This window comes from Wolbachia endosymbiont (group B) of Eucosma cana, assembly GCF_947250645.1.
Taxonomy (GTDB): Bacteria; Pseudomonadota; Alphaproteobacteria; order Rickettsiales; family Anaplasmataceae; genus Wolbachia.
In genome coordinates this window covers 288356-519041 of sequence record NZ_OX366334.1, presented here as the reverse complement: position 1 = coordinate 519041, position 230686 = coordinate 288356, and the positions used below count along the sequence as shown (strand labels likewise).

Here is a 230686-nt window from a genome sequence, read left to right as displayed (position 1 = left end):
GATAAGTGTCAATTTCTCCATAACTTGAGCCAAATCCCTGCGATTTTACAACACCTTTGTTTGAAGAAAGGACTGGCCTCGAGACAACAGCTTCGCTGCACACTCTTCCCTTGCCTTGCAGTGGTTTCAGTATTGACGATCCTTGAACCTCATGGTCATATTGCACCACTATAAACTCTTTGCTGCGTATGTTTGGTCTGCTTAGCATTTCTTTTAGTTCAAAGGTGTCATGCAAGTAGCTGAGACTGGAATCCATTTCACGCTCAGCTCCACCATCGTATGGGTTTTGGCGTAAAATGTTTGCAGGCTTTACCTGCTGGATCCCAGTGTCAAGCACTGGGATGACAGGAAAGGATACAGCAGACTCCTTAGACCACGGTTTCGTCTGTAAATGCACTTTGGGATTACCGTCATGCAGAAATTCAGTTTCGATGTCCATTATTACTTCTCCTGGGGGACATTTAACAACGGCTTTGCCACTTTTGTTGAATTCTCCAATTACACAGACCTCCACATCATGTGTTTTCATGATTTGCTTAAACGCAGGAAGATTTTCTTCTGGCACTGCTAAGGTCATTCTCTCTTGTGATTCTGATATCCATATTTCCCACGGAGCCATACCATCGTTTTTAAGGAGAACCTTGCTCAAATCAACTTCAAATCCGTCTTTTCCCATTTCACCAATGGACGATGATAGACCTCCTGCTCCATTATCCGTTATTGCATTATAAAGACCAAGATCTCTTGCTTCTACGACGGCGTTGGATAATTTTTTTTGTGTTATAGGGTCACCAATTTGCACAATTGTTGAAGGACTGTTTCCCGACAATGCCTCTGAAGAAAAAGTTGCACCGTGAATTCCGTCCCTTCCAACTCTTCCACCAATAATTACGATTTTATCACCGTTTTTGGGTTCTTTTATGTGTGAAGGTGCATTATTTATATTCCGTGGAATAATTCCGATGCTTCCAACAAAAACTAATGGCTTTCCACAGAATCTATCGTCAAAGTATACTGATCCAAGTTGCGTTGGAATACCGGAGCAATTACCAGCAACATTAACACCGTGAATCACTTCTTTCATTATATATTTTGGTGGTAAGATTTTATCAGTACGCTCTTTATCTCTATAAAGTTTGCCTTTTGATTCTTTGGCAAAGCAAAAGTAATAAGTATTCATGATAGGTTCTGCACCTTTGCCAAAACCGACTATATCTCGGTTAACTCCAAGCACTCCAGTCATTGCTCCACCGAACGGATCGAGAGCTGAAGGACTATTGTGAGTTTCAACTTTATCTACAATCAAGTAATCGTCATCAAAAATTATTCCTCCTGCGTTGTCGGAGAAAACTGACACGCATATGTTAGAATTTATCTCACGCGTTGCACGCTTAATATAATGAGCATATAGACCGTCTTTTATTTCATCAATAGGGGAGCAAAAAATATTGTGTTTACAATGTTCAGACCAAGTCTGTGCCAGAGACTCAAGTTCAATATCATATGGATTTCTACCGAGTTTTTTAAAGTAATCCTTTATAGCTTTCATTGCTGCCAGCGAGAGCCCTAAAGTGCCATTACCATCGATTCCATCTCTGCTGATTTTTTCAAGCTCTTGGTCACTCACATTGAGTTTGACAGATTTTGCTCCATTATTACCTGGCGTCATCCCAGTGCTTGACACTGGGATCCATTCTTTTTTTTCCTGGTCATGCGATGTAATGACACCAGGTGTGATATTGGATTTACCATAATATTTCCAGCTATAGTTCTTACAGATAAGTGTGCAATATTCAGTGATAGGGTTGAATTCTTGTTTTATGTCATCTTCGGTTGAAAAACCTCCTTGACTTAGAAGTAATTTTGAACTTCTTGCCTTGATAGAAACACTTTCATCAATGTGGCCTTTACTCATTAGATATTCTCTAACAATCTGTTTTGCCGTATTGCCAACATTATCGGTCATGCCAGGTAGAAAGCTTATTTCCAAGCCCCACTTTGCTTGTGATTCTATGAAATCATATTGAACTTCTTCGAGATTTTTGTTGTAAGAATAATAACAACAATCTTGTATGACTTTATTATAAAATAATTCACAAATTTCTTCGTATAATTTTAATGGTAGTTCTTTGCTTATGTAAATCGAGTAAATGTTGACTAGCCACCTGTGGCTAACTTGCTTACATTTATTTAAAACTTCTATTCTGATGTTCGTCATGCAATATTATTAAAAAATTTGATATATAATAACATAAGAAAGTGAGAGCACATTTATATTTTGCTGTACAATAATGCATCATACTAATTGTTATTTTTCATGAGAAAAGTTTTTACCATTAACGTAGATGCATCCTTTTTCGATGTTCTAGTTCAGCATATATTTTCTGAATATGAAAGAAAAGAAATTCCTCAAATAAAGATCATACTTCCATGCAAGAGGGATGTGATAGCATTGCTGGGTGCATTCAAGAGTTGCAGCGCTATAATTTTGCCAGAGATAGTTTCACTAGAGAATATTGATGAAGAAGATTTAATATTAAATCTTGATAGAGTTAAAGTTATCAACCCAACAAAAAGAACACTGCTACTCATTCAATTTATATTGGAGTGGAATAAAAAAAACAATGATAATTTTCCAATCGATCTGGTTTACAGTTTGCCGTCATTGCTTCAATATACCCAAATAGAGGGTGATTATCAACTTGATGAGCACTCAAAAAAAGTAGGGAATTTCATAAATTTACTTATCAAAACTTGGAGTAAAACTTTAAAAGGTTTGGGAGTAATAGATATACTAAAGCATAAGAATGACTACATAAACAATATGATAAACTTCCTGCAGAAAGATCAGCATATGATCTTTATTGGAATTGGAAAGGGTGAAATCTACAAGTTATTGATTAAGGCTATATATGACCTGCCATTTGGAAAGATAATTCTACCTAACCTGAATTTGAAAATGAACGAAAAAGATTGGAAATCACTTGATAAAAAACACTATCAACATTGCCTGAAAGATTTACTCGATTATTTAAAAGTGGATAGAAGGGATGTTAGTTTTCTGTCAGAAGCGTGTTCTGGTGTCATCCCAGTGTCAAGCACTGGGATGACAGAAGAAAGGGCTGGGATAACAGGAAGTCCTGAGGAATATCTTGATTATATCTTCGATACAACTGCTGATCTAAGTGAAGTTGGTGGCGGATCAATTGAAAATATTGAAGTCATCACTTGTGATTCAAGGGAGGAAGAAGCACAAGTGACGTCACTAATTATAAAGAATGAAGGTTATGAAAACGTTTCTTTGTTTGTCTTTGATAAATTACTTGCAGATCGTATGGCGTGTACCATATCGGAAAACTATTCTTATATAACGCTCCTATTTTACAGCATTGAAGTTTTGACCTCAAATTGGAACAGTGTGGCACTGCTTTCGCTACTCAAACATAGTCTAGTGACTTTTGGTTACACTCAAGAAGAATACACTCGTATTTTATCTGAGTTTGAGATAGAAGTATTGCGTAGCTTTAATACAAATGGTCTTAAGGATATTATTAACGCTATTAATACTTGTAAAAAGCTAAGACATAAAGAAGATATATTAATTATTATCAGTAATTTAAAGATTATATTTAATCCTTTACTGTATCTTGTAAATTATCCCATTTTTGATGTGGCATCAGCTCATTTGCAGTGTGTTAATGTCCTTTCTAATATCAATTTTTTAGAGCTAAATGGTGAAATAGGTAATTTTACTCGTGATTTCTTAAATGCATGTGAAGATGTAGCAATAAAATGCTCCTTAGAGTTATATAGCCAAATCCTGATATTATTTTTAAAAAGAAAATTTTTTTCTCCAGAAAATAACTTAGATAAATTCAGCTTATATCACAATAAAGTTGTAGTACTTGCTGGATTTAATGATATACCAAATTTTCAGAATCCGTTTTTGAGTGCACTGAATAGAGAAAAATTTAACCTTCCTTCTGTGCAAGAAGAGCAAGGGTACTTTTTGTATACTTTGCGCAATTTATTTGGTGCCGGCAAGGTTTATATTACGAGGCTAATTAGTGATAGAAAATCAATTCTATTACACCGTTGGGATATTCTGTTGCAAAGAACAAAATATCCTTACCGCGATTGGCTAAGAATATTAAATACACCTGAGTGTATTGTTCCATGTACTCAGCCTATGCCAAAACCTCAAGCCAAAGTCAGAGAAGAAAAAATGCAAGTGATGTCTTGCAGTGCAATAGAAAAGCTAATTCGTAATCCTTATTCGTTTTACGTTGAATATATACTGGGCCTTAAGCAATTGAGAGACTTGAATTTTAAGCCATCGATATTGGAGTTTGGCACTATGGTACACAATATTCTTGCAAGATATTTACGCAACGAAAAGTCGCTGATGAGTGTTGTACGAGAAATATTCTCGTCTAATCGATTCCACTTTTCAAATATGTGGTGGGTAAGGTTGCAGAGGATAATTCAATCTTTTGTTGAGTTTGATAGGACTGGAAACAATCAAGTTGAGTTGGAGAAGAGCTTTTCCTATCCGATATTTCATATTCCAGCGCGTGACACACAACTGCACGGATGCTGTACAACTTCCACTAAGAAGAAGGGTGTCATTCCAGTGCTTGACTACTTGGATCCAGAAAATTTGATTGCAAATGAACACACCAGACAATTGTGTAATAATAGCTGGTCAGATACTCGAATGACAGAAGAAATTTTATTGACAGCAAGATGTGATAGAGTTGAGTATCTACCAGGTGGGCAAGTAGCAATTATAGACTATAAACTTGGTTCACCACCTTCCAATGAGGAAGTTATGTCAGGATTTTTCCCGCAATTAATTTTACAAGCTTTAGCAGTGGAATACACAACAAAAAAAGAAGTCTCGGAGCTTGCTTATTGGAAACTTGATTATGATAAAATAAAGGTTATTGCTTTGAAAGATTATAGACAAAAAATGCATGAATTTCAGAATATTCTACCAGATTTCTTATCTAATTATTTAAGAGATACTACTCCCTTTATTGCCTCTCCTTATTTTGATAAATTCCTGAGATTTAACAGCTACAAACAACTAGAAAGGATAGGGGAGTGGTTATAAATTATATCTCCTCTCATCCAGATCAAAATAGCTGGTTGTACAGCTGGTTTACTAAGTGCAGTAGGAGAATTACTAGATTGTGATATAGACTCATCTTTGCTAGACTCAAATAACCATAAAAAAACACTAAAAAGTGATTCAATCAATTTTAGCCATTAAAACTTGAATAGTGGCTAAAATAGCTTTAAATTGTATATTTTTTAGGAGGGGTATATGCCATCACAAAAACAGCTAAATGCGCAGCTAATTGATGCTGCTAAAGAAGGTGAGCTACGTTTTGTTCAGCAAGCCATACAGGGTGGAGCAATGATTAATACAATAGATGATGATTATGGGAGAACTGCTCTAATGTGGGCTTCCAGAAATGGTCAATTAGAGATAGTACAATACTTGATAGAAGAGGGAGCAAATGTTAATGCAGAATCTCCGGGAAACATAACTGCTCTAATTCATGCTGCTGCCCATGGTCATCTTGAGGTAGTACAACTTCTAATAGCAAATGGAGCTGATTTAAATGTGAAACGTGAAGGTCAATTCTCTGCCCTAACATATGCTATTGTAAATGGCAATACGGAGGTAGCAAAGCTTCTAACTAGATATCATTTAATAGCTAATCTTGATATGTCAATACCTCGCTTGCCTCTTCCTACTTGTATACCAGAGTTATCATCTTATTGGTATGACTGTAAGGATGAGCTCAATAAAATGAAGGAAGAAGATAGTGAATTATATAATTTTCTTGTAAGTAAGGGCATTGATGACCAGGTAAGAATTTGGACAGAGAGTGAGACAATACAAAATATTTCACAAGATAGATTAAATATAGAATACTTAATCTATGCTAAAGATTTAACAGGTAAAATAGAATCAGTGATATTTTTTCTTAACAACAGGGAAATAATCAATTCTTTATCGCGGTATTATGAGGTAGGAATTAAAACAATTGATCAGGTAAAAAGCTTACTTGATCGTTTCATAAGAGAGTATGTGGAACTTGAGGTAGAAATTGTTCCAGCACAATTAAACTTTAATACTCAAGAGTTACAACCCCCTACACTAAAAACATTATCATTTGTACAAATGATTAACAATCATGCAGGATTATTTTCAGCTGCTAAAAGTGGTCAATTAGAAACAGTAAGATACCTGATAGAAAAACAGAAAGAGGATATTAATGCAACAGATAACTATGGAAGAACTGCTCTAATGTGGGCTGCTGGAAGTGGCTATTTAGAGGTAGTAAAGTACCTGATAGAAACAGCAAAAGCAAATGTTAACGTGAAAGATAACTATGAGAACACTGCTCTGAATTATGCTACTAGAAACGGGCATTTAGATGTAAAAGAATATCTGAAAGGTTATATACAAAAAGAGCTACGGAAGAAATACGTCTGCATTGGCGTTAGTGGTACAATAGGTTATGTTGCAGGTATGACAATATCATGTTCTGCGGGAGCAGCGATTGCAGTTTGTGCAGCATCAGCTACCATTAGTTTAGCGTTAGGTGCAATTTTTGGTTATACAATTTTAGAAGTAAAAAAAGAGAAAGCAAACAAAGGTATAGCTTCTGCGCTTAAAGATGTTTTCACTATTCAAGCTCTAAGTAGAATAGCCTTGTAGAGAATGAAAGTAGGTTTATTACTTAAGGTTGAAGGGTTATCTTAATAACAATAAAAAAGTAATAGGAAGCAAAAGATATGGCTTGAAAATTTTCTACGGTCTGGACTAAAAATGTCTCAACTTGACACTGAAATACAATTTGATTTAATTAATTCATATATGTAGGTAACGTCAAGCACTAGAAGGAGGAAATATGGATAAAAAAATTAGGATAGAATCAGATAGCTTAGGAGAAGTAAAAGTACCAAGTGAACGTTACTGGGGAGCTCAGACTCAGCGTTCTTTGGAAAATTTCAAAATTGGTACAGAGAAAATGCCAGAGCCCCTGATTAAAGCGCTAGCAATAGTAAAACTTGCAGCAGCACGTGTTAACATGAAACAGGGTAGCATAGATAATAGAGTAGGGGATGCAATCTGCACAGCGGCACAGGAGGTAATAGACGGTAAATTTAATAATCAATTTCCGCTTGTTGTTTGGCAAACCGGGTCTGGAACGCAGACCAATATGAATGTGAATGAAGTGATCAGCAATCGTGCAATAGAAATTTTGGGCGGTGATTTAGGTAGTAAGTCTCCAGTGCATCCAAATGATCATGTAAACTGTGGTCAGTCATCAAATGACACTTTTCCAACAGCAATGCATATAGCAGTAGCAGAACAAATAGACCGCTTGCTTATTCCCAATCTTGAAGAATTATATAAAGCGCTAAATAATAAGGTTCATGAATTTAAAGATATAATAAAAGTAGGGCGTACTCATCTGCAAGATGCAACTCCTCTAACACTTGGGCAGGAATTTTCTGGCTATGCAGTTCAGATTAAAAAGGGAATAGAGAGAGTAAAGTCAACTCTAAGCAATGTATATGAACTTGCACAAGGTGGCACTGCAGTTGGCACGGGAATCAATACTAAAAAGGGTTTTGCTGAGGATTTTGCTAAAGAAGTGGCAAAAATCACTAATTTTCCATTTACTTCAGCAAAAAATAAGTTTGAAGCACTAGCAGCAAATGATGCTTTAGTTGAGCTCAGTGGAGCACTCAATACAGTAGCAGTAAGCTTGATGAAAATTGCAAATGATATAAGGCTACTTGGTTCTGGTCCAAGATGCGGAATTGGAGAAATAATGTTACCAGAAAATGAGCCTGGCTCTTCAATCATGCCAGGTAAGGTGAATCCAACTCAATGTGAAGCAGTGACTATGGTATGTGCTCAGGTTATGGGAAATCATGTTGCCGTGACAATTGGTGGCTCAAATGGTCACTTTGAATTGAACGTGTTTAAGCCGGTGATAATTTACAATGTTTTGCAGTCTATAAGACTTTTAGCTGATGCAAGTTTAAATTTTGCAGAGAAATGCGTAGTTGATATTAAAGCAAACGAAGAAAGAATAAAGGATTTACTAAATCAGTCGTTAATGCTAGTTACTATATTAAATACGCATATAGGATATGACAATGCAGCAAAAATAGCGAAGCTTGCTTATAAAGAAAATATCACTCTAAAAGAAGCAGCAGCAAAACTTCAACTGCTCACTGAGGAGGAGTTTGAAAGGATAGTGAAACCAGAGGAGATGGTAGGTTAAACTACCACCTTTTTTTGTCCCTAGTTAATTGTGGTAATATGTACGGAACTTTGCTGGTTGCTCTACATATACCTCTTCTAAATCACTTAGAGCGTGGTCATTGTGATTAAAGCCATATCTCTTAACCATCTCATCTAGCGTAACAGAGCTTAGAGAGAAACTGAACTCTGGCAATGGATTCACATTTGAGGATTGCAGACTAGTTAATGGCTCTCCGCCATTTATTTGAGAGTCTAGGAAAGTTAGCTCACCTTCCAGGCTAGTATGTTCTTCTGGCACTGAACTATCATTAACTGTTGAATCTTCCTTTACTATATTGCTGAATTGATTATGGAATTCAGTAAAACCAGGAAATGGAATTACTGATATGCACTGGCGCTTTGCTGGTGGCTCCACTGTAGATATTTTGTCTATTCCATTATCAAACTCACATTCAGCAACTATTTGTTCTAATGTAGCAAAACTTGGAAGAAAATTTTCTAAACTTAGCTCTGAAAATTCATTCAGATCATCTCTCTTTCTTTTGTGTACTAACGGTTCATTGGAGTTTTCAGTGCTTAAATTGTTTACACTCTCTTGATTATTTAAATAAAAATTCTTTAGGACAAGCTTAGCTTTGGCAGTTGATTTTGTCTTCAAATGTACTCTATACTCTTCTTTTTGCTGGGGATTCAGTTGATTAAATAAAGTTTTAAATAAAGTAGATGTGGGCGAAATACAATCGAGTGTATTGAAAGCAAACTCTTGAGGTAACTGATTAAAGATAGAAAGTGCTTCTTTCTCGTCTAGTGCATTTATAGTATTTCCTAAAGTAAATGATAAAGATATAATAAGGTATTTAAGTTATAATGGCATATAGTGTGGATTTAAGGGAAAAGGCAGTATTGATGATAGAAAAAGGGAAGACGAAGATTGAGGTAGCAGAGCTTATGGAGATAGGAATAGCAACTCTGTACCGCTGGTTAAAAAAGAAAGCTGCTGGTGAAAGCCTAAAGCCATCTAAAAACGGCAGCTTTATTCGAAAAATAGACCCAAAAATACTCAAAGAATATGTTACAAAGAATCCAGATCATACTCTGGCAGAGATGAAACGAAATCTTGGATTTGGAATACATTCAATTTGGTATAGACTAAAACAGCTAAGAATTACTTTAAAAAAAAGTCACACTATATCAAGAGCGCAATCAAGAAGATAGACAGCAATTTACCGATAAAATCTCAAAAATAGACCATTCTAGCACCTTATATATAGATGAAGCAGGAGTTGACAATAGATTATACCGAGAGTATGGGCGCGCTCCAAGAGGAAAGAAAATTTATGAAGATATTCCAGGAAGAAAACGAGAGAGAATCAGTATAGTAGCCGGGTGGATTGGAAAGAGATTTATTGCACCAATAACTTTTACTGGAGGGTGTAACAAAGAAGTATTTAATGCATGGTTAGAGCAGATATTACTTCCACAGTTACAACCTGGTACAACCATAGTTATGGATAATGCTACATTTCATAAGACTCCTACAACAAGGTCATTAATAGAATCTTTTGGCTGTCATTTGCTCTATCTTCCAACATATTCACCAGATTTGAATCCCATAGAACACTGTTGGCATAACATCAAAAGCCGTCTCAGACCTCTAATGTATAAATATACAGACTTACAACTTTTGGTTGGTAATGCCATAATGGAACTTTATCATCCATTTTAGAAAATACTATAGTTTGCCGGACATAGCTAAAGAGCCTTGAGGCTTTGCTTTAACATGCTCTATATATTGATTTTTATGGTTAGTGCTAAGGTTATTAAATGCTTTTCTAAATTTATTTTTTTGGTGAGAGTTAATTAACTTGTTTAAATTTTTCACCACTTCGTTGCTTATACTACCATGCATTTCTTTACCACCATCAAAGTTAATATATTAATATTATATGAAATTTAACGATAAAATCAATATAAAATATTTAAAAATTAATTTTTTTTATTATAAAAACAGGAATTCTATTAATTTTTTTTCCTGATTTGTGTCTGTTTTGCTTTCTATAGCTAACCCAAATTAGGTTTACCGGAACAAATTTTATAAATAATTTAAGTTAGCGCGTGAAGCTGGAATCCAGATTTTTAGCTATGGTCAAGCCATAGGATGACAAATTAGACCCCAGACTATGCAAGAAATCTAAGGCGAATTATCTTTCATGGTCTGTCTTTGTTTTTTCTACTTTCGTGACAGGAGTTACCAATGGATTATCAATTTGCTTTAAACCTTCACTTGCGCTTTGGTCTTGATTTGAAAGGAGCTTATTTTGTTGTTGCCCTTCATCATTTGAAGTGCTTTTTTGAGTAGTTCCTTTTATATCCTCTACACTCTTTTTATCTTCACCAAAAAGTTTTTTGAATATTTTCTTCAGAAAACGTACCAAAAAGCCTTCTTCTTTTTGATTTTCTTTCGGTTGAGCTATATTTTTCTTTTCACTCAACTGAGATTTTTTATTATTAGATTTTTTTTCTGTAGCATTCCTATCCACTGAGACTTGTTTTAACGAAATTTTAGGCTTTTTATCGCTCGGTTTATCTTTTATAGGATCTTTGCTTACTGAAGGTTGTAACTTAGTTACTGTATCTGTTTGAACAGAAATCTTTTCTTGTTGAAAGTTTCTATCTTCTGAAACAGATCTTCCAGAAGTATTTATTTCGCTAACTGAGTCACGAATTTTGTCTGTTTGAACAGAAATCTTTTCTTGTTTATTTTGATCAGAAATTTTGCCTTCTAATGTAGTTTGAGATTTTTTATTACTTTCAAACTCTGCAACTTTTTTACTTGTAAAAACGTCTTTTCCTTCGAATTTTTGTTTAAATCCAGCAATCTTTTTAAAATCTTCAGCTATTTTTTTGGCTGCACGATCCATTCGACCTTCAAGATTATGAATCAATTTTTTAATAATCTTCACTTCATCTTTACGCCCTTTTTGAGCTTTAAGCTCCCGGTGCAATTCAACAATAATTTTTACTTTATCTTCCAATGAAGAATTTTCTGGAAAAACATCTTTAAGTTCCCGATTCAATTCGACGATCTTTTCAAAATCTTTAGCTACTTTTTTAGCTGCACGGTTCATTCGATCTCTAAGACTACGATTTAATTTTGCAATAGTCTTGATTTTATCTCCCAGTGAAGAATTATCTGCTGCAGAAATATCTTTTAACCTTTTCTCGAGATTTTCTTTGGTTACTTGCCTTTTGTAAGCTTTAAGTTCCTGGCGGAAATCATTGATAATCTTCACTTTATCTTCCAGCGACGTACCTTCTGGAAAAGCACCAGCAAAGACATCCTTGAATTTCTTCTCAATATCTTGTGTATCTTTAAGCTGTGTCATACCCAACTAAATAAAAGCTTATACTAAAATCAGTATATTAGTTAATTATGTAAAAATGGTTAAGACACAAGGAGCACCTCATTTATGCTTTTTTCATCAAAATATCATTTACTTATTAACTTAAAATACGTCACAATATAAAAATGAAAAATAGCCCGTTAGCAGTAGTATTCGATTGGGATAATACCTTAGTTGACACTCAAGATAATATTTCTAATGCCATTCAGCATACCTTGAGTTCAATGGGGTGCAGCAACAAAGTTGCTGATAGAAATTCTCATGAATCAAGAAAGAGCTACATGGTCAATTTGTTTGGTGATCAGTGGAAAAAAGCGAATCAGATATATCAAAAATACCTAGATGATGCACTGTTACAAAATATTACTCTGAACGAAGGAGTAGAGAAAATGCTGCAGACACTCAAAAGCCACAATATTTACCTAGCAATAGTGAGCAATAAGAAAAATACTAATTTACGTCAAGAAGTTGCCTATTTTAAACTAGATTCTTACTTTGAAAGAATAGTTGGCTCATGTGATACTGCAGAAGATAAGCCATCTGCAACTCCACTGCTATTTGCACTGGAGGAGAGTACGTTACCTATAAATAGAGAAAATGTGTTTTTTGTTGGTGATAGCATCACAGACATTCTATGTGCACAAAATGCAAATTGCTTACCTATTGTATACGGACAATCAATAAGAGGTTATGAAGATTTGTTATATTTTCAACATTTTAATAAACTTACAGAATTCATAGTAAAGTATTTGAAAGATAGGTGGTAATGACAGAGATCGCTAGTGTACACAGGCGCTTTTGCGCATATTTAATAGATGTAGCAATTTTATTAATTCCAACCTTACTAATTGTGTTGTCATTAGGGGATTTTCCATTAATTTTACACCTGTCATACATGTGTATAAATTGTGGCTACTTTACATATTTTATATCTTCAACAGCTCAAGCAACTCCTGGTCAACAGTTAATGAATATATATACTATCACTTTAGATAGTTCTAAAATAGGTTTGAGCTTAGCATTTGATCGCACTATCTCTCAGTTTTTTCTTCCTATGCTAAATAATTCAATTATCACCTTTATCAAACTTTTTCAAACATCAGTAAATGCTTTAAGTACACTAGAAGTGATTATAGTGATGCTTACCTTCAGTTGGTATTTAGTTGCTTGCTTCTCTCAGAGGAAACAGGCATTTCATGATGTGCTATTTGATACGATTGTTGTGAGAAAAATGAATTGATGTTGCCTTGATTGTTATGTAGATTACATTGGTATATTAGCTAAAGAAAGGTTATGAATAAAGAAATAGTAGAACATTTAAATAAATTACTTACAAATGAGCTGACTTCTGTACGCCAGTATCTTTTGCATTCTGCGATTCTTAAAAATAGCGGAATCAATAAACTTGCAGAAAAGATGAGAAAGGAGCTTAATGAAGAACTTGAGCATGCAAATAGGCTGGCAGAAAGAATTTTACTGCTTAAGGGCATGCCAAATTTTCAAGATACAAATAAAATCTCAAAGTATGAAGGAAAGTTCACAAAAGATACAATGCAGAAAATCTTAGAAGATAATTCTAACTTAGAAGAAGAAGGTATCAAGGGCATCAAAGAGGCAATTTCCGTTGCTGAAAAAGAAAAGGATTTCGTGAGTGTAATGTTATTAGAAGGACTACTGAAAAATGAGGAAGAGCACTTACATTGGATCAAAGAACAGATTGACCTTATTGAGCTTATGGGTATTGAAAATTACTTGAGAACACAAATATAGAGTGTTAAGAAAAACAGTATTTATTTTCATTATACCTTTTTTACTTCTTTTTTCACTCGGGTTATGGCAGTTATTTAGATTGAGCTGGAAGAATAATATTATCAAAAATATGGATCTTCCAGTTATTCATCTACTGCCTAGTGATAATCTTTCAAAGTTTAACTACAGAAACGTTAAAATCGACGGAATTTTAAGTGATATAGAACTATATGTTTTCGCAGGTCAACGTGGCTATCATGTGCTGTCTCCTATGTTGCTTATCAATGGACATTACATGTTAATAAATAAAGGAATAGTCAGAGAAAAAAAAGAAGAAAAAGCAAAAATTGAAAAAGTAGCTGCTGATGGCGTTTTGTATTGTGATGGTAGCAAAAATTGGTTTATCAAAAATGATATTGCTTCAAATACGTGGTTTACCTTAAGTACAGAAGAAATCTCCAATGATCTAGGTATTAAGCTAGAGAAATGTATATTGTGGCAAGATAATTTTGGTGGCAAATTGACTATACAGCCAATAAAGCATCTTGAATACGCAATTACTTGGTTTGCACTTTCCTTGATTTGGCTCATTATGTGCGTATTTTACTATAGGCAAAATATATATAAGTCGTAGAGATACAGTGTGGAAAAAGAAAAGCTACAAATAGAAAAAATGCAACAAAGTGGAAGAAAATACTTATTACAAGGGTTAGTGATATGTCAGTGTTGCAAATCCGTTTATTATGGAATGAGTAATGCTAAGGGAGGAAGAAGTTACTATCGTTGTCCTGGAAAACGTTTTGGTGAATGTAACAGCAAATCAATACGCGCGGATATACTAGAAGAGGTAGTATGGGAAGAAGTTAAGATGGTAAGAGAGCACATAACGAAGGAAAAGTGTGATTTATCAGAGGCAGATTGGGAGACTAAACTTAATATAATTAGAAAATTAGTTCAACGCATTGAAATTGATGATGATAATGTACATATAGTGTTTCGATTAAAAGAACTCGCTCTCGAAAGACAAAAAGAAGATATTCAACCTTGTACCAGAATTATAAAGAATGTAGTGCTATCAAATGCAATAGGAATGCATAAAGTTAGCAATGCCCTGGCTGCAATATCAGTTGCAGTGAAACTTGGAATTAGTGATGAAGAGATTAAAAAAGGTCTTTTGGAATTTAAAGGAGTAGCAAGGAGATTTTCTTTAATTGCCGATATTAAAGGTGTTAAGTTAATTGAGGACTATGCTCATCATCCAAATGAAATACAAGCAACCCTGGCAGCAGCACGTTTGACCACTAAAGGAAAGGTAACAGGAATTATCGAGCCGCTTCGTTTTGCTCGTGTTCGTAATTTTTTTGATGAGTTCGTACGAATTTTCATGATGTTTGATTATGTAATTCTCACTCCTGTCCATCCTCCAGAAGATAAGCCTATTCCTGGCTGTGGAATTGATGATATACAAAAAGCCTTGATCAGTAATGGGTTTAATGATGTGAAGATTATGAATGATGCTTTACTCATTTCACATTTTATTAGTAATTCGACAAGTTCAGGAGATGTAGTATTATTTATTGGTGCTGGTAGTAATATAGCTAAACTAGCAAGAGAAGCTGCAAAGCTGCTGCTAGTAAAATAAACTTAAGCATTGGTGATTTATATGATAAAATTGTGTAGTAAAACTGGATCCCAGTGTCTAGGCAAACAACTGTACAGACATTGCGATATGGGGATAGCTTCCATTAAGAATGGTGTCATCCCAGTGCCCAGACGCTGGGATCCAGAAAACTTAACTTTAAATAAGTGGCTGTATAATAAAAACTGGATTCCAGTGTCAAGCACTGGAATGACAACATCTGCTACTCAAATTATCTGTTTATCTGTAGGTTGCAATGTTCGTACACTGGAATGTTACAGCGCTGGGGTGACATTTCCCGAACGTGCACACAATTGTGAATCTAGTAGAGGTTTAGTATGATGAAAAAGACAATTAGCAGTGTATTTGCAAGAGAAATTTTAGATAGCAGGGGTTACCCAACAATTGAGGTAGAAATAGAACTATGTGATGGAGCAACAGGTAGAGCCGCTGTCCCTTCTGGGGCTTCGACCGGTAAACTAGAAGCATTGGAGCTGAGAGATCAAGATGAAAAAAGGTATTGTGGTAAAGGAGTGCTGAAAGCTGTTCAATCTGTGAGTGAAGTGATAGCAAATAAAATCATTGGCATGGATGCAGCAAACCAGAGTGCAATTGATAAAGTTTTAATTGAACTAGATGGAACAAAAAATAAATCTAAACTTGGAGCAAATGCAACTTTGGGTGTGTCTCTTGCTGTTGCAAAAGCAGCAGCAAACAGTTTCAAAACACCGTTATATAAATATTTGGGCGTAGGGGAGAAGCAGATGCCAGTTCCGCTAATTAACGTCATTAATGGTGGAGTACATGCGGATAATAAACTCGATTTTCAAGAATTTATGATTCTTCCTGTTGGTGCTGAAACTTTCAGTGAAGCAATAAGAATATCTGCAGAGGTATTTCATAACTTGTGCAGCATTCTTAAGAAAAAAGGTTATAGTACAAACGTAGGAGATGAAGGTGGTTTTGCACCAAACATTGGAAGCACTGAAGAAGCTCTTAATTTGATAATTCAGGCTGTTGAATCTGCCGGTTATTCGATGAAAAATCACTTTGCACTGGGTCTTGATGTTGCTGCATCTACTTTTTATGAAGATGGAGTTTATAAATTTGAAAACAGAGAACTCACTTCAGAGGAATTGGTTCAGTATTATTTTGACCTTGTAGGCAAATATCCAATAATTTCTATAGAAGATGCAATGAATGAAGACGACTATGAAGGTTGGAAATTACTTACTGTAAAACTTGGGAATAAAGTTCAATTGGTTGGAGATGATTTATTTGTTACAAATTGTGAACTAATAAGTAAAGGAATAGAGGAGAAAATGGCAAATGCTGTACTAATCAAGCCAAACCAGATAGGAACACTTACGGAAACTTTTGCTGCTATTGAAATGGCAAAATCAAATGGCTATAGGGCTATTATTTCGCATCGCTCAGGTGAAACAGAAGACACAACGATATCCCACATATCAGTTGCGTCGAATTGTGGGCAAATAAAGACTGGCTCGCTGTCGCGTTCTGATAGGCTTGCAAAGTATAATGAATTAATGAGAATAGAAAGTTCATTAGGAGAAAACGCTAAATATTATCGTGGGTTAGCATGGACTTCATAGACGAAGTTAAATTATATTTAAAAGCAGGTGATGGTGGCGATGGCTGTGCTAGTTTTCGTCGAGAAAAATTCGTTGAATTTGGTGGCCCAAACGGTGGTAATGGGGGCAGGGGAGGAGACATAATTTTCATCAGTGATGCAAATCTCAACACTTTGCTTAATTTTCGTTGTCGAAGACATATTAAAGCGAGTAGTGGAAAAAGTGGTACGAGTAGAGATAAATCTGGCACAGCAGGAAAAGATATTATACTTAAAGTTCCAGTTGGTACACAAATAATCGATGAAGAAAGTGAGGAAGTGATAGTAGATCTTGATAAGCCTGACATGGAATTTCAAGTAGTGAAAGGTGGAAAAGGCGGGCTTGGGAATACCAATTTTAAATCTGCTACCAATAGGGCACCAAGACATTTTACCCATGGTCAGCCTGGCGAAGAAAGAAATATAATATTGAAGCTAAAAGTTTTATCTGATGTTGGCATTATTGGTATGCCAAATGCAGGTAAATCTAAATTTTTAACCCGCTGCTCAAATTCTGATACGAAAGTAGGTGATTATGCATTTACTACTATAAGGCCACATTTAGGTGTAGCAAAAGTGGATTATAGCGAAATTGTGATAGCAGATATTCCTGGAATAGTCGATGATGCTCATCTTGGAGTTGGGCTCGGACACAAATTTTTAAAGCACATAGAAAGGTGCAAAATTTTACTGCATTTAATTGATGTAACGCGCGATGACGTTATCTCAGCTTATAATTGTACACATAATGAACTGAAGCTTTACAATAGCGATCTTATCAAGAAGGAAGAAACTGTCGTGTTAAACAAATGCGACTTATTGGAGGAAGCAGAGATTCTTGAGAAGAAGAATCATTTAGCCAATTATCTTAATAGAGAAGTACTGTGTTTATCAATCGACGATGATTTACAGCCCATTCTGAGGTTATTGAGTGAGAAAATGAAAAAAAGCGACCCTAAAAAAATTGATGTGTATGATCCTTTTAAGACATAAATTTTTTATTTAACAGTTGGTCACTTAAGGTAAATCCGATTCTTTCAGTATATTAAACACTGCAATTGACCTTGATCCCATTTTTAGCTATATTCACATTTGTAGGTGTCAATTCTTGGCTTGGGTAGCTTTGAATTTTCTTTAAGAACTTCGTATTGTCAATAAAAGCAACATCATTATGAGACCACATTTTTTTATGATCGAACATTTTTTTATTTAGAACTGCTACTAATTCACTTAGTGTAAGGTTAAATCTAATACCATCATTAGGGTCAAAAAATGTAAAATCATTGTTTCCATTCTTTCTTATTAACATAGAATGACCGTGAAATTGAGTTGTTGTTCTTTTAAAAGTGCAGAACTTGATATAATTTCCGGAACCAATACTATTAATATCTTTTTCAAGTATTTCTTTTTTTATACAATAAGACCCACTACTACTATTATAATTGATTATTTTTAGTTGATTAGGATATGTTAATATATTATACCAATTCCCGTTACACGGGAAACAGATAGACAATAATGGAAGAAAAGCCATAATGAAATAAGTGAAATAGTTTAGGTATAAATGGCACTCAGATCAAAATTATTGGATGAAGAAGTAGTAAAATCAGCAAAAGAGATGCTGAAGAAAGTAAGGAATAATGCATATGTTTCAAAAAAACTAAACGCTGTAATTGCAGCAAAAAAGTACAGTATAACGTCTGTAGCAAAAATATATTGCATTTCAAGAAAGGCACTAACTTCGTGGATAAAACTCTTGAAATTTGGCAGAGAAGAAAAACTGTTTGCTCCTCGATCACGCCGAAGAAAAACTAAATTAAATCAGGCTCAACTACAGCAAATTGAAGCATGGATAGAAGAAAACCCTAATATTACCATTAAAGAAATGAGAATAAGAATACAGGAAAAGTTCGACTTAAATATTAGCAAATCTACAGTACACCGCCATATGCAAAAGATGAAATTTTCATATATTACACCAAGACCAGTACACAACGTACAAGATAAAAGTAAACAAGAGGAATTCAAAAAAAAATCTCAATGAAGTTATTGGAAAGTATCCTGAAAAAGAGCTATTTTTCTTTGATGAATCAAGGTTTGGCACACATTCGAAAGTTGGGCATGGATGGTTTAAAAAAGGTACTAGAACTCGGGTTAAAATAAAGTTAGGTAGGCATAATTTTTATCTCTACAGTGCAGTTAATCCTAAAAATGGAGAGAGTTTTAGCTTATTTGCACCAAATGTTAACACTGATTGCATGAATATATTTCTTGAGCAAATGTTGCAATATCTAGGGACAAGAGAAGCTGTTCTTGTTATGGACTGTGCTAGTTGGCATAAGTCAAAAAATTTAAAGGTACCTAAAAACATTGAGATTATATACCTACCTCCATATTCACCTGAACTTAATCCTGTTGAGAGGCTTTGGTTATATATAAAACAGAACATTTTGCGCAATAAAATATACAGTACTATTGCTTTGCTTGAGAGCACTTTATGCAAATTTCTTACCTCTCTTGCTACTTCTACAATTAAACAACTCTGCTCTGTTTCCTATTTGACTCCACAACAATGAGAATTGGTATAAGAACCAAAACGTTCGCTTCCGCCAAGATGAGTGTAATCAGCCTTATCATCAAACACATAAATTTTGAACGTTTGTTCTGAGCTACCAGGCTCCAACTTAAATGCATCTTTAAAATTAGTAGCTGTTTCTCTTATTTCACTTTCAATTTTAGCAACTTTACTTGCTCTTAAATCGTGAGAATAAACCTCTACTTTAATATTTAAATCTTTAACTTCTATAACATGCTTATCGTTAAAATATTCTTCTTTAGTTATATTTTTATTTACTTGTTGATTAATTGTCATAATTCTAATACCAATTCTCATTGTTGTGGAGTCAAATAGGAAACAGAGCAGAGTTGTTTAATTGTAGAAGTAGCAAGAGAGGTAAGAAATTTGCATAAAGTGCTCTCAAGCAAAGCAATAGTACTGTATATTTTATTGCGCAAAATGTTCTGTTTTATATATAACCAAAGCCTCTCAACAGGATTAAGTTCAGGTGAATATGGAGGTAGGTATATAATCTCAATGTTTTTAGGTACCTTTAAATTTTTTGACTTATGCCAACTAGCACAGTCCATAACAAGAACAGCTTCTCTTGTCCCTAGATATTGCAACATTTGCTCAAGAAATATATTCATGCAATCAGTGTTAACATTTGGTGCAAATAAGCTAAAACTCTCTCCATTTTTAGGATTAACTGCACTGTAGAGATAAAAATTATGCCTACCTAACTTTATTTTAACCCGAGTTCTAGTACCTTTTTTAAACCATCCATGCCCAACTTTCGAATGTGTGCCAAACCTTGATTCATCAAAGAAAAATAGCTCTTTTTCAGGATACTTTCCAATAACTTCATTGAGATTTTTTTTTGAATTCCTCTTGTTTACTTTTATCTTGTACGTTGTGTACTGGTCTTGGTGTAATATATGAAAATTTCATCTTTTGCATATGGCGGTGTACTGTAGATTTGCTAATATTTAAGTCGAACTTTTCCTGTATTCTTATTCTCATTTCTTTAATGGTAATATTAGGGTTTTCTTCTATCCATGCTTCAATTTGCTGTAGTTGAGCCTGATTTAATTTAGTTTTTCTTCGGCGTGATCGAGGAGCAAACAGTTTTTCTTCTCTGCCAAATTTCAAGAGTTTTATCCACGAAGTTAGTGCCTTTCTTGAAATGCAATATATTTTTGCTACAGACGTTATACTGTACTTTTTTGCTGCAATTACAGCGTTTAGTTTTTTTGAAACATATGCATTATTCCTTACTTTCTTCAGCATCTCTTTTGCTGATTTTACTACTTCTTCATCCAATAATTTTGATCTGAGTGCCATTTATACCTAAACTATTTCACTTATTTCATTATGGCTTTTCTTCCATTATTGTCTATCTGTTTCCCGTGTAACGGGAATTGGTATTACAAGGATAAATTCCAAATAAAAATGCCAATGTTTTTTCGATTAAAGATGAGGTTTTTAATATGTGTGAATGTACTGTGTGTGTTTCTAGCTCACTGAGAATGTTTTCATATCTACTTTTTTCTGTAAGTTCTTGTGATGAGCCTATATCAAGTAGTAAATCGTGTTCAGTAACATAATTGCAAAGTATATCACATAACCCATCGAACTCTTTTTGAATTTTTGCAGTTAGGGGATATTTATAGTTAGAGGTTACATTTATTATGTCACCTTGTGAGAATTTTATATCTACTTTCTTTGCATAGAGATTGTTTATATCAAACACATTTCCCAATCTGTTAATGTTGTTTCTAATAGCATAATACATTGAAAAAATACCAACCACAGCAGATAATAGAGCAACAACACATAGAATAATGATTGTAGGTAACGTTAAACTTAAGGCAATCATGGGCATTACTGATGCTATGAAAGCTACACCAGCTATTGTTGAAATAACCAGAAGATTAGTATTACTTTTGTTAAAGATCTCTCTACTTTTCTTCATAAGAAGAAGATTTTAATACTAAGAACTAATTTATTATACTATATGTAGTAGTAAATATCAATAGAAATATTATTAATAAATCAAATTCTTTTATATAAGAAATAGGACTAGACGCTTAAAAAGCTTTTATCAAAAGCATTTGTGCTATAGAAACCTTATGTCTATTTTATTGCTAATTAAAATATATACAGCTGCAAAAAGAGCCAAATTTACCCTCATCGTAGAAAAGATTCAGAAAAAATGTAACGCACATGCGACAGAGATTAAGCATATGTGTGCACCCATTTGCGCTGAAGAAGATACGCTACATTCTTTACTTAGTTTGATTATTTGATAGAAAAGTCTGCAGACGAAGATAGATTTTGAGCTCTAAAAATACCTCTACTTTGATTATACTAAGATTAGATAAATAGGCGAAGTAATTTTTATATTAGTTTTTTAGTTGCCAATCAATTTGGAGTTCAATAACTTGACATTTATTCAATACTACTGTATAATAAACATGTGTATTTTTTATACACTATGGCAATAAAATTACCTTGTAATAGGTGTATTGGACCCGAGGGCAGTACTCGGCGCCTCCACCATATTTTTGATACGGGGGCGAATAAGGATCGACATGCATAGTAAAGATGGTACCTTTGCTCGGTTAGATACCACCGCTAAGAGTTCATAATTTAGATGCAAACGATAACTTTGCTGCCGAAGACAATGTTGCATTAGCTGCTTAATTTAGGCACTATAACTTCATTGCTATAAGCACGGTTTAGGGAACGCCGGGTAACAGAAGTTCCCCCAAACATGTAAGGGTTATATGGATAAAACAGATTATCAGAAGTCGCTTAGTTATGCTAAATTTCAAGTTATCAAAAAGGCTTTGAATACTATATTAGATAATGTTTTTACTCCTCACTTAGAAATAGTATTTTTTACGCGCTTTAATGGTGTTGTCATACCAGACTACTTGAAAGAATCATACCCTACTCAAATGCTTATTATATTACAGCATCAATTTTTTGGTCTAAAAGTTCTTGAAGATAAGTTTAGCGTCAGTTTGAGCTTTCGTGGAAAACAAGAACAAGTCACTGTACCGTTTTTTGCTATTAGTGAGTTTCATGATAAAATTTCAGGAGATATTTTAGTATTTAGCGTTGATTCTGATAAAGAATACGAAAGTGAAAAATGTGCTGAAAAATCATCAAATGGTAGTATTATATCTATAGATCAACTTTACGATAAGTAGTTGCTTAATTTTATAAATAAAAAATATTGTATCTGTTCAGGATATCGACAAGACCATAGAGTAAAAGTGAGTTTATAACAAATGGTATCATTTGAGTAGCTGACATTAGCTTTCACATAAAAAACGTTATAAAGCGCTTTCATGTTTACCAACTTAGTGCCAATCTGGATCCCAGTGTCTGGGCACTGGGATGACAACAAAGGGGCTACTTGAACAGAGGCTATTTAGGTAACAAGAGGTGACAAGAAAAGAAGCGCTGGTTTCATACGTACCTGAACACTTATCCTGCATGTAATAAACATGATCAAAAAGCTATTCATACAGTACACATCTCTCCGTTAATTTATCAATAAGTTTTTTATCCACGTGGAATCAAAGGGTATAATATCTTATAGCTTATTGTTTACACCTATTTCAGCATAAAAATTATTGTGGGGCTTGATTTTATACATATCACTACACATAATAGGTTTTAGTGTAAATTAGTAATATGCATCCAATCATATACTTACTTAACCTGTTACTTGATCTTTACAGCTTCGTTCTAATATGCTCAATTGCTCTCGATTTGTTGATTAAATTGAATGTAGTTAACATGTATAATGAGATTGTAAGCAGCATAATGCAAACTTTAAACAGACTCACTTATCCTCCACTAAAGGTTATCAGAAGGTATATACAACCATTCAATGGATTAGATTTATCCGTGATGATATTGATAATAGCAATTCACTTTGTAAAATATACAATTACTTATTACTTTAAGTAGATGTTAAAAAAACAGCTAAAATCAGCGATATACTTGTCACTATTAATGTATATATATATATCGGTTTTTAGCTATAATTATAAAGATCCATCCTTAAATACAGCTACAAATCAGGAAGTAACAAATTTGGGCGGAGTAGTAGGTTCATATTTAGCTGATATATTGGTTCAATTTCTTGGACTCGCTAGTATTACAATAGCTACAACCATAGTTTACTTTTTAATTTTCAGAGCATCATTGCTGAAAATTATCTACCTAACGTTAATCAATGTAGCAATATATGCTATATTGTCGCAACTTTCGCTTGGCATTACTGCTAGATACATGCACGGTGGAATAGTCGGTAATGCTCTAATTGACCACTGCCCATTTTACATATTCACAGTAGTAGCATCAATAGGTGTTGTAGGGTTGGTTGGTTGGAAGAGAACAGTTTATTCTTTACTTTTCCTATGCAAAAAAATAGCTTCCTTTTTTGCAAAGTTTCTGTTTTTCAGGTTACGTAAAACTACTGATTATTCAATAGCACCATTAGTAATAGAGGGAAAATATAGAACCACTAGACAACAACCAAAAGAAAGACAGAAAAAAGCTACCGAAGAGATTTTTAAACCACCTTCTAGCGAGTTTGAGTTTCCAAGCATTCACTTACTTTCTAAAGTAGAAGAATCTATGCAGAGAAAACAGTTGAATGCATTAGAGAGCAATAAGAATTTATCTCTGCTCGAACAGGTGCTGAGTGATTTTGGCGTGCAAGGAAAAATTATAAGTGTATGTTATGGACCGGTTGTGACTTTATACAAACTTGAACCACAAGCAGGTACAAAATCTGCAAGAGTGATTGGTCTTGCAGATGATATTGCACGTTCAATGAGTGCACTTTCTGCACGTATTTCAATAATTCGTGGACAAAATGCCATGGGAATAGAATTGCCAAACAAGGAGCGAGAGATTGTAATGCTGCGTGATTTACTTGAATCGCCAGAATACCAAAATGCAAACTTAAATCTTCCAATTGCGCTTGGCAAGGAAATAAGCGGAAAACCAGTTATTGCAGATCTGACTAAAATGCCCCACTTGCTTGTTGCCGGAACTACAGGGTCAGGTAAGTCGGTTGCAATTAACACGATGATTCTGTCGCTTGTTTATCGACTAAGTCCTGATGAATGCAAGATGATAATGATCGATCCAAAAATGCTTGAGCTTTCAATATATGATGCAATACCGCATCTAATAACACCAGTGGTAACAGAGCCAAAAAAAGCTGTTATTGCTCTTAAGTGGATCGTGAAAGAGATGGAAAATCGCTATCGTATGATGTCATATTTAAATGTGCGGAATGTAATAAACTATAATCAAAAAATTACAGAAGCGATGAATAGCGGAATAGAATTGGAACGTGTTGTACAGATTGGCTTTAACTCAACAACTGGTAAACCTTTGTTTGAAAAAATACCGATTAAAATGGAGACATTTCCGTATATTGTGGTGATTGTAGATGAAATGGCAGATTTAATGCTTGTTGCTGGCAAAGATATAGAATGCTCTATTCAACGTTTAGCTCAGATGGCTCGTGCTGCAGGAATACACATCATAATGGCAACACAACGCCCATCTGTAGATGTGATAACAGGTGTGATAAAAGCAAACTTTCCAACGAGAATTAGTTTTGCTGTTACTTCTAAGATAGATAGCCGTACAATACTTGGTGAACAAGGGGCTGAACAATTGCTTGGTATGGGTGATATGCTTTATATGGCTTCTGGTGGCAAGATTATTCGAGTTCACGGTCCATTTGTAAGTGATGATGAGGTGCAAAATATAGTTGATCATCTAAAAACGCAAGGTGAGCCAAACTACATGGAGGAAATCACTCAAGAAGATGAAAATTCTTTCGCGGAATCAGAAGGTGAAACAGAAGATGAAGAGAACGATCTATACAAGCAAGCAGTGGCCATCATTCAGAGAGATCAAAAGGTTTCAACTAGTTACATTCAAAGGCAACTTAGAATAGGCTATAACAGAGCTGCAAATATTGTTGAAAGAATGGAGAAAGAAGGCATTGTCAGTGCTCCGAGTTACTCAGGAAAGAGAGAGATATTGGTAGAATAACCCTTAACTTAAACCAAAGAAAGTTATTTTAAGATCAATAGATTATAATGCACCCCATAAACTAGACCAAAAAAAAATGGTTGATCCGAGTAGGAAGGTAAAGGGGTAAAAGTATGGCAACAAAAAAATATGAACCAGAGTTAAAAGCAAAGATAGCTTTGGAAGCAATAAAAAATCAAAAAAGCACAGCTGAGATATGTAGTGAATATAAAATACCATCAACAAATCTATATGATTGGCGTGATAGAGTATTGGCAAGGTTAAAAGACCTATTTGTTGAAGAAAGTGAAAGTGCGAGAAAACAAAGAATCTTAGCGCAAGAAATAGAAAGTTTACATAAAGTAATAGGAGAATTGACAGTGGAAAATAGCTATTTGAAAAAAAAATTACTGAAATAAGCAAAAAAGATAGAGTAAGGTTTATAGAAAAAGATTCTGATCTGTCAATTAGGAAACAGGCTGATTTATTGGGGATTTGCAGATCTAGCCTATATTATAGGCCTATAATTAATAACGAAAGTGAAGTAGCAAATTTGATTCAAGAAGTATATTTGGCTTCTGATTGCCGTTATGGATATCGTAAAATTACTGCTGAAATCATAGCGAGTGGAGTAGTAGTCAATCACAAAAAAATCTTAAGAATTATGAAAAAAATGAAGATTAGTGGGCTGTATTGTAGAAAAAGATGTAATACAAGTATTAAAGAAAAAAAGCATAAAATATATCCTTATTTACTCAAAGATTTGATTATTTGTAGAGTTAATCAGGTATGGGCTACTGATATAACATATATTATGGTAGAAGGTAAGTTTATCTATTTTGTGGCAATAATGGACTTGTATAGTCGCTATATTATTGCTCATTCATTATCACCATATCTCGATGCTGGATTTTGCCTTTATACTCTCAAAGAAGCTCTAAAACAAGGTAAACCTGAGATTTTTAATAGTGATCAGGGGGTGCAGTTTACTAGCTACAACTTTATTATGGAATTAGAGCGTGCTAATATTAAAATCAGTATGGACCATAAAGGACGTTGCTTCGACAATATATTTGTTGAGCGCTTATGGAGAACTTTAAAGCAAGAAGCTATATATTATTATAGACCAAATAGTATCAGAGATTTAAATCTTATAATAAATGATTTTGTTGCTTGGTATAACTATAGAAGGCGACATCAGACTCTACATTATAAAGTTCCTGCTGATCTTTATTATCATAAACAGTAAATGAATATATTGATAAATACTTTAAATGTGTGTCGACGTATTTATCAACATATTCATTTTAAAAATCGGATCACTTTGAAAAAAATGGTCTAGACAAATGGGTGCATTATACACCCTTAACTAAGCAGATACAAGTAAATAACTAGTAAGTTTTTTCAATCCTGCTCCACAGCAAATTTTAATGCTATGTGAGTAGTTATAGTGCTGTTAACAATTAAAATGACAAAAATTAAGATGGTGATTAGTAGTGTATAAATATTCAAGGATAAATTTTCAAATTGAGTTAGCAATTTGAAATATACAAAAGTTGGCATTATCATTGGCAAAACAAGAATTTGCGACACTCCTGATGCTAAGTTATTTCGACCAATCATTAATGCATTTCCAGTAGCTGAAATATTAATGATTATCAGCGTATTAAATAATAAAGACACTCCAACTGCTATTGAATGTTCAATATTATTGCCTAGAATTGCAAAGCTGAACATGAAAGAAATCACTGAAATCGGTAACCCAAATAACAACCAGTGAGCGAAGATTTTATAAGCAACTATCAGCCTAGAAGAGAGTGGCTGTACAAAGATTTGCTCTAATATTCCATCATGATAATCAGATGTAAATAAATTATTTGTAGAGATCTGCAAAACAAATGTAGCACATATCCATATTAATGTTAATATGACTTCTTGTTTACTGTTGTTTTCAAGTGTATATGAAGATAAAATTAACATTATAATAAAAATACATACTATATAAGTAAGATTATTATTATTTATTACTAATTTTTTTACCGAACTAATCATACCAGGATTTTAAATGTTTATTATAAATTATAGTGTTTACTTTGAGGGTAGTATAATTTTTTGTGTTTACAAGTTATATAAGTTTTAATATATTTTATTGATAATGCTATGGAAAAATTAATAAAAATAAAGTTACCGGAAGATTACGTTCCTTCAGAAAATGAAGAATATATGAACGTAAAACAACTGGAATACTTTAGCTTAAAGTTACAATCAATACTCTCTGAACTGGAGAAACAAGATCTAGAAGATAGTAGTATTTATTCTGATAGAGATAGTGAAAATGGAGAATTAATTAAGCGCCGAAAAGATAGAAAAGAAAAAATTAAGGAGGCGTTGGAAAAAATAAAATTAGGCATTTATGGTTACTGCGATGGAACGGGAGAAGAAATAGGAGTCGAAAGACTTAAAGCTAATCCGCTTGCTATGTATTGTATTGAAGAACAAGAGAGAATAGAAAAAGAAAAGAACGTTTATAACATTAATGATTAGAACTTGTCCGGGAATTCAAGCATATTTCTCTCCTTAACATAACTCTACTCATAGCCAGATATATGAAATTTTCAGTGAGTAAATCTTATTCTTTCGATAGTCTTCTATTCCTAAAGCAAAAGTCCTTTCTACAACCCACCTTCTTGGCTGTACTTTAAACCCCTCATTGGTAGTAGCTAAGGCGGTGTGTCTTTGTTGACTTAGAACCTACATGAAGGCCTTTTGACAATCTCAATATCCATACCATATTCTTCCTTTATATGATTTTTTAAATTTTCTCCTTGGTATCCCATCACATTTTTTTAACTATAGTATATTTTTTTCTTACTTTCCTGTATGATACTCTGGAATAGCTTTCTATTCTTGTCCATTCCCTTTGACTTAGGTCTGCTGGGTGCTTTTTTCTCGTCTTTACCCAGTACTAAAACTTTAGATATTATAGCCTCTTTTACTAATCTCTGGACAAGCTCTAGCTTCGGTAAACTCAGTAGAAGGTTCTTTTGCAAAAAATGCAGCATGTACAGCATTTTTAATAAAAAAACATGCAGCAGGTGCAAATATTGCTGTCGGTACATAGCGCACAGGAGAAGCTATACTAAAAAAAGTAGCAGAAGCGACTATTAAGCAACAACAAGTCAGTATCGTTTGATCACGTAGATAACGTCTATCAACTCCACCGTACTCAGCCATCAACCTTTTAACTTTATCATTGTTACCGTATGGCAGAGTAAGCGTTTTAATCAAATTCATTACACCATTATTAGTGAAATATGGAGCACACTCTATAACTCTGGAGCCATTAACCTTCTGATTAGGATCTGCACCATACTTTAGAAGCAACTCTACATATTTTTCGCGTTTATCGTTGTCACAATTGATTGCTTGATATAATGGACCTCGACCATTTTCATCTAACATATTAGGATTAGCACCATATTTCAAAAGTATTTCCATAGTATGATCATCATCACACAAAAACGCTTCAAACAACGGATTTTTACCATTTTCATCTAACATATTAGGATTAGCACCACATTGTAACAATAACTCTACAATTATGCTGTCGTCGAGAACCATATAATAGTATAACGAAGCTTCATTATGTAATAGCTTTATATTAGGATCAGCACCATTTTCTAAAAGAAGTTTCAAAATACTATAATTTCTTGAATCTTTAGCTTGCATTAAAGCAATAGATAATGGAAAGTAAATATAAATAAGTTTTTCATTGATGTAATCACCAAATCTTCCATCTTTACTGCTTTTGAATTTGGAAAAAAGCTTTTCAAGAAACTTTATATCCTGATTATATAGAGCCCTACTTAAGTAAAACCTCAAATCTCCAGGCGAATTAATTTCATTTAAATTTTCGTCAGTTAGATTTGTAACCTCTTCTATGCTTTCCTTAGTAAGAAATTCATATGCAGAACCTAGCTGCTTAAATTTTTCTTCATTTTGTTTCTTCACAACCTCATTTTTACCTGAATGTTTATCAGGATGATATTTCAAGGCTAATTTTCTATACGCTGATTTAATTTCTTGTTCACTGGGCGCATCGCTTGATTCAAAACCTAATATTTTTAAAGCTTCCTTTCTACCTACAATAAATTCCCCACTGAAACATGTTAAATTAAACGTAACCCAAAATTTCAAAAAGTAAAGCTTTTTATGTCAAATTACGTCTATTTCATAACTGTACAAATATTGTAGATCAGGAAACTTCAGTCCTTGATACTGGAATAACATCTCTATACTACTTAGAGTCAATCTCAATATTAAAAAATTTCTCAAATAGAAAAAAGGCAAAAGGAACCCTGTCAGATACTATCTAGTTTTTAAATTGGCGTTCTTTATTGTCTAATTTGACATCCACTCAATAGATACCATTTTTGCATTTAATTTACAGAATGTAGTCTAAGTACAAACTTGTGAAAGGCTTATGTGTAATGCTTCTCCACATAATCACTAATAATTTCCTTAAATTCTTCAAAAATATTATCACCTTGTAAAGTTTTGAAATATTTGCCGTCTTTGTAGACTGCTGAAACAGGTTTTTCTCCGTATCCAGGCAGGCTGATCCCCAGATTTGCATGTTTGCTCTCTCCAGGACCATTTACTATGCATCCCATAACAGCAACGTTCATATACTCTACACCAGGATTCTTTTTCTTCCATACCGGCATATGAGTTTTTATGTAGCCATTTACTTCCTTAGTTAATATACGAAAACGATCGCTACTTGTGCGTCCACAACCAGGACATGAACTCACCTGAGGGTTAAAGTAGCGCAAACCTATAGACTGCAGTATTTCCTGACATACTACCACCTCATTAGTGCGTGATTCACCAGGGCGCTGAGTTAAAGAAGCCCGGATAGTGTCTCCAATACCATTTTGCAATAAATAAGTAAGCCCTGCTGTGGTATTTACTACGCCTTTGTTACCCATACCAGCTTCGGTTAAACCCAAATGCAGCGCATAATTGGAAGATTGTGCAAGTGCCGTATAAACTAAAATTAAATCTTGCACTCTACTGACTTTACATGAAATGATTATTTTCTCTGCATTAAGGCCAATCTTTTCAGCTTTTTTTGCACTACCAAGAGCAGACATTACAAGCGTCTTACGTAATATAACATCAGAAGTTTTTGGATTACTAGACAAGGAGTTTTCATCCATTAATTTTTGTGAAAGGTACTTATCAAGACTACCCCAATTTACTCCAATTCTGACAGGAAGATCATGCGTTATTGCATACTCTATAATTTTTTCAAATTTTTCATCACGTTTATCACCAAAGCCTATATTACCTGGATTTATCCTAATTTTACCCAGAATTTTAATGTTGTCTGGATAATCCTGAATCAGCCTGTAGAGCTCATATTGTCCACAGCCTACTAATATCTTACCATCAAAGCCTTCTTTATTTATTTCCTCTACTATATAAGGTATTGCTTTTGCTACTTCCTCTGAGTTCAAAGCAATTCGCACCAATTCTGAACCTGCATGCGCTAGTTCTATTACTTCTTTTGCATATTTCTGAGCACTGCTTTTTATGTTGTCAGAATCTATATGTGCACCAAGTGCCATGGATTGAACAACTATAGGATTATTTCCACCTATCTTCACTTGTCCAACTTTTACAGTATGAGTTTTATGCCTGGAAACCGGCGATGACTCATATGCATCATCACTCAATGTCAGGTCTCTATCTAGCATATTATTAATCGCGACACTATTTTACTGTGTCAACTACACTGCCAAATGAACTTGAACCATTTAAACTATTTTGTGGTGTTCTATTTAGATCAGTAATAGAATCATGAGAGCACGTTCTTCTTGATGGACTTTCTTTTATAGTAACATTTATAGGGGAAACTTTTTTTTCTCGTGTTGAAGTAACTTTTTTCCCTTTTTGTTGTTCACTTTTATGCTGCTTACTTTCATACTGAGAAACTGGCTCTTGATCTATAAATACAGCACCCTTTAAACGTGCAAGATTAATACCATGCTGATTGATCATAGCATCCTCCCCATCTTCAACTATGCAAGCTCCCACGTTGTTTGGCTCGTTATCAAGGCTAGCAATTTTTTTTTCTTTTAATTTTTTGATTAGATCTTCTTTATTTATAGCTAGATCTTGTAACTTTCTTTTCTTGAGAATCTCCCTACGCTTTTCATATAGTTTATATGAATCAGCAAATTCCTCATCTGCATGAAAATTTGTACCACCAGGATTACCAGGAGGTATGTACCTTTTACTAAGCTTCACTTTAGACTTAGCTTCAACATTATGTACAGTAAAGAAACTAGAAACCAAAAGTATTAATATAAATAAAACTTTAGAAAAGATCTTAAGCATACTATAGTGAATATTGTGCTTTAAAAGATACCAATTAATAAACTTCAAGTAAATCAGAATCTCTACTAACTTTATAATACAAACATCTTTCTAAAAAATTTACTACCAAAACCTGCAAAATCTAAAAGAAGTGGAAGGTGTTACAAATTTTGTAACACCTTTTCAAGAAGAGGTTAGCACTTTTCTAAGCTATTATTTAGTTTTTCAGCACTATCGACACTAAACTTCTCATTTGTTGGTGTATCTTTAGATGAGTCGTTTTTCTTTTCCCTATCAAGCTTAACTCCTTGATAAATACAGAATGCAACGAAACTAGTTACTGCTATTGCAGCAACAGCACTGACTATGGCACAAATTAGTAGTGTTTTTTCTTGATCTGCTACTGTTTCTGTCAAATCTGCAATTTGTCCCGTGTGATCAGATACTGTTTTAGATAGTCCTGGGTTTTCCTCGTCCCCTAGTACGATTTTTCGTACATCTTCAAACTGCTTAGTACCAACCTTGTCTTTTAATGCACTAAAAACTTTTCCAAACTGCTCAACATCTATCTTTTGAGCTTCTTGCCACTCTTTTAATGCACTAAATACCTCTTCAAACTGTTTAGCATCTATCTTTTGAGCTTCTTGCCATTCTTTTAATGCGCTAAATACTTCTTGAAACTTTTTAGCATCAATATTTTGACTTTCCTGCAATGCTGTTACATCCGATTTATCAAAACCGAATACAAATTTGGTTATACCCATTTTTAACCCCCTAGCTAATTAATATATTACTATTGTACGTTTTTAGTAGTTAATTTAGTATTAAACACTATACAACTGGGATCCAATAAGAAATATCTGGTCATGCGCTGGAACTTTTGAATTCCAGTTATGCAAGAGATCTATAATGCACCCATTTGTCTAGACCATTTTTTTCAAAGTGATCCGATTTTTAAAATGAATATGTTGATAAATACGTCGACACACATTTAAAGTATTTATCAATATATTCATTTACTGTTTATGATAATAAAGATCAGCAGGAACTTTATAATGTAGAGTCTGATGTCGCCTTCTATAGTTATACCAAGCAACAAAATCATTTATTATAAGATTTAAATCTCTGATACTATTTGGTCTATAATAATATATAGCTTCTTGCTTTAAAGTTCTCCATAAGCGCTCAACAAATATATTGTCGAAGCAACGTCCTTTATGGTCCATACTGATTTTAATATTAGCACGCTCTAATTCCATAATAAAGTTGTAGCTAGTAAACTGCACCCCCTGATCACTATTAAAAATCTCAGGTTTACCTTGTTTTAGAGCTTCTTTGAGAGTATAAAGGCAAAATCCAGCATCGAGATATGGTGATAATGAATGAGCAATAATATAGCGACTATACAAGTCCATTATTGCCACAAAATAGATAAACTTACCTTCTACCATAATATATGTTATATCAGTAGCCCATACCTGATTAACTCTACAAATAATCAAATCTTTGAGTAAATAAGGATATATTTTATGCTTTTTTTCTTTAATACTTGTATTACATCTTTTTCTACAATACAGCCCACTAATCTTCATTTTTTTCATAATTCTTAAGATTTTTTTGTGATTGACTACTACTCCACTCGCTATGATTTCAGCAGTAATTTTACGATATCCATAACGGCAATCAGAAGCCAAATATACTTCTTGAATCAAATTTGCTACTTCACTTTCGTTATTAATTATAGGCCTATAATATAGGCTAGATCTGCAAATCCCCAATAAATCAGCCTGTTTCCTAATTGACAGATCAGAATCTTTTTCTATAAACCTTACTCTATCTTTTTTGCTTATTTCAGTAATTTTTTTTTCAAATAGCTATTTTCCACTGTCAATTCTCCTATTACTTTATGTAAACTTTCTATTTCTTGCGCTAAGATTCTTTGTTTTCTCGCACTTTCACTTTCTTCAACAAATAGGTCTTTTAACCTTGCCAATACTCTATCACGCCAATCATATAGATTTGTTGATGGTATTTTATATTCACTACATATCTCAGCTGTGCTTTTTTGATTTTTTATTGCTTCCAAAGCTATCTTTGCTTTTAACTCTGGTTCATATTTTTTTGTTGCCATACTTTTACCCCTTTACCTTCCTACTCGGATCAACCATTTTTTTTTGGTCTAGTTTATGGGGTGCATTATAGTGTTAACTTAAGTAGAGATGGAGACATTAGACTTCTTACATGAATTACAGCGTATGAAACCATTATTGGATTTCAGACTGGCTGGTTATGCAAGAAATCTAATATCTATCGAAGAGTCAGAAACTTTTATAACTTACCTTTAATCAACCTAACCCATGCGTGCCAGTCTCTCTCACCAAGATTGCTTTCGAAAGACAGAAGATCCTTTACGGCTTTTGAGCAAATTTCTTCACTTGGAATTGACAACTCCCTATTCATTGCTAGCGTCAGGCATTGAGTTTTACAAGCTTGCTCTAAGTGATACGTATAAAACATTGCTTCTTGTATAGTCTGACCACATGTTATAGATCCATGATTGCGCATTAACATTACAAAATTTTCTTTCAAATCAGCTATTAATCTTTTTCCTTCTGTATCATCAAGTGCCAGGGAATTATAATCATGGTAAGATACCTTATTATAAAAGTGCAGCGCCCACTGACTTATTGGGAGTAATCCATCCTTGAGAGAAGAAACTGCTACAATAGAAGGTGTATGTAGATGAAAAATTGCTTGAATATCTTTCCTTGCTTGATAAATGAAGCCATGGATTACATAGCCAGTTTTATTATATTGATATTCTTTGCCTTCAATTATATTCCCATCAAACGATACTTTCATCAATGAACTTTCATCTACTTCATAAAAACGTATACCAAACGGATAAACATAAAATGACTTTTTATCTTCAGAACGTACAGAGAGATGAGTATACGTATGATCATCTAATTTAAGATAAGATAAAATTTGATAGGCGTTAACTAGGTCTCTTTTCAACTCACTATTTGTTAATAACATAGCTCTTGACTAAAATTTTCTAAAGATTTATACGTGAAAAAAAGTTTATTACAAACTAAAAGGTGAACCTACATTAAAATACTAAGCACTTTTATTTGCCTTAGGTGATTAGAGGTTACATTTCTAGATTAAATAGTATTTTAACTATAAAAACGACTTTTTATGTAATATTTCATATGTTTTAAAGCCTCGTTTTTATGTTATTATAAGTGTAGGTTTTAATATTAAAAATAATATGGTAAATATTGACATAAAAAAACAGCTAACAAAATTTTTCATATATATCACTGGTCTTCCAGGAAGTGGTAAACTTTCTACAGCAATAGTATTATCTAGTATGATAAATGCAGTAATTGTAAGTGGACTTGAATATAATCAAACTTCCAAAGAAGCTCGAGATAGAATATATAACACTACACATGTTATGTTTCAGGCAATAGAAGCCTATCCTATTGACTCAAAAAATTATATATTTGTTGATGAATTAATTAAAAATAATGATTACAACATAAGAATATATAACTCAGTAGTAGAACTTAGTAAAAAAATGAGCACAAACCTATAGTACTTAGGTGCAATCCATTGATATTACAAGAGCGTACTATATCAAAAAAGCAAAGAAAAAATAGGAAGGTTACTAATATAAATAGTATTAAATTTAGGGAGGAAGATTTATTTGTACCACAAAATGCTATAGAGGTAGAAAATTCAAATATGAGTATAAAAGAAGTAGCAGAAGAAATAGTAAGTCAGATGTACAAACTTGGCCGAATTAATAGTGTTTACGCAATAGGCAACGATTTCATATACTGAGGCTCATTTAAATATAGAGCCTCAACTCCATTTAATTTTTGTTTATTTTTTAGTCTATAACGGACTAATAGCCCTGCATGGCTAGCATCCAACTTTGGTAAACTGCAATCCATATATGTAATGCAGTGCGTTTCAGGCTGGAGTTCACTTACTACAGCAGGATTTGATAGCGGTAACAAATTGAAATCAAATAACTGCGTATAAAACTTTTGATCATCTTCGATTATAGCTTTAATATTTTTTTTGCTATTTGCACAAAGTAGCGATATTGCATATGCTTGAGCTTCCAGCGCACTAACCCCATATAACGGCTTATTTGTAGCAAGATTTATACCTTGTGCAGTTGATATACCAACTCTGATTCCAGTAAAACTTCCTGGTCCAACTATCACTGCTAAATGGTCTATTTTATCGTAGCTGTAATTATGCTTACCAAACAAAGTATTCAGTATTTGAAAAAATGATTCTGCATGACTATTGTTTGCAGAATTGCGTTCTACAAAACAATTACCATCGTAATCAATTACTGCTATTGAACTACCAGCACCTACAGTATTAATTGCTAGAATGGACATCACTTAAGCTTATCATAGAGCTTTGTAAACATCATAGTGAACGCACCGTTACCCATAACATTTGCTGAAGTTATTATTGGGTCAAACACTATATACAATGCTGTAATTAATGAAAGCATCTCTGGGGAGAATTTAAGATACTTCTCAAGAACGGGCAACATTACCATAATCCCTCCCGCTGGAACTGCAACAATAGCAAATTTAAATAACAGAAAGTAGAGAAGGAAAGTCACATAGTCTGTTGCAGACAATGCACCACCAAAAGTCATTATCATTGATAGTATTATAATAAAAAAGCAATCACCTACTAAATGAAAGCTAGCGGTTATTGGCACAACAGACGATGCTATATCATGCTGCTTTACATTTTTTTTGCTTCCTTCAAGAGTAAGCGGCATAGCTATATTACTAGACATTGTGCTCATTGCAGTAATAAATGCTGGTATCATATTACCTATACTAGCTATCCAGCTTGTGATCTTGAACGAATTTGCTGCTCCATATAAGAGAAAAACATAAAGGTAGGTTGCAGATGATATAATAATAAAAATTATTGAGTAATCCTTAAATATTATGGGTAAAACCTGATCATGTTCCATTTTTAAAGCAAGACCAAGTACAAACATTGGAATAATTGGCGTCAAAAATGTCTTCAAAATAAAGAGAGTTAAATCTAACATTTTGTTCGAGAGCTCTTTGCTTTTTTTTGGTAATATTGTGGACACTAATATGCTTAACACAAATCCACAAGCAAGGGCATAAAAATTAGAAAGCAATGCAGGTATCCTAAATGACCATAAAGGAACAATTGTTTCTTCATATGTTATATCTTGTATTGAATAAGTGTTTTGTGTGATGAAATGCCCAACAGAATAAGCTATTAAACTTGAAGCTAGATTCGACAAGAAAATCGTTATAATAAGTAACAATATAAACTTTATAGCCGACTGCTTAAGATTGTTAACACTACTAAAGATTAATGCAAAAACAATAAAAGGCATTATAAATAGTAAGATCTCTTTTATACTAAGGCTTATTGAATACAAGAAGGTTTTCACTTCCATTGGAACTAGATGACCAAAGAATACAACCGAAGTGATAACAGCAAGTAAGGTTAGTAATTGTAACATATTCTAATATAGCGATACCCTATGGAAATACATATGATAAATTAGCTGCTAAGTAAAGTAAAACTGCCTAGAATATTTGCATTACCTTCTAGTACTTGAATGAGATTTCAAATTACAACGTTTCCACAAAGTATATAATTAACATCCACACCTTTGGTCAAGTTCCATTCACGCTTTATTACATTATATTCCATACCAGTCATATCTTGTAGTGTTACATTGTTCTCTCTTAGATGATTTGCAATTTCTGATGGCTTGAGAAATTTATTCCAATTATGTGTGCCTTTTGGCAGCCAGTTTAATATGTACTCTGCGCCGACTATTGCAAGACAGAAGGATTTAATAGTTCTATTTATCGTCGATATAAAAATTAGCCCTTCTGGCTTCAACAGCTCTATTGCTTTTTTCATGAAAAACTCTAAATTATCGACATGTTCAACCACTTCCATCAACAAAACCACGTCATACTTCTTGTCATTGCTTAGCTCTTCAATGCTAGTGTGTGTGTATTCTATATTTAACCCTACTTTCTTCGCATGCGACTGTGCCACTTTTATGTTTTCCTCACATACATCTATTCCTGCAACGCTAATACCAATACGCGCCATTGACTCTGACAAAATGCCACCACCACAACCAACATCGAGCAATGATAGTTCTTTTAAATCGCATTTTTTTAATTCTTTTATTTTCTCAACGATGTATGATACTCTCACAGGATTCATCATGTGCAATGGCTTGAACTTGCCATTCTCATCCCACCATTCACCTGCTATTTTAGCGAATTTTGATATTTCATCTTCATTATAAGTTTTTGTGGTTTTTTTCTTGCTAATATTGCTAAGTTTATCAAGGCGTTCTTTATGTCTACTTTCTTTTGAAAATTCTGTTTCGAGGAATTGTTTGACTATGTCTTTTGCTAATCCACTCGCAGTAAACCCTGCACCAAGACAAAGTATATTCGCGTTGCCATGCTCGCGAGCTAATTTTGCGATCTCAACACTATTACATAAAGCAGCGTAGATTCCTTCAAAACGATTTGCCACAGTACTCATGCCCAAACCTGTACCGCAAATTAATATTCCATAATTTGCTTTTTTGTTTGTTATATCTTCTACAACTTCAGCAGCATAGTCAGGGTAGTCTACACTCTTTTGTTCAGCAGTGCAGCCACGGTCTATCACTGTATAATCTAAAGTTTCCAAGTAAGTCTTTATTTCTGATTTTAGTTCATAACCTGCGTGGTCTGAAGCAACTGATATCACATCTGACATATAAGAAATTGCAACTTAAGGGTATTTATATGGGTAATTTATTTTGAGCTTTTTGTCAAGCTCTCCTGATCTTTCTGAATAAATTTCGAGTCAGATATGCATAAATTCTATATAATTTTTATCCTACCACTACTCATTCGGTAAAATGGATCATATAGATATTATAAAGTCAAAATTATTGTTGTCCGACATAGTAGGAAAAAAAGTTAGGTTAATAAAAAGAGGAGATAGTTTTGTTGGACTCTGCCCATTTCATAACGAAAAAACTCCATCTTTTTCGGTCAGCAATGTTAAGGGCTTATATTACTGTTTCGGTTGCTCAGCTCATGGTGATGCGTTTGAATTTATTTCACAAACTGAGGGCTTAAGTTTTAAGGAAGCGTTGGAAAAATTGGCATCTGTTGCAGGTGTTGAGTTACCCAAAAACCTCAGCTTTGCTAAAGAAAATGACAAACTGTTTTCAGCACTGAATTTAGCTGCAAGTTGGTTCGCGCAGAAAAATCGAGGTGTTATGGCTTATTTAAGGCAGCGCAAGATCTCACTCAAAATCATAGATAAATTTAAGATAGGTTATGCACCAAGTTCTGGCTTGAAGGAATATTTGAACTCCTCTGGTATTAAAGACGAGATTTTGATCGATGTTGGGTTAATAAATAAGAATTTTCGTGATTATTTCTATGATCGGCTGATATTTCCTATACACAACATCACGGGCAAAGTTATTGGTTTTGGCGGACGTGCGCTGAACTCTGAGCAACAGCCGAAGTATCTAAACAGCCCAGAGAGTCAGCTCTTTAAGAAAAGAGAAAATTTATATGGATTAAACTTTGCTTTGAGTGAAATACGCAAAAAACAGCATCTATTTGTTGTTGAAGGATATATGGATGTAATAGCACTACATCAAGCGGGAATTAGCAATACAGTTGCTCCGCTTGGTACCGCAATTTCTGCAGAGCAGATAAAAAATCTTTGGAAACTTGCTAAAGAAATTTCTATCTGTATGGATGGCGATAGTCCTGGATGTCATGCTGCTATTCGAATTGCAGAACTTGTTCTGCCGATACTGGAGCCTGGATACACATTGAAGTTCGTGACTTTGCCAAGCAACAAGGACCCATACGATATATGCAATGAACTAGAATATAAGACGGAAGATGTACTATCCGCTTTTAACCGCTCAACAGAACTGCACTCTGAATATTTATGGCATCACATGATTGGTAGCAATTTGCAAAATTATGAAAAATTTGCTCCGGAAAAATATTCAATTCTTGAGCACAAGTTCATGAAATATGTCAATGCTATCGGTAACAGCAGTATTAGAAGGTATTATAGAGATTATTTTTACAATAAGGTCAGTGAATTAAGAAGAAACTTTAAAAAGCTGATTTTTAATAGCAAAGCAACAAAAGGTGAGTATCTTTACAATAAATCTCCAGAGCTAATTGAAGCAGAGCAAAATCAGGCCATAATTTTGCGTATAGCCGTAGAATTTCCTGAAATTTTGAACCGTCCTATATTTTTTGAGCAATTTTCTCATTTCGAATTTACTAATGAGATGAAAAAATTACAACAGTGCGTAATTAATATGGTAACTAGTGAGAGCAACTTTAATAAAGAAATTCTGCTACAGGAGTCTAGTGTTATAAAGTTTATATTTGAAAAAACTAGCGTACTAAATAGTCAATTAAGTGAGAAGAGATCGGCAGAAACTGTCTGGAATAACATAGTATTACGGAAAGAATTAAATATATTACAAGAAGAAAAAATTAAAGCAAGGCTGGGCGGTAATTTTGACTTAGAGGAAAGGCTAATAGAACAAATAAAGCAAATAGAGGATAGTATACAAGAAATGCAAATGGAATTTATTCAAAAGTAGATGGCTTAAGATGTTCAAAATTATTAGAAAAACACTGTATTAGTATTTGCTTAAAATAGCTTATTCTAGTATATTTCTGGTTTGTTCAACTACGATAAGTGTTTTCATTTCTTCCTCTTATTATCTTTCTAGCCTTATACCTTGGAAGTGGTATTTATTTTTCTTTTATCGGACTTGGTAATCCTCTTCATCAAATTTCACCGTTAGTTTGCTTATTACCAGCATTATTTTTTGCTATTCTATTCAATAAAAACAAAATTCAGCATAGCGTTGATACTCTTATAAAAGGTATGGGGAATAAAACTACTCTTACCGTGTGTTTGATTTTTCTCCTTGCTGGGGCATTTTCTACTGTTACTCAATCGCTTGGTAGTATAAATGTTATTGCTAGCTTAACTATTTGCTTTCTTCCAGCACAATTATTACTTCCTGGAATGTTTTTAATTTCTGCGTTTATTGCAAGTGCAATAGGCACATCAATCGGAGTTATTGCACTTATAACACCAATAGCTGTGAATCTAGCACAAAATGGAGCTTTTGATTGTGCGGTGGGCGTTGGAGCTGTGATAGGTGGGTCTATGTTTGGCAGCAACCTTTCAATGATATCTGACACTACTATTGCTGCTACTTCTTCACAAGGAGCTTCAGTAAAGGATAAAATAAAACTCACTTTCAAGACAGGATCTGTTACAGGTCTTATAATACTTATTTATCTAGTAATAATTTCAAATAGTACAGAAGTTGTTTCTATCTCAAGTCTGAATTATTTATCCATAGTCAAAATTATCCCTTATATATCTTTAATAATTATGGGTTTATTTGAAATAAACACACTGGTAACATTAGCTGTTAATATGGTTGTTGCTGGAATATTAGGAATAGCTTTTTTTGATTATTCTATTATTGATTATTCTCATGATATATGTAGGGGTTTTAATAAGATGAATGAGGTAATGATATTTATTCTTTTCAGTAGTGGATTAAGCCACTTAATGTACGAATATAGTCAGAAAAAGATAGATAAATTCACCGATGAGGTGAATCTCACAAGAAGTCAAGCTGAACTTATGATTGCAGGAATATCATCTATGTTTACTATTTTAGTTTCCAGCAATGTTGTTGCTATTTTATTAACTAGTAATATTGCGAAAAGACTTGCACAAAGATATAACATTGCACCACACCGTAGTGCGTACTTATTAGAGATATTTACTTCTATCACAAAAAGTATCTTACCTTATGGTTCTCACGTATTACTAGCAAGCAGCATTGCCTCTCTGTCACCTATCATCGTACTAACAAAAGTATATTATTGTTTTGTTTTTGCAGCAGTTGCAATAAGTGAAATAGTGATTAATGGCAGACGTCATGCGGTTGTAGCTCCTCAATTACCATAAACAACTCTTCTGTAGCTTTGTGGAAATTATGCTAACTGATTATGCTGTAAAGTTGAGCAATATTAATATATAAATTAATCTGTTGTTGGAATAATTCTAAACCTTCATTTTCACAACTCATTTTTCTACAAATTTTCACTCAATTTGTTAATAAATTGACAATTATTACAATATTTGCTAAAATGTTTATATGTCAGTACCGTGCTTTCATAAAGATGTGGTATTAGTGGTATAATCAAAAATGTATAAAAATAGTGGAGAAACAAGTGCCTGATTATTATGAAATATTAGGAGTAAAAAGAGATGCTACTCACGATGAGATAAAAAAAGCATATCACAAATTGGCACTTAAGCTTCATCCAGATAAATTATTGCATAAGGAAGCGCAAGAGTTAGATAGGTTAGAGAAAAAAAAGAAGGACGGAGAGCTACTATCACAGTCGGAAGAAGGTCAAATGGCTGAGCTTAAAGAGAAATTGGGAAAATTCAAGCAAATATCAGTAGCATACAACGTGTTATCTGATAAAGCAAGCAGAAACCAGTACGATATGGGAGAGGATTTTAGTCAACAAACTTATGAGAGGAAGTCTCCATGGGAAGAAGAATTTAGAGAGATTCTTAAAAAATTTTATGAGCTAGAAAAAAGGCAACTTGAACTTATTGCAAGAATCAAACAACATAACACTTTTTTAGAAATATTTAATGTATATAATCATAAATATATCAAGTTAGAGAAAGAGAGAAATGAGAAGGTTAAACAGCAAATAAATGGAATAAACAAAATTGAAGAAATTAATGAATTAGATATAAGATATTATTCCACTTGTGTAGATTTGTGCTACAAGATCCATTCAGGTGCATTTGAAGAGTGTTCTTCTATAGTAAGGGAAGTTACAATCGCTCCTGATGACATTATATCTTTAGTGCAAATTGCTATTGCATACGATCATGTGGAAATTTTTAAGCTCTTTGAAGAAAGGACAAAAATATCATCAAACGCCATCTTAAGATATGCTTCCGAATGCAAATCTGAAAAGTTTTTTGATTATTTTTTAAGTAGATACTTAGATAAACTAGATGTCAACTATAAAGATGAAGAAGAAAATACAGCTTTACATCATGCATTAGAATGGTTTGTTTGGGATGAATCGAAGAAATACCAAGGTTTTGTCGAGTCACTTCTTAGTAAAGGTGCAAAGCTTAATACTAAAAATCACGAAGATAAAACTCCATTTGATCTCTTGGTTAATTATGCTAAACAATTTTCTTCTAAGGAAGAAGCAATAGAAAGATTGAATAATGTTTTGGTGGTGCTCGGTTGTTGTAAAGCCGATGAACTGAAAAAACTAGAAGGTACTCCTGCGTTAAATAAACTGGTAGAACTTGCTGCCAAGTATCGTTTCGAAGGAATTTTCGACCTCTTGGCCAAAAATAACATACAGATTTCAAATTTAAGTGATGAAGACGGTAACACAGCTTTACATTATGCCTTAAAAGAGGTTAGTTATAACCATTATGAATATGAAAGTTTTGCTAGATTCCTTCTAAGTAAAGGTGCAAGGCTTGATGTTAAAAATAAAGAAGGTGAAACTCCATTTGATCTCTTGGTTGGCTATGTCAGAAAGTATTTTAGGGATTGGCTTTATAGTAAGAGGAATGATGATAATGGAATTTTTAATTCTCTCTTTGATTCTTTGTATAATCCACTGCAAAGGTTAGATTTAGTTGTGAGGTTACTTGGTAGAGATAAAGTTATACCGGAAGGTTTAAATGGTACTCCTGCGTTGAATAGATTAGTAGATACTATTGTTGAATGTAACCATAAAGAAGCCCTAGCTCTCCTAGTTGAAAATAACATAAAAATTTCAAGTATTACTTTAAAAAATATCGTGACAAGCGATTGCAATGAAGAGATTTTTGATTGCTTTTTACATAAAAATAAAATTGACTATCAAGATGAAAGTGGGGATACAGCTCTACATCATGCTTTAAGAAAGTTGCACTCCGATAAGTCAATGCTTTGCAAAGTTGAATCACTTGTGAGTGCAGGTGCGAGATTTTATGTTAAAAATGACCAAGGTGAAACTCCGTTTGATCTCTTGGTTGAATATGTTGAGAAGGGGTTTTATGGTCAAGCGTCAAGGTTAAGTTATGCTTGGAAGTTGCTTAACAAATGTGAAAATATAAGAGAGTTAAAATATAAAGATGGTACTCCTGCATTAGATAAACTAAATGAGCTTCGTATTAAGTGTAGTAATACTTCTATCATAGTTGCTTCTATGTTAGCAGTAGTAGGAGTTGCTTTAGGAGTAGCTATTGCAGTCTACTCAGGAATGTTAGCGGTAGGGATAGGAATTGGAGTTTGTTGTCTTGTTGTTGCTGCAATCACATATCATTATAGTAGTCCCGCAAATTTACTTAAAGATAGCAATGCTGAAGTTGCAATTAATCAAATGGCATTAGTAAAATTATAACTTAAGATCAGAAGAAATGGCAGATCAAGTTTAATAATGTTAATTCAGTAATATATTTAGTAAAATCTAAAACTAAGAAAATTCTATACTTGCAACTCTGTGAGATGCTGGTGGTATCTATCTTACTTTCTTGATAGGAATATAGATGACAAGAGATAGGCGATAGAATTGCAAAGAGTTTGCAAATATTAGTTATTATTTGTAGAATATAGAGAAATTAGTAGAGATTTTAATAGTATGCCATCCGTTACTTTTATTTTACCTGATGGAAGTAAGAAAAGTTATGAAGCTGCAGAGGGAGAAACTCTTCTTAATTTAGCCCATAGAAGTGATCCAGATCTGCTTGAAGGTGCATGTGAAGGTTCTCTTGCTTGTTCTACATGCCATGTGATTGTTGATCCAAAATTTTATGATGTTGTAGAAACACATAATCCTATATCTGATGAGGAAAATGACATGCTGGATCTAGCTTTCGGTTTAACAGAGACATCGAGGCTTGGATGCCAAATAAAAATCACAAAAGATATTGACGGTTTGTGCGTAACCGTGCCCAGAGGTACAAGAAATATATCATTAGATAAATAAGAGGATAATGCGTAAAATTTTTATCTATATTCTCATCTTCTTACCTTTGTTTATTCCTCTAGCGTATAGTGGTTTTTGGTATTTTTCTGCATTTAAGGTAAAAAGTCTTTTAACTGATTACATTAATGACGAAAAAGTTGATATTTCACATGATTTTAGCGGATTTCCTTTCAACCTAGTTTTTCGTGTAACGAATCCAAAATTTTCTAATGAGCAATTAACTGTTTCATCTGAAGCTTTAGTGATAAAAAACAGATTATTTGATAAGTCAGTATATATCTATATACCAAGCAATGAAGTCAACATTGCTGTCCGTAGTGATGAGAAAAAGAATATAAAGTGTCACACACACGTGAGTAGCCACTCTGTTGTTAAACTAAATGATTTACTATCTTCATTAAAATTCAACAGAAATAGCACTGTAATAGACTATATAGATACATTTCGTTACGAAGATTATGGATTAAAATGTGATATTTTAGAAAATCAGCAAAGTGTTATAACTGAAGTGAATGATAAAAGTAATTACATTCAATTTCACTTTGATAAAGAACTGAATGAAAATACTAAACTAGAATTTGATTTTTATACTTACCGTTATAAAAATACTGCAAGTCCTGAAAATTACCTTAGTGTCGACGCTAAATTAGATTATGAATTTGTAAACCATATTTCAGCTTCTAAGATTAATTTCAACATAGAAAAATTTTTGATTGAGAGTAATAACTTTTCTATTGCTGCGAATGGTGGAGTAAGTAATTACAATTTAGTTACATCTTCATTTGAAGATAAAATTAATGTAGCCATATCAAATTATAAAGAATTAATTTCGTTTGTGACTAATGATTCAAAGACTGCAGATAAATTGGAAAAATCAATATCTTCCTTATCAGAAAAAATCACTAATAACGACATTCAATTTTCAATAAAGTACGACAATAATGTAGGTTCAGGCTTTATTGGAAAATTATCCACTACTGATTTTATCACTCAATTCACCAAAAATGAGAATAGTAATTAGCTTACTTTTTACATTGATATTTCATTTAAGCATAAATGCTTTTACTTTGGATGATAAACTAAGAGATGAAAGCATGGAAGAGCGAGCAAGTAACTTATTTACAGTAATAAAGTGTCCTGTATGCTCTGGTGAATTATTATCCGAATCTGAGTCTCAAGTTGCATATGGTATGCGCAAGGAAATTCGCAAGAAGATCAGTGATGGATATACTAACGAGCAAATAATTTCAGAGTTAAAAAATTCTTATGGAGATTCAATTATCATTGTACCACCTGTAAAATCTAGTACCTACATTTTATGGTTTATTCCTCTTATAATTTTTCTTATTGGATGTTTTCTAATACGAAAATCAGTTCAGAAAATAGATAAGGTAGTAAAAAGATAACTATAGAGTAAAAGTGAGTTTATAACAAATGCAAGTAGCTACTATACGAACATTTGAGTTTAGATCAAAGATTGTAAGGTTAAATCTTCCATCCAAATAACCACGCACTCTACTTGCTTATCTGGGTAGACTTCTTGCACTAAGGTTTTATAGATCAACATTTGCTTTTTTATTTCATTTGATGAGGAAATAGAAACGTTATGGTGTGATTTATAGTCAATTATGATTGCTTTGTCTTCTGTTATGCACAGTCTGTCTAGCCGCACTAATACTGGTTTTCCGTCAATTGTTCCACTAAGTGGAATTTCTGATTTGCCCTCCAAGTCGAACAGGTAATCATATTTTTCATTAAAGGTTAATATTTTGCTGTAAATTTCATCCTTATCTTCACTAGTGTTTATGCTATCAAGATATTTCCTAACCCAATTTTTTCTCCTGTCTTTCTCTATTTTGGGCATATATTGCAATATACTGTGAATTATTAAGCCTCTTGCATAGCTGTCTGTTGTCCCAATGCTCCTTTTTGTCATTCTAGCACTCTCATCTGTCATTCCAGTACTTGACACTGGACTCCCGATACAATGTTGAACACTTTTTTTTTGCCTTTCGAGAGCGAGTTCTTTCAGCCGAAACACTACATGCACGTTATCATCATCAACTTCAATGCGTTGAACTAATTTTCTTATTATATCAAGTTTAGTTTCCCAATCCGCCTGATTAAGTTCCAACTCAACCTCAGAGGAAAAACTTTCTACACTACTTGTGATAAAATCTAATTCCCTCTGTAGCCTCTTTTCATCGACCATTTCTTCCCTTTGATCTCTAATTCCTTTTAACTCCTTTGCCATGCTCTCAACTTCTAAGTCATATTTTTCCTTCGTTATATGACCTCTTGCATATACATAAGCTAATCTTTCTATACCTTGTTCTATTTTATTTGCACGCTTTTCAAGTTCATCCTTTGCCTCTGTACTTTCATGTTTCACGAGTCTGAGCTGATATTCCTTAGTCATTGCTTCTGGTTCTTTGAGTACCATCTTTACTTCTTCCCATACTGCTTCTTCTAGTATATCAACTTGTATTGATTTGCTGTTACACACTCTATTCCCACCAAAACGATTTGCATCCGTTCCAGGGCATCGATAGTAACTTCTTCCTCCTTTAACATTACTCATTCCATAATAAATGTATTTACAACACTGACACACCATTAGCCCTTGTAATAGGTACCTTCTCCCACTTCGTTGCATTCTTGCTCTTTTTCTATTTTCAGATAGTTGCTCTTGTACTATATCAAATTTCAACTATATTTGGTATTTCTATATGAATCCAATTCTTTTTCTCAGTTTGATAAATGGAATAACTTTTTTTCCTCACTTTCCATATTGCTCTCACTTCTTTTTTTATTGATTCGTTTTACCAAATGCTGCTTGTCCTTTGTATGCTGGATTCCTCAACATTCTACACACTGTACCTGAATGCCAATTTCTTCTGCCCTTTGGAGCAGTAATATGCCTTCTTGTAGTTTCTTTTAAGCTCTGACCTATCCACTCAAACAGTTTACGCACTACTTTTGCTTCCTCTTCTTCAACTTCAAACTTTGCTTCTTCTCTGACTACATGCTTTATATAGCGGTATCCATAAGCCCATTACACTTATACACCCTTTCCTTGCTGCATGGAGTTTTCCCCTTCGACTTCTTTCCATTATCTTTGCACATTCGTATTCTGAGATTAATCCTTGTACTCCTAGCAATAATTTTGACTCTGGATTATTTTCAGTCTTATAATTTAGGAATATTACTTCTGCTCCTTCTTTCTCAAACTCTTCAAGTAATATCATCTGGTGCGAAGATTTTCTTGATAGGTGAATGAATGTAAATTTTATTAATTTCACCTTCTCCTACTTTATCTCGTAAACCTTCTCGTTTTAAATTCCACCCACTAAAGCCATTGTCCTTAAATTTATTCTCATTCAATAATTTATGTTCATCTGTAGCAATTCTACGCTCAAGCTCTACAACTTGACTCTCTATTGTATTGTTCTGTTCTTGTTTCCTCGATGAAACTCTTGCATATAAGGCCACTGTTGTCATTCTTTTCCACCTCTTTTTTATTTAAAAATTCCTTTTTCTTTCTTTCCATTAATCGTTTTAGTAGTACTCCGTAAGCATCTGATAAACACTTGTCTGATAACTTACTTGGTTCATAATGACGATGAATAGTAAACGTTCTTTCTCGCATATTTTTCTCCTGTAAATGCTTTAGTAGTGCAGGAAGCCTTGCCACTCCCTTTTTTTCCATCAATCCATTTACCTTTGCGAAAAAGACCAATTGTTAGCTTTCTACAGCCCTTCAAAATTGGTATTAAAGACTGTTTTATCTTCTTTTATAGCCACTTTTATCAACTCTTCCTTCGCTGCCTCCGCTTTTCAAATAACTCTTCAATTCTGTCTGTTTCTTTCTTCAATACTTCAGTTACTTCTTTACTATTTTTTGCATAATCCATTGCTGTCATTCCAAATTCATCCTCTTGCTCTATTTCTCCTCCAGCTTTTACTAGCTCCTCCACTATTTCTTTTTCACCTACCATACATGCAAGGTGCAGCAGTGTGCATTTACTGCCATACTCTTCAGCATTTACACTTGCTCCTGACTTTATCAATTCTCTAACTATAATGCACCCCATAAACTAGACCAAAAAAAAATGGTTGATCCGAGTAGGAAGGTAAAGGGGTAAAAGTATGGCAACAAAAAAATATGAACCAGAGTTAAAAGCAAAGATAGCTTTGGAAGCAATAAAAAATCAAAAAAGCACAGCTGAGATATGTAGTGAATATAAAATACCATCAACAAATCTATATGATTGGCGTGATAGAGTATTGGCAAGGTTAAAAGACCTATTTGTTGAAGAAAGTGAAAGTGCGAGAAAACAAAGAATCTTAGCGCAAGAAATAGAAAGTTTACATAAAGTAATAGGAGAATTGACAGTGGAAAATAGCTATTTGAAAAAAAAATTACTGAAATAAGCAAAAAAGATAGAGTAAGGTTTATAGAAAAAGATTCTGATCTGTCAATTAGGAAACAGGCTGATTTATTGGGGATTTGCAGATCTAGCCTATATTATAGGCCTATAATTAATAACGAAAGTGAAGTAGCAAATTTGATTCAAGAAGTATATTTGGCTTCTGATTGCCGTTATGGATATCGTAAAATTACTGCTGAAATCATAGCGAGTGGAGTAGTAGTCAATCACAAAAAAATCTTAAGAATTATGAAAAAAATGAAGATTAGTGGGCTGTATTGTAGAAAAAGATGTAATACAAGTATTAAAGAAAAAAAGCATAAAATATATCCTTATTTACTCAAAGATTTGATTATTTGTAGAGTTAATCAGGTATGGGCTACTGATATAACATATATTATGGTAGAAGGTAAGTTTATCTATTTTGTGGCAATAATGGACTTGTATAGTCGCTATATTATTGCTCATTCATTATCACCATATCTCGATGCTGGATTTTGCCTTTATACTCTCAAAGAAGCTCTAAAACAAGGTAAACCTGAGATTTTTAATAGTGATCAGGGGGTGCAGTTTACTAGCTACAACTTTATTATGGAATTAGAGCGTGCTAATATTAAAATCAGTATGGACCATAAAGGACGTTGCTTCGACAATATATTTGTTGAGCGCTTATGGAGAACTTTAAAGCAAGAAGCTATATATTATTATAGACCAAATAGTATCAGAGATTTAAATCTTATAATAAATGATTTTGTTGCTTGGTATAACTATAGAAGGCGACATCAGACTCTACATTATAAAGTTCCTGCTGATCTTTATTATCATAAACAGTAAATGAATATATTGATAAATACTTTAAATGTGTGTCGACGTATTTATCAACATATTCATTTTAAAAATCGGATCACTTTGAAAAAAATGGTCTAGACAAATGGGTGCATTATAAACTGTTTCTAGATGTTTCTCCGTTATCGCTAGATGCAGTGCTGTATGTCCTCTTACATCTGCTGCATTCACATTCGCTCCGCAGACACACAAATAAAAAGTACATTTTATCCATTGACGTAGGTGGAATTAGAGGAATAATCTCAGCAATTGTTCTAGTAGAAATAGAAAAAAGAACAAGAAAGAGGGTAGCTGAAATCTTTGATCTTATGGTAGGGACCTCAACCGGTGGAATTGTTGTAGCAGGATTATGTAAAAAAGATGAGTGAGGAAATCCTCAATATTCAGCCAATGATTTAGTTGAGCTTTATCAAAAATAAGGTTCATATATTTTTAAATCTTCATTCTTCAGGCGATCAATATTATCTTGGTTTAATTGTTCACAATACCCACATAAAAATATTGAATCTGTACTGGATAAATATTTTGGAAAGGATATTCTAAAAAATACATTAAGTAAGGTACTGATAATAAGTTATGATATTAACAACAACTATCCTTTCTTTTTTAAGAGCTGGAAAGAAGATAGAAATTTTATCCCTCAAACAGAATAAGATCTGATTTATTAATTAAGTAATATAGTTAGTAATTACATAAATTTGACATATCATTAAAATAGTATTAAACTAGATGCATAAAGCAATTAATTAGGGGGTTTTAATGTTCAGTAATATTATAGAATCTGGTGCTAAATCATTAGCTAAAATATCTAGTAACAAGAAATTTTGTAAACCATCCAATTTCTGTACAGAAAATAAAGACTATCTGTTAGATCTGTCAGTTCTAGAGCTGGTTCAAAAAGGTACAGTATTTCTGCCAAAAAAAATACTACCTAATGATGTTAGTTGGAGTGTTTTCAATTTTACTTATCAAAAAGATCCTTTAATGTTACCAATTTTATTGAGATACTTCACTCACAAAAATTTACTTCAAGAAGCAAAAGATGATTTGAATAGAATAAATCGCAAATTACAAAGTGAAATGAATAATGATCTAAAAAAGCTACGAGACAAGCAAAAGCAATTAGAAAACGAATTAGCTAAATTACTTGATAAAGAAATGAATGCTAAACATGCTAAAGTACTCGCTACAAATAGTAACACAATAGCAAAAATTGCATCTAGAATTGAGGAAATTGAATTACGTAAAGGGAAGATAAAAGAACTATTCAGTAATGAAAAAGCGACAGGTAGCACTTTTTCTGAGGAGGAGAAATATTATTTTATGCTAAGAGATGAGCTTACAAAAATGATGGAAAAAGAACTAAAAGCTTATATAAAGGGTAATAAGGATGATGTTGAAAAAACATATCAGAATCTTAACAGTAAAGCGAAAAAGATTATAATATTGCATCATCTAAAGAAGTGCTCGCGGGTGTGCTTATTAGGCTTTTTTTTATTCTCGATTCTTTTTGTAATGTTTATTATAGTATCATTTCTCACTCCTGTGCTTGTAGAATATACTGCTGTTATCAGCTTTATGCTTTTTAACTTTTGTCTCCCTATATTACTAATGTTACCAATTCTACTGCCAATTGTTATTACGCTACTTGTAGTAGTAGGTGTAATTCACTTAGTAAATAGGCATTATGAACAAAGTTTTGTGAAGGAGATGGAAGACTTTATAAAAGGATCAAAATATGTAGATAAAACAACTAATACTGAAAATATAGAAGAACTAAAACAAGAAGAAAAAGAGCAGACGGTGAAAGACTTAATAGATCTTTCTTATAATAATGATGAATGTGAAGATCAAATAACACCTTCAGCACCAACATTGGAGGAAATAGCGAAAAGATCGTTCTTGTATCCAAATCTTGAAAGATACTTGCCTTCTTCCCCTAATATAATGGAGTAAAGAAAGTAGATTACAGGGAGGCTTTGTTGCATGGCTACTATAACTAACCAAACAAAGCTTTCCTGAATTAAGTTTTAATGATAGTAAAAGTACATTAAAATAAATTAGAGAGGGAAAATGCAAAAACCATACAGTGAAGACCTGAGAGAAAAAGTATTAAAAGTGTTTGATGCGGGAGAAATGACAATAATAAAAAAAGTTTGTGAAACGTTTAACATTGACGAAAAAACGTTGTATTGGTGGAGGAAAAGGAAAGAAGAGACCGGAAGTGTTAAACCTGCATCTGGGTACCAAAAAGGACATGGTCATAAGACTAAAGACTTAGACAGCTTTAATCAATTATATTTTGCCATTTTATAGATTAAAAAAATTTAACTTATCCTTTTCAAATAATATTAGCATGACTTACCTTTTTTTGGGTCTAGTAATTCTCTAGGAATTGTCCTCTTGAATTCTATGGTATTTTGTTTAACATTGACGGATGAATCTGGGATCCAGGCCTTTTTTTCTCCAGGTTCCAGCGTCACGTGCTGCAATGACATTGATAGGTTTGATGGAGGTGAAATCACTGGAACATCAAAATAATCACGTTTTTTATAAATAGAAGGGTAGTTTGCATTCATGCATAGCACTTCAATTTTTTCTTTAAATATCGGCTGTAAGTATAGTTTTTTCCTCTCATATAATGCTCCATATTGAATAACTAGATCATACCAAGAGCCCTTTTGCACTGGCTCTTTGCCTAAAATGTATAATTCATCTTCAGCACGCGTAAGTGCCACGTACAGCAAACGCAAATATTCGTTATAATCCTCTAGTTTTTTCTCTCTTTTTACTTGATCACAATAAGCATTATTATTTTTGCCACACCAAAATGGTGCTTCCGTTGTATCAAACAAAATACTTTCGCTGTTTCTTGGCACTGTATTTGTGTCAACTAAAAACACTATTGGAGTTTGTAGACCTTTTGATTTATGAATTGTCATTATTCGTACAGCATTGCGTTCTGATTGCATATCATTTTTAATCTCAGGATTATTTTCTTTGATCCACTGAACAAATGCTTGAAGAGATGGGTGCTCAAATTGCAATACGAGGTTCATAAATTCGTCTAGAATCTCGAAGCACTCAAGACCTAGCCTTGCAGCAAATTTCTTTTTGCCTGTGCGCAATATATGCGTGAATAGTGTAAGAGGGGATTCTGTCTTAGATAAATTAATCAGATAGTTTAATTCATTCGAGGTAATCTCATGATAATCATGAAGTTTTTCCCACAACGACTGTTCTTTACGATCATATGCAATCTTGAATAAATCATCCTCAGTAAAGTTGAATAGCGGTGATTTTAAAACATTTGCAAGAGCCAGATCATTTGCCTGAAGGAGGAGGAATTCAGCCAAAGCTATTAAGTCCTGCACAGCTATGTAATCCATAATTCTAAAATAATCTCGGCCTATAACTGGTACATTTACTTTTTTTAGTTCACTTATTATGTAGTCAACTAGCGCATTTCGTTGCCGTACCAAAATCATAATGTCCCTTGGTTCTATATTGCGATCTTTGGCGACTAAAATCCGCCCTTCGTTTAACCAATTGTGAATTCTTTGGGCTATTGCCTGAGCAAGTAATCGATCCTTTACTACATAATCTTTCCTCTGTGTTAAATGAATTTGTAAGGCTTGCTGCTCTTCCTCTTCATATCCTGGCAGTAATGGCCAAATTTCAATGTATCCTTGATCGTTTTCTCTATGTGGAATATGTTTTATCTCGTTATCATCAAAAGATATTTCTTCACGAAAATTGTTGAATATTTTGTCTACAAGCATCAAAATTTCTGGAGTTGAGCGAAATGACTTTTCAAGTTGACATAATATCCAATCTCTACCACCAGTTTTTGTGTGAAAATACTGCTGCATGTAATTAAATAGATGGGGATTTGCTCCTTGAAATCTGTAAATTGATTGTTTTACATCACCAACAACAAATAAAGTTCTCTTTTCATCACCGCCGGTAAAAAATTCATCGCAGAGATTTGTTATAATTTTCCATTGACTAATACTATTGTCTTGTGCCTCGTCAACAAGAATGTGGTCTATTTTTTGGTCTAGATTAAACAATATCCAATCTTTATCGCCTGGATTGCTAAGGAGATTTGTTGCTAAATTGATGATATCATCATAATCAAGCAGTGCATTCTTTGATTTTTCATTATTATATAGATCAACATATACTTTAAATATACTAAGTAAACTACTGGTTCTTGCGAATATTTGATAAGAATTTATGTCCTTCACATGGGTAAACAATGCATTTTGAATGCTTTCTATCATTTGCTCTACGTCTTCAAATTTTTCCAAAGCACCCTTTGTTATAATGGATGATATGCTCTTTTTTTCGTACGATTCTGATTTGAGAAATACTTTAGCTAAGTTCTCTATCTTGGTGTCATTCGACTTTATTCCGGTGTCATCCAATAGGCCTGGTGTCATTCCAATGCGTGACACTGGAATCCATATATTTTCTTTCTGGATTCCAGTTGGGATGACAGTGGAATAAAGTATCGCACTGTAACTCTGATCTCTTTTGCTGCCCTCACTTAATATTTTAGCTAATCTTTTTATCTGCTCAATCGTTTCACTCTGTAAATCGTGAATCTTATCTGGGGCACTTAGTTTATCTTTGATATACCCTAAATTATTTTCTAGAGCTGATCTCTTTATACATAAGGTATAGAGCAAATCACGCAGCTTATTTTCATCAATTTCAGCTGCAACGATATTGATATCGTCCTGCACAGTTTCGTTATGAAGCGTTTTTTCAAATACGATGGAATGCAATTCTTTACATTCGCTCAACGTACAATTTGGAGCGATACCAGCTTCTGTAGGAAAGCTGGAGATTAATTTGTAACAAAAGGCGTGTATAGTTTGAATATTAAGACCAAGATTTTCCAGTTCAGAAAAAAGCCTTCTTGCTCTTGTTAAATAATCTTTATTTTCTCTGGTCACACACTGGGCTAATTGTTCTAAATCTGCGACCAATATACCCTCTGGACATGTTGCCCACTTACTAAGTGTACTGTAAATGCGATCCTCCATTTCATTTGCTGCAGCATTGGTAAATGTTAAGCAGAGAATATTTCTCTTATTCTCTAATAGAAGTCTTAATACTCTGTCTATTAAGATCTTTGTTTTACCTGTACCAGCTGATGCACTTACCCATACAGAGAAGTTAGGATTTATGGCATTTGATCTCATTAGGAGTGTATAAAGTTTGACTGAAGTGGCATTTCAAGTATAGTAAATAAGATAGTGTTAGTGAAGATATACAGATGGAAAGTTTTTGTGTAAAGGCTCCTGCAAAGATCAATCTTTTTTTACATATTATAAATAGAGAAGAAAGAGGGTATCATTTAATTGAAAGTTTGGTTGTCTTTGCTAAACTTTCTAATTTTTTAGAGATAAAAGTAGGAGAAAAAAACTTTAGATATGATAACTCTACAGTTCAATTTGTAAACTCTGAGTTTAAAATAAATTATCGATATAATACTATAACGAAAGCATTGAGTCTACTGCTTAGGTACGCTCCTATACGAACTAAAGTCACTGTAAAGGTTATAAAAAATGTACCAATTGCTGCAGGATTTGGTAGTGGTTCCTCAGATGCTGGAGCTGTGATACGCACGCTAGGAGAGCTGTGGGATATTGATAGGCAAATTTTAAGTGATATAGCTTTAAGCGTTGGTGCTGATGTGCCTGCAAGTGTAGATAGTAAGCCAGTTTTTGTTAGAGGTGTTGGTGAGGAATTATGTCCCATTAAACAATGCTCTTTACCCATAAGTCTGGTACTTGTGAAACCAAAAAAAAAGTTTTTGAATACATCAGAAGTATTTTCCAAGTATAAAGAGGACTTCTCTCAGCCAATTAAGTGGAGTGATAACACTGAGGAGAATTTGTTAGAGCTTCTTAAAGAGACAAAAAATGACCTGCAAGAAGCAGCAATAAGTCTTGTACCTGAAATTCAGAATGTAATATCAACACTAGAGTCACAAGAAGGCTCTATACTTTCTCGTATGTCAGGCAGCGGTGTAGCGTGCTTTGGAATGTTCGATAGTGAAGAAAGTGCAAAAGCTGCAGCGGCAAATATCAAAAAGGAATATCCAGAATGGTGGGTGTGCGACACGCAATTAATAGTTTGATTTATGTCCTTAATTTCCAAGAAGAAAAATCTTATAGATGGTTACAGGGAAGAAAGATTTTGGGTAAATAATCAAGAATATCATGGCTCAATTATAATTTTTCCTGAAAAGGTGATTAAATTGAAAGAAGGTGATATAAATAATAAGGAGTATTTTAAATCTTTTTTAACAGAGGAAATAGAGATTTTGATAATAGGTACTGGTAAAATACGCGATTGTTCAATGAAGTCTTATCTTATGGAGCAAAAGAATTTAAATTTTGAATTTATGACTACTGGTGCAGCATGCAGAACCCATAACGTTTTAATATCTGAAGATAGGTTTGTTGTCAGTTATCTGATAGCATGTTAGAGATATTTACACAGAGTTTTTTTATAAACAGTCTAATTGCGGTAATTATGATTAGCCTAGTAACAGGAGCTCTAGGGTCATTTATGATATGGCAAAGGTTATCGTATTTGGGTGATAGTTTGTCCCATTCTTCATTGCTTGGTGTTGCACTTGCTTTGATCTTTAATATCAGCCCATCGGTAAGTATAATGCTCATTGCAATTATGTTTGCTATACTACTTTCTCTTAATTTTAATAAATTATACTCTGCTGATACGATATTGAACATAGTTACCAATGTAGTTTTATCATCGAGTTTAATACTTATGTCTTTTCTTCCATCGGGTAATAATAGTATTATTAGTTCACTTTTTGGTGATGTATTAATGATCGACCAAAATGATATAATATCAATTTTTCTAACCTCCGTAATAGTTACTTTGATATTAATATTTAGATGGCGCTATTGGCTGATGATTTCGATTAATCAAGATTTGGCAACAGTTGAGAAAGTAAATGTTAATTTTGTTAGGCTAGAATTTTTGATTATACTCGCTATCTTTATTGCAATTTCTGCTCAATTAATAGGAATATTACTCATTGCTGCATTTTTGTTAATACCTGCTGCATCAGCAAGACTCATTTCAAAAACTCCAATGCAAATGATTATTGTTGCAACAGTTTTTTCTGTGATTTCTGGCATATCAGGTCTGATATTATCTGCAAGTTTTGATTTATTAACTGGACCTGCAATTATACTGATTGCAGCTGTATATTTAATCATTGCTTATTTTATAAGATTGGTGTTAAGTAGATCGACTTAATTTTTGTCTCGGAAGTTCATAATTTATTAACAAATGAGTGTAACTATCTCAGGGTAAAGTAGTTTTTGCTACGTTGTTTTTATGTGCTAATTGTTAATTTGTGGAGTGAAAGATATGGCCGAAGGATTTTTTTCTAGATATATAGGACAGCCTATAAAAAATTTTTATAATTATGTTGCGGGAAAGAAAGAAGTGTCTGATGATATGCAGAATACAGCAAATCAAGAAAGCTCAGAATTGTTGGAAACTGATGTGCAATCAAATGATGTACCACCAAGTAGTGATAATATAATATAGATGGCATGAGAATCACGCCATCTAAAGTTAAAAAATTCCTTGAGAAACCCGATACTTTAAGTGGTGTATTAATTCATGGAAGTGACAATAGTAAGGTCGATATTTTTGTACAGGAAATAATTGCCAACTTGAATGAGTATTCAGTTCAGGTGATGGATTTTGCAGTAGTGAATAAGTCGCCTGGCTTGTTATTTTCCGAGTTGGCAAACATTTCGATGTTTACTAAAAAAAGGTTAGTTAAGCTGATAAATGTCAGTGGAAGTATATCTAAAGAGTTAAGAAACATATTGGATCATAATATAGGCGATCATTATATAGTAATGATAGCAAATGATCTTCCATATAGTTCTACAACTAAAAGTTATATGGAAAGCTCAAAAATTTTCGGTGTAATTACCTGCTATAAGGACAGCGGTAGTAATCTTTGTGATATTATATCAAGTTACTTGAAACAAAATGATATAGAGTGCACAAGTGAGATAATCTACCACTTGCAGTCTTATTTTAATCATAGCAAACTGCCTATATATTCAGAGCTTGAAAAATTAGTTTTATATCTAGGAAAAAGAAAAGATCTTAAACTTGCTGATATAGATCTATGCTTTTCAACCTCCGGCAATGATTATGTTACACTTGATAATCTGTGCTCTGCAATAGTGAGTAAAGACATGGGACAATTCATCAAAATTTCCGATGTATTGATATTACAAGAGAATTTTTCACCGATAGCATTAATCCGTATTATATCAAATTATTTTCTACGGCTAGAAAGCGTTTTGCTGTTAATACAAAATGGAATGAATGAACAAGCTGCAATTGACCAGCTAAGTCCTCCATTGTTCTTCAAACAATTGCAGAGTTTTAAATCTCATTTGAAAAGTTTGCAACTTTCAGAACTTAAGAAGATCTTAGAAAATTTGATGAGCTTGGAAGTGACCTGTAAAAAAACTGATCTGAATCATAAAATGATCTTTCAACATGAGATTAACTATTGGTGTCATTCAAAATACATTCGGTGCATTTAAACCTTTTGTATAATTCTTTGGCTTTCTTCTAACCTTGCAATAATGCTCTCTCTACCGATAAAAATTAATAATTTAGCGAGTTCTGGACCTGTTTCTGTTCCTGTTAAAGCGAGGCGCAACTGCATAAATAGATCTTTTGCCTTTATATCAACTGTCTGTCGAATATTTTTAACCCACTCTGATAATGTGTTTTCATTACAATCACCTTTAGGCAATGAACTTAGCGCTATTTTTATAAACTCTTTATTAAGAACCACAGGCTCTATACCAAATTTGCATGTTTTCCACCATTTGGCCACCTCAGAAAACTTTTCTATATTACTCCTTATAAAATACCAAAACTCTGAGCCAATTTGACTTAAACGATCTTGCACCATTTCAAATGGCATTTGTTGCAGCACTTTGCTATTTAGCTTATACATTTCACTCAAGCTGAATTGTGCAGATGCTGAGCTAAATTTTTTAATATCAAATGAGTTAATTAAAGACTGCATATCAACATGAGCTTCTATCGGATCAGATGTGCCAAGTTTTGCTAAATAGCTAGTTAGCGCCATTGGCTCAATCTCATCTTCTCTTATGGACTTAATATCCAACCCACCTTTCCGTTTCGATATCTTGCTATCATCAAAATGTAGTAGGGGAAGGTGAGCAAAGATAGGAATTTTCGCTTTTAATGCTTGAATCATTTGAATCTGAACTGCGGTATTAGTTACATGATCTTCCCCGCGTACAACATGGGTTACATTAAAGTCAACATCATCAACAACAGAAGGTAACATGTATGTATAAATTCCATCTTCTCTTTTTACCACAGGATCGCTAATGTGAATTGTTGCAATATTTATTTCACCTTTAACTTCATCATTCCATTTTACAATTTCGTTTCTATTCAATTTAAATCTGAAATGTGGTTTTCGTCCTTCTTGCTCATAACGAATTTTCTCTTGCTCAGTTAGAAGCAACGCACCTCTATCGTAAACAGGGGGAAGACCTTGTTTTAATTGCAATTTTCGTTTAGTGTCTAATTCTTCTCTTGTTTCATAACATGCATAAATATGACCTTCTTTCATTAACTGTAAGAACACCTCGTTATAGCGCTCAAAACGCTCTGATTGCTTAAAACTTGAATTCCAATTTATGCCAACCCATTTTAGGTCTTCTATGATATTATCTACATATTTGATATCTGAACGCTCAAGATCAGTATCATCAAAACGTAGTAAAAATTTTCCATTTTGATTACGTGTGTACATCCAACAAATGAGTGCAGTGCGTATGTTTCCTACATGTAGGTAGCCAGTTGGGCTTGGAGCGAATCTTGTTAGCATTTAAATGATTACTTTAGTTTATTTTAATTTTATATAAATGTACTGCTAAAGCAAGATTCTTCTTTGTCTTGGTGTTAGTTGCTACAAAGTACAGCGAACATGAAACCTTTTTGTTAGAGTTCCATGATCTGCCTAAAATACTCTGAAAGCACGGCTTTAGTTATTTACTCTAAATATATTATACGTATACTTGTTATTAAATTAAATTTGAAATGATAAGAAATGAGTGAATTTAAATCAATCCGCAATATTGCAATAATTGCACACGTTGACCACGGAAAAACTACTTTACTTGATAACATGTTAAAACAAAGTGGCACGTTTCGTGAGAATCAAGAAGTTCAAGAACGAGTGATGGATAGTGGTGATCAAGAACGTGAACGTGGGATTACAATACTTGCAAAATGTACGTCAATAATGTGGGGTGATGAGAAAATCAATATCATTGATACACCAGGACATGCGGATTTTGGTGGAGAAGTGGAAAGGGTGCTCTGCATGGCAGATGGTGTATTACTACTGGTTGATGCTGCAGAAGGTCCAATGCCACAGACTAAGTTTGTGTTGTCAAAAGCACTAAAGGCAAATTTAAAACCGATTGTGATAATCAATAAGGTTGATCGACCAGACAGCAGAATTGATGAAGTACTAAATGAAATATATGAGTTATTTTTTAACCTTGATGCAACCAACGAGCAACTAGATTTTCCAGTACTCTATGCTTCAGGTAGAAATGGTTGGTGTGCTAAGGAGCTATCTGATGAGAGAAAAGATTTAAGCCCATTATTTTCAACGGTGATAGATTACATAAAACCTTCCGTTTATGATCAAAATGCACCTTTTGCTATGCTAGTTACTTTACTTGAATCTGATAAATTTCTTGGCAGAATATTGACAGGAAAGATTTACCAAGGAATTGCGCAAGTTAACTCAGATCTTAAGGTAATTGATCTTGATGGTCAAGTGGTTGAGCGAGGGAGATTAACTAAGTTACTCTCATTTTCTGGCTTAAAACGCGTTCCAGTAGAGCAAGCTGTAGCTGGTGATATCATTGCCATTGCAGGACTTGAGAAAGCTTCAGTTTCAGACACTATAGCAGCACCAGAAGTTACAACTGCGATCAGCTCAACTCCAGTTGACCCGCCAACAATGGCGATTACTATAAGCGTGAATGACTCACCTTTTGCTGGGCAAGAGGGAACAAAACTTACCTCAACTGTTATAAAAGATCGTTTATATGCAGAAGCAGAAACAAACGTTGCAATTACTGTAACTTTGGCTCCAAGTGGTGAAGCATTTGAAGTAGGTGGACGTGGTGAGTTGCAGCTTGGGGTACTGATTGAAAATATGAGAAGGGAAGGTTTTGAACTTTCAGTTTCACGGCCTCGAGTGCTGTTTAAAGAAGAAGATGGCAAAAAACTTGAACCTATAGAGGAAGTAGTAATTGATGTAGATGATGAGTATAGTGGAATCATCATGGAAAAACTTAGCTTTCGAAAAGGTGAAGTAACTGACATGAGACCTTCTGGTAGTGGCAGAACTAGGTTGACATTTTTAGTGCCATCAAGGGGATTAATTGGCTATCAAGGAGAATTTTTAACTGATTCTCGCGGCACTGGTATAATCAACCGTTTATTTCACAGTTATGCTCCACATAAAGGTTCAATTTCCGGAAGGCGTAATGGGGTTTTAATTTCAACAGACAAAGGCGAAGCAGTAGCGTATGCAATTTTCAATCTGCAAGATAGGGGAATTATGTTTGTTAAGCCACAAGATAAGGTATATTGTGGTATGATTGTCGGTCAGCATAGTCGTGACAATGATTTAGAAATAAATGTACTTAAAGGTAAGCAATTAACAAACGTAAGAGCTTCAGGTAGCGATGAAGCTATAAAGCTTACTCCACCAAAAATAATGACACTGGAGGATATGATAGCATATATAGACGATGATGAATTGGTAGAAGTAACTCCAAAATCTATACGTTTGCGTAAGAAGTTCCTCGATCCAAATGAACGTAAACGTGCAGGAAGGGCGAAGAATAAAGAGTAATCAACGTTCCTGATAAAAATCTGGATTCCAGTGGGCTTTGTTGCATAGGTCAAATAAAAAGAGCTGGCAGTTACTGACAAAATTCACTATAAGACAAGCATTTAACCTACTAAAGAAAAATATGCCACAAAAAATGAGAGTCAGTAACTGCCATGAATATAACAAATTTCTCCAAGAGAGGGTAAATATTTTTTATTACGTCAATGATGCCATAGAAAATTGGTACGAAAAAGGTCCAAAAATGGCTGTTGGCAACTATATTTATAGCGATAAGGTCGTGATTCTGGTTCACATAATAACTTATTTATTTAGAATAGGTCTGAGACAAACAGCGGGATTTATAGCAGGGTACCTTGAGCAAAACTTGCAAGTTATTACAGGCCTCAAGAAGGCTTAAAAAACTTAACATCAAAATTGAAGACATGATAAAAATAATACAGAAGATATTGAGATTGCCATAGATAGTACAATAATATTCCAGGTCATAGCAAGGCAAATGGTACAGATAGAAAGTATCGCCGCTATGAGCAAACAAGATGTAATGCTAGAGATAGGTAGCAAAAAAGTTATAGCAGCAAAATACAGTGGTGGAGTTTATTCTGACCACTATGGAGCATGTGATCTTATTGCAAGGATTGATGTTAATATAATATAAGCACACTATATGCAGACAGATCGAAAGAAGTTATACAAACTGTGCGATGAGCTTGACATAAAGACAAGGATTCCTCCGCAAAATAATGCAGTAGAGCATCCAAAGTTGGATTATATGGATGAGAGAAATTCTACAATCAAGCTCATAAAGTCATATGATGAAGATGGTATGAAGAGGTGGAAAAAAGAGATAAATTATGGGAAGAGATCTTATATAGAAAGTTTTTTCTCGCGACTGAAGCAAACATTTTGGTTTAGTTTTAGAAACAAATCTGAGGTTAATCGTGAGAGAGCTCAAGTGTTATTTGCTTAACAAAATTACTGATATAGGCATGGCTAAATTTGAGATAGCTTCATTCCACGTTACCTATTATCCGAAGAGTGATGCAATAAAGCCATTCCAGTGTCAGCTATTTGAATGACAATAAGGGGTTCACTTGAAACTGATTTTTCTTTGCACTCCAGTTATGCAAGAAATCTATTATATAATATTATTGTCACTCTCTTGATAGTTTTTTAGCTCCTCTCCTCCTGAGTTACTCGGTGCAATTATTTGATCAGATTCAGTTGATGATTCATCAGATCCAAACAACCATGAAAAAAAACCACCAAAAAATGATGCAATTAAAGAAAAGGGCTTCATAATTATATTAAGCAAATTATCAAAAAAAGAGCTCGGCTGTTCTTCATTTGTTGATGATTCACTTCGTGGATTAACACCATTTTGTGTAAGTGCTATGTCAATAGAATGTCCATTATCAGCATCTTCAATTTGTACATCACTGACTTCTTCTACAATGATTTCCTGTGATTTTTCCTCTACTTGTATCACTGGTTGCACATTACCTTCTTGCTCAGTATCTTCCTCTTGATCTCCTTCACTATCTGTCGATGCTGAACTGTCATCAGTTTTTTCTATGATTTGTAATAATAGAGCTTTTATTTCTTCTGTTTTAGCTAAATCAAAAGGAGTTTTTTCATCCTTGTCTTTTACATTGATATCGATTCCGTCTACTGCTAATAGAATTTTTACTATTTCTATATGACCATTTTTAGCAGCATAATGTAAAGGGGTCTTTTCACTTTCATCTATTGCATTAACATCTGCCCCCTTATCTAGATCATCTTCTAGCTGCTGAAAAAAACTGTCCCCAAGCTTAGCAAATAAGTGTAAGGGAGTCGCTTTATATAATTCTAATTTAATTTCATTAACACCATTGGGTTTGTTAAAATATATTACAGAACTAAATCTTTTTTTATTATTTATATCGGTACCAATCTTTATGAAGTCTAAATCATTTTTAACAAAATCTTTTCCTGATGATTGGTAATGGTCAATGACTTGCTTTTTTATTGACTTATGAGATCTTTTAATATTTTCTATAATTTTATTTACTTCTTCTTGTGAAAAGCTGAAAGCTAAAGGTTCATAATCTTTATAATCATCAGAAATTGTCGCTTTGAAAAGGGTATAAACTTTATTGATTTGTCTTGAAGATATTTCTTTTTGTGAAAAGTTGAAAGCTGGAGGATACACACTGTAATTAAAACCTTCATATTTAAACTCAAGTGGCCCAGTTCCAATAAATTTTAGATTATGATCCTTTGTTAGTTGTGATAGAAAATTTTTCCATTTACTTTCATCAAACTCGTTGTAACGAGGCCATGAGTAAATTAATACTTTATCTCCAACATCTCCAAATTGTACATGAATACTGTTTGGTTGTTTGAATATATCATTATATTCTTTTCCAAAATCATAGGTGTTAAGAACCTCAACTGACATATTATGAACATCATTGCTGATATATTTTAAGAAGATTTCCCTAACTTTGTGAGTCTTTTCAGCTAATCGAACTTTCTCACCCTGATTTAGGGAGCTGTTAAAATGTGTGTAATCAATAAAATTGCCACTCATCTGCACTTTTCTATAGAAATTGTATTATCATGGTACAGTTGCTAATAATCAATGAACTCTGCAGATAAAGTTCTCTGGATGCCAGCGCCACATACCGAAATTACACCTTCATAAGGTTATATAAGAAATCTATTGTAATCAGCCTTCTCTGTGTTTTTCAGTATATTTAAGTAAACTATATATAAGAATTGCAATTATAGAACATGCAACTGTTAACAGTAAATTCGGTAAAATACCATAACGAAAAAATTTCCCTACTATATATATTCCAATAGCTCCAAACATCATATTGCAGAATGAGAGGACTGCACTACCAAGCCCTATACCCTTGATTGTTTCTAAAGCAGAAGTTACGTTATTGCTGATTACGAGTGCAAGCCCGATATTGCTCGGAATCCAAAGAACTTGAAGAATAAGTACACTTAACTTGTTTGTGAGATAAAAATATACCAATAAACCATCCGATATCATCGGTAATACCAAACCTATTATTAACATCTTGCTCACTCCTATTTTTGGTACGTACCTTCTATTAATTAAAGTTCCAATTATGTAAAATATAACTATGATTGATATGAGATAGCCAAAATATTGTACTTCAACGCCCATTGATTCAAATATGAACGGGTAGTTAGCAATGTATGCCCAAAGCCACATGAAAGTTAATCCATGAATGGCTGAAAACCCAAGGAAACGATAATTCTTAAATATTAATATATACTGCTTGAAGATATTAATACTGGCTTTACTTTTATTTACGGTCAGCGTTTCTTGTAGCTTCAAGTAAATAAAAATGAGCATAATAATTGCGGCAAGTGATATGATAAAAAACAAAAACTTCCAACTATAACCATGTGAAATTATATAACTGCCTACCACTGGAGCTATTCCAGGTGAAAGTGCTACTATCATATTTAACTTTGAGATTACTCTTGAGTATTCACTACCTGAGTACATATCCCTGATTGCTGCATATCCGACAACGCCTGCAACACCAGCTCCAGCCCCTTGTATAAACCGGATTAATATTAAAAGTATAATATTATCAGCTATACAACATACAATACTTGCTAAAGTAAAAATTGTCATACCAATCAGCATTATTAGGCGCCTGCCATAATAGTCTGACAATGGGCCATAAATTAATCCAGATATTGCAATTCCTACTAAATTTAAACTGATCGTAAGCTGCGCTATATTACCTTTCACCTTAAAATAGTTGGCAATACTTGGCAATGCAACTGAGTATAAGTCTGTTGCCATATCAACAACTGCTACAGATAATATCATAATAAGGGAGATGATATTTTGTGAAAAAGCTGTCGACACTAATGATTTACTGGATTAAATATGTTTAATTGTAGTATATTTTTCTCATTAGTATATTAATTTAACTGCTAAAGTTTAAAATAATTATGTAAGCAATCTCTATATAAAATATGGATAAATCACAACTAGTTAAAGAGGTTTTCGATTCTGTAGCAAATTGCTACGACATCATGAATGATATAATGAGCCTTGGAATGCACAGGCTATGGAAAGAGAAGATGGTAAGTAGTGTGAATTTTAAAAAGCACTCCAAGGTTTTGGATATTGCTGGAGGAACAGGAGATATAGCTATAAGAATAGCAAGAGGGGAGCCAAGTGCTCAAGTTACAGTATGTGATATAAATCAAAACATGCTGGACAAAGGGCGTGATAAAGCTATAAATTCAAATCAGCTAAATTTCAATTGGGTATGTGCAAATGCAGAGAGTTTACCATTTGAAGATTCCGAATTTGATTATTATACAGTAGCTTTTGGTATTCGAAACTTTTCCGACCGTAAGAAGGCTTTAAGTGAAGCATATAGGGTACTAAAGCCAAATGGACAATTTGTCTGCTTGGAATTTGCCCCTATGCATTATCAAAATGAGATATTCACCAAATTTTATGACTTATACTCATTTAAAGTAATTCCTAAAATTGGTAGCATAGTTGCTAAAGATAAGGGTTCTTATGAATATTTAGTGAAAAGCATCAGAGAATTTCCAACTCAAACTAATTTTAAAATGGAAATTGAAGAGGTAGGCTTTAAGAATGTTGAGTTCTATAATATGAGCTATGGAATAGTGGCGTTACACATTGGAACAAAATAAACTCTGGTCTATTCAGTAGTTTTTTTGCTAACTTTCTGTAATTTCGCAGCGTTTTTCCTTGAGTAGAAATCAAGCTAAAGTTTCTTGAACGTATTGTTCTAACGAAGTACACTGTAAACTAATATTGTAACTTTTTCCTGAAGCTAAATACTTAACTTTAAAATAAAATGCGATCTAACATTAAGCAGTTATTTTATTATATAAAACCTAATCTACATTATTTTACCGTAGCTTTTATTGCAGTTCTATTTTCAGCTTTAACGATTCTTCTTTTTGGTAGGGGCTTAAGCAACATAATTGATTCTGGCGCAGAGCATAACTTTACTACCAAGCTCGTAGTTTCAATACTGATAGTTTTAGGCATTTCTTTCACTGCATTTATTCGGTTATATTTCATTGGCATTGGCAGCGAAAAAGTTGTCGCAAGAATCAGATATGACTTATATAGCAGTATTACTGATTTACAACCAAGTTTCTTTGAGAATACAGGTGTGCAAGATGTTATCTCAGCACTCATTACTGATACCTCTGCATTGCAATCGATAATAAACAGCAGCTTACTGACAATATTGAGGAATACAGTGGTACTAACTGGTAGTGTTGCAATGCTGTTATACACAAATCTACATTTAACCGCATATGCAGCTGCAATAATACCCATACTGCTCATTATCATGACTTCACTTGGAAAAAAAGTTCGCAATTATGCACGCTTTGCTCAGGATAAATTAAGTGAGCTTGCATCATTTAGTGAGGAAAATTTTAGATCTATAGTAACCATTAAATCATTTGTACTAGAAGAAAATGAAAAAATTCGTTTTCAGAAACATCTAAACTCAGTATCAAAATCATACGTAAAATTAGTACTCTTGCGTGCTATTTTAGTAACTCTAGTTATCACGTGTGTGATAGGTTCGCTAGTTATTTTGCTTTTTTTTGGAATAAAAGAAGTCTTAAGTAATAATATGACCATTGGAGAACTCTCCTCATTTGTGTTTTATTCAGCGCTTGCGGCAGGAGCTATAAATAATTTGAGCGATAATATCAGTGATTTACAACGAGGTCTTGGAATAGTAGAGCGTTTGTTTGAGTTTACGAACATGAAAAGCTCTATAGTAAATGGCGAAAATCCTATAAGAATTAATAGTATTCAAAAAGAAATTGCGTTTAACGATGTAACATTTTTTTATGCTGATAAGCCAGCATTAAATAACGTATCATTTTCTATAGAGGCAGGTCAAGCAGTATCAATTGTTGGACCATCTGGCAGTGGTAAAAGCACCATTTTAAAACTTCTGCTCCGTTTTCATGATCCAAATAAAGGTAGCATTACTATTGATGGGCACAACATTAAATCAATTGCGCTAAATGACCTCAGATCGTTGTTTGGCTTAGTGCCACAAGACCATATGATATTCTCTTGTTCAATAATGGAAAATATACTATATGGTAAACCAGATGCTGAATATGAAGAGGTGAAGCAAGCAGCTATCAGCGCTTATGCGATGGAATTTATTGATAAGCTACCGGATAAATTTGATACATTTGTAGGAAAAAGAGGACTGAAACTTTCTGAAGGACAAAAACAACGTATTATAATAGCAAGGGCCATACTCAAAAACCCTCAGGTTTTAATACTTGATGAAGCAACTTCTGCTCTTGATTATAAAAGTGAGAACCTAGTGCAAAAAGCACTGAGTAAATTAATGCAAAATAGAACAACAATTATAATTACGCACAGGCTATCAACCGCACTCAAAACTGACAAGATTATAGTGATTAATTGCGGGAAGGTAGAAGAAGTAGGAACTCATGACTCTCTAATGAGTAAAGATGGGCTGTATGCAAAGTTGGTGAAGATACAATAAGAGCTGAGGGGAAATTTAAATCGTAACATTAGTGATATACTAGATCTAGCAATCAAATTATTAAATCTTTAATCATTTTAACTTATAATAATATCATAGTATTTTTTAAGGATCATTATGTTTTACAGTAATCTACCAAAGCTACAATCTATGGTTCATAGTTTGCCAGCACCAGTATCGAACACAGCTTTTAATTTGCCAGTACCAGGCTTACAAGCACCGGTATCAAGTATGACTTATAATGTACCAACAGCTTTACAAGCACCAGTATCGAATTGTGCACAATCTTGTCCACCTACATTTGTACCTTATCCTACTAATTCGTGCCATAATCATTTTAACTCATATAATAGCCATTATGATATATATCATAACCCTTATTGTGAGACATTTGATTATTTTTGCTAAGTTTGGATCACTGACAAATATATGTGTTGCCACTCTTCCTACACGTACTTTGAATAGCACATGGTTTCCCATGTGCTTCACATTTTGCTTAAAAATATAATAAACAGATGCTTGCTTGTCATTTGCAGTGGCTATAGCAGTTCTACCAAAATTTATTTCAGTCACACAACTAATTTGACTACTGACAGCTTTTTCTTGAAATCTTAGCATTATTTTGCTGTGGCAAAGCTTTTTAGTTTCAATATCTCCTATGTTAAAGTCGTGTTTTAAATGTATTGTATTTGTATATGCTAATTTTAACCTCAAGGTTATGAATTTGTTAACCTTTCTATCTTACAATAATAAGATTGTTATTTTTTTAGGATCTTTATGACTTATACCAATTCTCATTGTTGTGGAGTCAAATAGGAAACAGAGCAGAGTTGTTTAATTGTAGAAGTAGCAAGAGAGGTAAGAAATTTGCATAAAGTGCTCTCAAGCAAAGCAATAGTACTGTATATTTTATTGCGCAAAATGTTCTGTTTTATATATAACCAAAGCCTCTCAACAGGATTAAGTTCAGGTGAATATGGAGGTAGGTATATAATCTCAATGTTTTTAGGTACCTTTAAATTTTTTGACTTATGCCAACTAGCACAGTCCATAACAAGAACAGCTTCTCTTGTCCCTAGATATTGCAACATTTGCTCAAGAAATATATTCATGCAATCAGTGTTAACATTTGGTGCAAATAAGCTAAAACTCTCTCCATTTTTAGGATTAACTGCACTGTAGAGATAAAAATTATGCCTACCTAACTTTATTTTAACCCGAGTTCTAGTACCTTTTTTAAACCATCCATGCCCAACTTTCGAATGTGTGCCAAACCTTGATTCATCAAAGAAAAATAGCTCTTTTTCAGGATACTTTCCAATAACTTCATTGAGATTTTTTTTTGAATTCCTCTTGTTTACTTTTATCTTGTACGTTGTGTACTGGTCTTGGTGTAATATATGAAAATTTCATCTTTTGCATATGGCGGTGTACTGTAGATTTGCTAATATTTAAGTCGAACTTTTCCTGTATTCTTATTCTCATTTCTTTAATGGTAATATTAGGGTTTTCTTCTATCCATGCTTCAATTTGCTGTAGTTGAGCCTGATTTAATTTAGTTTTTCTTCGGCGTGATCGAGGAGCAAACAGTTTTTCTTCTCTGCCAAATTTCAAGAGTTTTATCCACGAAGTTAGTGCCTTTCTTGAAATGCAATATATTTTTGCTACAGACGTTATACTGTACTTTTTTGCTGCAATTACAGCGTTTAGTTTTTTTGAAACATATGCATTATTCCTTACTTTCTTCAGCATCTCTTTTGCTGATTTTACTACTTCTTCATCCAATAATTTTGATCTGAGTGCCATTTATACCTAAACTATTTCACTTATTTCATTATGGCTTTTCTTCCATTATTGTCTATCTGTTTCCCGTGTAACGGGAATTGGTATTACAATTGTTCTTCACGTGTAGACCCTTGTACTTATGCACCCAAGGGCTGGATGATTAATCCACAGCATCATCATAAATTCAATCCATGGTATCATAACTTTGATCCATGTGACCATAATAGATTTAACCCGTACGATAATGGACTTGAGTTAAATATACAGCTTCCCGATATAAATATACCATCTTGTCCACCTGCTCCTGCTTGTCTACCTTGTCCGGAACTTAAGCCTGAACCTAAGCCTGAATCTAAAGATGATGATAAATCGATACCATTTGACATAAAAAAGCTTGCAATATAATGCACCCCATAAACTAGACCAAAAAAAAATGGTTGATCCGAGTAGGAAGGTAAAGGGGTAAAAGTATGGCAACAAAAAAATATGAACCAGAGTTAAAAGCAAAGATAGCTTTGGAAGCAATAAAAAATCAAAAAAGCACAGCTGAGATATGTAGTGAATATAAAATACCATCAACAAATCTATATGATTGGCGTGATAGAGTATTGGCAAGGTTAAAAGACCTATTTGTTGAAGAAAGTGAAAGTGCGAGAAAACAAAGAATCTTAGCGCAAGAAATAGAAAGTTTACATAAAGTAATAGGAGAATTGACAGTGGAAAATAGCTATTTGAAAAAAAAATTACTGAAATAAGCAAAAAAGATAGAGTAAGGTTTATAGAAAAAGATTCTGATCTGTCAATTAGGAAACAGGCTGATTTATTGGGGATTTGCAGATCTAGCCTATATTATAGGCCTATAATTAATAACGAAAGTGAAGTAGCAAATTTGATTCAAGAAGTATATTTGGCTTCTGATTGCCGTTATGGATATCGTAAAATTACTGCTGAAATCATAGCGAGTGGAGTAGTAGTCAATCACAAAAAAATCTTAAGAATTATGAAAAAAATGAAGATTAGTGGGCTGTATTGTAGAAAAAGATGTAATACAAGTATTAAAGAAAAAAAGCATAAAATATATCCTTATTTACTCAAAGATTTGATTATTTGTAGAGTTAATCAGGTATGGGCTACTGATATAACATATATTATGGTAGAAGGTAAGTTTATCTATTTTGTGGCAATAATGGACTTGTATAGTCGCTATATTATTGCTCATTCATTATCACCATATCTCGATGCTGGATTTTGCCTTTATACTCTCAAAGAAGCTCTAAAACAAGGTAAACCTGAGATTTTTAATAGTGATCAGGGGGTGCAGTTTACTAGCTACAACTTTATTATGGAATTAGAGCGTGCTAATATTAAAATCAGTATGGACCATAAAGGACGTTGCTTCGACAATATATTTGTTGAGCGCTTATGGAGAACTTTAAAGCAAGAAGCTATATATTATTATAGACCAAATAGTATCAGAGATTTAAATCTTATAATAAATGATTTTGTTGCTTGGTATAACTATAGAAGGCGACATCAGACTCTACATTATAAAGTTCCTGCTGATCTTTATTATCATAAACAGTAAATGAATATATTGATAAATACTTTAAATGTGTGTCGACGTATTTATCAACATATTCATTTTAAAAATCGGATCACTTTGAAAAAAATGGTCTAGACAAATGGGTGCATTATAGAATGTGATAAATGTGTGGATGCATTGAACTCTAGCATAATCATGGTTCTTGCTACTGATCACAATACACAAGCGGCAGACTCGAATATTTATTTTCTATAAAAGTAATATAATGTGTGTATTGTTAGTACACACATTATTCTATGTTTAATTGTTTGATAAATTTATTTATTGATGGAGTTATTTTATGTTTAAAAGCGCCTATGCTCATCCAATGCCAACTAATACATGTTTTGTAAATGATATGGTAAGAGTTAATTTGTTTACAAAGTTGGATGATTGTAAAGTCAATAAGAGTAAGTTGATTCATGATAAATGTGGTAAAGATCTTAAGTGTAAGATTGATGACAGGACTATGAATGAACTGAAAAAATGTTTTAAGTTTGAGATTGATGATAAGACTAAAAATGAACTGAAAGAAAATATTAAGAATGAACTAGAGAAAAGTATTAAGTTTGAGATTAGTGATAAGACTAAGAATGATCTAAAAGAAAGTATTAAGAATGAACTAGAGAAAAGTCTTAAGTTTGAGATTAGTGGTAAGACTAAGAATGATCTAAAAGAAAGTATTAAGAATGAACTAGAGAAAAGTCTTAAGTTTAAGCTGAGTGATAAGACTAAGGATGAACTGAAAGAAATTATTAAGAATGAACTGAAGAAAGAACCTGATCCTGAGAATAAACTAGAGAAAGAACATGATCCTGAGAATAAACTAGAGAAAGAACATGATCCTGAGAATAAACTAGAGAAAGAACATGATCCTGAGAATAAACTAGAGAAAGAACATGATCCTGAGAATAAACTAGAGAAAGAACATGATCCTGAGAATAAACTAGAGAAAGAACATGATCCTGAGAATAAACTAGAGAAAGAACATGATCCTGAGAATAAACTAGAGAAAGAACATGATCCTGAACCTGCGACTAATAATGATAATCTTAGTTACAGCGAAAGTATGGCTTTCTCTTACCATGGTTACGGCAACGACTTAATATAAACTCTGATCCAGGAAGATAAAATAGTTAAGATAAACCTTCAACTAGCCCCACTTATTCGCTATATTGTTGGAGGTTTTCATAGTTTTTCTAGTTGATGAACATTTTTAAGCAGATTTCCTCTCTAATCTTTAGTAAATTGAATGAGTTGAAACAAAGGGGTGTTATAAGCACGGATGCAATAAACTTTATCGTAGAGCCTCCAAGCAATAGAGCGCATGGAGATATTTACACAAATGTTGCTATGGTGCTTGCAAAGCATGAAAAAAAGAATCCAGTTGAGATTGCAGGGATCTTAGCAGAAGAATTTAAATCTTTTGATGAAGTTGCAAAAGTGGAAATAGCAGGTCCTGGGTTCATCAATATGCACTTGAAAATGGAAGTATGGCATGGGATTTTAAAGCAAATAAATGAGCTAAAAACGGAGTTTGGCACTCTCAACATTGGAAACAATCAGGCCATCAATGTTGAGTTTGTATCCGCAAATCCAACTGGGCCACTACATATTGGTCATGCAAGAGGGGCAGTATTTGGTGACGTTTTGGCAAATTTATTGAAAAAAGTTGGTTATAAAGTTACTAAGGAATACTATATTAATGATGCTGGAGCGCAGATAGATACACTAATAAAGTCAGTATATTTGCGGTATAAGGAAGCTCTGGGAGAAAAAATTAGCATCGAAAAAGGTTTATACCCAGGTGAATATTTAAAACCAATAGGGGAGGGGCTAGCTAAAAAATATGGCAAGGAGCTTAGAGAAGAGGAGGATAATCAAATAATTAGAGAGTATACTTTAAGTTCCATTTTAGAGATAATAAAGGAAGACATGAACTTACTTGGAGTAAGTCATGATGTCTTTACTTCAGAGTATGAGCTACAAAAAAGTGGCAAAATCGAAGAGAGTATAAAGATATTATCTGATAAGGGTCTTGTGTATGAAGGATACTTGGAGAAACCAAAAGGCAAAGAAAGTGAAAGTTGGACTTCTAGAAAAGAAATGTTATTTCGCTCTACAACATTTGGTGATGATGTTGACCGCGCACTAAAAAAAGAGGATGGTAGCTGGACTTATTTTGCATCGGATATTGCTTACCATTTTGATAAGATATCACGTGGTTTTAACAATATGATCGTAGAGCTCGGTAGTGACCACGGTGGTTATGTCAAAAGGCTAAAAGCAGTCGTCTCTGCGCTCAGTGATGATCAAGCAAAAATAGAGGTAAAACTGCATAATATTGTGAATTTTTTCGAGAATGAAAAACCTGTTAAGATGTCCAAAAGATCAGGAAACTTCCTAACAGCAAGAGATGTAGTGGAGGAAGTTGGCAGGGATATCACTCGTTTTATAATGCTGACACGCAAGAATGATATGGTCTTGGACTTTGATTTTGCTAAAGTTAAAGAACAATCAAAAGACAACCCTATTTTTTATGTGCAATATGCGCACGCCCGTGCTCATTCGTTAATGCGTAATGCTCCAAAAGAGCTTCCAACAGCAGATCCTTCACTTTTAAAGACTGATGGGGAGCTCTTCCTCATAAAAACCTTAGCAAAGTGGCCAGATGTGGTAGAAATAGCGGCAAGGCTCTATGAGCCACACAGAATCACTTTCTACTTACTTGAAGTTGCAGAAGCGTTTCACGTTTTATGGGGATATGGCAAAAGTGATTTAAATATGCGGTTTATACTGGAGAATAACTTAAACCTCACCGCTGCAAGAATATTTCTTGTCCAAGCCTTAGCATACGTCATTGCTTCTGGACTTTCTATTTTCAATATAGAGCCCTTGGAAGAGATGTGTTAATTTTGTAATAGTTTAGACTTGATCTGACAGATTAACAAAGTAAGATAAAAATATAAATAAATTTTAAAGGAGTGTCAGATATGAGTAAAACACAAGAAAAAATACTAAAACCAAAGTTGGGGTTGCTAGAACTTGCAAAGCAATTAGGAAATGTATCACAGGCGTGTAGAGTAATGAAGGGATACATTTTACCGCTTCAAAGAGCTGTATGAAACAGGAGGGGAAAAAGCATTATACGAGATAAACAAAAGCAAACCATTACTTGCCAATAGAGTACCAAAGGATACAGAAGAAGCAGTAGTTAGTAGAGTTTCCAGCATATGGACAAGAAAGAGCAGCTAATGAATTAAAGAAAAAAGGAATTCTAATATCTGCTAGCGGCATAAGGTCAATATGGCAAACTCGAAAATTTTAAAAAGAGGTTGAAGGCGCTGGAAGCAAAGGTGGTCCAAGACGGTATAATTTTAACAGAGGAGCAAGTTGCTGCTTTAGAAAAAACTAAGGAACAATAAAGAGGCCAATGGCGAAATTGAGACACAACACCCTGGATACTTAGGTAGTCAAGATACCTATTATGTAGGTAATATCAAAGGTATTGGTATCAACAAACTTTTATTGACACCTACTCTAGAGTGGCTTTCGCTAAGCTTTATACGGAGAAAACTGCTATCACAGCTGCAGATCTTCTCAATATACCATTTTTTGATGAACAGAAAGTTCCATTGCTACGCATTTTAACTGATAGGGGTACAGAGTATTGTGGCAAACCAGGGAATCATGCGTACCAGTTATATTTGGGAGTAGAAAATATTGATCATTCTAGAACCAAAGCTTATTCTCCACAAACTAATGGCATATGTGAAAGATTCCACAAAACTATGCAAGATGAGTGTTACAATATTATTTTTCGCAAGAAAATCTACAATTCTTTAGAAGATCTTCAGATAGATGTCGATCATTGGTTGCGTTCTTACAATGAGAGCAGACCTCACTCAGGTAAATACTGTTATGGCAAAACACCTATGCAGACTTTTCTTGATAGCAAACACATTGCTTCTCAGAAAAATATTAGTAACATTACACAAGAGACTGATATTAGTTTTAACTACCTCAGTTCTTCTGTCAGTTAATTCATTACTGTCAGATTAGGTTGTGTCTAGTACAAAATTTATTAAACCTTCCGTAGTTCTTTAATCTCACTTATGGAAAGACCTGTAAACTTGACAATAGTATCAATATCAACGTTATTAGCTAGCATCGCTTTTGCTACTTCAATTTTACCTTCAATTTTACCTTCCTCTCTAGCGTCATCAAGTTTTTGAGCGAGGATGGCTTCTCCTTTACGTAGATCCATTATTCTCTCTTCATAAGCTACTAAATCTTTTTCATTCCAGCGAAACCTATCTAATTCATCATATGCTAGCTTTATTATTGGCGATTCCTTTGCTATTTTCTTTAAATCTTCATCTGTAGTTTCTTCTGCGTATTTAAAAAAGAAACACCACCTTTCTATTGTGCTTTCTAACAGCTCTACTTTATTTTTTGCAAATTTAGGTAATTCAATAAAGATAAATTGCAGATCTTTTAAGTAGTGTCCATTGGTTTTTATATCTCGTATATTATGAGTAGAAATATAATCAACTTCTTCAGAGAGTAAGTTACAATTAGAAATAGCAATAAAGAAGACTTTCTTTAAATCAATGTAATTTCCAGATTTATCTAATTGCCTTGAATAAGCCTTAGCAGCGTATAGTTGAGCACGTTTTTCAAAGCCTTTATCACGAGCAAGCTGCATTTCGATGACAAATCTATTACCAATAGAATCTTTACAAAGGACATCAACAATACTTTGTTTATCAGAGGCAATCTCAGGGTCCATGATAGTGCTTAAGAATTCAATTTCTTTTATTTCATTACTTCCAGAAAATCCTAAGATGTCGTTCAAAAAGTGGATAAGAATATTTTTATTTTTTTCCGTTCCAAAGATTTTTTTGAAACATAAATCATTGCGAGGATCAAGAAATTTAGAAATGGCCATAATATTCAGAGCTAAAGATCGATAATTATACACTATTCTACACAAATATTCAATCTTTTTACGTCTGAAACCTTGTTTATTAAGCTTCAAATGTAAAAAGTGACTTTTATGGAGTGGCGTGTCAGATAAACAAATTCAAAAGAGTCTCTTCTTAATTTCTCTGCCACTCCATTTCATTTAAGCGTAAGCCTCTAAACAATAACCTCTTTATTAGCTACAACTTTTGCATCACTGCTTTCAAGTGCACTTGAGGGTTTACTAGCACAATATGTAACTACAGCTGCTATCAGGCAATAACCTGCTATTATTCCTGTTGTTAATAAACTAGCTTGGAAAACAAAATGTGCAATTAGTGCAGCAGGTATCGCAATCGTTGCTAATGTTATGGCTATAATAGTCCTTTGCGTACTTTGTGTTATAGTAGTATTTCTATTACCTGAGTTATTAAGCTGTCTTTTATTAGTTTTAGTATCATTTTGTTCAGTTTCTTCGTTGATTACTGGAGGTGATGTTATTAATGCTGGTGAATTGTGATAATTACTGTTACCACTTTCTGGTAGATAAAGATTTTCAGTACCAGATGCCAATAGTAGGGTATCATCTTTGTTATCTGAATTAGTAAGCTGCTTGTTATTGTCCTGAATGCTGTTTTTTTGTTCTAAAGTTGGTGTTTTAACATTTTCACCTGTAACAACTACATTATTAAAGTTGCTATTGAATGCTGAAGGTAGAACTTCTGGCTGTGGACCTTGTTGATTACCTTTAACTTCTAAGTTATCCTCGCCATTTTCTACGGTTACTACAAGTTTTTCCTCAACATATTTAGTTGTATGCACATTGCTGACATCTGAAACTGAATTTTTTGGTTGTAATACTTGCTGAACATTTTTAAAAATCGTGCGTTTTTTTGGATTTGGTAGTCTTACTTTTCTGTCTAAAGGCGAGCTTTCTTCTGCTATCCCTACTTGATTAGGTAAAGCAACATTTTTTACTACTGGAGTAGTATTAACTTTCTTGCTAGGAGTTTGTATCCCAGAATTTCTTATATTGTCTTGCAATAATTTTGCTCTATCATTTAATTCTTGTATCTTAGGAATTAATATATCAACTTCTTGGTTGACAATTATACCCTTCAATAATTCTAATTCTAGTTTGTGTTGCTTCAGTTCCTCAGCGTATACATTACCATAACCTTCCATTGACTTTATTGTTCCCTCTAACTTCACCGCAATAGGAACGAATAATGTGCTAGCATGCTGAATTTGATATTCATTAAATTGATTAAGCACTGTTGTGACCTGATCTAGTCTTTTCAATATACTATCTATAGCCTTCTCATTATTAATCTCATTATTGAGATGATTATATTCCTTTTCAATATCATTTATTACTTTAGAGTATCTCGATAAACACAGCTTACATGCAGACACAAACTGTTTATAAGATTTCTTACCTGATTATCGTTTATATTCATAAATCGCAGGTGTAATGTCATCAACAAATGTATTATCTAAATCAGGCATAAAAAATAACCCCCTATTTCTTTCAATGGAACAAAAACTTATTCTAATATAAATTTTTTTGAGGCTGGAAGTCAAATGATAGAAACATCAGACTATTCTGTGCAAGTAGATTGAAAGACAATTTTTAGTAAAAATATCCCCTTTTCTAGCATCAAGTAAAATTCACTTATTTACTTTTCCTAAAATCGCAAAAAGGTACGTACCTTAGTGAGAACAATTTAAATAAAAGCAACGTTGTAAAAATAAAAGCGCAAAATTGTTGCAACAAAGTTAGGCAAACTAGTTCATATATAAATTTAGCAAAAAGCAGCTAATATAGCTAGTTTCAGCGAATAGCAAAATCACTATAATAAAAAGTTCGAACGTATCACTTGGTAGACCAACGCATTCCAAGAAAAACACTTCTCACCGTACTTGGTTTTGAACGCTGGAAATAGTTATGATACTTAAATTATTAGTTATATCTATTGCTAGATTAATGGTAATTCATTTGATGATCATAAAGAAAAACTGAGGTAATTTACAGCCAAAACGAAATTCAAGGAAAGATAAAATGAGGCTCTTCTATAGGCTTAGCTCAAAAACTTAAATTAAAACAGCCTGAAAATAAAGTATTATAATATAAAAAATTATTTGTATTGCCGGTTTTTTTGTTACTATAAAGCTGCTCTTGGTACAATGTTACATTTTTATTTGAACATAGGAGATGGTTTTATGCTGAAGGTAGAGTACTCAATAGATTATCTAAAAGACGAAGGTATTAGCTCGGAAAATTCTAAATTATTGGAGGAAATACAGCATGTAAAGCAAGTAGCTTTGCAACAAAAGCCTCCAATAGAACGCTTCAAACGTTCAGACGATGGTCCAAAATTGCCAAAGGACTTTAAGTTAGGAGAAGCAGTTGGTAGTGGAGATTGTTTTTTTGACTCAGTTGCACAAGGACTTAAGCAGCTGAAGCCAGAGATGGATTTTACTGTGAAATCTTTGAGAGAGATTTGTAAGAAATTCGCACAAAGTCAATTAGAAAATGATCAGTCATGGCTTAAAGGAGCTTTAACAAACGAAAATGAAGGAATTAATGTGTATATTCCACGTATTGGATATACTGCCAGTGATATTGAGCAAAAGTCCGAGTCAGTAAATGCGTTGCGCTTAAATTCACCAATATGGGGTAGAAGTGAGATTGAAGGAGTAATGATTTGTAAAGAATATAATGTAAAATTACATATTGTAGAAAAGCATATTGTAGAAGGAAAAGAGATGTGGCTAGATCAGATCGTAAATAGTGAAGGTTCTAAGTCCGTAGATGTAGATAGTGTAGATTATAAGGAAGTTGATACAATTCATATCATAAATAGAGGTGCAAATCATTTTGAACCAATACTGAACAAAGCAAGAGTTATAGGCAATGTCCAGCAAGAAAGTGAGCAATCTTTATCTGATAACCGTCAATCTAATCCAGATAATCAGCCCATTGATTCTGCTCAGCATCACCAAATAAACCAGTCTCCTGACTCTACTGATTATGATGACGAAGTTACACCTGAAGAAGAACTAATTAATACTATAAAGAGCAGTGATTCAGAAGAAAAAAAGGTGGAAAAGATCAAAGAGCTTTTTAAAAATGAACCAAAGCTAAATTTTGATTTTCAAGATACAAAAAATGGTGATACACCTCTACATATTGCTATTCGTAAAGAGAAGTTACAAGTTATTAAACTACTCATAAGGAATAAAGCAAGAATTGATATCAAAAATAACAAAAGAAAAACTTCATTAGATATTGCTCAAAGTCTTAAAAAGCAAGATATTGTTCAGTTATTAAAGACAGGTTATATAGACTCTAATGTACAGGCATTGATCAAGGATAGACGAAAGAGTATTAATAATCGGGGGTTATTAATTGCAGCAGCTCAAAGAAATCAAAAAGAGGTAGAGCGTCTTATAAAAGAAGGGGTAAATGTTGATTTTGTAGATGCAAAAGGTAATATAGCTTTACACTATGCAGTTTCTGGTGGTGATTTAAGTATTGTTCAGCTACTTCTAAGCAAAGTAAAAAATGCTAACACTGCAAATAATGACAGTGAAACCCCACTAGATATTGCTGAACGCCTTGGTAAAAAAGATATTGTTCAGGCATTAAAAGCACAGCAACTTTCTGTTGGAGCGCAGTCATCAACTCAACAACAATCTCAGCAAAAAAGGGCTAGAGTTGATTCTGAAGAAAATAAATTAGAAGACAGTAATTCGAAAAAGCTAAGAACTTCTAGTTCTGATCATCAGTCTATGGAAGTTAATCGGGATATTAGTAGAAAGAGAATTCATTTTCAAGACGATAGAGAGAGTTCTGTTGTTTTGGAAGCAGAATCAAACGTTGCTACTAGTTCTAATCATCAGAATGTGGAGTTTGGGAATATTAGCAGCAAAAAAAGAGTTCGTTTTCAAAGCAATCAGGAAGATATTGGTGCTTTAAATATAAGACAAAGCACTTCTTTTTTAGATAAGCCGAATAAGTACGCAGCTTCTGGGGTGAAGAACTCTTTGCATGGTTGCATCTATCAGTTAAAGTTACTCATGTTATTCTTAAAACGTGGATTAGATAAAGGGTATTCCTTCCGTTTAGCTACAGAAATGGATGCAGCAGAAAAGTTTGATGACTTAGTTTTTGAGTATAAAAGAAAAGGAGGAGGTTCAGCATATCGTTTTTTACAAGCTAAGCATAAGCAAGATGAAAAGAGCATAGAAGTAAGGGATTTACTTACAGAAGATCAAGATGGTGAATTTAGGCTGGCAAAGTATTTATTATTTGTACAAATGCTGGTCTGAGTAATGATTTACAAGACAGCTTTGAACAAATAGCAGCTCAGGATGATCTTTTAGACGTGTCATCTGAGAGCAAATATCCTAAACGTTTAAAACTTAAAATAGAAAAATTTCCTATTGCAGCATTGAAAGATGCTTCAGATATTAATAGATTAGCAAAAAGGCTTATTGAGTGTGCTATTGGTAACAAGGACATAGGCTTAAAGGATGGTCTTTTTAAGGAGTATCATACTGCTCTAGCAAGTGAAGTAATTAACGTTAAAGATAAAAAATTCAAAACAGGTTTCATAGACAATGATAATCTATCTGAAAAAGCACAGAAGTTTAGGGAAGTTCTATTAGCAAAAGGTAATTTATCTCAAAAAGAATTTGAGATAAAAATGAAAGATATAAACCTAAAGTTATCTAGCACATTTGGAAAGGGATTCAAACCGGATGATAGTCCCCGGGTGACTAACCCACGAGAGTTTTCTGAGGCAATTGTAAATGCAATAAAAAATGCTAATAATAATATTGTTATCATAAAAAGAGAACCAAGCAAAGCAGGCATCATAAAAGATAATATTAATAAGTTAGCAGGATATGTATTAATAGAAAAAGACGACGGAGAAACGAATACATATTATTTCAGTCCTACGTTTTTTGATGATAGTCACAAATTACCAGGTAATTTAGAGGATTTTAAAAGCAAACTCAAAGCAGAACTTAAGAATAAAAATATAGATTTTGATAAAGAGAAATATAAATTTCATATAGCAAATTTTCAAACATGTAAAGAAGGACAGTTGCACACGAAGTTTGAATTACCAGATGATCACGTTACTGAAGCAGAAATAGAAAGTTTTTTTGAAAAGTTGGTATTCGCGGTAAATCAGCCCAATGAAATTGAGCTTGGCAAAATTCTTGAAGCTAAAATTAGTAGAGAGTTTAGTGAAAAGTTTAATTATATTGGCAGCATAAGTAGAGATGCTTATAACAAGTTTCAAATAGAAGTACTAAATTGGATGAAGGAGAAAGAAGGGCGTTTTCTTTCTAATGAGAAAGTAAAAGAATTTTTTATGGAAACTGAACAACAAATTAGTACTCTAAGTATAATAGAAAAAGAGGTAAAAAAGGCAAATGGTAAAATAGACGGAGTAGAAAAAATAGTAGAAAGTAATAATAAAATTCTGAAGGAAGTTCATTCTATTGTTGAAGAAAAGAGCAATCAACAAACACAGGGATCTATTTGGTTCGGTATGATTTATCCAGTACGATCGTTCACTGGAAGGACTAGTGTATTGGAAACGCTACATGATGCATTAGAAGATAGACAAGTAGCAATACCGCAAATGGTTTCTATTGCTGGTCTAGGGGGAGTAGGCAAAAGTGAATTAGCGAGAAAGTATGCCTATTCTTATAGCAAAGATTATGATAATAATGTTATATGGGTGAATGCTGGAACACAAGAGACTTTAAAAGAATCGTTTCAAGAATTAGCTAAAAAAAAATTAAGAATTCCAACGATAGATGCTAATGGAGAAGAAAAAGATATTGAAGATATTATTATTGATGCGTACAATTACTTTAAGAGTGTGAAAAGTTTGTTTATCTTTGACGATGCTAAGAGTTATGAGGATATAAAAGAGTTTTTGCCATCCAACTTATCTCCTGACAATAGGAAGCCTTATGTCTTGATTACTTCTTGTAGTAGAAAGTGGAAAACAGAAGAAGGGGTGGAAATACAGGTAAAAATATTGAATGATTTTTCTTTACCAGAAGCTATGCAATTTATAAAAGGGACTCTGGGTATAGATAATAGATTGCAGGACAATGAAGTTAAAAACTTAGCAGAAGTTTTACAATGTTTTCCACTAGCACTGCAGGAAGCTGTATGGTGCATAACCTCAAGCAATAGAAGTGGGGAAAGTCTTTCGATTGAAGATTACATAAAGGAATATAAAAGAACAGAGTTGCTTGATTCTGAGGAAGATAGAAATGAGAAGCGCATTGGAACAGTATTTGCAACTTTGAAAATTACGCTTAAAAACATAAAGCAAAATGGGAACCATGGAAAGAAAGCATTAGAGATTTTAAACATTATGGCTTACCTTGCTCCTAACAACTTGCCTTTAGAAATCTTCTTTTTAACATTAACAGAAGATCAAAAAAAGCTCACACAAAAAGCCATTGACTTGCTTTGCCAGTATTCAATGATTAATGTAGATGATGTTGTATCACGAATTCATGGATTAGTACAAGAAGTGATAAAGGTAGAATTAAAAGAAAAAAAAGGAGAAGAGGAAGTTTTGAAACAAACTTTTAAGTTACTAGAAAGAACTTTTTCTGATAACACACGAAACATTTATACCGTAGACCACTTATTAGTAGAACATTTAAGGGTATTCTGCTCACACATCTATCATTGGTCAAAGGATGGTGTAAATAAGAAAAGCATAGAAAAAAGTTATTTCAAAAATTTATTAATATGGAGAGCTAAGGTATATGGCCGATTCAGAGCTTTTGAACAGAAGAAAGAACTGCTTAATGAGGCTTTATCTATTGATCCTGAGGATGCTATTGCAAGAGCAGAATTAGGTGTAGCTTATGAAAGTTTAGGCGATTATAAAAAACAAAAGGAGTATCTTGAACAGGCCTTAGGTATTTTTAAGAAGAATCATGACCAAAATGATTTGCAAGTTGCTGTTGTAGAAGCAAAATTGGGTAAGGCTTATGGGAATTTAAAGCAGTATGAAGAACAAAAGAAGTACCTTGAACAGTCCCTAGATGTTTTTAAGAAGAATCATAACCGAAATGACTTGCAAATTGCTACTGTAAAAGTAGAACTAGGTAAAGCTTATGGAAATTTAGGTGAGTATCGGAAGCAAAAGAAATACCTTGAGCAGGCTCTGGGTGTTTTTGAGAAACACTACCCGAATATTCCTAGCGAATCCCTGAAATATTTCATTTTCTGGAAATATCCTATCTTTTTAAGAGTACGTTATTGCCTTGATTACGAACTTTTAGAAGGGTATAATTCATTTAGCTTCCTTCAAGTGATTGATGTAAAAGTAGAACTAAGCGAAGCCTGTGAAAATTTAGGTGAGTATCAGAAGCAAAAGGAATACCTTGAACAGGTTTTAAGTTCTTTAGAAGAGCTTCGTGTCCGTGATGATTTCCGGGTTGCTATTATGAAAGCAGGGTTAGGTAGGGCTTATGGGAATTTAGAGCAGTATGAAGAACAAAAGGAGCACCTTAAACAGGCTTTGGACATTTTTGATAAATGTCATGCTGAAAAGATTGATCCTTTTCAAGTTGCTGTTACAAAATTAAACCTAGGTAGAGCTTATAGTCATTTAAATATCCATAACAAACAAAAGAAATACCTTGAACAAGCCTTAGATATTTACAGAAATCACGATATTGATGATGTTCAAGTTGCTATTACAAAGGTGGAACTAGGTAAAGCTTGTCAAGAAGATTCTTTGGAAAGAAAGCATTACCTTAAGCAAGCTTTGGATGTTTTGGAGGAACTTTATGATTATGATGATCGTGAAGCCATTGAAGAGCTAAAGAAAGAATTATACAAAGATAAGCCTCAATTAAATGAACAGGAAAAATTAACTGCTTATGAAAAGCAAAAGAGACGTCTTGCTCGTACTATTCGTACTTCAGAGGAAAATTACTCAAAAAGTAGTAGTCAGGCTAGTAGTGGGTCAGTAGAACCAGATGAGACTGTTAAAAACAGTTTAAAATACAACAAATTTCAATATGCCATTGTTCTAAGAGATCTAGCTAAAGTTCTTAGAGATTCAAATATGAAAACCAGTAAAAAAGACAGATATGCTCGATATATTATGCTTCTTCAAGAAGCTAAAGGAATCTTTAGAGAATATTATGGTGCTAATCATTTTTATGTTGCTACTGTGTTAATACGTTTAAGTTTATACAACAATGAGATTAACCATATGCTTCAACAAATGAATGTGTATCACAAAAATGATGAATCTAAAAACGATCTTAGAAGTGCTTTAAATATTTTTGAGAAGCATTATAATGATAATTATTTTCGAGTTAATGCTGAGAAGCTAGTAAAGGTGTCTTATCCTAACTCTATACACCAAGAAAGTGAAGTTTTAGCTGGGGAATGTTTACCAAGTATAAGTCGTAACAGAAAAAAAAGAGAGGTTGAAAGCGAATGTTTATTCACATGGGAAGATGTTGATGAGTTTAATGTTGAGAAAGATGAGAAGAGAGACTTCAATAAAATTGAAATAGATAGTAAAAAGTTTGTCAATTACATTAAAGGCCTACCAGAGGAAAAACGTAGTCAGTTGATTGAGTTAGCAGACAAGGTTAAAGTTACAGGCAAGTCTCAAGGTTTGATTTATAAGCTTACTAATAATAAAAAGGTTATGAACCATTTGAGCAGAATAGGAAAAATCTCAGGCATGACCATGCATGGAATGATGGCTAAAAATGTATTAGCTGACTTTGTAAATGGAGATTATCAAGGTGTAGCGATTAATGTTGGTTTTATAGCAGGTGGTCAAGGGTTTGCCAAGGTTGCTGAAGCTGCTTCTCTTAAAGGATTAAAATTAGCTGCAGAAGGAAAGTTCTTGCTTGGTAGATCTTTAAAAGCAGCATCTCCTTTTCTCGCACGTGGAACTTCAGCCTTTGTTGTCTATGATTTAATAAACCAGATAAAAGAATTTAAAAATGGTACTGAGGAAGCATTGGTTAGCGTAGTAGATACCGTCTTGCAAGTCAACAAAAAAATTACAAAAATTGTTCAAGCTGTATCATAAAATTAAAAAATACTTCCAATTCACATTTTGTGTAACGGTACACAGATTATAGTTAGTGAATATGTTGATAAGTAAATTTCCGCTTTTTTGTACGTATAAAATTAATTTACTTATCAACATATTCACTAACCAGTTACAAAATTTGTGTAAGATACTATTTTACATAATTGGAGCGTTTTTTGATTTTAAAGCACTAAACTTTCAGCCAAACTCCTAGCTCTGTAGTTTTTGATATGATCTGGATCAAAAGCCTTCTTTGACCTTAAAACACCAAAAACAATATGGAGTAACTTACGCATTGCAGCTCCCACAATGGCCATGTTATGCTTGCCTTTCTCTTTTAACCTTTTGCAAAAAGTCATAATAGTAGGATTATGATTCTTAGCTACTATGGCAGGAAAGTACATTGCCTTACATAATGTTCGTGAACCGGATTTACTTAATCTGGGCTTGGCATGTACAGACGTACCTGACGTTATATTTCGTGGTATAGCTCCAGCATATGCTGCCAATTGCCTGGCATCCTTGAAAGCTTTTATGTTAGGAACTTCAGCCAAAATAGCTACTGCTGATTCTTCTCCTATTCCTGGAATGGTCAATAGAAGTTGAAAATTTTCCAACAATTCTTTGTGTTTATTTAATAGTTCACGTAAGGAGTTTTTTATTCTTTCTATTTTTTGTTTTATGTTCATTGCAAGGTCTTCCCATATAATGCACCCATTTGTCTAGACCATTTTTTTCAAAGTGATCCGATTTTTAAAATGAATATGTTGATAAATACGTCGACACACATTTAAAGTATTTATCAATATATTCATTTACTGTTTATGATAATAAAGATCAGCAGGAACTTTATAATGTAGAGTCTGATGTCGCCTTCTATAGTTATACCAAGCAACAAAATCATTTATTATAAGATTTAAATCTCTGATACTATTTGGTCTATAATAATATATAGCTTCTTGCTTTAAAGTTCTCCATAAGCGCTCAACAAATATATTGTCGAAGCAACGTCCTTTATGGTCCATACTGATTTTAATATTAGCACGCTCTAATTCCATAATAAAGTTGTAGCTAGTAAACTGCACCCCCTGATCACTATTAAAAATCTCAGGTTTACCTTGTTTTAGAGCTTCTTTGAGAGTATAAAGGCAAAATCCAGCATCGAGATATGGTGATAATGAATGAGCAATAATATAGCGACTATACAAGTCCATTATTGCCACAAAATAGATAAACTTACCTTCTACCATAATATATGTTATATCAGTAGCCCATACCTGATTAACTCTACAAATAATCAAATCTTTGAGTAAATAAGGATATATTTTATGCTTTTTTTCTTTAATACTTGTATTACATCTTTTTCTACAATACAGCCCACTAATCTTCATTTTTTTCATAATTCTTAAGATTTTTTTGTGATTGACTACTACTCCACTCGCTATGATTTCAGCAGTAATTTTACGATATCCATAACGGCAATCAGAAGCCAAATATACTTCTTGAATCAAATTTGCTACTTCACTTTCGTTATTAATTATAGGCCTATAATATAGGCTAGATCTGCAAATCCCCAATAAATCAGCCTGTTTCCTAATTGACAGATCAGAATCTTTTTCTATAAACCTTACTCTATCTTTTTTGCTTATTTCAGTAATTTTTTTTTCAAATAGCTATTTTCCACTGTCAATTCTCCTATTACTTTATGTAAACTTTCTATTTCTTGCGCTAAGATTCTTTGTTTTCTCGCACTTTCACTTTCTTCAACAAATAGGTCTTTTAACCTTGCCAATACTCTATCACGCCAATCATATAGATTTGTTGATGGTATTTTATATTCACTACATATCTCAGCTGTGCTTTTTTGATTTTTTATTGCTTCCAAAGCTATCTTTGCTTTTAACTCTGGTTCATATTTTTTTGTTGCCATACTTTTACCCCTTTACCTTCCTACTCGGATCAACCATTTTTTTTTGGTCTAGTTTATGGGGTGCATTATAATATTTAATGTTTATATTTATTTTTTATAAATATCACATCTATGTCCTATCTCTGTGATAGTTACTATTTGTTCTAATTGATTTACTCTGTAAATTACACGGTACTCACCAACTCTTAACCTTCTACGTCCTTTTAAGCTGTGGTGTAATGGTTCACCGAGGTTTATTGGATCAACTGTAAGCCTTTCATTTATCGCATTTACGACCCTCAGTCTTATTGTTTTTGGAAGGTCAGGAAGGTCTTTTCTAATAACCTTTCCTACGAAGATAATAGTGTATCCCAATCTACATCCTCACTTTTAATCATTTCTGCACCTTCAACATCACGCTCATCAGAAATTTTAGACACTAAAAAATCCTCGATTTCAAGCTCGATGGCTTCTCTCAGTAGTTTTTCTGCTAATGCTTGAGCAGGCTGCTTAGTAAGTTCAGATAATTCAGCAAGATGCTGTAAAGTTTCTTTACTGAAAGCTAAATTAGCGTTTGCCATAAGTTTTACCAGGTTCTACTACTGCATAATTATACAATATTTTCCTAAAATTTTCAATAAAGAATTATATTGACATATTATGGTAGACTGAGTATATACCAGTTTGCTGAGGTTAGGGAGAAATGACACAGAAGTTAATACTAAGTATAGTATTGCAGGACATTATTAGGAATAGAGAGGGTATGCCAGCCGCTGGCTACTGGATGTATTTCTATGACAAGAAGAGTCCTACAACTCTTCGTCATGCCTATTACAAAAACCAAGAAGGAACTGTCGTACCAGCACCAAATCCTCTACAACTTGATGAAAATGGTGCATTGCCCCACAAACTCTACTATTTCGTTGACGTAGATGATCCTGAAGATCGTTACATTGTGGAGCTGAAGTGCTGTTACGGCAACAGTGCTGCTCCTGAGATTGTTTTTACTGACCTACCTTACTTTCAGGAGCAGCGCAGCGCTGATTCGACTAGCGCTATCATATCTGATAATTTGTTTATCGATGGTCAGTTTAATATTGGTCTACAGATCGATGATAGAGGGCAGGGACCTGGCTATGTTTTACCTCAGTTTTCACAAGTACCAATTGCTGGACTTGCATGGCAGTTTGTGAGGTCTTACGCTGATTCAGTTGCTATGCAAGATAGAACTGACGTAGACAGAGTTTTCATTAAAGACATTACTGAGGCTGAACGAATTGATGAAGGCAATCCTCGTTTTTATTTAAATGTTATTTGTGAAAAGTCTAATGAGAAAAATCCGCCTCTAGAGAAAGCTATAGTATTTAAAAACTCTAATGCTCTATGGAGCGTTATTTCTGAATCACTGAAGCTCAAGTTCTATGCTTGGAGAGGTGGTGATGATATAGTCGTTAAATTACTGGCAATTCGTGATTTTGGTGCAAAATCATCAACACCGCCAAAAGTGAATGTAGTAGATGAATTTTTAATTGATTCTGATACGCCAAAGGTTTACGACACCAGTTTAACTTTACTCGATTTTGTCATCCCTTCTGATATTGGTGATGATCAAAGTTTGACGTTAAAGTTTCTCTTGCCGACCGATCGGACATTTAATTTTAAAGCAACGAACTTTTATTGTGCAAAAGTCTCAGCGCCAGTTTCAATTGTTGATTTTAAATATCCAACACAAAATTCTGATTTAGCAAAATCTAATTTATTGTTTTCATCGTTTAAAGAAAATAAATACAGCATTAGTAACAGTTACAACGAGCTCGCTTTTACCATTGATGGTCTTAAGTTTATAATGCACCCATTTGTCTAGACCATTTTTTTCAAAGTGATCCGATTTTTAAAATGAATATGTTGATAAATACGTCGACACACATTTAAAGTATTTATCAATATATTCATTTACTGTTTATGATAATAAAGATCAGCAGGAACTTTATAATGTAGAGTCTGATGTCGCCTTCTATAGTTATACCAAGCAACAAAATCATTTATTATAAGATTTAAATCTCTGATACTATTTGGTCTATAATAATATATAGCTTCTTGCTTTAAAGTTCTCCATAAGCGCTCAACAAATATATTGTCGAAGCAACGTCCTTTATGGTCCATACTGATTTTAATATTAGCACGCTCTAATTCCATAATAAAGTTGTAGCTAGTAAACTGCACCCCCTGATCACTATTAAAAATCTCAGGTTTACCTTGTTTTAGAGCTTCTTTGAGAGTATAAAGGCAAAATCCAGCATCAAGATATGGTGATAATGAATGAGCAATAATATAGCGACTATACAAGTCCATTATTGCCACAAAATAGATAAACTTACCTTCTACCATAATATATGTTATATCAGTAGCCCATACCTGATTAACTCTACAAATAATCAAATCTTTGAGTAAATAAGGATATATTTTATGCTTTTTTTCTTTAATACTTGTATTACATCTTTTTCTACAATACAGCCCACTAATCTTCATTTTTTTCATAATTCTTAAGATTTTTTTGTGATTGACTACTACTCCACTCGCTATGATTTCAGCAGTAATTTTACGATATCCATAACGGCAATCAGAAGCCAAATATACTTCTTGAATCAAATTTGCTACTTCACTTTCGTTATTAATTATAGGCCTATAATATAGGCCAGATCTGCAAATCCCCAATAAATCAGCCTGTTTCCTAATTGACAGATCAGAATCTTTTTCTATAAACCTTACTCTATCTTTTTTGCTTATTTCAGTAATTTTTTTTTCAAATAGCTATTTTCCACTGTCAATTCTCCTATTACTTTATGTAAACTTTCTATTTCTTGCGCTAAGATTCTTTGTTTTCTCGCACTTTCACTTTCTTCAACAAATAGGTCTTTTAACCTTGCCAATACTCTATCACGCCAATCATATAGATTTGTTGATGGTATTTTATATTCACTACATATCTCAGCTGTGCTTTTTTGATTTTTTATTGCTTCCAAAGCTATCTTTGCTTTTAACTCTGGTTCATATTTTTTTGTTGCCATACTTTTACCCCTTTACCTTCCTACTCGGATCAACCATTTTTTTTTGGTCTAGTTTATGGGGTGCATTATAAGTGCAAGGGCTGTGATGTAAACATGACTCTGACATACTCAAAAAAAGAGAATAAAAGATATCGATATTATGTGTGCAACAATCATTTAAGGGGAAAAGGTTGTGAATCAATAAACAGGACTATAGTAGCAGGAGAAGTAGAAAAAGAAGTGATGAAGAAAGCTGAACAGCTATATGAAAAATGGGGAGAAGAATGGAAAAATTTAAGTTTTGGAAAGCAGAAAGAAGTAGTGAAGAGATTAATAAGAACAGTATTGGTGAGAGAAGATGGAGTAGAAGTATGTTCTGAATCAGAGGAAAATTTTATAGCAATAAAGAAGAAAGGAAAGAAATGCACAGTAGTAGAGCCAGAAGGTAAAACAAATAATGCGTTACTCAAAGCAGTGGTAAGAGCCCACCTGTGGAAACGGCAACTGGAGGAAGGAAAATACGAAAGTGTGAAAGAGCTGAGTGCCAAAATTAATATAGGTACAAGACGTATACAGCAAATTTTGAGGTTGAACTATTTAGCACCAAAGATTAAAGAAGACATAGTAAATGGGAGACAGCCAAGAGATTTGAAATTAGTTGATTTGAGAGAAATACCGATGCTGTGGAGTGAGCAAAGGGAGAAATTTTACGGCTCAGCGTCGTAACGTTTATAAAAACAACAATATGAAAAAACATCGAAAAAAGTATGTGCCAGAAAATTAAAAAAGGTTATTGCAAAAGGAGCTACTACAAAGGGCCACACAAAAAGATGTTGAAATTGATATAGAAGAGCAAATAAATGTTACAAGATCAATTATGTAAAAATATCAATACAGGTGATGAAGATTTTAGCATATTAGGTGCAACAATGGTAGAAAATGATCCAATTTTAGCTGCATATTTTAATAGTAGACCTGGAGTGTAAAAGGCAGCTCAGAGCCAATTGTATGTTCCATATCCTCATTTTGTAGCCAGCTTAAAAACAATATAAAAGAGTATTCTTAGAAGACATTGGTACAACTTCCTTAATCTATAAATTATAGTAGTTTATATTTAAATAATAATCTTTAACTTTTATGGAAAATTAATCTACCTAGCCCTAGAATCAGAAGTTCTTCTTAACTCTTCACGTCCTACCCATGAATCTTTGTTCTTGTTAGACTCGCTTATTACTTCAGGACGCATTAATCCACCAGATCTTTCAAAATATCCCTGTTCAATAGCATCGTAGACCCAGTAGTTACCAAGCTCGCAATCATTACCTAACTCTTCTTCGCGACCTTTGAATTTTTCTAATATTTCTTCTCTATTACTCACTTCTACTATAATTTTGCTTTTATTCTGTATGTCAGGATACAGCCTAACGTCTACATTTCCCAAACTAGTATAGAAAGTTAATATTACATCGCTGCCTTCTGTAAGATCTGTGTAATTCCTTATGCCATCTTCAATTTTAATTTCTACTTCACTATTACCGATCTTTACTATATTTCTTCCACACTTTACATCTCCATCTGTTAGACCTAAATCCCTTGCCCCATCTGTTATCTTTATAATGTCTATTTTACTATCTTTAGAATATTCTAAGTAAAAAACGGAGTTGTCTACTCTTGCATCTTTTAGCTCGCTATTGGTTGCACTTTTTGCGATTTCAATAAACTTATGAGAATTGCTAATATAATCTCTATAAGCTTTTTTTAGGTTAGTTTTATGCTCTTTAAATTCTGATGTCAGTGTGTTAGCATCAACTGTATTACCAAACACTGCCCCTTTTGATACTAATTGACATATTATATTACTAGCAACTTTAGGATTTTTTTCTAATTCACTGATTTTTTTCATCACATAATCGGTAAAAGTGTACTCATTACCTGAAAAGAAATCTTGCGAAAGAGAATAGTTTAATCGTACACCAGACTTTATAGCATCGTTTACAATCTTTTCAAGTTCAGCCATATTTTGAGCATGAAACACCTTATCAGAAAACTCATTTAACTTTTCCTTTTGATTTGAGGTTAAATTAACGAGTAATTTACTGACCTGTCGTTTCTTTTGGTGAGAATAATTGATATTTATACGATAATCTAATGCTCCTGCTTTTAGAAATATTTTTCTTAACTCTTGAGCAAGATCTTCATTATCCCAAGCAAAACGATCAACATACGAAAACACTTTTGATTCACCCATTCCTTGCCGAATATTTAGCACTACTTTTAGGTCTAAGTCTCTTTTATGCTTACTTAAAAACTCCTTTAAATTTTTAGTGCAGTCTGAATCACACACAAGTAAGTCATACAATTCCTTATTCATCTTTTTCTGTTTATCAGTTAAAAATAATTCTTCTATATTATAGCAGAGCTTATTAGTTGCTATTTGTTGTGGAGTTCTTCCCTTTCTACTTGTTATATTAGGGTTAGCTCCTTTCAAGAGAAGAGAGTTTGCATTATTGTAATGACCTTTAGCAGCAGCAAGGTATAGTGGTGTTTTTCCTTTATTATCTTGTATGTTAGGATCTGCGCCTGCTTCCAAGAGTAAATCTATAGCCTGATTTCCTGTGCGACGAAATCCACCAATATTTGCTCCTGCAATCGCATGCAATACTGTTGATTGAGATTCTCCTCTTCTGAGATTAAGAATTACTTTTAAATCTTTATTGTTTTTATTATCATGTAAAAATTCTTCAAGGGGCTCAGTATTATCAAATGAACCACAGTTAGAAGCTAAACATTTTAGAGCACTAAGTAACTTTTTGTTTAAATTTTTTTGACTTGGTGTAAGGTCATGATCTAGAGCAAACCAAACACAAATCTGTTCACTTAATCCAAGTTTGCTATCTATCAAAGATAATGGTTCATTATAGTTTCTAACTGATGGTAAATCTCCTGAGTACCACATATCATTCATCAGTTCATTTAATAAATGCTCTTTAGATGATAAATGTTCTATAATGGATTCATATTCGAAATCATATAGTTCTGATTTGGGTTTTAGTAGATTGATGATAGATTTTATCCCAGTATATTCACCCATACTTATCCCTCTAATGCTAAGATACATAATACATTATATGCGATATGTAACATTAAATCAATAACCATAATCTTTTTACTACTCACGTCGTTAAGCTTTTGTGAAGTTTTTATGGTGAGTAATATAAGATCTTTAGACAATCAAGCAGTGTAGCATTTACCCTACAGTACGGCTTGTTGTCTGTTTTGAATTTGTTACTATCTCACACCAACTATTTTTTTTCTTTTCATTAGATAAGGTAATTTTTTCAGAAGATTGACGTAGTGTTTCATGTTTTTCAAAATATCCTCGTTTAATCGCATCATGTACTGAATATCCACCAAGTAAACAATTTTCTCCTATTTCTTCCTTATCTTTTAATTGATCAAGTTTCTTCTTGTCATCGTCACTTATCTTTACTTCAATTTTATTGTTGTCTTTATCACTAGAACGTAGATGAATACTAATCTTTCCTACTTCAGTAGTAAAAGACATTTCAATGCCACCTTCTAAAACGTCTGTATAATTTCTTTTTCCTCCTACATTTTCAACTCTTACTATACTCTTTCCAACATGAAATATATGATGTCTAAAACTTAAATCTTTCACTTTTGGATTATTTATAACTTTTGCAACCTCAACAGTGCTATCTTGCGAATATTTTACATAAAAATATCCATTATCCATTTCTACGTGTAAAGCTTTGCCTTGGGCACTACTGTTTATAATACCTTCATCTGCTACACTTTTTAGCTTGTTATCAATTTCTTCACATTCTGCAAAAATCTCATAACTGAACCCATAAGTTGCATACAATAACTTATCATCATAAAAGGAACTGCATTTTACTCTTCCACCTTTTAATAGTAAATTACTCATGATATTACGTATAATACCTATATTTTTATCATCTGATACACCCTCGTAGGCAGGAATATCTCTTATTCCCTTAGAAACTAAACTTGTTATAGTCTCACTATCGTCTGATAAACTCTCATAAGGTGGTAATCCCTTATGCTGTCGTATTCTATCAGGGATATTTCTTATTTCCTTAAAAATTAAACTTGTTATAGTATACTTATCATCGTTATATTTTGAATTGAGTCTTATCCCTTTTTGCAAATATTTATTTGTTATGCACTCTATACGCTCTAAAGCAGTGTTTGTAAAATTTTCATGCTTATCCCTATAACCTTGATCATTTTTTGTTACTACATCTTTTAACTCTTTACGAAATTCATCAATTAGACTTCTCTCACTTTCAGTCAGTAGTAGATCTAACTTAATTAAAGCAGAGTCTCTTGGACTAATAGGGTAATTTTTCCAATATAAATCACTATCATCAGTTTCACTCTGATACGACAATGTATGTTTTACACATGTGTCAACAGCCTCCCTAGTTTCATGTCTCTGATCAAGGTCATAACATTCCGAACGATTACTTATTCCTTGAACAAACAAACTATAATCATCTAAATCTGTTATGTCATCTTCAGGCGTTGGTCCCTCATTGCTATTACACTCAATTTTTGAATGCCATGGCTCAGTATTTAATTCCTCTCCTAGCTTTTGTTCACTGATAGATTCTACAACATATTTTACTGACTCTGTAACCATACTACCTCCTAGCCTAGATATAGAATATATTATGTACAATATATAATATTGGTCAAGCTAATTTCAACACAATCTTTTTACTACTCATATTTTTGTTAAGTTTTTATGGTGAGTAACAATGGAGTATATAGAGAGGTTAAAAGTTGCTTATGACTCCAAGTTTTAGCCTGTTTTACTATAGATTAACAAAATTGAGAAGCACTGGCGATATTTAATATATAGGAATATGATGCTTTAAAGGAGTGCAAAAACTGCTGAAGCTTATACAGTAACCTGCGGAGCCACTTCAGCAGAATAAAAAACACATGCCAGTATTAGTAGAGAATTATTTATAAGTCAACTAACTTTTTTAAAAAATATTTTAGTGAAAGTACCATGCTATAGTGTTTTCTAAAATAAATGATAGTGCACTAACATACAAACTCGCAGCTTTTAGGGGGTAATCTCGTAATGAAAATTTATCATTCATTTTCGAAACTACTATAGTTAGTGTTATAAAGAATTCAATTGTTTACTCCTTCAAAAAAGGTCATATATTTGTGAGAACAAGCCGCGTAAAAATAGGGTTGTGAAAACAGAAGCTTGAAATCTTTGCAACAAAGTTAGGCAGATTAGTTCATATGTGAATTTAGCTGAAGTAGGCTAATATAGCTACCTTTACGGTATAGTAGAATTATTATGTAGAAAAGTTCGTATGGATCACGTGGTAGACCATAAGATCCCAAAACAAACTCTTCTCACCGACCTTGGTTTTGAGCCTGAAAATGGCTGATTTTCTTGAGATATTAATAATATAGTTTACTGGATTAATAGTAATTCATTTAAGAATAAAAAGAAAAATTTATGATAATTTTACATTTCAAATAGATATTGTTCTTTTTATAAAAAATATTCCTATACTGTGCAAGGTCAAGTTTTAACCACATCAATTTTTCTTTCAAATTAAATCTTATCTTTTACAATGGGTCTTACGTTTAAATTATTTGATACCCAAATTAAGGAAGCCATCTTAAACGGCACACAACCTCAGCATCTAAAACTAGCTGATTTGAAGGAAATATCACTTTCATGAAAGGAGCAAATGAAGGTGCTTTACGGACAAGAGTCTTAATAATAGTCTTCCATATTATTGTTAATAAACACCATCATAAAATATGCAGAAACAACCTAGAAGACCGATTACAACCAACGCGTAAATATAGAGTAAAGAAAACTTCATCTACCTATTAACTTCTACCTCTACCATTGCTATGGTCATAAACTCTACTCACTCCATCAATTTTATCTAATGCAGACTGCGGGTTACCAAAATCAATTGATATCACTCTTTCTCCGCCTAATTGTAATGCCCCTCCACCTCCACGCTGTGGGTATTGGAGTCCTAAAAATTGTAATAGTAATGGATCAATTTCATGTTGAATTCCTGGATGAGCTTGAATTAAATCACTCCGGCGAGAAGGTAAGTTAGGATCATTTTGGAGTAATTGTGAAATATCTCTTCTCCGATCTTCAAAGTATTGTTCATTTCTTTGAGGTTGTCTAGTGTCATTTCCAATACCTGTACTAAAAAGATCATGTATATAACCTATAATACCTTCACCTTTTTCTCCAAAGTTATTATTTCCCTGTAAAGCTTGATTAATATCCCTAGCATTTTCGTATACCCATATGCCACAATTATGGCCATCTGTTTGCTGATGAACGGAAACATTATGGACATTATCATCATTAATATCACATTCTTTTAAAGCTTCTCGAATATTATTGTCAATACCACTATCTGGACCAAATGAATCAGCATAATACCCATAATAATTTCCATTTTGGTGGACAATAACTAATGTAACCCAATGACGATTACCTACATTAATAATAGCAGTTAATCTATCTCTTTCATTCGAAGCTACTTCTTGTTTAAACAAAGTTATGATATTACTTAATAAGCCCCTACCTGTTGGATCATTTTCATTGACTCCTACTGAAGTTATTTCAAAACCATAACGATCATTAGTTGAATGAGATTGATCATCAAGGAAAGTATATTGTCGTGCAGCGAAAAACATGTCATGAGTTTGTAGCCAATAACGATAATAGCCATTGCCTGTTGCAAAGTCTAGTGCAAGTAGATCATGCACATCTTTTATCTCACGAGCGTTGTTTCTACGAAGGATAGCATTTATTTGTTGTAATATTTTTTCTTGTGCTGTAAGTGGTTCATCTGCACCAAACATTAACCTTCTCATGACCCGTTCTTTATTGCCTTCAAGATAACGAACCGCAGCCCATCGATTATTACCTAGATCAAATAATGGAATGGAATTCTGTCTTTGATCTCCTGGTCCAATACCTTGAAAATGATCTATTAATCTTTGACGAGTCTGATCTGATAATAGATTTTCTGGTGGATTTTCATCAATAACACTATTAGGCCCTACTAGTCCTCTAGTACTGCGATCAAGCCTATGTATATATAGTCTTTGTGGAATAGATATAAGATCTTCTACTCTCTGTGCACCTGCATTAAATACAGCAGAAGATAAAACCACCTCATTTCCAGGAGTAAGAGATGTGTATCCCCTTTGTTTTTTTATAAGGCTTTTTATTTCCTGTTCTGCTCTAATTTGCTCTTGTTGTACTTGTCCCTGATTACCAGCAAATTTTAATGTATATCCAATCGGATGAGTATCATTTGGATGGCCTCTTAATAATAAAAGATCTAATTTCAGTTCTGTAGTTCCGCTACGTACTTGGTGTGCTGGTTCTCCTCCTACTACTGTAATAAACCTTCTTTCCTGACCTACTCTGTACCTAGTAATCATTTTTGCAGTATTGTCACAAGCATAAAATATACCATGTAACATAGAACGAAACTTATCTCCGTTCACATTTATTGCATCCCTCAATGGCATTAGTACCCTAGAAACCTCTAGAAATAATCTTTTATGCTGACCTCTATCTTGCCAGCCATTATTCACAACTTGATTTAAAGTATTATGCACACTTTCAGCATTAGGCACTTGTACAAGTTGACCATTTATTTGATCACGGCCATTGATATAGTTTTGATATGTATCAAAATTATTTACATTAACATCTAAACCTAGTATATGCTGATTATTGAGTACACAAAATACCTCACATATACCAGTATTATTTACATCTATACCAAACTCCTGTAAATTAATAAATCCCAGTTGTGCATTATTATGAAGTATAACTATATTAGAACCTTCAGCACGAAAGACCATAGTTAAAGCATGATCCTCATCATTATATCTAAGTACATACTTTGTTACAGGTACTTCCCCTCCCCCTGCGAATTGTAAATGGCGTCTATCAAAAGCACTATTCCCAAAAGCGAAACCAGTTATGCAATAAAATATCCTGTTATAATTCCCTGCATTCATTGGTATTTCAGCAGGAAGATTGTGAAGTAAGAAATCTCCAATATTTCTTCTAATTTCTTCATTCTCTACACACTCAAATAGTCTTTGTACTAAAGGGAATCTATCCTGTTGAAGCCCTACTGTATCAATACTAAAAGGATCTAGATTTAAATTAAAATTTAGTCCAACACAAACAGCATGTCTTGATTCGGTATGAACGGGTATAAATGAAGAAGCATGTAACCTTTTAGCGTAACCTGCGGCAAGATTTAATGCAGTATGAGACCGTGTTCCTCCTGCAGCAAGGCTAATAACGATAGGAAAGTTTTCTCTTTCTGCTTGACGATGTACAAGAAAGGCAGCATATGAATTTCCAGAAGATAAGTTAAGGTCAATATCTATTGTGCAAAGGTGACTAAGATTTGCTAAAAACCCTAAGAAAGCCCCGCAATCCTCAAATTTTTGATTGCGACCTTGAATGTCATTTTCCAGCGCTTGTCTGTAATTATGATAGATATCATTTATATATGGTAAAATTTCTCTGCGCATTCCATCTCTTACATCTCGTCCTTGATTACTTGTTAATATTTCTATAAAGTTGTTGACTCTTTGTTGACCTGGTGCTACTTGTACAAAATTGACAAGCCCATTAAGTTGTGCGTTCTGATTTGGAGTGAGGTGCACTACTTCTATTTCCTTACTGTCAACCCATGATCACCTAAAAGCTGCCTAATAAGATTAACCTCAGATGCTGAATATCTGATAAATCTATCTCTACCTTCAGAACCTTTTTCACGAATCGCCTCGAATACTGTTGCAATTGCTTCTCCCTGACTCTTACCCCTTCCATGCGCGCATACTTTATATTGCTCAAAACTTAGGTCTTCTTCCCGTAAATTCAGATTTTGCCGTCTAATCTCTCGCACTAGAGCATTTCTTTCCCTTGTACTGAACCTCAACCCATCACTATTAGAACGATCAGAAATACTGTAACACCTGACAATTCGCTGCCCGTCACGATCACGAGTCAAAACAGCAACTTTTAGGTTTCCTGTATTTCGATTTTGACCATTACGTGGATTAACACCATGATTATCAAAACGAAAATAAACTCTTTCGTCTGTACCTAAAATACCAGCATCATGTGCAGTAGCAAACATACTAAAAAAGAATACAGAAAGGAAACGACCTTCACCCACATGGTACAAGAAAGATGGACATTGATCTAAAAAAGACTCAAACTTTTGTCTAAAACCATCAAGATCTCCATCCACTAAACTTCTAATAAATCCATCACCATTACTCATAAAATACCACCTATTTATGAAGACTAGAAACACCACTCACGCTAGATGATCCAAGTATGGACTGTGGATCAGAATCATCAAGTGGCGAAGATATCTCCTCTAATTCAGAAGGTGATTCTTGCGAGTAAACACCACTAGTACTAGAGGATTTTAATGTGGATTGCGAATGACCACCAGAGCCATCAAGTGGCAAAGTTGCTTTCTTACTACCATGAGCTTGAGATTGTGACCGTAAACTATACGGATGACCATCACCTTTAGGACCAGGAGCTTTTTCTAACTCAGAAAATAACTCTTCTGCAAACAGACCGTAATCTACATTTACTTTTTTACCTTCTCTACCGCATAATCTAAGGTTTTTTATCATAACTTCTTTAAAGGATTTAAACCTTTCAGGAAAGCAATTTTTGGCAAATAATATTATATCTAACATTTCTTTCTTCTCTATTTCTTTTTCCTCATCAGACTTATAAATATCTTCTCGTTTCCAATTGACTATTAATTCTGCAAGTACGTCCTGTATAGGAACTATACCATTTGAAGTATTAACAACAGCCTTTTTGTGCTCAGCTAAACTACCACACTTCCAAATCTCCATAATAAGAGATCTAGCTTGAACACTTAACTCAGGATTTTTCAACATCGTATCTGAAAGCGAGCAAAGGAGAAGGTCATACTCTCGATGTGAGAATATTTTTTCTGAATGGCCCCCATGTACTGAAACTTTTTTATAGCACCAACACTGTACCAAATCACGAACTGTATCAAAAAAACATGACTCTATTAGTTCAGCAAGAAGGGAACATACAGCCTTATCTTTCTGTAACAATTTCTGTAAAAGAGTATCTTTATCAGCTATATTCCTTACACAAAAATCTAAGATAGGAGCATCTTCCTTAACAGCTTGAACGCGAGATAGAGTAATAATTGCTTCTGTAAGCTTCTTCTCTTTATCTTCTTCTTTTAAATGATTATAAAAATACTCTACTCCTTCACTCCACTTGAGTTTTACGGCACTATCAAAACCTTCTACTGCACCTTTTACTGTATCATATTCCTTTAATTCCCCAGATTCTCTATCTATCCAGAAATCAAACACGTTACCATTTCTTTTTATAGTATCTAGTAGGGAGTTTCGTACGTATTTATCAGTTATAGGATTACCACTACCATCACGTGCACCAGGACGAAAACCGTTCTTGAGAAATTCGAACCTTTCTTGAAAGAGAGGATGAATTTTATCTATAACACAATAACTACATGCCATCTCGTATTTGCGAAGTGGATTATCTATTTCTCCTATTTTCTCCTCAGTCAATTTTTGACCTAAAACAGCATTATTTAATCTTATACCTGACCAGCAATTTTCATCTTGGAATAAATTATACAAAAATTGCAGCTTATCATCATTAAAGTATTTTACATGCTCTATATAGGTTTCCAACCACCTTTTAATAGCTAACTTCCTCCCAGAAGCAATTTCAGGATCTGTATGTTTTATAACATCTTGTAGCTTTTTAAGTACTGCAGCTTGACGCTTTGTTTCTATTGGCATTTCACCTCCCATAAAAAATATCTAATGCATTATGCAAAAGTTAGAATCAAATATCAACAATAAAATTGTCAAGGATAAAAAAATTTTATGAAAAACATTTTTTATATTTAAATATCATCTATTTTGCGCTTAACTGATGCGTAAAATTAGTGAGAAAATCAAATAGACTATAGCGAGATAGCGGAAGAGTTAGATGTAGGCTTTAATATATTAGACTAATGGATAAAGAAGTATAATAAGTTGAAAAGAGCTCTAAGGGAGTTACAATACTTAGGCTTTTTCCTTAAGTTTTGAAATTTCAGCTTTAGGAAGACCGGTAGACTCAGCTATTAAGTCAACAGATACACCTGCTTTAAGTAGGTTTTTTGCAACTTCAATTTCCCTTTCCTTTCTGCCTTTTTCATGGCCGATAAGGATGCCTTCGTGAAGTTTTTCTTCAAGGGTAGATAAATAATCATCGGTACGTTTCTTAGCTTGATCATAAGCAAGACGTTCTTCTTTACTCCAGTTATATTGGTTTAACTCATCATAAGCCCTACCAATAATTACATCACTACCTATTATTTTTTTTAGATCCTCTTCGCTCGTTTCATCTGCGTGCTTAAAAAAATAGATCCATTTTTCAACAATATTTTCTAATTGATCTTCTTTTGTTTTATTAAACTTTGGTAGCTCTATAAAAGTGAAACTAAAGTCTTTGAGATCATGTTCAAAGGTCATCTTATCAAAAGTCACGTGATCAGACTTATAAGCGAGCTTGTTAGGAAATAAGATAAAATCAGCAATAGCAATAAAGATAACCCCTTTAAGATCATGATACTGGTCACCTACATCAGCTTGACTTGAATAAGCTTTGGCAGCGTAATATTGGGCACGTTTTTCAAAGCCCCTTGTTTTAGCGACTTGCATCTCAATGATGGTTTTGACCCCTGTAGAATCAACACAGAGAACATCGACAATACTTTGCTTTTGAGAGGCAATAACAGGGTCTTGAATGGGACTGAGAAAGGAGACATCTTTAATCTGGTTGTCATCAGTAAGATCTAATATATCATTAAGAAAGTGAATAAGAATGTCTTTGTTCTTTTCAGTACCAAATATTCTCTTAAATGCATAATCATTTCGCACATTGAGAAACTTAGAAAGAGCCATGAGAAAGTAAGATAAAAAGCATTAATGATTATACACAATTGTGAGGAAATGTTCAATCTTTTTATTGTTTTAAATGTGTTGATGAAAAAACGTCTGTTAGAGATCATCTGAGAATTGCATTTAAGGCTTTAGATGTAGATTTTGGATCATCTTTTTATAATTGCCTTATAAAATACCTTAAAAACCCCAGCAAATGAATTGATAAGCTATGAAGAGCTTAAAAATACTTATTTTCAGTGTGAGAGATTAACCTCCTAATAAAAATACGAGCCCAAAAGCTCAATTACGATTTACCTAATATCGAGAGAACAGGTTTGTCAATCTCTCACACCTTACATTTTAAAATATTCAAAAAATAATATCAACATATTTCGGTAGCAAATTTACGTTGAATCTATATCCTGCAAGTATGGGCGAAAAAAAGAAGGTTACAATATATACAGATGGAGCATGTTCCGGAAATCCTGGGCCTGGCGGATGGGCAGCCGTGGTGATGTATGAAAATAAAAGTGTCTTTATCAAGAAACGTATCTCTGGAGGTGAAGAAGACACAACGAATAACAAAATGGAGTTAAAGGCTGTGATTAACGGGCTAAAGATGTTGAAAGTTTCTTGCGAAGTTGTTTTACACACTGATAGTCAGTATATTAAACAAGGTATAACAGAGTGGATCAATAAATGGAAGGTAAATGGTTGGAAGACAGCCGATAAAAAGCCAGTGAAGAACAGAGAATTATGGCAGGAACTAGATGAAGTTGCTTTGCAGCATGATATTAATTGGAAGTGGGTTAGAGCTCACAACGGTAATATGTACAATGAGGAGGCAGATAGACTTGCTAGAAAGGAATCTAAAAAGCTAAAATATAGAGATTGTGAGGTCAAAAAATCACCAAAAAATAGAGGGAACTCTAAGTTTCATAGATTGGGTGGGGTATTATGGCAATAATTCTTTTAGACACAAAAACTATAAATCGTATAGCAGCGGGAGAAGTAATCGAAAGGCCAGCAAGTGTAGTAAAGGAATTAGTGGAAAATGCAATAGATGCTGGAAGTTCAGAGATAGAGATCAAGATAGAAAGTGGTGGGCGTAATCTTATAACTGTAACAGACGATGGAAATGGAATAGAAAAGGAAGATTTGGAACTTGCGTTTATGCGCCACGCTACTTCAAAATTAAGCGATAGTGAGTTAATAGAAATCAAGCACCTTGGGTTTAGAGGAGAGGCTCTGTCTTCAATTGCAGCAGTAAGCAGAATGAAATTATCATCCAAGGCAAGTGGAGCAAAGGAAGCATGGTCTATAAGATATGAGGGAGGAGAAAAAATAAGAGAGATTACCCCTTGTTCTTTGTTGCAAGGTACATATATTGAAATTCGTGACTTATTTTTTGCCACACCAAATAGATTAAAATTTCTAAAAACCGAGAGGGCAGAAACACAAAGCATTGTTGACATTGTAAATAACTTAGCAATGATTAACTATAGTATTGGGTTTACTCTCACTTCCGGTAATAAAAAGCTCTTAAAATATGTTAAGCAAACTTCATTATTTAACAGATTATGTGAAACAGAAGAAGAATTTCAGAGCAATTCGCTGGAAGTTAAAGAGGAAGAAGACGGCATAAAACTTATAGGATACATCTGCAAACCTACGGTCAATCGAGGTAAGTCTGATATGATCTATACATTTGTGAATGGAAGGCCAATAAAAGACAATCTACTTGTTGGTGCAATTAGATATGCGTATCACGATTTTATTCCAAACAATAGGTATCCTTTTGCAGTGTTGAACTTAGAGATACCATACGATCAAGTAGATGTAAATGTGCATCCAAATAAATCAGAAGTAAGATTTCAGAATAAAAGGTCAATATATGAAATAGTGAGAAGAGGGATAATAAAAGCATTATCGACAAGAATAGGTACGTTCGCAGCAAGTGATGTTGAGCCTCAAAGTATTGAAGAGTGTGATAGCCAAGAGAAGGTTAATAGTAAAGAGGAAAAAAATCAAAAAGAGTTTTATGAAAAGAGACCAAGTCTTTTAGAAAATCGTCTAATGAAAGAATTCAATGCACCAGATGAAAGAAGGCAAAGCTTACCAGAAACGTTTAAGTATGGAGAATCTCCATCCCAAAAGGAAGCGATGGTTCTAGAAAGGGAGCAAATTGATTTAATAGAGGATCATCCTCTAGGGTATGCACGCTGTCAGGTCCACAGTACTTACATTATTGCTGAGGCTAAAGGCAAATTAATTATAGTAGACCAGCATGCAGCCCATGAGAGATTGATATACGAGTGCTTAAAGCAAAAATCAAGCATAAAAAGACAAAAACTTCTTCTTCCTGAAATAGTTGAGATTAAAAACCAAGCAGGAATGGAGATGGTTGAAATGTATAAAGATAAGCTTTTCGAAATGGGTTTTGGTATTGAAATAGAATCAGAAGATAAAGTAAGGGTGAAAGAAATACCTGCAATTTTAGGAACAATAAATGTGAAAGAGATGGTGATGAATATAGTTGATAGATTAATGGAGATAGGAGATACGCTACCTATAGAAGAAAAAGTGAACAAGATACTAGCTACCATTGCGTGCCATGGGTCAATTAGAGCTGGAAGGGAAATGAAGTTGGAGGAGATGAATGAGTTGATGAGACAAATGGAGGAAACACCTTATGCTGGGCAATGCAATCACGGAAGACCAACGTATATAGAAATGAAACTAAGTGATATAGAAAAATTGTTTGAAAGGAGATGAGTTCAGTTTGTCAAAAAGGTTGCCAATTAGGTATACGTAACGGCTCTTCTGATTATGAGTATAAAATGTGAAAAAAGAGAATAATTACTCTAATTTTTTATATTATAAAGTAGTAGGACAGAAAGTAAGAAGTTGTAGGATAGCAAAGGGGTATACTCAAAAAGATTTAGCAAAAAAAATAGGAACAACATATCAGGTAATACTTCAATATGAAAAAGGAACGCGCAGAATTTCAATTAAGAAGTTATATGAATTAGCAGAAGCATTATCAACAACTGCTAGAGATCTAGCTTGCGTACAAGAAGTATCAAATGAGGGAAGGTATGAGGGAGAAGAGGTATTAAATCTAGTAAGAAGACATAGAGAGATTAAGGATCAAGAATTACGTGAAACGTTTTATTTATTAACTAAATTCATCCGTATTAGCGAGGAAGAAAGTGGAAAGGCAGTAAAAATAGAGGTGGCAAAGGGTTTAGTTAAGGAAGGAGTTTCTATCTCTCAAACGACCAGTTTATCTATTGATGAATATGATAATGATGAGAAAAAAATTTCTATTCCGTATAAAGTAGGTCAAAGAATAAAAGAATGGAGGTTGAGAAGAGGATACACACAAGAAGATTTAGCAAGTGAAGTGGGCATAATAAATCAAAGAATATATGAATATGAACAAGGACGAGCTGCTGTTTCACTTGAAATGTTAGATGAAATAGCAAAGGTACTATTAATTAATATTACAGATCTGCTTCCAGAAACAACAGAAAATGAGAATAGTGAAGCAGAGCTATCAAGGTTAATAGAAGAATACAAAAAGATTAAAAGCCAAGAACTACGTCATGTACTAATAAAATCTCTGTTTGAAAGCATACAAATTTGCAAAGAGAAAGTGAAGAAAGTAGAAAAGATGAAAATTGCAAAGAATTTAGTTAAGGAAGGAATTTCTATCAATATTATTTTAAAAACAGTGGGCATCTCTTTAGACGAAATTCAACAAATTTAAAATAAAAAAATCAGTATCTATTAACATTTTTACTTTTTGATGAAAAAATAAGTAAAAAAGATTGAAAAATTGATTTGACTTCACTCAAAAGCTATGGCTTTATGCCAATGCTGACAAAAAACAGCAGTAAATATATAAAAACATTTTGTTATTAGTGAAGGGTAATTTTTATGAATAATAAGAAAAGTAGTAAGGATCGTAGAGAAGAAATAGAATTCAGAGCATTAGAAAGCAACGGTAAAGCACTACTTGATCGTGAAGTAATAGAAACGTTTCTAAGTGCAGTGCATGACAGGGAAGAAGCTCGAATTATTGCTAGAAAGCTAATAGATAGTTTTGGAATAGGAGGAGTTTTAGGCCAGGAAATAGATGATTTGAAAACTGTAGAAGGGATAACTGACTCTACAGTAGCAGTAATTTTATGCCTAAAGGAAGCTGCAAAAAGAGTACCAAGAGAAGAGTTAAAAAAAGGACCTGTAATGGATAACTTGGAAACCATCGTAAAATATTTAAGGGTGAGTATTGGTTATTCAGAGGAGGAAAAGATGAAAATAATATATTTTGATCAAAAGTGCCATTTAAAGGGGGAAGAAGTGTTCACTGGTACAGTGGATAAGGTACCTTTTTACATAAGAGAAGTAACAAGAAAGGCATTAATAAGAAAAGCGACGTCAATAATAATATCGCATAACCACCCAGAAGGAAGGTTAAAGCCATCTGATGAGGATGAAGCTGTAACTAAAGACTTGGCTAAAGCTTGTCAGACTATAGGGATTAGGTTAATGGATCACATTATCATTACAAGTGTTGGATATTTTAGTTTTAAAGAGCAAGGACTGTTATAAAGCAGATGTTTGAAGATTTTCATGAGTTGTTTAACTACTTGAATGAAGAAAGTATTTGCAATCACATTAATCATTGCTTATAATTAATGAGAAAGTATATATTGAATTAATAATAAAGTAATAAAGTCGGTTATAGACTTAGTAAAGTATATTTAATAGCGGAGGCTAATATGAGTAATAAAATAATTGTACCTTTTGATGATCAAGAAGGAGGTACTTACGAGTTAAACATTGATCTTGATAGATTATCAAAAGGTGAGGTGTTAAATGCTATTGTAGGAATTGGTCGTACTAAGGAGCAATCCACCTTTGTAAGCAAAATTAATAAGGCTAAAAAGCCTGAAGAAATAGCACCTTTCCCTGGTAGAGAAGTTCGCGAAAACAAAATCAACTATGGGAAAGGATTTGACTATGTTTATGGCACAAAACCTGTAAGTGATCAAGAAGATAAAAATCCATTTGCTTCAGCTTTGAAAAAAATAAAGCCGAGTGCAGAAACTTTGAGCTGGTTAAAAAGTGAAGTGGTAGAGGCAAAGAATGTAAATGAATTGCACAAAGTTATAGACAAAGTACTAGCCTCAGGAGCAAGAATAAATGCATGTGATGACGGGGAATGGAGTTTTGCAGAGTATGTAGTATTAGGTACACATTTTCATAAATTTGATAAGGTTGATCGTAAAAAGCTAATACGTAAATTAATGCTAAGCGGTGCAGAGTTTCATGATACTTTATTGGAGAATAAATTGATAGGTGAAATCTATAATGAGCTACAACCAGAAGTTCAGCCACAGATAGATAAGCAACTAGACGAACTAGAGAAAGCTGGCGAAAGTGCTGTTCAGGAAGGAGAATTAATAGATATCGAGATAGATAATAAAATGCTTTTTATGGAATTCTCTGAAGATAGCAAGGTAGAGGTAGCCAAAATACTGAGAGAGTTAGGGAGTAATATTTTAAAAATGGGTAATAATGCAGTTGAGATCAGAAGGGAGGAAGGAGGTTTAAGAAATTACGTTGATGTATCAGATGGTAGCTCTGTTGTGTTAGAAATTCCTACAAGCGCTGGTAAACTAAATATTATATTGTACCATGATGTAAAAAAATATGATCAAGTACAAGTCAGAGTAGAAAACAAGGAAATGTGGGCTGAGCTACAACAAAGAGGGGAAGAAATTGGAAAAAATTGTCTTTTTGCTGGAGTAAAACTTAAAGAAGCAGTAGAAAAGGGAAGTTTTATGAGATGTGGCATATGGAATAGCAAGCAGCTTATGAAGGAGGTTGATAGCCCAAGTGAAAAATTGTCTTCATGGGTAGATAAAGTACGTGAAAATAGTAAAGAAACTTTTAGGGGGCTTTAATTCATTTATTTTAAGGTTCCAGAGTCTACCATTATATCTGGAGCCTTTGAGCTATAGTAGAAAATATTATATGTATGGTTCTTTGTATGGAAAAAAGTCTAGACTGTGAGGTAGGGCAAAAAGTAAAAAATTGGAGGTTAGAGCGAGGTTATACTCAGAAGGATTTAGCTGAGAAAATTGGTGTAAAGTATTGGGTAATACTGCAATATGAGAAAGGGAACCGTAAAATTCCAATTAAGAAGTTATATGCCATAGCAGAAGCATTATCAGTAAATGTTAAAGGTCTAGTTTGTGGAGAGACACTACCAAATAAAAAAAGATATTTTGAAGATGAAGAAATATTAAATTTAGTAAAGGGGCATAAGGATAAAGAATTAAGCGAGGTATTTTATTTATTAACCAAATTTATTCGTTTGAGTGAGGAAAGAAGCAGAAAAGCGGTAAAAATAGAAGTAGCAAGGGGTTTGATGAAAGTAGGAGTTTCTGCTCATGTTATCTCTCGAACAACTAACTTATCTATTGGTGAGTATGAGGAGAACAAAATTCCCATTCCATACAAAGTAGGGCAAAGGATAAAAGAGTGGAGATTGATACGAGGATATACACAAAAAGATTTAGCGAATAAAGTTGGCATAACAAATCAAGGAATATACGAGTATGAACAAGGGAGAGCTGCTGTCTCACTTGAAATGTTAGATGAAATAGCAAAGGTATTATCAATCAGTATCATAGATCTACTTCCCGAATCAGATGAGGATAGTGAAGCGGAAGAAAAGCTATCAAACTTGATAGAAGAATACAAAAAGATTGAGAGTCGAGAATTACGCGATATGCTAATCAAGTCTTTATTTAAAGGTATACATGTTTGTAGAGAAAAGGTCAGAGAGGAAAAGAAGATTGAAGTTGCAAGGAATTTAGTGAAAGAAGGAATTTCTGTTGATATTATCTTGCAAACGACAGGCTTATCAAATTATATGATTGAGAAATTTTTGTGATTTCATAAAAACTTAGCCAATAGTGGATTTTTTTGTGATAGAATATATGTTTGCTTCTGTAGGAAAAACAGCTTTTAGAGGATTTATCTATGATAATTCAGAGCATATTGGCTCAGCAAGCTACGAGCTGGGGAAAAAAATAGAAGGTTGTAGGATAGTACAAGGGTATACTCAGGCAAAATTAGCAAGCAAAATTGGTTTAACACATAAGGAAATACATAACTTTGAACTAGGGTGCAAGGCTATTACAATCAAAGAATCGTATATAATAGCAGGAGCATTGTCAGTTAATGTTATAGATCTACTTCCAGGACCAACAGTACTAAGAGAATATAAAGATGAAGATGAGGAAATACTCTATCTAACAAAAATATACGAGAATCAAAAGTTAGGCAAAATAGTACCTTCATTAGTCAGGTTTGTTCATATTAGCGAAAAAATTAATCAAGAAGAAGCGAAAATAGAAGTAGCAAAGAATCTAGTGCAAGAAGGAGTTTCAGTTGATATTATTTCCCAAGTGACTCGCTTATCTACTTATGAATATGATGATATAGAGAAAGAAATTTGTACTGATTCTATACTCTACAAAGTAGGGAAAAGGATAAAAGAGGAGAGATTAATACGGGAATACACTCAGGAGGACTTGGCAAATAAAATCGGTTCAACACCTAAAGAAATACATGACTATGAACGAGGATATACAGACATTCCAATTGAAATATTATATAAGATAGCAAAGACATTATCAGTTAACATTAAAGCTCTTGGACTAACAGAACATGAAAATGAGCCAGTTTTGAGATTTGTAGGTAAATGCGAAAAAATTGAGGATCAAGAATTACTGGATACGGTAGCTAGATCTTTATCTGAAGGAATGCAAACTGGTAAAGAAAAGGTTAAAAAAGCAGAGAAAATCAAAATTGCAAAAGATCTAGTTAAGGAAGGTGTTGCTATTGATATTATTTTGCGAGCAAGTGGCCTAACTGCTGATGAGTGTGAAAATTGAATTGTGTTAAACAATATATTAAGATGTAAGTAAAGATAGTTATATATTTAATATTTCTATACAGAATTTTTCTATCACTTTCTGATTGTCCTCTATCATTGCATTTGCCTCTTGCTGAAGAGATTTGATATTTTTTGATGTAATATTATCCATGTCAGGTGATGCTATTTTTAGTTGCGATTGTACGCGTATATATTTATCAGCTATAACTTGATCAAGTTGGTAATTTACTGCATCTAAACTTGAGGCAAACATCACATGTAGTAGTGGCTTTATCCAGCCTATTTTTCCCAATCTCTTTGAATTGGCTATGCTTCTATCTGTTCTGCCAGTACCTACCGATAACAGTAGAATATCATCATTTGGAAATAATCTCTTACCACTTGCATATGCACAAGCCGCTGGATTATTGGCAAACACCCCTCCATCCACTAATACCATTTCCTTTTGGTTGACTTTTAAATATTTAGGTGCAAAGTAAGTAGGTGCAGCCGTTGCAGCTCTGAGTGCATCTTTCAGCTTAATATTACCTTCTTTCCAGCTTTTGAAGAAAAATGGGCAATTATTCTGAATGTCGTAACTGGTAAGCAGTACATTATTTAAAGTGTTTTGTAGAGTATCATCACCAAAATATTTGTCCAATACAAATTCAATATTTTTATATGGGTATTGTGCACAGTTAAACCAAGATAATATTGATCGCCTAAAAAATGAAGACTTGAAAATATATGGTCCATATTCCCGATAGAACTCGACTAAATCATTAGCAGAATATTGAGGTTTATCTTTTTTACATAATCCAGCTACAACAATTCCACCGGTTGAGGTCCCTGCCATAAGATCAAAGATTTCAGCTATCGGTTTTCTTGTCCTTTGCTCTATTTCTGCTAGAATAATGGCTGGTATGATGCCTCTAATGCCACCTCCATCAACGGATAAAATATATTTAATCATTGTGAATTTGGGTAAAGGTATTAAGATTTAATTTTTCCGCTTAGAACGTGTAATTTAAACTCATCCAATTCCTCAGAAAGATTTTTTACCCTTTCCTCAAGTACTAACACTTTTTCCATTAAACCATATTCAATAAGTTTATCGTGAAATTGTACCCTTGAGTCTAGCTTGGATAACCACCATATAAATGCTACTGTTTGTATTAATATGGTAATAATTACTGTAATTGGGATTTTTTTTAGCATATTTTTTACTGGTTATAAAATAATTGCAAATTACTGATAAAAGAAGAAATATGTTCAGTTTCTATATTTTGCTGTGGTAGTCACTATTTGAATTCGTATTGCTCTTCTGCAGATCCTTATGACTCCAATATATCTTTGATCTTATTTGCTATTTTTTAGCGAGCCTTCTGCATTGGAAAGTAGTTTTATTACTTCTCTGTATTGCTTGTTTTTATCTTTATTACGTTCTTCTGATATTACAGCCATGCTTCTAGGTGTTCTTCCATCTTTAGCTACAGCACTAGGATCTGCTCCTTTGTCTAATAAAAATTTAACAATTTCCAAACGTCCTTGATCTGCAGCATAATGCAGCGGTGTCCATCGCTCGTATCCGTCAGAAGCACTTACATCAGCTCCTTTTTGTACTAGAAACTTCACGACTTCTAAACAACCTGCCTCTGAAGCATAATGTAATGCTGTTAATTTAGGAACCTGCACATTAACATCTAATAGATTTTCTACCAAAAATTTTACAACCTCTAAGTTACAATTTTCAGAAGCAATTTGTAGTACTGTTTTATAATTACTCACAGCTTTACTCTTTGTATAACAACATGTAACGACAACACATATAACTGTTATCATCAGCCATAGAAAATTTATCTTAATGTTCTTACTTATTTTGTTCATGTCTAACATTTTTTTAGAATTAAATAACCATTTGCTTAAGTTTCACTTAAACAGCTTTGCTCACTGTTGCTTCTACTATAGTTTGATATCCTCTGTTATTCAGAATATGTTCTGCCTTGCTAATTACCCATTCACCTTCAATTTCCTGACAAAATCCTGAAAGGCTGATCTTAGCTTCTGCAAATAATTCTGGATTACCAGGAACAGTTACATTTAAATTTGATGTACTACGTTTTAGTTGTTTTAACTTAGCTGCTGCTGCACTAATTGCTGATTCTGCGGTAGAGTAAAGCGTTTGCAGGGTATAACTTGGACCCTCATTTCCCACTTTCTCTTCTATAGTTTCTCCCTTTTCATAACTGTGCCATTTTGCAATAAAAGATCTATATTTGTTACGCACATTAAAATTTACCTCCCAATTTATAATATCTTTAGGTGTAAGTACTGTTGTACCTAACATCTTTCCAGTCGCTGATCTTGCTTCTCCCTTCGGAATAAAAATTATATATCCTCCTGCTGGTTTTACTAGTGCATCATATTTTTTGCCTAATCCTTCCAAAAAACTCATGTCGCTTTCATCTGCTTGAATGGTATGTGGTATAAATATATTTTCAAATCTTTCAGCGACTTTACCTTCATACCCATGTTCTTGTGCTATTTCTTTAATCAAATCTCCCAAGGTAATGTCTTTCCATTCCTTTGATTTTCTTTCCTTTAATGATCCTCTTAAACTTGCAGCGTCACATTTTATTCTTAAAGTTTGTGGTGGACTTTGTATTGTAATTTGATTTGCCTTATATACCCCCATAGGTAATAAACCTGTTTCTTTATATCCTAGAAAAACCTGTAAATTACCCTTAAGTTCTAAAGCGCTAGAGCTATAATTAATGCATATCTCAGCTTCGTCACTTGTAGTACCGGATCCATCAGTTACACGTAGTGATATTAAACTCTTTTTTAAAACCTCTGTTACTGGGTTATTTTTTGCTACTATATCAAAATCTGGTGTCATTCATCTAAAATATTTATAACAGATTCTTTCAATATTCTCTGAATTTTAGGAAGCTTAATTTTTAATCCAGCGGGCAAAAAACTTCCATGTTCTACAAGTCCTGGATTTTTAAGCAATACTTCCTCCACTGCTCCACTACTGTATCCATAATGTTTCCAGCAAATGTAATCCAACATTTCGTTTTCTTTCGTGTAATAATAAATCACTTACTGTAACTTTTTAACTTCAAAATAAACTCAACTTTTCTCGGTTTTCCATCAGGAAAAAATAATATCTGTTTTTCTTCTACATTAATAATGACAAAATTCCCAAGTATATTTCCTGAATTATCAACTAGAACGTGTGGTTCTTGAGTGTTACGTATATTTTTTAGCTGTTCTAAGCCATTACTCTGATAATGTGGATAAATCACTCCTGTCAGATCAATACATTCAATTCCTGAGCCAATGTTTTGTAGCGACGTTTTTTCAATACATTCAATTGTATACCACCTTTTTTCTTTACTGTATCTTAGGCTTATTGGTTCAAGCTTACATTTTCCAAGCAACATCAATGTAACTCTTCAACTATATCAAAAAGTGCCCCACGTGCTTGTTCTCTAAATCGTTCTATTACTGCATCAGCAACGCTGCGGACATCTTCAGACTTAATGTTGATATTAAACGTTTGATAGAATGCTTGGTTATATACTTTAGATTCCCTATTTTCATATCTACTTTTCTTGAATGCTTTCTCAATTTCTTCTTGTTCCATAGCTCTTTTTTCTTCTATAACACCTTTAACTTTAAAACTCTCAAAATTGCCTTTACTATTTTCTGAAAATTGTTTAATAGCACTATTACTTGTCAATGGGTTTCCGTTACTGAAAATGCTATTTTTAGAAAGCCTATTAACAACATTTCCATTATTTTCAAATTTTCTAATCGGGCTATTCTCAGCAAATATGCTACTAACTGTATTTCTCATCCATGAAAAAGCTTTTCCTATAGGTTCAATGAGTGATTTCCAAAAGCTAGAGAAAAAGTCTTTCACTTTTTGCCAGTTAGTGAGAACATAAGCTGCACCAGAAACAAGACTCGCTATTAAAAGTCCAATTGGGTTAGTCATTACAGCTAGTGTTATTGCTCTTAGCCCTGTTATTACTGCAGGAAAAACTATACTTGATAAAGATGAAAATGTTGTCAGTATTGTTGCTTTAAGACCAAAAATTGTACTTCCTAATAAAGTAATTCCATAGCCTAATCCCACTACTAAGACTTTCAAACTTATCAAAGCTGCTAAAGTACTCATGATTGCCGTAGTTAAAGTTGGATATTTTTCTGCAAAAGAAGCTATACGCTCTGTTATTGCTTTCAAACTTCCAGCTACATAATTTAAAGTAGGCAACATTACTGACCCTAGATTCATGCCAGCTTCAAATACTGCATTTTTAAGTAATTGTAATTTATTAGCTGTAGTATTTGCCCGATTGTTAAATTCGTCCTGCATTGAAGCGTTATATTTTTCTTTATCAGCTAAATGTTCAATAGCTTTCTTGTAAATGTCTAAGCTTCCTACTAAAAGAGCAATGTCATCTTGAAACCCAGAGCCAAACAAATTCATAAGAATACCAGCACGCTCTTGATCGTCTATTCTTTTTAAAGTTTCAAGGAATTGCAATATTGCCTCTTGAGGATTTTTTTTAATAGTTTGTTCGAGCTCTTCTATACTTGTTCCCATCTCATCTAATGCATCGTGAAATTCAGGACTTTGCTCTCTTGCGGTCTGTAGTTTACTAAGAAAGTTATTTATAGCAGTTGCTGCTTTTTCAGGTTGTTTACCTAAACTTATGAATGCACTTGCTAAGCTACTTGCTTGATCAATTTCTAAACCAAACTGTTTAGCATTACCACCAATTCTATTCAGTGTAAGAACCATTTCCTTTGCTTTGGCAGCAGTATTATCTGAAAGATGGTTTATTATGTTACCTACATTTTCCATACCATCAACTTTAATTCCATAGACATTGGATATTTTTGCAATAGCATTACCAGCTTCTTCTGCCGACATATCAAACGCTGTGGTCATTTTGGCAACTACTGTTGTAAACTTCATAAGATCATTTTTGTCAATACCAAGTTGACCACCGCTTGCAGCTATTTGTGCTAATTCTGCAGCTGACAAAGGTATTTCACGAGATAACTTTTTGAGCTCTTGAGCAAATTTACTAGCTTCATTTTTTTTACTATCAAACCTTACTACTTTCTTTACATCAGCCATGGCCGATTCAAAATCAATAGCAACTTTAATTGGCGCTGCAAGCGAAAGACCTAGTCCAATAGTCTCTATAATTTGTGACTTAAAATGTGCTTTGCTTGCTAAAAAACTTTGGTGACTACGTATTGCAGATCCAAGCTTACCATACTTGCCTTTCAGCGCTTCAATGGACGAGCCAAGTTTATATTGGTCGCTTACTAATGACTTAATATTTCTTCCACTTTTTCTTACTTCTTCATTAAATGAATGCAAAGCATCTCTCTTTTTCAAATATGCTTCTTTTGCTTTTATTGCGGAGGTTTTGGCCTTGTCAAATTCTGCTTTTAAAGTTTTGCTTGGTTTCTCTATTGCTTTCATTTGTTTAGCTAAAGATTTTACTTGATCTTCAAAGCCCTTCCACGACCCCCTGCTAGTCAAAACATCACTACCCAACTGCTTAAATTTTGATACTGATTTTAAAGATGAATCAAGCTTTCTTATATTCTCACCAAGACGAGTAAGTTGACTGCTACTTCCTTTTATTACAGTATTAAAACTGCCATCTAAGACTGCTCCGATTTTTATAGATAACGTTGACATTTAGACCTCTTTGCTGTTTCTTCCCATAAGATAAATTCGTTAAATTCCATATCAAGAATGTGCTCAACTCCACCACCTATGATAGAGCTAAGCACGAGTACTTCTAATCTCAAGTTTTTTGGATAATTGGTGAAAAAAAATCCTTTAATACCTCTTGAATTTTCACATAATCAGCAATATCTAACTCTTCAATTGCTTCTTTTGCAACTGATGTCAGGTTGGCAGTCAAAGTCACTTCCTTATTTAGGTCACTACCATTAATGCGTTCTATTGCCAAATAGTCTCTAACTTTTGGACGTCTAATGGTAAGTTCTGAAACAGAAATTCCATCAACTGTTATTGGGTTATTAAGTGTTATAGCTTGCATGTTCCTCCTTAAAAAGTTAATTAAATAAAAGTCTATATCGGCTTTTACATAACTAATTTTTTTTACTATAGTTTTTGTGTTTGATTAACGATCCTTCATACTAAATTTCTCAATATAAAGATGATAGTAGGGTTTATTTTTCCTCAACTTGAATTAATTCTTGAACTTCATCGACAGAAAGACCTGTACACTTGACAATAGTGCTAATATCAACATTATTAGTCAACATCGCTTTTGCAACTTCAATCTTTCCTTCAATCTTTCCTTCAATCTTTCCTTCAATCTTTCCTTCAATCTTTCCTTCAATCTTTCCTTCAATCTTTCCTTCAATCTTTCCTTCAATCTTTCCTTCTTTTTTGGCATCATCAAGTTTTTGAGCAAGGACAGCCTGTTCATCACGAATACGCTTGGTCTCCTGTTCATATGCTATAAACTCTTTTTCTGACCAGTTAAACCTGTTTAGCTCTTCGTACGCTTTTTTGATTATTACGTCACTTCCTGTTATTCTTTCCAATTCTTCTTCACTTGTTTCATCAGCGTACTTAAAAAAATACACCCACTTCTCAACTATATTTGAAAGCTGATCTTCTTTAGTTTTGGAAAATTTAGGCAGTTCAATAAATACAAAGTAAAAATCTTTTAGATCATGTTCATTAGTATCTTCATCCCGAATGGTGTGTTTTGATTTATACTCAGACTTATCCGGAAATAGTATACAGTCTGCTATAGCAATAAAGATAATTTCCTTAAGGTCATGGTATTGATCACCTTTATCTGCTTGTCTTGAATAGGCTTTAGCAGCGTAATATTGGGCACGTTTTTCAAAGCCTTTGGTTTTAGCAACCTGCATCTCAATTATCCATTGTACTCCTGTTGAATCTTTACATAGCACATCAACAATACTTTGCTTTTTAGCGGCAATTTCGGGATCTTGAATAGTACTTAAAAACTCTATATCCTGTATTGCATTTTTGCCAGTAAAGCTCAAAATATCATTGAGGAAGTGAATGAGGATGTCTTTATTCTTTTCTGTACCAAAGATACGGCGAAATGCTATATCATTTTTAGGGTCGAGAAATTTAGATAAAGCCATAGCACAAATGCTTAAAAAACATTAATAATTATACAGTATTATCAGTAATTTTTCAATAAAAAAGTGGTTATATGAAAAGGCATCCATCTATTCCATTAAATCCCTAAAATCGTTTGCAGCAAGGCCATTTGATCAACACCGTTAATCTTACGGATCATGTTCTCAGCATCGATTTCTATTAATTCATTACTACCGATAGTAATACCAATTCCCGTTACACGGGAAACAGATAGACAATAATGGAAGAAAAGCCATAATGAAATAAGTGAAATAGTTTAGGTATAAATGGCACTCAGATCAAAATTATTGGATGAAGAAGTAGTAAAATCAGCAAAAGAGATGCTGAAGAAAGTAAGGAATAATGCATATGTTTCAAAAAAACTAAACGCTGTAATTGCAGCAAAAAAGTACAGTATAACGTCTGTAGCAAAAATATATTGCATTTCAAGAAAGGCACTAACTTCGTGGATAAAACTCTTGAAATTTGGCAGAGAAGAAAAACTGTTTGCTCCTCGATCACGCCGAAGAAAAACTAAATTAAATCAGGCTCAACTACAGCAAATTGAAGCATGGATAGAAGAAAACCCTAATATTACCATTAAAGAAATGAGAATAAGAATACAGGAAAAGTTCGACTTAAATATTAGCAAATCTACAGTACACCGCCATATGCAAAAGATGAAATTTTCATATATTACACCAAGACCAGTACACAACGTACAAGATAAAAGTAAACAAGAGGAATTCAAAAAAAAATCTCAATGAAGTTATTGGAAAGTATCCTGAAAAAGAGCTATTTTTCTTTGATGAATCAAGGTTTGGCACACATTCGAAAGTTGGGCATGGATGGTTTAAAAAAGGTACTAGAACTCGGGTTAAAATAAAGTTAGGTAGGCATAATTTTTATCTCTACAGTGCAGTTAATCCTAAAAATGGAGAGAGTTTTAGCTTATTTGCACCAAATGTTAACACTGATTGCATGAATATATTTCTTGAGCAAATGTTGCAATATCTAGGGACAAGAGAAGCTGTTCTTGTTATGGACTGTGCTAGTTGGCATAAGTCAAAAAATTTAAAGGTACCTAAAAACATTGAGATTATATACCTACCTCCATATTCACCTGAACTTAATCCTGTTGAGAGGCTTTGGTTATATATAAAACAGAACATTTTGCGCAATAAAATATACAGTACTATTGCTTTGCTTGAGAGCACTTTATGCAAATTTCTTACCTCTCTTGCTACTTCTACAATTAAACAACTCTGCTCTGTTTCCTATTTGACTCCACAACAATGAGAATTGGTATAAGTTTATAGTAATGAGCAGCTACAGTACACTTCAGCGTTGCTTTTTCAGCAGGTTTCCAGCTACCAAAATCAAATTCTCTGAATATGCCCCTAAGGTTGATTATTACTCCTTCAATATCGTTACTACCACTCCCTTGCATTCCACCTCTGAGTGTCAAAGCTACTGAATTTCCATTTATCAACCCAAATAGCCGAAAGAGTTCTGTATCGTATTCAGAAAAAGTGAAATCTGCTTCAAGCTTTTCCATGCCCATATCAATATTTACTGGAATATCCATACCACCAGCTCTATATTCTTCAGTTTTTATGGTAAGCTTTGGCAGCGTAATTTCATCTATTTTTCCTGCATAACCCCGACCATCTACGAACACATTAAAATTCTTTAAAATCTTTGGTAGCATCTTTCTTCCTTTTTTCCCTTAATAAAATTTACGATATTTCACTATTCACCAGCCGTGAACGAAAAGTAATCTGTTCTGCTGGATATGGTGGTGTAAACTCAAAATCAAAGTATACTTTTCCACTTGCAATATTTGCTGGTGTGTTTAATTCTGAAGTTGCATAACATTTTCCACTGATAATCGCTCCTTGCGCTTTTAAATTGGCCAAATAAGAATTCACCCCCTCAATCACATCATCTATGTAAGTTTTGGTGATATTTCGATCAACTGCCCAGAGATGAGCTCGCAGCAGACTATCGTTAATTAAATCTGCAGTTCTTCTCACTGATAGAAAAGCCCATTTCGAATCGTTTGAACATGTTCTATTTCCCCAAAGCCTATAGCCATTTTGATGAATTATCGTTGTTACTTCATTTTCATTCAAGTGGTTTGCTCTACAATTTGTATTACCGAGCGTAAAATCAATAGGCCTGCTTGTTCCAACAATACCATTTATCTCTTTATTTGAAGGTGAGTGCCAAAATCCTTGTTCGCTATCTACTTTTGCTATTAAACCAGCTACAAATGGGCTTGCTGGCAAGATTTCTTCTTCAATAAGTACCTTCACCCATGGATCAACTACGTAAACTCTTGAGCTGCCTACACTTTTTCTCCATTTTATTGCTTCTTCATCATTAGTATTTGGTCCATCTGCTACTATTATGCTTCTCAGCTTTTCTGCTATAGGAATTAATGCTGCAACCACTGGATTTTTGCCATCTTCTGGTAGTTGGTGAGTAAATTGAGGTGCAATTAATATTCTTGGAGCAACATGAACTATGCTTTCACTACTGAGGAATGCCTCTATCCCTTGATACTCTCCAGTCTCTTTATCAACACCGCCAATTATATTTTTCAGCGTCTCTTCTTCTTTTAATTTTGGATTGATGTTTTCACTCTCTTCAACTCTAATTACTATAACTGTTGCACCAATTTGGGTAAATACTCCAGTTATTGCTGAAAAAAGAGTTCCCTTTTTGCCAAGTTTTGCCGCTTCTTTAAAGTATAATGCACCCCATAAACTAGACCAAAAAAAAATGGTTGATCCGAGTAGGAAGGTAAAGGGGTAAAAGTATGGCAACAAAAAAATATGAACCAGAGTTAAAAGCAAAGATAGCTTTGGAAGCAATAAAAAATCAAAAAAGCACAGCTGAGATATGTAGTGAATATAAAATACCATCAACAAATCTATATGATTGGCGTGATAGAGTATTGGCAAGGTTAAAAGACCTATTTGTTGAAGAAAGTGAAAGTGCGAGAAAACAAAGAATCTTAGCGCAAGAAATAGAAAGTTTACATAAAGTAATAGGAGAATTGACAGTGGAAAATAGCTATTTGAAAAAAAAATTACTGAAATAAGCAAAAAAGATAGAGTAAGGTTTATAGAAAAAGATTCTGATCTGTCAATTAGGAAACAGGCTGATTTATTGGGGATTTGCAGATCTAGCCTATATTATAGGCCTATAATTAATAACGAAAGTGAAGTAGCAAATTTGATTCAAGAAGTATATTTGGCTTCTGATTGCCGTTATGGATATCGTAAAATTACTGCTGAAATCATAGCGAGTGGAGTAGTAGTCAATCACAAAAAAATCTTAAGAATTATGAAAAAAATGAAGATTAGTGGGCTGTATTGTAGAAAAAGATGTAATACAAGTATTAAAGAAAAAAAGCATAAAATATATCCTTATTTACTCAAAGATTTGATTATTTGTAGAGTTAATCAGGTATGGGCTACTGATATAACATATATTATGGTAGAAGGTAAGTTTATCTATTTTGTGGCAATAATGGACTTGTATAGTCGCTATATTATTGCTCATTCATTATCACCATATCTCGATGCTGGATTTTGCCTTTATACTCTCAAAGAAGCTCTAAAACAAGGTAAACCTGAGATTTTTAATAGTGATCAGGGGGTGCAGTTTACTAGCTACAACTTTATTATGGAATTAGAGCGTGCTAATATTAAAATCAGTATGGACCATAAAGGACGTTGCTTCGACAATATATTTGTTGAGCGCTTATGGAGAACTTTAAAGCAAGAAGCTATATATTATTATAGACCAAATAGTATCAGAGATTTAAATCTTATAATAAATGATTTTGTTGCTTGGTATAACTATAGAAGGCGACATCAGACTCTACATTATAAAGTTCCTGCTGATCTTTATTATCATAAACAGTAAATGAATATATTGATAAATACTTTAAATGTGTGTCGACGTATTTATCAACATATTCATTTTAAAAATCGGATCACTTTGAAAAAAATGGTCTAGACAAATGGGTGCATTATACCTTCTATGAGAGGCTGAAAATATGGAAAGAGAAACAGAAAAGAAAGTAATGAATTTAGAGAGAAAACCTTTGGATGAGCTGAGAAAAACGTGGAAGAAGGTATTTGGGAAAGAAGCGCCTAGATACTCAAAGAAATATCTGATACCAAGATTAGCTTATAGAATGCAGGAAAAAGCGTATGGAGAAATGTCAAGAAAAGGAGCAAAAAGACTGGAGTATCTGGCAGATCGGCTAGAGAAGGGAAAAAGAATAAGTAGTGACAAACTTCCAGTAGCAGGAACAGAGCTAATATTAGAGAGAGGAGAAGAGACGCATGCGGTAATGGTAACAGATAAGGGTTTAATCTACAAAGAAGAGTTTTATACATCATTGTCAGCAGTGGCAGGAAAAATAATGGGAATGAGCTACAACGGACCTTTATTATTTGGGATGCGTGATAAAAATGAAAATTGAAGAGAATAAAATGCTAAAAGAAGTAAGGTGTGCGATATATACAAGAAAATCAAATGAGGATGGACTAGAACAAAAGTTTAATAGTCTTGATGCGCAACGTGTAGCATGTGAAAAATATATAAAAAGCCGAGAAGGATGGGTAGCATTGGTAAAAAGGTATGATGATTGCGGATATTCAGGGAAAAATTTAGAAAGACCAGCAATAAAGGAATTATTTGAAGATGTAAAAACAGGAGAAGTAGATTGTGTAGTAGTATATACGCTAGATAGGCTATCAAGAGAAACAAAAGACAGCATTGAAGTAACGTCATTTTTTAGAAGGCACCGAGTAAATTTTGTAGCAGTAACACAAATATTTGACAATAATACGCCAATGGGAAAATTTGTACAAACGGTATTGTCAGGAGCAGCACAACTAGAAAGAGAAATGATCGTAGAAAGGGTAAAAAATAAAATAGCAACATCAAAGGAGCAGGGATTGTGGATGGGGGGAACTTTGCCGCTTGGATATGATGTAAAAGATAAAGAATTAATAATAAATGAAAAAGAAGCGAAAATAGTAAGGCACATATTTGAAAGATATTTGGAGCTAAAATCAATGGCAGAATTGGCAAGGGAGCTAAATAGTCAAGGTTACAGAACAAAATCAGATATCTTTAAAAAAGCGACGGTAAGGAGAATAATAACAAATCCAATATATATGGGAAAAATAAGGCATTATGAGAAAGAGTATGAGGGAAAGCATGAAGCAATAATAAAAGAGGAAAAATGGCAAAAAGCGCAGGAATTGATAAGGAATCAACCATATAGAAAAGCAAAATATGAGGAAGCATTGCTTAGGGGAATAATTAAGTGCAAGAGCTGTAGTGTAAATATGACGCTGACATACTCAAAAAAAGAAAATAAAAGGTACCGATATTACGTATGCAACAATCATTTAAGGGGAAAAGGTTGTGGATCAGAAAACCGAAATGTAATAGCAGGAGAAGTAGAAAAAGAAGTGATGAAGAAAGCTGAACAGCTATATGAAAATTGGAAAGAAAAGACCGAAGAAAAATGGAAAAATTTAAGTTTTGGAAAACAGGAGGAAGTAGTAAGGAACTTAATAAGTGGGGTAATGGTAAGAGACGATGGAATAGAGGTGAGTTCAGAGGATAAGGTGGAGTTTATAGCAATAAAGAAGAAAGTAAGCAAATGTACAGTAATTGAACCAGAAGGAAAAACAAACAATGCGTTACTCAAAGCAGTGGTAAGAGCCCATCTATGGAAACAGCAACTAGAGAAAGGGAAATATAGAAGTGTGAAAGAGCTGAGTGCCAAAATTAATATAGGTACAAGACGTATACAGCAAATTTTAAGGTTAAATTATTTAGCACCAAAAATTAAAGAAGATATAGTAAATGGGAGACAGCCAAGGGGTTTGAAGTTAGTTGATTTAAGAGAAATACCGATGCTGTGGAGTGAGCAACTGGAGAAATTTTATGGATTAGCGGCGTAATTATACCGTTTATAAAAACAACAAAAGGAGAGAAACTATGAAAACACCAAAACTATTGAAAGGTATTGCTGAGAAATAAGAAAGGTAGCCAAATTGCTGCTACTGCAGTTGATATAGAGGAATCAAGGACCTCTGATGTACCAAGAGATCTTGAGGTAAAAGAACAAACTAATGCTGAAAAAGCTACAGGAATCGACACTCAATTATACAAAATATCAATATAAATGATGAAGATTTTAGCATATCAAATGCAATAGTGGTAGAAAATGTATCGAATAAACATCAAATAAACATCAAAAAATTCAATACTCTAAACCCCAGCACACAACTCCAGAAAGTATAGTAGTTTCGAAAATGAATGATAAATTTTCATTACGAGATTACCCCCTAAAAGCTGCGAGTTTGTATGTTAGTGCACTATCATTTATTTTAGAAAACACTATAGTACATGTGGAGCAATCTATAGCCCTTTTTGAATCTGAGAGTGTGCTTGAAAATTGATAAGCGCTAAGTAAACTTTTTAAATAAAATAAATTCTTCTTTAACCATCTAAATAAACTTCCTCCATCATTGCTGTGTAGCAAGTCATATACCGAGCTATGATCCACTTACAGGTAGTGACTTATGTTGGTGAGATTCTATCTTTAACTCGTCCATATTACACCTTGGTGAGCTTGAATAGCATTTTGCCAAGACCTTATTTCTACAAAGTAGGGGTTGAAAATGATTACTTCCCTTATTTACTATATGTAAGACATTATTGTCATCATAATCTATCCTATTATACTCACCTGCACTTCTTGATCCTGAACTATCTATTAGTTGATGCAAGTATGGATCTTGTTGCTCATCAGTAGCATTGAATGGATTACTCTCTGCAACATGTAATTTCACACCATACTTACTACAAAGTACTCTGCCCTCGACATCGGAACGTCCCCACAATTCATTCTTTCCAATGCTATTGATATATTGGTTACACGTAATTCCACGATTTACGAACTCACCTTCAACCTCATCAAAGTCGTTGCCAATTTTACTTATAAACCACTCTGGAGGATTGTCTTGCGCAAATCTCTTACACTCATTCCTTAACTGCTCTACAGTAACTTTGATTCCCTTCTGTTGTTCCAGACTTTGCCTGAATGAATCAAAAAAACAGCTTCCATTATTGATTGCGTGCCCTAAATAGAAGTCATCAGGTATGTTTGATTTTTGCTCTTTATCACCTTGTTTTTCTGCCTTTTCAATAATTTCTTCCTCTAAACCAAAAATCTTACTCCAGTTGTATTTACCTTCTAACCCCAATTTTTTACTTTCCTTTTCTGCTGCTTTAGCTAAGTCTGTTTTAGAAATATCCCCTTTTTCTTCATAGAACCTAGATAAAATTTTAAAGATATCTATCAGGTAAGTTTTTACGTCAAAATTCTTCTCCTTTTTTACAATATTAGACTCAATATTGCGTAAATCTTGTAATAACTTATGCCTTCTAGCAACTTCCTCCATAGAATCCTTTCTTAACTCTTCACGTTCTGTCCATTTGTTGTTAGACTCGCTTATTACTTCAGGATGCATTAATTTTCCAGACCTTTCAAAATATCCCTGTTCAATAGCATCGTAGACCCAGTAGTTACCAAGCTCGCAATCATTGCCTAACTCTTCTTCGCGACCTTTGAATTTTTCTAATATTTCCTCTCTATTACTCACTTCTACTATAATTTTGCTTTTATTCTGTATGTCAGGATACAGCCTAACGTCTACATTTCCCAAACTAGTATAGAAAGTTAATACTACATCGCTGCCTTCTGTAAGATCTGTGTAATTCCTTATGCCATCTTGGGTTATAATTTCCACCTCACTTTTGCCAATTTTTATTACACTCCTTCCATATCCTTTTTCTCCTTGAGGTATTCCTAAATTCCTTGTTCTATCTGTGATTTTTGCAACATCTATTATACTATCCTCTGAGTATTCTAAGTAAGATACACTGTTATCGATTTTTCCATCACACAGTTGACCACTGGTAGCATCCTTTGCAACTCTAAAAAATTCTTCAGCATAATTAATGTACTCTACATGAGCCTTGATTACATTAGCTTTATGATCTTTAAACTCTCGTTCTATTGTATCAATGACTTTTAAACTATCTGAGTTTTTTAACTTTGCTCCTCTCGATATTAATGCACATACTATATCACTGGCAATTCCATAGCTTCCTTCTAGCTGAGCAATTTTTTCTAGTACGTGATCTGCAAAGTAATAATCTTTGTCTTTAGCAAAATTTAATCTCATTCCAGAAGCTATAATCTCATTTACAACTTCCTGTAGTTCAATCATGCTTTTAGCTTTTACTACCTTACTCAAAAACTTATTTAGCTTAGCAAGTTGATTTGTTTGATACATCTCTGATAAGAGACTATCACATTTTTCACAATTATCTTGCTTATTACCTACAAAGTCAGTTGCTCCTGCTTTTAAGAGTAAAGCTTTTACATCAGGAAATTGACAAAACGGCCAAATTGAACTATCACCCTTAACATTTAAAACTATCTTTAAATCTTGGTTATTTTTATGTTTATCTAAAAATTTTTTCAGATCTTCAACACCTGGACCATAAGGATTATCCCAATCTTCATCAGAATCTGTAGCTTTAACCATTTTACGTAGTTGGTCTCTTAACTTTTTTTGGTTGTCAGTTAAAAAACACTCTATAATATTGTTGCTATCAATTGCAATTTGCAGTGGGGTTTTTCCATTGTTATTTTTTATGTTTAAATCAGCTCCTTTGCTTATGAGTAAATCCATAACCTTTCTGCTATAATCATTACAATTAGCAGCATAATAGTGTAAAGGTGTATTACCTTTTTTATCTTGTATATTTGGATCAGTTTTTGCATCTAAGAGATACTTTAGACCTTCATACTCACTGGAATAAATAGCAGTATCATGCAAAAGTGTTTTACCTTTATTATCCTGCATATTTAGATCAGCACCAGCTTTGAGAAGAGGATGAATGGCTTCATCGTGTGCGACAAACACATTCAATACTGTTGTTCCTAGATGCCCTCTTTTTAGATTAAGAACGTACTTCAGGTCTTTATTTTTCTCGTTACTTTCTAAAAACTGCTTAAGATTTGAAAATGAGTCATAATTCCCCATATTAAAATCTTTTATAATACTATTGAGTAATTTTTGATTTAACTTTTTTTGACTCTCTTCCAGTTTTAAGTTAGGTGCATGAATAAGCCACTCATCTATTAAATCCTCTAAGTATTTTTTATCATCTATCAAACTTCTATCAGCCCAAAGTAAACCTCGCTTAATGAATTCATAATAACTATCTACTGGTAATTCAGTTGCTTCTGTTTTTGGGCTACCTATTTCTGAACACTCTTGTCCAGCACTTAGGTCACACTTCAGTTTTTGCTCATCAGTGTGTTTGCTTTGTTCACTGATAGGTTCTGCAATATATTTTACTGACCCTGTACCCATATTACCTGCTAGCTCTAGATATAGAATATATTATATAGAATGTGTAGTATGTGTCAAACTAATTTCAACATAATCTTTTTACTACTCATATTTTTGTTAAGTTTTTATGGTGAGTACTGCTAGGTTAAAAGTTGTTTATTACTGGAAGTTTTAGCCAATTTTACTATAGATCAACAAAATTGAGAACACCAGCTATATTTAATATATAGGAATATGATGCTTTAAAGGAGTACAAAAACTGCTGAAGCTTATACAGTAACCTGCGGAGCCACTTCAGCAGAATAAACAAACATATGCTAGTATTAGTAGAGAATTATTTATAAGTCAACTAACTTTTTAAAAAAATATTTTAGTGAAGATACCATGCTAGCTAGTGTTATAAGGAATTGAATTATTGACTCTTCCTAAGATTGCAAAAAAGGTCGTATATTTGTGAGAACAAGCCGCGTAAAAATAAGGTTATAAAAATAGAAGATTTAAATTATTTCTATAAGCTTGAGCAAATTAGTTCGTATGTAGATATGGATGAAATGGGCTAATGTGGCTAGTTTTAGCGTACAATAAAATTACCATATTAAAAAGTTCGTATGTATCGATTGGTAGACCAACCCATTCCAAAACAAATTATTCTCACGCTTGCTGGTTTTGAGTACTGAAAATGGCCATATTAACTCAATTACTATTGAATAGTACTAGGCTCTGTGGACAAAATTTTAGAGAAGCCATATAAGAGCTCTGACAAAATTTAGAAATCCCATAAAGACCTCTGCGGTCTTGTCAAATCTGGAAAAAATGCGCCTAAAATTTTTAATTTTACCGAAAAAGCACTCAATCAAATGACGTTCTTTATAAATATGCTCATCATAATGCCTCTGCACTTTTCTATTCCGTTTTGGTGGCTCCTTATTTTCAAACAAAAGCATTGCTATCGTAGCCCTTATCGGCCACTACAGCAGAGTTGTAGATACTTTCAGTTAACACTTGCTTCTGCGTAATTTCATTTCTTTGACCAGGAGTCAGAGTGAACTTAACAAGTGCGTCAACAAGTGCATGTATTTTTGTTCACCTTTACTTCGTCCTAAAGCCTCTTGATTCTTTGAATCTTGTGTATATCCAGCCGAACATGGATGGGCTCTAATCGTCGATTATGACGGCTTCTAAGTCTGGCTCTTGTTTTGTGTGCTCCAATAAATTTTTCCAAATACTACTTTCGCACCATCTCTTAAATCGTTTGTGTACACTTCTATAATTACCATATATTTTCGGCAAAAGTCTCCATTGACAACCACTTCTCGCCATATACCACACTGCTTCTATTTAAACGTTTTTCGTTTTTACTATGCATTCCTTTTATGAACTCTAAAATTTGTTTCCAATTTCTTTCTTTTATATAGTATTCCATTCGGTAGTTTCTCCATTTTTATGTTCATTGGGTTAAACTACCACTTTTTTCCCATCTTCATATTTTTTGTCCACAGAGCCTAGTAAATTAATAGTAATTCATTGCATAAAAAAATTTCTGAGTAGGGCTTAACAAGCTTTAAAGATGAAGTGCTATAATAGAAATGTAAAAAACTTTTATTTAAATCTATAAGTTTAGGGTAATGATACATAAGATTTTTTACTTTCTACAAGATTTATATATATAGCAAAAAATTAGGTAATGAAAATGTTTTTTAAAAATCATAGTGACTTTTCAATAAAGTTAAAGAAATTAAACCAAATTAATCAGATAAGTGACACGGTAAAAGAATGGGTGATGTGCTTTGATAAATTAGGCAAAGTGGAAGCTATCAATATTTCTGGTACTTTAAATACTTTATCAAAGTTACATATCTTTGATAAAAAATGGAAAAGAAAAGATCAAGAGAATTTCAAGAAGCTCATCGTTAAGCTAGCAGAGAAAGGAAGTTTTATAGTTGATGAATTTGATCCATGGAATATTGAGGAATTAAAAGGAGCTAAGGAATTTGTTGTTGAGTTAATCAAGCAAGGAAATCAATCCTCGAAGGAGTTCAATTCTCAGGATATTGCTAATAGCTTAAATGCTTTATCTAAGTGGAATATTGAGGAATTAAAAGGAGCTAAGGAATTTGTTGTTGAGTTAGTCAAGCAAGGAAATCAATCCTCGAAGGAGTTCAATTCTCAGGGAGTTGTTAATAGCTTAAATGCTTTATCTAAGTGGAATATTGAGGAATTGAAAGGGGCTAAGGAATTCATCGTTAAATTGATAAATCAACCCTCAAAGAAGTTCAATTCTCAGGATATTGCTAATAGCTTAAATGCTTTATCTAAGTGGAATATTGAGGAATTGAAAGGGGCTAAGGAATTCATCGTTAAATTGATAAATCAACCCTCAAAGAAGTTCAATTCTCAGGATATTGCTAATAGCTATGATGCTTTATATAAGTTTAGTGTTTTTGATAATAAAAAATGGGATGATGATCAGATAAAAAGTATCAAAAATTTTATTATTAACCTGGCAGAAAAAGGAGAAAAAATATATAGAGAATTTGATTCTCAGGGTGTTGCTAATACTTTCAATGCCTTCTTGAAGTTAGATATTTTTAATGATAGTAAGTGGACAAGTAAGGAGCAAAATAAATTAAAGTTTCTCATTATTAATCTAGCAAGTCTAAATGAGGTATATAAGAATTATAACCTTAAGGATATTTATAGAACCTATAAAGCACTATGTAGGTGGAATGTTTCTAATATGGATAAATGGTCTAATAATAAGTTTAAATTTGAGGCTCTCATTACTAAGCTAAAGAAGCAAATTTACATTATTGCGAAAAAACAGAAGTTATTAGAATCATGTATTGATATAAGATTTGCTTCCAAAATCATTCAAGACTTACCTGAGCTCAAGTTAAAGGACTTAATAATATCTGAAAGTGAATTTCTCATTCCTTTGATGCAGTGTTTAAGTATTAGTGTAAATAACAGTAATGCTAATGTCTTAAAGGATAGTTGGTCGAGAACAGATATCTTATCCGGTCTGCAGATTCTTTATGAAATTGTAAGTAAAATAGAGGATCGATCTGGTTTAAAAGAAGTATTTGATACAGATCTCTCCAAGATATACAGCAAATTAGTGAAAGTGAAGGTAATCTACGCTAATGAAGTGTTAAAGGAAGTAAATAAGTTAGATAAATTGGGAATAATAAAAAATGGTAAATTGTTATGTAAATCAAAGCAATTTACAGTAGACTTGCAAGTTACTAATGAAGATTATGATAAAGCATGTGATAGACAAATACCTACTTCAGACCCAAGCCATAATGCTGAAAAAAAGGAAGAAGATAATCAATTACTACATGAGCTTTGTACTAAAGATTTAAGCAATCAGAAAATAGAAGCAAGTAGTGCTGTACGGAATATTTTATTACAAGATGATAAAATGAGCTATACTACAAGGAGATGTATAGGTGTAGTAGGGAATAAGTTATCTTCATTATTCAATTTTGCAACAGGTTATTTTTTTCAGGTTTTTCCTCCTTATGAACAAGCTAAAGATACAGGTAGTTCTCAACCTTTAAAAGTTATGGAAGATAAAATCATTGAAACAGTAAAGCAAATTATATCAGAAAGGGTAGAGTTAGAAAAATCAAATATTAACTTTAAACAAATGAAGAAAAAGATTGTCCAAAGATTCAATAAAGGTAATTTTGATGATATTACAAAATCTATAGCATTACGTATATTCGAAGAAGGTAGTCGAGATTTAAAAGCTAAATTTAAAAATGTAAAATCCTGTAAGCAAATAGTAGAAAGAAGAATAAATCAATTAATACAAGATATACTAAAGAATAGAAACAGCATGCCGGAAGTTAATGATGTAAAGGAACAAAAAACAAGCTTTAAGCCAGAAAGTCATCTAAATGATACTGCTGTTCAAGGTCATATAACTCAGGATAAGGTTAAATTAATTTCTTAATTTCATCCAAAGAAAGGCCGGTGATTTCAATGATGACATCTATAGAGATACCGTCCTTAAGTGAATTTTGCCACTTTAATCTTTCCTACTTCCTAGTGTATGGTCCCAGAGTGTGATGGTATGATAGAATGTGAGAAAAAATACCATCAAAGTAGGAGTTATGGTTAAAACCCCAGTTATGGATTAACTAAAGCAATAAAGCTTAGAAATAGAAGGCTTTTTTGACTGAATGGAATATGAAATTAATGTTGAAAAATATGTACCATAAAATTTATTGGCGATCTGTGGCGTAAGCTCAAATTTGTTTTTCAAACAACCAAAAACCGTCTCAATAATCGACCTTTTTCTCAATAAAATCTTCTCTTTTAGTAAAATCAATGCGTTTTTCATGCCTTTTTTCACTTTAGTGATAAGTTTTAGGCCTCTGTCGAAGAGTTTCTTAAAGAGCTCTTTCTTTATATAGCCCTTATCTCCGAACAAAAGTCCTGTCAAATTTTTAGTCAAATTTGGTACAGGTTTTCTGTCATCAACGTTGCCTTTAGTTAGTGTAATAGCTTGAACTTCGCCTATTTCATTAATTACCAGATGTAATTTAAAACCTAAAAACCATCCATAGATAGTCTTTCCTATATTTGCTAACTCTTTGAAAGCTTTATTTTTGAAATCCTTTTTGTGTGGCAAACAGCGATTGCAGTTGTATCAATATTATTGCTAAAATATTCGAGTTTACCCTATTTCCCTCTTTATTAATTCTACTTTTATCTGTTTTCTAATCCATAACTAGGGTTTACACGGGTGCGCTAGAACACCAGAGGCAGTGCGTAGGAAAATACAAAATAGTCAAGAGAGCATAGCAAAACTTTCTCAATGCTATAATCTTAATCCAAAAACTATTGTCAAATGGAAAAAAAACGTTCATTCACTAAAGATGTAAATATGGGAACAAAACAGCCAAGATCAACAGTTTTAACCAAAGAGTGGAATATTCAAAAAAGCATAAGGGTCAAGTTAAGGAAATAAAGGTATGAAGAAGATAGGATAAGAAGATATAAAATTCTCTCGGATATATTTTAGTGAGAGAACTAATGATGAATAAAATAACTTGCTTATCAAATTACCTCAACAAATTTTTCAATGAAATGGCAAATAATTGAAACAGAAAAGGAAAAGAAAATTGAGTAATTGATGATTCATAAAAGCTATAATTTTGGGTAATATAGGGGTTACAAACTGAATCATAGATACAATGTGCCAATTATTAAATGAAGAATCTGTGATAATAACGAAACAGGGTTTAGATTTCAGGTTTACTAAAGAAGCAGTAGAATTTATGAAAAGAATGTACAATGGCTTTATTTAAAATACCCTGCAAATTGATTGTAGAATCTTGCAGCAATTTAAAAGCATTGGATAGTAGCTTTGCCTAACAGCATGGAAAATCTATATAAAGGTTATGGACAAAGGTTATGAGAGTAACACTAAGTGTGGAATAAAGTTAAAATTAGTTTTTGATTACCTAAATCAGACATTGGATCAACTTAACATAACGGAGGGAGTAAGAAGGTTATAGGGAGAAGTTGCTAATATCTGACCTTGGTTCAAGTTCTTTTAAACAGATCAATGGAACGGGAGCTTATTTTATAAGTCGTTGATACCAATGTATATGCTATAGAAACAAATCAAAAAATGGAATTATTGGAATGTTTAGGAGACAAGCTATTTTTAGAAATGAAGGTGTTGTTGGGAAAAGAAGCAAAGATTAGAGTAAGAATGATATGTCATAAATTAACTGAAGAGCAGTCTCTAGCCAGAAGAAGAAAAGCTAATAAATTGGCAAAATCACATGATCTTCCAAAAGGAATCAGAAATTGTTGAACTGGTCAAAACTAATATTCCAGAGGATAAAATTAGTGCTGAGCAAGTATTACAGAGTAAGGTGGCAAATTGAGTTGTTTTTAAACTATACAAGAGCTACATAAGACTTAAAAGGGAAGCCACACAGAGTATTGTGTGAATTATATGCTAAATTATGTGCAATTCTCATATTTCATGAGTTGTACAAAATTAAAAAAGAATACAGAACTCAGTTTAACAAAGGCATTTATTGAGCTAAAAAGGCGGATTAGAGAGTTATTTTTAGCACTAAAGAATAGAGTTAATAGTTTGAAAATTTTTCTTAAAAAGATTACAATAACTTGGTCATGATTTTCATTAAAAGACAAGTACAGAAAAACTAGAGTATCTACTTTAACTTCCCTAAATTTGCTCGCAATCTCTTAACTTGATGCTTATGCTTTTTTGAATATTCCCCAAATTTGGGAATAACTTATATCAAATTCCTATTCTCTTTTTCAGTTTTTTAGTTTTTTTTTTCTTGCAAGCATAATAGTTTCGTATACATAATGAAAGCAAATGGTATTTTTAGCTTGATAACAGAGGAAAATAAAGAGGGCTTGGGTGTAACACTCAAATAATGATTTACCTTATGGATACCGCTAGAAAAGTTGACTAAGGTATACAATTCTCTCTGCGTCAAGTTACTCAAGATATCGAATCTACAAACGCTTTGGATTGAGTGTGTTTGATCAATTTGAGTGCTTTAAATGAAAGGCGAAAATTGAGCATACTACGCCTCTGTACACAGTATCTTTAATGCAAATGCCCATGTGATTCCATAGATAATCTCTGTTTTTTTATTTTATCTGTCCATTTATCATTCTCTATATCTTGTTTGTTGGTTGCTCTTTTTTCTTGCTCAACAATTGCCTTATCTATCTTCTGATGAATTGCATCAATTGCATTTTTTTCTTTGTATACTTCGCTTTTTCCTTCAACAATTAAATTGGTAAAAATATTTACAACAAACTGCACTTGATTATGATTAACCTGACCTTTTATCGAAGAAGGTAAAGATCCTAATACTTCTGATGATATTTTACCTTGAAAGGAAAGCCCTAAATTATCTGCTACTTCACTTATTAATAACTCCCTGTTTTCTTTATTATCTTCCAATTTGGCATAATCACTAAGTAGATCCATAACTGCAGATACTCTAACTTCAATAATACCATCAACGTCTTCACCTCCTAGAGCAACTCCTGATTCCAATAACTTCTCTCTGAGGTTTTTGCTTAAAAGATTAATAAATTCTTCATTTGCATCTGATCCTATGGTTGATATCGTACCATCTAAATAGTTATTTACTTTGATTTGAGTACCTAAGTCATGCTCTATTTGTATTTTTGTCTCATATTTAAATCCTAGTTCTGCACAGAATTTCTGAAAATATTCTTTAATAATGTCAAACAAGCTCTTGCCATTATCTTTATAGTTTTTTAGCTCTTCAGGAATAGTAAGTGATAACTTACCTTCTTTATATATTATACCATTTTTGCTATCTTGAGATTCAAGTGTGAATTCTAATGAGCTGGATAGGTCGCATATTTTCTCTTCCGGATTGTCAACCGTGGTTATAGGCATTGCCATATCAGACGTCACTTTTATGCAGTTGTGATCAGTGCAGTAAATGTTTAGCGCTTTTCTAGGACTGTGTGGAATTAAGCTACAACTACTGAGTGCTGCATGAGATTCATTAAATATACCAGCCCCATACCCTGCTTGATTACAATTGGTGACTAACTCTTCTAAAATAGCATCACTTGGTATTTCTGCTTCAGCGTATCTAAACATTTCCTTGAAAGTTTCCTTTGCTAATGCACGGTAATCTTTTTTGGAGAATAGATGATAAGAGCTTCTCCCTGTGTTATAAAATCTCTCAAATTCCTTTCTATATTCATCAGTTTTTTTTTCATCAGCAACTGTAGGGCTATTACAATGATTTTCCCAAACTTCAGATAGTCTATCTTGATCAAGCTCCTTAAGTACTGGTTCCATAAAAGCTTTACCTTCTTCAGAGAGGTTATCAAAATTATCACGGTTAAAAATCTCATTTTTATAATCTTTAGCTCCTTCCTTAAATGCAATAATAAAATTTTTATCTATTTCTTTTTCATTAATAATAAAATTCATTCTTTGAAAATCTAAGAACATTGTTTCACCGGAATTCGCTAATTTATTATCTTGATCTGCTCTTAATTTACTAAAATTGAATTCTTTAGCTGTGGCCTTTAATCTAACTACCGGACTCTTCTTTGCCTCTTTCATAATTAACACCTTACTATAAATATGCTGTAAGTTGTACCATATAATGATGAATAATTTTATAATATATAAAAAAGTCGATAGTCTATTTCTTTATTTTAGGGATATAGGAAAGGCGTAGATTTCTCTTTTCATTTGTAGCATGCTGCATTAATATTTACGTATTAATCTAGAAAATAGTGATGAATAATATTGTAATTGTTGGTCTGCAATGGGGTGACGAAGGCAAGGGTAAAATAGTAGATTATCTTTCTGAGAATGCAGATGTAGTTGTGAGATTTCAGGGAGGAAATAATGCAGGGCACACTATAGTAATAGATGATGAGGTTTATAAATTAAATTTACTGCCCTCTGCTGTTTTGAGAGCGGACAAAATATCTATTATAGGAAACGGTGTTGCTCTTGATTCACATGCTCTAGTCTCAGAAATAGAGTCATTGAAAGTTAAAGGAGTGGACGTAAACTATAACAACTTGATGGTATCCGAGAGCTGTCCATTAATACTTAGCGTACATAAGGACAAGGAAAAGCTATTTGAAGATTTAAACGGAAATCACAAAATTGGTACAACAAACAAAGGGATAGGGCCATGTTATGAAGATAAAGTTGGCAGGAGAGCTATACGCCTTTGTGACTTAGAAAACACAGATGAGCTCAATCAAAGAGTGGACGCTCTCCTGAGTTACCATAATGCTATCAGAAAAGGACTTAACTACCAGGTAGTTAAAAAAGAAGAAATATTAAAGGAAATTGAAGAGATTTCAGAAAAAATTCTTTTATATAAAAAACCTGTGTGGAAGATACTAAATGATTTTATGAAAGAAGGTAAGAAAATAATATTTGAAGGCGCTCAAGGCGCATTTTTAGATATCGACCACGGAACTTACCCTTTTGTTACTTCAAGTAATACCGTAGCATCGCAAGCGATAACAGGCTCAGGATTATCCTACAATGCTCACATTATTGGTGTAGCAAAAGCGTATACAACAAGAGTGGGTAATGGTCCATTTCCTACTGAACAAAATAACGAGATTGGAGACAGCTTATTTTCTATAGGTAAGGAACTTGGAACAGTAAGCAATAGAAGAAGGCGCTGCGGATGGTTTGACGCAGTTTTAGTGCGCCAGGCCGTACAACTCTCTGGAGTTTCAAGCATTGTATTAACCAAATTAGATATTCTTGATTCTTTTGATACTATTAAAATAGGCACTGGTTATAAGTATGGCGGAAAAATGTATGATTATTTACCCGCATCACATTCAATACAAAAAGAATTAGAGCCAATATATGAAGAATTTCCTGGTTGGAAAGAGAAAACTCAAGGCAAAAGGTCAGTTAAGGAATTACCTGCAAATTTGATGAAATATGTGAGAAAAATAGAAGAATTAATAGGTGTACCAATTCATCTAATTTCAACTAGTCCCAATAGAGAGGATGTTATTAAGCTTAAAAATCTATGAAAACGTCTTGTTAACTTTTATCTAATAAAAAACGATACTTGTGTGACTTCAAGCAATCTATTATGCAAAGTAGCAGCGTAAACGTACAGTGAGCAGTATGATTTTTCTTAAATACATGTTGATTGTTATAATATAAATATAGTTATAAGGGGTATATTATGATTGCAGGTTTGACTAAGGAAGATAAAGAAGTAGATGCAGGAAAAATAGGTGATCAATTTGAAAAGCATTTTTGTATAGGACCAACTTCACTGAATAGGGAAGTTTATTACTCTACACTTATCTACCATACATTCAAAGAGTTATATTCACAATTAGATAATATCTCTCATGCTAATAAAACAAGATCAGAAAAAGAAATAATCGATTTTTATGTTCTACCTCAATTTGAACGTTTTAAAGAAATTATTGATGAAGATATAAAAAAAGATCCTTCGTTTGCAAATTCTGCTATCGTAAAGTTTTGTTACTCAATTATAAAAGATAATAAATTATTTAAAGAATTAGAAGAAATGAGTATTCCTGCTAAAAACTCTAGTGTAAAGGCAGGGATAAGCTTTCAACTGAAAAATCTGAAGGAGAAGGTGTGGTTCTTAAGAAAACTAAAGGAGAAAAATAATTTCACTTGCGTGCAGAGGGCTTTTGGGGATGAGTGGAGTTTTTATGACCTAATAAACGATAGAGATTTTAAACAAACGTACATAGACAAAGCAGTAACAGAGTCTGCTAATGAGAGCTTTAAGGAAGATATAAATAAATGCATAGAATTGGCAGAACAGGGAAAAAAAGCTGCAAGTAAATATTTTGAGAGGAAAGACGTAGAGCTTCAAGCTTATTACACAGAAACCGGTAACGCTCATAGAGTTTTGAATGTTAACCTTATTCATTACGATAAAAATGAGCCAACAAAGATTAGTGACGTTTTACAGCAAGAGAAAGATATTAAAGAACTGAATATCTATTGCAATAAAAAACATGAAATACATGCTCATCAAAAAGATAAGAAAAGATATTATGAATTTAAAGAAGGTGCATATTATGAAATGACAAGCACTTGGCCTGCAAAAGATGGATCCGAAATGTGTACCATGATTATGAATGTGAGTAGCGATGGCATAACTGAAATACTAAAATTCAATGGTGAAGATTTTGTGCTATCAGAGGAAATTCTAGAATTAATAAAGCAAAATGATGAATTATATATTCAAGATCTCTCCTTATACGATGCTGTAATACAATCACTAGAAAAGGATAAGGCTGCTCCTATTAATTTTCATAGCGAATCTATAGTGGCCTATCAAGATAAGGAACTAGAGGAGAAATTAGATCATAAAGTTGATGCTGGTAATAGCCTTCCTTCTTCTCCTTCTATTAATAGTAATGCATTGGAAGTCAATTTACAGCACACTAAAACTCAGCCAGAAGTTGTTTCACAACAAATCCGAACTCAAGAGGAAACTAACTCACAACGAATGGATGAATTGATTCCAGATAATCAAATATCGTCTAAAGAAAATGTCGAATTAAAGCAAGAAATGTCAAGCTTGAAAAAAGGAGCTACTGAATTGAAGCAAGAAATAGAAGCAGAAACAATTGTAAAGTTAGAGAGGCATGATAGCGATTTAAAAGATGAACTTGAAGAAGAAGTAAAGTTCGACATCGAAGATCCAGAAATCGAGTACGAGGAATTTCCAGAAGATATACTTGAACTCATTGAAGACGAAGATAGTATTGATGAATTGCAAGAGAACTACAGCGACATCATTGCAGATCAAATTCAGACAATTGAAGAAATGAAAGAAGAAATAGAAAACTTAAATAATCAAGTTAAATACTTAGAGGATCAACAAGATCAAGTTACTGATAAACAAAAAATTAGCAAGACCATAAGTGGTTATGCAAAACAATATTATAGTCTAATGGGAGAAGTTTTTAGTGAACCTGATAATGAGTCTGATGTTCCACTGAAAGAAAAGACAACATTGCACAAATCTCCAAGCCTTGATAGTGGACTTGATAGCGATGAGGAAAATTGTGATAATGATTTATCTTCTAACATAAGTTCTATAAGTTCTGTTGAGAAGGTGGCAGAGAGTAGAAACGTAGGTAACTTGCTTTCCTCTTGTATTATATGGAGATAAGTTGCAAGAGGAATACTCACGTAGAGTATAAAAATCTCCTGTATTGATAATAATTTAAAATCTATAGTAGACTGAAAAAGATTATTAAATTATAATACGACAATGATAAAAGAAGACAAATCAAAAACAATTTTTGAAGTGGAAGGGGCAGTAACTGCTTTACTACCTGCAGCAGAATTTAGAGTGAAGCTGGACAATGAACATGAGATTATCTGTCATGTATCAGGAAGAGTGAGAAGAAGTAAAATACGTATTATTATAGGCGATAGAGTGTTAGTTGAGATGAGTATTTATGATAGGAATGCAAGAAAGGGTAGGATAATAAAAAGGCTCAAGTGATAGAACAATCTCTAGATAATCTTATTCTTGCTTCATCATCAGAAAGGCGAGTAGCCTTACTAAAACAAATAAATATTAAGCCAGGTTTGGTTTTGCCAGCAGATACAGATGAATCGCCTTTGAAGAAAGAGCTGCCAAAAGATTACTCAATCCGTATGGCAAAAAGTAAAGCCGAGAAAATACAAAGTGCAAATCCAAATTACTTTGTGCTTGGTGTTGATACAGTTGTTGCTTGTGGTAGAAGGATACTGCTCAAAGCTGAAAACGTTGAGCAAGCAGAAAAATGCGTTCGCTTGTTATCAGGAAGAAGGCATAGAGTATACACCAGTGTGTGTTTATTAACTCCTGATCAATCTAAACAGCATATTAGGACTGTAGTTACAATAGTGAAATTTAAGCGTCTCAGCGAACAAGAAATTAAATATTATTTAGCATCAGAAGAGTGGAAAAACAGGGCAGGGGGGTGCAACATACAAGGTCTTGCAGGAATGTTTGTATTATTTTTACGTGGCTCATACTCTTCTGTAATAGGGTTACCATTACATGAAACCCATTGCTTGCTAAGTAATTACTTTAACCTATACTAATACCATTGTCCTTTTTTTGTTTTTCTTCAGCAATAAGTTTAGCCCAGATTCTATTTCTATTTGCTAATGCAATTCTATTGCGATCAGGACTATCATTGCATTCTGTTAAAGTATCTTTTCTTTCCTCTTCTACTATTCCAGCTTTCAGTTGTGCTGCATCTTTTTCTAGCAATTTATATAGTTCGCTATTTTTGTCTATAGTCAGATTAGTATTATCATTTTCTTGTTCTGCTACTTTTCTTTCTAATAACTTACGTACAGGGTCATATTTTTTACCTTCTTTTACTTCTTTCAACATACTTTCTGAGAATAAATCTTTAGTAGCCTGGTCTCTCAATCCTTTATTCAATTTTTCCAATGTATCTTTTGGTTCAATGGTTTCTAATCTCTTCTCTAATTGCTCAGAATTGACCTGAAAATTATAGTGGCTAGTGTAAGTTGGAGATGAGTAACCTGAGTCGTTTATTTCTTTCTCCGCTGCATTGTCTTTTAGCAATCCAGCTGCTAATAAATGTTCTTTTGTTTGCCCACTCATTTTCTTTTGATTTACTGGTTTTAGCAGGAATTTCTGAGTTTCTTTATCCAACTTACTGGTAAATTCCGTAAGTAGGTTATCATCTCTTTGTTCAACATTCATTAGGCTCGCTTTTAACTGTCCAGAATTTACTCGAGATTTTTCATGATTAGAGTGAGTTGGAGATGAATAGCCCGAATCGTTTGTTTTTATGTCTGTTGAGCTGTATTCTAGAGATTCATTTTCTTGTAATTTATCTTCGGTTTCTTTTTGTTTATCGTTTCCTCTTTCTTCGTTTTCCTTAGTGCTAAGATAATCTTTTTCTTGTTTATAATCTGATTGAGGATTTGAAAGCGTTATATACTCATCTTCGTTATCGCTCCAACCATCTTCGAAGTCAAAAAATTCTTCATCATACTCACTTTCACTACGTAATAACTCATTTTTTGCTTTCCATGCAAGAATCGAAGCTACATCATTTAGTGGTTGCTTATTTCCAGTATTGCGTGATTCTTTAGCGTTTTCATACTTAAATGCATCTTTAACTTTTTTGAATGCAACGTCTTGTACTGGTGCAGCGCTTTCAGTAGTTGTAGGATCAAAAATTGCACCTTTTTGCCGATTATTAGATATTTGCTCACTTTCATCTGATTTTCGGCTTCCAGGTACAGCATATCCAAATGTAGCAAATGTAGGATTGTCATACCGTTCATCCTCTTGTGTATTATCTTGATTGTAGATTACAGACTTGGTGAAAATAGTACTGCTTGAAGAAGCATCAGAATATGGAGAATTGTAGTTATTTCTACTATTAATCCGTATTGGCTGATACTCACCTTTTTGCTGATTATTAGGTAATGAACTAGTTCTAGGTGGCAGTGATGGTGGAATCTTTTTAGCAGATGCGTTATTAGAATTTGTAGTGCTAGTCGTTACATGCTTAAACTCAACTTCTTGATCTTGAGTAGCTTGAACGCCAATACCTTTACTAATATCACTTTCTATGAAAGTTTCAGATGATTGTTGTTTCTCTTGTTCTTGTCCTTTCTCCTTGAATTGTATTTGATATAGGAATAAGCCACCTATTTTTACATCTGTGTTTGCTTTTAATTGTTCCTCAGTAACACCATTACGTTCAGTTAGATCTACACCATCTTTATCAATCTTGATTTTGATAGTACATTTTTTTCCATTTTTGTCATGCCAATTCAAAGTCATTTCATATGAACCATCGGTTACAACATAATGCCTTATTCTTTTCTCTCCTTCTTCGGCAACAAAACCGTGCATTCCGCTCTTTCCATCACTATGCAGCGTTGAAAATCCCGAAATTCCTTTCTTCTGACAAAAGTCACTATTTAAAAACTCGCTGATTTTAAACTCTTTTTTGTCATCTCCCAGTGTAATACTTGCGTGATCGCCATATATTGAAACTCCTGCGATATCATCAACATACTCTTTTAACCTTGCTTTAACTTCACTTTCAAGCTTTTGTTCGGCTTTCTTTATCTTGTTCTGCTCTGGAAGAATAACTTCATAAGCTTTATTTTTGTCTTCATCTGTCTCCAAATTCCAGACGGAGTGCTCTATTAGAAACTTTACTGCATTAAAACCAACTCTGGAATTATAAATTGGGTCGTCTTCCTTTTTTATTTCATCGAATAAAGTAAAAAATCCTCGAATGAATTCATGATATTGTTGTGTGCTTTGAGTATTCATATTTTCCCTCACTAATAACCCTCTGCCTTTTAGCCTTAGCTAGTACAATTATTACGGGAATTGATTTAGTTTTTATTAAAGAAGTTGTATTGCTAACGTGATGACATGAGCTATTTTATGTTCACATCAAGCAATTTAAGTTGTCATTCCAGTCTGGAATCTAGATTTTTCTAGACTTGATCCTATAGTCAAATTCATAACTACAAACGTTGTAGTATAAGAGTAATTTTCACCAAAAAGTATGTCATTTGAGTAGCTGACACTGGGATCCAGTGGCACTCAGTTAGTGAGCATAAAAGTATTATGTTAAAACATAACATTTTTGATGAAGTTCATGAAAGGCTGGATTCCAGACTGGGATGATAACTTAAAATATTGCTTTAGCTCTGTTTTACAACTTCAAATATTTGTTACTCATAGTAAATACTTCTGGATCTTGAGAAGTGAGCTTGAGTATAGCAAGTATGTTTATGAGCAGCAAAGCAGCAATTGAAATATCAGCGATATCCCAGAGTAACTTAACTCCACCGATTGCACCAAATGGAATGATTAAGGTAAAAACTACAGTCCAGATTTTAGTGTATTTATTATCCATAGATACATAGCGTATTGTTTGTTTTGAACAAAAAAACCAAGTAAAGATAGTAGTAAAGGCAAAACAAAACATTATAGCCATAATTAAATAGTCAGTATAGGGCCAATTCATAGCTTTTCTAAAAGCAAAAATGCACATGTTAGTGCTCTCTAAATCAGTAATCCAAGAATCTGTGACAAGCAGTACCATTGCTGTAATGAACACTATGAGTGCAACTATAAAAGGAGATATTATTGTGATTAGACTCTGTTCAATGATAAATTTATTGTTATTTTTTTTAGGAGTAATCGAGGAGTGTACAATTCCTTCGAGGCCAAGTCCTATATCTGTTGCAAAAATACCTCGCAGAGTTCCTACTTGAATAATAGTCAACATTTCTAAAATTAAACCTAAAGATAAGCCAGAGTTAAAGCTACTAGTTGTAAAAAAATTGCTTGTTATTAGTTTTAGAGAAGGAAGAATATTTTCACTAAACTTAAATAATATGATACCGCAAAGTGTGAGGTAACTTACCGTCATTATCGGTATCATAGCCGATATAAAAATTTTAATTTTTTTTAAGCTGAGAGCTGCAACAACAAAAAATATTATGGCCATTACAATGCCGCCAATGACTACAGGTATATCTACCATGCTGAGTGGTATTGATAGAGAATTTACCTGAACAAGGTTACCAACTGTTATTGAAACCATCATCATAATAACTAGAAACACAACTGTAGCTTTTCTAGAATTAAATGCATCAGTCATGTAGGCTACAGGTCCACCTATAAACCGTCCATTTTTTTCTTTTCTGGTTTTTATACTTAGGTAACAAGTAACATATTTTATCACAGAAGTAACAACAATAATGATTGCCATCCATAAAATGGATCCCGGTCCTCTGGTTTTTAGAGCAACAGCAGTTCCTGAAATATTTCCTACTCCTAAATTTCCCCCTAAGATTGTAAACAGAGCAGCTATAGAAGAAAATTTATTTTCTCCTCTTTTAGCTCCAATAAGTGAAACGGCATACGGTAGTCTAAACACCTGTAACCATTTTAGTTTAACCGATAGGTAAACACCAGCAACTAGTATGAGTAGTATTGTTGGCAGTAATAAAACAAACTTTACTGTATCCATCTGTAAAAGAGAGATTTTTACTCGAGTATATAGCAAAAATTGAAAAATACCTAACTTATTGTTTATGAGAAGTAACACTATAAAAGCTATAGTAAGCCTGCTAAAATCCTATTTTTCATACCACTCATTTATGAGTTTATTGATATCGTAATCCATAAAATCCTTTAGTGGTTGACTGGTTTTTATCTCGGCATTTTTAGGGATACACCTATCTTTACATATTGCGTACTTTATATGAAAGTTAATATCAGCGTATTCCTGATTTGGAATGATATTAGTTTTAAAGGGAAATAACACCATATCTTCATATATGTTACTAACAAATGTAACTTCCCCAACTTTATCTTCATGTTCCTTGGGAGTAGACCAATGAATATCTATATTGTATGTTTATAGCTGAAAGGAAAGAGAGTAGGTATCAAACCTTATAAAAAAGTTAAAATACCTAAGCTTATTTTTGTATCATGAAAATTGTAGCAATAAACCTTTTCTTGAGCGTACATTCAAGAAAATTATAGCACATAATCATTACTGTAGTTATAGCTAGGGAGCTCTTCGTTATCAGTAGTTATCTCATCACTCTTTTGAATTACGCTCTCACTTTTACTAGGAGAACCTAAACATCTCATATTACCAGTGTCAGGAATTATCAACTTTACTTCTTTGTCGGAAGTCCATAAAACTTTATCTTTTAATTCAATTAATTCAGTGGGTTTCTTAGTGAGGTTCTTATAAATTGCACAGTTGTTTTTAGGATCATCTTTAAGCTTACCGTCAAAAGTTAAGAAGTGCTCTAAGTGAAGATAGGGTATTTTAGTATTGTTGCCATCTTTATCTATTATCATATTACTCTTATCAACAATTATTAAAGGTGATACCAATTTTGCAACTATAGTTTTACCTGCACATTCTTTTAGCTCTTCTACGCTACGATCTAATACTAGATTAGGACACGTTGTATTCCAGAAGAAATTTTTGTTATGAAGTGCATTTTTATTAAAATCTTTACTGTGATAACATGCACTTTTATTGTTATTATCAGCAGAGAGCTCATTGTAAGGATAACCCTTACCGCTAGTATTCGTTTTACCTTTTCCACTACACCATATACCGCTAGGTAAAAAGTTTGTATAATCTATTGCATTTCCACACTTTGCATCTTCCTTACATTCAAATGTTATAGCAAAATTTGCTGCATAGTATTCCTTAACAGGGTTTGGGTTAGTATAATGCATGATGTTTTCATTGTGTATTAATTCAGGAAAAAATTCCTCCAATAGGTCCTTTATAAACCAACCAGGTTGACAAATGTGCTTAGTAAGAGTAGAATAATTTGCACGTTTTACGCAGTTGTGCATATCATCTGAAGCGTGTGCTGTAGTAATAATCACACCTTCTATTCCTTCTTCTTTTTTTTGATTAGCAGTTTCATTTATTATGTGTTTACATTGATGAGTCATGATTGTATATCAAAAAATTAATATTACTATATTAACATAATATAGTAAATAATTAATGATTTTAATTGCACATAAGGCTTTTAAAGCTCTTTCTCAACTATAGTTGTTAAGCTCTTGCTTTTTAACCTTACTTCTTGTACCACTCATTTATGAGTTTATTGATATCAGAATCTATAAAATCCTTTAGTGGTTGACTGGTTTTTATCTCGGCATTTTTAGGGATACACCTATCTTTACATATTGCGTACTTTATATGAAAGTTAATATCAACGTATTCCTGATTTGGAATGATATTAGTTTTAAAGGGAAATAACACCATATCTTCATATATGTTACTAACAAATGTAACTTCCCCAACTTTATCTTCATGTTCCTTGGGAGTAGGCCAATGAATATCTATATTTGATATGTTACCCTGACAGTCAAAGGAAGTAGGAAGGCCGAAATCTCCAGGGTCTTTGTAATATATATGCCAACCTGGTTTTATTGTAACCTTTATTGCGCCTTCAATGGTGAGGTTTGCTTTATTTACCTTACCAATGAGCAGATCAAATTTTGCAACTTCTTCTTCAGCGCACAATTGAGTGCAAGAAAAAAGTAAAAGTAGGATTGAGTATATACGTATTTTCATAAATACTCTATTTATGAAGAAAATAATTTAAGTTCTATCTATTATAATAAAAATATTATATAAATCATTTGTTAATATAATATTATGCTAATACAAATATAGTAGCAATTATAACTTTCATATATTATTTTTTTATTTTTAAGCAGTTATAATATTAAAGAGACGTAACAAATATAAATAGTAGTGGCTTTGCATAGAAAACCACAAATTTATTTCCTTTATAAATGTAAGACTTTTTAGAACTAGAAAGATACCTTGGAGCAACTTGCTCCAAGGCTCTTGTTTACTTAGAATCCACCCATTCCGCCCATTGCTCCTGCACCCATAGGTGATGAAGCATTTTCTTCTTTGTTTGGTAGATCAACTATCATAGATTCAGTAGTAATAAGTGCGCTTGCTACAGACACTGCTGTTTCAAAAGCAATACGAACTACTTTTGCCGGATCAATTACACCAGCTGTTGATGCATTAGCGTAGTTCATAGCCTCAACGTTGTATATAAGCTCTTTATCATTCTGCTTAATCAAATAGTCAATTATAACAGCAGATTCAAGACCAGCATTTTTAACCAATCTTTTGATTGGAGCACTGAGAACTTTTTTGACAATGTTGATACCTATTTGCTCTTCATCGCTTGAAGCTTTTAGCTTATCAAGAGCAGATGCAGCGTAAAGAAGTGCAACTCCTCCACCTGGAACTATCCCTTCTTCAATTGCAGCTCTTGTTGCATGAAGTGCATCTTCTACTCTATCTCTACGTTCTTTTACCTCTACTTCAGTTGCTCCACCAACTTTGAGTACAGCAACACCGCCTGATAATTTTGCTAAACGCTCTCTTAGCTTTTCTTTGTCATAATCAGAGGTTGAAGTTTCAATCTGAGATTTAATCTGGTTAATTCTAGCATTTACTCTGTTTTGTTTGTCACAGTCGCTGTCTTCACTAACAATTGTGGTATTGTCTTTAGTGATTTTAACATTTTTAGCAGTACCAAGATCTTCAAGAGTCAAATCTTCCATCTTGATTCCAAGCTCATCTTTTATGACATACTTAGCACCTGTTAAAGCTGCTATATCTTCGAGCATCTCCTTTCTCCTATCACCAAAACCTGGAGCTTTTACTGCAGCAACTTTTAGACCACGTAATTTGTTGATCACTAAAGTGCTTAATGCTTCACCTTCAACATCTTCTGCAATGATAAGCAAAGGTTTACCAGACTTAAAAATAGCCTCAAGAATAGGAAGTAAAGGTTGAATAATATTAAGTTTTTTTTCTGTAATCAGCAAATATGGATCATCAAGCTCCACACTCATCTTTTCATTATTTGTAACAAAGTATGGAGAGAGATAACCACGGTCAAACTGCATACCAGTTGTAAGTTCAACTTCTAATTCTTTTGAACCCTTACTCTCTTCAACAGTGATGACGCCTTCTTTTCCAACCTTTTTAACAGCATCAGCAATGCTATTACCAATATCTTTATCACCATTTGCAGAAATTATTGCAACTTGTGCAACTTCATCCATTTTCTCTAAAGAAATTGTGCGAGACATTGATGTAATTTCCTTTAATATCACATCTTTTGCCTTCTGTATTCCATTTTTGATACAAATACGATCATTTCCAGCTGCAATTGACTTTGAAGCTTCCATTATCATATTGCTAGTCAGTATTGAGCATGTTGTGGTACCATCACCAACTTTGTCATTACACTGAGAAGCACTTTGAGCAATGGTGCTTACTATCGCAGAGTGTAATGGTTTTTCAGGCTTTATACCTTTCATTACCTTATAGCCATCCTTTGTGACCTCTGGTCCACCATATGGCTTACTAATTCCTATTGTATTTCCCCTAGGCCCTGCAGTTGCTCCCACCGTTGAGTCAACCATTGCTGCAACTTCACGAAAGGCTTCTTGCAACTGTTCGCCTGATACTACTATGTTAGCCATTTTTATCACTCCTTAAATTAATAAAAAATTTAGAATATTAAAATACATAATGCACTATATAGCGCATTAAAATAGGGATACCTACTTGATAACAGCAAGTAGGTCTGACTCCTTCATCACGACATACTTTTCATTGTCATGCTCTACTTCTGTGCCAGCCCACTGCCTGTAGAAAACCTTATCACCAGTTTTTACAGTTAAAGCTATACGCTCTCCGCTTGAGTTGCGTGAACCACTACCAATTGCTATAACTTCACCTTTAGTAGGCTTCTTTTCAGCACTTGATGGTAGTACAATTCCACCTTGTTTTTCTTCAGTAATAGGCTTTATTAGCACGTTATCATCTAATACATTCAAATTTACACTTGACATTTATGTTTCCTCATTAATAGATTAACCTACAATTCTATGTAGTCATCTAAAGGTTACATTTCAAGGGCTGGAGTTAGTAAAAGTGTATAATTTAAGGTTTGAACAGAAGTTTTATGGGTTACATACCGCTAGCAAACCGTAGTGTAATATCTTTATACGGACCAGATACGAGAGATTTTCTTCAGGGTATTATAACAAATGACATTAATAAACTAAGTAGCCAGCAGGCAATTTACTCTTTATTACTCAACCCTCAGGGAAAATATCTGTACGATTTTTTTCTCATTGAATATGGTGGATATATTTTCTTAGAGTGCGAAAATGTGCACTTACAGCAAATTATCGAGAAACTAGATTTACTTAAAACTTATTTGAGAGTGAAAATTAAAGACATTAGTGCACTATATAAGGTTGGAGTTTTGTTTGATGCTAAGTTGGCGGAGTGTAGTAGTAAGTCACAAGTTATTTTTCAAGATCCAAGGCACAAGCTGCTAGGAATGAGGATCATACATAAAGATGAAATAAAAGAACCGGTTGGAGATTTTATTCAGTATGAAAAAGTTAGAATTACAAACCTTGTCCCAGATGGAGCAAAAGATATGGTGCAAAATTCATCATTTCCGCTGCAATATTTAATCGATAAGATAAATGGTATAAGTTTTAATAAAGGGTGCTATATAGGTCAGGAAGTTGTAAATCGAATGAGCAGACAAGAAAAATTCAGAAGGAAACTTTACCTTGTTGAGGGAAAAAATGCACTTCCAAATATTGGCACTAAAGTAATCAATGAACATAATGAAGAAGTAGGAGAACTACGCTCTAGTGTTGACAATATTGGACTTGTATTGCTTAATACTGGAAAAAGCCACGCAAATTTATATGTCGGTGGAGTTAGCATTAAGACGTTATAAAATATCTATTCGAGTTTGAAAGAAAAGAAACAAACAATGAAGCAACCAAGCTGATATAGTTATGCAAAAACTAATATAATTAATTGCTATTTTAACACTTTTTTGATAATAGACAATAAGAAGGTAAGGAATGGTATTTAAATTAAAATTTTAAACATTCTTAAAGTAATGCTTTAGATACTTCAAGGTAAAACTTTTAAAGTAATACTTGAGTATTTTTAGATATTAATCTGGAGGTTCAACAGGCACTTTTTTATGCTGTTTAAGAAGAGCAAAAATTGCATTTTCTCTTGCTGAAAGCTTGTGTTTCTTATATTTTCCATAATATACATTATGTAATTTTCGATGCTAATAAAAATATCTGCCAATCTAAAAACAACTCAATTTGCCACCTTACTCTGTAATACTTGCTCAGCACTAATTTTATCCTCTGGAATATTAGTTTTGACCAGTTCAACAATTTCTGATTCCTTTTGGAAGATCATGTGATTTTGCCAATTTATTAGCTTTTCTTCTTCTGGCTAGAGACTGCTCTTCAGTTAATTTATGACATATCATTCTTACTCTAATCTTTGCTTCTTTTCCCAACAACACCTTCATTTCTAAAAATAGCTTGTCTCCTAAACATTCCAATAATTCCATTTTTTGATTTGTTTCTATAGCATATACATTGGTATCAACGACTTATAAAATAAGCTCCCGTTCCATTGATCTGTTTAAAAGAACTTGAACCAAGGTCAGATATTAGCAACTTCTCCCTATAACCTTCTTACTCCCTCCGTTATGTTAAGTTGATCCAATGTCTGATTTAGGTAATCAAAAACTAATTTTAACTTTATTCCACACTTAGTGTTACTCTCATAACCTTTGTCCATAACCTTTATATAGATTTTCCATGCTGTTAGGCAAAGCTACTATCCAATGCTTTTAAATTGCTGCAAGATTCTACAATCAATTTGCAGGGTATTTTAAATAAAGCCATTGTACATTCTTTTCATAAATTCTACTGCTTCTTTAGTAAACCTGAAATCTAAACCCTGTTTCGTTATTATCACAGATTCTTCATTTAATAATTGGCACATTGTATCTATGATTCAGTCTGTAACCCCTATATTACCCAAAATTATAGCTTTTATGAATCATCAATTACTCAATTTTCTTTTCCTTTTCTGTTTCAATTATTTGCCATTTCATTGAAAAATTTGTTGAGGTAATTTGATAAGCAAGTTATTTTATTCATCATTAGTTCTCTCACTAAAATATATCCGAGAGAATTTTATATCTTCTTATCCTATCTTCTTCATACCTTTATTTCCTTAACTTGACCCTTATGCTTTTTTAAATGTTCCCGAATTGTGGTGGTTGCCATCCTTCTCCACATATGTCGTCATTACCAAACGTTCAATTTTTTTTAATTTATCTATTAGAAAGTTTGGCTAAAGATGCTTGATTATTTTTTCTAGATATTTTAAACTAAAATACTAAGTAAATTAAAATAAGATTATGGATTCTGATAAAGCAGGCAATGCAGAAGATTTAGATAACGAAAAACTTCAACTGATATGCAAGGCTTATAACAGAAGGTTACTATCAATTCAAAGAGTTGTTGATGGCATTAATTCAATGGATTACAGTAAACTTAAAATCTTATGCAAGTATAATAATAAGTTTAGTTGCAAAGGTATTGAAGAATTACTATCAAATAAGGAGATCGTTGATAACATCAATGATTTTGATGATGACGTGTTTGAAGTGATATTAAATGAAGGAGGCATACTAAAAATGCTAAAAGATGGGAAGGTTTGTAGTGATGAATTTGACAGTAGTGATGACGAGGGGAGTGAAGAAGATCATGAATATTATGATAATATTGATGACAAGGAAGATGAAAAAAATGATCTGAATAACTTTGCTAAAGAAGCACTAGGAAATAAAGGAAATGATACTGATAATGAAAACCGTGTTGATGATGATCAGTTTTATGTTTTTCATGGTAATCAGTTTTGTATTGTTGATGGTAGTCAGCTTTATATTAATGAAGAAATACTTAAATTCATATTTGACATCGGTAAGTTTAGTAATGAAGATATGACAAAATTATTAGAAAATAAGAAAATTCTTGAACGTATCAATTCGATTGATCCTAAAAAATTTAAAATCATACTTAATACTGATAAGTTTAATGATACCAGTATTATTGTAGAATTACTAAAAAATCCAAACACTATTGAGAATATCAACCTTATTAGTGAAGAACTACTTAAATACATAGTTGAGAATGATAAGTTTAGTAGTATAAAAGTACTAGAAGATCGAGAATTTATTAAGCTTATAAATTTGATTGATCCTGAAAAATCTAAATCCGTATTTAGGCAGTTTTATGGTACCAGTATTGTTATAGAATTACTAGAAAATCAGGAAGTTGTTAAACGCATCAATTCGATGAATCGTAAAATATTTGACTTGATATTTAGATATTCTGATCAAGGATATATTATGAATTTACTGAAAGATCAGAGTTTGTTTGATCAAATCAATTCTCTTGATGAGAGTAAAGTTAGTATCATGAAAAGTGATTATTTTTTTACAGATAAAGAGATTGCAGAAATACTAGAGACTTCATTACCTCAACTCCATTCTATTGATGGTAATAGATTAAAAATTATATGCAAAAGCGTTAAGTTTAATCCTACAGATGTTAGAGAAATACTAAAATGTCAGAGTCTATTCGTTCGAGTCAATTCTATCGATCTTGAAAAACTTGAACTTATATCTAGTAGTAATAAGTTTGATTGCCCCATGATTATGGATTTACTAAACAGTCGGGATTTTATCAATTCTATTAATACTGAAAAATTTCGACTTCTACTTGATAGTGCACAATTGAATGGCAAAAGGATTATAACACTACTAAAAGATCAAAATGCTGTTAAGGGCATCAATTCTGTTACCACTCAAGAGCTAAAAGCAATAACAGATAATGTTACTGGTAAGGTATTTGTTAATATATTTAAAAATTTTAAACCTAGCGTAAAGTCGACTTTGAGGCTTGCTATACTCCTGCGTAAAGCTGGTAAAATTACAGATATTAATATCGATTACTTGAACAACAAGGAACGTATTTACGAAGATATAATTAAATATGTTCCCCAAGAGCTGAGCATATATACTCAATATCCTTCCCCAGAGATTGGCTTAGACGTTAAAGATCTTCCTCAAGAGCAGGACATAAATATAAATTCACTTATATCATTCCCTAGATTTAAAAGATATATTGGATGCAAAGAACCTGTGTCAACATTATATAATTTATCTCTAGAGCAAGTTATTGAAAATATCAATCCACATGAAAGAGCTAGGTATTCCTAACACTACTAAATTCATTTATTTATAATAATTTTACTATATCGTAAAACCATCTATATCAGACTGTTTTTACTATATTTTCTTGGTAAAATCACTGGTAGCTGACACCGAGGTTGAGAAAATTTTTGTAATATAGACTATCAATGATTTTTCAGTAATAATATAGTTTTAGGTGGATATAGTGAACGTTTCATACACATTAAGCTAATTAGAACAGGTTGAATTCAAATGTTGAATCTAGAATCTCTGCCAAAACATCTAGCAATTATTATGGATGGTAATGGTAGGTGGGCAAAGAATCAAGGAAGGGTAAAAATTGATGGCTATAGAAAAGGCAGTGAGGTTGTATTTGATATTGCTAAGCATTGCACAGTCCTGGCCATACCTTACTTAACTTTGTATGCATTTTCCATGGAAAATTGGCTCAGATCTGAAAACGAAACAGACTACCTATTTAATTTATTTTACTCCACTTTAACTAATGAAGATAAAATGAAATTCATTTACAATTGTAACATTAAGTTAAATTTTATTGGCAATTTAAGTCTATTGCCCAGTAAAATATTCGATCAAATCAAAAAAGCAGAAGAAGTGACACATAAGAACGATGGTCTATTACTCACTGTTGCAGTTAGTTATGGAGCAAAGCAGGAAATTATACATGCTATCAACAACGTCATAAAAGGAAATATTGATTGCGTATTGGAAGAGGAATTTGAAAAATTTCTGTATACTAAAGATTTGCCAAAATTGGATTTATTAATTCGCACTGGTGGCGAAAAAAGGTTAAGCAATTTTTTATTATGGCAAGCAGCTTATGCTGAATTGTATTTTTGTGATACTTTGTGGCCCGATTTTTCTTGTCAAGATTTGACCAAAGCACTAGAAGATTATACAAAAAGAGAAAAAAAATATGGTAGATAATAACTTTATGGTTAGAATATTGTCCTCAATAGTAATATTACTCATATTTTCTTTTGCTACATATTTCAGTGATTTATCATTTTATCTACTAATTTTTTCAATTGCAGTTTTATCTTCTTTTGAATGGTATAATCTAACTCAGGGCAATAGAATCTTATACATTTTCGCATTACTATTAATCGCACTACCAAATGCCTCGCTAATATGCCTATATAATCTACCACAGGGAAAATATGCATTAGTATGGCTTATCTTAACTATTTGGAGCATCGATATTGCTGCCTATTTTTTCGGCAAAAATTTTGGTAAAACTAGAATTTGTCCAATCATTAGCCCTGGGAAAACTTGGTTAGGACTTTTTGGTGCAGTCTTAGCTGGAATAGTGTGTACAATTTTTGGCTCAATATTTTTGAGTTTATTTCCAATTTTCTATTCCCCAATAATTGGCGTTACAATTGCTATTCTAGCCCAACTTGGAGACTTTACTGAATCACTCATAAAAAGAGTTTACAATGTTAAAGATAGTGGAGGTATAATACCTGGCCATGGAGGAGTACTTGACCGTATGGACAGTTTCATCTTTACTGCCCCCTTTATTGCTATTTACATAAGCTAAAGAATGAAGTGCTATTAACCTTTGGTCCTTTCCTTTTTATTCACTGCTTTCACCTCAACAAATTGAAATTCTTCGGAGTTTACTATTTCACTCATGGGCTTACTGCAATAAGGACAATACATTTCTCCTTCTTTATGTAAATATACTACTGGATGACCAGAACCATCATCATTCTCATCACCACGGCAGCAAACTATTAGATTATTATCCCTCACTTCTGACATACTGCTCCTTTATTTTATAGTATTTTGTACATCGAGCATAACCGCTTTGAAGTGGAGAAAACAACAAATATTTATTCTCCATTTTTTACCCTATTTAGATTAATCAATTCGCTTTGGACACTTTTTGATACAAAATTGCTAACATCTCCTCCTAATCTCGCTATTTCTTTCACAAAAACTGATGAGATAAATTGAGTATCTTCAGATGCAGGAAGAAATATAGTTTCGATTTCAGGAAGGAGTTTATAGTTTACCCAGCTCATTTGAAATTCATAATCAAAATCTGATACTGCTCTGAGCCCCCTGATAATAACAGAAGCATTTTGCTCTTTGGCAAAATTCATTAATAATCCATTGAAAGATATGACATCTGCGTCAATTCCTAGTCCTTTCACTTCATTTTCAGCCATGCTTGTGCGTAGATTTATGTTGAAACTAGTATGTTTGTTAACATTTTCTGCAACACCAATTACTAACTTATCGACTAGCTTACATGCTCTTTTTATTATGTCAAGGTGCCCCAAAGTTATAGGATCAAATGTACCAGGATAAATTCCTATTTTGTTATTAATGTTCATTCTTTGTTTCTATACTTCAAAAACTTTTGATGGACATGATAACGTTTTTTGTCTAAAAATGAAAGTACGTAGTTGGCCTGATAGCTCAGTTGGTAGAGCAAAGGACTGAAAATCCTTGTGTCGCTGGTTCGATTCCTGCTCAGGCCACATTCTTTTTCTTAATGTTCTATAGTATATTATAGTATTAATATAATTATTTAGGAAATAATGTATAAATGTTACAATAGAATATTTAATATACTATTAATTACATTTCTACTATTAAGTAATATCGCTTATAGTGAAAAAGCAAACAAAGAACCATCTGCTTTGACAGCAGAGAATGCAGTAAATTATAATATAATTGTTGGTTTATTGAAAACAGATGAATCTCAAAATATCTATGAGATATTCAATAATTTTGGGGTTAAAACTATATTCATTGACTACGACAAAATAATTAATCTAAAAGAAATCCAAGAAGAGTTTGCAAAACAAGATGAAATATTGGCAAAAAAGCTGATACTAGATCGAATAAAAGTTGAAGTTGCAAAATTTATCAAAAAGCAAAAGATAAACAGAATATTTATTTCAGATAACTTTCATTCAGCTCTTAACCCTTACCGCCAGCTTGTGAATGAAGCAATTGTAAAAATAGTAGATGACAATCCTACAATTCATTTGCTTGCCATATGCGGTGGTTTACAAGACATTATGTATGCAAAAGAAATTGAAGTAACAAATGTTGTTAATGATGAGAAGAATCATTTAAAATCAGCACAAAAAGAGAATATACCTCTTCAGCAGATAAAAATTGTTCCAGGTAGTCGTTTGGAAAAAGTGGTAGCTAGATTTTTACTACCTAATCAAAATGGCTGGTTTTCAACTTATTTTCCGAATGCTCATTCAGGTACAGTAAGTAATACTACAGAGAATAGAAGAAGGCTAGAGCTACTTGGATATAAAATTGCAGCATTTGCCAATGACGGGGTAATAGAAGCTATCGAAGATAAGCATGGTAATATTTACTTTCAAAGTCATCTAGAAGCCCTTGTTGTCAAATCAGATAAAAACTCTCGTTTGTCAAGCCAAAAGGTACGTCAGGTTTCAACACTAGTTGCTATAGCGATTATAAATGATTTTCTTCATCGCGTTTAATGCTAAAATAAGGAAAATCATCTAATGTCATGCCAGTACCCTTTTTCTTGTTATTCCAGCTTGTGACACTGGAATGGCTTTATTGCATCACTCTTCGGATAATAGGTAACGTGGAATGAAGCTATCTCAAATTTAGCCATGCCTATATCAGTAATTTTGTTAAGCAAATAACACTTGAGCTCTCTCACGATTAACCTCAGATTTGTTTCTAAAACTAAACCAAAATGTTTGCTTCAGTCGCGAGAAAAAACTTTCTATATAAGATCTCTTCCCATAATTTATCTCTTTTTTCCACCTCTTCATACCATCTTCATCATATGACTTTATGAGCTTGATTGTAGAATTTCTCTCATCCATATAATCCAACTTTGGATGCTCTACTGCATTATTTTGCGGAGGAATCCTTGTCTTTATGTCAAGCTCATCGCACAGTTTGTATAACTTCTTTCGATCTGTCTGCATATAGTGTGCTTATATTATATTAACATCAATCCTTGCAATAAGATCACATGCTCCATAGTGGTCAGAATAAACTCCACCACTGTATTTTGCTGCTATAACTTTTTTGCTACCTATCTCTAGCATTACATCTTGTTTGCTCATAGCGGCGATACTTTCTATCTGTACCATTTGCCTTGCTATGACCTGGAATATTATTGTACTATCTATGGCAATCTCAATATCTTCTGTATTATTTTTATCATGTCTTCAATTTTGATGTTAAGTTTTTTAAGCCTTCTTGAGGCCTGTAATAACTTGCAAGTTTTGCTCAAGGTACCCTGCTATAAATCCCGCTGTTTGTCTCAGACCTATTCTAAATAAATAAGTTATTATGTGAACCAGAATCACGACCTTATCGCTATAAATATAGTTGCCAACAGCCATTTTTGGACCTTTTTCGTACCAATTTTCTATGGCATCATTGACGTAATAAAAAATATTTACCCTCTCTTGGAGAAATTTGTTATATTCATGGCAGTTACTGACTCTCATTTTTTGTGGCATATTTTTCTTTATACCAATTCCCGTTACACGGGAAACAGATAGACAATAATGGAAGAAAAGCCATAATGAAATAAGTGAAATAGTTTAGGTATAAATGGCACTCAGATCAAAATTATTGGATGAAGAAGTAGTAAAATCAGCAAAAGAGATGCTGAAGAAAGTAAGGAATAATGCATATGTTTCAAAAAAACTAAACGCTGTAATTGCAGCAAAAAAGTACAGTATAACGTCTGTAGCAAAAATATATTGCATTTCAAGAAAGGCACTAACTTCGTGGATAAAACTCTTGAAATTTGGCAGAGAAGAAAAACTGTTTGCTTCTCGATCACGCCGAAGAAAAACTAAATTAAATCAGGCTCAACTACAGCAAATTGAAGCATGGATAGAAGAAAACCCTAATATTACCATTAAAGAAATGAGAATAAGAATACAGGAAAAGTTCGACTTAAATATTAGCAAATCTACAGTACACCGCCATATGCAAAAGATGAAATTTTCATATATTACACCAAGACCAGTACACAACGTACAAGATAAAAGTAAACAAGAGGAATTCAAAAAAAAATCTCAATGAAGTTATTGGAAAGTATCCTGAAAAAGAGCTATTTTTCTTTGATGAATCAAGGTTTGGCACACATTCGAAAGTTGGGCATGGATGGTTTAAAAAAGGTACTAGAACTCGGGTTAAAATAAAGTTAGGTAGGCATAATTTTTATCTCTACAGTGCAGTTAATCCTAAAAATGGAGAGAGTTTTAGCTTATTTGCACCAAATGTTAACACTGATTGCATGAATATATTTCTTGAGCAAATGTTGCAATATCTAGGGACAAGAGAAGCTGTTCTTGTTATGGACTGTGCTAGTTGGCATAAGTCAAAAAATTTAAAGGTACCTAAAAACATTGAGATTATATACCTACCTCCATATTCACCTGAACTTAATCCTGTTGAGAGGCTTTGGTTATATATAAAACAGAACATTTTGCGCAATAAAATATACAGTACTATTGCTTTGCTTGAGAGCACTTTATGCAAATTTCTTACCTCTCTTGCTACTTCTACAATTAAACAACTCTGCTCTGTTTCCTATTTGACTCCACAACAATGAGAATTGGTATTAGTAGGTTAAATGCTTGTCTTATAGTGAATTTTGTCAGTAACTGCCAGCTCTTTTTATTTGACCTATGCAACAAAGCCCACTGGAATCTAGGAATTTTAGGTACAAAAGTAATCCTAAGTTGATGAGATTAACGAAAAGAGTGGATTACAGCGTCACACGCTGGAATGACACCTACTTTTTTCAGTGATCCATTTCTTATCATCCGAGTGGCCCTTGTCATTCAAGTAGCCGCGCTGTAGAATAAAATTTTTTATTTTAATGAAAAAATTGCTTCCGCATACTCAAGATGCCATTATAATGATAGCAGAGATATTTAGAGAGCTCAAAATCTATCTCGGTCTGCAGACCTTTTAACCAATTTTTCAATAAAAATTCAGCCACATCTGTTGTGTGTACATTCTGAATCTTTTTTATACAGGAGGATTTTATGTCCAGAATTCCAGATATTTGACCTTTACTTTAGCTAATAACAGGCGCCTGTAGTTTTTAGAATTAGTGTTAACACGGTTTTTCTACTTTTTTTTTCTTAATGTTTTAACTCAATACACACCATCATCATTTACTGCTTCTAAATATATCATTGCTAAACACACGCCGCTGTGTATTTCTATAGATAACTCATTGCCTAAACTTCGATTAAAGCAAGAATTCTTTCCTGGAAAAGCAAGGTTACTAAGGTACAGTTCCCATTGTAATCCTTTAGTTGATATTTGAGCTTTCGGTATACCAAGTAAGGACATTTTAGTATTTTTTAGCAAAGAGGAAAAATAGGTAATACCCTTTTGTAAGGCGTACCCCACCATGGAAGGCGAAGGCATATAAAAGATACTATCTGTACTTGAAAAAATGTTGATATTTTGTAGTATATGATCAATTGCTCCTCCAGTAATACCCGTTACTATTGATGGCAATAACTTTACTGTTTTTAAGTGAGCCATTGCTTTAGAAAAGTCGCAATAATCTTGATCAGGTAGATATACTGTATTTAAATTAGCACGTAAATTCGGATTTATACTATCCAAATCTCCTATTACAAGATCAGGTTTTACGCCAATTGATAGAAGCTTGTTTGCTCCTCCATCTACAGCAATAACAGGTATATCTTGTTTAAAAAACGATGAATCAGGCATTTCTCCATTTAGTACTACAATAGAACGATATTCTTGCTCCACGCTACAATGTAGCATATGGTTATAAAACGCTCCGTGCAGTTTTTGCATCGTAGTAACATTTTTGAACAATTGATATTATACTGATCACTAATCCAGCAATATTACTGAGTATCACAAAAGTTAAACCCTGACAAATACCGTAAATAAGCCAAGATGATGAACAAATAAGATAATTCACCAACATTAGCATCGATATGTCACGAGTAAGTTTTGTGATATATGCTCTATATACTTGAGGCAATAACCCAATGAGAGATGTAATGAACGCGATGAAGCCAAAGCATTCTTCAATATTTATATACATACATTTTCCTACGTTTGTTTTAACAAGATCAGGTTCAAAGGGTTGTACTTTATGTACTCTCAGCTTTTTTAGAGCACCCCTAATGCGTGTAATTTATAACATCATTTAGTCTATTAATCAAGAAATTAACAGTGACTTGCATTCATGAAACCCAATCGGCTTCTATGCTAATTATTATCCAAACTAATAGTCGGCTGTGCATCCTGCTCAGAGAATGGGCTATTACTTCTTCGATAATTCCTATTGCATTTTGCACTATATGCTTTCTTGCAGAGGTGATGGCATGCGCTTGTTGACGCCTCAGCATTGCTTGTGCAATCTCAGATGAATAGGCCAAATGCGATATTCTTGCTTCTGCAATTTCAATTCCAGCAATATTCAATCTTTGTTGTAGCATTGATCTCAATTCATTTGAAATTTTATCAGAATTTTTACGCAAAGATTCCTCATCGTTTTCGCTATCATACGGATAATTACTTGCCAGTTCTCTAATTACCGAGTCACTTTGCACAAAAACAAAATCATGATAATTATTAACATTATAATATGCCTTCGCAGGACTGCTCACTCTCCAAACAATTACTACTGAAATCTCTATCGGACTTCCATTAGCATCATTAACTTTAATTTTTTCTGTGTTAATATTCTGAAATTTCAGAGACACTCTATATTTACTCGAAAACGGAAGCGTTACGCATATTCCAGACTTAAAATAAGTTCCAATATAATGACCAAAAAACTCTATCACTCTTGCTTCATTAGGGTCATTAACGAAAAGTGCCTGAAGAAAAGTCAAAATTGAAACAGCAGCAACTCCAAGTGCAATTGTGCTGTCATACACAAAAAGTACCAATAAAATTAACCCTAGCGCTATTAGTACAGGAAAAGCCTGAATTTTACTTAGATTTCTATCACTTATCGTATTTTTATCTGTGCTGTCTTTATCAGATTGCTTTTTCACTTGCACCCTCTCTGCTGATTATTTCATCTACCTTACTTACAAATAATTTAAACTCTCTTAATTCACGATCAGGCAACTTTATCTCATTGCCATGAGCTATCGTAAGCGGATCAATATGTTTACCATTATATATAACTTCATAATGTAAATGAGGTCCTGTTGCAACACCAGTGCTGCCGACATAAGCAATGATCTGCCCCTGCTTTACTTTAGAGCCTAACTTTATATCGCTACTAAATTTGCTTATATGTGCGTAACAAGTTGAATATTCATTTTTGTGTTTTATTTTGATGTAATTTCCATAGCCACCATTCTTTCCTATATATTCTACCACACCCTCTGCAGCAGCATATATGGGACTGCCAAGCTTAGCTGCATAATCTACTCCTTTGTGAAAAGCAATTTTACCGCGAACAGGATGCTTTCTATTACCAAATTTCGAAGATATACGAAAATCTCCGTTTAAAGGATTTACAAAAATTTCGCTACTCTTCAAGCTTACCCCCTCTTTATTAAAATACACTTCTTTTGCTTCTTGTGACTCATAATGATACAAGCTAATGACCTTTTTATCTGTTGTCAGTGAAGTATATAAAATTTTTTCTTCGGCCTTCTGATTACTGAGTGATTTTTCACACAGCACCTCCAATTTGCTTTTGGGCACAATGTCTTTTTTAAAATCTACACCATAACCTTTATATATGTCGATTAATCTCATTACTGTATTTGGCGCCAAACCTTCTGCGTCAAAAAAAGAGGATTTTATGTCACTGGATATGAATAACAACTTTCTATCACTTTCTGTCACCAAAGCAGCTTTTTTTTTCCTGATCCCGTGCTGAAGTAACGCTGGAAAGTGGTTTAGGTTGCTTTCTGTTATTCCAGTGCTTGAACAGTTTTTTAATCGAAAATGTTGTATAGCGTGCTGTTTACAATCAATTTCCAGTGTCTGGGCACTGGAATGACAATAGTATTTCTGCGCAAATGTTTCAGTTGCATATGCTGGTAAAATACAAAGCAGTGGAAGTATTACCAGCCTCATAGTTTATCAGCAAAAATAAAATTACCTTCAACATACTGCACATCATCATTATCTTCTAGCTCTTCAACTAATGTAGATAATTTATCAATTAATTCTTTGTCGCTCACTTCAATCAGGTCCTTTGGTTGCCATGAAAGACGAGCAAGTTCTGGTTCTCCAAATTTTGTATAGAAAGCGTCACGTACTTTACCAAAGTCTTTTACTTCACAAGTTATAACATATAATTCTTCTTTGTTATTTTCCTCAACATTCAATACTTCTAATTCAATTCCATAGTTAAATAAATCTTCAAAATTTATACCCCCTGCTTTATAGACAATTAAGCCTACATGATCGAAAAGGTAACTCACACATCCTGTTTCTCCCAAATTACCGCCTTTGCGAGAAAAGATATAACGTATCTCAGAAGCAGTTCGGTTGCGATTATTTGTCAGAGCATGGACAATAAGTGCAGCACCAGAAGGTCCGCAGCCTTCATATTGTATTTCTTCATAACTTTCTCCAGCAACGTTACCAGCTGCATTTTTTATTGCTGTTTCTATTTTATCTTTTGGTAGATTTTCCTTTCGCGCAGCAAAGATAGCAGAGCGAAGACGTGGATTGAGTTCGGGATCAGGCAGCCCTTGTTTTGCAGCAACTGTTATTTCCCTAATGAGCTTCGTAAATTTTTGCGAGCGCTTTGCATCCTGAGCACCTTTTCGATGTTTTATATTTGAAAACTGTGAATGACCAGCCATAAGAAAACTAATTCACCCCTTCTGCTAACATATTTTCATACTGCTCAGCTTCTAAGTCAAGGCCAAGAGCTAAGTGAGCTGTTATTAAATAACTAATAACTCTAGAAGAATATTTATCGCTTATCATATTTTGAAAACGCTTAATTGCTGCTAAATATTCACCACGCTTTAGGTAAAATTCACCAATAGAATACTCTTTTTTTGATATATGTTCTGTGATTAATTTTTCTTTTTCTTTGATCTCTTCTATATATTCGCTATTCGGAAAAAGATTAATATATTCAGTAGCTAGCTCTAAAGTTTTATATGCAATTTGTTGCCCAAGCTGCACTTTATTAATTTGCATGTAATAAGATAATACTCTTAAGTAATATACATATGGCAAATCTTCACCATTTGGATAAACGTATATATAATCATCCATATCACTTGCAGCACTGCTGTAGTTACCCATATTATAGTAAGAAACTCCAGATAATAATTTTGCTTTCATTGCCCAATAAGATAAAGGATACAAATCCTCTATCTTTTGAAATGCTCTAATAGCTTGTTTATATTTTTTCTGATCATAAAGCTTAACTGCCTCCTCATATAGTTCAGTTTCAGTGTGTTCCAGATCATCCCCATACGAATGCACAAAGGAGCAAATAAGGAGAAAAAAGCATATGATTAAAGTCTTATACATAAGATTTTTTTTGATCAAAATAAAGTATAGGCTAAATATTACCTAAATAAACAAATTTTTGGCATTATCATCAAGCAAAAACCTGCCCTTTCCCTATATTACCTATACCAGCACCTGTTGGAACACCTTTTCCACTCACTTCTACGTTCTCTAGCTTTCTAATATAAGAATGTATGATCAATCCACTTCCGACCATCAAAAGAGCAATACCTACCAGACCTAAAGCAGGCCCAACAGCAGATGATGCTAATGCTACTTCAGAAATCAACATTATCCTCCTAATTAGTAATAAAGAAGAACCAGCAAGCATTAACTTAGCTGTAGACATATTGCTTGTCTTTTTTTCAAATTTCTCATCAAAGCCTTGCTCTTTTTCTACTTCAGAATTTTTATTTTTCTTGTACTCACAATAGCAAAAAGTAGCACTCGCTACAAAGTAGAATATACTAGAAATTGAAAAAGCTACGTCTTCTATTATTCCTTGTGCCAATGCTTCGCTTACTATGCTAGCCACAATAACTAATGTAACTAAAGCAGCATCAGCATAGTTACAGTAATCATCAACTGTATAAGGAATGTCTCTCTTTTCTTTTTCTCCATCTTCAATATTCTCCAACTCTCGTTCTTTTTCTGCTATTTTTCTATCATTATAAATTAAATATAGCGTGCAAATAAGAGATAAGACTGTGAAAGGTAATATAATATGGCCTAATGCACCGCTTATAAGGCCAAGTAATACCTGATCGCTACATGTTTTTTCGAGCTCAATTGCCATCAATAATGCAAATGGAACCATTGTTACCAATGATACACATTTCCTATGTAGCTCTCTTTTTTTTAGTGTTAATAGTTCTTGTTCGAGCTTTTTGCTTTTTTCTTCCTCTCTTTCTTTTCTGACTTCTTCATCAACTGTTGGCCAAAAATCCCAGAAAAAATCTTCCATTTTAGCACCTTTTTTACCTTTGGATCTTTTTAAAAAAAACTTAGTGCCTGTAATACTAGTCATATGAACAGACCAACTTATAAACTAATACATTATACAGGATTTTAACTAATCAGTCAATATTGTGAAATTATTAACTTTCTTTGTATACTCTTAAGCAATTTAGTCAATCTGTTTGATGCCAGCTAGAACGTAATTATAGCCTGACCACATAGTCATAACAGCTGCAGCCCACAAACAAATCACACCTATGTATTTAGTTGTTTCATAATCACTCATTATTAATGCCACTATAGCAACCATCTGAAAAAATGTTTTAATTTTCCCAGCTTTGCTCACAGGTAGACTAACGTTTGTAGCTATCAAAAACTCTCGTAAACCCGAAACTAATATCTCCCTACAAACAATTATAACTGACGGTATAATTGTAACATCATCTATTTTTTGCTTATAAACTAGCATGATTATTGTTGAAACTACTACTAACTTATCAGCAATTGGGTCAAATAATTTGCCAAAATTCGATTGGACTTTCCATGCACGTGCTAAATAACCATCAAAAAAATCTGTAATGCACGCAAACATAAAGATCAATATTGTTATTAGACTTGCATATTTACTTTCTATATAAAAGCTTGATATTATTGCCGGTATCGCGAGCGCACGAGAAATTGTTAGCAAATTAGGCACGTTTTTCTTAAGCATGTAAGTCACACTATTGGTAGATAAACTTATACAGAAGTACAACAGAATTCACAAGCTAATAGTTGAACATTCATAAAAACCCCATATACTTAAAAAATTACTAACAATAAGCTCAAAGCATGAATAATGATTTAGATAACACCACAAAACAAGAAGCACTTAAGTACCATAATAAAAGTGGTAAACCTGGTAAGGTATCGGTTATACCAACAAAACCCTTATCCACACAGCATGACCTATCACTTGCTTATTCCCCTGGTGTTGCAGCCCCATGCCTTGCAATAGCTAAAAATCCTAAAGCTGTTTATGATTACACGGCAAAAAGCAATTATGTGGCTGTCATTTCAAATGGCACTGCAGTGCTTGGGCTTGGTAATATAGGTCCTCTTGCTTCAAAACCCGTCATGGAAGGCAAAGCTGTTTTATTTAAGCGTTTTGCTGACATTGATGCAGTCGATATAGAAGTTGACACAGAAGATATAGAAAATTTCATCAATGCAGTAAGGTATCTTGGGCCAAGTTGGGGGGGAATAAATTTAGAAGATATAAAATCTCCTGATTGTTTCATAATAGAAAAACGTCTAAATGAATTGATGGATATTCCAGTGTTCCACGATGATCAACATGGAACTGCAGTAGTTGTTGCAGCTGGTATAGAAAATGCCCTCGATATTGCTGGAAAGAAATTAGAAGACGTCAAGATCATCATGAATGGAGCTGGAGCAGCTGGTATTGCGTGTTTGGAAATACTGAAGTCTATGGGCGCTAAGAACATAGTACTATGTGACAAACAAGGAGTAATACATAAAGACAGAAAAGAGGACATGAATGAGTGGAAGGAAAAATATGCAATTGACACTAAAGAACGTTCTCTACTTGATACCATAAAAGGCGCTGATGTATTCATCGGACTCTCTGCAAAGGATGTGCTTAGCGAAGAGATGTTAAAAAGCATGAGCAAAGACCCGGTCATTTTCGCTCTTGCTAATCCTGATCCAGAAGTAAGGCCTGAATTTGCAAAATCTGTAAGGCCAGATGCAATAATTGCAACTGGTAGGTCAGATTATAACAACCAAGTCAATAATGTAATGGGATTTCCTTACATATTCAGAGGGGCACTTGATGTATATGCAACGACAATAAATGATGAAATGAAAATTGCCGCTGCAGATGCAATAGCAAAGCTTGCTCGCGAGCCAGTGCCGCACGAGATATCTGCAGCCTATGGTGGTCGTAAAATGAGCTATGGACGTGAATATATAATACCTACTCCATTTGACCCAAGATTAATTTCTATAGTATCTCCTGCTGTTGCAAAAGCTGCAGTTACCTCAGGTGTAGCAAGAAAGGAAATAAAGGACTGGAATGAGTATGCAAGTCAATTAAAATCTCGTCTTGCTAGTGCTCTCAGCACGCTGAATCTATTGTCTTCACAATAATCAATTGCATATTTTAGACTTATAATTAAAATAAACTGATGACTATTACAATTCACGAGTTAGAGAAAATTATCAAACAATCATTTCCTGATGCTGATATAAAAATTAAAGACCTTGCTGGAGATGATGATCACTACCATTTAAAAATAACTTCCAAGTGTTTCTCTGGAAAGACAAAAATAGAACAACACAGAATGGTATACAAGGCTCTTGAAGGTCAGTCTATACATGCATTGCAACTAGAAACTGGAGCTTAAAATTAAGGTGATATTTATGAACAACTTTGAACAAATAAAAAAAGACATAGCAGAAAACGATGTAGTGCTGTATATGAAAGGCACCTCTGACTTTCCTCAATGCGGATTCTCTGGGCTCGTCGTATCAATTCTCAAAAATTTGAATGTAAAGTTTAAATGCATCAACGTACTTGAGAATGATGAAATACGTCAGTCCATAAAAAGTTTTTCTGATTGGCCAACAATTCCACAAATATATATAAAGGGAGAGTTTATTGGTGGCTGTGACATAATCCGCGAGATGTATGAAAAAGGTGAATTACAAAATTTGTTAAAAGAAAAAAAGGTTATTGCGGAGTAAGTTTACAGTATCCGTTCAGCAGAGTGGCAAAATAAGATAGATAAAAACATAGTGTTAGTGTCCAGACACTGCCTTCTTTTCTGGATTTCAGTGTCAGCTACTTGAATGACACCCTTTTAGTAGCACACACACAACTGTACAAATATTGTGATTTATACCTCAAAAATGCGAGTAGCTCATTTGGTGTCATCCCAGGTGGGATCCAGGAATTTTGAGTTTTTGATGAGATTATGACCACGCACTGGGATGACAGGATTCGTTGTCATGTTACATTCGAGTTATACCTTATCACCAGGCTTAACAAATAGATGGCCCAATGTTATTAACTTTATAGGCTTATCTTCGTTATTTGCCACTACCCAAACACCATCATCTTCATGATCAACAATTTCTATTGCTGTAAATACTACATAATTATTGTCATCAACAATCTTTATTCCAAGAACGCCATCATCACTTAAACTTAAGGCCGAAGAAGGAATTTTATATGCAAATCTTTCACCTGAAGGGAGGCTTACACTAGCAGTCAGTCCTTGCAAGGATATAATCTCATTATCAGTTACCTTTACCTCCACTCTATAAGATCCAGTTTTAGGCTCAGCAATTTTACTAATAAAACTCACTTCACCTACTAATTCCCTTCCGTCTAGCAAATTAATTTGCGCTGCACTACCCAGTTTTATTTTATTTACTTCATTTTCTGAAACATACAACACTACAAGAACTTGATCAAAATTAACTATGTCAGTTATCTTCTGTCCAGAATTAACAAAATCCCCTTCATTTACGTTGATCTTATCTACATAACCATCAATAGGGGATTTAATTGCAGTATTTTCCAAATCCAACTCTAGCCTTTTTAGGTCAGCTCTTGCACTCTGCAACGCAGTAAAAGCTGATTCCACTTTTATTTGCGCTCCATACCCTTTTGTATTCAATTTTTTAGAGGAATGATACTCAATTTCACGCTGATTTAATAAAGCTTTGGCTTTCTCAACTTGTGCAACTCTGTCATAATCTTCTATCTTTAAAATTACATCGCCTCTCTTTACCTTTTCACCATCAGACAAATAAACGGCAATAACTTGACCACTTGTTCTTGAGACAAGGCTTGCTCTATGCAAGGGATTTACTGTACCAGAAAAATTTAAATATACAGCGCGATTTTGTGGAGTATAATCCTGAGTTTTTACTGAAAAACTACTAATTGGATTATCACTATGAACCGCCTGATCTTTTTTTAAAAATGTACTGTTGATAAAAAACAGTAGAATAAGAGCAATACCGGAAACGATGATTACTTTGTTTCTCATCCTTAAACAGTAAAATTTATTGACCAATCTTGTTAGAAACAACTGCATAAAATTTCAAATCAGAATCTAAGTATAATACATCTATTGTCACTTTATAAATAGTTTTATATGAGCAAATTTTCCTATAATAAGTAAGTTTTTTATTGCTAAAATGGAATTTTTAATCAAGAAACCGTATCTGAAAAGTTATTATGCTAATATAAGTATTAACATTATATTAGCATATAAGTACTAACGTGGTATTAGTTCTATAATTAAGGAATATATTATGACAAATCTTATACTCAATCCTCCATTTGAATGGAAGGCACTTCATGATTGCTATAGAGAATGTGAAGAAAAATCACCAGGTAATAGTTGGCAGGTAACAGCGGAGTAATGCACCCATTTGTCTAGACCATTTTTTTCAAAGTGATCCGATTTTTAAAATGAATATGTTGATAAATACGTCGACACACATTTAAAGTATTTATCAATATATTCATTTACTGTTTATGATAATAAAGATCAGCAGGAACTTTATAATGTAGAGTCTGATGTCGCCTTCTATAGTTATACCAAGCAACAAAATCATTTATTATAAGATTTAAATCTCTGATACTATTTGGTCTATAATAATATATAGCTTCTTGCTTTAAAGTTCTCCATAAGCGCTCAACAAATATATTGTCGAAGCAACGTCCTTTATGGTCCATACTGATTTTAATATTAGCACGCTCTAATTCCATAATAAAGTTGTAGCTAGTAAACTGCACCCCCTGATCACTATTAAAAATCTCAGGTTTACCTTGTTTTAGAGCTTCTTTGAGAGTATAAAGGCAAAATCCAGCATCGAGATATGGTGATAATGAATGAGCAATAATATAGCGACTATACAAGTCCATTATTGCCACAAAATAGATAAACTTACCTTCTACCATAATATATGTTATATCAGTAGCCCATACCTGATTAACTCTACAAATAATCAAATCTTTGAGTAAATAAGGATATATTTTATGCTTTTTTTCTTTAATACTTGTATTACATCTTTTTCTACAATACAGCCCACTAATCTTCATTTTTTTCATAATTCTTAAGATTTTTTTGTGATTGACTACTACTCCACTCGCTATGATTTCAGCAGTAATTTTACGATATCCATAACGGCAATCAGAAGCCAAATATACTTCTTGAATCAAATTTGCTACTTCACTTTCGTTATTAATTATAGGCCTATAATATAGGCTAGATCTGCAAATCCCCAATAAATCAGCCTGTTTCCTAATTGACAGATCAGAATCTTTTTCTATAAACCTTACTCTATCTTTTTTGCTTATTTCAGTAATTTTTTTTTCAAATAGCTATTTTCCACTGTCAATTCTCCTATTACTTTATGTAAACTTTCTATTTCTTGCGCTAAGATTCTTTGTTTTCTCGCACTTTCACTTTCTTCAACAAATAGGTCTTTTAACCTTGCCAATACTCTATCACGCCAATCATATAGATTTGTTGATGGTATTTTATATTCACTACATATCTCAGCTGTGCTTTTTTGATTTTTTATTGCTTCCAAAGCTATCTTTGCTTTTAACTCTGGTTCATATTTTTTTGTTGCCATACTTTTACCCCTTTACCTTCCTACTCGGATCAACCATTTTTTTTTGGTCTAGTTTATGGGGTGCATTATAGTTCTATAGTAAAATAAAGGTATCTATTCAGCAGAGTGGTAAAATAAGGTAGATGGGAAAAGACAACTATAGGAACAAATAGGTGTCATCCCAGTGTCAAGCACTGGGATGACACCTATTTATTTTCGGTGCTTCCTTTCTTGTCATCCGAGTAGCCTTTGCTTGTCATTCAAGTAGCAGACACTCGAATCCATTATACTCCGTAAATTTAACTGGATGCCAGTGTCTGAGCACTGGCATGACAACAAAGGAGCTACTTTCATGACACCCATTTGTTTATATGGTTGTCTTTTCTCATCTACCTTATTTTGCCACCCTGCTGAATAGATATATTAGCATATATTTAAATAGGGTAATAGCCCATCACTAAATGGGTACCCAATTGCTCAACACTATCAATTTTAATTTGTAAAGTGTCCTTTATAAACTTGTTAGCCTTTTCTATGCTCATCGTAATTATATATTTATTTTTTTGAATACGCGATGAATAGCTACATTTATGTAAGTCTAAAATTTCAACAAATCTGCTTCTATCATCTTTATAGTTTATAGTGAAAAATTACGTTAACACCCACAGCTTCTTCTTTATCATATTTAATATCAATTTTTGGTTTATGGCCATAGTTTGCTCCAATAATCCTTCTTATTGAGTGTTCTACTGCCATTTTTATTATTTTAGGATTACTGCAGTCTGAAACAGGCACTGATTTATAATCATGAGCAGCTACTTTAGCATAAACCGACTGGCTTTCTAATTTATCTGAGTATTTTTCATTAAATTCCTTTATCTTTTCAAAATGTCTTTCATATTGAGTCAATCCATCTTTCCCTTTTTTCTCCATCCTTTTCAAGAATTCCTCTACTGGCTCTCGTTTGGCTAGAGTAATTTTGCGTATAAGCGGAATTTGTTTTTTCAAGCTAATCCAATATGGTAGGCAAACAACTTTTGCATCTTTCGAAAATAGACCTTCTAATTTTTTCACTGCATTGTATAAGTTTGCTGGTTCTGGTTTATAATGCCCACTATTATTGTCTATATAAGTTATTTCACCATTTACCACTTTCATTAAACCAGAACATAAAACTGGCTTACCACCTGCAAGAGTTGAATGACGATAAGCCCATTCGCTTTTTTTAACATTAATATGTTCATGAGTTACTAGCTTTCCGTCAAGCGTGATCACATAAGCTACACAACCTTTTTCATCCTTACTAATTTTATCAGTTGTATCATATAGTTTGCCTTTAAAGCCTTTTAACTTGTTACCTTCCATTTCTGGCATTAAGTCAACGTATAATTTTCCTTTATAAGGAATGTTGGTATATTCTGCTTGGTCATCTGGAGTAAAATAATTAACCCTTGTATTAGTTCCAGGAATTTTTCTTTCTTTAACTCCAACTTCTGGAAACAAATTATATCGTGGAAAAAAATAAGTAAAATTATTCTCTATCCAATACAGAATCTTATTTATGATACCAAAAACCTTTCTATTACCTAAATCAATAGAGAGTTGCTGTTCCTTTGGTACTGCTAGATGATTGGACTTTGTACCAGATTTGCCAAATTCTTTGGCAGCATATTTAAACTTTTCTAGTAAATATTCCTTACGTTTTTTTGATATTGACATTTTTACCTCATTTACTATTATTTTATCCTATATTATTTTAGACAAAAAGTCAATCTTTCTTAAGACATTCAGAAAAAAAGTAGCAGCAAAATAGCTAAACTGACTTAGATTTATCGACAATTTGAAAAATCATCATTCCGCTACTTGTTAGCGGAATCTATGTTCGCACAGTTGTGCTGCCCAACAAACTTATGCTAAACTGTGTTACCACTAATTTTGCAACCGGTACTCTATAGGGTGAGCATGACACATAATCGACCCCTGATTTGATGAAAAACTCTATGGACTGTGGATTCGCTCCATGCTCTCCACATATACCAAGTTTAATTTCTTTTCTGGTTTTTTTGCCCCTTTCGATAGCTATTCTGATTAATTCCCCTACCCCTTCGACATCTAGCACCTCAAAGGGATCGTTTTTGAATATGTTGCTTTCCTTATAAGAATCGAGGAAATTAACTGAATCATCTCGTGAAAGTCCCATAGTTGTTTGTGTTAAATCATTAGTGCCAAAACTAAAAAATTCTGCGTGTTTTGCGAGTTTGTCAGCAATAAGTGCTGCTCTTGGCAGTTCTATCATCGTTCCGATTGAATAATTCACATCGAAATTTTTAGCCTCTTTCTTTACTAACTCGCATATCAGAACAAACTCTTTCTCGCTCATGATAAAAGGAATCATGATTTCAGGTTTCACTTCTATCTTCTTTTCTTTCCTTAATTCACTTGCAGCACTGAGTATTGCCCTAATCTGCATTTTATATATTTCAGGATGAGAAATAGCAAGCCTACAACCTCGATGGCCAAGCATTGGATTTTTTTCTGATAACTGTACTATTTTATTTTTTACTGATTCAACTGACTTATTCAGTGATTTGGCAATTTTCTCTATAATAGATTGATTGTGGGGCAAAAACTCATGTAGAGGTGGATCAAGTAAACGTATAGTAACCTCCCTGCCCTCCATAATAGAAAATATTTCTTTGAAATCAGACTTTTGCATTTCTTCGAGTTTATTTAATGCATTTGCCCTTTCATTTTCATCATCAGCTATTATCAATTTTTGAATGAATTCGATTCTATCACTAGCAAAAAACATATGTTCTGTGCGACATAATCCTATACCTTCTGCACCGAATTCTTTCGCAATTTTTGCATCTTTTGGAGTATCAGCATTCGCTCTCACCTTCACTGTTTTGATTTTATCTACCCAGTTAATTATCGTTTTGAACTCTTGAGATAATTCAGGCAAAACTGTCGGAAGAATACCAAGCATAACCTCTCCTGTTCCTCCGTCGATGGTGATTGGTTCACCTTTATTTACTTTTATATCCCCCATAGAAAGAAATTTTTCATCTTTATCAATATAAAGTCCACTTAGACTACAAATACATGGTTTACCCATTCCACGAGTTACAACAGCGGCATGGGAGGTCATACCTCCCCTCGCTGTTACTATTCCACTTGCAGCATTCATTCCATTAATATCTTCAGGGCTCGTCTCTGATCTTACCAAAATTACTTTTTTACCCTGCTCTGCAGCTTTTTCAGCATCACTTGCACTGAATACTACATATCCAGAAGCAACACCTGGAGAAGCTGGCAGTCCTTTACCTATTACTTCTTGATCGATTTTAACATCAAGAACTGGATGCAATAAATTGTCAAAAGTTTTTGGATCAATTCTCAATATTCCTTCCTCTTTTGTAATCGCTCCTTCTTCTACCATATCAACTATTATGCGAATAGCAGCTTCGGCTGTGCGCTTGCCAGACCTAGTCTGCAAAATCCATAACTTACCGTCCTGTACAGTAAATTCGATATCCTGCATGTCCTTATTATGCCTTTCAAGTTTTTCACATACCGCGCATAATTCTCGGTAGACACTTGGTAGCAACTTCTCCATGGTACTTTCTTGCTCCCCGTCAATTGGCATAGGAGTATAAACACCAGAAACCACATCCTCACCCTGAGCATTAACTAAAAACTCACCAAAAAGCTTTTTTTCTCCAGTTGAAGGATTCCTTGTAAATATCACACCAGTTGCTGAATTATCATTCAGATTACCAAAAACCATTGCTTGTACATTAACTGCAGTTCCAAGGTTTTCAGGAATATTATTTATTTTTCTATAGGAAACAGCTCTATCATTTTGCCAAGAAGAAAACACTGCATTTACTGAATTGAGTAACTGTTCTTCAACGTTCTGCGGGAAATTTTTTCCTATTTTCTCATATACTACATCTTTGAAATCATTAACAATCCCCTTTAAAACATCAACATCAAGATCAGCTAAGCTTTTTGCTCCACTTTTTTGCTGTTCACTATCAATAATGTCTTGAAATAGGTTGTGGTCAAGCTGTAGTACAACATTCGAGTACATCATGATGAAACGGCAGTAGCTATCGTAAGCAAAACGTTCGCCACTTTTTTTTGCAAGACCAACAACGGTTGCATCATTTAGGCCAACATTTAGGACTGTATCGAGCATGCCCGGCATTGAATTCACACTACCAGAGCGTATGGAAACTAATAAAGGATTATTTGAATCCCCGAATTTACAACCGATGTCACTTTCGAGCATCGCCATGTAGTTTTTTATCTCGTTACGTAGATCACAAGACAATTCATTATCTTGACAATAGGCCTGACAAACAGCAGTGGAAATTGTAAAACCAGGTGGAACAGGAATGCCAATGTTACACATCTCTGCCAGATTTGCTCCCTTCCCTCCTAGTAGATTTCTCATTGCTGCATTGCCTTCACAGTTGCTTTGGCTAAAGTAATATATTAACTTTTCTTGCATTTTTTTCGGATTTTCACTAATAAACATACTATACATACTATTCTAATAAATTTGTCAGGCAGGAGTAATAAATTTTGTAAAATTCAGCACAATTAAATAGCCTCTTTTCCTTTCATTCTAGTGTCCCTATTGTCATTCAAGTCTGTCATCTCAATGAACTCTATGATATCATTCCAGCGCATGACGCTGGAATCCAGTTCGTCCATAATCTCAACAAAAACCTTGTGTTTTAGCATAATTTTGTGCTCAATATGCTTATTTATAGTAAAGACTTCTGGATTCCAGCATCAAGTGCTGGAATGACACCGTCATACCTGTTGGAGTATGAATGTAGCCTTATCTCACACTCCTGTCATCCCAGTACTGGGATCCAGAAGACTGATCAAGTAATAAGAACTAGTCACGCGCTGGCTCTCTATAAATTACTTTAGCTATAAGTGTTAAGAAATTTACCAATCAAAAAAAGGCAAAAGAATCCACATGGTGCTAATTTTATTACTGTAATTGATAATGTGCTAACGCTTTAAATAAGCGCGATCTGGCCGAATGTAGAAAAAATAAAAAAGGCATGCAGCCGCCATAATTTCGCCAATAAATACAAGATTTGTCAAGAAGCTTCTATTAAATGAAAGTTATGAAAAAATCTATTGCAAGTCTTTTAATATTCTGTTAAGAGCTGGAACAAATAAAAATTATTATGTTTGGATTAGAGAATAAGAAATTTCTGATTACTGGTGCATCAGGCGGAATAGGCCAGGCAATTGTAGAAATTATGCATAAGGCCAGAGCAACTTTATGTATTTCTAGTACAAAAAAAGAAATACTCGAAGAAGTTGCTAAAAAATATGAAAAAAACATTCACGTACTTCCTTGCAACTTATCAAATCCTGAAGAGGTAAATCAACTAATAAATAAAGCAAGTGAGTTGATGAAAGGCTTTGATGGACTCATATGCAATGCAGGAATTACACAAGACAGCTTATTGTTGAGAATGACAGATGAAGCATGGCAAAAGGTGATTGACATTAATTTGACCTCCACATTTAAGCTAAATAGAGAAGCATGCAAGAAATTCATTAAAAATAATTGGGGAAGAATCATAAATATTTCCTCAATAGTAGGATTGACAGGAAATGCCGGGCAAGCAAATTATGCAGCTTCTAAAGCTGGGATAATAGCCATGAGTAAATCTATAGCAAAAGAAGTTGCAAGTCGTAATGTAACAGTAAATTGTATTGCTCCTGGATTTATAGATACTAAAATGACTGAAGTTTTAAATGAAGGACAAAAGGAAAAAATATTAGATAACATCCCAATGAAAAGAATGGGAACAGGAAAAGAAATAGCAGCAGGAGTATTGTTTTTAGCAAGCGATGAGGCAAAATATATAACGGGACATGTGCTTAACATCAATGGTGGGCTATTTATGTAGCAACACTTATTTATGGACAAATTATAAGTTTTACTTTACAATAAGTATATATATAAATTTATTTTCGCGTTAGTTTATTACTTGGAGGCAAAAGAATGAGCTATATAATAAAAAAATTTTTTAATGCTTTATGTATAGTGCTGTTTCTCTCTTTTTCAGATTACGCAAATGCTGCTAATGATATAGATGATACAACTGCCCAAGTAATATGCAATATTATTGGTTATATTTGGGGAATAGGTGGGCCACTTATGACTGTAGTCATAATAGGTGCAGCTTTGCTTGCAATATTCGGTAGAATGCCATGGCCAGCTCTCTTTGCCTTAGGTATGTTTTGTGGTGTATTTTTTGGTGCCAAAACGATTATAACGAAAATTATACCCAATATAAGCGATGAAGTAAGAGAGACGTTGAATAAGTGTGGGGAAAGATAACCTAAAAATAAGTGTGTTTTTGTGTGTATTGTTCCTTCATATCCTCAATTTGCAGCAAGCAAGAGCTATCTTTCGGTAAAGTTTTAATAGCTAACTCAGCGTATTTCATAAATTTCTCTAAATTACCTTCAATACAAGCCTTTTTCGTCAAAGCAAAATAATACATTGCCATATCAGCGCTACGTTTATATGCAATACTTAAATACTTCCAGACAAAGGCGTTATTTGTTTCTACGCTTGCAACCTGCTCTAGGTAAAAAATTGCCTTCTCTATTTCACCGTGTAATAATAAAGTATGAGATAACGCAAGTTTCACTAAATAGTTATTCTTCTCAGATAAATATCTAAGTGATTCTTCATACATTTTTATTGCTTCACTTAAATTTCCAGCTTTGTATAACATCTCCGCTTTTAATTCATATAAATAAGGATCATTGCGTGACTCTTGAATCAATGAATTAACTTTAGTAATAGCCTCTTCTATCTTTCCTTGCCTATAGTGAATTACAGCATTTACATACTTAGAACTACCTTCATATTTATTAGATAACACATGAATAGGAGCAAAGAAAGAGTCTAGCTTTGCAACCATACGCTCAAACTTCAGCAATTTATCTGCAAGGATTGGTTTTATATTGTTTTTAACCTTATAATTCTGTACAGCAAATATACGCTTATCACTAAGTGGGTGAGTGCGGAAATACTCTTCAGTGTTTTCATGCTCAATACTCTTAAAATAGTCAAAAATCTCTTTCATACCCAAATTATCATAGCCAGATTCATCTAGGTATCTTAAAGCATAGCTATCTGCTACACTCTCTTGCTCTTGAGAATAGTTAAAAAACAACCTTGAACTAAGCGTTACACCACTAAGCAAGATTGCACTCGCAACCTGAGGGTTAATGACAATACTAGAAACTAATCCTACCATATAACTAACCATTGCTATTGATTGAAAATAACCTACAGCACTACTCATTTGTAATACATGACCAGCAGATATATGAGCAATTTCATGTGCTAATATACCAAGTAAGACATAAGGTTCAGTCGAATATTGTAAAAGCCCTAAATGAATGAAAATGCTATTATTGTTAATTACAAAAGCATTAATCGATCTATCATCAACTATAAAAACTTTTATTTTATCATTATCAATACCCGCAGCAGAAAATAAAGGTTGCGCTAGATCCTTAACTACCGCTTCCACTTCACTATCTCTAATAATACTAACAGAGTAAGCGCTATTACAGTATACGAAAAAAAATAGTAAAACAAAAAGCTTAGACATGGAAATTCCTTGTTTGTATAACTTTGAGGAATTTTATATTTTAACACTTAAACTATACGAATCTATAAACGCTAGTTTAAATTTTGAACGTAACTGATAAGTTTATCAATGGTAGTTAACTTAATATTATGTTGTTCAGCAAATTCAAGCAACTGGGGTAAGCGCATCATAGATCCATCATCATTCACTAATTCACAAATAACTGCAGAATGATTACATCCCACTAACTTAGCTATCTCAACACTTGCTTCAGTATGACCAGCACGTTGCTCTACTCCACTCTCATGTGCAATCACAGGAAAAATATGACCGGGAGTTATAATGTCATCCTGAGTTCTATTTTTATCAATAGCAACATGTATAGTTTTTGTTCTATCCTCAGCTGAAACACCCGTAGTAATACCATAACGTGCATCAATTGATGTAGTAAAAGCAGTATGATTTTCACCAATATTTTTTCTTTCCATGAAACTAAGGCCTAACCTTTTCATGTGAACTTTAGTCATTGCTAAACAAACAATCCCTGTACCGTATCTAACCATAAAAGCCACATGTTCTGGCTCTAATTTCTCAGCTAATACAATCAGATCACCTTCATTCTCTCTGTTTTCATCGTCAACTAAAATGAATAATTTACCAGAACTAGCATCCCTCAATACATCTTCCACAGAAGAAATACCGGGTAGACTAATTGAAGGATAAGTTACTTGTACCATGATTTACTTAAACTCAATCTTAACTATTTTATACAATTTCTCTCCATTTGGCACTATCACTTCCACATACTCACCAACTTTTTTGCCAATTAAAGCACTACCGAGTGGTGAATCCGTAGAGATCAACTGCTTTGAAGCATCAGCTTCATATCCACCTACAATCTTATAAACATATTCAATTTCACTGTTATCATCATTTAACATGCTTACCGTAACAGTTGCACCAAATATTACTGAATCACCAAACAAATCTTTCACTTCTATTACTTCTGCATGCGAAAGCTTATTTTCTAACTCGATTATACGACCTTCAATAAAACCTAATCTTTCCCGCGCAGCATGATACTCTGCATTCTCTGATAAATCACCTTGATCACGCGCATCAGAAATAGCTTGTATGATAGAAGGTTTTTCTTCCTTTAATTTCTCAAGTTCGACTTGCATACTCTCAAAACCTTCCCTTGTAATAGGGAACTTGTTAACAATGGATGAAGTCATAATCACCGCCTAAACGCAATTAAATTGAGTGACAAAATCACTCACAATACCAACAATATCATCTTTTATATCATCATTCATGTCACCTGACAACTTTTTTAAAACTCCAGGGTGAACAGTTTGAAAATAATTGATAAGATCACACTCGAACCTATTGATGTTGCTCACCTGTACCTTACTTAATTGACTATACAGATTAGAAAAGATATACATAAGCAATACTTGTTCTTCTATTGACATAGGTGAATGCTGTTTTTGCTTTAATAATTCAATAAGGTATTTACCTTTGTTTAAGGACAATTGAACAGTAGCATCAAGATCAGAACCAAATTTAGCAAAGTCTTCCAGTTCTCTATATTGGGCCAAACTCAGCTTTATAGAACCAGCAACTTTTTTCACAGATTTCAATTGTGCAGCAGAGCCAACCCGAGAAACCGATAAACCTATATTCACTGCAGGGCGAAATCCTTTGTGAAACAATTCAGACTCAAGAAAAATTTGTCCATCGGTAATTGAAATCACATTAGTTGGCACATATGCAGATACATCACCAGCCTGAGTCTCAATAATCGGCAAAGCAGTCAAAGATCCCTGTCCTTTTTCATCAGACATTTTGGCAGCTCTTTCAAGCAAGCGAGAGTGTACATAGAATATATCTCCAGGATAAGCTTCACGACCAGGAGGACGTCTGAGCAATAAGGACATCTGCCTATATGCCACAGCATGCTTAGATAAATCATCATATACCACCAAGCAATGCATTCCATTATCACGGAAAAATTCTCCAATAGTGCAACCGGTATAAGGTGCTAAAAATTGCATAGGCGCGCAGTCAGATGCGCTAGCCACAACTACGGTTGTATACTCTAATGCTCCACTTTCTTTTAGCTTATTCACCACTTTTGCTACCGTCGAAATTTTTTGTCCAATAGCAACATAAACACAGTAAATTTTTTGATTTTCGTTTACCTCATCATTAATCTTCTTCTGATTGATAATAGTATCAATCGCAATAGTGGTTTTACCAATTTGTCTATCACCAATAATTAATTCACGTTGCCCTCTACCTATAGGAATCAACAAATCTATAATTTTAATTCCTGTCTGCAGAGGTTCATGCACAGATTTACGGTCAATAATACCTGGCGCTTTAGATTCTATATACATTTTGTTCTTGGCTCTAATTTCTCCGCCATCGTCTATAGGATCGCCTAATGCATTTACAACTCTCCCTAATAATTCATGACCTACAGGCACCTGTACAACGTCGCCACTACATTTTACAACGTCCCCTTCTTTTACATCACGGTCATTGCCAAGCACAACTATTCCAGCTGTATCATGATCTAAATCAAGAACTATTCCTTCTACACCGCTTGCAAAAGATACCTTTTCACCAAACTTTGCTTTTTCTAGCCCATAGACCAATGTGATACCATCCGTTACTGAAATTACTTCACCTATATTTTCTCGTTTTATAGGATTATCAAATGTCTCAACCTTCTCTTTTATTATGTTTACTACTTCAGAGGCATTTATGCTATTCTTCATATACAATTCCTTATTTTCAACATTTCCATTTTACTCAAATCAACCAATCTATCCAAATAACTCTTAAGCGAAGCATCAATCAAGTTAAAACCATACCTAACTACGAAGCCACCTAGTATAGAAGGATCAACCACATTACTGACTTTTATTATTTTACCAAGAAAGTTCAAAGATTCAGTAATTATTTTTATATCAGGTTTCTTTAAAACCTCTGCTGATTTTATAGTAATTTCCAATTCGTTTTCACTTTCCCTTACAAGATTTAAGAATTTTTCTAATATAAGGATTAATAAACGGGAGCGCTTGTTTGCAAGTGTAACCATAATAAATTTGACTAAGTTTTCACTCAAGTTCTCATTTATAGAAAGTATCGCTTCTTTTTTGTGCACAAGAGAAACCATAGGATGAGATAGGTACACAAAAACATCACTTTGATCTTTAAAAAAAGCTAACAAAAATTCTACTTCTTTTCTTATAATACCTAATCTGCTTCCTGAGACATGAAACAGTGCTCTAGCATAAGATGAAACTAAATTATTGTTTTTCATATTAAATTACCTATTCTAGTAAATCTAAGTTATTTAAGCTACCATTCCTCAATCCAAGCATTTTTTATATAAATAGGCCTTCTCTTTAAGGAAAGAAAACATAAATCATATCTGACTGAATAATCTAAAAAATCAAGATTTTTACTTAAGAAATATTTAGAAGAATTTATAATAGACTGACACTGAAAATGAGATATCGGTACTTCTTTTCCAAATAAACTTGTTTTAACTTCTATAAAAATCAGCTCCCTTTTTTTAGATACAATTAAGTCAATTTCACCCAACTTACAACGGAAGCGACGTTTTATAACATTATAGAATTTCAGCTTTAAATATATCGAAACTAACAATTCTCCAAAGTAACCTACAAAATAGCGTAACCTATTTACCATAAAAAGAATGATTAGCTTTGTGTAACCACTTTGCTTCCTTTTTTATTTTTACTATAAATCTCACCTTTTGCTGAAATATCTCTATCAACTAGCTCTATCACTGCCATTGGAGCGCAATCACCCTTTCGAGTACCAAATTTTATTATTCTAGAATATCCACCTTTACGGTCTTGATAACGATTAGCTAGAACGCTTAATAACTTATCAACTACTAACTTACTATTATGAAGACGTGAAAGCAAAAGCCTCCTACCATGTAAAGAATCGTTATTCTTAGCAATTGTAATAAACTTTTCCACATATGGACGAAGTGCTTTAGCCTTTGGTAAAGTAGTTACAATCTGCTCATGATTAATTAACGAGATAGATAGATTCTTTAACATTGATAACCTATGCTCGGTACAACGAGACAATTTACTTTTTTTTACTCCATGTTTCATACACTACCTAATCCTCCTCAGTATGTTGTTTAGCTAGTTCATCTATATCTTTAGGTGGCCAATTTGGTATATTCATACCCAAAGACAAGCCTAAACTCCTTAAAACTTCCTTAATTTCATTTAAAGACTTTCTGCCAAAATTAGCAGTCCTTAATAATTCACTCTCTGTCTTCGATACAAGATCACCTATATAAACAATATTTTCATTTTTCAGGCAGTTGTGAGACCTAACAGATAATTCCAGTTCCTCTACTTTACGCAATAAAACAGGATCATACCCCAAACCTTTAGCATCACCAGATAAAGAAACCCTCGATCTTTTATCACTTATACTAGAAGTAACAAAAGGCCGCAATTGCTCCTGTAATATTCTTGCAGCATAGTCAATAGCCTGACTTGGAGAGATTGTACCATCAGTTTCAATTGACAATATCAGCTTATCTTTATCAGTAACTTGACCAACACGACTATTCTCTACCTTATACGAAACCCTCTCGACAGGACTATATAAAGCATTAATCGGAATAAAGCCAATTAAATCTTGTTCATTCATAAACTTTAAAAATTCATTTTCTTTATATTTATTTACAGAAAGATAACCTTTTCCACTACCAACATATATAGTAACGTTAAGCTCCACATCTTGACCTAGTGTACATATCACCAAATCTTTATTAACAATAGAGCATTGGTCATCAGTTTCTATCATTCCAGCTAATACTTGACAAGGCCCTTTAGCGCTCAAATTTAAGCACTTATTAGACGTGTTATTTAGCTTACATCTCAACATGCCCATATTTAATGCTATATCAGTTATGTCTTCCCTAACTCCTTGGATCGAAGTAAATTCATGATTCACGCCTTCAATTTTTATTCCATAAACAGCACTACCGCGAAGAGAAGACAACATTACACGCCTTAATGCATGACCCAACGTTAAAGCAAAACCACTTTCCAAAGGTTCTAGAACTATATCACTTTTTTTACTTGAATCACCTGATATTACCTTAATCGCATTAGGCTTAGTTAATCTATCTAAATTTCCACAGAAAGAAACACTATCACTATAATACATACAAAAACCTTCCAAATATCCTATACTCTTCTTTTTTTCCTTAATCTACACCCATTATGAGGTATCGCCGTTTTATCTGCAATTGAAGTGACAGTCAATCCACAATTCCGAAGTGCTTTAACTGCAGCTTCTGCACCAAAACCAGGACCACGAATTATTACAGAAACAACCTTCATACCAAATCTCTCTATTACTTTCTTCGCAGCAGAATCGGCAACCTTACCTGCAGCATAAGGTGTGGATTTTCTCGAACCAGAAAAACCACATGCACCAACAGAAGTCTGGTAAAGCGTATTACCACAAACATCAGTCACATTTACAAAAGTATTATTAAAAGTTGCACGAATATGGACAATACCAGTAATAAACCTTTTTGTATTCTTACCAACCGTTTTAACTTTTTTCATAAAAACTCACGATAATAACAAATTTTATTTTTTCCCAGCAATAGGCAATTTAGATCTGCCTTTACGAGTTTTAGCATTAGTATGGGTTCTTTGTCCCCTCACAGGCAAACCTTTTCTATGCCTTGATCCTCTATAGCAACCGATTTCCATTAAAGATTTTATATCCATAGCCACTTTTTTTCTGAGCTCACCCTCTATGACATATTTTTGCCTAATAAAACTACTAATTTTCTCTATATCTTCATCTTGTAATTCTGAAACACGCTTACGCTCATCAATTTTACAGCTACGACAAATTATATTCGCAGTAGTAATACCTATACCATGTATATAAGTTAATGCAAAAGGAATACACTTCTTCACTGGAACATTTATGCCTGCAATACGTGCCACTGATACCTCGATACTTTATTAATAATAACTCTTAATTTATACCATAAAACAACTTATAGTCAAATCAAATTACAAGAAATTTTACTTTCAATCTCTTGCATTACTCTATCAACACTCAAATTAGCGTTAATTGTTAACAACTTGCCCTTATAATACTCGCGCAAACCCTTCATCTGAAAATGATATTCTCTTATCCTCTTATTAATTGCAAGCATATTAGCATCATCAATTCTCTTCTCCAATCTCGTACTTTTACATTTAGCACAAGTAGTATTTTTAAAAGAAGATATACTATATATACTTTTACAATCCAAACAAGTAAGACGATCTTTTAATCTATCAATTGCAATATTATCGTCAAGCTGCAACTCAATTACAAGATCAACATCCCTATTACATCTTTTTTGCAAAACTTGAGTTAAAAAATGAGCTTGATTTAAATTTCTTGGAAAACCATCTAACAAAAAATCACCATCTATTAATGCAAGCTGGTCACACAATAATTTACATATAACTTCATCTTGAATTAAATTACCAGATTCAACAGTATCCTTTATTTCTTTACCTAATTTACTCCCACTAGATATAATATTCCTTAATAAATCTCCTACTGAAACTAATTTAAAATTATACTTTGCTATTAACAAACTGGACTGAGTACCCTTACCAGAGCCAGGAGGACCAAAAATTGTAATAATCACTTTAGTCTCCTTGTTTTAGACTCATATTTCTTTATCCAACTATCGTACCTATTTGAAAAAACATAAGATTGTACTTGCATAATAGTATCAGTAATAACGTTAACTATAATCAGCAAGCTCGTCCCACCAAAAATAAATGGTATATCATAACGATACCTCATAATTTCAGGTATAGTACATATTACCACCAAATACGCAGACCCAATAAATGTTAATTTAAAAACTATATCTTGAAGATAATCAGAAGTATGTTTTCCAGGCCCTCTACCAGGAATAAAACCACCATTTTTCCTAAGAAAATCAGCATTTTCCTCTGGATTAAATATAAAATTGGTATAGAAAAAATTAAAAAGTACTATGAGTATTAAGTAAGTTATAATGTACATCACTTTATTTGCCATAAAGTAGTTTAAAATAAAATCAGCAATGGCATGACCTTTATAGAAATTTGCAATTGAAATAGGCGTTAATAAAATTGCGTTAGCAAAAATAGTTGGTATTACACCAGATAAATTGATCTTCAATGGAATGTAAGTAAAATCATCATTATGTAATTTTTTAAACTGTTTTTTGGGATATTGAACAATTACCTTTCTATAAGAAGATTCTATAAAAATGACTAAAAGGAGCAGTAAAAAAAACAATGCTATAACAAAAAGGGTAATGAAAAACGACATACTACCATTTTTATTTAATGTTAGCAGAGATGATAAAGCATTATGTAATTCAGATGTTATGCCAGTAAAAATGATTAATGAGATACCATTGCCTATACCGCTCACACTGATCCGCTCACCAAGCCATATTAAAAATATAGTTCCACCTAAAAGGCTAAAGACACCTATAGTACGAAACATAATACCAGGTTCAACTACAACTAATACCCCTTCTCTATTCATTCTTTCTAACCCTATTAAGATCGTAATTGATTGAAAGATACAAAACACTATAGTCATATAGCGTATATAAGAGTTCATCTTTCGACGTCCCAACTCTCCGTCATTTTTAATTTCATTGATTCCTTTAACGGCAGAAGACAATAATTGCATAACTATGGATGCAACTATGTATGGCATAACGTTTAACGCCAAGATCGTCATTCTAGCTAAAGCGCCACCAGAAAATAAATTAAATACTCCAAAAATACCAGAACTCTCTTTTGGAAATATATCATTGATTATATCAAGATTAATTCCAGGAATAGGAACATAAGTGCCTAAACGATAACAAACTAAAGCCATCAGCGTAAAAAATATGCGCTTTAGTAAATCAGTTTTATATAATAACGTAGAACCCAAACTATCAAATGCAAATTTACTGTTCATAATTCATGATAGTATTTCTACACTACCACCAACTGAAGCTACAGATCTTTTTGCAGCTTCTGATGCAAAATCAACATGAAACACAAATTTCTCGCTTAATTTACCCTTATTAAGAAGTTTGATTTTACTTTTTACAGATCTGATAAAACCTAATTTATGCAGTAGCTCCTTATCTATTATAGAATCCTTGACTATTTTTTTAGCTTCCATTAAGCACTGTACATCACCAACATTAAATATAGAGTATAAGTTTTTGCGTATAGGCTTAAAACCTCTTTTAGGTAAACGAGTATATATAGACTGCTGTCCACCTTCAAAACCATTTATAGAAACGCCACTTCTCGCTTTCTGCCCTTTATGCCCCCTACCGGATGTTTTACCTTTACCACAACCAATACCTCTGCCTAATAATTTAGGCTTCTTTTTCTTAGATAATTTGGTAAATACAGAATTTAATTTTACAGCATCATTCATACTTTACCTATTTCCAACTATCTCACTAATCTTTTTACCCCTCTTACCTGCCACTTGGCGAGGAGATAACATAACATCAAAAGCCTTAAATACTGCACATATAATATTATGAGGATCATTTGATCTAGTAGACTTAGCTACCACATCCTTTATACCTAATACCTCAAAAACCGACCTCATTGCTCCACCAGCAATAATACCTGTTCCAGTTCTTGCAGCTCTTAAAACTATCTCACCAGAACAAAATTTAGCTTTAATATCATGATGTAAAGTTCTACCTTCACGTAAGTACACCCTAATCATCGACTTCTTTGCAGCATTTACAGCTTTCACTCTTGCTTCAGCAACCTCTGCGTGTTTACCTATTCCACATCCTACCCTACCCTTACCATCACCAACAACAACCAAAGTTGAAAATGAAAATCTTCTACCACCTTTAGTAACCGTTGTTACCCTTCGGACTGAAACCAAAAGTTCTGATAAATCATTATTATTTTGTAAATTCTTTACAGCCATACTTCAAACCTTCTAAAATTCAAATCCAGAGCTTCTTAAAGCTTCAGCAAATTGAGAAATCAATCCTGTATACTTATATGCCCCCCGATCAAAGACGAACCGCTGCTGCAATTTTGTACTAGACAGACGCTCAATCAATAAAGAAGAAACCTGTTTTATAGTTTCAGCATTGACCCTACCTTTACATACATTCCTAATTTTATCATCTAAAGTAGAAGCAGAAGCTAGGGTTGTTCCTTTTGCATCGTTAATCAACTGAACGTAAAAATGTTTATTAGACTTAAATATGGATATACGTAAACGCCCAGCGCTCTTATCGAGCTTCGCTCTATTACGAAGTTTCCTTTTTTCATAGCTACTTAAAAAATTATACAATCTTTTCATTTTAATTACTTCTTTTTATTTACAACCTTACGCAGCATAAATTTGCCTTTTATTACAATACCCTTACCTTTATAAGGATCATATTTTCTAGTTTTGCATATATCAGAAGCCACCATATAGACTTTTTGCTTATCCATACCGCGAATCACTAAATGAGTTGGCTTTATACACTTAATCTCAACGTCTTTAGGCACTTTATACTTAATATTATGACTATAACCAAGATATAAAGTCAAATACTTATCATCACATTCTGCTTTATACCCTACACCATTAATCTCAAGATCAACAGAAAAATCATTAACCATACCGTTAATCATGTTATTAATATTACTTCTATAAGTGCCCCATATAGATTTTATTTTATCATAATCATCCCTGCCTTGATCAACAGAAAGTAACAATTGATTATCAACTATCTGACACAGAATGCCACTACACAAGTTCAGCTCTTTTTCTGCCCTAACACTTCTTATTAATACCCTACCATCATTATATTCAACTGAAAGATCAGCAGGAATATTGATAGGTGCGGCACCTATACGAGACATACATTTCTCCTATCATTTAAAATACACGACACAAAACTTCTCCACCAACTTTTAATCTACGTGCATTATAATCGGTCATCACTCCTTTCGGCGTAGATATAATAAAAATTCCAAGACCATTATATGCTTTAGAAATGTCCTTACACTTAGAATAATAACGACAACCGGGCTTTGATACCCTAGCTATATCATTAATCACAGGTGATTTATCATAATACTTCAACTGCACAACAAGCGAAGGGACACTATCACTCTCTTGCTTTTTATAATTAAGAATATACCCTTCCTCTTTTAAGATCTTCAATATAGAAGAATTCACTTTAGAGAATAGGACTCTTGTTTCCCTATGCATTGCCAATTGAGCATTACGTATTCTTGTTAAAAAATCACCAATACTATCAGATAACGACACTATTACACTCCTTATATCACATTTACCAACTAGATTTTGTAACCCCTGGAACTTGTCCAAAAGAACACAAATCACGTAAAACAATCCTACATAAACCAAATTTTCTATATACTGCTCTCGGCCTACCAGTTAAAGCGCATCTATTCCTAATTCTGCTTTGAGCACAATCTCTAGGCAAATCTTTAATCAGCTTAATTTGAGCTGCAAACCTTTTTGCAATAGATAAATCCTTATTATTCATTATAGATTTCAATTCTTCTCTTCTCACCCTATACTGATCGCATAACTTTATTCTACGAAGATTCTTCTGTATCATGGATTTTTTTGCCATATATATTTTCTCTCAATTATCAAAAAAAGGGAATTTAAGAGCCAGTAATAATTCCTTTGCTTCCTTATCACTAACTGCACTTGTTATAATATTAATATCCATACCTCTAATTTTACTTATTTTATCATAGTCTATTTCTAAAAATGATATATGCTCCTTGATACCAAGGGAAAAATTACCATGACCATCAAATTGCTTCACACTAAACCCTCTAAAATCTTTTTCCCTTGGCAAAGCAATATATATTAATCTTTCTAAGAATTCATACATTTTATTTCTACGCAAAGTCACTTTACAACCTACAGTTGCACCTTTTCTAATTTTGAAACCAGAAATAGATTTTTTTGCAAAGGTTAACACAGGCTTTTGCCCAGCAATCAAATGTAGATTATCAAATGGCTCATTTATCGCTTTATTGTCCGTAGCAGCATCTCCAACGCCCATATTGATACACACCTTGACAAGTTTAGGCACTTGCATTACATTGCTGTAATTAAACTTATCCTTTAAGGATTTTACTATATTATCTTTATACAATTGTTTAAACATATCAACCTAATCTATCACTTCTCCAGAAACTTTTGCAAAACGCACTTTTCTACCATCTATAATCTTAAATCCTACTTTAGTTGGAGTTTTACACTTAGGATCCAATATTGCAACATTGGATACATCAATAGCTAACTCTTTATTCAATATACCACCACCACTACCAGCTCTTGGTTTAGTATGTCTCTTACACACATTTACGCCAGAAACAACTACTTTCTTTTTAGCATCACGTATTATAACTTTGATTACCTTACCAATTTTTCTCTTATCTTTACCAGTTAAAACTATAATATCATCACCACTTTTTATTTTAGCACTCATTATAAAACCTCATCAGCTAATGACATTATTTTCATAAAAGAACCAGATAACAACTTTTTTACTGGACCAAACACCCGAGTGCCAAGTGGTTCACCTTGATCATTAATTAAAACCACAGCATTGCTAGAAAAACGAATTACAGAACCATCAGATTTCTTAACACTATTTTTTACTCTAACAACAACTGCTTTATATACTTTTCCTTTTTCAACTTTACCTTTTGGGTTAATAGACTTAGTAGATATAATAATCGTATCACCTACAGATGCAGATTTCCTACCACCTAACAAGCCAATACAAAGCACTGCACGCGCACCAGAATTATCAGCTACTTCTAACAATGTATTTTTTTGAATCATATAAATACCTATTCCTTTTTAGCTATTGATAACAACCCATTTTTTAGTAACAGAAATAGGCTTATGTTCCTGTATTAAAACCCTATCTCCCTTTTTGCAACTATTATTTTCGTCATGCACTGTGTATTTCTTATATTTTTTAATAACCTTTTTATATAGCCTATCCTTATACACTTGTAACACCGAAACCTTTACAGTCTTATCAGAGTCAGCCTTAGTTACGACACCACAAAAAACCTTCTTAGGCATTTTTTCCCTCTCTCTTTCTTCTATTTAGTACAGTCAGACTACGAGCTATGCTCTTTCTTATTAAGCTAAAACGCGAAAAATTGTTGCACTGGCCCAGTTTTTTTTGAAAAGCCAAATTAACAAATTCTTTCCTCAAGCTCAAAAGAATTTCATGCAATTCTTTTGAGGCTTTTGATTCAATTTCAACTATATCCATTGCAACTCCATTCAATTATGATTAGATATAAATTTACATTTCATAGGAAGCTTGGCAGTCGCTTTTTCAAGCGCCAACCTTGCTAAAGGCATGGGAACATCACTGCTAATTTCAAACAAAATCCTACCTGGCTTAGCTTTAAATACCCAAAATTCAACACTACCTTTCCCTTTACCCATACGCACATCTGCCGGCTTCTTACTAACCGGAGTATCAGGAAAAATTCTTATCCACACTTTACCAGAGCGTTTTAACGTTCTAGATATTATACGCCTTGCAGTTTCAATATGCTTAGACTGAATCTTACCTGCTTCCAAAGCTTTTAAGCCATAATCGCCAAAAGATAGTGTACTACCACCCTTCGCATTACCCTTAATTCTCCCCTTAAATGCCTTTTTATATTTACTCTTTTTGGGAACAAACATTTCAATACACCTTAACTACCAATATAAACCCAAACTTTAACTCCTATAATACCACATATAGTTTTTGCTTTACAAAAAGCATAATCTATATTAGCACGCAAAGTGTGTAAAGGCAAGCGACCTTCTTTGTACCATTCAGTACGAGCTATTTCAGCTCCGCCAAGACGCCCAGAGCAACTTACTTTAATACCCTTAGCACCCATCTTCAAACAATTTTGAATAGCTTTTTTCATCGCTCTTCTACATGAAATCCTTTTTTCTAGCTGATGTGTAATACTCTTTGATATTAAAGCTGCATCTATTTCAGACTTTTTAACTCCTACTACATTCACTTCAACGCTACTTTCTACTTTTTTAGCTATTTTTTGCTTTATCTTCTCAATATCCGAACCTTTCTTACCTATTATAACTCCAGGCTTAGAAGAATGTATTATTACAGACGTTAAATTAACTGTACGCTCTATAATTACTTTAGAAATACCAGCATGCTTAAAGGATTCATTTATATAGCTGCGAATAAATAGATCGTGATGTAATTTCTGTTTATAATCGTCTGTAGCACACCAAATAGAATCCCAGGTATTACTATTTACTTGCAATCTAAATACTTTAGGATTAACCTTCTGTCCCATATTTTTACACTTTCCTTATTAATTTTCCATTTCTATAAATTATACAATTTCTTTCAATTTTATAGTTATATTGCTATAAAATTTACTCATTCTATTAGCCTTACCCATAGCTTTTGGATATACTCTACGCAAAGTAAGAGACTTGCCTATTAAAATTTCCTTTATATATAAATTATCAATGTTCAATCCATAATTATTTTGAGCATTAGCAATTGCAGAATTCAACACCTTCATTATAAAACCAGCAGCTTTTTTTTTACAAAATCTTAATTGTACACTAGCAAAAGAAACTTTTTTATTACGTACTAAACCAGCAACCAAATTCAATTTGCGAGGAGTTGATCTTAAAACCCTAGAACCAGCCTCAACTATTATATCCCTACTTTTCATATCAATTACCTATCTTCTTGTTGCCTTTTTATCACCACCGTGCCCAGTAAATTTACGAGTAGGTGAAAATTCACCAAATTTATGACCTATCATATTCTGGTTATCAACACTAACAGGAATGTAATCTTTACCATTATAAACAGCAAACTTTAAACCCAAACAATTAGGAAGAATTACAGAAGCCCTGGAATGAATTTTTATCACCTTATTAATAGAACCCTCTTTTAAAGCTCTCTGAACTAATCTTAGTACAGATGGGTGTAAAAAAGGTGGTTTCCATACAGATCTACTCATAAATTAACCTTTCAATTTTTTTATATACTTATCACTAGATTTATTTTTTTTCCTAGTTTTCTTTCCTTTTGTTGCAATACCCCAAGGAGTAACAGGATGACGACCACCAGAAGTTTTTCCCTCTCCACCTCCATGAGGGTGGTCAATCGGATTCATTGCAACTCCACGCACAGCAGGTCTAATTCCAAGCCACCTACTTCTTCCAGCCTTACCCAGCTTTCTATTCTTATGATCAAGATTAGACACTACACCAATAGTAGCTTTACAAGAAGATAAAATCAACCTAACTTGACCAGATCTAAGCCGCAATAAAACATATTGACCATCACGACCAACAATTTGCGCACAACAACCCGCAGCTCTAGCAATTACAGCACCACCACCTGGCTTTAATTCAACGTTATGAACAAAAGAACCAACAGGTATATATTTCAACAACAAACAATTACCTGGCAGAATATCAGCATCATCTCCAGCTGTCACAATATCACCAGGCTTCATACCTTGAGGAGCTAATATATAAGATTTAATATCATCTTTCTTATATGATATTAATGCTAAAAACCCACTTCTATTTGGATCATACTCTATTTTCTCAACTATACCCTGATCACTTCTATTACGTTTAAAATCTATAACTCTATACTTCTTCTTGTGACCACCACCCCTGTGACGAATTGTAATTCTACCATGATTATTTCTTCCACCACTGGATTTCTTACCAAATACAAGAGACTTCTCCGGCTTATCTTTTGATAAACCAACTTTACTTATTAATATAGTCCCACGAGAAGACGGAGTAACAGGATTAAAAAATTTCATACCCATATTAAACGCTTATTATATCTAATTTTTGACCATCTATCAAAGAAAAATAAACCTTTTTTCTCTGTTTTTTACAACCAATCACACCCCTGAAACGTCTATATTTAGGTTTAATTCTAATAACATTTATAGAAGAAGTTTTGACATTAAATAAAGACTCTATTGCCGATTTTATTTGACGCTTATTTACATTTACAAAAACATACAAAGAGTATTTATTAAACTTCTCTCTTAAAAGAGAAGCCTTTTCTGTGATTATAGAAGATTTTATTATATTATTATATTTAATCATAACAATCTACCTTCAAGATGCTTTAAAGTGTCCTTTGTTAACATCACGCATTCGTGATTCAATATATCAAAAACATTTAACCCAATAGGTTTGATTAAATCTACATAGTGCAAATTTTTAGCAGCACGCAATAAATCATCTCCATAATCACCAACTATTAAAAAAGAAGAAAATTTAAAATTTTTAATATATTCACACATTTTAGATGTTTTCTTCACATCAACATTTAAACTATCAAGAACAATAATTTGATTGTTTAAATATTTTAGAGATAAAGCAATTTTCAAACCAAATTTGCGTACTTTTTTATTAAGAGAATAAGCATGACTCCTCACAACAGGGCCAAAAATAATTCCACCACCCCTAAATTGAGGAGATCGCAAGCTCCCCTGTCTCGCCCTACCGGTACGTTTTTGACCATACGGTTTAGCTGTTGTACCAGAAACATCACTGATACCCTTTGTTTTATGAGCACCAACTCTTCTCTTTGCTAATTGCCATCTCACTATATCATGCAAAATACTCAATTTTTGCTTGGCAGAAAATATCAAGGGATTAAGCTCAACACTACCTACATTATTATTAGATAGATCAACTAATTCACATTCCATAACTAACTCACCAAATTATTAGCATCATCACTCGTATTCAACAGCAGACCTACTGGAAAAGGAACATCTTTATGTAAAGGCTTTTTAACTGCATCTCTCACAAAAACATAAGAGTTTTTAAATCCAGGAACATTATTACCCTTTACAGCAATTATGCTATTTTCATAATCAATGGATAATATTTTCATATTCTGTACAGTTACTCTGCTATTACCTAAATGACCAGCCATCTTCTTCCCCTTGAATACTCTACCAGGATCTTGACATTGACCAGTAGAACCTTGCGATCTATGAGCAATAGAAACACCATGAGATGCCCTAAGCCCACTGAAGTTATGCCGCTTCATCACACCAGCAAACCCTTTACCTAAAGAATAACCCGTAATATCAAGATATTGACCAACTACAAAATGATTAACCCCCACCTTTTTACCACATTCTATTCCTAATAGATCAATTAATCTACTTTCGTATAATTTACATTTACTATTTATACCCTTTTTCTTTAAATATTCCAACTGAGGTTTTGCTATTTTTTTTAAATCCCCCGTGCCTAAAATGACTGAATTGTAGCCACATTTATCTTGTCCTTTTATATCGATAATACAAGTTTCGCTGAGATGCAGTAAAGTTACAGCCATGCGACTATTATCAAAATACATAGCAGTATGGCCAACATTAGTCATTAATAAACCAACTCTCCTAAGCGAATTTATTCTCTTCATTTTCTTTTCCTAAATATTAACTTCCTTAACCTTTAAATCCACTTCTACACCAGCAGAAAAAGATAAATCTGCAAGCATCTTCATCATAGTAGAAGTAGGATTATGTACAATAATTAACCGCTTAGAAATTCTCATTTCAAATTGCTCGCGAGATTTTTTATCAACATGAGGAGACCTATTAACAATAAATTTAGAATCTTTTCTTGGCAACGCAATCGGACCAGATAAATCTGCATTAAACTGCTTTAATTGATCAATAAACTCCCGAATACACTTTTCCAATAAAGAACAATCGAAAGCTTTAATTCTAATATATATATCTTGCTTCATCTTAGTTACTATACTCATTCTAAAATTTCCGAAACAACACCAGAACCAACAGTTCTACCACCTTCTCTTATCGCAAAACGCAATCCTTTATCCATTGCTATTGGTACTTGCAATTCCACTTCTATACTTACATTATCCCCTGGCATTACCATCTCCTTTCCATCTAGCAATTTTATGCTCCCAGTTACATCCGTTGTCCTTAAATAAAACTGTGGCTGATAATTTCCAAAAAATGGTGTATGCCTTCCTCCTTCTTCTTTCTTCAATATATACACCTCCGCATTAAATTTCTTATGCGGGGTTATTGTCCCTGGTTTTGCCAATACTTGCCCTCTCTCCACTTCTTCTCTCTTTGTTCCTCTTAGTAGTATTCCTACATTGAGTCCTGCACTTCCCTTATCTAGCAACTTCTTAAACATCTCAACACCAGTACATATCGTCTTTTGCGTCGCTTTCAGACCTATTATCTCTATCTCATCCCCTGCCTTTATCTCCCCCTTCTCTATTCTTCCTGTTACTACCGTTCCTCGGCCCGATATTGAAAATACATCTTCTATTGGCAACAAAAACGGCAAATCTACAGGCCTTGGAGGTACTGCCACATACTCATCTAACTTCTCCATCAATTTATCTATTGATTTCTTTCCATACTCACTACCATCATCCTCTAATGCTTTTAACGCAGACCCAACTATCACAGGCACTTCATCACCTGGAAATCCATACTTACTCAGCAACTCTCTCACTTCCATTTCTACCAAATCTATCATATCAGCATCAGCAACATCAGCTTTATTTATATATACCACGATATATCCAACACCCACCTGTTTTGCCAGCAATATATGCTCTCTCGTTTGTGGCATCGGCCCATCAACCCCTGACACTACCAATATCGCTGCATCCATCTGTGCTGCACCTACTATCATATTCTTTACATAATCAGCATGTCCAGGGCAATCAACGTGTGCATAGTGTCTCTTTTCTGTTTGATATTCAACATGCGCTGTTGCTATTGTTATACCTCTCTTTCTTTCTTCTGGCGCTTTATCTATTTGATCATATGCTACAAAATTACCATAATGCTTTGTTATCGCCGCTGTTAACGTTGTCTTCCCATGATCCACATGTCCTATCGTTCCCACGTTTACATGCGGCTTTCCAAATGCTTCTACTATCGCTGTCATAACTTTAACTCTTCTACCTAAAATACAAATACATCAATAAATAATATGTTGATTTTATATAAATACAACAAAAAAAAGAGCGGATAGTGGGAATCGAACCCACGTCACTAGCTTGGAAGGCTAGAGCTCTACCATTGAGCTATACCCGCACAATGGAGGAGGTAGGATTCGAACCTACGTACGCTCACGCGGACAGATTTACAGTCTGTTACCTTTAACCACTCGGTCACTCCTCCACAAAAATCTGTTAAGAGAACACTACCTTAACTTAAGTTTTATTATCCCTAATATTAAACATCCAAATCCAAAAGATCAAGTAATAAAAGCTAATCTAACTGATTTCAGTTAGATTTTACTTTTATATAACAAAATATTATCAATAAAACGCCTAAATAAATAATGTGAATCATGCGTACCTGGCGCTTCTTCTGGATGGTATTGAGCAGAAAAGACTAGGTAATCCTTCATCATTATTCCCTCTACACTATTATCAAATAGAGAAATATGAGTAACTTCAACGTTACTTGGAAGAGAAGCTGAATCAACAACAAAACCATGATTTTGGCTAGTTATCTCAACTTTTTTACTCTCCAGATCATAAACTGGATGATTACTCCCTCGATGACCAATATCCATCTTAACAGTCTTTGCCCCCAAAGTAACTGCAAGTAATTGATGGCCCAGGCATATACCAAAAACTGGTATTTTAGATTTCACAATAATTTCTATTTCTGAAATTACACTCTCTCCTATCTCTTGTGGATCACCAGGGCCATTTGAAAGCACTATACCATCTGGATTCATGCTTAATATTTTGTGAGCAAAACCTGTATCTGGTTTGACTAATTCAACCGTACAATCAAGTTCTACTAAGCGTGAGATTATACTATTTTTTACACCGAAATCAACAATTACAACCCTATATTTTGCATTAAGAGCGCTTTGAAAGTTATTACTTAAACTGACTTTCTTAGTTATTTCTATTCCATTTACAGATTTGTATTTCTTCAATTCATCTAATATATGTGCCTCACTTGACGGACATATCATTCCATTTTGAGATCCATGTTTTCTCAAATATCTCGTCAAAGCTCTAGTATCAATTCCCGATATCCCAACTACATTATTTTTCTCCAACCAATCATTTAAACTAATATATGAAGAAGAGTGAGACATAGGAGAAAGTTCACGCATAATCACACCACTTGCAAAAACTTTTTCTCCTTCATTATCTTTGTGATTTATTCCAACATTACCAATATGAGGAAAAGTGAACGCTATTATTTGATCAGCAAAAGAAGGATCGGTTATAGTATGTTGATACCCGGTCATACCAGTGGTAAAACAAACCTCACCTATACATTTACCTTTTTTACCTATCGATTTTCCCAAAAAGCACTTGCCATCTTGTAAAACTAAAGCTGCATTCTGCATTTAACTCTCTCTTAAACTCATTTAATATTATATAAGAATTTTAAATAACATGCCAAAACTCAATCGCAAACTTCTCCACACAAAAACATCTTGACTATCGCATGTTTCATATTATATGAATAAACTGTTAATGAAAGTGGAGGGTTGCAATGCCTAATAATACAGATCAGTCTAAAAAAATAAATGAGAAATGGTTATTTATAGGAGGTGCTTCACTGTTTCTTGTAATAATGCTACCATCAATTTTTCTCTTAGCAAAAATAGCTATGATGTTTGTTATAATCTCAACTACAGCAATAGCAATAAAAATTGCCTCAAAAGCAATATCAAACGTTTTAGAGGATAAAGAGAATCAATCAACACAAAATAAAATTATAAACCTAGCTATTGGAGCAGTGTCCATACTTGCAGGTGGGCTATCATTACTTATTACAGCAAAAGTTGGTTTCATCGCAATATGCTCAACTATAGCTATTTTAGCTCTGTATGAATATATTAAAGATGAAAAAATAGGTAAGGATATAAATGATAAATTCGATGAAATAGCTAACAACACGGCTGAGTTTTGTGTAGACAGCATTGAAAAACTTATTCCATCACAAAGCCAAGGAGTGTGATCTTTTATTTATAAATAATTAAATTTGAGATACATGGCTAACGTACAAAAACTGAAACCAGTACTTCCTTTCTTGTCATCCTAGTAATGGCTTCCATCATCAAAAATGTTGTATTACTTTTATACTCGCAAATCTAACTGGATTCCAATGCTGGAATGACAACAAAGAGGCTACCTAAATGACATATTCAATCTCTATACAGATGTACGTCATGTTCATAAAATTACGATAAAAATTACTTGACAAATTCTGATAGTCTTTTTACTATTCGTAATGAAGGTGTTCTAGAGTTTGGAATCTATCTTCGTCTGCAGGCTTTTCAATTCAATTAATCTATAATCTTCAGTTAAAATATATTTTAGCTATACTTCGGTCGTAGCTGTATACATTTTTTTGAATCTTTTTTTATTAACAGGAGGATCATTATGTTTAAAATTCTGAATTACGCATATCATTAACCTGCATGTCTTTAAAGGACAGATGGTACATATGTCCTTTTTATATTATATTTTATAGCAATATCATGTATCACTTTACGCCCCAGTCTTTTTCAAATATTGCGAGCCCTTGATCAGTAAGTGGATGATTAATTAATTGTCTAAGTATTTTTGCTGGTACAGTAATTGAATCAGCGCCAATCCTTGCAGCTTCTATTACATGTGCTGGGCTTCTCACTGATGCAACAAGAACTTTTGTCTTAAAATTATAATTAGAATATATAGTGCATATATCTTCTATTAGTGATAAGCCATCATAGCTTATATCATCAAGGCGACCAACAAAGGGAGAAATAAAACAAGCACCTGCCTTAGCGGCAAACAGTGCTTGTCCAGGAGAAAAACATAACGTGATATTAGCAGGTATTTTATGTTCTGTCCACAACTTTTTACAAGAAATTAATCCTTCATGTGTAAGGGGTAACTTTACTACGATATTACTAGCGATTTTTGCTAACTTAAGGCCTTCCTTAACCATATCTTCATGGCTATCTGCAACAACTTCAACGCTAACAGGCCCCTTGATAATAGAGCATATTTCACGCACTAAATCCTCGTATTTATCTTTACGCCCAGACTTTGCTATTAAAGAAGGATTAGTTGTTATGCCATCAATGAACTCTTTTAGTTCTTTAATTTCATTTAAATCAACACTATCAAGAAAAATTTCCATATTATTATCCTGTTCAAAACCTATTTTTACAAAATATTGTCATCTTTGGAAAGTGTTAAATAAAATCGGATTTTTAACTCAACTCAATTCTAAGTCTGTTAGGAAAGAAAATATTGAACTGAGACACAGTATACCTCTGGTAATAAACATGAATTAGTTGCAACAGAATTAGCATACCAAATTTCTGAAGTTTACTAGCTTTACGTTCAATAGAAATTCTTGCATAGCCTAAAACTTAGTGCTACTATTAGTATAGTAACACAAATAGATAGTGGGGAACAATAAACAAAATGACTAAGATCGAGTTTAACGCTCGCAATTAAATTCAACTAAAAAGGTTAATATAAAAGGAGTTAATCACTCCTAAAGTAAATATATTACCAGAACAATATAGTAAGTGGGGTATACTATGTCAGCAAAATTCTTGATATTGAAAAACATATTAGCAGAACTGAAAAGAAAAAATAGCATTACTGTTTTAGAAGAATACTATCAGGACAAATGGGAATTTTATGACTTGCTAATGGATTTGACAAATGATGAAAATTTCAAGCAAGCATATATAGATAACTCTTTCAGCAAGAGCTTTAAGAAAGATTTTGATCACTATACAGAATTAGCAAATCAGGCAAAAAAAACTGTAAGTAAGTATTTTAGAAACAAAGACATAGACCTTCGAGCTTTTTATGCAAAAACTAACAACTCTGATAGAGTGTTAAACATTAATCTTATTAATTACAATAGAAGTGAGCCAATAAGAATTAGTGATATCTTGCAGCAAGAGAGGGATATTAGCACATTGAATATTTATTGCGATAAAAAGCATGACATATACGCTTACCGAAAAGGTAAGGAAAGACATTATGAATTTAAAGAGGGTGCATATTATGAAATGACAAGCACTTGGTCTTTGCAGGACAAGGATGGAAAAACTGTTACCTGTACTATGGTTATGAATGTAAGTAATTCTGGTATAACTAAAGTACTACAGTTTAATGGTAAAGATTTTAAATCGCCACCTGAGGAGTTTTGGAATTTAATAAGACAAAATGAGGAATTATATATTCAAGGCCTCTCTCTACACGATGCTGTAAAAGCATTATTGGGAAAGAATAAAGATGCTCCAGCTGTTATTAATCTGCAAAATAATGAACATATCGTAATCAATAAAGATGAAAAGATGAAAGATCTTGAAAATGATCCTAAAAGCAATCCTATTCTTTCTTTCACTAGCAACAATGTATCAGAGGTTAATCCACAGCAGATTGCAACTCAGGCAATTGCAACTCAAACAGAAGTTAATTCACAGCACACTGAAACTCAGACAGAGGTCTCTGTGCAACACGTTAAGACTCAAACAGAAATTGGCTCTCAAGAAACCGAAACTCAAACAAAGGTTAATTTACAAGAGGCTGCAATTCAGACAGAAATTGCTGTACAACACATTAAAACTCAAACAGAAATTATCCCTCAACAGTCTGAAGCTCAGAACTTACAAGAGGTTGCAACTCAAATAGAAGTTAATTTACAGCACATTGAAACTCAAGCAGAGGTTACTGTGCAGCACGCTGAAACTCAAACAGGAATTGGCTCTCAAGAAACTGAAACTCAGACAGAAGTTAATTTGCAAGAAGCTGCAGTGCAAACAGAAGTTAACTCACAACAACTAGATCAAAAGCTTACAAAAGCTGAACAAGAAATTAGAGAATTAAATGAACTGAGGAACAATTTACAATATAGGCTCGACAAGGCTGAGCAAGAATTTGAAGAGTTAGAAAAGCATAATAGTGATTTACAGAATGAACTTGGAAAAGAAAAGCAAGAAATTAGAGAATTAAACGAGCAGAGGAACGATTTACAATATAGGCTCGACGAGGCTGAGCAAGAAATTAGAGAGTTAAATCAGCAGAGAAACAACTTACAATGTAGGCTCGAAGATGCTGAGCAAAAATTTGAAAAGCATAATAGTGATTTACAGAATAAACTTGAAGAAGAAAAGCAAAAAAACGTAAAATTGCAAATTGGACTAACACAAAAAGATGAGAAGCTAGAAAATATATCAACAGAGCTGCAAGAGAAAATACAAGAACTTGAAAGTGCACATGAAGGAAAGAAAGATCTAGAGAAAAAGTTAACAATTGCTAATGCAAAAAATGAAAAACTGGAAGATAAATTGAAACAGTTTAAAAAAGCGGAAGAGGAAGCAGGAGGTATATTAGATGAAAATTGGAAAGATATACAGGATTTAAAATCTACAATTCGATGCTTAGATTATAAGTACAACACAAATCTGGAATCTTATAAACAAGAGGTAGATCAGCTAAAGCAGGAATATGAAGAGTTAAAGAACGAGGTAGAGCTTAAAGATGAGCAAATTAAGAAGTATAAGCAACAGTTGTCGCAGAAGAGAGAAGAAACAAAAGAGAATCAATTACTGAAGTCAAAGATTAAAGAATTGGAAGAATGTAATGAGCACTTGACAGAAATAATTGGAAATAAAGCTCTGGAAATTGAAAGAATAACTAGAGAAAGAAAAGAGCTAAACGGTACAGTGCAATACTTAAATAGCCAAGTAGAACTGTTAAGTCCAGTAATTGATCAAGTACTTGTTAATAAAAAGGAAGTTTTTGATAATAATTCAAAAATGTTTTACCAGCTTACAGAGAAAATTGATGATTCAGAAAAAAAATCTAGGTCTTTAAGCCTTGATAGCGCATTTCATAGCGATCACTGTAATTCACTTCTAGACTTAATCAGCAGTCCCTCAAAGGTGTGTAGCCAAAGTCAGCTTGCAAGTGTTTAATACTGTTCAGATGTATGTGAAACCAGTGCTTCTTCTTGTCACCCAACTCTTGTCACTCCAGTGCGTGACACTGGGATCTAGTTTTTGGACATTGTTTTTGACATATGTTCTTAAGAACTATTGTTTACTGCATGATTTGCAAATACTTTTTATATCTGGATCCCAGTGTCACGCACTGGGATAACAAGAAAGAAGATACTGGAATGACATCTTCCCTGAACCATAATGTTCGTACAGTTGTGTGTCAACTACCTGAACAACAAACGTGGAAATGACAAGAGTAAACTCATTTCTTGAACACAAAAAGAGCCCCTAAAGAGATTTGACATCAAGATAACTTAAATATATACCAACTCTCTTATTTTTTAATGATTCCTCATCATGAGTCAAATGATCAAAAACCTGAATTTGATTTGTTAGAATGCTACAATCATTATTTATAACCTCTAATACACCATTGTCAATTACAACTTTCTCCTTTATCTGGTTACTCATTTGAACAGTAATTATACTAGGCAATAAATAAATTAAATAAGGGGAATGGTAGGCTAAAATCATCAATTCCCCTTTAAGCCCGTTCACTGAAAGAGAAACTACTTCATCGAATGAAATTCGATTATCAGGAGAAAAAAATTGCACCTTAAAAGTGTTCATAATCTTTAATGTCCGGCTCCAACTTCAGCTTTTATTGATTCAGCCTTTTCTATTGCTTCACTTATACTTCCCACCATATAAAAAGCAGCTTCTGGCAGATGATCATATTTACCTTCAATAATTCCTTTAAAACTAGAAATAGTATCAGAAAGTGAAACAAATTTGCCAGACATGCCAGTAAACACCTCCGCAACATGAAAAGGTTGAGAAAGAAACTTCTGAATTTTACGAGCTCTATCAACAATAATTTTATCTTCATCAGATAGTTCATCCATACCAAGTATTGCGATAATATCTTGCAGCGACTTATAAGTTTGCAATATACGTTTCACCTCAGAAGCCACATTATAATGTTCTTCACCAATGATTTCAGCAGATAAAGACTGAGAAGTTGAGTCAAGTGGATCAACAGCAGGGTATATACCCATTTCAGCTATCTGCCTTGACAACACTGTGGTTGCATCAAGATGAGAGAATGTCGTTGCTGGAGCTGGATCGGTCAAATCGTCTGCAGGAACATATATAGCCTGTACAGAAGTAATAGAACCAGCAGTAGTTGAGGCTATTCTCTCTTGCATAGCGCCCATATCAGTCGCAAGAGTTGGCTGATAACCAACAGCCGACGGTATTCTTCCAAGCAAAGCAGAAATTTCAGAGCCAGCTTGAGTAAAACGGAAGATATTATCTACAAAAAATAGAACATCTTGATTTTCATGATCACGAAAATACTCCGCCATAGTTAGTGCTGTTAAAGCAACCCTAGCTCTTGCTCCAGGAGGTTCATTCATTTGACCATAAACCAAAACGGCTTGAGATTTTTCGTGCTCATTTATATCTATTACATTCGAAGTAATCATCTCGTTATAAAGATCATTACCTTCACGCGTTCTCTCTCCTACTCCGGCAAACACAGAAAATCCTTTATGAGCTTTTGCTATGTTGTTAATCAGCTCCATTATCAGAACTGTTTTACCAACACCAGCTCCACCAAATAAGCCAATTTTTCCTCCTTTAAGATAAGGAGCAAGAAGATCTATAACCTTTATTCCTGTAACTAAAACTTCTTCCTGTATCTTCTGCTCGGTAAAACTTGGAGGTGATCTATGTATAGGTTCTAAATTATACTTTCCTTTTAAAGGACCACACTCATCTATAAGCTCTCCTACAACATTAAAAATCCTTCCTAAAGTTGAGCGTCCAACCGGAACTGATATTGGTGCACCTGTATCAACAAACTCATCACCTCTTGACATACCATCTGTGCTATCCATAGCAATGCAACGAACTATATTGTCACCTATATGTTGTGAAACCTCTAAAACTAGCTCCTTGCCCTTACATTTTAGTTTGCTTTTTAAAGCATTAAATATCTTAGGTAACTCGCCTTCAAATTTTAAATCAACAACTGCTTGAGTTATTTTAACTACTTTACCTGTACTCATCTCTTTCATCACCTAACACTACAATTCTATAAAAGAACTTCTAAAGAAAATAAATCTTATATTATTAACAGAAACTTTGCAATATTAAAACACTTACTAGTTACGTTTCATTATAAACAATGCAAATGCATTCAATAGCCAAGTAATAACAAACAGCACCAAACTAAGCGCATAAGCAGCAAGAGTTTGCACACTATTGAAATCCTGATCTCCGGTAAGTAATGTAGCAATTTGTACAGTGATAGTAGTAACTGAATTGAGAGGATTAAAGGTCAAATTTGCATTGATTCCCACAGCCATTAGTACAATCATTGTTTCACCTATCACCCTTGAAATTGATAATAAAACTGCACTTAAAATTGTAGGAATTGCATAAGGTATTGTTATATGCCATATAGTTTCCGCTGGTGTTGCGCCAAGCGCCATAAAACCATAACGTAAACTTTTTGGAACAGATCTTATAGCATCTTCAAGCAAAGAAATAATAAAAGGAAGAATCATTATTCCAATCGATAAACCAGCAATCAAAGCACTTTCTGAGTGTATACTTAGATTAAAAAAATTCGCTACCTGCTTTATAAAAAAAGACAAAAATACAACTGAGAAGTATCCATATACAACAGTAGGAATAGCAGACAAAACCTGTAAGGCTGTATTAATAACATAACGCACTTTTTCACTCGCATACTCACTAATATATATTGCAGAAAATAAACCAAGCGGCACCGCAACTAACATTGCTACAATAGTTATAAGTAATGTCCCCACTAAAAGTGGCGCTATACCAAAACACCCCACCTCTCCTTCACCAATAATAGCTACATTATGCTTCCATTTTAAGCAAAATAAGAATTCTGAAATAGCGACTTTGTTAAAAAAAGAAATGGACTGAATAAAAATAGATAGCATTATAAATAAAGTGATAAAAAGTGATATGGTTAAAGCCATAAATAACAAAAATTTTACCATCTTATTTCTTTTATCTTTAAAGATAAAAATCAGCATAAAAAAAAGTAACGCTATAGAAATAGAAATTATAAAATAACCACCATAGAGTGCTAACAAACAAGCTAACATCCAAATACAACTCAAATATATATAAGACTTAACTTTACTTACTGCTTGAAACCTACTCAAACAAAATAAAAGGATTAGTAAAACAGGTACGCCTATAATTAAATTCATTTTTCCATATATCAAATTTTATTCAATAAGAATGCTATAGAAGTTGACCATTATTTGACAATAGAGCAAAATAATTTAAAATAAATAGTCATATTAATATAAAAACAATGAAAAGAACATTACAAGCAAAAAATTTGATAAGAAAGCGTAGACACGGATTTCGTTCACGTATGTCAACAAAAGCTGGAAGAAAAATCCTTAATAGGCGCCGTTCATTAGGGTGTAACAAATTATGCGCATAGTAAGTATAAAAAAAAAGAGTTTTCCTTTGCCTTTAAAAATAGATTAGCACCTGACAGTCTTTTTTATCGAGGGGTATATATATCACTATATGCTATAAAAGAAAGAGAACCTGAAAAGTATATTCATGTTATTAGAGTAGGTCTGGCTATCAGTAAAAAAGTCGGAAAAGCAGCAAAAAGAAATAAAATAAAAAGGCAATTACGAATGCTAGCTAAAGTTAGCATTTCTAATATAAGTAATGTAGGATGCTATTACATAATACTAACCCATAAAAACATTATGCAAGCAGGCTATAAAAATTTACAAAAAGACCTCAATATTTGCTTAAAGAAAGATAAAATAAGAAGAAATTTTCACTAAAGTATTTACAGCTATATTTTTTATGATAAGATAAGTAAAGTTTTTAAAAATAAATTAATAGATGTGGGTGCTTGATGGTAGAGAGTATAAGAAAACAAGATAAAAAGCTCGATACAAATAATGCTAAGGAGAGTTTTTATAAATATAGAGAGTCTAGCTATCGCACACAATGGGGAATGGCATTTGAACAAAGCCTATATTTAGAACAAAATAAGGATAATCCTAGAGGGAAATTGCTAAATTTGAATATAGAAGCAACTTATTACAATAAGAGAATAGTTTGATAAAAGTAAAAGTACCCGTTCAGGGGAGTGGTTCAAGAAACGATAGGCAGGGAATTGTACAGTTCTCTTTGTTTTCATGTTAAGTATAATGAAATTATCCTTTCAAGTTCCTCGCTCTGATTACGTAAAATATGAGCTTTTACAGTAAGCGATATAATGCCTAATTTGCTGTTCAGTATGGTAGTGGAATACTTTCTGATTTACTTAAAAATTTCACATCATTCTTTCGGATTTTAAAATATTTTTCGCAACTTGAGAAGCTCCAGTTGCTTCAGATAGGTAGCTTTAAGTAATACCTTATACGTTTTGCAACTTTCTTACACTTCTGTTAAAACATCTCTTTCACTTTTTAATAAAGCTTTTTTTTAGCACAAATAATTCAGTGAATGCGTTTTTTAAGTAACAGCCCAGAATTTTAACTTCAATAGTTCAACTATGTTTCAAAGTACCTTGCTAAGGGTATCCAATAAATTTACCTTTTTTATCAGCAAAATAATTGTACGCTGCATATCTGTCAGCGACTATTACGATTGCAACATACACTGTCTTTTAAAATCTTCTTTCCCTTTAAAACTTTCAGTATTGCTTGAGCACTAACCAAGCTTATTTTAATGATTTATTAAATACTGCTATCTCTCCTCCTCGTTTGCAAATAGGTAACAAATTCTACTTTTATTTTAAAGTTTTCGCAGAGTTGTAAAAGATCAGTTATATTACCTCACAGCTACTCTATGTTTACCTTGTTTCATCGCTCTACTGAACAGATATAAATAAAAAGAAATTTTTATAAACTTGGCAACGACCTACTTTCCCTTTTTAAGTATCATCGGCGCTAAAAAGTTTCACTTCCGAGTTCGAAATGAGATCGGGTGGTTCATTTTTGCTATAGCCACCAAGTCAACAAAAATTTCTGACTTAACAAATTTTAATTTAATATTTAACACTGCATATGCACATATAGAAAGCAAATAAATCAATCAGGCTATTAGTACCAGTTAGCTTCACATGTTACCATGCTTCTACACCTAGCCTATCAACGTGGTAGTCTCCCACGGCCTTAATTGGGAAATCTTTTTGAAGAGGGTTTCTTGCTTATATGCTTTCAGCAATTATCCCATCTATACATAGCTACCCAGCGATGCTATTGGCATAACAGCTGGTACACCAGAGGTATATCCATCTCGGTCCTCTCGTACTAGAGTCAGATCTTCTCAAATTTCCTTCACCCACGGCAGATAGAAACCGAACTGTCTCACGACGTTCTAAACCCAACTCACGTATCACTTTAATCGGCGAACAGCCGAACCCTTGGGACCTTCTCCAGCCCCAGGATGTGATGAGTCGACATCGAGGTGCCAAACGGTGTCGTCGATATGAACTCTCGAACACCATCAGCCTGTTATCCCCGGCGTACCTTTTATCCGTTGAGCGATAACCCTTCCATACAGAATTACCGGATCACTATGACCGACTTTCGTCTCTGCTTGGCTTGTCAGCCTCGCAGTCAGGCAAGCTTATGCCATTGTACTATCAAGCTGATTTCCGACCAGCTCTAGCTTACCTTCGCACGCCTCCGTTACTTTTTAGGAGGCGACCGCCCCAGTCAAACTACCCACCATACAATGTCCTAGTTTCAGATAATGAAACATAGTTAGATATTAAAAATGTAAAAGGTGGTATCTCAAGGTCGACTCCATTACAGCTAGCGCCATAACTTCAAAGTCTCCCACCTATCCTGCACATCACATTTTTAATAGCAATGTAAAGTTATAGTAAAGGTGCACGGGGTCTCTTCGTCTAACCGCGGGTACCCCGCATCTGCACGGGGAATTCAATTTCGCTGAAATGATGTTGGAGACAGTGGAGAAATCGTTACGCCATTCGTGCGGGTCGGAACTTACCCGACAAGGAATTTCGCTACCTTAGGACCGTCAGTGTTACGGCCGCCGTTTACTGGGGCTTCAATTCAGAGCTTGCACTCTTCCTATTAACCTTCCAGCACCGGGCAGGCGTCAGACCCTATACTTCCACTTACGTGTTTGCAGAGTCCTGTGTTTTTAGTAAACAGTCGCTACTCCCTATTTTGTGCCACCTACTCATAGTTGCCTAAAAGCAGGTTACCCTTCTTCCGAAGTTACAGGTATAATTTGCCGAGTTCCTTCAACATCATTCTTTCAACACCTTAGTATACTCTACTCATCCACCAGTGTCGGTTTACGGTACGGCCTCATAAATATAAGTGCTATTTCCTGGAGCTTCTTTTAAGCATAGATCAATCCAATAAGACCTATACAAATACAAAACCCGTCACACTTAAGAGGTTTAGGAATATTAACCTAATTGCCATCGACTACTCCTTTACGGACTCGCCTTAGGAACCGACTAACCCTACGTAGATTAACTTAACGTAGGAACCCTTAGATTTTTGGTGAGAGTGTTTTTCACACTCTTTTACGCTACTTATGTCAGCATTCTCACTTCCGATATCTCCAGCAGTTTTCACAAACCACCTTCACAGACTTACGGAACGCTCCGCTACCGCGCCTACTAATCGAAATCAATAAGCACCCACATCTTCGGTATACAGCTTTAGCCCCGGTACATTTTCGGCGCAGAAAAACTTATTTAGACAAGTGAGCTGTTACGCTTTCTTTAAAGGATGGCTGCTTCCAAGCCAACCTCCTAGCTGTAATGGTTTTTCTACTTCCTTTCCCACTTAGCTGTAATTTTGGGACCTTAGATAGTGATCTGGGCTGTTTCCCTTTCCACCACGGACTTAGCACCCATAGTGTGTCTGCTGTATAATTAATTATTGGTATTCGGAGTTTGGTTAGATTTGGTAAGATGATGAATCCCCCTAGTCTATCCAGTGCTCTACCCCCAACAACATAAATACAACGCTCTACCTAAATAGATTTCGCGGAGAACCAGCTATTTCCAAGTTTGATTGGCCTTTCACCCCTAATCACAACTCATCCAATAATGTTGCAACATTAACTGGTTCGATCCTTCAGTATGTTTTACCATACCTTCAATCTGGTCATGACTAGATCACTTGGTTTCGGGTCTAATCCATAAAACTAAACGCCCTATTCAGACTTGCTTTCGCTACGCCTACACCTAACGGCTTAAGCTTGCTTCATAGATTAACTCGCTGACCCATTATGCAAAAGGTACGCTGTCACTCTAAATATCAATAAATTGATATAGAGCTCCAACTGTTTGTAAGCACTTGATTTCAGATTCTATTTCACTCCCCTCCCGGGGTTCTTTTCACCTTTCCCTCACGGTACTTGTTCACTATCGGTCGTTAAGGAGTATTTAGGCTTGGAGGATGGTCCCCCCATATTCAAACAGGATTTCACGTGCCCCGCTCTACTCAAGGATTTAAAAACTTTCTATTTATACAGGACTATCACCTTCTATGGTTACCATTTCCAGAGTATTCTAATTCTTATTTTTAAATCACTAGCCTTTTCCGCTTTCGCTCGTCACTACTAACAGAATCTCGGTTGATTTCTTTTCCTTTGGCTACTTAGATATTTCAGTTCACCAAGTTTGCTTTATATACTTAGTATATAATAACTAGCTAAGCTAGTTGGGTTTCCCCATTCGGAAATCTGCGGATCAAAATTTGTTGACAATTTCCCACAGCTTATCGCAGCCTGCCACGTCCTTCATCGCCTCTTAACGCCAAGGCATCCATCAAGTGCTCTTAATAATTTATTTATCTGACTATATGTAGAATATGCAGAGTTAAATATTAACTTACAATTGAATTGAGATTAAATAATCTCTACCATAAAACTTTTCAAACATCTAAAAACTAATCTTTTATATGTTACAATCTGATAAATCATATGTCAACGCCTTTTTATACAAAACATTTACCTATTATTATCAACAATCTTAAACAGTAAAATCTGAGAAATATTCTATAAATTGATATGTACAGAAAAATTAATGAAAAAGATATTTTGTAAGATAAAATGTGTTAAAATTAGTTACCTAAAAATGACAATGAACATTTGGAGTATTTCTAATGTATGAAAAGTAATCTATCTCTTATAAAAAACTTTGCTTTAAATTTTATATCTAAGCTTACTGGCTTATTAAACATTAAAAAAGTAAAAAATTTCATTATGGATAAATACAATACTCTCCATAAAGAAACTATAGTGCTTCTTGAAAAATCTAAAAACCTGTTAAATACCAACATTGAAATCGGGTTATATCACTTCTATAAAGGTAATATATCAGATGCAAAGTTAAGATTTTGGTTAATTAGCATATTCTACCCCAATTTACCTATAATCTGGTATAATATTGGAAGATGTCATTTTGCAGTAGGAAATACTAATAAAGCTTATAATTATTTAACAAAGACGTTAAAATTAGATAGTAGTCACAAAGAAGCTTCTTACTACTTAAAAAAAATAACAAACACATCAGATATCGTAGAATTGCCTAAAAATCTCATAAAGCAATATTTTGATTACACAGGTGAATATTTTGTTGAGCATTGGCTAATTGCCAAACAATACAGAGGGCATGAACTCATACACATGATAATTACAAAAGTCTTTAACAACTCCACTTCTGAACTGAATATACTCGACCTTGGTTGCGGTACTGGAATATGTGGTCACTTCCTAAAAATAAGTAATATTAGAAGTCGCATAACAGGAGTTGACATCTCAAATAGAATGCTCAATATTGCAAGAGGATGCCTTATAAAAGGTAAACCTGTTTACGATGAGTTAATACATACAGAAATGAAAGAATTTCTTAAACAAGAGAAGAATCAGCAATATGATGTAATTATCTTTGCTGAAGTGCTACACTATCTACATGATTTTCTAGCAGAATTGGAACTAGCAAAAGGATTGACAAACAAAAAAGGGATTATTGTATGTTTAGTAAGAAGAAAGGAAAGTAAAGGTATTGACTTTGTAAACAAAGGAGATTATTTTCGTCACTCAGAAGATTATATTCAGCATGTTGCAAAAGAAACAAATATGCAAATAAGTCAAATGAGTTACTGTAAAATATATGGCAGCCAAGTTGATGGTATCTTGTTTGCATTACAGTATCCACAAAAAAATTTAACAACTTAATCGAGAAATCGCTCAAATAAATTTCTATATTATCATAAAAGGAGCCTTATGAATTACATTACTATTAATTACGCAAAAGATAGTAAATTAACCGATTTTGGAAAAGCAGTTCTATTGGATAGGTATTTAATAGAAAATGAAAGTTATCAAGATCTCTTTATACGTATTGCTAATTACTATTCTGATGATAGAAAACATGCACAACGTCTTTATGATTACATGAGCAACTTGTGGTTCATGCCTTCAACACCAATACTTAGTAACGGCGGTACCAAAAGAGGATTGCCTATTTCCTGCTTTCTTAATGAAACTGAAGATAGCTTGAAGGGAATAGTTGATCTATGGAATGAAAATGTTTGGCTCGCTGCACGTGGTGGTGGAATAGGTAGTTATTGGGGAAATTTACGTTCAATTGGTGAAAGTGTCAAAGGTAGCGGTAAAACATCAGGAATTGTGCCATTTATCGTAGTACAAAACGCTCTGACGCTTGCAATCAGCCAAGGATCCTTAAGAAGAGGAAGCTCAGCAGTTTATCTTCCTGTATGGCATCCAGAAATAGAAGAGTTTCTAGATTTACGTAAGCCAACTGGTGGTGACCCAAATCGCAAAGCATTAAATATACATCATGCTGTAATAGTAACAGATAAGTTTATGCAAGCTGTTGAAGATGATCAAGAATGGGATTTAATAAGCCCTCATAACAATAAAGTTATTTCAACAGTAAAAGCACGGGATATATGGATTAAAATACTAACAGCAAGAGTTGAAACTGGAGAACCTTACATTATTTTCCTTGATGCAACAAATAACAATAAGCCAGAATCTTACAAAAAACTCAACTTAGACATCAAAATGTCAAACCTATGCAGTGAAATAACTTTAACTACAGGTTACGATCACCTGAAAAAGTCACGCACTGCTGTATGTTGTTTATCATCCGTAAATCTTGAATACTACGAAGAATGGAAAGATAATGAGCTTTTCATAGAAGATATAATGCGTTTTCTTGATAATGTATTAGAGGATTTCATAAACCAAGCACCAAATGAAATACAGCGAGCAAAATATTCCGCAATAAGAGAGCGTAGTATCGGTCTTGGCGTGATGGGTTTTCATTCATTTTTACAAAGTAAAATGGTTCCTTTTGAATCAGTAACAGCCCAACAATGGAATAAAAAAGTATTTAAGCATTTGCGCGAGCAAGCGGATGTAGTTTCTAAAAAATTAGCAGAAGAAAAAGGGCCATGTCTTGACGCTAAAGAAATCGATCTAATGGAAAGGTTTACACATAAGCTCGCTATTGCTCCAACTGCCTCAATTTCGATTATCGCAGGCAACACTTCTCCTGGAATAGAGCCATATGCAGCAAACGTATTTATACAGAAGACACTGACAGGTTCATTTGTAGTACGAAATAAATTCTTGCAAAAACTACTAGCAGAAAAAAATCAAGACAATGATGAAACATGGTCCTCAATTTCAACAAATGAGGGTTCTGTTCAGCATTTAGATTTTCTTAGCAAGCATGAAAAACTGACATTTAAAACAGCATACGAACTTGATCAACAATGGATCATAGAACATGCAAGCGATAGAACTCCTTATATTTGTCAATCTCAATCAGTAAATCTGTTCTTACCTGCCAATGTGCATAAACGTTACTTACATAAAATACATATGCTTGCTTGGAAAAAAGGATTAAAAAGCTTGTATTACTGCAGATCACAATCAATGCAGAGAGCTGACAAGGTCTCACATGACATATTCAAAAAAAGTGAAATATTGCAACAAAAAACAGATATTAATTATGATGAATGTCTATCATGCCAGTAGACTGTACATAACTTACTGTCACAAAAATACAATTGTACAAAAGTTATGTTTTCATAGATGCTACATAGAAATCCAGATGAATTTCTAAAGTCTATTCCAAGAGATAAACGTATAATGTGCCTTGATATGGGAGAAAAACAAATAGGCATAGCATTTAGTGATAAAACACAGCTTATAGCTACAGCTCATAGTATATATTATAGAAGAAATATGAGCAAAGATTTAGGTTATCTAAATAGAGTGCTTAAAGAAAATGAAGCTGGATCAATGGTAATAGGACTACCATTCAAAATAGATGACCAAGAGACTGAATGGTGTAAAGCAATAATCCAGTTTGCAAATAAAATAATAAAAAAATGTAAAGTACACATATACCTACAAGACGAAAGTCTATCAACATCTCTTGCAACTCACGCACTAAAAATTACTGGAATATCAATCACAAAATCAAAAAAAATAGATGATAAAATTGCTGCATGTATTATTCTGCAACGAACGTTAGATAAGATAAATACCATCAAATAGTTTTTTTAACTGAATTCATGTAAAACTATTCAATAAAACAAGAATTTCTCGTATAAGCATGACAAATTGCTGTAGCAAGAGCATCAGCAGTATGGTGACATTTTATATTTGAGCTTTTAACTATTTGCTTTACCATAAATATAATCTGACCCTTATCAGCATGACCATTTCCAGTAATGCTCTTTTTTATATAGTTTGCATCATATTCATTCATGGGTAAATCCGTCATTTGTAATACTAAAATTGCAATCGCTCTTGCATATCCTAAAGTTAGCGAAGATTTTGGGTTCTTATTAACAAAAATTTTCTCTACTGCAGCTTCATTTGGAGAGTATAGAGAAATTACTTTCTTTAATTCTTCAAAAATTATATGTAAACGCTCACCTGTACCCAACTTACTATCAGTTGATATGGCACCACCACCCAAAAATTCAATACTATTTTTTTCTTCCAGATTGATAATTGCCCAACCAGTTTTGCTTATTCCTGGATCTAGACCTATTATCTTAATCACTTAATAAATGCTGAGCCAATAAACAAACAAAAATAAAAATATCCAAACTACATCAACGAAGTGCCAATACCAAGAAGCAAACTCAAAACATAAATGATCTTGAGGTGTAATCTGATTTTTTCGAGCTCTAAATAAACATACTGACAAGAATATTATCCCTATTATAACATGTACACAATGAAAACCAGTAATCATGTAAAAGTTGGATGTATAGATAAGTTTCTCTCCCGCTTCTTGTAGAGAAAAACTTGCTTCATAATACTCAATTGCTTGCACTATTATAAAGAACATCCCAAGCAATATAGTTATAGACAGCATTTTAATCATGCTCTTTTGATCATTTTCAAGTAAAAAATGATGTGCTGAAGTAATCGTTGTACCAGAAAGTAATAATATTAATGTATTCATGAATGGTAATGACCACGGATCCGGTGGTAAAATCCCTTCAGGGGGCCATTCAACTTTTTTTGTAGGAGAAAACGCTTCAAATAAAAAAACCGGATCAAGCCAGGCTTTAAAGAATGAACAAAAGAACGCTATAAAAAACACAACTTCCGAGAGGATAAATAAGTACATTGCAAGCTTGAGTCCATGTTTTACAATGGCAGTATGGCATTTATCATAAATTGCTTCTCTTATTACATCTCTCCACCAATAAAACAGCACCCCTGATACCGCAGAGATTCCCAAAACTAAACCAAATATTCCAGAAATTTGTTTATGGAGTGTACCAACTAATCCAAGTGCAAGAACAAGAATTGCTGCTGATATAGCAATTGGCCAGGGACTTGGATCTACTAAATGAAAATCATGTTCTTTACTTTTCATATCATCTTCAAAAATACGTACCAAGCATACAAATTAGCTTAAAATTGTCAATATTTCTTAAAATCTTGATCAAATTTTGAAAAATTATATGCGCTATTCCAAAAGCCTAACTCAAATTGTGCAGTTATTTTAAATAATTCTAGCATTCTGGTTCTTTCACTTTCTCCTACTTTGTTACAATATTCGTCAACAATATCTTCCAAAGCAACACATCCAGATTCCATCAAGCTACTGCCAAAAAAATCAAGCCAATCCTTATACCTATTATTTTTTTTAATTTTATTTCTCATATTATCAACAACAATTTTATATATGAAATGGCAAGAGTAAAGAACTGTTACAGCTTCATAAACATCGCTATATGAAGTAGACAAAAGAAAGTTAGTAAAATTGAAACACTCAAGCGACTTTTCTCCACGATTTATGGAGTATACAGTAAAGTAGTGGTCGTATAACACTCTCATAATCTCTATTCCTCCTTTAGCCACCCCAATCAATGGAACAATGTTATTACAACTCTCCATTTTTGATGCAATCATTAAAACAGTACGAACATAATCAGCTAAAAAGAATGCATCTTGTTGTATATAAAATTTGAAGTTTTCTATGTTTAAAGTATTATTTGCTAATTCAACATTAAAAGGATGCTCAATAATATCCTTTAAAAGATTTGACCCATAATAGCTCTTAATTATACCACTGAACATCACATAAACTAGAATATAATTTAGTGTTAATACTACAGACTATGCTAGAGAATACATCTCATCCCAAAACAATATTTCTAGCTCTAAACCTCTCTTAAAAAACTCATGCATCCTTCTTTTTTCACAATCGCCAGCTTTCTTATAAAATTTATTCATAACATTAGTAAACTCATCAATTGCAGCATTCATTGCTTTGCTATTGTAAATATTGATCCATCCTTCGTACTTGCTATTTTTAACCTCATCAGGTGTTACCTCACTCATCATATTATGTAGAATGATTTGGTATATGTTAAAGAAAGGGTAAGATGCTGATAAAGCTTCAGCAACAGAACTGTGATATGCAGCGCGCATGAAAAAGTCAGTAAAGGCAGAACAGGCTCTTGATTTTTTGTGATTATCAGATAAATCACAATCTCCAAAATGTTCTTTATATTGCCTCCGAACATCAAATGTTCCTCTTGCCACATTTATTAAGCTGCTCATTATTTCAATGTCATGAACTTTAGCTGCAATAATCAATAAAGCACGAGTACAGTCCACTAAATATAAAAAATCCTGCTGAAGATAAAATTTAAACTTTTCATAATCTAGCGTATTGTTCATCAATTCAACATTGAAAGGATGTTTTATTATTTTTTCAATAAGGCCAGATGACTCTCTTACAGCAATATCGTAAAATTCTTCTTTTGGTTTGTCGGACATCTTGTAAGCCTCATAAATATTAAAACTAGTATAGTTACTAAAAAGTTACTTACAATTTATAATAAGTTATTATATCAGTATCAAGCTAGAAATAAAAGAGTTTAATAGTTTAAAGAAATTCTCTCTTTTTTTCTTCTATATTAAATTCTTTACAAAAATCAGTAGATAAGTCCACACCTTCCCAAGAAAATCCACCATCACTTTCCGATTCTTTACCAAAATGCCCATAGCAGGCTGTACGTTTATATATAGGACGATTAAGTGATAAATGTCTTATTATGCCTTTAGTTGATAAATCTATGTTACCTTCAATAAACCCTTTAATCCTCTCTTCATCTATTGTATTCGTGCCAAATGTATCAATGTAAAATGAAGTAGGTTTTGAGACACCAATTGCATAAGAAAGCTGCACAAGACAACGTTCAGCTAAACCTGCAAAGACAATATTTTTAGCAAGGTATCTCGCCATATAAGCTGCGGATCTATCAACTTTTGTTGCATCTTTTCCAGAAAACGCTCCTCCACCGTGTGGAATATAGCCTCCATAAGTATCAACCATAATTTTTCGTCCGGTTAATCCACAATCACCAACTGGTCCACCAATAACAAATCTACCTGTTGGATTGACTAAGAGATTTTCTTTAGGGCACATCCACCCTTCAGGTAAAGATGAAGCTATGTAAGGATAAATTATTTCCTTCACTTTCGATTGACTCAGATCCTCAAGATGCTGTATTGAAACAACAATACTTTCAGCACGCACTGGAAGGTTATTCTCATACGCCAAAGTGATTTGCGATTTTGCATCCGGACCAAGCTTTACCCCTTTGACCATACTCATGATATTTCTCAGAATCGAGTGTGCATAAAAAATGGGTGCCGGCATGAGGCTTTCTGTCTCTATTGTTGCATAGCCATACATTATGCCCTGATCCCCAGCACCTTGATCCACACCTATTGCAATGTCATTTGATTGTTCATGTAGCAATATATTTACTTTCACTGTTTCCCAGTGGAAACCATCATGCTCATAACCAATACCTTTTATTGTATTCCGTACAATACTTTCAATCTTGCTATTTTCAATGTTCGGCCCAAATACTTCCCCAGCTATAATAACATTATCTTTAGTAACTAAAGTCTCTATTGCAGTACGAGAGGAAGAGTCATTAAAAAGGTATTCGTCAAGTATTGCATCTGAAATCTGGTCTGCTACTTTGTCTGGATGACCGGCTGCTACTGATTCACTGGTTACTGAATTCTTATGTAAAACCATCGTTTAGTTACACAATATCAAAACTATTGCAAATTTAAATGGTGGGTCTGGGAAGAGTTGAACCTCCGACCTCACGCTTATCAGGCGTGCGCTCTAACCACCTGAGCTACAGACCCGTATCTATTCAAGCCAAGGCTTGCATATCATCTGTAGGCACAACATCAATAAACGTCTTTTTATTTGCTGATTTTCTAAAACTCACCCAGCCTTTCGTTTTAGCAAAAATCGTATGATCTTTACCCATACCAACATTCTTTCCAGGATGAAATTTTGTACCTCTTTGACGTACAATTATGTTACCTGGAATAACCTCACCATTCTTCTTTATCCCGAGCCGACGCCCTGCCGAATCTCTACCATTACAGGAACTACCACCTGATTTTTTAGTTGCCATATCTTACCTCTTACTTTTGAAGACTAATTTCATTGATACGAAGAACAGTAATATACTGCCTATGACCATTTTTCCTACGGTAATTTTTTCTTCTCTTTTTCTTAAAGATTATAATTTTTTTATCTCTACACTGCTCCAGTACTTCAGCTTTAACAACAGCATTAGATGAACAAGATAAGCCATTACTTGAAACACAAATCACTTTATTGATTTCCACTTCCTCTTTTTCTTCAGCTTGTAATCTTTCTACTTTAATTATGCTGCCTTTTTTTACTAAATACTGCTTTCCACCAGTTTCGATTACTGCAAACATGACAAATATCAATTATTGTTATTAACACTAATCGTAAATGATGTTACACATACTGTCAATATAAATAAAAACATGAAATACTTCTACCTTTATCTGCTTTTCCTTGGAGAGTAGTCAAGTTTTAAAACTTGACTACTCTCAAATTCTCTTAGTATCATGAAAACTTTACGACGTTAATAAAAACTCAAGCTTTCACTAAAAACATTCAATCGGAGCTTATAAATTAAAACTCATTCCAAGTTCAAACCCATGAGAAAAATTACTGAACTTGTGAAGTTTATAGCCAGCGAAAACATTCGTTCTCTCAGAAAGTGGAAGATTAATACCAGCACCTATCTGGTAGGAAAAAACTTTTTTACGTCTAGCTGTTGACCTTGCTGTGCTGGTTGAGATACTTTAGCTCCACCTCCTACACCAAAAGTAACATAAGGAGTAATATCCGTACTTTCAAATTGATGATTATAATGAAGCTTTGCCATGAATCCTAACTCTGCCAAAGATCCTCCAAACAAAACAGATTTCAATACAGGACCAGCTGAAATTTTAATGCTATCTGTATAGTGATAGCCAAGATCAACATTAGCACCAACCCCACCTGAAAAGGAAGTGTAGATTCTATCTTTAATCCAATCAACTCCAAAAGACGGTGCTGACAAAGAACAGCAGATAACCAAAGTAAGTAATTTTTTCATTTTCACCCTCTAACCATGAATATACGCATATATATCCATAGAAAAGTTAAAAATCACATAACTTACATAATAAAATCGGAATCACTTTTTTAGCTACTTGCCTTTCTCTTGCAATTGCCAAACTTTTCTTTTTCACATTTTATTACCTACTGCAATCATCATTTTAGCCTATATAACTTGCTTTTATTTCAACAAAAATTCAAACCAGACTTCACTAAAAACATTCAATCAGATTTTACAAATTAAAACTCATTCCAAATTCAACCCCATGCGAAAGTTCATGGAACTTTTGCAGCTTGTAGCCAGCAAAAACACTTGTTCTCTCAGAAAGTGGAAGATTAATACCAGCACCTATTTGATAAGAAAAAAATTCTTCTACGTCTGGCCCTTGATTTTCTGAAAGAGGAATTTTAGCAACACCTCCCAGACCAAAAGTAACATAAGGAGTAATATCTGTATTTTCAAATTGATGATGATAGTGAAGCTTTGCCATAAGTCCCGCGTCTAAAATCCCTTCATTCATAACAAGTTTAACTGCAGGACCAAATGAAATTTTAATGCTATCTGTACAGTGATAGCCAAGATCATAATTAATACCAAGCATGCCATACGACGAAGAGGTGTAGGTTCTATCTTTAACCCAATCAACTCCAAAAGACGGTGCTGACAAAGAACAGCAAGCCAACAAAGTAAGTAACTTTTTCATTTTTATCCTCCAAAGATTAATATATGCATATACAAGCATATAAATATTAAAAATAGTATAAATTGCAAGTAAAAAATTGGAATTATTTTATTTTTTTTGTTATTTGCCTTTCTCTTGCAATTGCAAATTGGCATATCTTTCACTATCTGCTGCAATCATCATTTGAGTCTACATCACTTACTTTCGCTTCAATATAATTTCCCACTAGCCTTTACTAAAAATATTCAATCAGAGTTTACAAATTAAAGCTCATTCCTAGCTCAATTCCATGGAAAATTTTATGAAACCTTTGCAATTTGTAGCCAGCAAAAACACTTGTTCTTTCAGAAAGTGGAAGATTAATACCAGCACCTATTTGATAAGAAAAAAATTTATCATTGACTATAGTTTCGAAAACCTCTGCCAATAGGGTACTTATGTTTTCACCTACATTATCAGCTCTACTTACATTAGGTTTAGCCTTCATTGTACGAACTATAACAGCACCAACACCAGCAGTAATATAACGAGTCATATTCGTACCTTCAAATTTATGATGATAATGAAGCTTTGCCATAAGCCCTATAACTCCTCCAAATTCTTCATCAAGAGTAGGTTTGATTACAGAATTAATAATAGGTTTGATTACATAGCCAACTGAAATTTTAGTGCTATTTGTATAGTGAAAACCAACGTCATAATTAACACCAAGCCGGCTATATGACAAAGAAGTATAAATTCTATCTTTAATCCAATCAACTCCAAAAGACGGTACTGACAGGAAACAACAGACCACCAAAATCAGCAACTTTTTCATTTTTAACATGTATATTGATATACATGTATACTAATGCATATATTAAAAATAACATAATTCGCGTAATAAAAATTAGAGTTATTTTATTTTCTTAGTTATTTGCCTTTCTCTTGCAATTGCAAGACTTTTCTCTGGCACATCCTCTACTATAACGCTACCTGCTGCAACTAGAGAGTCATCATGAACATTAAGCGGTGCAATTAATGAACTATTGGCACCAATAAAACAATTGCTTCCAATATTTGTTTTATGTTTCTTTTTCCCATCATAATTACAAATAACGGTACCTGCACCTATGTTACTCCCCTGCCCTACCTGAGTATTTCCTATATAACTTAAGTGCTTTATCTTAGTATTTATACCTATATCACTTGCTTTTGTTTCAACAAAATTACCTATGATTGCACCATCACCTATTGTTGTATTTTCACATTTGGCAAATGGACCAACCCTAACACCAGATCCTATTTTTACTCCAGGACCAAAAAAAACGTATGGGTAAACAATCGAATCCATACCAATTTGCGTATCAAGAGAGAAGAAAACAGTTTCTGGAGCAACAAGTGTTACTCCAGAGTTAGTGAAAAACTTTCTTTTTTCTTCTTGAAAGTAAAACTCGGCCGTTGCAAGGTCATTCCTATTATTTATGCCAGTTGCCTCCTCCTCATCAGCAATAACATAGCCAACATTTAAATTACTCTTTACTGCAATGGCAACTATATCAGTCAGGTAATATTCGCGAGCTTGATTATTACACTCTATTTTCTCCACTAATTCATGTAAATCTTTTGTATATGCAACCATTATTCCAGCATTAGCAAGAAATTCCTCATCATTATTTCTACCATTTTGTACTTCTACTATTTCTCTTAGGGAACCGTTCTCAATAATTAGTCTACCGTATCCTTTATTATCAGTTTTAAACCCAAGACAAACTAAAGCATTGCTCTCTCCTAAGCAGCTTATCATTTTAGTTATTGTGCTGCTTTTTATCAGCGGAGTATCTCCATACTGCACAACAACTATGTCTGATAATTCTTTCAGGTTTCTCATTGCAATTTTGACTGCATCCCCTGTGCCGAGCGTTGACTCTTGTGTAATTAATTTTATATCCTCAAAGCACTTTAGTCTTTCAATTAAAGGCTGATCAACTACAACAGCAATATTTTCAGGATTTAGCTGCTTTGCATTGTAAATGACGTGCTCAAGCATGGAGAAATTACCTATTTTGTGCAGAACCTTAGGCAAGCTTGAATTCATTCGTTTACCATGCCCAGCAGCAAGTACAACAAATGTATAAGATTTATTTGTCACTTATCTTAAAGACGAAAAATGAAAACCATAATGGTTGAGCCAATTGATTTTGTTGTCGTAAAAACTCCTTAGATCACCAATTTGATATTTCAGCATCGCAAGCCTTTCTATGCCAATTCCAAATGCAAAGCCACTGTATTTAGTATGGTCTATTCCAACATTTTTAAAGACATTTGGATGCACCATACCACATCCAAGTACTTCAATCCATTTACTATCTTTATAGCTTATGTCCACTTCCGCAGAAGGTTCAGTAAAAGGGAAAAAACTATTACGAAAGCGTATTCTTAGACCCTTATCTCCGAAAAATTTACTAAGGAAGCAATGAATAGTAAATTTTAATTGGCCCATATTGACATTTTCATTAACATAAAGTCCTTCTATCTGATGAAACATAGGAGTGTGAGTTGCATCAAAGTCATTTCTGTATACCCTGCCTGCAGCCACTATTTTAATTGGAAAAGTTTTTGTCTTTTCCATGGTTCTAATCTGCACAGATGAGGTATGAGTGCGCAGCACCATTCTTTTATCATTTATTTTATTCCTTAAATAGAAGGTATCTTGCTCCTCTCGTGCAGGGTGGTGACTTGGAGTATTTAATGCATCAAATACGTGAAATTCATCTTCAATATCAGGACCATCAACTGCTTTAAAGCCCATATGCGCAAAAATGAGCTTCACTTCACTTATAACTTTACTGAGTGGATGAATCTTGCCAATTCTTTCTGGTCTGACAGGCAGTGTGATATCAACTGCTTCATTTTGCAGTTTTAACTTAACTTCTTTATCTTTCAGTTCATTTTCTTTGCTTGTTATAAGCTGGTCTATCTTATTGCGTAAAACATTAATCACTGCACCTAGGTCGCGTTTCTCTCCTGCATCATCTATATTCTTTAAGTCATCGAAATAAGCTTTTACTACACCCTTTCTCCCCAAGTATGACAACCTAACTTTTTCTAAATCCTGCAAAGAAGCAGCATTTTCAATCTCAGAAATTACCTTATCTTCAAGTAAAGGTATTTCACTTATTAGCTCTTTGTTCACCTTAAAAACGCCAGCTTAAATTTTTATTATAGTGAAATCTTTAATATCATCAATAAAACTATTTGAATAAAAAGGAGTATAGCAACCATACAGGTTCTCTAATTGCGTACAAGTCAACAATAATTTTCACATAGATCAAAATAGCATATTTCCTCCATAATCCTTGATATAAATTAAAAATAGCATGCTTCCATGGTTCTCTCCGCGGTCTGATATGGCTAGTTTAATTTTAGCCAAGCCGCACTATACTTGTTAGGGCGGAAGTGGATGGCAACATGTTGTTTACGAAGTCTACGCTTCAACCATAGCTCTTGCTTATCCCTTCCATCGGCATTACTATCTTTACTTTCAATAAAATTATTGTCCTATACTCCTTTAGTGTTTATTGATAATAAAATTCTGTTTTATCAACCAACATTCTATGCATAATTACAGCTAGTTTTCTTGCTAATGCAACTACTGCTTTCTTTACACCCTTCTTTTTTGCAAGCTTTATTCCCCAGCTTTTTAATTTGAATTTTTTCTTGCTAACTGTCAGTATTGTATGCGCAGCTTCATACAACATATTTCTACATTCTACCGGTCCCATCTTTGATATGCTACCATGACGATTAACTTCTCCAGAAGCGTACTGTCTTGGCGTCAATCCCATATAGGCTCCGACTGTATCAGATGTTTCAAACCTATGTGGATTATCAATTGTAGCCTTATACGTCATTGCTACTATAATACCAACTCCTGGTACAGTAGTTAATAATTTGCAATCTTCGTCTTTCTTGCCTTTCTCTGATAATATTTTATCAAGCTTTTTTATTGATTCTTCTATTATTTCCAAACTACAAACTAATGCTTCAATTGAATCCTTACTGACTTTATCTAGATCTTTTATTGCTTCTTGCACTTTTAAAGAAAAGATTACAATCTTTGACTTCTTGCCAAGCTTTATTCCGTATATCTTCAATAGCCCTCTTATTGTTCCCATAATTTGCTCTCTGCAATACATTAACTGCCTTCTACTTCCGAGCGCTACCTTAACTTGACAAGACACTCATCTGATTTTACTAATACCTCTTTATACAGCCCAGCTCTCATCATTTGTGCTATACCCCTTGCATCATTTTTATCGTTTTTATTGATTCTCGCAGACAATGCTGCTGCCATATGCCTCGCATCTACACAAATTACTGGTAATCCAAAGCTCCTTAACTCTTTGCACATCGATATTGACAATTGCCCACTTTCTATTCCTATTGCTTCATACTCTTTACTTTGACTGAGCAAATACTCAGCTATTGCCTTGCTTTCGCTCACAACAACTTCTTCTTTTACAATTTTTCCTTTCTCATCAATGATACTTACAAAAGTTTCTTTGAGTGAGACATCTAATCCGCTATAATATTTCATAAGACTACTCCTACTGTAAAGGTTTAAATTATTTTTGAAGAACAGATTCATTGAACTTGTTACTTCGTGCTAAAATAATGGAGTATGTCTCTCCATCATTCAATCGCAATTACAGTATGTTGTTTATTTGAATATCTTCATAGGTTACACTTTTAAATTGGAAAATTGTGAGCTTAAAGATTACATAAGTACGTTGAAAGATATATTTGAATGTGAAGAATTTGAACATCAGTTCTTAGAAAACTTGTTATGTAAGGTTATAAAAAGCAGTGAAGAATATGATAAAATAATAGAGTCTTATTTACACCCAAGCTGGTCACTTTCACGGTTAAATCTTATAAGCTTATCTATTTTGCGTATTGCAGTATGTGAGTTAATTGATTTTGATACACCAGCACCAATTGTTATTAATGAATATACTAACATTGCAGCAGTTTCTACAATAAGTTTAAGTAACCTAACACTAAAAAATGAAGGGCAGACTTATTTAGTCTACCCCTTTTATACTTAGTTGGATAATGATCTTTCGTTCTTTTGTTGTTCAGCTTCTGGTGATTTAACAATTGAGCTTGGCGTAAGTTCAATGGTTAGTTCTTTAGCATCATTTTCTTCAGAGCCTAAACTTAACGTTTTGAGCTGTTGGTCACTTCCATCTATTAATTTAAACTCACCTTCATCATTTTTTACTGCTAGTGAATTTATTTTTAAGCAGCTATTATTGTCAGATATACCTGACTCATCTTTAGCAGTTATGTAGTAACTCTTATCGTTGAAGGGAAAATCTATACGATACTCATCGGGGATAACAATGCCATCTTGATTCTTATTTTGGTTGTTTTCTTTGAGAAACTCAAGAGCTTCATCTGTTACTTTCAACTGCAGACATCCTGCACTATCAACAACAATCTTCCCATCCATTTTTTCTTTCACTGTTGTACTACGGTTCTTATACCAATTCCCGTTACACGGGAAACAGATAGACAATAATGGAAGAAAAGCCATAATGAAATAAGTGAAATAGTTTAGGTATAAATGGCACTCAGATCAAAATTATTGGATGAAGAAGTAGTAAAATCAGCAAAAGAGATGCTGAAGAAAGTAAGGAATAATGCATATGTTTCAAAAAAACTAAACGCTGTAATTGCAGCAAAAAAGTACAGTATAACGTCTGTAGCAAAAATATATTGCATTTCAAGAAAGGCACTAACTTCGTGGATAAAACTCTTGAAATTTGGCAGAGAAGAAAAACTGTTTGCTCCTCGATCACGCCGAAGAAAAACTAAATTAAATCAGGCTCAACTACAGCAAATTGAAGCATGGATAGAAGAAAACCCTAATATTACCATTAAAGAAATGAGAATAAGAATACAGGAAAAGTTCGACTTAAATATTAGCAAATCTACAGTACACCGCCATATGCAAAAGATGAAATTTTCATATATTACACCAAGACCAGTACACAACGTACAAGATAAAAGTAAACAAGAGGAATTCAAAAAAAAATCTCAATGAAGTTATTGGAAAGTATCCTGAAAAAGAGCTATTTTTCTTTGATGAATCAAGGTTTGGCACACATTCGAAAGTTGGGCATGGATGGTTTAAAAAAGGTACTAGAACTCGGGTTAAAATAAAGTTAGGTAGGCATAATTTTTATCTCTACAGTGCAGTTAATCCTAAAAATGGAGAGAGTTTTAGCTTATTTGCACCAAATGTTAACACTGATTGCATGAATATATTTCTTGAGCAAATGTTGCAATATCTAGGGACAAGAGAAGCTGTTCTTGTTATGGACTGTGCTAGTTGGCATAAGTCAAAAAATTTAAAGGTACCTAAAAACATTGAGATTATATACCTACCTCCATATTCACCTGAACTTAATCCTGTTGAGAGGCTTTGGTTATATATAAAACAGAACATTTTGCGCAATAAAATATACAGTACTATTGCTTTGCTTGAGAGCACTTTATGCAAATTTCTTACCTCTCTTGCTACTTCTACAATTAAACAACTCTGCTCTGTTTCCTATTTGACTCCACAACAATGAGAATTGGTATTAGATGTTTCAAATGCGGTAACGATAGCACCAAATGCTAAAGTCAGTAGTAAAGAGCAAACAAGTATTGAGATAAATATCCCAGGAAATGTAGCAAAAAACGCTCCAAGTGAAGCTAAAGCTGCAGGCGCTAAAAATGGTAATGAGAATATTAATACTGCGCTTCCAATGGCACACAGAGAAGCAAGTAATATAACTGCCGTGTCTGTTGTTTTACGATCTTTTTTAAAAGTTAACATAATTACTCCTGAAAATAAATTAATAATATATTAATATTATATATGAAAAAGTTAGTATAGTCAACTTATAGACAATAAATTATCTACGACTTGAGACAAAGCCCCCTTCACCGCGGTCGATTTCTTCATAAATACGTTTTGTAAAGGAGTAATCGAAAGCTTAAATGCAGTTGTTATGCAATACCTCTTGGTACAACAGCAGATAGACCTACTGCGAAACATGATGGAAGTAGATAAAAGTTGGCGCATAAAAAGGTTTGATATTATACTACGTGCTACTAAATTGCTTTAGTTATAGCATCAAGAAATTTACTAAATAGAAAAAAGGTAAAAGCTTTTGATCTGTCATTTAGGTACTCCTTTCCCTGTCATCCAAGTAGCCCTCTTTCTTGCCATTCAAGTAGCCCCTGTGGTGTCATCCCAGTTGCATAACACTGGGATCCAGAACAGGTAATAAGAAGCACTGAAATGACATCTCTATAGGACTCCTAACTAATCCAAAATATTAAGAAATTTACCAAGCAAAAAAAAGGCAAAAGAATCCCCCAGTAGTGAGTTTTAACCCTATAATAATGTAAATCGGCATTGTAATAATGTGCTAACGCTTATTTAAAGCGCGTTTTGGCTGAATGTAGAAAAAATAAAAAAGACATGCAGCCGCTATAATTTTATGTAATCTGCCAATATATACCTGAGTTTTTTACTGAATTTTGTTGTTAAATCTGCAGAGATTAAAAACAAGGATAAACACTCTTATTGTTATGATAAGAAGATTGATGAGATTTGTAAAGTAACTTTTTCTGCTCTTATTGAATCCAACACGCCGCTGTTATGCAAGGGTGCTATAATTATTAATTTATTGACTAATTATATTTTTTTGTTAATATTATATTAATAAATTAAAAAATTAGAAACATGCACAGTAATGATACCACAACTCCGTGGGAGCAAACAAAAAATTCATTTAAGTCTTTTATGGATAAGGCTAAAAAAACCATACATACAGCAGCTTCCGAAATTCAAAATAAGGTAACACATGAAATAGAAGATTTCTCTAAGTCCTTTAAAAAAGATTGTGAAAACATAAAGGAAGATGTTACTAACCTTAATACCACACTGCAGAAACAAGCAAAGAATTTATTTAAAAATAAAGCTCAAGACACAGAAAAAAATCTCACCAAAGTTGGAGCTGAGAAAAAATATGAGGTAGAAGATTTACCTAAATTTTTCAAAGATAAATCTAAAGAGATAGGCAAAGTATTTTCCGATGAAGTAGTAGAAATCAGCACTATTCGCTCAAGAAGTGTTACAAGTGATACACAAGAATTTTCATTTAAGATCAAGCTGCTAACAGAGGTAAACCCTAATACAATATTACCTCAAATAAAACATTTTATTGACTTTTTTAAAATCTGCCTTTCTCAGGAGAAAAACTTCACAGCCAATATAAAAGTAGCAAAAGAAAGCGAAGAACTATACAACAACTACCATAAAGCTAATAAAACTGTAGAAGAATTCATAAGTAATGCTTCAATTCAAATCCTTCTGCAGGGCATAACAATAACGCTACAAACAGACGTTAAAAACATCAACCTCGGTAGCTTGCAACAAATCGAGGCACTCTTAAATGAGAAGCTAAAACATGTAGAAAAAGCTAAAAGCGAGGAGCAAAGTCAAGATACGTTACAAGCAGAAGAAACTGAAAATAAAAACGAAAATGTGGTTGAAAAAGGGAACACGCAAGGCAACCAAATTGTGCAAGGTTCGTTTGGCTACAATATAGTAAGTAACAGAAAGCAAATTACACGCGCATCAGTAATTGTTGCTGCAATGCATGAAAATATTTCCTGGTTTAGGTCTCTTTTTCAGCCATTCAATTTTTTTAATACGGCACAATTCTTTTTCCCACAACTGCCCAAATTTTCTATACAGAGTAACAATATGCCACCTGGTGTTATTCCAGCACTTGACCAAAAAGAAAAAGAACCAGTGTTAGACACTCGGATAACAGAGGGTAGTATAGGAAATCCAATGCCTCAAGAAGTGGAACGGGATATAGGTCAAACTACTTCGCACACAGATTATTTTAAAGCTAACAGAAAAAAGAAATCCGAAAATCAGGCCAAAGAGCTATCAGAAGAGGAAAAACAATCAATCATAAAACAAGTTCAACTTGATGCTAGAGTAGCTATGATAGATAATTTGGCTGAGCACAAGGGAAAAAAACTTGATGAAATATTCGTAGAAGTAATAAGTGAATATAAAAATCAAGATTCAGATGCATTTTACAATATTTTCAACTCAGTGTTTAATATTATTTATTTCCAAGATAAACAACTACATGAAATATTAGAGCCGAATGAGATATCAGAAGTGCTAGAGGTACTCAAAAGGCCACAACCCCCTAATAATTCACTTTTAGGTAAAGAATATTTACAAAAGCAAGTATATAGAAAAAAAGAGCAGTTGATTAAATTAGTTTCAGGCCAACCTTCTCCACAGCCTAAAAATGTTTCTCATGAAATTTTACCAAGCAAAGCTGTAGACCATTTACCAAAAACAAATGAAGCTAAAACTCGATTGCCTACTAATATTAGGCTCAAATCACCATTAAAAGCTATGTTTTCTTCGAAAGAGACTTATTTTTGTCTATTTTTAGTAGCAGCTTCTATATCAGCACTCTGCCTATGGCATTTGCCGCTGGGAAAAGTGTCAATTTTAAAGGAATTGGTGCCAGCAGAAAAAAGGGAAAGTATCGGTCTAACATTAAACATAGGGTTACCAATATTAATTACGCTGTGCGTTTTGAACCTGGCTTACTTTATATATTCTGAATATTCTGTAGAATCTATTGAGCAGATAAGTAAAAAAGATCTTCCTTTGCGCACCTAACAAATAAGATCTTTTGTGATATAATTATTTATTTTATTGCATGTTTAAAGGAATTATCAAAGATATTGGCACTATAACTGATATCACTATCCACCCTAACTCTGATCAAACCTTCCATATTGAGACACAAAATTTATCCTCTATAAACAAAGGAGATTCAATATCCTGCTCCGGAGTGTGTTTAACTGTTGTCAACATAATGAGCGATGTATTCACAGTTCAAGTATCTCAAGAAACTATGAAGGTTTCTAACTTAAATATGTGGAAAACAGGAAAAAAAATAAACCTAGAGCAAGCAATGAAACTGAGTGACAGTATTGATGGCCACCTAGTTCAGGGTCATGTTGATGGGATAGCAAGAATTTTAATAATTGAACAAGATTTAGATTCTCATGAAATCAAGCTATCGTGCCCACAAGAATTAATTAAATTTGTTGCGAAAAAAGGTTCTGTAACGCTAGATGGAGTTTCCCTTACAGTAAATTCAGTTGTCGATCAAGAATTCACTGTGAATATCATTCCTTATACATGGAAAAACACAACTTTTCAGCATAATAAAATAGGTAATTACCTAAATTTAGAAGTTGATATGATTGCTCGGTACTTAGACCAGCTGATAAAATATCAACACAATTAATTTTACAACTTTGTTATTTACAACTATTATATCTTGAAAATCATATAGATACAAAATATGTTTTTCGATAGCCTAATTATCTTTATTATTGTCTTGTGTGTAATAATATCGATAACTAGAGGTTTTATAAAAGAGCTATGTGCATTAATGTTCTTGCTCTTATCAGTCTTTTTGACAGCTAGTTACTATGATTTTTTTATTATAAATTATAGTAAGTATTTTGACTCTAAAGTTACACAAAACATACTTTCTACAATCTCTGTATTTATCATACTTAATCTTACATTCATGACAATGAATAACTGGCTAATGTACATATTATCACCTATAAGGTTGGGATTAATGGATAGAGTTACTGGAATCTTTGTCGGAGCACTCAGAGGAATATTGCTTTCTTATGTACTATTTTTTGCTGTGCACTTATATTGCCACACAGTATATGATAAAAAAGAGGGAGAGTCTAAAATAGACGCAGAAGACATATTGCCCAAT

The 230686-nt window shown here is 33.5% G+C and carries 207 protein-coding genes, 4 tRNA genes, 2 rRNA genes, 1 other RNA gene, 26 pseudogenes and 1 riboswitch (2 of these 241 cut by a window edge); of the genes and pseudogenes, 96 read left to right on the top strand and 144 right to left on the bottom strand.

What is annotated here, in order from left to right; all coding sequences use genetic code 11:
* Positions 1 to 2218: the 5' portion of a phosphoribosylformylglycinamidine synthase subunit PurL gene (locus tag OOK99_RS02510; RefSeq protein WP_264720084.1), read on the bottom strand. It extends 833 nt beyond the left edge of the window; only the first 2218 of its 3051 coding nucleotides appear in the window; its start codon is at positions 2216 to 2218; its stop codon lies off the left edge, out of view.
* A 99-nt stretch (positions 2219 to 2317) separates the two neighbouring features.
* Between OOK99_RS02510 and OOK99_RS02505 the strand changes: the two genes are divergently transcribed.
* From OOK99_RS02505 to fumC, 3 genes are all read left to right on the top strand, one after another.
* A complete protein-coding gene (locus OOK99_RS02505; protein WP_264720083.1) occupies positions 2318 to 5116 on the top strand; it encodes a PD-(D/E)XK nuclease family protein in 2799 nt (932 codons plus the stop codon).
* A 213-nt stretch (positions 5117 to 5329) separates the two neighbouring features.
* The gene (locus OOK99_RS02500; protein WP_264720082.1) at positions 5330 to 6736 is read left to right on the top strand and encodes an ankyrin repeat domain-containing protein; all 1407 of its coding nucleotides are present in this window, start codon (positions 5330 to 5332) and stop codon (positions 6734 to 6736) included.
* A 193-nt stretch (positions 6737 to 6929) separates the two neighbouring features.
* Positions 6930 to 8318 (top strand): class II fumarate hydratase, encoded by a 1389-nt coding sequence (fumC, locus tag OOK99_RS02495; protein ID WP_264720081.1) that lies wholly within the window; start codon positions 6930 to 6932, stop codon positions 8316 to 8318.
* Between the two features lie 24 nt (positions 8319 to 8342).
* On the opposite strand, the gene OOK99_RS02490 is transcribed toward fumC, so the two are convergent.
* A complete protein-coding gene (locus OOK99_RS02490; RefSeq protein ID WP_264720079.1) occupies positions 8343 to 8957 on the bottom strand; it encodes a hypothetical protein in 615 nt (204 codons plus the stop codon).
* Positions 8958 to 9166: 209 nt separating this feature from the next.
* Here OOK99_RS02490 and OOK99_RS02485 point away from each other — a divergent pair, with 209 nt between their 5' ends.
* Positions 9167 to 9514 (top strand): transposase, encoded by a 348-nt coding sequence (locus OOK99_RS02485; RefSeq protein ID WP_264336275.1) that lies wholly within the window; start codon positions 9167 to 9169, stop codon positions 9512 to 9514.
* Between the two features lie 19 nt (positions 9515 to 9533).
* Entirely contained in the window at positions 9534 to 10025 is a 492-nt protein-coding gene (locus OOK99_RS07045; RefSeq protein ID WP_406719364.1) for an IS630 family transposase, read from the top strand.
* A gap of 6 nt (positions 10026 to 10031) precedes the next feature.
* Here the strand turns inward: OOK99_RS07045 and OOK99_RS02480 are convergent, their stop codons facing one another.
* Together OOK99_RS02480 and OOK99_RS02475 are read right to left on the bottom strand one after the other, a co-directional pair.
* A complete protein-coding gene (locus tag OOK99_RS02480; RefSeq protein WP_264720078.1) occupies positions 10032 to 10208 on the bottom strand; it encodes a hypothetical protein in 177 nt (58 codons plus the stop codon).
* A gap of 292 nt (positions 10209 to 10500) precedes the next feature.
* The gene (locus OOK99_RS02475) at positions 10501 to 11685 is read right to left on the bottom strand and encodes a hypothetical protein (protein WP_264720077.1); all 1185 of its coding nucleotides are present in this window, start codon (positions 11683 to 11685) and stop codon (positions 10501 to 10503) included.
* A gap of 143 nt (positions 11686 to 11828) precedes the next feature.
* On the opposite strand from OOK99_RS02475, the gene OOK99_RS02470 reads away from it, so the two are divergent.
* The 8 genes and pseudogenes from OOK99_RS02470 to cgtA all read left to right on the top strand — a co-directional run bounded on the left by OOK99_RS02470 (position 11829) and on the right by cgtA (position 17714).
* On the top strand, positions 11829 to 12470 hold the full coding sequence (locus OOK99_RS02470) for an HAD family hydrolase (RefSeq protein ID WP_264720076.1): 642 nt from the start codon (positions 11829 to 11831) through the stop codon (positions 12468 to 12470).
* Positions 12470 to 12943 (top strand): RDD family protein, encoded by a 474-nt coding sequence (locus OOK99_RS02465; protein WP_064085312.1) that lies wholly within the window; start codon positions 12470 to 12472, stop codon positions 12941 to 12943. Before OOK99_RS02470 ends, OOK99_RS02465 begins: the two co-directional genes overlap by 1 nt.
* A gap of 53 nt (positions 12944 to 12996) precedes the next feature.
* Positions 12997 to 13473 (top strand): bacterioferritin, encoded by a 477-nt coding sequence (gene bfr, locus OOK99_RS02460; protein ID WP_010406741.1) that lies wholly within the window; start codon positions 12997 to 12999, stop codon positions 13471 to 13473.
* Position 13474: 1 nt separating this feature from the next.
* Complete coding sequence (locus OOK99_RS02455) at positions 13475 to 14086, top strand: SURF1 family protein (RefSeq protein WP_052264983.1); 612 nt, start codon at positions 13475 to 13477, stop codon at positions 14084 to 14086.
* Between the two features lie 9 nt (positions 14087 to 14095).
* Positions 14096 to 15094, top strand: coding sequence for a recombinase zinc beta ribbon domain-containing protein (locus tag OOK99_RS02450; protein ID WP_264720073.1), 999 nt, complete (start codon positions 14096 to 14098; stop codon positions 15092 to 15094).
* 120 nt (positions 15095 to 15214) lie between these two features.
* Positions 15215 to 15331, top strand: a pseudogene (locus OOK99_RS07135) (WPE palindromic element domain-containing protein); the annotation flags it as partial.
* 98 nt (positions 15332 to 15429) lie between these two features.
* Positions 15430 to 16704 (top strand): phosphopyruvate hydratase, encoded by a 1275-nt coding sequence (gene eno, locus OOK99_RS02440; RefSeq protein WP_264720070.1) that lies wholly within the window; start codon positions 15430 to 15432, stop codon positions 16702 to 16704.
* The gene (gene cgtA, locus OOK99_RS02435) at positions 16692 to 17714 is read left to right on the top strand and encodes an Obg family GTPase CgtA (protein ID WP_264720069.1); all 1023 of its coding nucleotides are present in this window, start codon (positions 16692 to 16694) and stop codon (positions 17712 to 17714) included. The genes eno and cgtA overlap by 13 nt, the downstream gene beginning before the upstream one ends.
* 52 nt (positions 17715 to 17766) lie before the next feature.
* Here the strand turns inward: cgtA and OOK99_RS02430 are convergent, their stop codons facing one another.
* A complete protein-coding gene (locus OOK99_RS02430; RefSeq protein WP_264720068.1) occupies positions 17767 to 18255 on the bottom strand; it encodes a hypothetical protein in 489 nt (162 codons plus the stop codon).
* Positions 18256 to 18285: 30 nt separating this feature from the next.
* Here OOK99_RS02430 and OOK99_RS02425 point away from each other — a divergent pair.
* A protein-coding gene (locus OOK99_RS02425; RefSeq protein WP_264719384.1) for an IS630 family transposase occupies positions 18286 to 19297 on the top strand; the annotation gives its coding sequence in 2 pieces (ribosomal slippage) (positions 18286 to 18747 and positions 18749 to 19297; 1011 coding nt in all).
* Here OOK99_RS02425 and OOK99_RS02420 read toward each other — a convergent pair.
* The 3 genes from OOK99_RS02420 to OOK99_RS02410 all read right to left on the bottom strand — a co-directional run bounded on the left by OOK99_RS02420 (position 19276) and on the right by OOK99_RS02410 (position 21253).
* Entirely contained in the window at positions 19276 to 19614 is a 339-nt protein-coding gene (locus OOK99_RS02420; protein ID WP_264719626.1) for a hypothetical protein, read from the bottom strand. The genes OOK99_RS02425 and OOK99_RS02420 overlap by 22 nt on opposite strands.
* A protein-coding gene (locus OOK99_RS02415; protein WP_264719384.1) for an IS630 family transposase occupies positions 19611 to 20622 on the bottom strand; the annotation gives its coding sequence in 2 pieces (ribosomal slippage) (positions 19611 to 20159 and positions 20161 to 20622; 1011 coding nt in all). Before OOK99_RS02415 ends, OOK99_RS02420 begins: the two co-directional genes overlap by 4 nt.
* Before the next feature lie 52 nt (positions 20623 to 20674).
* On the bottom strand, positions 20675 to 21253 hold the full coding sequence (locus OOK99_RS02410) for a hypothetical protein (RefSeq protein ID WP_264720067.1): 579 nt from the start codon (positions 21251 to 21253) through the stop codon (positions 20675 to 20677).
* Positions 21254 to 21718: 465 nt separating this feature from the next.
* On the opposite strand from OOK99_RS02410, the gene ssrA reads away from it, so the two are divergent.
* From ssrA to OOK99_RS02385, 5 genes are all read left to right on the top strand, one after another.
* Positions 21719 to 22051, top strand: a transfer-messenger RNA (tmRNA) gene (ssrA, locus tag OOK99_RS02405).
* Between the two features lie 16 nt (positions 22052 to 22067).
* Positions 22068 to 22496 (top strand): ClpXP protease specificity-enhancing factor SspB, encoded by a 429-nt coding sequence (locus OOK99_RS02400; RefSeq protein ID WP_213863728.1) that lies wholly within the window; start codon positions 22068 to 22070, stop codon positions 22494 to 22496.
* Between the two features lie 490 nt (positions 22497 to 22986).
* On the top strand, positions 22987 to 23265 hold the full coding sequence (locus tag OOK99_RS02395) for a YggT family protein (protein WP_012481756.1): 279 nt from the start codon (positions 22987 to 22989) through the stop codon (positions 23263 to 23265).
* Positions 23266 to 25377 carry a DNA translocase FtsK gene (locus OOK99_RS02390; protein WP_264720065.1) on the top strand — a complete coding sequence of 704 codons (2112 nt, stop codon included), beginning with the start codon at positions 23266 to 23268 and terminating at the stop codon, positions 25375 to 25377.
* Positions 25378 to 25490: 113 nt separating this feature from the next.
* Positions 25491 to 26605 (top strand): IS3-like element ISWpi17 family transposase gene (locus tag OOK99_RS02385; protein ID WP_214303219.1). Its coding sequence is split into 2 segments (ribosomal slippage): positions 25491 to 25764 and positions 25764 to 26605, totalling 1116 coding nucleotides; the frame shifts between segments, so codons are not numbered across the junction.
* Between the two features lie 155 nt (positions 26606 to 26760).
* On the opposite strand, the gene OOK99_RS02380 is transcribed toward OOK99_RS02385, so the two are convergent.
* Positions 26761 to 27408: a heme exporter protein CcmB gene (locus OOK99_RS02380; protein WP_264720063.1), complete on the bottom strand. Its 648-nt coding sequence runs from the start codon at positions 27406 to 27408 to the stop codon at positions 26761 to 26763.
* A 108-nt stretch (positions 27409 to 27516) separates the two neighbouring features.
* On the opposite strand from OOK99_RS02380, the gene OOK99_RS02375 reads away from it, so the two are divergent.
* The gene (locus OOK99_RS02375; RefSeq protein WP_143689614.1) at positions 27517 to 27900 is read left to right on the top strand and encodes a TraR/DksA family transcriptional regulator; all 384 of its coding nucleotides are present in this window, start codon (positions 27517 to 27519) and stop codon (positions 27898 to 27900) included.
* Here the strand turns inward: OOK99_RS02375 and OOK99_RS02370 are convergent.
* The 7 genes and pseudogenes from OOK99_RS02370 to OOK99_RS02340 form a co-directional block, all read right to left on the bottom strand.
* A pseudogene (locus OOK99_RS02370) lies at positions 27890 to 28225 on the bottom strand (IS5-like element ISWpi1 family transposase); the annotation flags it as partial. The gene OOK99_RS02375 and the pseudogene OOK99_RS02370 overlap by 11 nt on opposite strands.
* Before the next feature lie 104 nt (positions 28226 to 28329).
* Positions 28330 to 29505 (bottom strand): ankyrin repeat domain-containing protein, encoded by a 1176-nt coding sequence (locus OOK99_RS07040; protein WP_406719363.1) that lies wholly within the window; start codon positions 29503 to 29505, stop codon positions 28330 to 28332.
* 332 nt (positions 29506 to 29837) lie between these two features.
* Complete coding sequence (gene ispG, locus OOK99_RS02360; protein WP_264375566.1) at positions 29838 to 31118, bottom strand: flavodoxin-dependent (E)-4-hydroxy-3-methylbut-2-enyl-diphosphate synthase; 1281 nt, start codon at positions 31116 to 31118, stop codon at positions 29838 to 29840.
* Between the two features lie 16 nt (positions 31119 to 31134).
* Complete coding sequence (locus OOK99_RS02355; protein ID WP_143689617.1) at positions 31135 to 31761, bottom strand: TRP75-related protein; 627 nt, start codon at positions 31759 to 31761, stop codon at positions 31135 to 31137.
* 173 nt (positions 31762 to 31934) lie between these two features.
* Positions 31935 to 32504: a hypothetical protein gene (locus OOK99_RS02350; RefSeq protein ID WP_264720062.1), complete on the bottom strand. Its 570-nt coding sequence runs from the start codon at positions 32502 to 32504 to the stop codon at positions 31935 to 31937.
* Between the two features lie 252 nt (positions 32505 to 32756).
* Positions 32757 to 33871 (bottom strand): IS3-like element ISWpi17 family transposase gene (locus OOK99_RS02345; RefSeq protein ID WP_214303219.1). Its coding sequence is split into 2 segments (ribosomal slippage): positions 32757 to 33598 and positions 33598 to 33871, totalling 1116 coding nucleotides; the frame shifts between segments, so codons are not numbered across the junction.
* Positions 33872 to 34068: 197 nt separating this feature from the next.
* Positions 34069 to 34779 carry a class II aldolase/adducin family protein gene (locus tag OOK99_RS02340; protein ID WP_139686912.1) on the bottom strand — a complete coding sequence of 237 codons (711 nt, stop codon included), beginning with the start codon at positions 34777 to 34779 and terminating at the stop codon, positions 34069 to 34071.
* A gap of 235 nt (positions 34780 to 35014) precedes the next feature.
* On the opposite strand from OOK99_RS02340, the pseudogene OOK99_RS02335 reads away from it, so the two are divergent.
* A pseudogene (locus OOK99_RS02335) lies at positions 35015 to 35592 on the top strand (adenylate kinase family protein).
* Here the strand turns inward: OOK99_RS02335 and tsaB are convergent.
* The 3 genes from tsaB to ubiG all read right to left on the bottom strand — a co-directional run bounded on the left by tsaB (position 35562) and on the right by ubiG (position 38571).
* Positions 35562 to 36167, bottom strand: a complete 606-nt coding sequence (tsaB, locus tag OOK99_RS02330) for a tRNA (adenosine(37)-N6)-threonylcarbamoyltransferase complex dimerization subunit type 1 TsaB (RefSeq protein ID WP_264331069.1) — start codon at positions 36165 to 36167, stop codon at positions 35562 to 35564. The pseudogene OOK99_RS02335 and the gene tsaB sit on opposite strands and share 31 nt — an antisense overlap.
* The gene (locus tag OOK99_RS02325; protein WP_264331070.1) at positions 36167 to 37297 is read right to left on the bottom strand and encodes a dicarboxylate/amino acid:cation symporter; all 1131 of its coding nucleotides are present in this window, start codon (positions 37295 to 37297) and stop codon (positions 36167 to 36169) included. The genes tsaB and OOK99_RS02325 overlap by 1 nt, the downstream gene beginning before the upstream one ends.
* A 107-nt stretch (positions 37298 to 37404) precedes the next feature.
* Positions 37405 to 38571, bottom strand: a complete 1167-nt coding sequence (gene ubiG, locus OOK99_RS02320; RefSeq protein WP_264720061.1) for a bifunctional 2-polyprenyl-6-hydroxyphenol methylase/3-demethylubiquinol 3-O-methyltransferase UbiG — start codon at positions 38569 to 38571, stop codon at positions 37405 to 37407.
* A 145-nt stretch (positions 38572 to 38716) separates the two neighbouring features.
* Between ubiG and dnaG the strand changes: the two genes are divergently transcribed.
* The 7 genes and pseudogenes from dnaG (at position 38717) to OOK99_RS02285 (ending at position 46312) form a co-directional block, all read left to right on the top strand.
* Positions 38717 to 40450 carry a DNA primase gene (gene dnaG / locus OOK99_RS02315; RefSeq protein ID WP_264720059.1) on the top strand — a complete coding sequence of 578 codons (1734 nt, stop codon included), beginning with the start codon at positions 38717 to 38719 and terminating at the stop codon, positions 40448 to 40450.
* Positions 40451 to 40548: 98 nt separating this feature from the next.
* Positions 40549 to 41847 (top strand): Na+/H+ antiporter NhaC family protein, encoded by a 1299-nt coding sequence (locus tag OOK99_RS02310; RefSeq protein ID WP_264720058.1) that lies wholly within the window; start codon positions 40549 to 40551, stop codon positions 41845 to 41847.
* Positions 41848 to 42113: 266 nt separating this feature from the next.
* Positions 42114 to 42416 (top strand): annotated as a pseudogene (locus OOK99_RS07130) (DnaJ domain-containing protein); the annotation flags it as partial.
* Positions 42396 to 44321 (top strand): ankyrin repeat domain-containing protein, encoded by a 1926-nt coding sequence (locus OOK99_RS02300; RefSeq protein WP_264720228.1) that lies wholly within the window; start codon positions 42396 to 42398, stop codon positions 44319 to 44321. The pseudogene OOK99_RS07130 and the gene OOK99_RS02300, both read left to right, overlap by 21 nt.
* Before the next feature lie 237 nt (positions 44322 to 44558).
* Complete coding sequence (locus OOK99_RS02295) at positions 44559 to 44906, top strand: ferredoxin family 2Fe-2S iron-sulfur cluster binding protein (RefSeq protein WP_006013713.1); 348 nt, start codon at positions 44559 to 44561, stop codon at positions 44904 to 44906.
* 7 nt (positions 44907 to 44913) lie between these two features.
* Positions 44914 to 45927, top strand: a complete 1014-nt coding sequence (locus OOK99_RS02290; protein WP_264720057.1) for a hypothetical protein — start codon at positions 44914 to 44916, stop codon at positions 45925 to 45927.
* Complete coding sequence (locus OOK99_RS02285) at positions 45911 to 46312, top strand: cytochrome c-type biogenesis protein (protein WP_264337199.1); 402 nt, start codon at positions 45911 to 45913, stop codon at positions 46310 to 46312. Before OOK99_RS02290 ends, OOK99_RS02285 begins: the two co-directional genes overlap by 17 nt.
* A 59-nt stretch (positions 46313 to 46371) precedes the next feature.
* Here the strand turns inward: OOK99_RS02285 and OOK99_RS06995 are convergent.
* The 6 genes and pseudogenes from OOK99_RS06995 to OOK99_RS02260 form a co-directional block, all read right to left on the bottom strand.
* A pseudogene (locus OOK99_RS06995) lies at positions 46372 to 46884 on the bottom strand (PD-(D/E)XK nuclease family protein); the annotation flags it as partial.
* A 525-nt stretch (positions 46885 to 47409) separates the two neighbouring features.
* Positions 47410 to 47487: pseudogene (locus tag OOK99_RS06990) on the bottom strand (hypothetical protein); the annotation flags it as partial.
* Between the two features lie 228 nt (positions 47488 to 47715).
* Positions 47716 to 47880 (bottom strand): recombinase family protein, encoded by a 165-nt coding sequence (locus OOK99_RS02275; RefSeq protein ID WP_158619483.1) that lies wholly within the window; start codon positions 47878 to 47880, stop codon positions 47716 to 47718.
* 25 nt (positions 47881 to 47905) lie between these two features.
* Positions 47906 to 48154, bottom strand: coding sequence for a recombinase family protein (locus OOK99_RS02270; protein WP_264720056.1), 249 nt, complete (start codon positions 48152 to 48154; stop codon positions 47906 to 47908).
* Complete coding sequence (locus OOK99_RS02265; protein ID WP_264337221.1) at positions 48141 to 48407, bottom strand: recombinase family protein; 267 nt, start codon at positions 48405 to 48407, stop codon at positions 48141 to 48143. The genes OOK99_RS02270 and OOK99_RS02265 overlap by 14 nt, the downstream gene beginning before the upstream one ends.
* 308 nt (positions 48408 to 48715) lie before the next feature.
* Positions 48716 to 48988 (bottom strand): annotated as a pseudogene (locus OOK99_RS02260) (ankyrin repeat domain-containing protein); the annotation flags it as partial.
* A 67-nt stretch (positions 48989 to 49055) separates the two neighbouring features.
* Between OOK99_RS02260 and OOK99_RS02255 the strand changes: the two are divergent.
* A protein-coding gene (locus tag OOK99_RS02255; RefSeq protein ID WP_214303219.1) for an IS3-like element ISWpi17 family transposase occupies positions 49056 to 50170 on the top strand; the annotation gives its coding sequence in 2 pieces (ribosomal slippage) (positions 49056 to 49329 and positions 49329 to 50170; 1116 coding nt in all).
* A gap of 111 nt (positions 50171 to 50281) precedes the next feature.
* Here the strand turns inward: OOK99_RS02255 and OOK99_RS02250 are convergent.
* Positions 50282 to 50362, bottom strand: a pseudogene (locus OOK99_RS02250) (ankyrin repeat domain-containing protein); the annotation flags it as partial.
* On the opposite strand from OOK99_RS02250, the pseudogene OOK99_RS02245 reads away from it, so the two are divergent.
* The 3 genes and pseudogenes from OOK99_RS02245 to OOK99_RS02235 all read left to right on the top strand — a co-directional run.
* Positions 50344 to 50808 (top strand): annotated as a pseudogene (locus tag OOK99_RS02245) (patatin-like phospholipase family protein); the annotation flags it as partial. The pseudogenes OOK99_RS02250 and OOK99_RS02245 sit on opposite strands and share 19 nt — an antisense overlap.
* A gap of 133 nt (positions 50809 to 50941) precedes the next feature.
* Positions 50942 to 52138, top strand: coding sequence for a hypothetical protein (locus OOK99_RS02240; RefSeq protein ID WP_264720055.1), 1197 nt, complete (start codon positions 50942 to 50944; stop codon positions 52136 to 52138).
* A 117-nt stretch (positions 52139 to 52255) separates the two neighbouring features.
* Positions 52256 to 52498 carry an IS630 transposase-related protein gene (locus OOK99_RS02235; protein WP_143689530.1) on the top strand — a complete coding sequence of 81 codons (243 nt, stop codon included), beginning with the start codon at positions 52256 to 52258 and terminating at the stop codon, positions 52496 to 52498.
* 77 nt (positions 52499 to 52575) lie between these two features.
* Here OOK99_RS02235 and OOK99_RS02230 read toward each other — a convergent pair.
* Positions 52576 to 55395 (bottom strand): annotated as a pseudogene (locus OOK99_RS02230) (UvrD-helicase domain-containing protein); the annotation flags it as partial.
* A 74-nt stretch (positions 55396 to 55469) separates the two neighbouring features.
* Here OOK99_RS02230 and OOK99_RS02225 point away from each other — a divergent pair.
* The 5 genes from OOK99_RS02225 to holA all read left to right on the top strand — a co-directional run bounded on the left by OOK99_RS02225 (position 55470) and on the right by holA (position 58812).
* Positions 55470 to 56336, top strand: a complete 867-nt coding sequence (locus OOK99_RS02225; RefSeq protein ID WP_006013700.1) for a 4-(cytidine 5'-diphospho)-2-C-methyl-D-erythritol kinase — start codon at positions 55470 to 55472, stop codon at positions 56334 to 56336.
* 3 nt (positions 56337 to 56339) lie between these two features.
* Positions 56340 to 56687: an Mth938-like domain-containing protein gene (locus tag OOK99_RS02220; protein WP_264720053.1), complete on the top strand. Its 348-nt coding sequence runs from the start codon at positions 56340 to 56342 to the stop codon at positions 56685 to 56687.
* Entirely contained in the window at positions 56681 to 57490 is an 810-nt protein-coding gene (locus OOK99_RS02215) for a metal ABC transporter permease (protein ID WP_264720052.1), read from the top strand. Before OOK99_RS02220 ends, OOK99_RS02215 begins: the two co-directional genes overlap by 7 nt.
* A 114-nt stretch (positions 57491 to 57604) precedes the next feature.
* Positions 57605 to 57787: a hypothetical protein gene (locus OOK99_RS02210; RefSeq protein ID WP_108784197.1), complete on the top strand. Its 183-nt coding sequence runs from the start codon at positions 57605 to 57607 to the stop codon at positions 57785 to 57787.
* 5 nt (positions 57788 to 57792) lie between these two features.
* Positions 57793 to 58812 (top strand): DNA polymerase III subunit delta, encoded by a 1020-nt coding sequence (holA, locus tag OOK99_RS02205; RefSeq protein ID WP_264720051.1) that lies wholly within the window; start codon positions 57793 to 57795, stop codon positions 58810 to 58812.
* Here holA and gltX read toward each other — a convergent pair.
* Entirely contained in the window at positions 58809 to 60143 is a 1335-nt protein-coding gene (gene gltX / locus OOK99_RS02200) for a glutamate--tRNA ligase (RefSeq protein ID WP_264720050.1), read from the bottom strand. The genes holA and gltX overlap by 4 nt on opposite strands.
* Positions 60144 to 60365: 222 nt before the next feature.
* On the opposite strand from gltX, the gene typA reads away from it, so the two are divergent.
* Together typA and OOK99_RS07125 are read left to right on the top strand one after the other, a co-directional pair.
* Complete coding sequence (gene typA, locus OOK99_RS02195) at positions 60366 to 62195, top strand: translational GTPase TypA (protein WP_007302691.1); 1830 nt, start codon at positions 60366 to 60368, stop codon at positions 62193 to 62195.
* 121 nt (positions 62196 to 62316) lie between these two features.
* Positions 62317 to 63205: pseudogene (locus OOK99_RS07125) on the top strand (transposase); the annotation flags it as partial.
* Between the two features lie 125 nt (positions 63206 to 63330).
* On the opposite strand, the gene OOK99_RS02175 reads toward OOK99_RS07125, so the two are convergent.
* A complete protein-coding gene (locus OOK99_RS02175) occupies positions 63331 to 64767 on the bottom strand; it encodes an ankyrin repeat domain-containing protein (protein WP_264720049.1) in 1437 nt (478 codons plus the stop codon).
* A gap of 138 nt (positions 64768 to 64905) precedes the next feature.
* Complete coding sequence (locus tag OOK99_RS02170) at positions 64906 to 66057, bottom strand: Bcr/CflA family efflux MFS transporter (RefSeq protein WP_264720047.1); 1152 nt, start codon at positions 66055 to 66057, stop codon at positions 64906 to 64908.
* A gap of 149 nt (positions 66058 to 66206) precedes the next feature.
* Here OOK99_RS02170 and ubiE point away from each other — a divergent pair, with 149 nt between their 5' ends.
* Together ubiE and OOK99_RS02160 are read left to right on the top strand one after the other, a co-directional pair.
* Positions 66207 to 66905 (top strand): bifunctional demethylmenaquinone methyltransferase/2-methoxy-6-polyprenyl-1,4-benzoquinol methylase UbiE, encoded by a 699-nt coding sequence (ubiE, locus tag OOK99_RS02165; RefSeq protein ID WP_264720045.1) that lies wholly within the window; start codon positions 66207 to 66209, stop codon positions 66903 to 66905.
* A 167-nt stretch (positions 66906 to 67072) separates the two neighbouring features.
* Entirely contained in the window at positions 67073 to 68773 is a 1701-nt protein-coding gene (locus OOK99_RS02160) for an ABC transporter ATP-binding protein (RefSeq protein ID WP_264720044.1), read from the top strand.
* A 794-nt stretch (positions 68774 to 69567) separates the two neighbouring features.
* Here the strand turns inward: OOK99_RS02160 and OOK99_RS02155 are convergent.
* Positions 69568 to 70579, bottom strand: a protein-coding gene (locus tag OOK99_RS02155) for an IS630 family transposase (protein ID WP_264719384.1) whose coding sequence is annotated in 2 segments (ribosomal slippage) — positions 69568 to 70116 and positions 70118 to 70579 — 1011 coding nt in all. Because the reading frame shifts where the segments join, the coding sequence is not laid out codon by codon here.
* A gap of 30 nt (positions 70580 to 70609) precedes the next feature.
* Between OOK99_RS02155 and OOK99_RS02150 the strand changes: the two genes are divergently transcribed.
* From OOK99_RS02150 to OOK99_RS02130, 5 genes and pseudogenes are all read left to right on the top strand, one after another.
* Positions 70610 to 70963 carry a hypothetical protein gene (locus tag OOK99_RS02150; RefSeq protein WP_264720042.1) on the top strand — a complete coding sequence of 118 codons (354 nt, stop codon included), beginning with the start codon at positions 70610 to 70612 and terminating at the stop codon, positions 70961 to 70963.
* 65 nt (positions 70964 to 71028) lie between these two features.
* Positions 71029 to 72143, top strand: a protein-coding gene (locus OOK99_RS02145) for an IS3-like element ISWpi17 family transposase (protein WP_214303219.1) whose coding sequence is annotated in 2 segments (ribosomal slippage) — positions 71029 to 71302 and positions 71302 to 72143 — 1116 coding nt in all. Because the reading frame shifts where the segments join, the coding sequence is not laid out codon by codon here.
* A gap of 298 nt (positions 72144 to 72441) precedes the next feature.
* On the top strand, positions 72442 to 73251 hold the full coding sequence (locus OOK99_RS02140; protein WP_264720041.1) for a hypothetical protein: 810 nt from the start codon (positions 72442 to 72444) through the stop codon (positions 73249 to 73251).
* A gap of 95 nt (positions 73252 to 73346) precedes the next feature.
* Positions 73347 to 75053, top strand: coding sequence for an arginine--tRNA ligase (gene argS, locus OOK99_RS02135; RefSeq protein WP_264720040.1), 1707 nt, complete (start codon positions 73347 to 73349; stop codon positions 75051 to 75053).
* A gap of 80 nt (positions 75054 to 75133) precedes the next feature.
* Positions 75134 to 76183, top strand: a pseudogene (locus OOK99_RS02130) (IS481 family transposase).
* Positions 76184 to 76224: 41 nt separating this feature from the next.
* On the opposite strand, the gene OOK99_RS02125 reads toward OOK99_RS02130, so the two are convergent.
* Entirely contained in the window at positions 76225 to 77091 is an 867-nt protein-coding gene (locus OOK99_RS02125; RefSeq protein WP_264720039.1) for an Rpn family recombination-promoting nuclease/putative transposase, read from the bottom strand.
* 191 nt (positions 77092 to 77282) lie between these two features.
* Positions 77283 to 78521: a TomO hydrophobic C-terminal domain-containing protein gene (locus OOK99_RS02120; RefSeq protein WP_264720038.1), complete on the bottom strand. Its 1239-nt coding sequence runs from the start codon at positions 78519 to 78521 to the stop codon at positions 77283 to 77285.
* Between the two features lie 771 nt (positions 78522 to 79292).
* Here OOK99_RS02120 and OOK99_RS02115 point away from each other — a divergent pair.
* Both OOK99_RS02115 and OOK99_RS02110 read left to right on the top strand, forming a co-directional pair.
* Complete coding sequence (locus OOK99_RS02115) at positions 79293 to 81440, top strand: ankyrin repeat domain-containing protein (RefSeq protein WP_264720035.1); 2148 nt, start codon at positions 79293 to 79295, stop codon at positions 81438 to 81440.
* 56 nt (positions 81441 to 81496) lie between these two features.
* The gene (locus OOK99_RS02110; RefSeq protein ID WP_264720033.1) at positions 81497 to 86224 is read left to right on the top strand and encodes an NB-ARC domain-containing protein; all 4728 of its coding nucleotides are present in this window, start codon (positions 81497 to 81499) and stop codon (positions 86222 to 86224) included.
* Between the two features lie 185 nt (positions 86225 to 86409).
* Here OOK99_RS02110 and OOK99_RS02105 read toward each other — a convergent pair.
* The 4 genes and pseudogenes from OOK99_RS02105 to OOK99_RS02090 all read right to left on the bottom strand — a co-directional run.
* Positions 86410 to 86931, bottom strand: a pseudogene (locus tag OOK99_RS02105) (transposase); the annotation flags it as partial.
* Positions 86932 to 87042: 111 nt separating this feature from the next.
* A protein-coding gene (locus OOK99_RS02100; protein WP_214303219.1) for an IS3-like element ISWpi17 family transposase occupies positions 87043 to 88157 on the bottom strand; the annotation gives its coding sequence in 2 pieces (ribosomal slippage) (positions 87043 to 87884 and positions 87884 to 88157; 1116 coding nt in all).
* Positions 88158 to 88244: 87 nt separating this feature from the next.
* Complete coding sequence (locus tag OOK99_RS02095) at positions 88245 to 88511, bottom strand: type II toxin-antitoxin system RelE family toxin (RefSeq protein ID WP_063630607.1); 267 nt, start codon at positions 88509 to 88511, stop codon at positions 88245 to 88247.
* On the bottom strand, positions 88487 to 88717 hold the full coding sequence (locus OOK99_RS02090) for a hypothetical protein (protein ID WP_063630608.1): 231 nt from the start codon (positions 88715 to 88717) through the stop codon (positions 88487 to 88489). The genes OOK99_RS02095 and OOK99_RS02090 overlap by 25 nt, the downstream gene beginning before the upstream one ends.
* Before the next feature lie 122 nt (positions 88718 to 88839).
* On the opposite strand from OOK99_RS02090, the gene OOK99_RS02085 reads away from it, so the two are divergent.
* Positions 88840 to 90000 carry a hypothetical protein gene (locus tag OOK99_RS02085; protein ID WP_264720031.1) on the top strand — a complete coding sequence of 387 codons (1161 nt, stop codon included), beginning with the start codon at positions 88840 to 88842 and terminating at the stop codon, positions 89998 to 90000.
* Positions 90001 to 90089: 89 nt separating this feature from the next.
* Here OOK99_RS02085 and OOK99_RS02080 read toward each other — a convergent pair.
* Positions 90090 to 91204 (bottom strand): IS3 family transposase gene (locus OOK99_RS02080; RefSeq protein WP_264720030.1). Its coding sequence is split into 2 segments (ribosomal slippage): positions 90090 to 90931 and positions 90931 to 91204, totalling 1116 coding nucleotides; the frame shifts between segments, so codons are not numbered across the junction.
* Positions 91205 to 91273: 69 nt separating this feature from the next.
* Here OOK99_RS02080 and OOK99_RS02075 point away from each other — a divergent pair.
* Positions 91274 to 91909, top strand: a pseudogene (locus tag OOK99_RS02075) (recombinase zinc ribbon domain-containing protein); the annotation flags it as partial.
* Between the two features lie 134 nt (positions 91910 to 92043).
* Positions 92044 to 92169 carry a hypothetical protein gene (locus OOK99_RS02070; protein ID WP_264687012.1) on the top strand — a complete coding sequence of 42 codons (126 nt, stop codon included), beginning with the start codon at positions 92044 to 92046 and terminating at the stop codon, positions 92167 to 92169.
* Between the two features lie 164 nt (positions 92170 to 92333).
* Here the strand turns inward: OOK99_RS02070 and OOK99_RS02065 are convergent, their stop codons facing one another.
* The 6 genes from OOK99_RS02065 to OOK99_RS02045 all read right to left on the bottom strand — a co-directional run bounded on the left by OOK99_RS02065 (position 92334) and on the right by OOK99_RS02045 (position 103270).
* On the bottom strand, positions 92334 to 94274 hold the full coding sequence (locus OOK99_RS02065; protein WP_264720028.1) for an ankyrin repeat domain-containing protein: 1941 nt from the start codon (positions 94272 to 94274) through the stop codon (positions 92334 to 92336).
* Between the two features lie 156 nt (positions 94275 to 94430).
* Positions 94431 to 95870: a hypothetical protein gene (locus OOK99_RS02060; RefSeq protein ID WP_264720027.1), complete on the bottom strand. Its 1440-nt coding sequence runs from the start codon at positions 95868 to 95870 to the stop codon at positions 94431 to 94433.
* A 1226-nt stretch (positions 95871 to 97096) separates the two neighbouring features.
* On the bottom strand, positions 97097 to 99940 hold the full coding sequence (locus OOK99_RS02055) for a cytoplasmic incompatibility factor CifB (protein ID WP_319803437.1): 2844 nt from the start codon (positions 99938 to 99940) through the stop codon (positions 97097 to 97099).
* 5 nt (positions 99941 to 99945) lie between these two features.
* Positions 99946 to 100563 carry a hypothetical protein gene (locus OOK99_RS06985; RefSeq protein ID WP_319803436.1) on the bottom strand — a complete coding sequence of 206 codons (618 nt, stop codon included), beginning with the start codon at positions 100561 to 100563 and terminating at the stop codon, positions 99946 to 99948.
* 10 nt (positions 100564 to 100573) lie between these two features.
* A complete protein-coding gene (locus tag OOK99_RS02050) occupies positions 100574 to 102118 on the bottom strand; it encodes a cytoplasmic incompatibility factor CifA (protein WP_319803435.1) in 1545 nt (514 codons plus the stop codon).
* A gap of 270 nt (positions 102119 to 102388) precedes the next feature.
* Positions 102389 to 103270, bottom strand: coding sequence for an Rpn family recombination-promoting nuclease/putative transposase (locus tag OOK99_RS02045; protein WP_264720025.1), 882 nt, complete (start codon positions 103268 to 103270; stop codon positions 102389 to 102391).
* 409 nt (positions 103271 to 103679) lie between these two features.
* Between OOK99_RS02045 and rnhA the strand changes: the two are divergent.
* The 7 genes and pseudogenes from rnhA to wmk (OOK99_RS02010) form a co-directional block, all read left to right on the top strand.
* Positions 103680 to 104117, top strand: a pseudogene (gene rnhA / locus OOK99_RS02040) (ribonuclease HI); the annotation flags it as partial.
* Positions 104118 to 104206: 89 nt separating this feature from the next.
* Complete coding sequence (mutL, locus tag OOK99_RS02035; RefSeq protein WP_264720024.1) at positions 104207 to 106024, top strand: DNA mismatch repair endonuclease MutL; 1818 nt, start codon at positions 104207 to 104209, stop codon at positions 106022 to 106024.
* 67 nt (positions 106025 to 106091) lie between these two features.
* The gene (gene wmk / locus OOK99_RS02030) at positions 106092 to 107021 is read left to right on the top strand and encodes a WO male-killing family protein Wmk (RefSeq protein ID WP_264720022.1); all 930 of its coding nucleotides are present in this window, start codon (positions 106092 to 106094) and stop codon (positions 107019 to 107021) included.
* Between the two features lie 170 nt (positions 107022 to 107191).
* A complete protein-coding gene (locus OOK99_RS02025) occupies positions 107192 to 107866 on the top strand; it encodes a JAB domain-containing protein (RefSeq protein WP_264720021.1) in 675 nt (224 codons plus the stop codon).
* Positions 107867 to 108036: 170 nt separating this feature from the next.
* A complete protein-coding gene (locus OOK99_RS02020) occupies positions 108037 to 109224 on the top strand; it encodes a hypothetical protein (RefSeq protein WP_264720019.1) in 1188 nt (395 codons plus the stop codon).
* Positions 109225 to 109310: 86 nt separating this feature from the next.
* The gene (gene wmk, locus OOK99_RS02015; protein WP_264720227.1) at positions 109311 to 110219 is read left to right on the top strand and encodes a WO male-killing family protein Wmk; all 909 of its coding nucleotides are present in this window, start codon (positions 109311 to 109313) and stop codon (positions 110217 to 110219) included.
* Positions 110220 to 110265: 46 nt separating this feature from the next.
* Positions 110266 to 111225 (top strand): WO male-killing family protein Wmk, encoded by a 960-nt coding sequence (gene wmk, locus OOK99_RS02010; protein ID WP_264720017.1) that lies wholly within the window; start codon positions 110266 to 110268, stop codon positions 111223 to 111225.
* Positions 111226 to 111264: 39 nt separating this feature from the next.
* On the opposite strand, the gene OOK99_RS02005 is transcribed toward wmk (OOK99_RS02010), so the two are convergent.
* The 11 genes and pseudogenes from OOK99_RS02005 to OOK99_RS01955 form a co-directional block, all read right to left on the bottom strand.
* Positions 111265 to 112179, bottom strand: coding sequence for a patatin-like phospholipase family protein (locus tag OOK99_RS02005; RefSeq protein WP_264719390.1), 915 nt, complete (start codon positions 112177 to 112179; stop codon positions 111265 to 111267).
* Positions 112180 to 112199: 20 nt separating this feature from the next.
* Positions 112200 to 112424 carry a hypothetical protein gene (locus OOK99_RS02000; RefSeq protein WP_264719392.1) on the bottom strand — a complete coding sequence of 75 codons (225 nt, stop codon included), beginning with the start codon at positions 112422 to 112424 and terminating at the stop codon, positions 112200 to 112202.
* A gap of 141 nt (positions 112425 to 112565) precedes the next feature.
* Entirely contained in the window at positions 112566 to 112994 is a 429-nt protein-coding gene (locus tag OOK99_RS01995) for an ankyrin repeat domain-containing protein (protein WP_319803424.1), read from the bottom strand.
* 145 nt (positions 112995 to 113139) lie between these two features.
* The gene (locus OOK99_RS01990) at positions 113140 to 114105 is read right to left on the bottom strand and encodes a phage late control D family protein (protein WP_264719393.1); all 966 of its coding nucleotides are present in this window, start codon (positions 114103 to 114105) and stop codon (positions 113140 to 113142) included.
* Positions 114102 to 114311 (bottom strand): tail protein X, encoded by a 210-nt coding sequence (locus OOK99_RS01985; protein ID WP_406719336.1) that lies wholly within the window; start codon positions 114309 to 114311, stop codon positions 114102 to 114104. The genes OOK99_RS01990 and OOK99_RS01985 overlap by 4 nt, the downstream gene beginning before the upstream one ends.
* Entirely contained in the window at positions 114308 to 114655 is a 348-nt protein-coding gene (locus tag OOK99_RS01980; RefSeq protein WP_264719396.1) for a phage tail protein, read from the bottom strand. The genes OOK99_RS01985 and OOK99_RS01980 overlap by 4 nt, the downstream gene beginning before the upstream one ends.
* A complete protein-coding gene (locus OOK99_RS01975; protein WP_264719398.1) occupies positions 114655 to 116940 on the bottom strand; it encodes a phage tail tape measure protein in 2286 nt (761 codons plus the stop codon). Before OOK99_RS01975 ends, OOK99_RS01980 begins: the two co-directional genes overlap by 1 nt.
* Positions 116922 to 117053, bottom strand: a complete 132-nt coding sequence (locus tag OOK99_RS01970; RefSeq protein WP_017532594.1) for a hypothetical protein — start codon at positions 117051 to 117053, stop codon at positions 116922 to 116924. Before OOK99_RS01970 ends, OOK99_RS01975 begins: the two co-directional genes overlap by 19 nt.
* Entirely contained in the window at positions 117050 to 117307 is a 258-nt protein-coding gene (locus tag OOK99_RS01965; RefSeq protein ID WP_017532593.1) for a phage tail assembly protein, read from the bottom strand. Before OOK99_RS01965 ends, OOK99_RS01970 begins: the two co-directional genes overlap by 4 nt.
* A gap of 133 nt (positions 117308 to 117440) precedes the next feature.
* A complete protein-coding gene (locus tag OOK99_RS01960) occupies positions 117441 to 118400 on the bottom strand; it encodes an Rpn family recombination-promoting nuclease/putative transposase (RefSeq protein ID WP_264720016.1) in 960 nt (319 codons plus the stop codon).
* Between the two features lie 95 nt (positions 118401 to 118495).
* A pseudogene (locus OOK99_RS01955) lies at positions 118496 to 118603 on the bottom strand (phage major tail tube protein); the annotation flags it as partial.
* A gap of 82 nt (positions 118604 to 118685) precedes the next feature.
* Between OOK99_RS01955 and OOK99_RS01950 the strand changes: the two are divergent.
* A protein-coding gene (locus OOK99_RS01950) for an IS630 family transposase (RefSeq protein ID WP_264719384.1) occupies positions 118686 to 119697 on the top strand; the annotation gives its coding sequence in 2 pieces (ribosomal slippage) (positions 118686 to 119147 and positions 119149 to 119697; 1011 coding nt in all).
* Here OOK99_RS01950 and OOK99_RS01945 read toward each other — a convergent pair.
* Together OOK99_RS01945 and OOK99_RS01940 are read right to left on the bottom strand one after the other, a co-directional pair.
* Positions 119654 to 120109 carry a phage major tail tube protein gene (locus OOK99_RS01945; RefSeq protein ID WP_264720014.1) on the bottom strand — a complete coding sequence of 152 codons (456 nt, stop codon included), beginning with the start codon at positions 120107 to 120109 and terminating at the stop codon, positions 119654 to 119656. The two genes, OOK99_RS01950 and OOK99_RS01945, sit on opposite strands and share 44 nt — an antisense overlap.
* Positions 120110 to 120137: 28 nt before the next feature.
* Positions 120138 to 121187: a phage tail sheath subtilisin-like domain-containing protein gene (locus OOK99_RS01940; protein ID WP_264720222.1), complete on the bottom strand. Its 1050-nt coding sequence runs from the start codon at positions 121185 to 121187 to the stop codon at positions 120138 to 120140.
* A gap of 35 nt (positions 121188 to 121222) precedes the next feature.
* Here OOK99_RS01940 and OOK99_RS01935 point away from each other — a divergent pair.
* The 4 genes from OOK99_RS01935 to OOK99_RS01920 all read left to right on the top strand — a co-directional run bounded on the left by OOK99_RS01935 (position 121223) and on the right by OOK99_RS01920 (position 124624).
* Positions 121223 to 122337, top strand: a protein-coding gene (locus tag OOK99_RS01935) for an IS3-like element ISWpi17 family transposase (RefSeq protein ID WP_214303219.1) whose coding sequence is annotated in 2 segments (ribosomal slippage) — positions 121223 to 121496 and positions 121496 to 122337 — 1116 coding nt in all. Because the reading frame shifts where the segments join, the coding sequence is not laid out codon by codon here.
* Between the two features lie 133 nt (positions 122338 to 122470).
* Positions 122471 to 122902: a DUF2924 domain-containing protein gene (locus OOK99_RS01930; protein ID WP_264720013.1), complete on the top strand. Its 432-nt coding sequence runs from the start codon at positions 122471 to 122473 to the stop codon at positions 122900 to 122902.
* Between the two features lie 10 nt (positions 122903 to 122912).
* Positions 122913 to 124400, top strand: a complete 1488-nt coding sequence (locus tag OOK99_RS01925; protein WP_264720010.1) for a recombinase family protein — start codon at positions 122913 to 122915, stop codon at positions 124398 to 124400.
* Between the two features lie 65 nt (positions 124401 to 124465).
* Positions 124466 to 124624, top strand: a complete 159-nt coding sequence (locus OOK99_RS01920; RefSeq protein ID WP_167471216.1) for a hypothetical protein — start codon at positions 124466 to 124468, stop codon at positions 124622 to 124624.
* A gap of 373 nt (positions 124625 to 124997) precedes the next feature.
* Here OOK99_RS01920 and OOK99_RS01915 read toward each other — a convergent pair whose 3' ends face one another.
* Entirely contained in the window at positions 124998 to 127892 is a 2895-nt protein-coding gene (locus tag OOK99_RS01915; RefSeq protein ID WP_264719913.1) for an ankyrin repeat domain-containing protein, read from the bottom strand.
* Positions 127893 to 128605: 713 nt separating this feature from the next.
* Positions 128606 to 129294, bottom strand: a pseudogene (locus OOK99_RS01910) (IS5 family transposase).
* A gap of 267 nt (positions 129295 to 129561) precedes the next feature.
* On the opposite strand from OOK99_RS01910, the gene OOK99_RS01905 reads away from it, so the two are divergent.
* Positions 129562 to 131832 carry a DUF1601 domain-containing protein gene (locus OOK99_RS01905; RefSeq protein WP_264720009.1) on the top strand — a complete coding sequence of 757 codons (2271 nt, stop codon included), beginning with the start codon at positions 129562 to 129564 and terminating at the stop codon, positions 131830 to 131832.
* 183 nt (positions 131833 to 132015) lie between these two features.
* On the opposite strand, the pseudogene OOK99_RS01900 reads toward OOK99_RS01905, so the two are convergent.
* A pseudogene (locus OOK99_RS01900) lies at positions 132016 to 132536 on the bottom strand (IS982 family transposase); the annotation flags it as partial.
* A 113-nt stretch (positions 132537 to 132649) separates the two neighbouring features.
* On the opposite strand from OOK99_RS01900, the pseudogene OOK99_RS01895 reads away from it, so the two are divergent.
* Positions 132650 to 132849 (top strand): annotated as a pseudogene (locus OOK99_RS01895) (IS481 family transposase); the annotation flags it as partial.
* A gap of 71 nt (positions 132850 to 132920) precedes the next feature.
* Positions 132921 to 134112, top strand: a pseudogene (locus OOK99_RS01890) (IS4 family transposase).
* Between the two features lie 369 nt (positions 134113 to 134481).
* Here the strand turns inward: OOK99_RS01890 and OOK99_RS01885 are convergent.
* A complete protein-coding gene (locus OOK99_RS01885) occupies positions 134482 to 135996 on the bottom strand; it encodes a hypothetical protein (RefSeq protein ID WP_264720008.1) in 1515 nt (504 codons plus the stop codon).
* Positions 135997 to 136175: 179 nt separating this feature from the next.
* On the opposite strand from OOK99_RS01885, the gene OOK99_RS01880 reads away from it, so the two are divergent.
* The 4 genes from OOK99_RS01880 (at position 136176) to OOK99_RS01865 (ending at position 140520) form a co-directional block, all read left to right on the top strand.
* Positions 136176 to 137453 carry an adenylosuccinate synthase gene (locus tag OOK99_RS01880; RefSeq protein ID WP_264720007.1) on the top strand — a complete coding sequence of 426 codons (1278 nt, stop codon included), beginning with the start codon at positions 136176 to 136178 and terminating at the stop codon, positions 137451 to 137453.
* Positions 137454 to 137611: 158 nt separating this feature from the next.
* Positions 137612 to 139594, top strand: coding sequence for a hypothetical protein (locus OOK99_RS01875; RefSeq protein ID WP_264720005.1), 1983 nt, complete (start codon positions 137612 to 137614; stop codon positions 139592 to 139594).
* A 102-nt stretch (positions 139595 to 139696) separates the two neighbouring features.
* Entirely contained in the window at positions 139697 to 139933 is a 237-nt protein-coding gene (gene infA / locus OOK99_RS01870; protein ID WP_007302820.1) for a translation initiation factor IF-1, read from the top strand.
* Positions 139930 to 140520: a Maf family nucleotide pyrophosphatase gene (locus OOK99_RS01865; protein WP_017531625.1), complete on the top strand. Its 591-nt coding sequence runs from the start codon at positions 139930 to 139932 to the stop codon at positions 140518 to 140520. The genes infA and OOK99_RS01865 overlap by 4 nt, the downstream gene beginning before the upstream one ends.
* Here OOK99_RS01865 and OOK99_RS01860 read toward each other — a convergent pair.
* From OOK99_RS01860 to OOK99_RS01830, 7 genes are all read right to left on the bottom strand, one after another.
* On the bottom strand, positions 140507 to 142753 hold the full coding sequence (locus tag OOK99_RS01860; protein WP_264720004.1) for a hypothetical protein: 2247 nt from the start codon (positions 142751 to 142753) through the stop codon (positions 140507 to 140509). The genes OOK99_RS01865 and OOK99_RS01860 overlap by 14 nt on opposite strands.
* A 391-nt stretch (positions 142754 to 143144) precedes the next feature.
* A complete protein-coding gene (locus OOK99_RS01855; protein WP_264720003.1) occupies positions 143145 to 144470 on the bottom strand; it encodes an alanine:cation symporter family protein in 1326 nt (441 codons plus the stop codon).
* A 108-nt stretch (positions 144471 to 144578) separates the two neighbouring features.
* Positions 144579 to 144845 carry a protein-disulfide reductase DsbD domain-containing protein gene (locus tag OOK99_RS01850; RefSeq protein ID WP_264720220.1) on the bottom strand — a complete coding sequence of 89 codons (267 nt, stop codon included), beginning with the start codon at positions 144843 to 144845 and terminating at the stop codon, positions 144579 to 144581.
* A gap of 137 nt (positions 144846 to 144982) precedes the next feature.
* Positions 144983 to 145930, bottom strand: a complete 948-nt coding sequence (locus tag OOK99_RS01845) for a hypothetical protein (RefSeq protein ID WP_143689581.1) — start codon at positions 145928 to 145930, stop codon at positions 144983 to 144985.
* Between the two features lie 127 nt (positions 145931 to 146057).
* Positions 146058 to 146561 carry a protein-disulfide reductase DsbD domain-containing protein gene (locus OOK99_RS01840; protein WP_264720002.1) on the bottom strand — a complete coding sequence of 168 codons (504 nt, stop codon included), beginning with the start codon at positions 146559 to 146561 and terminating at the stop codon, positions 146058 to 146060.
* A gap of 287 nt (positions 146562 to 146848) precedes the next feature.
* Complete coding sequence (gene groL / locus OOK99_RS01835) at positions 146849 to 148507, bottom strand: chaperonin GroEL (RefSeq protein WP_264720001.1); 1659 nt, start codon at positions 148505 to 148507, stop codon at positions 146849 to 146851.
* A gap of 81 nt (positions 148508 to 148588) precedes the next feature.
* Positions 148589 to 148879, bottom strand: a complete 291-nt coding sequence (locus OOK99_RS01830; protein WP_007302813.1) for a co-chaperone GroES — start codon at positions 148877 to 148879, stop codon at positions 148589 to 148591.
* Between the two features lie 113 nt (positions 148880 to 148992).
* Here OOK99_RS01830 and ygfZ point away from each other — a divergent pair, with 113 nt between their 5' ends.
* Positions 148993 to 149790, top strand: coding sequence for a CAF17-like 4Fe-4S cluster assembly/insertion protein YgfZ (gene ygfZ / locus OOK99_RS01825; RefSeq protein WP_264337239.1), 798 nt, complete (start codon positions 148993 to 148995; stop codon positions 149788 to 149790).
* 376 nt (positions 149791 to 150166) lie between these two features.
* Here ygfZ and OOK99_RS01820 read toward each other — a convergent pair.
* Positions 150167 to 151030 (bottom strand): annotated as a pseudogene (locus OOK99_RS01820) (transposase); the annotation flags it as partial.
* A 263-nt stretch (positions 151031 to 151293) separates the two neighbouring features.
* Between OOK99_RS01820 and OOK99_RS01815 the strand changes: the two are divergent.
* From OOK99_RS01815 to OOK99_RS01805, 3 genes are all read left to right on the top strand, one after another.
* On the top strand, positions 151294 to 153159 hold the full coding sequence (locus tag OOK99_RS01815; protein ID WP_264720000.1) for a hypothetical protein: 1866 nt from the start codon (positions 151294 to 151296) through the stop codon (positions 153157 to 153159).
* Positions 153160 to 153384: 225 nt separating this feature from the next.
* Entirely contained in the window at positions 153385 to 154080 is a 696-nt protein-coding gene (uppS, locus tag OOK99_RS01810; protein WP_264719998.1) for a polyprenyl diphosphate synthase, read from the top strand.
* Positions 154070 to 154696, top strand: a complete 627-nt coding sequence (locus tag OOK99_RS01805) for a phosphatidate cytidylyltransferase (RefSeq protein ID WP_143689098.1) — start codon at positions 154070 to 154072, stop codon at positions 154694 to 154696. Before uppS ends, OOK99_RS01805 begins: the two co-directional genes overlap by 11 nt.
* Positions 154697 to 154710: 14 nt before the next feature.
* Here the strand turns inward: OOK99_RS01805 and OOK99_RS01800 are convergent, their stop codons facing one another.
* Positions 154711 to 154920 (bottom strand): zinc-finger domain-containing protein, encoded by a 210-nt coding sequence (locus OOK99_RS01800; protein ID WP_006013766.1) that lies wholly within the window; start codon positions 154918 to 154920, stop codon positions 154711 to 154713.
* A gap of 71 nt (positions 154921 to 154991) precedes the next feature.
* Positions 154992 to 155498, bottom strand: coding sequence for a pantetheine-phosphate adenylyltransferase (gene coaD, locus OOK99_RS01795; protein WP_063630499.1), 507 nt, complete (start codon positions 155496 to 155498; stop codon positions 154992 to 154994).
* Positions 155499 to 155572: 74 nt separating this feature from the next.
* On the opposite strand from coaD, the gene OOK99_RS01790 reads away from it, so the two are divergent.
* Both OOK99_RS01790 and OOK99_RS01785 read left to right on the top strand, forming a co-directional pair.
* Positions 155573 to 155645 (top strand) — tRNA-Phe (locus OOK99_RS01790).
* A 60-nt stretch (positions 155646 to 155705) separates the two neighbouring features.
* The gene (locus tag OOK99_RS01785) at positions 155706 to 156635 is read left to right on the top strand and encodes a gamma-glutamyl-gamma-aminobutyrate hydrolase family protein (RefSeq protein WP_264686443.1); all 930 of its coding nucleotides are present in this window, start codon (positions 155706 to 155708) and stop codon (positions 156633 to 156635) included.
* 116 nt (positions 156636 to 156751) lie between these two features.
* Here the strand turns inward: OOK99_RS01785 and OOK99_RS07120 are convergent.
* Positions 156752 to 157640, bottom strand: a pseudogene (locus tag OOK99_RS07120) (transposase); the annotation flags it as partial.
* 94 nt (positions 157641 to 157734) lie between these two features.
* Here OOK99_RS07120 and OOK99_RS01765 point away from each other — a divergent pair.
* A protein-coding gene (locus OOK99_RS01765; RefSeq protein WP_264719402.1) for an IS630 family transposase occupies positions 157735 to 158746 on the top strand; the annotation gives its coding sequence in 2 pieces (ribosomal slippage) (positions 157735 to 158196 and positions 158198 to 158746; 1011 coding nt in all).
* A 551-nt stretch (positions 158747 to 159297) separates the two neighbouring features.
* On the opposite strand, the gene OOK99_RS01760 is transcribed toward OOK99_RS01765, so the two are convergent.
* The 8 genes and pseudogenes from OOK99_RS01760 to pgsA form a co-directional block, all read right to left on the bottom strand.
* Entirely contained in the window at positions 159298 to 159978 is a 681-nt protein-coding gene (locus OOK99_RS01760; protein ID WP_264719997.1) for a thiamine diphosphokinase, read from the bottom strand.
* Entirely contained in the window at positions 159950 to 160234 is a 285-nt protein-coding gene (locus OOK99_RS01755; RefSeq protein ID WP_010404806.1) for a SemiSWEET family sugar transporter, read from the bottom strand. Before OOK99_RS01755 ends, OOK99_RS01760 begins: the two co-directional genes overlap by 29 nt.
* A riboswitch (TPP riboswitch) is annotated at positions 160223 to 160325 on the bottom strand. It overlaps the preceding gene by 12 nt.
* 76 nt (positions 160326 to 160401) lie before the next feature.
* Positions 160402 to 161195, bottom strand: a pseudogene (locus OOK99_RS01750) (SPFH domain-containing protein).
* The gene (locus OOK99_RS01745) at positions 161179 to 162237 is read right to left on the bottom strand and encodes a M23 family metallopeptidase (RefSeq protein ID WP_010404800.1); all 1059 of its coding nucleotides are present in this window, start codon (positions 162235 to 162237) and stop codon (positions 161179 to 161181) included. Before OOK99_RS01745 ends, OOK99_RS01750 begins: the two are co-directional and overlap by 17 nt.
* Positions 162234 to 162974: a YebC/PmpR family DNA-binding transcriptional regulator gene (locus tag OOK99_RS01740; RefSeq protein WP_264719990.1), complete on the bottom strand. Its 741-nt coding sequence runs from the start codon at positions 162972 to 162974 to the stop codon at positions 162234 to 162236. Before OOK99_RS01740 ends, OOK99_RS01745 begins: the two co-directional genes overlap by 4 nt.
* 7 nt (positions 162975 to 162981) lie before the next feature.
* On the bottom strand, positions 162982 to 163659 hold the full coding sequence (gene bamD, locus OOK99_RS01735; protein WP_143689106.1) for an outer membrane protein assembly factor BamD: 678 nt from the start codon (positions 163657 to 163659) through the stop codon (positions 162982 to 162984).
* Between the two features lie 70 nt (positions 163660 to 163729).
* Complete coding sequence (locus OOK99_RS01730) at positions 163730 to 164665, bottom strand: hypothetical protein (protein WP_406719329.1); 936 nt, start codon at positions 164663 to 164665, stop codon at positions 163730 to 163732.
* Positions 164666 to 164764: 99 nt separating this feature from the next.
* Positions 164765 to 165307 (bottom strand): CDP-diacylglycerol--glycerol-3-phosphate 3-phosphatidyltransferase, encoded by a 543-nt coding sequence (gene pgsA, locus OOK99_RS01725; RefSeq protein WP_264330557.1) that lies wholly within the window; start codon positions 165305 to 165307, stop codon positions 164765 to 164767.
* Positions 165308 to 165426: 119 nt separating this feature from the next.
* Between pgsA and OOK99_RS01720 the strand changes: the two genes are divergently transcribed.
* From OOK99_RS01720 to grxD, 3 genes are read left to right on the top strand one after another with little or no spacing between them, the layout of a single operon-like run.
* Positions 165427 to 166746, top strand: coding sequence for a malic enzyme-like NAD(P)-binding protein (locus tag OOK99_RS01720; RefSeq protein WP_264719988.1), 1320 nt, complete (start codon positions 165427 to 165429; stop codon positions 166744 to 166746).
* Between the two features lie 38 nt (positions 166747 to 166784).
* A complete protein-coding gene (locus OOK99_RS01715; protein WP_006012412.1) occupies positions 166785 to 167003 on the top strand; it encodes a BolA/IbaG family iron-sulfur metabolism protein in 219 nt (72 codons plus the stop codon).
* 16 nt (positions 167004 to 167019) lie between these two features.
* Entirely contained in the window at positions 167020 to 167343 is a 324-nt protein-coding gene (grxD, locus tag OOK99_RS01710) for a Grx4 family monothiol glutaredoxin (protein ID WP_063631065.1), read from the top strand.
* 278 nt (positions 167344 to 167621) lie between these two features.
* Here the strand turns inward: grxD and OOK99_RS01705 are convergent, their stop codons facing one another.
* The 5 genes from OOK99_RS01705 to OOK99_RS01685 form a co-directional block, all read right to left on the bottom strand.
* Positions 167622 to 168656: an efflux RND transporter periplasmic adaptor subunit gene (locus OOK99_RS01705; protein WP_264719987.1), complete on the bottom strand. Its 1035-nt coding sequence runs from the start codon at positions 168654 to 168656 to the stop codon at positions 167622 to 167624.
* A gap of 485 nt (positions 168657 to 169141) precedes the next feature.
* Positions 169142 to 170256 (bottom strand): IS3-like element ISWpi17 family transposase gene (locus tag OOK99_RS01700; RefSeq protein WP_214303219.1). Its coding sequence is split into 2 segments (ribosomal slippage): positions 169142 to 169983 and positions 169983 to 170256, totalling 1116 coding nucleotides; the frame shifts between segments, so codons are not numbered across the junction.
* A gap of 609 nt (positions 170257 to 170865) precedes the next feature.
* Positions 170866 to 171954, bottom strand: coding sequence for a hypothetical protein (locus OOK99_RS01695; protein ID WP_264719986.1), 1089 nt, complete (start codon positions 171952 to 171954; stop codon positions 170866 to 170868).
* A 157-nt stretch (positions 171955 to 172111) separates the two neighbouring features.
* A complete protein-coding gene (gene ppdK, locus OOK99_RS01690; RefSeq protein WP_264720218.1) occupies positions 172112 to 174781 on the bottom strand; it encodes a pyruvate, phosphate dikinase in 2670 nt (889 codons plus the stop codon).
* Between the two features lie 65 nt (positions 174782 to 174846).
* Complete coding sequence (locus OOK99_RS01685; RefSeq protein ID WP_264719985.1) at positions 174847 to 174990, bottom strand: hypothetical protein; 144 nt, start codon at positions 174988 to 174990, stop codon at positions 174847 to 174849.
* A gap of 461 nt (positions 174991 to 175451) precedes the next feature.
* Between OOK99_RS01685 and fabG the strand changes: the two genes are divergently transcribed.
* Together fabG and OOK99_RS01675 are read left to right on the top strand one after the other, a co-directional pair.
* Positions 175452 to 176186, top strand: coding sequence for a 3-oxoacyl-[acyl-carrier-protein] reductase (gene fabG / locus OOK99_RS01680; RefSeq protein ID WP_264719984.1), 735 nt, complete (start codon positions 175452 to 175454; stop codon positions 176184 to 176186).
* A gap of 95 nt (positions 176187 to 176281) precedes the next feature.
* Positions 176282 to 176620: a TrbC/VirB2 family protein gene (locus OOK99_RS01675; protein WP_143689115.1), complete on the top strand. Its 339-nt coding sequence runs from the start codon at positions 176282 to 176284 to the stop codon at positions 176618 to 176620.
* Between the two features lies 1 nt (position 176621).
* On the opposite strand, the gene OOK99_RS01670 is transcribed toward OOK99_RS01675, so the two are convergent.
* The 36 genes from OOK99_RS01670 to carA all read right to left on the bottom strand — a co-directional run bounded on the left by OOK99_RS01670 (position 176622) and on the right by carA (position 197447).
* Complete coding sequence (locus OOK99_RS01670; RefSeq protein WP_264719983.1) at positions 176622 to 177911, bottom strand: M48 family metalloprotease; 1290 nt, start codon at positions 177909 to 177911, stop codon at positions 176622 to 176624.
* Positions 177912 to 177982: 71 nt separating this feature from the next.
* Positions 177983 to 178627 carry a 3,4-dihydroxy-2-butanone-4-phosphate synthase gene (gene ribB / locus OOK99_RS01665; protein WP_264719982.1) on the bottom strand — a complete coding sequence of 215 codons (645 nt, stop codon included), beginning with the start codon at positions 178625 to 178627 and terminating at the stop codon, positions 177983 to 177985.
* Positions 178628 to 178630: 3 nt separating this feature from the next.
* Positions 178631 to 179125, bottom strand: coding sequence for a transcription elongation factor GreA (greA, locus tag OOK99_RS01660; protein ID WP_143689117.1), 495 nt, complete (start codon positions 179123 to 179125; stop codon positions 178631 to 178633).
* A 9-nt stretch (positions 179126 to 179134) separates the two neighbouring features.
* Entirely contained in the window at positions 179135 to 180676 is a 1542-nt protein-coding gene (gene atpA / locus OOK99_RS01655) for a F0F1 ATP synthase subunit alpha (protein WP_264719981.1), read from the bottom strand.
* Positions 180673 to 181224: an ATP synthase F1 subunit delta gene (gene atpH, locus OOK99_RS01650; protein ID WP_264719980.1), complete on the bottom strand. Its 552-nt coding sequence runs from the start codon at positions 181222 to 181224 to the stop codon at positions 180673 to 180675. The genes atpA and atpH overlap by 4 nt, the downstream gene beginning before the upstream one ends.
* Positions 181225 to 181262: 38 nt before the next feature.
* A complete protein-coding gene (locus OOK99_RS01645; RefSeq protein WP_143689120.1) occupies positions 181263 to 181616 on the bottom strand; it encodes a YraN family protein in 354 nt (117 codons plus the stop codon).
* Between the two features lie 11 nt (positions 181617 to 181627).
* Positions 181628 to 182056, bottom strand: coding sequence for a 50S ribosomal protein L17 (gene rplQ / locus OOK99_RS01640; RefSeq protein ID WP_143689121.1), 429 nt, complete (start codon positions 182054 to 182056; stop codon positions 181628 to 181630).
* 7 nt (positions 182057 to 182063) lie between these two features.
* Entirely contained in the window at positions 182064 to 183131 is a 1068-nt protein-coding gene (locus tag OOK99_RS01635; protein WP_264719979.1) for a DNA-directed RNA polymerase subunit alpha, read from the bottom strand.
* Between the two features lie 20 nt (positions 183132 to 183151).
* Positions 183152 to 183538, bottom strand: a complete 387-nt coding sequence (rpsK, locus tag OOK99_RS01630; RefSeq protein WP_006012273.1) for a 30S ribosomal protein S11 — start codon at positions 183536 to 183538, stop codon at positions 183152 to 183154.
* Positions 183539 to 183562: 24 nt separating this feature from the next.
* Positions 183563 to 183931: a 30S ribosomal protein S13 gene (rpsM, locus tag OOK99_RS01625; protein WP_264719978.1), complete on the bottom strand. Its 369-nt coding sequence runs from the start codon at positions 183929 to 183931 to the stop codon at positions 183563 to 183565.
* 59 nt (positions 183932 to 183990) lie between these two features.
* Positions 183991 to 184632 (bottom strand): adenylate kinase family protein, encoded by a 642-nt coding sequence (locus OOK99_RS01620; protein WP_264330572.1) that lies wholly within the window; start codon positions 184630 to 184632, stop codon positions 183991 to 183993.
* Positions 184629 to 185957 (bottom strand): preprotein translocase subunit SecY, encoded by a 1329-nt coding sequence (gene secY, locus OOK99_RS01615; RefSeq protein WP_264719977.1) that lies wholly within the window; start codon positions 185955 to 185957, stop codon positions 184629 to 184631. The genes OOK99_RS01620 and secY overlap by 4 nt, the downstream gene beginning before the upstream one ends.
* Positions 185958 to 185960: 3 nt before the next feature.
* Positions 185961 to 186431, bottom strand: coding sequence for a 50S ribosomal protein L15 (gene rplO / locus OOK99_RS01610; protein ID WP_006012263.1), 471 nt, complete (start codon positions 186429 to 186431; stop codon positions 185961 to 185963).
* A 3-nt stretch (positions 186432 to 186434) separates the two neighbouring features.
* Entirely contained in the window at positions 186435 to 186947 is a 513-nt protein-coding gene (gene rpsE / locus OOK99_RS01605) for a 30S ribosomal protein S5 (protein ID WP_010404712.1), read from the bottom strand.
* A 12-nt stretch (positions 186948 to 186959) separates the two neighbouring features.
* A complete protein-coding gene (gene rplR / locus OOK99_RS01600; RefSeq protein WP_127464117.1) occupies positions 186960 to 187331 on the bottom strand; it encodes a 50S ribosomal protein L18 in 372 nt (123 codons plus the stop codon).
* A 5-nt stretch (positions 187332 to 187336) separates the two neighbouring features.
* Entirely contained in the window at positions 187337 to 187882 is a 546-nt protein-coding gene (gene rplF, locus OOK99_RS01595; RefSeq protein ID WP_264719976.1) for a 50S ribosomal protein L6, read from the bottom strand.
* Positions 187883 to 187898: 16 nt separating this feature from the next.
* On the bottom strand, positions 187899 to 188294 hold the full coding sequence (gene rpsH, locus OOK99_RS01590; protein WP_006012252.1) for a 30S ribosomal protein S8: 396 nt from the start codon (positions 188292 to 188294) through the stop codon (positions 187899 to 187901).
* Positions 188295 to 188316: 22 nt separating this feature from the next.
* Entirely contained in the window at positions 188317 to 188625 is a 309-nt protein-coding gene (gene rpsN, locus OOK99_RS01585; protein WP_264719975.1) for a 30S ribosomal protein S14, read from the bottom strand.
* A gap of 12 nt (positions 188626 to 188637) precedes the next feature.
* Positions 188638 to 189174, bottom strand: a complete 537-nt coding sequence (gene rplE / locus OOK99_RS01580) for a 50S ribosomal protein L5 (protein ID WP_010404703.1) — start codon at positions 189172 to 189174, stop codon at positions 188638 to 188640.
* A gap of 6 nt (positions 189175 to 189180) precedes the next feature.
* Positions 189181 to 189498: a 50S ribosomal protein L24 gene (rplX, locus tag OOK99_RS01575; protein ID WP_010404700.1), complete on the bottom strand. Its 318-nt coding sequence runs from the start codon at positions 189496 to 189498 to the stop codon at positions 189181 to 189183.
* A complete protein-coding gene (gene rplN / locus OOK99_RS01570) occupies positions 189498 to 189857 on the bottom strand; it encodes a 50S ribosomal protein L14 (protein ID WP_007302542.1) in 360 nt (119 codons plus the stop codon). The genes rplX and rplN overlap by 1 nt, the downstream gene beginning before the upstream one ends.
* An 18-nt stretch (positions 189858 to 189875) precedes the next feature.
* Positions 189876 to 190106 (bottom strand): 30S ribosomal protein S17, encoded by a 231-nt coding sequence (rpsQ, locus tag OOK99_RS01565; RefSeq protein ID WP_264719974.1) that lies wholly within the window; start codon positions 190104 to 190106, stop codon positions 189876 to 189878.
* Entirely contained in the window at positions 190099 to 190302 is a 204-nt protein-coding gene (gene rpmC, locus OOK99_RS01560) for a 50S ribosomal protein L29 (RefSeq protein WP_264336939.1), read from the bottom strand. The genes rpsQ and rpmC overlap by 8 nt, the downstream gene beginning before the upstream one ends.
* 11 nt (positions 190303 to 190313) lie before the next feature.
* Complete coding sequence (gene rplP, locus OOK99_RS01555) at positions 190314 to 190727, bottom strand: 50S ribosomal protein L16 (protein WP_264336938.1); 414 nt, start codon at positions 190725 to 190727, stop codon at positions 190314 to 190316.
* 11 nt (positions 190728 to 190738) lie between these two features.
* Positions 190739 to 191359 (bottom strand): 30S ribosomal protein S3, encoded by a 621-nt coding sequence (gene rpsC, locus OOK99_RS01550; protein WP_264719973.1) that lies wholly within the window; start codon positions 191357 to 191359, stop codon positions 190739 to 190741.
* A 39-nt stretch (positions 191360 to 191398) separates the two neighbouring features.
* Positions 191399 to 191749: a 50S ribosomal protein L22 gene (gene rplV, locus OOK99_RS01545; RefSeq protein WP_264719972.1), complete on the bottom strand. Its 351-nt coding sequence runs from the start codon at positions 191747 to 191749 to the stop codon at positions 191399 to 191401.
* 9 nt (positions 191750 to 191758) lie between these two features.
* Positions 191759 to 192043, bottom strand: a complete 285-nt coding sequence (gene rpsS / locus OOK99_RS01540) for a 30S ribosomal protein S19 (RefSeq protein ID WP_010404687.1) — start codon at positions 192041 to 192043, stop codon at positions 191759 to 191761.
* 3 nt (positions 192044 to 192046) lie between these two features.
* Positions 192047 to 192871 carry a 50S ribosomal protein L2 gene (gene rplB, locus OOK99_RS01535; RefSeq protein WP_264719971.1) on the bottom strand — a complete coding sequence of 275 codons (825 nt, stop codon included), beginning with the start codon at positions 192869 to 192871 and terminating at the stop codon, positions 192047 to 192049.
* A 1-nt stretch (position 192872) separates the two neighbouring features.
* The gene (locus OOK99_RS01530) at positions 192873 to 193160 is read right to left on the bottom strand and encodes a 50S ribosomal protein L23 (protein ID WP_264336935.1); all 288 of its coding nucleotides are present in this window, start codon (positions 193158 to 193160) and stop codon (positions 192873 to 192875) included.
* Complete coding sequence (gene rplD, locus OOK99_RS01525) at positions 193157 to 193771, bottom strand: 50S ribosomal protein L4 (protein ID WP_264336934.1); 615 nt, start codon at positions 193769 to 193771, stop codon at positions 193157 to 193159. The genes OOK99_RS01530 and rplD overlap by 4 nt, the downstream gene beginning before the upstream one ends.
* Before the next feature lie 2 nt (positions 193772 to 193773).
* Positions 193774 to 194496, bottom strand: coding sequence for a 50S ribosomal protein L3 (gene rplC, locus OOK99_RS01520; protein ID WP_264336933.1), 723 nt, complete (start codon positions 194494 to 194496; stop codon positions 193774 to 193776).
* 9 nt (positions 194497 to 194505) lie between these two features.
* On the bottom strand, positions 194506 to 194826 hold the full coding sequence (rpsJ, locus tag OOK99_RS01515) for a 30S ribosomal protein S10 (protein WP_264337275.1): 321 nt from the start codon (positions 194824 to 194826) through the stop codon (positions 194506 to 194508).
* A gap of 14 nt (positions 194827 to 194840) precedes the next feature.
* Entirely contained in the window at positions 194841 to 196013 is a 1173-nt protein-coding gene (tuf, locus tag OOK99_RS01510) for an elongation factor Tu (protein ID WP_264719577.1), read from the bottom strand.
* Between the two features lie 78 nt (positions 196014 to 196091).
* Positions 196092 to 196162, bottom strand: a tRNA-Gly gene (locus OOK99_RS01505).
* A 4-nt stretch (positions 196163 to 196166) separates the two neighbouring features.
* Positions 196167 to 196249, bottom strand: a tRNA-Tyr gene (locus OOK99_RS01500).
* Positions 196250 to 196358: 109 nt separating this feature from the next.
* Positions 196359 to 197447 carry a glutamine-hydrolyzing carbamoyl-phosphate synthase small subunit gene (carA, locus tag OOK99_RS01495; RefSeq protein ID WP_264719970.1) on the bottom strand — a complete coding sequence of 363 codons (1089 nt, stop codon included), beginning with the start codon at positions 197445 to 197447 and terminating at the stop codon, positions 196359 to 196361.
* A 149-nt stretch (positions 197448 to 197596) separates the two neighbouring features.
* Here carA and OOK99_RS01490 point away from each other — a divergent pair, with 149 nt between their 5' ends.
* Positions 197597 to 198064: a hypothetical protein gene (locus tag OOK99_RS01490; protein WP_264336930.1), complete on the top strand. Its 468-nt coding sequence runs from the start codon at positions 197597 to 197599 to the stop codon at positions 198062 to 198064.
* A 528-nt stretch (positions 198065 to 198592) separates the two neighbouring features.
* Here the strand turns inward: OOK99_RS01490 and fsa are convergent.
* Positions 198593 to 199234, bottom strand: a complete 642-nt coding sequence (fsa, locus tag OOK99_RS01485) for a fructose-6-phosphate aldolase (RefSeq protein ID WP_264719969.1) — start codon at positions 199232 to 199234, stop codon at positions 198593 to 198595.
* A gap of 409 nt (positions 199235 to 199643) precedes the next feature.
* Between fsa and OOK99_RS01480 the strand changes: the two genes are divergently transcribed.
* Positions 199644 to 202037 carry a coiled-coil domain-containing protein gene (locus OOK99_RS01480; protein ID WP_264719968.1) on the top strand — a complete coding sequence of 798 codons (2394 nt, stop codon included), beginning with the start codon at positions 199644 to 199646 and terminating at the stop codon, positions 202035 to 202037.
* A 312-nt stretch (positions 202038 to 202349) separates the two neighbouring features.
* On the opposite strand, the gene OOK99_RS01475 is transcribed toward OOK99_RS01480, so the two are convergent.
* From OOK99_RS01475 to pstC, 3 genes are all read right to left on the bottom strand, one after another.
* Positions 202350 to 202691 (bottom strand): F0F1 ATP synthase subunit epsilon, encoded by a 342-nt coding sequence (locus OOK99_RS01475; RefSeq protein WP_264336926.1) that lies wholly within the window; start codon positions 202689 to 202691, stop codon positions 202350 to 202352.
* Between the two features lie 5 nt (positions 202692 to 202696).
* Positions 202697 to 204133 (bottom strand): F0F1 ATP synthase subunit beta, encoded by a 1437-nt coding sequence (gene atpD, locus OOK99_RS01470; RefSeq protein ID WP_211908760.1) that lies wholly within the window; start codon positions 204131 to 204133, stop codon positions 202697 to 202699.
* Positions 204134 to 204229: 96 nt separating this feature from the next.
* Positions 204230 to 205318 (bottom strand): phosphate ABC transporter permease subunit PstC, encoded by a 1089-nt coding sequence (gene pstC / locus OOK99_RS01465; RefSeq protein WP_264336925.1) that lies wholly within the window; start codon positions 205316 to 205318, stop codon positions 204230 to 204232.
* 107 nt (positions 205319 to 205425) lie between these two features.
* On the opposite strand from pstC, the gene rpmH reads away from it, so the two are divergent.
* The 3 genes and pseudogenes from rpmH to OOK99_RS01450 all read left to right on the top strand — a co-directional run bounded on the left by rpmH (position 205426) and on the right by OOK99_RS01450 (position 206205).
* Complete coding sequence (gene rpmH / locus OOK99_RS01460) at positions 205426 to 205560, top strand: 50S ribosomal protein L34 (RefSeq protein ID WP_264336924.1); 135 nt, start codon at positions 205426 to 205428, stop codon at positions 205558 to 205560.
* A 70-nt stretch (positions 205561 to 205630) separates the two neighbouring features.
* Positions 205631 to 205921: pseudogene (gene rnpA / locus OOK99_RS01455) on the top strand (ribonuclease P protein component); the annotation flags it as partial.
* A gap of 74 nt (positions 205922 to 205995) precedes the next feature.
* Positions 205996 to 206205, top strand: coding sequence for a hypothetical protein (locus OOK99_RS01450; protein ID WP_143689147.1), 210 nt, complete (start codon positions 205996 to 205998; stop codon positions 206203 to 206205).
* A gap of 74 nt (positions 206206 to 206279) precedes the next feature.
* Here the strand turns inward: OOK99_RS01450 and OOK99_RS07035 are convergent.
* The 3 genes and pseudogenes from OOK99_RS07035 to OOK99_RS01440 form a co-directional block, all read right to left on the bottom strand.
* Positions 206280 to 206773, bottom strand: a pseudogene (locus OOK99_RS07035) (IS66 family transposase); the annotation flags it as partial.
* A 222-nt stretch (positions 206774 to 206995) separates the two neighbouring features.
* Positions 206996 to 207102, bottom strand: a 5S ribosomal RNA gene (gene rrf, locus OOK99_RS01445).
* A 67-nt stretch (positions 207103 to 207169) separates the two neighbouring features.
* Positions 207170 to 209934, bottom strand: a 23S ribosomal RNA gene (locus OOK99_RS01440).
* 317 nt (positions 209935 to 210251) lie between these two features.
* Here OOK99_RS01440 and OOK99_RS01435 point away from each other — a divergent pair.
* From OOK99_RS01435 to ruvX, 3 genes are read left to right on the top strand one after another with little or no spacing between them, the layout of a single operon-like run.
* Entirely contained in the window at positions 210252 to 211322 is a 1071-nt protein-coding gene (locus OOK99_RS01435; protein ID WP_264719967.1) for a methyltransferase domain-containing protein, read from the top strand.
* Positions 211323 to 211370: 48 nt separating this feature from the next.
* On the top strand, positions 211371 to 213155 hold the full coding sequence (locus tag OOK99_RS01430) for a ribonucleoside-diphosphate reductase subunit alpha (protein WP_226079223.1): 1785 nt from the start codon (positions 211371 to 211373) through the stop codon (positions 213153 to 213155).
* 57 nt (positions 213156 to 213212) lie between these two features.
* Positions 213213 to 213680 (top strand): Holliday junction resolvase RuvX, encoded by a 468-nt coding sequence (gene ruvX, locus OOK99_RS01425; protein WP_143689150.1) that lies wholly within the window; start codon positions 213213 to 213215, stop codon positions 213678 to 213680.
* A 25-nt stretch (positions 213681 to 213705) separates the two neighbouring features.
* Here ruvX and ruvC read toward each other — a convergent pair whose 3' ends face one another.
* The 15 genes and pseudogenes from ruvC to OOK99_RS01350 all read right to left on the bottom strand — a co-directional run bounded on the left by ruvC (position 213706) and on the right by OOK99_RS01350 (position 224373).
* Positions 213706 to 214194, bottom strand: a complete 489-nt coding sequence (gene ruvC / locus OOK99_RS01420) for a crossover junction endodeoxyribonuclease RuvC (protein ID WP_264719966.1) — start codon at positions 214192 to 214194, stop codon at positions 213706 to 213708.
* Positions 214195 to 215022 carry a cytochrome c oxidase subunit 3 gene (locus tag OOK99_RS01415; protein ID WP_019236912.1) on the bottom strand — a complete coding sequence of 276 codons (828 nt, stop codon included), beginning with the start codon at positions 215020 to 215022 and terminating at the stop codon, positions 214195 to 214197.
* A gap of 47 nt (positions 215023 to 215069) precedes the next feature.
* On the bottom strand, positions 215070 to 215729 hold the full coding sequence (locus tag OOK99_RS01410; RefSeq protein ID WP_264719965.1) for a TenA family protein: 660 nt from the start codon (positions 215727 to 215729) through the stop codon (positions 215070 to 215072).
* A gap of 39 nt (positions 215730 to 215768) precedes the next feature.
* On the bottom strand, positions 215769 to 216434 hold the full coding sequence (locus OOK99_RS01405) for a TenA family protein (protein WP_264719964.1): 666 nt from the start codon (positions 216432 to 216434) through the stop codon (positions 215769 to 215771).
* Positions 216435 to 216543: 109 nt separating this feature from the next.
* Positions 216544 to 217710, bottom strand: a complete 1167-nt coding sequence (gene metK / locus OOK99_RS01400; RefSeq protein ID WP_264719963.1) for a methionine adenosyltransferase — start codon at positions 217708 to 217710, stop codon at positions 216544 to 216546.
* 39 nt (positions 217711 to 217749) lie between these two features.
* A tRNA-Ile gene (locus OOK99_RS01395) sits at positions 217750 to 217826 on the bottom strand.
* Between the two features lie 8 nt (positions 217827 to 217834).
* The gene (gene rpmA, locus OOK99_RS01390; RefSeq protein ID WP_006012184.1) at positions 217835 to 218104 is read right to left on the bottom strand and encodes a 50S ribosomal protein L27; all 270 of its coding nucleotides are present in this window, start codon (positions 218102 to 218104) and stop codon (positions 217835 to 217837) included.
* Between the two features lie 10 nt (positions 218105 to 218114).
* Complete coding sequence (rplU, locus tag OOK99_RS01385) at positions 218115 to 218417, bottom strand: 50S ribosomal protein L21 (protein WP_015588327.1); 303 nt, start codon at positions 218415 to 218417, stop codon at positions 218115 to 218117.
* A gap of 216 nt (positions 218418 to 218633) precedes the next feature.
* A pseudogene (locus tag OOK99_RS01380) lies at positions 218634 to 219109 on the bottom strand (outer membrane protein).
* 235 nt (positions 219110 to 219344) lie between these two features.
* Positions 219345 to 219815 carry a P44/Msp2 family outer membrane protein gene (locus OOK99_RS01375; RefSeq protein ID WP_264719960.1) on the bottom strand — a complete coding sequence of 157 codons (471 nt, stop codon included), beginning with the start codon at positions 219813 to 219815 and terminating at the stop codon, positions 219345 to 219347.
* A gap of 235 nt (positions 219816 to 220050) precedes the next feature.
* Entirely contained in the window at positions 220051 to 220611 is a 561-nt protein-coding gene (locus OOK99_RS01370) for a hypothetical protein (protein ID WP_264720216.1), read from the bottom strand.
* Positions 220612 to 220689: 78 nt separating this feature from the next.
* The gene (locus tag OOK99_RS01365; protein ID WP_264719958.1) at positions 220690 to 221925 is read right to left on the bottom strand and encodes an NTP transferase domain-containing protein; all 1236 of its coding nucleotides are present in this window, start codon (positions 221923 to 221925) and stop codon (positions 220690 to 220692) included.
* Positions 221926 to 222969, bottom strand: coding sequence for a phenylalanine--tRNA ligase subunit alpha (gene pheS / locus OOK99_RS01360; RefSeq protein WP_264719957.1), 1044 nt, complete (start codon positions 222967 to 222969; stop codon positions 221926 to 221928).
* Between the two features lie 382 nt (positions 222970 to 223351).
* Positions 223352 to 224017 (bottom strand): IS110 family RNA-guided transposase, encoded by a 666-nt coding sequence (locus OOK99_RS01355; RefSeq protein ID WP_264719956.1) that lies wholly within the window; start codon positions 224015 to 224017, stop codon positions 223352 to 223354.
* Entirely contained in the window at positions 223996 to 224373 is a 378-nt protein-coding gene (locus tag OOK99_RS01350) for an IS110 family transposase (protein ID WP_264719639.1), read from the bottom strand. The genes OOK99_RS01355 and OOK99_RS01350 overlap by 22 nt, the downstream gene beginning before the upstream one ends.
* A gap of 193 nt (positions 224374 to 224566) precedes the next feature.
* Between OOK99_RS01350 and OOK99_RS01345 the strand changes: the two genes are divergently transcribed.
* Entirely contained in the window at positions 224567 to 224884 is a 318-nt protein-coding gene (locus OOK99_RS01345) for a transcription antitermination factor NusB (protein ID WP_264719955.1), read from the top strand.
* Here OOK99_RS01345 and OOK99_RS01340 read toward each other — a convergent pair.
* Positions 224881 to 225375: a hypothetical protein gene (locus OOK99_RS01340; RefSeq protein WP_264719954.1), complete on the bottom strand. Its 495-nt coding sequence runs from the start codon at positions 225373 to 225375 to the stop codon at positions 224881 to 224883. The two genes, OOK99_RS01345 and OOK99_RS01340, sit on opposite strands and share 4 nt — an antisense overlap.
* Positions 225376 to 225405: 30 nt before the next feature.
* Between OOK99_RS01340 and OOK99_RS01335 the strand changes: the two genes are divergently transcribed.
* The 5 genes from OOK99_RS01335 to OOK99_RS01315 all read left to right on the top strand — a co-directional run.
* Positions 225406 to 226417 (top strand): IS630 family transposase gene (locus tag OOK99_RS01335; RefSeq protein ID WP_264719384.1). Its coding sequence is split into 2 segments (ribosomal slippage): positions 225406 to 225867 and positions 225869 to 226417, totalling 1011 coding nucleotides; the frame shifts between segments, so codons are not numbered across the junction.
* Between the two features lie 3 nt (positions 226418 to 226420).
* Positions 226421 to 226699: a hypothetical protein gene (locus OOK99_RS01330; RefSeq protein ID WP_264719953.1), complete on the top strand. Its 279-nt coding sequence runs from the start codon at positions 226421 to 226423 to the stop codon at positions 226697 to 226699.
* A gap of 941 nt (positions 226700 to 227640) precedes the next feature.
* Positions 227641 to 229557 (top strand): hypothetical protein, encoded by a 1917-nt coding sequence (locus tag OOK99_RS01325; RefSeq protein WP_264719952.1) that lies wholly within the window; start codon positions 227641 to 227643, stop codon positions 229555 to 229557.
* A 40-nt stretch (positions 229558 to 229597) separates the two neighbouring features.
* Positions 229598 to 230194 carry a riboflavin synthase gene (locus tag OOK99_RS01320; protein WP_264719951.1) on the top strand — a complete coding sequence of 199 codons (597 nt, stop codon included), beginning with the start codon at positions 229598 to 229600 and terminating at the stop codon, positions 230192 to 230194.
* Between the two features lie 57 nt (positions 230195 to 230251).
* Positions 230252 to 230686, top strand: the 5' portion of a protein-coding gene (locus OOK99_RS01315; RefSeq protein WP_211907805.1) for a CvpA family protein. It continues 153 nt past the right edge of the window; 435 of the gene's 588 nt are visible here — the first part of the coding sequence; it begins with the start codon at positions 230252 to 230254; the stop codon falls past the right edge of the window.

Coding starts and splice junctions, on each gene's coding strand:
- OOK99_RS01840 (WP_264720002.1), bottom strand. CDS start 146,561: ATGAAAATACGTATATACTCAATCCTACTTTTACTTTTTTCTTGCACT.
- rplN (WP_007302542.1), bottom strand. CDS start 189,857: ATGATTCAAAAAAATACATTGTTAGAAGTAGCTGATAATTCTGGTGCG.
- rplD (WP_264336934.1), bottom strand. CDS start 193,771: ATGGAATGTGAATTAGTTGATCTATCTAATAATAATGTAGGTAGTGTT.
- OOK99_RS01490 (WP_264336930.1), top strand. CDS start 197,597: ATGCCTAATAATACAGATCAGTCTAAAAAAATAAATGAGAAATGGTTA.
- OOK99_RS02410 (WP_264720067.1), bottom strand. CDS start 21,253: ATGAAGAAAAGTAGAGAGATCTTTAACAAAAGTAATACTAATCTTCTG.
- rpmH (WP_264336924.1), top strand. CDS start 205,426: ATGAAAAGAACATTACAAGCAAAAAATTTGATAAGAAAGCGTAGACAC.
- OOK99_RS01350 (WP_264719639.1), bottom strand. CDS start 224,373: ATGAAATATTATAGCGGATTAGATGTCTCACTCAAAGAAACTTTTGTA.
- OOK99_RS02390 (WP_264720065.1), top strand. CDS start 23,266: ATGTTAAAAAAACAGCTAAAATCAGCGATATACTTGTCACTATTAATG.
- tsaB (WP_264331069.1), bottom strand. CDS start 36,167: ATGTCCATTCTAGCAATTAATACTGTAGGTGCTGGTAGTTCAATAGCA.
- OOK99_RS01370 (WP_264720216.1), bottom strand. CDS start 220,611: ATGAAAAAGTTGCTGATTTTGGTGGTCTGTTGTTTCCTGTCAGTACCG.
- rpmC (WP_264336939.1), bottom strand. CDS start 190,302: ATGGATATAGTTGAAATTGAATCAAAAGCCTCAAAAGAATTGCATGAA.
- OOK99_RS01635 (WP_264719979.1), bottom strand. CDS start 183,131: ATGTATTATAGTGATAGTGTTTCTTTCTGTGGAAATTTAGATAGATTA.
- OOK99_RS02265 (WP_264337221.1), bottom strand. CDS start 48,407: ATGACAACAGTGGCCTTATATGCAAGAGTTTCATCGAGGAAACAAGAA.
- OOK99_RS01670 (WP_264719983.1), bottom strand. CDS start 177,911: ATGTCTAAGCTTTTTGTTTTACTATTTTTTTTCGTATACTGTAATAGC.
- rpmA (WP_006012184.1), bottom strand. CDS start 218,104: ATGGCAACTAAAAAATCAGGTGGTAGTTCCTGTAATGGTAGAGATTCG.
- OOK99_RS02395 (WP_012481756.1), top strand. CDS start 22,987: ATGCATCCAATCATATACTTACTTAACCTGTTACTTGATCTTTACAGC.
- OOK99_RS01990 (WP_264719393.1), bottom strand. CDS start 114,105: ATGACACCAGATTTTGATATAGTAGCAAAAAATAACCCAGTAACAGAG.
- ppdK (WP_264720218.1), bottom strand. CDS start 174,781: ATGTTTATTAGTGAAAATCCGAAAAAAATGCAAGAAAAGTTAATATAT.
- OOK99_RS02140 (WP_264720041.1), top strand. CDS start 72,442: ATGTTTAAAAGCGCCTATGCTCATCCAATGCCAACTAATACATGTTTT.
- OOK99_RS01685 (WP_264719985.1), bottom strand. CDS start 174,990: ATGCTAAAACACAAGGTTTTTGTTGAGATTATGGACGAACTGGATTCC.
- cgtA (WP_264720069.1), top strand. CDS start 16,692: ATGGACTTCATAGACGAAGTTAAATTATATTTAAAAGCAGGTGATGGT.
- OOK99_RS02375 (WP_143689614.1), top strand. CDS start 27,517: ATGGAAAAATTAATAAAAATAAAGTTACCGGAAGATTACGTTCCTTCA.
- OOK99_RS01815 (WP_264720000.1), top strand. CDS start 151,294: ATGGATTCTGATAAAGCAGGCAATGCAGAAGATTTAGATAACGAAAAA.
- OOK99_RS02220 (WP_264720053.1), top strand. CDS start 56,340: ATGTCCTTAATTTCCAAGAAGAAAAATCTTATAGATGGTTACAGGGAA.
- OOK99_RS01645 (WP_143689120.1), bottom strand. CDS start 181,616: ATGGTAAATAGGTTACGCTATTTTGTAGGTTACTTTGGAGAATTGTTA.
- OOK99_RS06985 (WP_319803436.1), bottom strand. CDS start 100,563: ATGAGTAATGGTGATGGATTTATTAGAAGTTTAGTGGATGGAGATCTT.
- argS (WP_264720040.1), top strand. CDS start 73,347: ATGAACATTTTTAAGCAGATTTCCTCTCTAATCTTTAGTAAATTGAAT.
- OOK99_RS02045 (WP_264720025.1), bottom strand. CDS start 103,270: ATGGCTCTTTCTAAGTTTCTCAATGTGCGAAATGATTATGCATTTAAG.
- OOK99_RS02340 (WP_139686912.1), bottom strand. CDS start 34,779: ATGTTATTAACAAATAGTGAGTTGAAAAGAGACCTAGTTAACGCCTAT.
- OOK99_RS01340 (WP_264719954.1), bottom strand. CDS start 225,375: ATGGCTTTTCTTCCATTATTGTCTATCTGTTTCCCGTGTAACGGGAAT.
- mutL (WP_264720024.1), top strand. CDS start 104,207: ATGGCAATAATTCTTTTAGACACAAAAACTATAAATCGTATAGCAGCG.
- OOK99_RS02300 (WP_264720228.1), top strand. CDS start 42,396: ATGGGAGAGGATTTTAGTCAACAAACTTATGAGAGGAAGTCTCCATGG.
- rplP (WP_264336938.1), bottom strand. CDS start 190,727: ATGTTTGTTCCCAAAAAGAGTAAATATAAAAAGGCATTTAAGGGGAGA.
- OOK99_RS01435 (WP_264719967.1), top strand. CDS start 210,252: ATGAAAAGTAATCTATCTCTTATAAAAAACTTTGCTTTAAATTTTATA.
- OOK99_RS02085 (WP_264720031.1), top strand. CDS start 88,840: ATGACACAGAAGTTAATACTAAGTATAGTATTGCAGGACATTATTAGG.
- OOK99_RS02050 (WP_319803435.1), bottom strand. CDS start 102,118: ATGCCAATAGAAACAAAGCGTCAAGCTGCAGTACTTAAAAAGCTACAA.
- OOK99_RS01800 (WP_006013766.1), bottom strand. CDS start 154,920: ATGTCAGAAGTGAGGGATAATAATCTAATAGTTTGCTGCCGTGGTGAT.
- rplC (WP_264336933.1), bottom strand. CDS start 194,496: ATGAAGAGAATAAATTCGCTTAGGAGAGTTGGTTTATTAATGACTAAT.
- OOK99_RS02070 (WP_264687012.1), top strand. CDS start 92,044: ATGTTACAAGATCAATTATGTAAAAATATCAATACAGGTGATGAAGAT.
- rpsQ (WP_264719974.1), bottom strand. CDS start 190,106: ATGCCTAAGAAGGTTTTTTGTGGTGTCGTAACTAAGGCTGACTCTGAT.
- OOK99_RS01760 (WP_264719997.1), bottom strand. CDS start 159,978: ATGCAAAAACTGCACGGAGCGTTTTATAACCATATGCTACATTGTAGC.
- OOK99_RS02210 (WP_108784197.1), top strand. CDS start 57,605: ATGGCCGAAGGATTTTTTTCTAGATATATAGGACAGCCTATAAAAAAT.
- secY (WP_264719977.1), bottom strand. CDS start 185,957: ATGAACAGTAAATTTGCATTTGATAGTTTGGGTTCTACGTTATTATAT.
- OOK99_RS01715 (WP_006012412.1), top strand. CDS start 166,785: ATGACTATTACAATTCACGAGTTAGAGAAAATTATCAAACAATCATTT.
- OOK99_RS01875 (WP_264720005.1), top strand. CDS start 137,612: ATGATTGCAGGTTTGACTAAGGAAGATAAAGAAGTAGATGCAGGAAAA.
- OOK99_RS01855 (WP_264720003.1), bottom strand. CDS start 144,470: ATGGATACAGTAAAGTTTGTTTTATTACTGCCAACAATACTACTCATA.
- bamD (WP_143689106.1), bottom strand. CDS start 163,659: ATGTATAAGACTTTAATCATATGCTTTTTTCTCCTTATTTGCTCCTTT.
- OOK99_RS02285 (WP_264337199.1), top strand. CDS start 45,911: ATGAGAATAGTAATTAGCTTACTTTTTACATTGATATTTCATTTAAGC.
- OOK99_RS02325 (WP_264331070.1), bottom strand. CDS start 37,297: ATGTTACAATTACTAACCTTACTTGCTGTTATCACTTCGGTTGTATTC.
- OOK99_RS01915 (WP_264719913.1), bottom strand. CDS start 127,892: ATGGGTACAGGGTCAGTAAAATATATTGCAGAACCTATCAGTGAACAA.
- ruvX (WP_143689150.1), top strand. CDS start 213,213: ATGCTACATAGAAATCCAGATGAATTTCTAAAGTCTATTCCAAGAGAT.
- wmk (WP_264720227.1), top strand. CDS start 109,311: ATGGAAAAAAGTCTAGACTGTGAGGTAGGGCAAAAAGTAAAAAATTGG.
- OOK99_RS01785 (WP_264686443.1), top strand. CDS start 155,706: ATGTATAAATGTTACAATAGAATATTTAATATACTATTAATTACATTT.
- pstC (WP_264336925.1), bottom strand. CDS start 205,318: ATGAATTTAATTATAGGCGTACCTGTTTTACTAATCCTTTTATTTTGT.
- ispG (WP_264375566.1), bottom strand. CDS start 31,118: ATGCTAGATAGAGACCTGACATTGAGTGATGATGCATATGAGTCATCG.
- dnaG (WP_264720059.1), top strand. CDS start 38,717: ATGGATCATATAGATATTATAAAGTCAAAATTATTGTTGTCCGACATA.
- rplX (WP_010404700.1), bottom strand. CDS start 189,498: ATGAGTGCTAAAATAAAAAGTGGTGATGATATTATAGTTTTAACTGGT.
- OOK99_RS02065 (WP_264720028.1), bottom strand. CDS start 94,274: ATGGGTGAATATACTGGGATAAAATCTATCATCAATCTACTAAAACCC.
- OOK99_RS01960 (WP_264720016.1), bottom strand. CDS start 118,400: ATGGCTTTATCTAAATTTCTCGACCCTAAAAATGATATAGCATTTCGC.
- OOK99_RS01720 (WP_264719988.1), top strand. CDS start 165,427: ATGAATAATGATTTAGATAACACCACAAAACAAGAAGCACTTAAGTAC.
- fabG (WP_264719984.1), top strand. CDS start 175,452: ATGTTTGGATTAGAGAATAAGAAATTTCTGATTACTGGTGCATCAGGC.
- OOK99_RS02350 (WP_264720062.1), bottom strand. CDS start 32,504: ATGGGTATAACCAAATTTGTATTCGGTTTTGATAAATCGGATGTAACA.
- OOK99_RS01740 (WP_264719990.1), bottom strand. CDS start 162,974: ATGGCTGGTCATTCACAGTTTTCAAATATAAAACATCGAAAAGGTGCT.
- OOK99_RS02060 (WP_264720027.1), bottom strand. CDS start 95,870: ATGGTTACAGAGTCAGTAAAATATGTTGTAGAATCTATCAGTGAACAA.
- ubiG (WP_264720061.1), bottom strand. CDS start 38,571: ATGTCAGATGTGATATCAGTTGCTTCAGACCACGCAGGTTATGAACTA.
- OOK99_RS01945 (WP_264720014.1), bottom strand. CDS start 120,109: ATGCTACCAAAGATTTTAAAGAATTTTAATGTGTTCGTAGATGGTCGG.
- atpA (WP_264719981.1), bottom strand. CDS start 180,676: ATGAAGAATAGCATAAATGCCTCTGAAGTAGTAAACATAATAAAAGAG.
- OOK99_RS02380 (WP_264720063.1), bottom strand. CDS start 27,408: ATGATTAGTTCGGTAAAAAAATTAGTAATAAATAATAATAATCTTACT.
- OOK99_RS01415 (WP_019236912.1), bottom strand. CDS start 215,022: ATGAAAAGTAAAGAACATGATTTTCATTTAGTAGATCCAAGTCCCTGG.
- OOK99_RS02240 (WP_264720055.1), top strand. CDS start 50,942: ATGTTCAGTAATATTATAGAATCTGGTGCTAAATCATTAGCTAAAATA.
- bfr (WP_010406741.1), top strand. CDS start 12,997: ATGAATAAAGAAATAGTAGAACATTTAAATAAATTACTTACAAATGAG.
- OOK99_RS02225 (WP_006013700.1), top strand. CDS start 55,470: ATGGAAAGTTTTTGTGTAAAGGCTCCTGCAAAGATCAATCTTTTTTTA.
- OOK99_RS01885 (WP_264720008.1), bottom strand. CDS start 135,996: ATGAAAGAGGCAAAGAAGAGTCCGGTAGTTAGATTAAAGGCCACAGCT.
- OOK99_RS01325 (WP_264719952.1), top strand. CDS start 227,641: ATGGATAAGGCTAAAAAAACCATACATACAGCAGCTTCCGAAATTCAA.
- OOK99_RS02475 (WP_264720077.1), bottom strand. CDS start 11,685: ATGACACAGCTTAAAGATACACAAGATATTGAGAAGAAATTCAAGGAT.
- OOK99_RS02025 (WP_264720021.1), top strand. CDS start 107,192: ATGAATAATAAGAAAAGTAGTAAGGATCGTAGAGAAGAAATAGAATTC.
- rplQ (WP_143689121.1), bottom strand. CDS start 182,056: ATGAAACATGGAGTAAAAAAAAGTAAATTGTCTCGTTGTACCGAGCAT.
- OOK99_RS02485 (WP_264336275.1), top strand. CDS start 9,167: ATGGCATATAGTGTGGATTTAAGGGAAAAGGCAGTATTGATGATAGAA.
- ubiE (WP_264720045.1), top strand. CDS start 66,207: ATGGATAAATCACAACTAGTTAAAGAGGTTTTCGATTCTGTAGCAAAT.
- OOK99_RS02115 (WP_264720035.1), top strand. CDS start 79,293: ATGTTACATTTTTATTTGAACATAGGAGATGGTTTTATGCTGAAGGTA.
- infA (WP_007302820.1), top strand. CDS start 139,697: ATGATAAAAGAAGACAAATCAAAAACAATTTTTGAAGTGGAAGGGGCA.
- OOK99_RS02000 (WP_264719392.1), bottom strand. CDS start 112,424: ATGCTAAAAAAAATCCCAATTACAGTAATTATTACCATATTAATACAA.
- OOK99_RS01430 (WP_226079223.1), top strand. CDS start 211,371: ATGAATTACATTACTATTAATTACGCAAAAGATAGTAAATTAACCGAT.
- OOK99_RS01930 (WP_264720013.1), top strand. CDS start 122,471: ATGGAAAGAGAAACAGAAAAGAAAGTAATGAATTTAGAGAGAAAACCT.
- metK (WP_264719963.1), bottom strand. CDS start 217,710: ATGGTTTTACATAAGAATTCAGTAACCAGTGAATCAGTAGCAGCCGGT.
- rpsJ (WP_264337275.1), bottom strand. CDS start 194,826: ATGAAGCAAGATATATATATTAGAATTAAAGCTTTCGATTGTTCTTTA.
- rplO (WP_006012263.1), bottom strand. CDS start 186,431: ATGAATGATGCTGTAAAATTAAATTCTGTATTTACCAAATTATCTAAG.
- OOK99_RS01980 (WP_264719396.1), bottom strand. CDS start 114,655: ATGTTGCTTGGAAAATGTAAGCTTGAACCAATAAGCCTAAGATACAGT.
- OOK99_RS01730 (WP_406719329.1), bottom strand. CDS start 164,665: ATGACTAGTATTACAGGCACTAAGTTTTTTTTAAAAAGATCCAAAGGT.
- OOK99_RS01965 (WP_017532593.1), bottom strand. CDS start 117,307: ATGCAAGCTATAACACTTAATAACCCAATAACAGTTGATGGAATTTCT.
- OOK99_RS01450 (WP_143689147.1), top strand. CDS start 205,996: ATGGTAGAGAGTATAAGAAAACAAGATAAAAAGCTCGATACAAATAAT.
- OOK99_RS02505 (WP_264720083.1), top strand. CDS start 2,318: ATGAGAAAAGTTTTTACCATTAACGTAGATGCATCCTTTTTCGATGTT.
- rpsE (WP_010404712.1), bottom strand. CDS start 186,947: ATGGCTGTAAAGAATTTACAAAATAATAATGATTTATCAGAACTTTTG.
- rpsS (WP_010404687.1), bottom strand. CDS start 192,043: ATGAGTAGATCTGTATGGAAACCACCTTTTTTACACCCATCTGTACTA.
- uppS (WP_264719998.1), top strand. CDS start 153,385: ATGTTGAATCTAGAATCTCTGCCAAAACATCTAGCAATTATTATGGAT.
- OOK99_RS01845 (WP_143689581.1), bottom strand. CDS start 145,930: ATGACTCATCAATGTAAACACATAATAAATGAAACTGCTAATCAAAAA.
- wmk (WP_264720017.1), top strand. CDS start 110,266: ATGTTTGCTTCTGTAGGAAAAACAGCTTTTAGAGGATTTATCTATGAT.
- OOK99_RS02170 (WP_264720047.1), bottom strand. CDS start 66,057: ATGATATTATCTGTAGCAGTTGTTGATATGGCAACAGACTTATACTCA.
- OOK99_RS02480 (WP_264720078.1), bottom strand. CDS start 10,208: ATGCATGGTAGTATAAGCAACGAAGTGGTGAAAAATTTAAACAAGTTA.
- rpsC (WP_264719973.1), bottom strand. CDS start 191,359: ATGGGACAGAAGGTTAATCCTAAAGTATTTAGATTGCAAGTAAATAGT.
- OOK99_RS02125 (WP_264720039.1), bottom strand. CDS start 77,091: ATGGCCATTTCTAAATTTCTTGATCCTCGCAATGATTTATGTTTCAAA.
- pgsA (WP_264330557.1), bottom strand. CDS start 165,307: ATGCTTAAGAAAAACGTGCCTAATTTGCTAACAATTTCTCGTGCGCTC.
- OOK99_RS01830 (WP_007302813.1), bottom strand. CDS start 148,879: ATGTCAAGTGTAAATTTGAATGTATTAGATGATAACGTGCTAATAAAG.
- OOK99_RS01480 (WP_264719968.1), top strand. CDS start 199,644: ATGTCAGCAAAATTCTTGATATTGAAAAACATATTAGCAGAACTGAAA.
- OOK99_RS02150 (WP_264720042.1), top strand. CDS start 70,610: ATGGCTTTTCTTCCATTATTGTCTATCTGTTTCCCGTGTAACGGGAAT.
- OOK99_RS02470 (WP_264720076.1), top strand. CDS start 11,829: ATGAAAAATAGCCCGTTAGCAGTAGTATTCGATTGGGATAATACCTTA.
- eno (WP_264720070.1), top strand. CDS start 15,430: ATGATGAAAAAGACAATTAGCAGTGTATTTGCAAGAGAAATTTTAGAT.
- groL (WP_264720001.1), bottom strand. CDS start 148,507: ATGGCTAACATAGTAGTATCAGGCGAACAGTTGCAAGAAGCCTTTCGT.
- tuf (WP_264719577.1), bottom strand. CDS start 196,013: ATGACAGCGATAGTAGAAGCATTTGGAAAGCCGCATGTAAACGTGGGA.
- OOK99_RS01695 (WP_264719986.1), bottom strand. CDS start 171,954: ATGTCAATATCAAAAAAACGTAAGGAATATTTACTAGAAAAGTTTAAA.
- OOK99_RS02160 (WP_264720044.1), top strand. CDS start 67,073: ATGCGATCTAACATTAAGCAGTTATTTTATTATATAAAACCTAATCTA.
- OOK99_RS02430 (WP_264720068.1), bottom strand. CDS start 18,255: ATGGCTTTTCTTCCATTATTGTCTATCTGTTTCCCGTGTAACGGGAAT.
- OOK99_RS01410 (WP_264719965.1), bottom strand. CDS start 215,729: ATGTTCAGTGGTATAATTAAGAGCTATTATGGGTCAAATCTTTTAAAG.
- OOK99_RS01880 (WP_264720007.1), top strand. CDS start 136,176: ATGAATAATATTGTAATTGTTGGTCTGCAATGGGGTGACGAAGGCAAG.
- OOK99_RS01975 (WP_264719398.1), bottom strand. CDS start 116,940: ATGTCAACGTTATCTATAAAAATCGGAGCAGTCTTAGATGGCAGTTTT.
- OOK99_RS02235 (WP_143689530.1), top strand. CDS start 52,256: ATGCAAAAACCATACAGTGAAGACCTGAGAGAAAAAGTATTAAAAGTG.
- OOK99_RS01530 (WP_264336935.1), bottom strand. CDS start 193,160: ATGATTAAATATAATAATATAATAAAATCTTCTATAATCACAGAAAAG.
- OOK99_RS01475 (WP_264336926.1), bottom strand. CDS start 202,691: ATGAACACTTTTAAGGTGCAATTTTTTTCTCCTGATAATCGAATTTCA.
- OOK99_RS02005 (WP_264719390.1), bottom strand. CDS start 112,179: ATGATTAAATATATTTTATCCGTTGATGGAGGTGGCATTAGAGGCATC.
- carA (WP_264719970.1), bottom strand. CDS start 197,447: ATGCAGAATGCAGCTTTAGTTTTACAAGATGGCAAGTGCTTTTTGGGA.
- OOK99_RS01745 (WP_010404800.1), bottom strand. CDS start 162,237: ATGAGGCTGGTAATACTTCCACTGCTTTGTATTTTACCAGCATATGCA.
- OOK99_RS01925 (WP_264720010.1), top strand. CDS start 122,913: ATGCTAAAAGAAGTAAGGTGTGCGATATATACAAGAAAATCAAATGAG.
- OOK99_RS01675 (WP_143689115.1), top strand. CDS start 176,282: ATGAGCTATATAATAAAAAAATTTTTTAATGCTTTATGTATAGTGCTG.
- ribB (WP_264719982.1), bottom strand. CDS start 178,627: ATGGTACAAGTAACTTATCCTTCAATTAGTCTACCCGGTATTTCTTCT.
- OOK99_RS01755 (WP_010404806.1), bottom strand. CDS start 160,234: ATGTATATAAATATTGAAGAATGCTTTGGCTTCATCGCGTTCATTACA.
- OOK99_RS02465 (WP_064085312.1), top strand. CDS start 12,470: ATGACAGAGATCGCTAGTGTACACAGGCGCTTTTGCGCATATTTAATA.
- OOK99_RS02355 (WP_143689617.1), bottom strand. CDS start 31,761: ATGCTTAAGATCTTTTCTAAAGTTTTATTTATATTAATACTTTTGGTT.
- gltX (WP_264720050.1), bottom strand. CDS start 60,143: ATGCTAACAAGATTCGCTCCAAGCCCAACTGGCTACCTACATGTAGGA.
- ygfZ (WP_264337239.1), top strand. CDS start 148,993: ATGGGTTACATACCGCTAGCAAACCGTAGTGTAATATCTTTATACGGA.
- rpsK (WP_006012273.1), bottom strand. CDS start 183,538: ATGAAAAAAGTTAAAACGGTTGGTAAGAATACAAAAAGGTTTATTACT.
- OOK99_RS02290 (WP_264720057.1), top strand. CDS start 44,914: ATGCGTAAAATTTTTATCTATATTCTCATCTTCTTACCTTTGTTTATT.
- atpH (WP_264719980.1), bottom strand. CDS start 181,224: ATGAAAAACAATAATTTAGTTTCATCTTATGCTAGAGCACTGTTTCAT.
- OOK99_RS02420 (WP_264719626.1), bottom strand. CDS start 19,614: ATGAGAATTGGTATTAGAATTATGACAATTAATCAACAAGTAAATAAA.
- OOK99_RS02295 (WP_006013713.1), top strand. CDS start 44,559: ATGCCATCCGTTACTTTTATTTTACCTGATGGAAGTAAGAAAAGTTAT.
- rplR (WP_127464117.1), bottom strand. CDS start 187,331: ATGAAAAGATTGTATAATTTTTTAAGTAGCTATGAAAAAAGGAAACTT.
- OOK99_RS01375 (WP_264719960.1), bottom strand. CDS start 219,815: ATGAAAAAGTTACTTACTTTGTTGGCTTGCTGTTCTTTGTCAGCACCG.
- OOK99_RS01405 (WP_264719964.1), bottom strand. CDS start 216,434: ATGTCCGACAAACCAAAAGAAGAATTTTACGATATTGCTGTAAGAGAG.
- rplU (WP_015588327.1), bottom strand. CDS start 218,417: ATGTTTGCAGTAATCGAAACTGGTGGAAAGCAGTATTTAGTAAAAAAA.
- OOK99_RS01320 (WP_264719951.1), top strand. CDS start 229,598: ATGTTTAAAGGAATTATCAAAGATATTGGCACTATAACTGATATCACT.
- fsa (WP_264719969.1), bottom strand. CDS start 199,234: ATGGAAATTTTTCTTGATAGTGTTGATTTAAATGAAATTAAAGAACTA.
- rplV (WP_264719972.1), bottom strand. CDS start 191,749: ATGAAAAGTAGGGATATAATAGTTGAGGCTGGTTCTAGGGTTTTAAGA.
- OOK99_RS02175 (WP_264720049.1), bottom strand. CDS start 64,767: ATGAGTGGCAATTTTATTGATTACACACATTTTAACAGCTCCCTAAAT.
- OOK99_RS01905 (WP_264720009.1), top strand. CDS start 129,562: ATGTTTTTTAAAAATCATAGTGACTTTTCAATAAAGTTAAAGAAATTA.
- typA (WP_007302691.1), top strand. CDS start 60,366: ATGAGTGAATTTAAATCAATCCGCAATATTGCAATAATTGCACACGTT.
- OOK99_RS01860 (WP_264720004.1), bottom strand. CDS start 142,753: ATGAATACTCAAAGCACACAACAATATCATGAATTCATTCGAGGATTT.
- OOK99_RS02090 (WP_063630608.1), bottom strand. CDS start 88,717: ATGGCAAACGCTAATTTAGCTTTCAGTAAAGAAACTTTACAGCATCTT.
- OOK99_RS02400 (WP_213863728.1), top strand. CDS start 22,068: ATGGATAAAACAGATTATCAGAAGTCGCTTAGTTATGCTAAATTTCAA.
- OOK99_RS01705 (WP_264719987.1), bottom strand. CDS start 168,656: ATGAGAAACAAAGTAATCATCGTTTCCGGTATTGCTCTTATTCTACTG.
- rplB (WP_264719971.1), bottom strand. CDS start 192,871: ATGGGTATGAAATTTTTTAATCCTGTTACTCCGTCTTCTCGTGGGACT.
- holA (WP_264720051.1), top strand. CDS start 57,793: ATGAGAATCACGCCATCTAAAGTTAAAAAATTCCTTGAGAAACCCGAT.
- greA (WP_143689117.1), bottom strand. CDS start 179,125: ATGACTTCATCCATTGTTAACAAGTTCCCTATTACAAGGGAAGGTTTT.
- rplE (WP_010404703.1), bottom strand. CDS start 189,174: ATGTTTAAACAATTGTATAAAGATAATATAGTAAAATCCTTAAAGGAT.
- rpsN (WP_264719975.1), bottom strand. CDS start 188,625: ATGGCAAAAAAATCCATGATACAGAAGAATCTTCGTAGAATAAAGTTA.
- rplF (WP_264719976.1), bottom strand. CDS start 187,882: ATGTCTCGTATAGGTGCCGCACCTATCAATATTCCTGCTGATCTTTCA.
- OOK99_RS01805 (WP_143689098.1), top strand. CDS start 154,070: ATGGTAGATAATAACTTTATGGTTAGAATATTGTCCTCAATAGTAATA.
- coaD (WP_063630499.1), bottom strand. CDS start 155,498: ATGAACATTAATAACAAAATAGGAATTTATCCTGGTACATTTGATCCT.
- atpD (WP_211908760.1), bottom strand. CDS start 204,133: ATGAGTACAGGTAAAGTAGTTAAAATAACTCAAGCAGTTGTTGATTTA.
- OOK99_RS02270 (WP_264720056.1), bottom strand. CDS start 48,154: ATGATATTACTTGAAGAGTTTGAGAAAGAAGGAGCAGAAGTAATATTC.
- OOK99_RS02215 (WP_264720052.1), top strand. CDS start 56,681: ATGTTAGAGATATTTACACAGAGTTTTTTTATAAACAGTCTAATTGCG.
- OOK99_RS02020 (WP_264720019.1), top strand. CDS start 108,037: ATGAGTAATAAAATAATTGTACCTTTTGATGATCAAGAAGGAGGTACT.
- OOK99_RS02500 (WP_264720082.1), top strand. CDS start 5,330: ATGCCATCACAAAAACAGCTAAATGCGCAGCTAATTGATGCTGCTAAA.
- fumC (WP_264720081.1), top strand. CDS start 6,930: ATGGATAAAAAAATTAGGATAGAATCAGATAGCTTAGGAGAAGTAAAA.
- grxD (WP_063631065.1), top strand. CDS start 167,020: ATGAACAACTTTGAACAAATAAAAAAAGACATAGCAGAAAACGATGTA.